Source organism: Polaribacter batillariae (assembly GCF_017498485.1).
Lineage (GTDB): Bacteria > Bacteroidota > Bacteroidia > Flavobacteriales > Flavobacteriaceae > Polaribacter > Polaribacter batillariae.
In genome coordinates this window covers 173015-403700 of sequence record NZ_CP071795.1, presented here as the reverse complement: position 1 = coordinate 403700, position 230686 = coordinate 173015, and the positions used below count along the sequence as shown (strand labels likewise).

The 230686-nt window shown below is 30.1% G+C and carries 223 protein-coding genes, 3 pseudogenes and 1 riboswitch (2 of these 227 cut by a window edge); of the genes and pseudogenes, 110 read left to right on the top strand and 116 right to left on the bottom strand.

The annotated features are described in order from the left end of the window. The 8 genes from JL193_RS01855 to JL193_RS01820 all read left to right on the top strand — a co-directional run. Positions 1-396: the 3' portion of a hypothetical protein gene (locus JL193_RS01855; protein ID WP_207972216.1), read on the top strand. It extends 189 nt beyond the left edge of the window; the window shows 396 of its 585 coding nt (coding positions 190-585); its start codon lies beyond the left edge, outside the window; it ends in the stop codon at positions 394-396. Between the two features lie 69 nt (positions 397-465). Further along, positions 466-1659 carry a serine hydrolase domain-containing protein gene (locus JL193_RS01850; protein WP_207972215.1) on the top strand — a complete coding sequence of 398 codons (1194 nt, stop codon included), beginning with the start codon at positions 466-468 and terminating at the stop codon, positions 1657-1659. Positions 1660-1672: 13 nt separating this feature from the next. Further along, positions 1673-2011 (top strand): hypothetical protein, encoded by a 339-nt coding sequence (locus JL193_RS01845; RefSeq protein WP_207972214.1) that lies wholly within the window; start codon positions 1673-1675, stop codon positions 2009-2011. Positions 2012-2041: 30 nt separating this feature from the next. Next, positions 2042-2533, top strand: a complete 492-nt coding sequence (locus JL193_RS01840; RefSeq protein WP_207971783.1) for a helix-turn-helix domain-containing protein — start codon at positions 2042-2044, stop codon at positions 2531-2533. Beyond that, positions 2487-3110 carry an IS630 family transposase gene (locus JL193_RS01835; RefSeq protein ID WP_243456877.1) on the top strand — a complete coding sequence of 208 codons (624 nt, stop codon included), beginning with the start codon at positions 2487-2489 and terminating at the stop codon, positions 3108-3110. The genes JL193_RS01840 and JL193_RS01835 overlap by 47 nt, the downstream gene beginning before the upstream one ends. A 44-nt stretch (positions 3111-3154) precedes the next feature. After that, the gene (locus JL193_RS01830; RefSeq protein WP_207972213.1) at positions 3155-4288 is read left to right on the top strand and encodes a hypothetical protein; all 1134 of its coding nucleotides are present in this window, start codon (positions 3155-3157) and stop codon (positions 4286-4288) included. Between the two features lie 213 nt (positions 4289-4501). Beyond that, positions 4502-5332 (top strand): DUF5694 domain-containing protein, encoded by an 831-nt coding sequence (locus JL193_RS01825; protein ID WP_207972212.1) that lies wholly within the window; start codon positions 4502-4504, stop codon positions 5330-5332. Between the two features lie 93 nt (positions 5333-5425). After that, a complete protein-coding gene (locus JL193_RS01820; protein ID WP_207972211.1) occupies positions 5426-6148 on the top strand; it encodes a CPBP family intramembrane glutamic endopeptidase in 723 nt (240 codons plus the stop codon). Positions 6149-6252: 104 nt separating this feature from the next. Here JL193_RS01820 and JL193_RS01815 read toward each other — a convergent pair whose 3' ends face one another. Continuing rightward, complete coding sequence (locus tag JL193_RS01815) at positions 6253-7062, bottom strand: TerC family protein (RefSeq protein WP_207972210.1); 810 nt, start codon at positions 7060-7062, stop codon at positions 6253-6255. A gap of 218 nt (positions 7063-7280) precedes the next feature. Further along, positions 7281-8048 carry a sulfite exporter TauE/SafE family protein gene (locus JL193_RS01810; RefSeq protein ID WP_207972209.1) on the bottom strand — a complete coding sequence of 256 codons (768 nt, stop codon included), beginning with the start codon at positions 8046-8048 and terminating at the stop codon, positions 7281-7283. A gap of 236 nt (positions 8049-8284) precedes the next feature. Between JL193_RS01810 and acs the strand changes: the two genes are divergently transcribed. Then, the gene (gene acs / locus JL193_RS01805; RefSeq protein WP_207972208.1) at positions 8285-10192 is read left to right on the top strand and encodes an acetate--CoA ligase; all 1908 of its coding nucleotides are present in this window, start codon (positions 8285-8287) and stop codon (positions 10190-10192) included. A 574-nt stretch (positions 10193-10766) separates the two neighbouring features. Beyond that, a complete protein-coding gene (locus JL193_RS01800) occupies positions 10767-12671 on the top strand; it encodes an alkyl sulfatase dimerization domain-containing protein (protein WP_207972207.1) in 1905 nt (634 codons plus the stop codon). A 380-nt stretch (positions 12672-13051) separates the two neighbouring features. On the opposite strand, the gene JL193_RS01795 is transcribed toward JL193_RS01800, so the two are convergent. The 5 genes from JL193_RS01795 to JL193_RS01775 form a co-directional block, all read right to left on the bottom strand. Then, the gene (locus JL193_RS01795; protein WP_207972206.1) at positions 13052-14575 is read right to left on the bottom strand and encodes an ATP-binding response regulator; all 1524 of its coding nucleotides are present in this window, start codon (positions 14573-14575) and stop codon (positions 13052-13054) included. A 7-nt stretch (positions 14576-14582) separates the two neighbouring features. Continuing rightward, positions 14583-15068: a Rab family GTPase gene (locus JL193_RS01790; protein ID WP_207972205.1), complete on the bottom strand. Its 486-nt coding sequence runs from the start codon at positions 15066-15068 to the stop codon at positions 14583-14585. Between the two features lie 13 nt (positions 15069-15081). Further along, the gene (locus tag JL193_RS01785) at positions 15082-15888 is read right to left on the bottom strand and encodes a cell envelope biogenesis protein OmpA (RefSeq protein WP_207972204.1); all 807 of its coding nucleotides are present in this window, start codon (positions 15886-15888) and stop codon (positions 15082-15084) included. Then, positions 15889-16242: a hypothetical protein gene (locus JL193_RS01780; RefSeq protein ID WP_207972203.1), complete on the bottom strand. Its 354-nt coding sequence runs from the start codon at positions 16240-16242 to the stop codon at positions 15889-15891. It abuts the gene before it with no gap. 116 nt (positions 16243-16358) lie between these two features. Then, the gene (locus JL193_RS01775) at positions 16359-17141 is read right to left on the bottom strand and encodes an MBL fold metallo-hydrolase (RefSeq protein WP_207972202.1); all 783 of its coding nucleotides are present in this window, start codon (positions 17139-17141) and stop codon (positions 16359-16361) included. 79 nt (positions 17142-17220) lie between these two features. Between JL193_RS01775 and JL193_RS01770 the strand changes: the two genes are divergently transcribed. The 4 genes from JL193_RS01770 to JL193_RS01755 are packed head-to-tail and all read left to right on the top strand — an operon-like array spanning position 17221 to position 20319. Continuing rightward, positions 17221-18669, top strand: a complete 1449-nt coding sequence (locus tag JL193_RS01770; protein WP_207972201.1) for a TonB-dependent receptor — start codon at positions 17221-17223, stop codon at positions 18667-18669. A gap of 57 nt (positions 18670-18726) precedes the next feature. Continuing rightward, positions 18727-19275, top strand: coding sequence for an RNA polymerase sigma factor (locus JL193_RS01765; protein ID WP_207972200.1), 549 nt, complete (start codon positions 18727-18729; stop codon positions 19273-19275). Positions 19276-19307: 32 nt separating this feature from the next. Further along, entirely contained in the window at positions 19308-19856 is a 549-nt protein-coding gene (locus JL193_RS01760) for a hypothetical protein (protein ID WP_207972199.1), read from the top strand. 4 nt (positions 19857-19860) lie between these two features. Then, positions 19861-20319 (top strand): sensor of ECF-type sigma factor, encoded by a 459-nt coding sequence (locus tag JL193_RS01755; RefSeq protein ID WP_207972198.1) that lies wholly within the window; start codon positions 19861-19863, stop codon positions 20317-20319. Positions 20320-20385: 66 nt separating this feature from the next. Here the strand turns inward: JL193_RS01755 and JL193_RS01750 are convergent, their stop codons facing one another. The 5 genes from JL193_RS01750 to kdsB all read right to left on the bottom strand — a co-directional run bounded on the left by JL193_RS01750 (position 20386) and on the right by kdsB (position 23803). Continuing rightward, complete coding sequence (locus JL193_RS01750) at positions 20386-21582, bottom strand: IS256 family transposase (RefSeq protein ID WP_207971612.1); 1197 nt, start codon at positions 21580-21582, stop codon at positions 20386-20388. Positions 21583-21749: 167 nt separating this feature from the next. Next, positions 21750-21944, bottom strand: a complete 195-nt coding sequence (locus tag JL193_RS01745; RefSeq protein ID WP_207972197.1) for a hypothetical protein — start codon at positions 21942-21944, stop codon at positions 21750-21752. 122 nt (positions 21945-22066) lie between these two features. Next, positions 22067-22327, bottom strand: coding sequence for a hypothetical protein (locus JL193_RS01740; protein ID WP_207972196.1), 261 nt, complete (start codon positions 22325-22327; stop codon positions 22067-22069). A 40-nt stretch (positions 22328-22367) separates the two neighbouring features. Next, complete coding sequence (locus JL193_RS01735) at positions 22368-23060, bottom strand: HAD family hydrolase (protein ID WP_207972195.1); 693 nt, start codon at positions 23058-23060, stop codon at positions 22368-22370. Positions 23061-23071: 11 nt separating this feature from the next. Beyond that, entirely contained in the window at positions 23072-23803 is a 732-nt protein-coding gene (gene kdsB / locus JL193_RS01730) for a 3-deoxy-manno-octulosonate cytidylyltransferase (RefSeq protein ID WP_207972194.1), read from the bottom strand. 100 nt (positions 23804-23903) lie between these two features. Here kdsB and JL193_RS01725 point away from each other — a divergent pair, with 100 nt between their 5' ends. Both JL193_RS01725 and JL193_RS01720 read left to right on the top strand, forming a co-directional pair. Next, positions 23904-24071, top strand: coding sequence for a lmo0937 family membrane protein (locus JL193_RS01725; protein WP_207972193.1), 168 nt, complete (start codon positions 23904-23906; stop codon positions 24069-24071). A gap of 175 nt (positions 24072-24246) precedes the next feature. Then, the gene (locus JL193_RS01720; protein WP_207972192.1) at positions 24247-24696 is read left to right on the top strand and encodes a hypothetical protein; all 450 of its coding nucleotides are present in this window, start codon (positions 24247-24249) and stop codon (positions 24694-24696) included. A 73-nt stretch (positions 24697-24769) separates the two neighbouring features. Here the strand turns inward: JL193_RS01720 and JL193_RS01715 are convergent, their stop codons facing one another. From JL193_RS01715 to JL193_RS01705, 3 genes are all read right to left on the bottom strand, one after another. Next, on the bottom strand, positions 24770-25642 hold the full coding sequence (locus tag JL193_RS01715; RefSeq protein WP_207972191.1) for an OmpA/MotB family protein: 873 nt from the start codon (positions 25640-25642) through the stop codon (positions 24770-24772). Positions 25643-25880: 238 nt separating this feature from the next. Next, on the bottom strand, positions 25881-26594 hold the full coding sequence (locus tag JL193_RS01710) for an HAD family hydrolase (protein ID WP_207972190.1): 714 nt from the start codon (positions 26592-26594) through the stop codon (positions 25881-25883). Positions 26595-26705: 111 nt separating this feature from the next. Then, positions 26706-29360 (bottom strand): valine--tRNA ligase, encoded by a 2655-nt coding sequence (locus JL193_RS01705; protein WP_207972189.1) that lies wholly within the window; start codon positions 29358-29360, stop codon positions 26706-26708. A 129-nt stretch (positions 29361-29489) separates the two neighbouring features. Here JL193_RS01705 and JL193_RS01700 point away from each other — a divergent pair, with 129 nt between their 5' ends. After that, entirely contained in the window at positions 29490-29897 is a 408-nt protein-coding gene (locus JL193_RS01700; RefSeq protein ID WP_207972188.1) for a DUF1573 domain-containing protein, read from the top strand. Here JL193_RS01700 and JL193_RS17040 read toward each other — a convergent pair. Together JL193_RS17040 and JL193_RS17035 are read right to left on the bottom strand one after the other, a co-directional pair. Next, a complete protein-coding gene (locus JL193_RS17040; protein WP_243456806.1) occupies positions 29894-30460 on the bottom strand; it encodes a PDZ domain-containing protein in 567 nt (188 codons plus the stop codon). The two genes, JL193_RS01700 and JL193_RS17040, sit on opposite strands and share 4 nt — an antisense overlap. Before the next feature lie 86 nt (positions 30461-30546). Further along, a complete protein-coding gene (locus JL193_RS17035; RefSeq protein WP_243456805.1) occupies positions 30547-31233 on the bottom strand; it encodes a retropepsin-like aspartic protease in 687 nt (228 codons plus the stop codon). A 156-nt stretch (positions 31234-31389) separates the two neighbouring features. Between JL193_RS17035 and JL193_RS01690 the strand changes: the two genes are divergently transcribed. From JL193_RS01690 to murB, 4 genes are all read left to right on the top strand, one after another. Then, positions 31390-32580, top strand: a complete 1191-nt coding sequence (locus tag JL193_RS01690; protein WP_207972187.1) for a pyridoxal phosphate-dependent aminotransferase — start codon at positions 31390-31392, stop codon at positions 32578-32580. Between the two features lie 67 nt (positions 32581-32647). Then, a complete protein-coding gene (locus JL193_RS01685; protein ID WP_207972186.1) occupies positions 32648-33154 on the top strand; it encodes a type I restriction enzyme HsdR N-terminal domain-containing protein in 507 nt (168 codons plus the stop codon). Between the two features lie 35 nt (positions 33155-33189). Beyond that, positions 33190-33690, top strand: a complete 501-nt coding sequence (locus JL193_RS01680; protein ID WP_207972185.1) for a hypothetical protein — start codon at positions 33190-33192, stop codon at positions 33688-33690. Positions 33691-33847: 157 nt separating this feature from the next. Continuing rightward, entirely contained in the window at positions 33848-34873 is a 1026-nt protein-coding gene (murB, locus tag JL193_RS01675; RefSeq protein WP_207972184.1) for a UDP-N-acetylmuramate dehydrogenase, read from the top strand. Positions 34874-34928: 55 nt separating this feature from the next. Here the strand turns inward: murB and aqpZ are convergent, their stop codons facing one another. Next, on the bottom strand, positions 34929-35615 hold the full coding sequence (gene aqpZ, locus JL193_RS01670; protein WP_207972183.1) for an aquaporin Z: 687 nt from the start codon (positions 35613-35615) through the stop codon (positions 34929-34931). A 458-nt stretch (positions 35616-36073) separates the two neighbouring features. Here aqpZ and JL193_RS01665 point away from each other — a divergent pair, with 458 nt between their 5' ends. Further along, complete coding sequence (locus JL193_RS01665) at positions 36074-36931, top strand: neutral zinc metallopeptidase (protein ID WP_207972182.1); 858 nt, start codon at positions 36074-36076, stop codon at positions 36929-36931. Positions 36932-37189: 258 nt separating this feature from the next. Here the strand turns inward: JL193_RS01665 and JL193_RS01660 are convergent, their stop codons facing one another. From JL193_RS01660 to JL193_RS01605, 12 genes are all read right to left on the bottom strand, one after another. After that, complete coding sequence (locus tag JL193_RS01660) at positions 37190-40129, bottom strand: type III restriction-modification system endonuclease (protein WP_207972181.1); 2940 nt, start codon at positions 40127-40129, stop codon at positions 37190-37192. A gap of 2 nt (positions 40130-40131) precedes the next feature. Continuing rightward, entirely contained in the window at positions 40132-40656 is a 525-nt protein-coding gene (rhuM, locus tag JL193_RS01655) for a RhuM family protein (RefSeq protein WP_207972180.1), read from the bottom strand. A gap of 1 nt (position 40657) precedes the next feature. Beyond that, entirely contained in the window at positions 40658-41908 is a 1251-nt protein-coding gene (locus tag JL193_RS01650; RefSeq protein WP_207972179.1) for a DNA methyltransferase, read from the bottom strand. A gap of 99 nt (positions 41909-42007) precedes the next feature. Further along, the gene (locus tag JL193_RS01645; RefSeq protein ID WP_207972178.1) at positions 42008-42613 is read right to left on the bottom strand and encodes a hypothetical protein; all 606 of its coding nucleotides are present in this window, start codon (positions 42611-42613) and stop codon (positions 42008-42010) included. A gap of 9 nt (positions 42614-42622) precedes the next feature. Further along, positions 42623-44953, bottom strand: coding sequence for an N-6 DNA methylase (locus tag JL193_RS01640; protein ID WP_207972177.1), 2331 nt, complete (start codon positions 44951-44953; stop codon positions 42623-42625). A 106-nt stretch (positions 44954-45059) separates the two neighbouring features. Further along, entirely contained in the window at positions 45060-45458 is a 399-nt protein-coding gene (locus JL193_RS01635; protein ID WP_207972176.1) for a DNA methyltransferase, read from the bottom strand. A 175-nt stretch (positions 45459-45633) separates the two neighbouring features. Continuing rightward, the gene (locus tag JL193_RS01630) at positions 45634-46533 is read right to left on the bottom strand and encodes a DNA adenine methylase (protein WP_207972175.1); all 900 of its coding nucleotides are present in this window, start codon (positions 46531-46533) and stop codon (positions 45634-45636) included. A gap of 1 nt (position 46534) precedes the next feature. Next, complete coding sequence (locus tag JL193_RS01625; protein ID WP_207972174.1) at positions 46535-48049, bottom strand: hypothetical protein; 1515 nt, start codon at positions 48047-48049, stop codon at positions 46535-46537. Between the two features lie 39 nt (positions 48050-48088). Next, a complete protein-coding gene (locus JL193_RS01620; RefSeq protein WP_207972173.1) occupies positions 48089-48367 on the bottom strand; it encodes a hypothetical protein in 279 nt (92 codons plus the stop codon). Position 48368: 1 nt separating this feature from the next. Further along, a complete protein-coding gene (locus tag JL193_RS01615; protein WP_207972172.1) occupies positions 48369-48572 on the bottom strand; it encodes a helix-turn-helix domain-containing protein in 204 nt (67 codons plus the stop codon). Positions 48573-48686: 114 nt separating this feature from the next. After that, complete coding sequence (locus JL193_RS01610; RefSeq protein WP_207973357.1) at positions 48687-49346, bottom strand: HAD family hydrolase; 660 nt, start codon at positions 49344-49346, stop codon at positions 48687-48689. A gap of 36 nt (positions 49347-49382) precedes the next feature. Then, entirely contained in the window at positions 49383-49799 is a 417-nt protein-coding gene (locus JL193_RS01605; RefSeq protein WP_207972171.1) for a thiol-disulfide oxidoreductase DCC family protein, read from the bottom strand. A 183-nt stretch (positions 49800-49982) separates the two neighbouring features. On the opposite strand from JL193_RS01605, the gene JL193_RS01600 reads away from it, so the two are divergent. The 5 genes from JL193_RS01600 to JL193_RS01580 all read left to right on the top strand — a co-directional run bounded on the left by JL193_RS01600 (position 49983) and on the right by JL193_RS01580 (position 55390). After that, a complete protein-coding gene (locus JL193_RS01600) occupies positions 49983-50675 on the top strand; it encodes an ABC transporter ATP-binding protein (RefSeq protein ID WP_207972170.1) in 693 nt (230 codons plus the stop codon). Position 50676: 1 nt separating this feature from the next. Then, on the top strand, positions 50677-51909 hold the full coding sequence (locus JL193_RS01595; protein WP_207972169.1) for an ABC transporter permease: 1233 nt from the start codon (positions 50677-50679) through the stop codon (positions 51907-51909). A gap of 2 nt (positions 51910-51911) precedes the next feature. Beyond that, a complete protein-coding gene (locus JL193_RS01590) occupies positions 51912-53156 on the top strand; it encodes an ABC transporter permease (RefSeq protein ID WP_207972168.1) in 1245 nt (414 codons plus the stop codon). 19 nt (positions 53157-53175) lie between these two features. Further along, positions 53176-54297, top strand: a complete 1122-nt coding sequence (locus JL193_RS01585; protein ID WP_207972167.1) for an efflux RND transporter periplasmic adaptor subunit — start codon at positions 53176-53178, stop codon at positions 54295-54297. Positions 54298-54406: 109 nt separating this feature from the next. After that, complete coding sequence (locus JL193_RS01580; protein ID WP_207970543.1) at positions 54407-55390, top strand: IS30 family transposase; 984 nt, start codon at positions 54407-54409, stop codon at positions 55388-55390. Between the two features lie 825 nt (positions 55391-56215). On the opposite strand, the gene JL193_RS01575 is transcribed toward JL193_RS01580, so the two are convergent. Further along, positions 56216-56653 (bottom strand): DUF1853 family protein, encoded by a 438-nt coding sequence (locus tag JL193_RS01575; protein ID WP_243456804.1) that lies wholly within the window; start codon positions 56651-56653, stop codon positions 56216-56218. A gap of 70 nt (positions 56654-56723) precedes the next feature. On the opposite strand from JL193_RS01575, the gene JL193_RS01570 reads away from it, so the two are divergent. Continuing rightward, the gene (locus JL193_RS01570; RefSeq protein ID WP_207971324.1) at positions 56724-58022 is read left to right on the top strand and encodes an IS1380 family transposase; all 1299 of its coding nucleotides are present in this window, start codon (positions 56724-56726) and stop codon (positions 58020-58022) included. Here the strand turns inward: JL193_RS01570 and JL193_RS01565 are convergent. Then, entirely contained in the window at positions 58019-58432 is a 414-nt protein-coding gene (locus tag JL193_RS01565; protein WP_207972166.1) for a DUF1853 family protein, read from the bottom strand. The genes JL193_RS01570 and JL193_RS01565 overlap by 4 nt on opposite strands. Before the next feature lie 215 nt (positions 58433-58647). Between JL193_RS01565 and JL193_RS01560 the strand changes: the two genes are divergently transcribed. Beyond that, on the top strand, positions 58648-59322 hold the full coding sequence (locus tag JL193_RS01560; RefSeq protein ID WP_207972165.1) for a DUF2461 domain-containing protein: 675 nt from the start codon (positions 58648-58650) through the stop codon (positions 59320-59322). A 49-nt stretch (positions 59323-59371) separates the two neighbouring features. Here JL193_RS01560 and JL193_RS01555 read toward each other — a convergent pair whose 3' ends face one another. After that, the gene (locus tag JL193_RS01555; RefSeq protein ID WP_207972164.1) at positions 59372-59938 is read right to left on the bottom strand and encodes a TetR/AcrR family transcriptional regulator; all 567 of its coding nucleotides are present in this window, start codon (positions 59936-59938) and stop codon (positions 59372-59374) included. Positions 59939-60059: 121 nt separating this feature from the next. Next, positions 60060-61397 carry an MATE family efflux transporter gene (locus JL193_RS01550; RefSeq protein ID WP_207972163.1) on the bottom strand — a complete coding sequence of 446 codons (1338 nt, stop codon included), beginning with the start codon at positions 61395-61397 and terminating at the stop codon, positions 60060-60062. A gap of 103 nt (positions 61398-61500) precedes the next feature. Between JL193_RS01550 and JL193_RS01545 the strand changes: the two genes are divergently transcribed. The 4 genes from JL193_RS01545 to JL193_RS01530 all read left to right on the top strand — a co-directional run bounded on the left by JL193_RS01545 (position 61501) and on the right by JL193_RS01530 (position 65276). Further along, positions 61501-61896, top strand: a complete 396-nt coding sequence (locus tag JL193_RS01545) for an acyl-CoA thioesterase (RefSeq protein WP_207972162.1) — start codon at positions 61501-61503, stop codon at positions 61894-61896. A 1168-nt stretch (positions 61897-63064) separates the two neighbouring features. Next, positions 63065-64183 carry a DEAD/DEAH box helicase gene (locus JL193_RS01540; RefSeq protein ID WP_207972161.1) on the top strand — a complete coding sequence of 373 codons (1119 nt, stop codon included), beginning with the start codon at positions 63065-63067 and terminating at the stop codon, positions 64181-64183. A gap of 1 nt (position 64184) precedes the next feature. After that, on the top strand, positions 64185-64808 hold the full coding sequence (locus tag JL193_RS01535; protein WP_207972160.1) for a trimeric intracellular cation channel family protein: 624 nt from the start codon (positions 64185-64187) through the stop codon (positions 64806-64808). Positions 64809-64811: 3 nt separating this feature from the next. Further along, entirely contained in the window at positions 64812-65276 is a 465-nt protein-coding gene (locus JL193_RS01530) for a MaoC family dehydratase (protein WP_207972159.1), read from the top strand. Positions 65277-65385: 109 nt separating this feature from the next. On the opposite strand, the gene JL193_RS01525 is transcribed toward JL193_RS01530, so the two are convergent. Further along, the gene (locus JL193_RS01525; protein ID WP_207972158.1) at positions 65386-65805 is read right to left on the bottom strand and encodes a hypothetical protein; all 420 of its coding nucleotides are present in this window, start codon (positions 65803-65805) and stop codon (positions 65386-65388) included. 52 nt (positions 65806-65857) lie between these two features. Between JL193_RS01525 and JL193_RS17430 the strand changes: the two genes are divergently transcribed. Next, on the top strand, positions 65858-66049 hold the full coding sequence (locus tag JL193_RS17430) for a helix-turn-helix transcriptional regulator (RefSeq protein ID WP_367890022.1): 192 nt from the start codon (positions 65858-65860) through the stop codon (positions 66047-66049). A 311-nt stretch (positions 66050-66360) separates the two neighbouring features. Here JL193_RS17430 and JL193_RS01515 read toward each other — a convergent pair whose 3' ends face one another. From JL193_RS01515 to JL193_RS01475, 10 genes are all read right to left on the bottom strand, one after another. After that, positions 66361-67080 (bottom strand): hypothetical protein, encoded by a 720-nt coding sequence (locus JL193_RS01515; protein ID WP_207972157.1) that lies wholly within the window; start codon positions 67078-67080, stop codon positions 66361-66363. 104 nt (positions 67081-67184) lie between these two features. Continuing rightward, positions 67185-69359: a peptidase domain-containing ABC transporter gene (locus JL193_RS01510; RefSeq protein ID WP_207972156.1), complete on the bottom strand. Its 2175-nt coding sequence runs from the start codon at positions 69357-69359 to the stop codon at positions 67185-67187. Beyond that, positions 69352-69879, bottom strand: a complete 528-nt coding sequence (locus JL193_RS01505) for a TlpA family protein disulfide reductase (protein ID WP_207972155.1) — start codon at positions 69877-69879, stop codon at positions 69352-69354. Before JL193_RS01505 ends, JL193_RS01510 begins: the two co-directional genes overlap by 8 nt. Before the next feature lie 2 nt (positions 69880-69881). Further along, the gene (locus JL193_RS01500; protein WP_207972154.1) at positions 69882-70514 is read right to left on the bottom strand and encodes a hypothetical protein; all 633 of its coding nucleotides are present in this window, start codon (positions 70512-70514) and stop codon (positions 69882-69884) included. 336 nt (positions 70515-70850) lie between these two features. After that, positions 70851-71036, bottom strand: a complete 186-nt coding sequence (locus JL193_RS01495) for a hypothetical protein (protein WP_207972153.1) — start codon at positions 71034-71036, stop codon at positions 70851-70853. A gap of 466 nt (positions 71037-71502) precedes the next feature. Beyond that, the gene (locus JL193_RS01490) at positions 71503-72690 is read right to left on the bottom strand and encodes a TolC family protein (RefSeq protein ID WP_367890021.1); all 1188 of its coding nucleotides are present in this window, start codon (positions 72688-72690) and stop codon (positions 71503-71505) included. After that, positions 72671-72901, bottom strand: a complete 231-nt coding sequence (locus JL193_RS17425) for a hypothetical protein (protein WP_367890020.1) — start codon at positions 72899-72901, stop codon at positions 72671-72673. The genes JL193_RS01490 and JL193_RS17425 overlap by 20 nt, the downstream gene beginning before the upstream one ends. 5 nt (positions 72902-72906) lie before the next feature. Then, positions 72907-74265, bottom strand: a complete 1359-nt coding sequence (locus JL193_RS01485; RefSeq protein WP_207972152.1) for an HlyD family secretion protein — start codon at positions 74263-74265, stop codon at positions 72907-72909. 2 nt (positions 74266-74267) lie between these two features. Continuing rightward, positions 74268-75935 carry a peptidase domain-containing ABC transporter gene (locus tag JL193_RS01480; protein WP_207972151.1) on the bottom strand — a complete coding sequence of 556 codons (1668 nt, stop codon included), beginning with the start codon at positions 75933-75935 and terminating at the stop codon, positions 74268-74270. Positions 75936-75937: 2 nt separating this feature from the next. Beyond that, on the bottom strand, positions 75938-76609 hold the full coding sequence (locus JL193_RS01475) for a TetR/AcrR family transcriptional regulator (RefSeq protein WP_207972150.1): 672 nt from the start codon (positions 76607-76609) through the stop codon (positions 75938-75940). Positions 76610-76910: 301 nt separating this feature from the next. On the opposite strand from JL193_RS01475, the gene JL193_RS01470 reads away from it, so the two are divergent. Both JL193_RS01470 and JL193_RS01465 read left to right on the top strand, forming a co-directional pair. Then, positions 76911-77363 (top strand): cold-shock protein, encoded by a 453-nt coding sequence (locus JL193_RS01470; protein ID WP_207972149.1) that lies wholly within the window; start codon positions 76911-76913, stop codon positions 77361-77363. 225 nt (positions 77364-77588) lie between these two features. Continuing rightward, on the top strand, positions 77589-80102 hold the full coding sequence (locus JL193_RS01465) for a TonB-dependent receptor (protein WP_207972148.1): 2514 nt from the start codon (positions 77589-77591) through the stop codon (positions 80100-80102). Positions 80103-80306: 204 nt separating this feature from the next. Here the strand turns inward: JL193_RS01465 and aroB are convergent, their stop codons facing one another. Further along, the gene (gene aroB / locus JL193_RS01460; RefSeq protein WP_207972147.1) at positions 80307-81365 is read right to left on the bottom strand and encodes a 3-dehydroquinate synthase; all 1059 of its coding nucleotides are present in this window, start codon (positions 81363-81365) and stop codon (positions 80307-80309) included. Between the two features lie 89 nt (positions 81366-81454). On the opposite strand from aroB, the gene JL193_RS01455 reads away from it, so the two are divergent. From JL193_RS01455 to JL193_RS01395, 13 genes are all read left to right on the top strand, one after another. Beyond that, complete coding sequence (locus JL193_RS01455; protein WP_207972146.1) at positions 81455-82621, top strand: proline dehydrogenase family protein; 1167 nt, start codon at positions 81455-81457, stop codon at positions 82619-82621. Beyond that, a complete protein-coding gene (locus JL193_RS01450; RefSeq protein ID WP_207972145.1) occupies positions 82618-82902 on the top strand; it encodes an LETM1 domain-containing protein in 285 nt (94 codons plus the stop codon). The genes JL193_RS01455 and JL193_RS01450 overlap by 4 nt, the downstream gene beginning before the upstream one ends. Before the next feature lie 77 nt (positions 82903-82979). Then, positions 82980-83074, top strand: a riboswitch (TPP riboswitch). Positions 83075-83121: 47 nt separating this feature from the next. Further along, positions 83122-83325: a sulfur carrier protein ThiS gene (gene thiS, locus JL193_RS01445; RefSeq protein ID WP_207972144.1), complete on the top strand. Its 204-nt coding sequence runs from the start codon at positions 83122-83124 to the stop codon at positions 83323-83325. 40 nt (positions 83326-83365) lie between these two features. Next, the gene (gene thiC, locus JL193_RS01440) at positions 83366-85225 is read left to right on the top strand and encodes a phosphomethylpyrimidine synthase ThiC (RefSeq protein WP_207972143.1); all 1860 of its coding nucleotides are present in this window, start codon (positions 83366-83368) and stop codon (positions 85223-85225) included. A 157-nt stretch (positions 85226-85382) separates the two neighbouring features. Then, the gene (locus JL193_RS01435) at positions 85383-85985 is read left to right on the top strand and encodes a thiamine phosphate synthase (RefSeq protein WP_207972142.1); all 603 of its coding nucleotides are present in this window, start codon (positions 85383-85385) and stop codon (positions 85983-85985) included. 41 nt (positions 85986-86026) lie between these two features. After that, positions 86027-86779: a hydroxymethylpyrimidine/phosphomethylpyrimidine kinase gene (locus JL193_RS01430; RefSeq protein ID WP_207972141.1), complete on the top strand. Its 753-nt coding sequence runs from the start codon at positions 86027-86029 to the stop codon at positions 86777-86779. 3 nt (positions 86780-86782) lie between these two features. Next, complete coding sequence (gene thiE, locus JL193_RS01425) at positions 86783-87418, top strand: thiamine phosphate synthase (RefSeq protein WP_207972140.1); 636 nt, start codon at positions 86783-86785, stop codon at positions 87416-87418. Between the two features lie 23 nt (positions 87419-87441). Then, positions 87442-88212, top strand: a complete 771-nt coding sequence (locus JL193_RS01420) for a thiazole synthase (protein ID WP_207972139.1) — start codon at positions 87442-87444, stop codon at positions 88210-88212. A gap of 3 nt (positions 88213-88215) precedes the next feature. Then, positions 88216-89331 carry a 2-iminoacetate synthase ThiH gene (gene thiH, locus JL193_RS01415; RefSeq protein WP_207972138.1) on the top strand — a complete coding sequence of 372 codons (1116 nt, stop codon included), beginning with the start codon at positions 88216-88218 and terminating at the stop codon, positions 89329-89331. 5 nt (positions 89332-89336) lie between these two features. Continuing rightward, positions 89337-90386 carry a HesA/MoeB/ThiF family protein gene (gene moeB / locus JL193_RS01410; RefSeq protein WP_207972137.1) on the top strand — a complete coding sequence of 350 codons (1050 nt, stop codon included), beginning with the start codon at positions 89337-89339 and terminating at the stop codon, positions 90384-90386. A 151-nt stretch (positions 90387-90537) separates the two neighbouring features. Beyond that, the gene (locus JL193_RS01405) at positions 90538-91161 is read left to right on the top strand and encodes a porin family protein (protein ID WP_207972136.1); all 624 of its coding nucleotides are present in this window, start codon (positions 90538-90540) and stop codon (positions 91159-91161) included. Between the two features lie 130 nt (positions 91162-91291). After that, a complete protein-coding gene (typA, locus tag JL193_RS01400; protein ID WP_207972135.1) occupies positions 91292-93064 on the top strand; it encodes a translational GTPase TypA in 1773 nt (590 codons plus the stop codon). 85 nt (positions 93065-93149) lie between these two features. Beyond that, entirely contained in the window at positions 93150-93530 is a 381-nt protein-coding gene (locus tag JL193_RS01395; RefSeq protein WP_207972134.1) for a hypothetical protein, read from the top strand. Between the two features lie 2 nt (positions 93531-93532). On the opposite strand, the gene JL193_RS01390 is transcribed toward JL193_RS01395, so the two are convergent. Continuing rightward, a complete protein-coding gene (locus JL193_RS01390) occupies positions 93533-94057 on the bottom strand; it encodes a thioredoxin family protein (protein ID WP_207972133.1) in 525 nt (174 codons plus the stop codon). A 122-nt stretch (positions 94058-94179) separates the two neighbouring features. Between JL193_RS01390 and JL193_RS01385 the strand changes: the two genes are divergently transcribed. From JL193_RS01385 to hisIE, 11 genes are all read left to right on the top strand, one after another. Beyond that, positions 94180-95208 (top strand): endonuclease/exonuclease/phosphatase family protein, encoded by a 1029-nt coding sequence (locus tag JL193_RS01385; protein ID WP_207972132.1) that lies wholly within the window; start codon positions 94180-94182, stop codon positions 95206-95208. A 292-nt stretch (positions 95209-95500) separates the two neighbouring features. Further along, positions 95501-96358, top strand: coding sequence for an ATP phosphoribosyltransferase (gene hisG, locus JL193_RS01380; RefSeq protein WP_207972131.1), 858 nt, complete (start codon positions 95501-95503; stop codon positions 96356-96358). A gap of 104 nt (positions 96359-96462) precedes the next feature. Beyond that, a complete protein-coding gene (hisD, locus tag JL193_RS01375) occupies positions 96463-97743 on the top strand; it encodes a histidinol dehydrogenase (RefSeq protein ID WP_207972130.1) in 1281 nt (426 codons plus the stop codon). Between the two features lie 37 nt (positions 97744-97780). After that, positions 97781-98836 carry a histidinol-phosphate transaminase gene (gene hisC, locus JL193_RS01370; protein ID WP_207972129.1) on the top strand — a complete coding sequence of 352 codons (1056 nt, stop codon included), beginning with the start codon at positions 97781-97783 and terminating at the stop codon, positions 98834-98836. A 9-nt stretch (positions 98837-98845) separates the two neighbouring features. Further along, positions 98846-99985 (top strand): bifunctional histidinol-phosphatase/imidazoleglycerol-phosphate dehydratase HisB, encoded by a 1140-nt coding sequence (hisB, locus tag JL193_RS01365; RefSeq protein ID WP_207972128.1) that lies wholly within the window; start codon positions 98846-98848, stop codon positions 99983-99985. Positions 99986-100064: 79 nt separating this feature from the next. Continuing rightward, complete coding sequence (gene hisH, locus JL193_RS01360) at positions 100065-100652, top strand: imidazole glycerol phosphate synthase subunit HisH (protein ID WP_207972127.1); 588 nt, start codon at positions 100065-100067, stop codon at positions 100650-100652. Positions 100653-100674: 22 nt separating this feature from the next. After that, the gene (locus JL193_RS17030; RefSeq protein WP_243456803.1) at positions 100675-100908 is read left to right on the top strand and encodes a four helix bundle protein; all 234 of its coding nucleotides are present in this window, start codon (positions 100675-100677) and stop codon (positions 100906-100908) included. A gap of 167 nt (positions 100909-101075) precedes the next feature. Then, entirely contained in the window at positions 101076-101663 is a 588-nt protein-coding gene (locus JL193_RS01350) for a hypothetical protein (protein WP_207972126.1), read from the top strand. 203 nt (positions 101664-101866) lie between these two features. Continuing rightward, positions 101867-102676, top strand: coding sequence for a 1-(5-phosphoribosyl)-5-[(5-phosphoribosylamino)methylideneamino]imidazole-4-carboxamide isomerase (locus JL193_RS01345; RefSeq protein WP_207972125.1), 810 nt, complete (start codon positions 101867-101869; stop codon positions 102674-102676). A 96-nt stretch (positions 102677-102772) separates the two neighbouring features. Next, positions 102773-103528 carry an imidazole glycerol phosphate synthase subunit HisF gene (gene hisF, locus JL193_RS01340; protein ID WP_207972124.1) on the top strand — a complete coding sequence of 252 codons (756 nt, stop codon included), beginning with the start codon at positions 102773-102775 and terminating at the stop codon, positions 103526-103528. Positions 103529-103616: 88 nt separating this feature from the next. After that, the gene (gene hisIE, locus JL193_RS01335; protein ID WP_207972123.1) at positions 103617-104219 is read left to right on the top strand and encodes a bifunctional phosphoribosyl-AMP cyclohydrolase/phosphoribosyl-ATP diphosphatase HisIE; all 603 of its coding nucleotides are present in this window, start codon (positions 103617-103619) and stop codon (positions 104217-104219) included. Between the two features lie 426 nt (positions 104220-104645). Here the strand turns inward: hisIE and JL193_RS01330 are convergent, their stop codons facing one another. From JL193_RS01330 to JL193_RS01315, 4 genes are all read right to left on the bottom strand, one after another. Beyond that, entirely contained in the window at positions 104646-105842 is a 1197-nt protein-coding gene (locus JL193_RS01330) for an IS256 family transposase (protein WP_207970621.1), read from the bottom strand. Positions 105843-106066: 224 nt separating this feature from the next. After that, the gene (locus JL193_RS01325) at positions 106067-106252 is read right to left on the bottom strand and encodes a CsbD family protein (RefSeq protein WP_207972122.1); all 186 of its coding nucleotides are present in this window, start codon (positions 106250-106252) and stop codon (positions 106067-106069) included. A gap of 114 nt (positions 106253-106366) precedes the next feature. After that, positions 106367-106621 (bottom strand): hypothetical protein, encoded by a 255-nt coding sequence (locus tag JL193_RS01320; protein ID WP_207972121.1) that lies wholly within the window; start codon positions 106619-106621, stop codon positions 106367-106369. A gap of 87 nt (positions 106622-106708) precedes the next feature. Next, a complete protein-coding gene (locus tag JL193_RS01315) occupies positions 106709-108052 on the bottom strand; it encodes a DNA recombination protein RmuC (protein WP_207972120.1) in 1344 nt (447 codons plus the stop codon). A 93-nt stretch (positions 108053-108145) separates the two neighbouring features. Here JL193_RS01315 and JL193_RS01310 point away from each other — a divergent pair, with 93 nt between their 5' ends. Further along, positions 108146-108685, top strand: coding sequence for a 1-acyl-sn-glycerol-3-phosphate acyltransferase (locus JL193_RS01310; protein ID WP_207972119.1), 540 nt, complete (start codon positions 108146-108148; stop codon positions 108683-108685). A gap of 143 nt (positions 108686-108828) precedes the next feature. Here the strand turns inward: JL193_RS01310 and pepT are convergent, their stop codons facing one another. The 3 genes from pepT to JL193_RS01295 are packed head-to-tail and all read right to left on the bottom strand — an operon-like array spanning position 108829 to position 111676. Beyond that, positions 108829-110070, bottom strand: coding sequence for a peptidase T (gene pepT, locus JL193_RS01305; protein ID WP_207972118.1), 1242 nt, complete (start codon positions 110068-110070; stop codon positions 108829-108831). A gap of 3 nt (positions 110071-110073) precedes the next feature. Next, the gene (locus JL193_RS01300) at positions 110074-110628 is read right to left on the bottom strand and encodes a hypothetical protein (protein ID WP_207972117.1); all 555 of its coding nucleotides are present in this window, start codon (positions 110626-110628) and stop codon (positions 110074-110076) included. Between the two features lie 4 nt (positions 110629-110632). Further along, positions 110633-111676 carry a WD40/YVTN/BNR-like repeat-containing protein gene (locus JL193_RS01295; RefSeq protein ID WP_207972116.1) on the bottom strand — a complete coding sequence of 348 codons (1044 nt, stop codon included), beginning with the start codon at positions 111674-111676 and terminating at the stop codon, positions 110633-110635. A gap of 204 nt (positions 111677-111880) precedes the next feature. Here JL193_RS01295 and JL193_RS01290 point away from each other — a divergent pair, with 204 nt between their 5' ends. After that, positions 111881-112849 (top strand): patatin-like phospholipase family protein, encoded by a 969-nt coding sequence (locus tag JL193_RS01290; protein WP_207972115.1) that lies wholly within the window; start codon positions 111881-111883, stop codon positions 112847-112849. Between the two features lie 190 nt (positions 112850-113039). Then, positions 113040-113942 (top strand): DUF72 domain-containing protein, encoded by a 903-nt coding sequence (locus JL193_RS01285; protein WP_207972114.1) that lies wholly within the window; start codon positions 113040-113042, stop codon positions 113940-113942. Between the two features lie 251 nt (positions 113943-114193). Here JL193_RS01285 and JL193_RS01280 read toward each other — a convergent pair whose 3' ends face one another. Together JL193_RS01280 and JL193_RS01275 are read right to left on the bottom strand one after the other, a co-directional pair. After that, positions 114194-115684, bottom strand: a complete 1491-nt coding sequence (locus tag JL193_RS01280; RefSeq protein ID WP_207972113.1) for a GFO_1087 family putative carboxy terminal peptidase — start codon at positions 115682-115684, stop codon at positions 114194-114196. Positions 115685-115686: 2 nt separating this feature from the next. After that, the gene (locus tag JL193_RS01275; RefSeq protein ID WP_207972112.1) at positions 115687-117144 is read right to left on the bottom strand and encodes a S41 family peptidase; all 1458 of its coding nucleotides are present in this window, start codon (positions 117142-117144) and stop codon (positions 115687-115689) included. Between the two features lie 166 nt (positions 117145-117310). Here JL193_RS01275 and JL193_RS01270 point away from each other — a divergent pair, with 166 nt between their 5' ends. From JL193_RS01270 to JL193_RS01255, 4 genes are all read left to right on the top strand, one after another. After that, positions 117311-117820: a GFO_1088 family ECF-type sigma factor gene (locus JL193_RS01270; RefSeq protein WP_207972111.1), complete on the top strand. Its 510-nt coding sequence runs from the start codon at positions 117311-117313 to the stop codon at positions 117818-117820. Continuing rightward, positions 117807-118241 (top strand): PG0215 family putative anti-sigma factor, encoded by a 435-nt coding sequence (locus JL193_RS01265; protein ID WP_207972110.1) that lies wholly within the window; start codon positions 117807-117809, stop codon positions 118239-118241. The genes JL193_RS01270 and JL193_RS01265 overlap by 14 nt, the downstream gene beginning before the upstream one ends. 41 nt (positions 118242-118282) lie before the next feature. Beyond that, positions 118283-118801, top strand: coding sequence for a GFO_1090 family protein (locus JL193_RS01260; RefSeq protein WP_207972109.1), 519 nt, complete (start codon positions 118283-118285; stop codon positions 118799-118801). Positions 118802-118882: 81 nt separating this feature from the next. Beyond that, positions 118883-119425: a GFO_1091 family lipoprotein gene (locus JL193_RS01255; protein WP_207972108.1), complete on the top strand. Its 543-nt coding sequence runs from the start codon at positions 118883-118885 to the stop codon at positions 119423-119425. Positions 119426-119654: 229 nt separating this feature from the next. Here the strand turns inward: JL193_RS01255 and JL193_RS01250 are convergent, their stop codons facing one another. From JL193_RS01250 to JL193_RS01230, 5 genes are all read right to left on the bottom strand, one after another. Next, complete coding sequence (locus JL193_RS01250; protein ID WP_207972107.1) at positions 119655-120374, bottom strand: DUF6048 family protein; 720 nt, start codon at positions 120372-120374, stop codon at positions 119655-119657. Beyond that, complete coding sequence (locus tag JL193_RS01245) at positions 120355-120843, bottom strand: DUF6452 family protein (RefSeq protein WP_207972106.1); 489 nt, start codon at positions 120841-120843, stop codon at positions 120355-120357. Before JL193_RS01245 ends, JL193_RS01250 begins: the two co-directional genes overlap by 20 nt. Positions 120844-120847: 4 nt before the next feature. Then, positions 120848-121144 carry a 4a-hydroxytetrahydrobiopterin dehydratase gene (locus JL193_RS01240; protein ID WP_207972105.1) on the bottom strand — a complete coding sequence of 99 codons (297 nt, stop codon included), beginning with the start codon at positions 121142-121144 and terminating at the stop codon, positions 120848-120850. 67 nt (positions 121145-121211) lie between these two features. Beyond that, complete coding sequence (rlmD, locus tag JL193_RS01235) at positions 121212-122669, bottom strand: 23S rRNA (uracil(1939)-C(5))-methyltransferase RlmD (protein WP_207972104.1); 1458 nt, start codon at positions 122667-122669, stop codon at positions 121212-121214. A gap of 172 nt (positions 122670-122841) precedes the next feature. After that, the gene (locus JL193_RS01230) at positions 122842-124014 is read right to left on the bottom strand and encodes a mechanosensitive ion channel (RefSeq protein ID WP_207972103.1); all 1173 of its coding nucleotides are present in this window, start codon (positions 124012-124014) and stop codon (positions 122842-122844) included. A 176-nt stretch (positions 124015-124190) separates the two neighbouring features. On the opposite strand from JL193_RS01230, the gene rocD reads away from it, so the two are divergent. The 6 genes and pseudogenes from rocD to JL193_RS01200 all read left to right on the top strand — a co-directional run bounded on the left by rocD (position 124191) and on the right by JL193_RS01200 (position 128376). Beyond that, positions 124191-125465 carry an ornithine--oxo-acid transaminase gene (gene rocD, locus JL193_RS01225; RefSeq protein ID WP_207972102.1) on the top strand — a complete coding sequence of 425 codons (1275 nt, stop codon included), beginning with the start codon at positions 124191-124193 and terminating at the stop codon, positions 125463-125465. A 504-nt stretch (positions 125466-125969) separates the two neighbouring features. After that, positions 125970-126536: pseudogene (locus tag JL193_RS01220) on the top strand (IS982 family transposase); the annotation flags it as partial. A gap of 168 nt (positions 126537-126704) precedes the next feature. Then, positions 126705-127109, top strand: coding sequence for a COG3415 family protein (locus tag JL193_RS01215; RefSeq protein WP_243456802.1), 405 nt, complete (start codon positions 126705-126707; stop codon positions 127107-127109). Between the two features lie 19 nt (positions 127110-127128). Then, positions 127129-127674, top strand: a pseudogene (locus tag JL193_RS01210) (IS630 family transposase); the annotation flags it as partial. A gap of 7 nt (positions 127675-127681) precedes the next feature. Continuing rightward, a pseudogene (locus tag JL193_RS01205) lies at positions 127682-128008 on the top strand (transposase); the annotation flags it as partial. A 200-nt stretch (positions 128009-128208) separates the two neighbouring features. Then, positions 128209-128376 (top strand): hypothetical protein, encoded by a 168-nt coding sequence (locus JL193_RS01200; RefSeq protein WP_207972101.1) that lies wholly within the window; start codon positions 128209-128211, stop codon positions 128374-128376. On the opposite strand, the gene JL193_RS17535 is transcribed toward JL193_RS01200, so the two are convergent. From JL193_RS17535 to JL193_RS01180, 5 genes are all read right to left on the bottom strand, one after another. Further along, positions 128326-128496 (bottom strand): transposase, encoded by a 171-nt coding sequence (locus JL193_RS17535; RefSeq protein ID WP_496559624.1) that lies wholly within the window; start codon positions 128494-128496, stop codon positions 128326-128328. The two genes, JL193_RS01200 and JL193_RS17535, sit on opposite strands and share 51 nt — an antisense overlap. Before the next feature lie 159 nt (positions 128497-128655). Then, on the bottom strand, positions 128656-129639 hold the full coding sequence (locus JL193_RS01195; protein ID WP_207970543.1) for an IS30 family transposase: 984 nt from the start codon (positions 129637-129639) through the stop codon (positions 128656-128658). 206 nt (positions 129640-129845) lie between these two features. Next, positions 129846-130424: a hypothetical protein gene (locus tag JL193_RS01190; RefSeq protein WP_207972100.1), complete on the bottom strand. Its 579-nt coding sequence runs from the start codon at positions 130422-130424 to the stop codon at positions 129846-129848. Between the two features lie 204 nt (positions 130425-130628). Then, the gene (locus JL193_RS01185; protein WP_207972099.1) at positions 130629-131846 is read right to left on the bottom strand and encodes a thioredoxin-like domain-containing protein; all 1218 of its coding nucleotides are present in this window, start codon (positions 131844-131846) and stop codon (positions 130629-130631) included. Then, positions 131836-132264, bottom strand: coding sequence for a helix-turn-helix domain-containing protein (locus JL193_RS01180; protein WP_207972098.1), 429 nt, complete (start codon positions 132262-132264; stop codon positions 131836-131838). The genes JL193_RS01185 and JL193_RS01180 overlap by 11 nt, the downstream gene beginning before the upstream one ends. Before the next feature lie 544 nt (positions 132265-132808). On the opposite strand from JL193_RS01180, the gene JL193_RS01175 reads away from it, so the two are divergent. Further along, on the top strand, positions 132809-133780 hold the full coding sequence (locus JL193_RS01175) for an IS110 family RNA-guided transposase (RefSeq protein ID WP_207972097.1): 972 nt from the start codon (positions 132809-132811) through the stop codon (positions 133778-133780). 44 nt (positions 133781-133824) lie between these two features. Here the strand turns inward: JL193_RS01175 and JL193_RS01170 are convergent, their stop codons facing one another. The 5 genes from JL193_RS01170 to JL193_RS01150 all read right to left on the bottom strand — a co-directional run bounded on the left by JL193_RS01170 (position 133825) and on the right by JL193_RS01150 (position 137837). Further along, complete coding sequence (locus tag JL193_RS01170) at positions 133825-134139, bottom strand: type II toxin-antitoxin system RelE/ParE family toxin (protein WP_207972096.1); 315 nt, start codon at positions 134137-134139, stop codon at positions 133825-133827. Continuing rightward, on the bottom strand, positions 134121-134363 hold the full coding sequence (locus tag JL193_RS01165) for a hypothetical protein (RefSeq protein WP_207972095.1): 243 nt from the start codon (positions 134361-134363) through the stop codon (positions 134121-134123). Before JL193_RS01165 ends, JL193_RS01170 begins: the two co-directional genes overlap by 19 nt. Positions 134364-134519: 156 nt before the next feature. After that, positions 134520-135503 (bottom strand): IS30 family transposase, encoded by a 984-nt coding sequence (locus JL193_RS01160; RefSeq protein WP_207970543.1) that lies wholly within the window; start codon positions 135501-135503, stop codon positions 134520-134522. A 441-nt stretch (positions 135504-135944) separates the two neighbouring features. After that, positions 135945-136766, bottom strand: a complete 822-nt coding sequence (locus JL193_RS01155) for a phosphatase PAP2 family protein (RefSeq protein ID WP_207972094.1) — start codon at positions 136764-136766, stop codon at positions 135945-135947. Between the two features lie 96 nt (positions 136767-136862). Next, positions 136863-137837, bottom strand: coding sequence for a metal-dependent hydrolase (locus JL193_RS01150; protein WP_207972093.1), 975 nt, complete (start codon positions 137835-137837; stop codon positions 136863-136865). A gap of 78 nt (positions 137838-137915) precedes the next feature. Here JL193_RS01150 and JL193_RS01145 point away from each other — a divergent pair, with 78 nt between their 5' ends. Continuing rightward, complete coding sequence (locus JL193_RS01145; RefSeq protein WP_207971612.1) at positions 137916-139112, top strand: IS256 family transposase; 1197 nt, start codon at positions 137916-137918, stop codon at positions 139110-139112. On the opposite strand, the gene JL193_RS01140 is transcribed toward JL193_RS01145, so the two are convergent. The 3 genes from JL193_RS01140 to JL193_RS01130 form a co-directional block, all read right to left on the bottom strand. Continuing rightward, positions 139107-139250, bottom strand: coding sequence for a hypothetical protein (locus JL193_RS01140; RefSeq protein ID WP_207973519.1), 144 nt, complete (start codon positions 139248-139250; stop codon positions 139107-139109). The genes JL193_RS01145 and JL193_RS01140 overlap by 6 nt on opposite strands. Positions 139251-139330: 80 nt before the next feature. After that, positions 139331-140416: a glycine cleavage system aminomethyltransferase GcvT gene (gene gcvT / locus JL193_RS01135; protein WP_207972092.1), complete on the bottom strand. Its 1086-nt coding sequence runs from the start codon at positions 140414-140416 to the stop codon at positions 139331-139333. 60 nt (positions 140417-140476) lie between these two features. Next, positions 140477-141619 carry a hypothetical protein gene (locus JL193_RS01130; RefSeq protein WP_207972091.1) on the bottom strand — a complete coding sequence of 381 codons (1143 nt, stop codon included), beginning with the start codon at positions 141617-141619 and terminating at the stop codon, positions 140477-140479. 134 nt (positions 141620-141753) lie between these two features. Between JL193_RS01130 and JL193_RS01125 the strand changes: the two genes are divergently transcribed. Then, on the top strand, positions 141754-142737 hold the full coding sequence (locus tag JL193_RS01125; protein ID WP_207970543.1) for an IS30 family transposase: 984 nt from the start codon (positions 141754-141756) through the stop codon (positions 142735-142737). On the opposite strand, the gene JL193_RS01120 is transcribed toward JL193_RS01125, so the two are convergent. Continuing rightward, positions 142663-144630: a hypothetical protein gene (locus tag JL193_RS01120; protein WP_207972090.1), complete on the bottom strand. Its 1968-nt coding sequence runs from the start codon at positions 144628-144630 to the stop codon at positions 142663-142665. The genes JL193_RS01125 and JL193_RS01120 overlap by 75 nt on opposite strands. 168 nt (positions 144631-144798) lie before the next feature. Here JL193_RS01120 and JL193_RS01115 point away from each other — a divergent pair, with 168 nt between their 5' ends. From JL193_RS01115 to JL193_RS01105, 3 genes are all read left to right on the top strand, one after another. Then, the gene (locus JL193_RS01115) at positions 144799-146427 is read left to right on the top strand and encodes an aminopeptidase P N-terminal domain-containing protein (protein ID WP_207972089.1); all 1629 of its coding nucleotides are present in this window, start codon (positions 144799-144801) and stop codon (positions 146425-146427) included. Next, positions 146427-146648, top strand: coding sequence for a VF530 family protein (locus JL193_RS01110; RefSeq protein ID WP_207972088.1), 222 nt, complete (start codon positions 146427-146429; stop codon positions 146646-146648). Before JL193_RS01115 ends, JL193_RS01110 begins: the two co-directional genes overlap by 1 nt. A 272-nt stretch (positions 146649-146920) precedes the next feature. Continuing rightward, the gene (locus JL193_RS01105; RefSeq protein WP_207972087.1) at positions 146921-149365 is read left to right on the top strand and encodes a M1 family metallopeptidase; all 2445 of its coding nucleotides are present in this window, start codon (positions 146921-146923) and stop codon (positions 149363-149365) included. A 95-nt stretch (positions 149366-149460) separates the two neighbouring features. Here the strand turns inward: JL193_RS01105 and JL193_RS01100 are convergent, their stop codons facing one another. Further along, the gene (locus JL193_RS01100) at positions 149461-149811 is read right to left on the bottom strand and encodes a helix-turn-helix domain-containing protein (protein ID WP_207972086.1); all 351 of its coding nucleotides are present in this window, start codon (positions 149809-149811) and stop codon (positions 149461-149463) included. A gap of 349 nt (positions 149812-150160) precedes the next feature. On the opposite strand from JL193_RS01100, the gene JL193_RS01095 reads away from it, so the two are divergent. From JL193_RS01095 to JL193_RS01080, 4 genes are all read left to right on the top strand, one after another. Continuing rightward, positions 150161-151219 (top strand): M14 family zinc carboxypeptidase, encoded by a 1059-nt coding sequence (locus JL193_RS01095; protein WP_207972085.1) that lies wholly within the window; start codon positions 150161-150163, stop codon positions 151217-151219. A gap of 76 nt (positions 151220-151295) precedes the next feature. Further along, entirely contained in the window at positions 151296-151775 is a 480-nt protein-coding gene (locus JL193_RS01090; RefSeq protein ID WP_207972084.1) for an Lrp/AsnC family transcriptional regulator, read from the top strand. A gap of 111 nt (positions 151776-151886) precedes the next feature. After that, the gene (locus JL193_RS01085; protein WP_207972083.1) at positions 151887-153872 is read left to right on the top strand and encodes an alpha-ketoacid dehydrogenase subunit alpha/beta; all 1986 of its coding nucleotides are present in this window, start codon (positions 151887-151889) and stop codon (positions 153870-153872) included. Positions 153873-153895: 23 nt separating this feature from the next. After that, on the top strand, positions 153896-154081 hold the full coding sequence (locus JL193_RS01080; RefSeq protein WP_243456801.1) for a CPXCG motif-containing cysteine-rich protein: 186 nt from the start codon (positions 153896-153898) through the stop codon (positions 154079-154081). Positions 154082-154145: 64 nt separating this feature from the next. Here JL193_RS01080 and JL193_RS01075 read toward each other — a convergent pair whose 3' ends face one another. Beyond that, positions 154146-154850 carry an RluA family pseudouridine synthase gene (locus JL193_RS01075; RefSeq protein WP_207972081.1) on the bottom strand — a complete coding sequence of 235 codons (705 nt, stop codon included), beginning with the start codon at positions 154848-154850 and terminating at the stop codon, positions 154146-154148. Positions 154851-155298: 448 nt separating this feature from the next. On the opposite strand from JL193_RS01075, the gene JL193_RS01070 reads away from it, so the two are divergent. The 3 genes from JL193_RS01070 to JL193_RS01060 are packed head-to-tail and all read left to right on the top strand — an operon-like array spanning position 155299 to position 156837. Then, entirely contained in the window at positions 155299-155790 is a 492-nt protein-coding gene (locus tag JL193_RS01070) for a helix-turn-helix domain-containing protein (RefSeq protein WP_207971783.1), read from the top strand. Further along, positions 155744-156367 carry an IS630 family transposase gene (locus JL193_RS01065; protein WP_243456877.1) on the top strand — a complete coding sequence of 208 codons (624 nt, stop codon included), beginning with the start codon at positions 155744-155746 and terminating at the stop codon, positions 156365-156367. The genes JL193_RS01070 and JL193_RS01065 overlap by 47 nt, the downstream gene beginning before the upstream one ends. A gap of 5 nt (positions 156368-156372) precedes the next feature. Then, complete coding sequence (locus tag JL193_RS01060) at positions 156373-156837, top strand: DUF4251 domain-containing protein (protein ID WP_207973353.1); 465 nt, start codon at positions 156373-156375, stop codon at positions 156835-156837. A gap of 154 nt (positions 156838-156991) precedes the next feature. Here JL193_RS01060 and JL193_RS01055 read toward each other — a convergent pair whose 3' ends face one another. The 6 genes from JL193_RS01055 to JL193_RS01030 all read right to left on the bottom strand — a co-directional run bounded on the left by JL193_RS01055 (position 156992) and on the right by JL193_RS01030 (position 162931). After that, positions 156992-157333: a hypothetical protein gene (locus tag JL193_RS01055; protein WP_207972080.1), complete on the bottom strand. Its 342-nt coding sequence runs from the start codon at positions 157331-157333 to the stop codon at positions 156992-156994. A 192-nt stretch (positions 157334-157525) separates the two neighbouring features. After that, complete coding sequence (locus JL193_RS01050) at positions 157526-158860, bottom strand: DUF58 domain-containing protein (RefSeq protein ID WP_207972079.1); 1335 nt, start codon at positions 158858-158860, stop codon at positions 157526-157528. 146 nt (positions 158861-159006) lie between these two features. Continuing rightward, positions 159007-160011 (bottom strand): AAA family ATPase, encoded by a 1005-nt coding sequence (locus JL193_RS01045; protein ID WP_207972078.1) that lies wholly within the window; start codon positions 160009-160011, stop codon positions 159007-159009. A 3-nt stretch (positions 160012-160014) separates the two neighbouring features. Continuing rightward, on the bottom strand, positions 160015-161226 hold the full coding sequence (locus tag JL193_RS01040; RefSeq protein WP_207972077.1) for a DUF4350 domain-containing protein: 1212 nt from the start codon (positions 161224-161226) through the stop codon (positions 160015-160017). Next, entirely contained in the window at positions 161223-161966 is a 744-nt protein-coding gene (locus tag JL193_RS01035; RefSeq protein WP_207972076.1) for a hypothetical protein, read from the bottom strand. The genes JL193_RS01040 and JL193_RS01035 overlap by 4 nt, the downstream gene beginning before the upstream one ends. Further along, positions 161966-162931: a stage II sporulation protein M gene (locus JL193_RS01030; protein WP_207973352.1), complete on the bottom strand. Its 966-nt coding sequence runs from the start codon at positions 162929-162931 to the stop codon at positions 161966-161968. The genes JL193_RS01035 and JL193_RS01030 overlap by 1 nt, the downstream gene beginning before the upstream one ends. Positions 162932-162953: 22 nt before the next feature. On the opposite strand from JL193_RS01030, the gene JL193_RS01025 reads away from it, so the two are divergent. Then, complete coding sequence (locus JL193_RS01025) at positions 162954-163766, top strand: RDD family protein (protein ID WP_207972075.1); 813 nt, start codon at positions 162954-162956, stop codon at positions 163764-163766. Positions 163767-164452: 686 nt separating this feature from the next. Here JL193_RS01025 and JL193_RS01020 read toward each other — a convergent pair. The 4 genes from JL193_RS01020 to JL193_RS01005 form a co-directional block, all read right to left on the bottom strand. Further along, complete coding sequence (locus JL193_RS01020; protein WP_207972074.1) at positions 164453-165058, bottom strand: FISUMP domain-containing protein; 606 nt, start codon at positions 165056-165058, stop codon at positions 164453-164455. A 328-nt stretch (positions 165059-165386) separates the two neighbouring features. Then, a complete protein-coding gene (locus JL193_RS01015) occupies positions 165387-165722 on the bottom strand; it encodes a hypothetical protein (protein ID WP_207972073.1) in 336 nt (111 codons plus the stop codon). Position 165723: 1 nt separating this feature from the next. Then, positions 165724-166764, bottom strand: coding sequence for a BF3164 family lipoprotein (locus tag JL193_RS01010; protein WP_207972072.1), 1041 nt, complete (start codon positions 166762-166764; stop codon positions 165724-165726). A gap of 249 nt (positions 166765-167013) precedes the next feature. Next, entirely contained in the window at positions 167014-167265 is a 252-nt protein-coding gene (locus tag JL193_RS01005) for a hypothetical protein (protein WP_207972071.1), read from the bottom strand. Positions 167266-169279: 2014 nt separating this feature from the next. Between JL193_RS01005 and JL193_RS01000 the strand changes: the two genes are divergently transcribed. From JL193_RS01000 to JL193_RS00990, 3 genes are all read left to right on the top strand, one after another. Next, complete coding sequence (locus tag JL193_RS01000) at positions 169280-170173, top strand: IS982 family transposase (RefSeq protein WP_207970412.1); 894 nt, start codon at positions 169280-169282, stop codon at positions 170171-170173. A 406-nt stretch (positions 170174-170579) separates the two neighbouring features. Further along, complete coding sequence (locus tag JL193_RS00995; protein WP_207970621.1) at positions 170580-171776, top strand: IS256 family transposase; 1197 nt, start codon at positions 170580-170582, stop codon at positions 171774-171776. Next, the gene (locus JL193_RS00990; RefSeq protein ID WP_207972070.1) at positions 171754-172119 is read left to right on the top strand and encodes a hypothetical protein; all 366 of its coding nucleotides are present in this window, start codon (positions 171754-171756) and stop codon (positions 172117-172119) included. The genes JL193_RS00995 and JL193_RS00990 overlap by 23 nt, the downstream gene beginning before the upstream one ends. A 14-nt stretch (positions 172120-172133) precedes the next feature. Here the strand turns inward: JL193_RS00990 and JL193_RS00985 are convergent, their stop codons facing one another. The 3 genes from JL193_RS00985 to ychF all read right to left on the bottom strand — a co-directional run bounded on the left by JL193_RS00985 (position 172134) and on the right by ychF (position 174988). Next, entirely contained in the window at positions 172134-173003 is an 870-nt protein-coding gene (locus JL193_RS00985; RefSeq protein ID WP_243456875.1) for an IS3 family transposase, read from the bottom strand. Positions 173004-173029: 26 nt separating this feature from the next. Next, positions 173030-173341: a transposase gene (locus JL193_RS00980; RefSeq protein WP_207970461.1), complete on the bottom strand. Its 312-nt coding sequence runs from the start codon at positions 173339-173341 to the stop codon at positions 173030-173032. Between the two features lie 555 nt (positions 173342-173896). After that, positions 173897-174988: a redox-regulated ATPase YchF gene (ychF, locus tag JL193_RS00975; RefSeq protein WP_207972069.1), complete on the bottom strand. Its 1092-nt coding sequence runs from the start codon at positions 174986-174988 to the stop codon at positions 173897-173899. A 155-nt stretch (positions 174989-175143) separates the two neighbouring features. On the opposite strand from ychF, the gene JL193_RS00970 reads away from it, so the two are divergent. Continuing rightward, entirely contained in the window at positions 175144-176643 is a 1500-nt protein-coding gene (locus JL193_RS00970; RefSeq protein WP_207972068.1) for a carboxypeptidase-like regulatory domain-containing protein, read from the top strand. A gap of 83 nt (positions 176644-176726) precedes the next feature. Here the strand turns inward: JL193_RS00970 and JL193_RS00965 are convergent, their stop codons facing one another. Next, the gene (locus JL193_RS00965) at positions 176727-177077 is read right to left on the bottom strand and encodes a 4Fe-4S dicluster domain-containing protein (RefSeq protein WP_207972067.1); all 351 of its coding nucleotides are present in this window, start codon (positions 177075-177077) and stop codon (positions 176727-176729) included. 69 nt (positions 177078-177146) lie between these two features. Between JL193_RS00965 and JL193_RS00960 the strand changes: the two genes are divergently transcribed. The 10 genes from JL193_RS00960 (at position 177147) to JL193_RS00915 (ending at position 190014) form a co-directional block, all read left to right on the top strand. Further along, positions 177147-178208 (top strand): acyl-CoA reductase, encoded by a 1062-nt coding sequence (locus tag JL193_RS00960; RefSeq protein WP_207972066.1) that lies wholly within the window; start codon positions 177147-177149, stop codon positions 178206-178208. Between the two features lie 197 nt (positions 178209-178405). Further along, positions 178406-179473 (top strand): 3-phosphoserine/phosphohydroxythreonine transaminase, encoded by a 1068-nt coding sequence (gene serC, locus JL193_RS00955; RefSeq protein WP_207972065.1) that lies wholly within the window; start codon positions 178406-178408, stop codon positions 179471-179473. Between the two features lie 84 nt (positions 179474-179557). Beyond that, positions 179558-180508, top strand: coding sequence for a D-2-hydroxyacid dehydrogenase (locus JL193_RS00950; protein WP_207972064.1), 951 nt, complete (start codon positions 179558-179560; stop codon positions 180506-180508). Position 180509: 1 nt separating this feature from the next. Beyond that, positions 180510-181748, top strand: coding sequence for a DUF1015 domain-containing protein (locus JL193_RS00945; protein ID WP_207972063.1), 1239 nt, complete (start codon positions 180510-180512; stop codon positions 181746-181748). Positions 181749-181809: 61 nt separating this feature from the next. Next, positions 181810-182481 (top strand): YggS family pyridoxal phosphate-dependent enzyme, encoded by a 672-nt coding sequence (locus JL193_RS00940; protein WP_207972062.1) that lies wholly within the window; start codon positions 181810-181812, stop codon positions 182479-182481. Positions 182482-182506: 25 nt separating this feature from the next. After that, positions 182507-183586, top strand: a complete 1080-nt coding sequence (locus JL193_RS00935) for an exonuclease domain-containing protein (RefSeq protein WP_207972061.1) — start codon at positions 182507-182509, stop codon at positions 183584-183586. A 96-nt stretch (positions 183587-183682) separates the two neighbouring features. Beyond that, positions 183683-185122, top strand: coding sequence for a C1 family peptidase (locus tag JL193_RS00930; protein ID WP_207972060.1), 1440 nt, complete (start codon positions 183683-183685; stop codon positions 185120-185122). An 11-nt stretch (positions 185123-185133) separates the two neighbouring features. After that, the gene (locus tag JL193_RS00925) at positions 185134-188577 is read left to right on the top strand and encodes a caspase family protein (RefSeq protein WP_207972059.1); all 3444 of its coding nucleotides are present in this window, start codon (positions 185134-185136) and stop codon (positions 188575-188577) included. A 111-nt stretch (positions 188578-188688) separates the two neighbouring features. Further along, on the top strand, positions 188689-189219 hold the full coding sequence (locus JL193_RS00920) for an RNA polymerase sigma factor (RefSeq protein WP_207972058.1): 531 nt from the start codon (positions 188689-188691) through the stop codon (positions 189217-189219). A gap of 3 nt (positions 189220-189222) precedes the next feature. Further along, positions 189223-190014: an anti-sigma factor gene (locus JL193_RS00915; protein WP_207972057.1), complete on the top strand. Its 792-nt coding sequence runs from the start codon at positions 189223-189225 to the stop codon at positions 190012-190014. Positions 190015-190079: 65 nt separating this feature from the next. Here JL193_RS00915 and JL193_RS00910 read toward each other — a convergent pair whose 3' ends face one another. From JL193_RS00910 to JL193_RS00895, 4 genes are all read right to left on the bottom strand, one after another. Next, positions 190080-190235 (bottom strand): hypothetical protein, encoded by a 156-nt coding sequence (locus JL193_RS00910; protein WP_207972056.1) that lies wholly within the window; start codon positions 190233-190235, stop codon positions 190080-190082. A gap of 4 nt (positions 190236-190239) precedes the next feature. Next, entirely contained in the window at positions 190240-190704 is a 465-nt protein-coding gene (locus JL193_RS00905; protein ID WP_207972055.1) for a hypothetical protein, read from the bottom strand. 404 nt (positions 190705-191108) lie between these two features. Next, positions 191109-192422: a DEAD/DEAH box helicase gene (locus JL193_RS00900; RefSeq protein ID WP_207972054.1), complete on the bottom strand. Its 1314-nt coding sequence runs from the start codon at positions 192420-192422 to the stop codon at positions 191109-191111. Between the two features lie 279 nt (positions 192423-192701). After that, entirely contained in the window at positions 192702-193715 is a 1014-nt protein-coding gene (locus JL193_RS00895) for a zinc-binding alcohol dehydrogenase family protein (RefSeq protein ID WP_207972053.1), read from the bottom strand. A 171-nt stretch (positions 193716-193886) separates the two neighbouring features. Here JL193_RS00895 and JL193_RS00890 point away from each other — a divergent pair, with 171 nt between their 5' ends. The 3 genes from JL193_RS00890 (at position 193887) to JL193_RS00880 (ending at position 197727) form a co-directional block, all read left to right on the top strand. Next, positions 193887-194774 (top strand): AraC family transcriptional regulator, encoded by an 888-nt coding sequence (locus tag JL193_RS00890; protein ID WP_207972052.1) that lies wholly within the window; start codon positions 193887-193889, stop codon positions 194772-194774. Positions 194775-194998: 224 nt separating this feature from the next. Beyond that, a complete protein-coding gene (locus tag JL193_RS00885; RefSeq protein ID WP_207972051.1) occupies positions 194999-196366 on the top strand; it encodes an NAD-dependent succinate-semialdehyde dehydrogenase in 1368 nt (455 codons plus the stop codon). 74 nt (positions 196367-196440) lie between these two features. Then, the gene (locus tag JL193_RS00880; RefSeq protein WP_207972050.1) at positions 196441-197727 is read left to right on the top strand and encodes an MFS transporter; all 1287 of its coding nucleotides are present in this window, start codon (positions 196441-196443) and stop codon (positions 197725-197727) included. A gap of 2 nt (positions 197728-197729) precedes the next feature. Here the strand turns inward: JL193_RS00880 and JL193_RS00875 are convergent, their stop codons facing one another. The 3 genes from JL193_RS00875 to JL193_RS00865 all read right to left on the bottom strand — a co-directional run bounded on the left by JL193_RS00875 (position 197730) and on the right by JL193_RS00865 (position 200564). Next, positions 197730-198614: a YihY/virulence factor BrkB family protein gene (locus JL193_RS00875; RefSeq protein ID WP_207972049.1), complete on the bottom strand. Its 885-nt coding sequence runs from the start codon at positions 198612-198614 to the stop codon at positions 197730-197732. A gap of 232 nt (positions 198615-198846) precedes the next feature. Beyond that, the gene (locus JL193_RS00870) at positions 198847-199554 is read right to left on the bottom strand and encodes a LytR/AlgR family response regulator transcription factor (RefSeq protein WP_207972048.1); all 708 of its coding nucleotides are present in this window, start codon (positions 199552-199554) and stop codon (positions 198847-198849) included. Further along, positions 199551-200564: a sensor histidine kinase gene (locus tag JL193_RS00865; protein WP_207972047.1), complete on the bottom strand. Its 1014-nt coding sequence runs from the start codon at positions 200562-200564 to the stop codon at positions 199551-199553. The genes JL193_RS00870 and JL193_RS00865 overlap by 4 nt, the downstream gene beginning before the upstream one ends. Positions 200565-200767: 203 nt before the next feature. On the opposite strand from JL193_RS00865, the gene JL193_RS00860 reads away from it, so the two are divergent. Then, entirely contained in the window at positions 200768-201613 is an 846-nt protein-coding gene (locus JL193_RS00860) for a DUF5694 domain-containing protein (protein WP_207972046.1), read from the top strand. Here JL193_RS00860 and JL193_RS00855 read toward each other — a convergent pair whose 3' ends face one another. Further along, positions 201614-202507: an EamA family transporter gene (locus JL193_RS00855; RefSeq protein ID WP_207972045.1), complete on the bottom strand. Its 894-nt coding sequence runs from the start codon at positions 202505-202507 to the stop codon at positions 201614-201616. It abuts the gene before it with no gap. Positions 202508-202740: 233 nt separating this feature from the next. After that, the gene (fahA, locus tag JL193_RS00850) at positions 202741-204018 is read right to left on the bottom strand and encodes a fumarylacetoacetase (protein ID WP_207972044.1); all 1278 of its coding nucleotides are present in this window, start codon (positions 204016-204018) and stop codon (positions 202741-202743) included. 199 nt (positions 204019-204217) lie between these two features. On the opposite strand from fahA, the gene glyA reads away from it, so the two are divergent. After that, a complete protein-coding gene (gene glyA / locus JL193_RS00845; protein WP_207972043.1) occupies positions 204218-205492 on the top strand; it encodes a serine hydroxymethyltransferase in 1275 nt (424 codons plus the stop codon). A gap of 94 nt (positions 205493-205586) precedes the next feature. Here glyA and JL193_RS00840 read toward each other — a convergent pair whose 3' ends face one another. The 12 genes from JL193_RS00840 to JL193_RS00785 form a co-directional block, all read right to left on the bottom strand. Then, positions 205587-206627 (bottom strand): glutathione synthetase, encoded by a 1041-nt coding sequence (locus JL193_RS00840; RefSeq protein WP_207972042.1) that lies wholly within the window; start codon positions 206625-206627, stop codon positions 205587-205589. A gap of 52 nt (positions 206628-206679) precedes the next feature. Continuing rightward, on the bottom strand, positions 206680-208518 hold the full coding sequence (locus JL193_RS00835) for a peptidase MATCAP family protein (RefSeq protein WP_207972041.1): 1839 nt from the start codon (positions 208516-208518) through the stop codon (positions 206680-206682). Further along, positions 208511-209347 carry an N-formylglutamate amidohydrolase gene (locus JL193_RS00830; protein ID WP_207973351.1) on the bottom strand — a complete coding sequence of 279 codons (837 nt, stop codon included), beginning with the start codon at positions 209345-209347 and terminating at the stop codon, positions 208511-208513. The genes JL193_RS00835 and JL193_RS00830 overlap by 8 nt, the downstream gene beginning before the upstream one ends. A gap of 1 nt (position 209348) precedes the next feature. Then, positions 209349-209675 carry a hypothetical protein gene (locus JL193_RS00825; RefSeq protein ID WP_207972040.1) on the bottom strand — a complete coding sequence of 109 codons (327 nt, stop codon included), beginning with the start codon at positions 209673-209675 and terminating at the stop codon, positions 209349-209351. Positions 209676-209678: 3 nt separating this feature from the next. Next, positions 209679-210518: a sulfurtransferase gene (locus JL193_RS00820; RefSeq protein WP_207972039.1), complete on the bottom strand. Its 840-nt coding sequence runs from the start codon at positions 210516-210518 to the stop codon at positions 209679-209681. A gap of 126 nt (positions 210519-210644) precedes the next feature. Beyond that, positions 210645-211679, bottom strand: a complete 1035-nt coding sequence (gene gshB / locus JL193_RS00815) for a glutathione synthase (protein WP_207972038.1) — start codon at positions 211677-211679, stop codon at positions 210645-210647. 112 nt (positions 211680-211791) lie between these two features. Beyond that, on the bottom strand, positions 211792-213117 hold the full coding sequence (locus tag JL193_RS00810; RefSeq protein ID WP_207972037.1) for a dicarboxylate/amino acid:cation symporter: 1326 nt from the start codon (positions 213115-213117) through the stop codon (positions 211792-211794). An 86-nt stretch (positions 213118-213203) separates the two neighbouring features. Next, positions 213204-214430 carry a M14 family metallopeptidase gene (locus JL193_RS00805; RefSeq protein ID WP_207972036.1) on the bottom strand — a complete coding sequence of 409 codons (1227 nt, stop codon included), beginning with the start codon at positions 214428-214430 and terminating at the stop codon, positions 213204-213206. Between the two features lie 244 nt (positions 214431-214674). Next, on the bottom strand, positions 214675-215871 hold the full coding sequence (locus JL193_RS00800) for an IS256 family transposase (protein ID WP_207970621.1): 1197 nt from the start codon (positions 215869-215871) through the stop codon (positions 214675-214677). A gap of 150 nt (positions 215872-216021) precedes the next feature. Further along, positions 216022-217395, bottom strand: a complete 1374-nt coding sequence (locus JL193_RS00795; RefSeq protein WP_207972035.1) for a SusD/RagB family nutrient-binding outer membrane lipoprotein — start codon at positions 217393-217395, stop codon at positions 216022-216024. A gap of 11 nt (positions 217396-217406) precedes the next feature. After that, positions 217407-220943, bottom strand: a complete 3537-nt coding sequence (locus tag JL193_RS00790) for a SusC/RagA family TonB-linked outer membrane protein (protein WP_207972034.1) — start codon at positions 220941-220943, stop codon at positions 217407-217409. A 164-nt stretch (positions 220944-221107) separates the two neighbouring features. Further along, a complete protein-coding gene (locus tag JL193_RS00785) occupies positions 221108-222223 on the bottom strand; it encodes a FecR family protein (protein ID WP_207972033.1) in 1116 nt (371 codons plus the stop codon). A 110-nt stretch (positions 222224-222333) separates the two neighbouring features. On the opposite strand from JL193_RS00785, the gene JL193_RS17335 reads away from it, so the two are divergent. The 3 genes from JL193_RS17335 (at position 222334) to JL193_RS00770 (ending at position 223616) form a co-directional block, all read left to right on the top strand. Then, positions 222334-222615, top strand: coding sequence for an RNA polymerase sigma factor (locus tag JL193_RS17335; RefSeq protein WP_207972032.1), 282 nt, complete (start codon positions 222334-222336; stop codon positions 222613-222615). After that, positions 222570-222878, top strand: coding sequence for a sigma-70 family RNA polymerase sigma factor (locus JL193_RS17420; protein WP_207973350.1), 309 nt, complete (start codon positions 222570-222572; stop codon positions 222876-222878). Before JL193_RS17335 ends, JL193_RS17420 begins: the two co-directional genes overlap by 46 nt. Before the next feature lie 102 nt (positions 222879-222980). Further along, positions 222981-223616, top strand: a complete 636-nt coding sequence (locus JL193_RS00770; RefSeq protein WP_207972031.1) for a DUF937 domain-containing protein — start codon at positions 222981-222983, stop codon at positions 223614-223616. Between the two features lie 589 nt (positions 223617-224205). Here the strand turns inward: JL193_RS00770 and bshA are convergent. The 4 genes from bshA to dnaB form a co-directional block, all read right to left on the bottom strand. Continuing rightward, entirely contained in the window at positions 224206-225345 is a 1140-nt protein-coding gene (gene bshA / locus JL193_RS00765) for an N-acetyl-alpha-D-glucosaminyl L-malate synthase BshA (protein WP_207972030.1), read from the bottom strand. A gap of 219 nt (positions 225346-225564) precedes the next feature. Beyond that, positions 225565-226410: a transketolase gene (locus JL193_RS00760; protein WP_207972029.1), complete on the bottom strand. Its 846-nt coding sequence runs from the start codon at positions 226408-226410 to the stop codon at positions 225565-225567. Positions 226411-226640: 230 nt separating this feature from the next. Beyond that, entirely contained in the window at positions 226641-227825 is a 1185-nt protein-coding gene (locus JL193_RS00755) for an asparagine synthetase B (RefSeq protein ID WP_207973349.1), read from the bottom strand. 652 nt (positions 227826-228477) lie between these two features. Beyond that, positions 228478-230028, bottom strand: coding sequence for a replicative DNA helicase (gene dnaB / locus JL193_RS00750; protein WP_207972028.1), 1551 nt, complete (start codon positions 230026-230028; stop codon positions 228478-228480). 138 nt (positions 230029-230166) lie between these two features. Between dnaB and JL193_RS00745 the strand changes: the two genes are divergently transcribed. After that, a protein-coding gene (locus tag JL193_RS00745) for a DUF3810 domain-containing protein (RefSeq protein ID WP_207972027.1) crosses the window boundary here: on the top strand, positions 230167-230686 show its start. 557 nt of this gene lie beyond the right edge of the window; 520 of the gene's 1077 nt are visible here — the first part of the coding sequence; its start codon is at positions 230167-230169; its stop codon lies beyond the right edge, outside the window.

Here is a 230686-nt window from a genome sequence, read left to right as displayed (position 1 = left end):
TATTCTGCTGAAGAATTGGCACTCTTTTTTTCATTTAGACCTTATTTTAGCAACCTTAGATATGGAAAGCCAAGTAATCCAAATGAAAAGTTGCAAGAATACTTAGAAAGCAGAACAGACTACAATCACGTCAGAAATGTATATAGCTCATGGCAGGAACTAGATAGTATTTGGAAACGAGATTTCCCTGATATCGAATGGCGGGATTATTCTGATGAATATGGTTGGCCAGAGGGTTACTTGTCTCAAATAGCAAATGCTTCTAACTTATCGAGAGATTATCATTTAGTCCATATTATTAGTGAATTAGTCAATAACGGCGAAACAGTGTTTGTTACTGTTGGAGTTAGCCATGCACCGCGTATAGAAAACACTTTAAAAGAAATCATTAAATAATTTTGGGTAATCACATAGATTTTGTGCTTCAAAACTCTGTAAATAATATTCAATTCTGCTTTTTCTAATATGAGAAAAATTTTAAATTTAATCCTAGCCCTTATAATAATTTCTTGCCAAGCGCAGGATAATCGCTCGATTAAACAGCTAGACAGTCATCGTATCGATAGCCAAGAGCTTTCTGATGAAATACAAAAAATAGTAAATAAAGCTCAAGTCTCAGGATTGGGTTTGTCCATACTTCAAAAACAGGACGATTATACGAAATCATTTGGGTTCAAAAATCAGGAAACATCCCAGATACTTGATAATAATACAGTTTTTAGGGGCGCTTCGTTGAGCAAAGCCGTATTTGCTTATATAGTGGTACAATTGGTTATAGAAAAAACGATTGATTTAGATAAACCACTACAGCACTATTTAGAATTTCCTTTACCAGAACTCAAAAATGATGAAAAAAGGCAATCCTATGCTAAATTGAAAGAAGACGAACGCTATAAGCAAATCACAGCAAGAATGTGTCTGAACCATACTACTGGGTTTCCAAACTGGCGATGGATGACCAAAGAAAATGATTTTTTACCCGAAGGAAACATTCGTTTTCTCATAGACCCTGGCAGTCGCTATTATTATTCGGGGGAAGGCATTCAACTACTGCAGTTTGTCGTTGAGCACCTAGCGAATAAGCCATTGGAGGAAATGGCTCAGGAATACGTTTTTAAGCCATTAAAAATGCAATCATCAAGTTATGTGTGGCAAGAGCGTTTTTCAGAAAATCTCGCCATAGGGCACGATAAAGAGGGAAAGCCACTTGATTTTCATAAAAGAACACAAGCCAATGCAGCGGGTTCATTATATACAACAGTAAATGATTATTCGAAATTTTTACGGCATTTATTGAACTTATCAAGTAAGAAATCACCAATAACTGAATTATTGTTTGAACCATCAGTAAGAATAACGTCAAAAACTCAATTTGGTTATCAAGCTTGGGAAGATACTAACCAAAATGATGCGGTAGAGCTAAGCTATGGATTGGGTTTTGGAATTTTAAATACGCCCTATGGAAAAGCGGTATTTAAAGAAGGCCACGACAACGGATTTCAACATTACTTTATTCTATTTCCTGCTGAACAGAAGGGGGTTTTGCTAATGTCCAACAGCGATAATGCAGAAAGCACTTTTAAGAAACTTTTGGAATTGACTATTGGCGATACCTATACACCTTGGCGTTGGCAACGATACACACCTTATGACCAATAAATATGAGTAAAAAATGATAAAGAAAATTGAAAAAACATATTTGATACAGGTTATACTGTTTTTAGTATTAACTACTGTACCGAAACTAAATGCGCAAAGTGCAACTGAAATCTTGGACAATTGTATAGAACAATTTGGTGGATTAGAGCAGTTGCAAGAGATAAAGTTTATTTCAAAGCACCACAATGAACACAAACATTGGCTAGAGCAGTCTGAATTTCATAATGGTCCATTTATTACGTCGTACGAAGATGTAACCGAAACCTATAGCCTCACAGAAGATAAACTGTTTCAAGAATCATCAATTAAGCAGTTTCAATTTAAAGAGCCTGTTATACTAAATAAACTTTGATATTACTGTAATATTTTGTATCTTGTTTTTATGCCAAAACAGATAAATATTACAGTAAAAGAGAGTGAAGAAGAATTGAGTTCACTATTAAGAAAAGCAAAATCGGAACGTGAACGAGGTCGTTTGAAAGTTCTTATTTTAGTAAAGCAAGGTAAGGTAGTTTACCAAAGTCAGTTAGCTTATAAATTGGGTTTTACAGAAAAGACAATTAGAGAATGGTTAAAAACCTATAATAGCTACGGTCTTTCAGAATTAATTACCATAAAAGTAGGCGGTAATAACACTCGTGTTATTTCTGAGAGGGTTATTGATTTTATAGCTACCCAATTAACCAATCCACAAACAACAGTTACCTCTTATGTGGAGCTTCAAGGTCTTATAGAGGCTACTTTTAGTGAGACGATTGATTATGGGACGCTTTATGCACATTGTAGGCGTAAACATAAATCTAGACTAAAAGTATCAAGGAAGTCTCATTACAAAAAAGACCCAAGAGCCGAAGCGGTTTTTAAAAAACCTTAAAAAATCATTTGAATTATTTAGACTTAAACTCAATAACAATAAGCATACTTCTGTAAATCTATATTTTCAGGATGAGAGTAGGTTTGGATTAATTACCAAACAGAAAAAAGTTATCACTGCTAAAGGTATAAAGCCTATAGGTAAATACAAGCACAGTTATCAAAGTAAATGGTTGTGGGGAAGCTTTTCACCTATAACAGGTGAGCATTTCTGTATGATAACTGATACTGTATGTAAAGACTTTTTTGTACAGTATCTTAACGACTTGAGTACTTACAATCCATCAGAACTCAAAATTATTATAATCGATAATGCAGCTTTCCATTCTACTAAAGATGTAAAACTACCTGATAATATTATCTTATTGCCAATCCCACCATACTGCCCAGAACTAAACCCTGCTGAAAAAATATGGCAATATCTAAAAAGCAAAATCGCTATGAAAATCTATGACACTTTAGATATACTTGAATCAAAAATTGAACAACTTGTTAATGATATGAGTCAGAATACGATTAAGTCCATAACTGGTTATGAAATTTATCTAAAACCCTTTTACAGTAGTTTCAATGTTTAAATGGTATTAGCAGTTCAATAGTAATTAATGCATCCAAAGGCGATATGGTTTATGGAACGCAAAAGTACCCATTGCCCAAAAGCTATAAGGATGAAATTTTAAGTTTAGTGAGTTATGACCCTATTGCAATTTTATTGAAAGCAAAAGCATCGAATGACTTAAAAAAAGAAAAAAATAATAGTTCTATTCAAGGCGAAACTTACTACAACTTATCGTTCACAAAAAATAATGTAAACATTAGAATTTCAATCAATTCGAAAACTGGGTTACTTTTTCAGGCAGAAATAGAAACCTATTTACCTTATGAGAATTTCTTTTCGCCATTTGGAAACTTCACGACGACTGTTAAGTATTCATTATATCACTATCATCAAAAAGGAATTCGATATCCATACCAATGGGATATTTACAGGTTGGGTAATAAATGGCGCTCAATAACCTGCGATTCAGTTTCATTCCTCAAGACAGTTGATAATGAAATTTTTAAAGCAGAAAAAGATATTCAGCAAAGGCCACCAGTAATACAGCAAAAAGGAAATTTTGAGTACCTAAAGAACGAATTTGATAATGTCTATACCTTATTGGGGCCCTGGTTTGTGCAACTGGTGATTAATCAAAATGATATTCTCATAATTGAAGCACCTATTAGTTCTTCGTACAGCTATAGTATCGTTGATTATTTAAAAGAGACATACCCAGATAAAACGATCAAAGGGGTTGTGATAGCTTCTGATGCTTATCCTCATATCGGTGGTGTTAGGGAATATGTTGCCAATGGAATTCCCATCGTTACCCATCCGAACAATAAGTCATTACTAGAGAAAATTATAAACGCAACTTACACTTCTCATCCAGATAAATTGAGCAAAAATCCAAAAGCACCAATTTACAATTTTGTTACTGACAAAATGAATTTCGGCAAAAACGTTACCATTTATCCAATAAATGGAAGTGCGGGAAGCAAGATGCTAATGGTACATTCAAAAAAAGACAATTGGTTGTACACAGCAGACTTAATTCAGAAAACGCAAGAAGGTTTTTTTATGCCCCAATATCTGACGGAAGTTAAAGATGCCGTGAATAAAAACAAGCTTGAAGTTTCAAGGGTTTTTGGGATGCATTTGCAGCCTGTATTTTGGAGTGAGGTTCAAGAATATTTAAAAAATATAAAAAACTAGGAATATTTTAAATTATTGAAAACAAAAGAACTCAGGCTAAGATATTTCAACTGTTGGCAAAGGCATACCAACTCTCATACTACAACGTAAAACCTAATACGTTTTTTTGAGATAAACAAATGACTCATGCTATTGGAGGGCTGCCAAATTTAAAAAGCCTACTACAATTGGATAAAAGAGTAAATGCATGTAATACTAATATAAAAAACACTCATGATGAAACTAATAATTATTTTGTTTCTGCCATTGGTTGTAATGACATTCCAATTTTCATTGGGACAAGTAGGAATAGTTGATCAAGAGGCCAAAAGTAAGCCTGAAATTGCAATTATTGGTAATTACCACATGGGCAATCAAGGGAATAACGTCTTTAAAGACAGCTATGATGATATTTTATCTCACGAAAGAGAACGCGAATTAAAAGTTCTTATCAATAACCTAAAAGAATTTAAGCCTACAAAGATCATGGTTGAAGTTGATGTCAAGCACGATTCTCTAATTCAAAGTAGATATATAAAGTATTTAAATGGGGAATTTGAGCTTAAAAGAAACGAAGTCTATGAAATAGGTTTTCGATTAGCTAAAATTATGGATCATAAAAGAACACAAGCCAATGCAGCGGGTTCATTATATACAACAGTAAATGATTATTCGAAATTTTTACGGCATTTATTGAACTTATCAAGTAAGAAATCACCAATAACTGAATTATTGTTTGAACCATCAGTAAGAATAACGTCAAAAACTCAATTTGGTTATCAAGCTTGGGAAGATACTAACCAAAATGATGCGGTAGAGCTAAGCTATGGGTTGGGTTTTGGAATTTTAAATACGCCCTATGGAAAAGCGGTATTTAAAGAAGGCCACGACAACGGATTTCAACATTACTTTATTCTATTTCCTGCTGAACAGAAAGGGGTTTTGCTAATGTCCAACAGCGATAATGCAGAAAGCACTTTTAAGAAACTTTTGGAATTGACTATTGGCGATACCTATACACCTTGGCGTTGGCAACGATACACACCTTATGACCATAGAAGCTAGGCTTTTTATTTGAAACTTACAAGAATTAGCAAGCTGTTTGATTACACATCAAACTATTTCATAAGAAAAAATTAATTTTTAATTGACAATACTATGATAGAGCAGATAACAATTACCGTGATCATTTTGATCAGTTCATTATTAATTATGTTACCCTTTAAAAAACGTACTAATATATTCAATAAGAATAGCTTATTGGCAGGATCTTACCATCTAAGCTATGTTATATTAATATTCATCCCTATAAGTTTTAGTTTTTTATCAATCCCAAATACAGAAATGAATTGGGCAGGAAAAATATTGGCACTATTATTTTCAATAGTGTTTTATTTTTTGGTGAAAAACTATCTCAAGGACAATGATTTTATCTTATCGCTTCCAATAAAAAAATCAAGAAGAAAAGTAATCATCGTTGGTCTGGTAACCGTAATATTTATGGCTGTATTAACTATGGCATTTTCTCGAAGCAAGCCGTTGAACACAGAGATTTTGTTTTATCAAATGACAATGCCTGGAATTGACGAGGAATTATGGAGGGGAATTCTTCTTGGGCTTTTAATACCAATCATAAAAAACAGTAAATTCAAGTTAGGGCATCCTGCCATTTGGGCAACCACTTTGATTTTTGCGTTAGGACATTCTCTTTTTCTTCAAAATTGGGAATTACAATTCGCGATAGATGCATTTATTATTACAGGTATATTAGGGTATATACTAGGTTGGATGACTTATTACAGTAAAAGTATTTTACCCGCAATTATATTTCACAACCTCATTAATTTTTCTACAAATTTTATTGAAATGTTTTTTTTATAAGTTAATAAAAAACACATTGATTCTAATTGGAAATTTGAAGGTTTCCCAACACAATATGGCAAATTTTATCACTAAATGTATGAAAATCCTGCAATTTTTAGAAGTTATTTCTTTTCTAAAAGTTGATTTTCTTTCAATAATTTCTTTTGATACCTTCCTTGAACAACATCTACAACCACTAAAATGGCAATTACAAAATAGAAAGTAGTTTTGCTCATTGGCACAATTTCATTTCCAAACAATTTTAAATGTGCCAAATGCCCACCTTCTGTAATTAACATTATTCCTACAATAAAAAGTATAAATAAACCTAAAACTTCATACATTCTATTTTTCGATAAGAAAACCGAAATTTTATCTGCCATAAATAACATTAATAACCCGCTAATTACAATGGCAATAGCCATAATTATAAATGCTGTGGTAGCATTTTCAATAGCACTTGTTAAACCAATTGCAGCTAGAATCGAGTCGAAAGAAAAAACTAAATTCATTAAAACAATACTAAATATAACAGCTTTAGACGATTTCGTTCTCTTTTCTGTAACCATTTCAGAAACTTCGAGACCTTTGGTAGAAATCATGTGCCAAATTTCTTTAATAGCTGTATAAATAATAAATGCACCCCCTAATAAAACAATTATACTATGTCCGTTAAAAGCAAAACTTACAACATCTTCTATTTTTCCTGTTAAAAAAGAAAAAGGTTCTTGAAAATAATCGATAATAGAAACCAATAAAAATAACAATACAATTCTTAATATAATTGCGATTAAAATTCCGTTTTTTCGAACTTTCTTTTGATCGGGTTGAGGTGCTTTTTTAGATTCTAAAGAAATGTATAATAAATTATCGAAGCCTAATACAGCTTGTAACATAACTAACATTAAAAGAGTAAAGATGTTTTCTAACATTTTTTTGTTTTTTTGTTGATGGTTTCAAAGATATTTTTAATGAATTAGATGTGCAAATAGAAATCTCTTTTAATTCCCTTTATAGATAATACTTTTAGAATAGGACGTTTCAGTCTTAGTTTTCGGTCACAAAACTTAGCAACGCTTTACGAAAAAACGGAGCATACAAAACGCAACCATCTGTATAATTCGCAAAACCTGTGTCTAAAAAAAATAATCTAAAGTAAATACTTCATTAAAATACGAATGCTCACAAAAGCAATTAATATAGCTGTTGCTTTTTTCAATTGAATAGGGGTAAAGTAAGTATTACTAAGTCTGTTGCCAATTTGCCCACCAATAAAAACGGTAATTAATAATGCGGAAGTTAGGTTCCAATCGATATAGAAATCTGGATTCGAATATTGACCCAATAAACCCGAAATTGAGTTTACCAAAATAAAGAAACTCGCAGTTGCCGCTATTTTCTTAGGAGTATTCCAATTTGTTAAATGTAAAAGAGGTGCCAGAAAAATACCACCACCAATACCTACCATTCCAGAGACAAAACCAATAATTCCTCCAAAACTAGCATTTTTAGCTAAATTTTGTTTTTTAATGTGTTCTTTAGAGGAAACAATCCGTTTCGAAATCCACATGCTTATTGCCGCAAAAAGAAGTGTAATTCCTAAAAGAATAAAAAAAAATTGCTGACTAATCTTTAAAAAACCACCTACATAAGCCAAGGGAATGCTTGTTAAAACTAATGGAGCTATTTTTTTAACCTCAATTTTTTTATGTTGATAATACAAAAATACGTTTCCAGAAACCACTACAATATTGCATAAAAGTGCAGTTGCTCTAATTTGTGTAAATGCAACTCCGGTTAATGCAAGAATCGCTAAATAACTAGACCCACCACCAAAACCTACAGAAGCATATAAAATTGCGACTGCAAAAAAAAGCAGAATAATATACCAATTTGCTAAAATAGTTTCTAAAATCATTTGTAGATTTACTCCTTTTACAAAGATATTATTCTTCTAAAGATCAATTGCATATAAACAACAATAATTGTATTTGGTCTGTAACTAAACGTAATCAGTAGAAAAAATGATAAAAAGAGTAATATATTTTATAAATTTAACAACTTTAAAAAAAACTTAGAATTGACCATTTTACCTTCGAAAAAAGAAAAATAATTTTATATTTTTAAAATCTCTAAAAAAAAAGTAACCAAATTATGAGCAATTACCACATTAAACACTTAGAAGAATACTACCAAGTTTATAGAAAATCGATACGTGAACCCGAAAATTTTTGGGAAGAAGTGGCAGAAGAGCATTTTTTATGGCGAAAAAAATGGGATAAAGTTTTAGATTGGGATTTCTCAAAACCAGAAATTAAGTGGTTCGAAGGCGCTAAACTAAACATTACAGAAAACTGTATCGATAGGCACTTGGCAACTCGCGGAGATAAAACAGCTATTTTATTTGAACCCAATGACCCAAAAGAACCTTCAGAACACATTACTTATAGGCAATTGCATCAAAGAGTAAATCAGTTTGCAAACGTTTTAAAAGAAAACGGCGTTAAAAAAGGAGATAGAGTTTGTATTTACGTTCCTATGATTCCAGAATTGGCAATTTCTGTATTAGCTTGCGCAAGAATTGGAGCAATTCATTCTGTAGTTTTTGCAGGATTTTCTTCCACAGCATTGGCAACTAGAATAAACGATTCTGGCTGTAAAATGGTCATTACTGCAGATGGTTCTTACAGAGGAAAAAAAACCATCGATTTAAAAGGAATTGTAGATGAAGCTTTAGAAAGTTGTGCTGTTGTAGAAACTGTTTTGGTAGCAAAAAGAATCCATTCTGAGATAAAAATGAAAGCAGGTCGCGACAAATGGTTGCAACCACTTTTAGACGAAGCTTCTGCAGAGTGCAAAGCAGAAGTAATGGATGCAGAAGACCCATTATTTATTCTATACACTTCTGGTTCTACAGGAAAACCAAAAGGAATGGTGCATACCACAGCAGGTTATATGGTTTATACAGCTTATACTTTTAAAAATGCATTTCAGTACAAAGAAAACGATGTGTATTGGTGTACTGCAGATATTGGTTGGATTACAGGCCACTCTTACATTGTTTATGGACCATTAGCAAACGGAGCTACCACAGTATTATTTGAAGGGGTACCTAGTTACCCAGATTTTGGACGTTTTTGGGAAATCGTAGAAAAACATAAAGTAAACCAATTTTATACAGCGCCAACAGCCATTAGAGCATTGGCAAAACAAGGCACAGAATTAATAGATAAATACGATTTATCTTCCTTAAAAGTGTTAGGTTCTGTTGGAGAACCTATTAATGAAGAAGCTTGGCATTGGTATAATGATAATGTTGGGAAGAAGAAAAGTCCGATTATAGATACTTGGTGGCAAACCGAAACGGGTGGTATTATGATAACGCCAATTCCGTATGTAACCCCTACAAAACCAACCTACGCAAGTTTACCATTTATAGGAATTCAGCCAGCTTTAATGGATGAAAATGGAGATGAATTAAAAGGAAATCAAGTAGAAGGAAGGCTGTGCATTAAATTTCCATGGCCAAGTATTGCAAGAACCATTTGGGGAAATCACGAGCGATATAAAGAAACTTATTTTTCGGCTTTTGCAAATAATTATTTTACAGGAGATGGTGCATTAAGAGACGAAGTAGGATATTATAGAATTACAGGTAGAGTAGATGATGTAATTATTGTTTCGGGGCATAATTTAGGAACGGCACCAATAGAAGATGCGATTAACGAACATCCAGCAGTAGCAGAATCTGCCATCGTTGGTTTTCCACACGATGTAAAAGGAAGTGCTTTGTATGGGTATGTAATCTTAAAAGATGCAGGCGAGAGTAGAAACCACGATAATTTACGAAAAGAAATCAATCAAATAATTACAGAACATATTGGACCAATTGCGAAGTTAGATAAAATTCAATTTTCAGAAGGTTTGCCAAAGACACGTTCAGGAAAAATAATGCGACGAATTTTACGTAAAATAGCTTCGAATGAAATAGAAAACTTAGGCGATACAAGTACATTGTTAAATCCAGAAGTGGTTCAGAATATTATAGATAACCGATTGTAGCAACAATAGTTTTATTAAACAGTTTTATAAATTAATAACTTTTAAAGTTGCTTGAGGCTGTCGCAAAAGTAAATTTAACTGTTATTTTAAGCATTACTAAAATTAAAATATATTTTTAATTGAAAGTAGCTAACGAAGTTATCGAAAAATATAAAATACTGAAATTCAATAAATAAGATTTCTCCATTACCCTCGAAATGACAAAATTATAATCGAAACGACAAAATTTAATACTTTCGAGACAGCTTTTTTTTTATATTGATAAACAATCTATGGATGCCCGTTTAAATATAAATCAACATATTTAAACGGACATTTTAGTGGATAAATTTTAAAATTTATAACGTTTTCTATCTCCACAAACTTTATACATCATTTTTTATTTTTTGACTAATTTCTTATAAAATAAGTTTTTGTACCTCAAAAAAACACCAAAAAACAGCCAAATACCATCAGTAAAAACAAAAAAGAAAGAAAAAAAAGTGGGTATTTGTACTTTTGAATTTTGTTTCTAGAATTAAAAAAATGTAATTTCGCTACACCAATTAAATCAATAACAACTAAAAAATTAAACATGAGAAAACTACCCTACATTTTTGTCTTTTTTATCTTTTGGGGATGTGATAAAAATCAAACAGACAAACATTCTTTTAATGAGAATTTACTTACCCCAGAAGTTATAGACCATAACGTTCCTCTAGAAACAGAACCTTATGCCGATGAAGAAATCTTAAAAAATCTTGCCCCTATTAGAGCACGATTTAACAATTTAGCCATCACTAAAGAAAGTGATTTTATTAACGATAGAATGACTTCTTTTGGAAAGCAAATGCCCAAAACCATTTACGAGCCTGTAAAAAACAAAGCCTTTTTAATGGCAGGTTGGCAGCTAACTTCTACTTTAATTGTCGTTGGAAACGATGGCTTAATTGTAGTGGACCCAGGAGAAAGCGATGAAGCTTCAGAAAGAATACTAAACGATTTTAGAAAAGAAACCAATATTCAACTACCTGTTAAAGCTGTTGTTTATTCTCATAGACATCCAGACCATTCTTTTGGTTCTGAAGGAATGGGGGTAACACAAAAACAAGTTAACAATGGAAATGTTAAAGTTTTTGCACATCATCAATTTATGGAATATTTGGCAAACGATGCTAGTGTTGTAGGCTCTATATTAACAGAACGTACAGCTTATGGTGGTGCAACGTATTTGGGACAAAATGAAAAAGGTTTGGTTCATGCTGGTTTAGGGCCAACATTTGCTGGCGGAAAAATCTCATTCTATCGCCCAACAGAAATCGTAAAAGGCAAATTAGAAACCGAAGTTGCAGGCGTAAAAATGGTTTTATTTGAAGCTTATGGAGATGCAGAAGACGAAATTGATGTTTATTTTCCCGATTTAAAGCACGTACATGGTTCAGAAACGATTCAGGGCGAATCTTTTCCGAATCTTTACACCTTAAGAGGTACCAAATATAGAGATTTGGTAAAATGGTACAAAGGAGTTGATAACTTACTAGAATATGCCAAAAAGAGCAATAGTTATAGTCACTCTCACATGCGATCGTGGGTTGGTAATAAATTTATAGTAGAACGCATTCAAAACTATAGAGATGCCATTCAATTTACACACGACCAATCGATTTACTACATGAACCAAGGAGCCACTCCAGAAGAATTAGTAACATTGGTAAAACTACCCGAAAATCTAAAAAAAGACCCTTGGTTGCAAGAATTTTATGGAAGTGTAGAACACGTAGTAAGAAATGTTTACAATGGTTATTTAGGATGGTATTCAGGTGATGCAACAGCATTAGCAACACCGTCTTTTAAAAGAAAAGCCGAGCTTTATACTTCTGCTATGGGCGGGCGTGATAATGTACTTAAAATTGCCAATAAAGCAATAGAAGCAAAAGATTATGGATGGGCTATGGAAATTACCACTCATTTAATTCGTTCTAATCCTGAAGATGCTGAAGCAAGAAAAGTAAAAGCAAAAGCAATGGAATCTTGGGGGTATGAGCAAGCGAATATTTATTATAGAAACTTTGCACTCTCTGGAGCAAAAGAGTTGGATGGTTCACTGGATAAATCTGGAGCGTTTGATTTTGCAAACCCTGTAATAATTCAACAATTTGGAATTGGTACCATTCTAGAAAATTTAAGAGTAAAAATTAATGCATCTAAAGCCGTAGATGCGAATTTTAAAATTGGATTTAATATTACAGACCGTAAAGAAAAATACGGATTTCATGTAAGAAACGGAATTGCTGCTTTTTATGAAAAAATTCCAGAAGATGCCAATTTGGTCTTAAACATTCCTAGTAGCGTAGTTTACGATTTCGTTTTAGGTAAAGGAAGGGTAAAAGATGCTATTAATAAAGGACAAGGTACTGCCAAAGGCGATCTTAACCAACTAGATGTTTTTGCTAGCTTTTTTGATTTTAATAAAACGAACATTAATTTATCTTCTAGATAATGGTATAAAAACGCTTTTCAATAAAAAAAAATGAGTTAAAACCACTCTTTTCTTTATAAATACAATACAAAAGAGGGAGGCTGTCACAAAAGTAAATTTAACTGTTATTTTTAAGCATTACTAAAATCAAAATATATTTTGATTGAAAGTAGCTAACGAAGTTATCGAAAAATATAAAGTATTGAAATTCAGTAAATAAGATTTCTCCATTACAGTCGAAATGACAAGTATTCAGTAAATAAGATTTCTCCATTACCGTAGAAACGACAAATGTTAATACTTTCGAGACAGCTTCTTTTTTTCTTTATAATCAAATAGAAAGGAAAAAAGGGTTTTATTGTGGTAATTTTAAATGATATAGTTAGCAAAAAATAAAAAAATTAAATATTTACATTTATTTTCTTCACAAACTCAATAGCTGTATAAGGTTTAGAAATTACATCTACAAAACCAATTTTTTTATACCTTTTTACATCTTCTTTGGTGGTATTTGCTGTTAAAGACAAAAAAGGAATTTCTCTGTTTGATGTATGAAAGTTCTTTTTTTGTTGTACCAATTGTTCGCCAGTAATGTTGGGCATGTGAATGTCTAACAAAACCAAATCAAAAGAAGTTGTTTTTAAAACATTTAGGGCTTCTAAGCCATCTTTTACTTGCGTTAGTAGTACTTTTTCTTTTTTAAGAATATGTGCAACAATCAATTGGTTAAGAGCATCGTCGTCTGCAACTAAAATTCTTTTTCCTTCTAATTTTTTTTCTGTCGAAATCTCAGCAGTTTTTAGTTCTTTTACTGCTGAATTTTTTAGTTTTAAAAAAGGAATTTCGGTAATAAATACGGTTCCTATATCCAATTTACTTTCTACAGAAATTTTACCATTCATGGCATTTAAAAGATGCTTTACAATAGACAAACCCAATCCTGCTCCGCCAAAAACCCTGTTGTCGCTTTTTTTATTTTGTTGATATTCATCAAAAATTTTGGAAGCTTGTTGCTTCGTCATTCCTCTTCCAGAATCTGAAACCAAAAAAGCGATTTTTATGGTATTTTTATTTTCTGAAACTTTTTTTACGTCTATAGATATTTTTCCTTTTTGAGTAAATTTTATTGCATTCGACAATAAATTCGATAATATTTGATTGATTCTTACATAGTCTCCTAAAACAGCATCTGGAATGTCGTTTTCTGCATTAAAAAATAATTCTACTGCTTCATTTTTATTTTGATACGAATAATTCTGAACACAATTTTTAGCAATTTCTTTAATGTTTATAGGTTTATTTATTAATTCTAATTTACCCGCTTCAATTCTAGATAAGTCTAAAATGTCGTTTACAATTACTTTTAAATTATTTCCAGAAATCGATAGTAACTTAGAATATTGCCTTACTTTTTCGTTAATTTCTTCTTCGGAAATCATTTCAGAATACCCTAAAATAACATTTAATGGATTTCGAATTTCGTGGCTCATCATTGCTAAAAAACGAGATTTTTCTTCGTTTGCTTTGTCTGCAATTTTTCGCAATCTTTTTAATTCTTCATTTTTTTCTGCGAGTTCTCTTTTGATAAAGAAAATATCGTTTCTGTTTTGGTTTAATTGACTTACAATTTTATAAACATTGGTTCGATTGTGAATAAGTACCGAAATTTCATCAGAAGACTTAAACAAATCGATATCTACATTGTATTCTTTTGAGCTGGAAACAATTATCATTCCTTCTAGAGTGACAGGTTGTAGGGGTTCTAAGGCATCTAAAGTTCCTTCTAAAAAAGAACAAGTTGTGTAAATAGAATCGTGAATTTGAAAAGTAGATTTTGCGAATTTACCTGCAACAATGTTTGTAATCACTCCAATAAAATTGGTTGTTAATTGTAAAAAAACATCTTCTATTTTTGCAGGAATCAAAACATTACTATTTTATGGCTTGTGCAGTTAGTTTTAAAAAAGCATCTTCTACATGATCGTTTTCCTTTGCACTGGTAATTAAATCTATTTTTACTGAAACAGTATTTATAACTGTTTGTAATTCTTCTTCGGAAAGCAGGTCTTTTTTATTACCAACAATGGTTATGTTTTGCAAACCAGAAAGTTCTTTAACACTTGCCAAATGGTGGTTTATGTTTAAATAAGTTTCTTTTCTACTTACATCAAAAACAAACATGGCTGCACTTGCTCCTAAAAAATAGGCTTTGGGTATTTTCTCATTTCCACTGGTTCCTGCAACATCCCAAATTAGTAACTTTATTTCTTGGTTTTCGTAAGTCACAACTTTAGAGCTAACTCGAACACCAATGGTACTTATGTACTCTTCCGAAAATTCGTTAAGTACAAATCTTCGAATTAACGATGTTTTTCCGACACCGAAATTTCCGACTAATAAAACTTTTTTTGCAATCATTTTTTTTTGATACTTAATCTATTAAATACCTCTCTATCAATACATTTAATTTTACTTCGTTAGATAAATATTCTCGATTTCTAAGAATAATTTCGGCCAAATCGTTTACATTATCGGTTATTTTATCTCTAAAATCGGCATTTAAAACTCCAGAAGTTGCAATGGCTATGTAAATAGATTTAAAGTTTTTTATAGACAACTGAAAAGAATCGAATTTTATATCTTCTAAACTTTGGTTTTCTTTGGAAAAAGCATCTTCTGCAAAAGATTTAATGGCAGTTAACATTCCAGAAACCATGTCTTTATCTGCAACATTGCCTCTTGAATAGCTTCCTGCTAATAAGCCAGAGTTTTTTTCGATGATAAAAACTTCTTCGATAATTGGCTCGAAAACTTCTTGTAGTACAACACCTGCATCGTTATTTTTTCCTTTAAAAAAACGAGCCAAAATTTGTTGTAAAGAAAACTTTTCTTTAATTGTTTTATTTACACTGTCAGACAACTTTGTAATTTCACTTACAATAGCTTTCTTAACCAATTTACCCATAATAGGGTACAAGGCTTCTACAACTTCGTCTTGCGAATCTCTAATTTGAACTTTTATGGTTTCTGTAATTGTTCCTCCAAAATATTCTGGAAAATTTTCACGAAGATCTTCAATTTTTTCGTCAACTAAAGGTTTTACACGTCTAGAGAATTTTTCTTTTTGAATAATCTCTTGGCTTAGAGTTACAAATTTTTCTCTATCTTCTTCTAATAAAAGTTCTCTGAGTAACTCAAAACGGTTGTCTTTTTTGTTATCTGCAGTTGTTTCTTTCATTTATTCTTGCAACATTAGCGCAATTTTCTCTAAGGCTTTTCCTAGCTTTCTTCTGTCGGCTTTTTCGTCATCTAAATCTGCCAATCTTTTATCTAAATCGTCGTTTAAGTCTTGAAATTTATGATCCATTAAACTTTCTAAATCTGCCAACTTATTTTCTAAGTTCGAAATTGCATCCGATAAATTGCTTTTAGTTTCGTTCTGTAAAGCTTTAATTTTATCGTAAACATCGGCAAACTCCGAGTTGTATTGCTGTATATTTTCTCCGAAAATAAGGTCTCTTACAGCTGCAATTCTGCTATCTACTTCTTGAGTTGTTTCTGGAGCTTTGCTTTTTTCTAACTTTTTTTCCATATAGTTCTTGTTGAATTATTTTAAAGGGAATTATTAGGGGATTATTTTACAGCTTTTCATAAAAAAAGAAAAAGCTATAAAAACAAATATACATTAAAATATAAATTATTCTAAATTTAAGTTTCAATTTTTAAACCATCAAAAGCCAAAAATACATTTTTGGGTAGTTTTCGAGAAACTTCGTCATGAAACCCTAATTTATGACTAATATGCGTAAAATAAGTTCTTTTGGGTTGCAATTCTGCCACCAATTCTAAAGCTTCCTTTAAATTTAAATGTGTGGGGTGTGCTTCGATTCTTAATGCATTTACGATTAAAACGTCTAAATTTTGCAACTTCTCTTTTTCTGCTTCTGCAATGTATTTTACATCTGTTAAATACGCCAATTGTTCGAAACGATACCCTAAAATAGACAATTTACCATGCAAAATTTGAATGGGTTGTACTGTTAACTCATGCAATGTAAAAGAACTATTGTTTACCACAAATGGAGAAACACTAGGTGCTCCTGGATACCTGTTTTCTATCGAAAAAATATACTGAAAACGTTGTTCTAAACTATCTAAAGTTTTTTGATTTAAATAAATAGGCATTTCTGCTATTTGATAGCAAAAAGGACGTAAATCGTCTAAACCAGCTGTATGATCTGCGTGTTCGTGGGTAAATAATACTCCTTGAATGCATTCGATATTTTCACGCAACATTTGTTGACGAAAATCGGGACCACAATCAACCACATAAGAAACATCGTTCCAAGAAATTAAAACAGAAGAGCGCAAACGTTTATCTTTAAGATTTTTAGACAAACAAACAGGGTCTTTGCTAGCAATCATTGGAACGCCTTGCGATGTTCCTGTGCCTAAAAAAGTAACTTTTAAGTGTTTTTTATAACGTTTCATTCAAACAAAAATAAGATAAAAATTGACTGATAACACACTAATTCACTACATTTGTTAACACGAAATTAAAAACAAATTTATGGCAATTTCTTTAAAAGGAGATCAAGAAATAAGTAGTGTACCCACTACAAAAAGTAAAGCACTAAGAATTAACTTAAATAGCGATATTTACGGAACATTTGCAGAAATTGGAGCTGGACAAGAAACTGCTCGTAATTTCTTTAGATCGGGGGCAGCAAGTGGAACCATTGCAAAAGCAATGAGCGCGTACGATAAAGATTTTTCTGATGCTATTTATGGTATGGAAGAAGACAAACGTTATGTAACACAGCCTCGTTTAAAGAAAATGTTGCGTCATGAAATTGATTTAATTGAAGATAGGCTAAGCAGAGAAAAACACCCAGATAAATTGTTTTTTAGCTATGCCAATACAGTTACCACGATCGATTTTGCAAGAAAATTTAAAGGTCATGGTTGGGTTGGTATTCGATTTCAATTAGATCCTTTAGAAGGGTACAACGAAATTATCTTACACTTGCGTTTTAAAGAAACAGATGCTCGTTTGCAACAAGAAACGCTTGGCGTTTTAGGAGTAAATTTATTGTATGGTGCTTTTTACTTAAACGACAACCCTAAAGAATTGGTAAAATCTTTTTATCATAATTTAACAAGCGACCAATTAGAAATAGATATGATTAATTTCTCTGGTCCACGTTTTATGTATGTTGACAACCGTTTAATGAGTTTACAATTGCTAAAAAATGGCATGACAAACGCAGTAATGTTTGGTCCAGATGGTAACAATTTATTACCAGCACAAGTATTGTACAAGAAAAACATATTGGCTTTAAGAGGTAGTTTTAGGCCTGTTACAAAGGTAAACATGGATATGTTCGAGAATGCCAAAAAATTGTTCTTAGCAGAAAATAAGGTAGAAGAATCTCGTACTCAAGTTATTTTTGAAATTACGTTAAGTAATTTAAGTGCAGAAGGTAAAATTAACGAACGAGATTTCTTAGACAGAGCAGAATTGCTATGTTCTCTTGGGCAAAATGTTATGATTACCAATTTTCAACAATATTTTAAATTGGTAGAATACTTTAGCGAATTTACCAAAGAAAGAATGGCATTGGCAATGGGAGTTTACAACCTAATTCAAATTTTTGATGAAAAATACTACCGAAATTTAAGTGGTGGAATTTTAGAAGCTTTTGGTAAACTTTTCTACAGAGATTTAAAAGTATATATGTACCCTTATAAAGACAAAGCTTCTGGAGAATACATAAATAGCGATAATTTAAAAGTACACCCAAGAATGAAAGAATTGTATAAATTCTTTAAAAACAATGGAAAACTTTTAGATATCAAAGATTTCGACCCAGAAATTTTAGAAATTTTCTCTAGAACTGTCTTAAAAATGATTATGGATGGAGAAAAAGGATGGGAAGAAATGCTGCCAAAAGGAATTGCAGAACTTATTAAACAAAAAAGATTGTTTGGCTACTCTCGTTCTCGTTTAAAAAAATAATTCGTTTTTTAAATTAAACCTTTTTTAAATTAAATTGTCCTATTAAAAAACGAAATATTGACAGACGAAAGTGTTTTAGTAGAACAACTAAAAAATTCTCAAACGCGAGAAAAAGCCTTTAGAGAGTTAGTTTCGCTGTACAAAGAACGGCTGTATTGGCACATTCGTAAAATTGTTATTGCTCACGACGATGCAGACGATGTTTTGCAAAATACCTTTATAAAAGTGTACAGAAATATCGATAAATTTAACCAAGAAAGCAAACTATTTTCTTGGATGTATCGAATTGCCACCAACGAATCTATTACATTTATTAACAAAAGAGCAAAAGAAAGAAATGTAGATATTTCTAAAATGCAAGAACAATTAGCCTCTACCTTAAAAAGTGATGTTTTTTTCTCTGGAGACGAAATACAACTTATTTTGCAAAAAGCCATTGCAACACTTCCACAGAAACAACAACTGGTTTTTAATATGAAATATTTCGACGAACTAAAATACGAAGAGATTGCTAGCATTTTAGAAACTTCTGTAGGAGCCTTAAAAGCCTCTTATTTTCATGCAGTTAAGAAAATAGAAAGTTATATAAAAAATAAAACCGATTAAACCTTTTTATAAAAATAAGGTCTAAGAAACATATGAAAGAAGATATTAAAAATAGCGAAGATTTTTTAAAATCGATTACTGGTAAAAATACTGGTTTTTCTGCTCCATTAAATTATTTCGACAATGCAGAAGATCGTTTTTCTTCATTTATTTTTGAAGAATCTCTATCTAAACAAAATTCATTTAAAGTACCAGATAATTATTTTAAAAACCTAGAAAACAGTATTTTAGATAAAATTGTTTCAGAAAAAAGAACACCCAAAGTTATTTCTTTAAAATCTAAAAATTTAAAACGAATTTCTATAGCCATTGCAGCTTCAATTGCTTTATTAATAGGACTTACGTATGTTAATAATTTAAACAATACTACAGAAATAAATTTTGATGCAGTGGCAGAAACAGATATCGAAAATTGGATGGTTGATAATTTTAATGAATTATCTGATGAAGATTTTGCCAATGTTTTAAATAACAATATTGTAAACGAAAACGATTTTGCTTTTACCAATATTAAAGATGATGCGATTGAAGATTACATTATTTCTACAGAAAACACATCTATACTAAACGAAATTGATTAAAAAAATGAAAAATAACATTTTAACTTTTACGCTTTTATTGCTAACAATTTTCCAGGTATTTACACAAGAAAGAAAAGAAAGTAGAAAAAAAATTAAGGCTTTAAAAGTCTCTTATTTTACAGAAGAGTTGCAACTTTCGACTACAGAGGCTCAAAAATTTTGGCCTATTTACAATGCACACGAAGAAAAAATAGATATTTTAAGAGATAAATGGAGAATAGATATTAAAAAAAGAATAAAAGATGCTGGTAATTTAGAAGGTTTAACTGAAGCAGAAGCTAAAAAGCTAGTTTTAATGAAAGAAGATTTAGGTAAAAAAATGATTCAAGAAAAAGAAGATTTTTTGCATAAAGTATCGAAATTTCTTCCGTATAAAAAAATATTAAAACTGCATATTGCAGAAAGAGAATTTGGTAGAAAATTAATGCGCAAATACGCCAAAGACAAAAAAGATAAACAATAAAATTCTTATAAAAAAAGGACACTTTCCCACAAAGTGTGTAAGTTAAAAATTACAGGATTAAATTTTTCATAGTTTAATCCTGTTTTCAAATATAGCCAAAAATTGGTTAAGAATGATACCCCAATTTCTAATAGGCAATGTCCATTTTTTTGTTGATTCTCTCAAAGCTAAAAATACGGATTTAATTACAGCATCATCTGTTGGATATGAGAGTTTGTTTTTAGTGTATTTTCTAATTTTCCCATTTAAGTTTTCAATTAAATTTGTGGTATAAATAATGGTTCTGATTTCTAATGGGAAATCGAAGAAAACAGTGAGTTCATCCCAATTGTTTTCCCATGATTTAATGGCATAAGAATATTTGGATTCCCATTTTTCTTTAAAGTCTTCTAAGGCTGCTTTTGCTGCTTCTTTTGTAGGAGCTGTATAGATTTGCTTCATATCTCTTGTAAAGGCTTTTTTATCTTTCCAGACTACATATTTACAAGAGTTTCTGATTTGATGAACCACACATATTTGTGTTACTGAATTGGGAAAAATAGTTTTAATGGTGTCTGTAAATCCGTTTAAATTATCAGTTGCTGTAATTAAAATGTCTTGTGTTCCTCTGGCTTTTATGTCGGTTAAAACGCTCATCCAAAAAGAGGAAGATTCGTTTTTTCCTAACCAAAGTCCTAAAACTTCTTTTTTACCATCTACTCTAAGACCAACAGCAATGTAAATTGTTTTATTGATGACTTTGGAGTTTTCACGAACCTTAAAAACGATGCCATCCATCCATACAATCAGATAAGTAGCTTCTAAAGGTCTATTTTTCCAAGCAATAATGTCAGCTGTAATTTTATCTGTGATTCTAGAAATGGCTGAACTAGAGATGTTAAAATTATACAATTCCCGTATTTGTTCTTCAATATCTGTAGTACTCATTCCTTTGGCATATAAAGAAATAATCAGGTTTTCAACTCCATCTGCAGTACTTTCTCGCTTTTTAATAAGCATTGGATTGAAAGTAGCATCGCGATCTCTTGGAACTTTTATTTTAGTTTCTCCTAAATGCGTCTTTATTGTTTTGGTTCCATAGCCATTTCGTGAATTAGGATTGTTGCTTTTTTGATGCTTATCGTAATCTAAATGTGCATCTAATTCGCCTTCTAAAATCTTTTCTACACCACGTTTGTGCAGTTGTTCTATAAAACTGGTTAGTTCTGAACCTGTTTTAAATTGTTTTAAAAATTCTTCGTTTAATAAATCTTCTGGTTTCATAATAAAAGTGTGTTTATAAATTTAGTGATTATTTAATCGTAAAGTTATTTCCGAGATTTTTCCTCATGGAGCAATTTAAATATTGCTCTAGAAAAATCTCAGAATAACTTTACTTACACACTTTTTGGTTTAGTACCAAAAAAAGAGGCTTCGAAAGCCTCTTTTTTTTATTTCATTAACGTCATACAAACATATAGTTCTGGTTTGTTTGCTGTAAATTGTCTTAGCCAAATTGCTAGCTCTTCTATTTCGTAAGGTAGCAATCTATTAAGGGCTTTTTCTAACTCTTTACAAAATAAGTCTGAATTGAAACTTACTTTTTTTAATACAGTTTTCGTGTATTCAAACATTGCTCTTGCCATAGTTTTAGTTTTAATTATAACGTAAATAATAATTCATTTCGTATAACTCTCTCCAAATTTAAGCAAAAAAACCATCAATTTTAAATAGATGGTTGTTAAATAATGTTTACAAAATGTTAATATTACAATTTATTTGCTTTTTCAAGCAAAGCAGTTGCTTTTGCTTCTAACTCTGCATTTACTTCTTTTAAGTGTGCTTTTTTATTTTCTACACCTTTTGCGTTAATCTTACCAATTAACACATCAAAAGTTTCAATCGTTTCGTCGATAATTGCTTCCGCTTTTTCTTTATCGGCATTTGCATGCATTTTGTCTGAAACGTATCCTATAATATCTCCTAATGTATAGTTAATGTCTTTTTTTAAGTTTTTTATACTTGCCATGTCTTTTTTATATTTAGTGCTGCAAATTTAGGGTATTTATTTAAATGAGCGATAAAACTTCACTGATATTTGTTAAGGTAACATATTCCGAATTTTCTTGCTCTTTTTGCGAAACCTCTTCGTGTACCCAAGTGGTATGAAAAGGAACATGAATTGCAGATGCACCAATTTTTAGCAATGGTAAAACATCTGATTTTAATGAATTTCCAATCATTAAAAACTCTTTTGGTTGAATATCTAAATGATTGATTAGTTTTGTATAATCTTTTTCTTTTTTGTCGCTCATAACTTCTATATGATGGAAATATTTTAACAAGTTCGATTTCTCTAGCTTTCTTTCTTGGTCTAACAAATCGCCTTTGGTAGCCACGATTAATTTGTACTTACCCTGCAAAGATGCTAAAACCTCTTCGATTCTAGGTAAAAGTTCAATGGGTTTGTCGAGCATTTCTTTACCAATGTTTAAAATTTTCTCGATGGTTTTTTGTGGTATTTTATAATTAGAAAGTTCCAAAGCACATTCTACCATAGACAGCATAAATCCTTTAACACCATAACCATAATAAACTAAATTTTTTATTTCGGTTTTAAAAAGTTCTTGATCGATTTTGTTTTTCGTTTCGTATTTAGATAATAGTTTGGCAAATTCTTCTTCGGCTTCTCTAAAATAAGTTTCGTTTATCCATAAAGTATCATCTGCATCAAAAGCAATTACTTTTATATGTTGAAACATTTTATTGGGTTTTATAGGTTTAAATATTTTTTTGCTTTCTCTAAATCTTCGGGTGTATCAATACCAACAGCTTCTACAGAAGTTTCTACCATTTTTATTTTTTTACCAATTTCTTGATAACGAATGGCTTCGATTTTTTCTGCAGCTTCTAAAGGCGTTATTGGGGTCTTATAAAAATCTAACAATGCTTGCTTTCTAAAAGCATAAACCCCTTTATGCTTGTAATATTTAACGTTAACTTCTGTATCTCTGTGATAAGGAATTACACTTCTCGAAAAATAAATGGCTAAGTTATTTACATCTGTAATTACTTTTACATTATTAGGATTTTCGATATCTTTTTTGTTGGTAATTTGTACTTTTAAAGATGCCAAATCTATTTCTTGTTGGGCATCTTCTTTAAAAACATCGATTAATTTAGATAAGGAAACTTCGTCTATAAAGGGTTCGTCTCCTTGTACATTTATTACAATATCGGTTTCGATATTTTCTACAGCTTCTGCAATTCTATCAGACCCACATTCATGTTCTTTTATACTCATAATTACGTTTCCACCAGCATTCGAAATGTTTTCTCTAATAATTTCGGAATCTGTAACTACATAAACTTCGCTAAATAAGTTGGTGTTTAACGCAGCTTCGTAGGTTCTTAAAATTACAGATTTGCCTCCTAAATCTTTCATTAATTTACCAGGAAAACGAGATGCACTGTAACGTGCAGGAATCATTGCTATAACTTTCATCACTGTGTTTTAAATGCATCAAAGATAATATTTAAATGAATAGAGTTCATTTACACCATATTTTTTTTATAATTTTGAGTTGAACCAAAAAATTATTATTATGAGAAGTATTTTATGGCTTGTAGCCGTTGTTTGTATTATTATTTGGGCATTAGGCTTTTTAGGAGTTGTACCTGGCATCGCGACTGGTAGTTTAATTCACATTCTATTAGTAATTGCAATTATTGTAATCTTGTACAACATTATATCTGGTAGAAAACCTTTATAATCGACAACCAAAGAAAAAATGGAAAAACCGAGTGCAAAACATTCGGTTTTTTATCTTAAAAATACTGCTAAATAATCATAACCAATGGGTATTCTTAATTTTATCTATTAATTATGAAAAAATTCTATGTCCTTTTTTAACTTTGTTTAACTATTAATTATAAAAACTAAACATTATGTCGCCGAATAAAATTATTATAAAATATGCATTTTTAACCACCTTATTAATTGGAGGTTTTTTCTTTACCTGCAAATTGTTAGGTTTGGAAGAAAACCCATATTTACGTTTTTTAAACTTATTATTTGTAGTTATAGGTATTAGGCAAGCTATTAAAACCAATATTTTTGAAAATAAAGAAACTCACTATCCAACAAATTTAGGAATAGGCATACAAACCTCTACAGTCGCAGTAATACTTTCTATTCTTGGTATTGTAGTTTACATAAAATTTATAAACCCAGCATTTTTGTCGGTAATGAACAATTCTTTTTTAATTGGTGGAGATTTATCGTTATTTGAAATTGTACTTACTTTATTTATTGAAGGAATGGCATCGTCTGTAATTGGTTCTTTTATAGTAATGCAGTTTTACAAAAATCACGATAAAAAAAACTTACAGAAGTAAAAATAATAAAATAAGCACAAAAAAAATAGCCTCCAAATTGGAAGCTATTTTTTATTTGAAAGGTTTTATAAAATTAGTTTTTTTCGATTACGCCATCCTCTGCAAGCAACGCAAAAAACTTATCTAAATTAGGTAGAATTACAATTCTTGTTCTTCTATTTTTAGCTCTATTTTCGCTACTTGTGTTGGGTACTAAAGGCATTGTGTCTCCTCTACCAGAAGCAATTAATCGGCTTCCATCGATATGAAATTTGTTTTGCAAAAGTCTTACAATAGAGGTGGCTCTTTTTACACTTAAATCCCAATTGTCTTCTACAACAGCGTTGTTTATCGTTCTAGAATCTGTATGTCCTTCAATCATTACATCCATACTTGGTTCCGATTGAATGATATCTGCTAACTGCGTAATTAATTTATAGGCACTTTTTTTAACTCTATAACTCGCTGTGTTAAATAACAATTTATCTGAAACAGAAATCATAACAACAGTTTGGTCGATATCAATATCGATATCTTCGGAATTTTTAATGTCAGACAGGCCTACAGAATTCATTAAATTATAAGAAACAGCCAAATTTAAAGAATCTTTTAAGGTTTTTGCTTCTGCCAACTTAGCAGGATCTACTTTTGCCAAAGTTTCTTTCATTCGTTCTCTCGTTTTATTTGAGATTACTGCGGTTTTACCAACCATATCTAATTTAATATCGTTTTCGTTTTTTAGTGAAACATTATCACTCTGCAAAGAATTTATTTTCTTGTTAAAACGATCTATACGTTGTTCTATTTTCGCAAATTTGGCTTCTAAAGCTTCTTTTTCTAAGGTAGTTTTTTGAAGGTTTCCTTTCGTGTTTATATACCTGCTTTCTAAAGCCGCATACTTTTTCTTTGAGACACAAGAAGTTGCAAGCAATGCAAAAACTGCGACTGGAATAAAAATTTTTTTCATCTTTTTAGGGTTTTAATAGTTATAATAAAAACGCTTTTGTTTTAAATGTAGTATATTATTTTTATAATTAATGGAAATTTATAAACTTATAAAAAAAATATTGCGCTAATTTTATAAAAATAATTATTGCAAAAAATATTCTATCATAAGATTAAGCTTACGATTAAAGCATTAAAGTTTATGGTAAAAATTACAAAACAATAAAATCCACTAAAACTCTCGCAGATAAATAAAAAAACTAGCTTTTCTTTACAATGTTGTTATTAGTGCTCTCTTTTATTACTAAATTTTTATAAATTATCTCGTAATTTTCGAAGTCTTTGTAAATATTTTTCACTCCAAGGTTTTTTAGCTTATTATTTTCTAAATTGTCAATTCCAATAAATTCAATTCCCAATTTCTCACAAGTTAAAAAATCCCAAGTTCCATCTCCAAAATAAATTATTCTATCGATATTATTTTCCGTATTTTGATTTAATTTTCGGATTGTATTTAATAAAATATCTTCTCTTGTTTTAAAATGATTACTATTAAAAAATACAAATTCAGAAGAATCAATTCCTATTGATTTCAGTTTTAGATTTGCTGATTTTGCCCAACCACCAGTAGCTATGCCTATTTTTATATTTGATTTTTTTAATAAAAATTTAATAAAATTATAAGCTCCTTTGATTTCACAGAATTGTTTTTTGTCCGCATTAAATTCAGATTGTAGAAGAGAAAAAAATTCTGAAATCATTTTTTCATACTCAACATCTGTTGGAATTCTATTTTTATTATTCAAAATTATTTCTTCTGTAATTCCCCAATCTGTTACATTAGTTAATTCAGACCAATTTTGATTGGAAATATTAATTCCAAAAATGTTGTTAAAAGCTTCAATAAAACATTTATCGTCAACCTTTGTTGTATCAGTCAAAGTTCCATCTATATCAAAAATTATTGCTACCATTTCTTGGCTTTCATGTTATATTGAAACTATAAATTTGCATTAATCAAAACAAAAATTCTTCTTAAAAAGTAAAATATCTTTTTTTATTATTTCTTAAATTAAATATAAAACCTATTTTAAAGAGTTTAGACTTCCAATAATCGTTTCAATTTTTGCTAAAGTATCGGCTTCTTTTTTACGCTCTAATTCTAATACTTTCTCTGGTGCATTCGACACAAAACGTTCGTTCGATAATTTTTTCTGAATTCCCACTAAAAAGCCTTGTGCTCTTTTTAATTCTCCAGATAATTTTTCGATTTCTGCTTCCACATCGATGTTTTCGTTAGCAATTGGTATAAAATATTCATTTGATTTTACTCTAAACGAAGCGCCTTCTACTTTTTCTGAAACCGTTTTTATGGTTGATGTATTTGTTAGTTTTTGAATAACAGCATCGAATTGATTAGAATTCTTACTATTATCTATCACAAATAATTCCACTGTATTTTTAAATGAAATATTTTTATCTTTTCTAATGGTTCTAATTCCTGAAACCACGTTGGTAGCAAATTCGAAATCTGCAATAATTTTTGAATCGTATGCTTTTGCTTCAGGATATTTTGCAATAATTAAAGCTTCATCTATAGCTCTATTCGAAATATATTGCCAAATTTCTTCTGTTAAAAATGGCATAAATGGATGCAAAACTTTTAAGTTATTTTCTAAAACGGCTATAATTGCATCAAACGTTGTTTTGTCTATTGGTTGTAGATATGCAGGTTTTACGATTTCTAATAACCAGGAAGAAAAATCGTCGTTTATCAACTTATAAATTGCCATTAAAGCATCTGATAAACGGTATTTAGAAAAATGGTCTTCAATTTCTGCCAAAGCTTTTTGAAACTTGGCTTCATACCATTGTAATGCAATTTTTGCAGTTGCGGGTTGCTCTAAACGAGCATCTACTTTCCAACCTTTTATCAATCGAAAAGCATTCCAGATTTTGTTGGCAAATCCTTTTCCTTGCTGGCAAAGGTCTTCATCGAACATTAAATCGTTTCCTGCTGCAGAACTTAGCAACAATCCAACTCTTACACCATCTGCGCCATAATCTGATATTAATTTTAATGCATCTGGTGAATTTCCTAAAGATTTAGACATTTTTCGTCTTTGTTTATCTCTCACTAAACCTGTTAGATAAACATTTTGGAAAGGTTTTTGGTTTTTATATTCGTATCCAGCAACAATCATTCTTGCTACCCAGAAAAATAAAATATCTGGTCCAGTTACTAAATCGTTGGTAGGGTAGTAGTAGTTAATTTCTTCGTTTTCTGGATTTCTAATTCCGTCGAAAACAGAGATTGGCCACAACCAAGAAGAAAACCAAGTATCAAGTGCGTCTTCATCTTGACGTAAATCTTCGATTTTAAGAGATTTCTCCATTTCAGTAGAAATGACAGCTAATTTTTTTTTAGCGAATTCAAAAGCTTCTTCTTTAGTTTCGGCTACAACAAAATCTTCTTTTCCATTGCCATAATAATAGGCAGGAATTTGTTGCCCCCACCAAAGTTGGCGAGAAATATTCCAATCGCGAACATTTTCCATCCAATGGCGATAGGTGTTTTCGAATTTTTTAGGATAAAGATTAATTTCTGCTGCTTCCCCTAAAACAGCATCGATAGCAGGTTGTGCTAAATCTTTCATCTTTAAAAACCATTGGTCCGATAATCTTGGTTCAATTACGGCTTTGGTTCTTTCAGAGATTCCTACTTTATTGGTATGAACTTCTGTTTTTACTAAGAAGCCTTTTTCTTCTAACTCTTTGGCAATTTCTTTACGAACTACAAACCGGTCTTTTCCTTGATAGTGCAATCCGAATGAATTTAAAGTAGCATCGTCGTTAAAAATATCGATGACTTCTAAGTTGTGTTTGTCTCCTAAATTTTTATCGTTTTGATCGTGCGCAGGTGTAACTTTTAAACAACCTGTACCAAATTCTACATCTACGTATTCGTCTTCAATAATTGGAATAATTCTACCACACAAAGGTACAATTGCTTTTTTTCCTTTTAAATGTGTAAAACGCTCGTCATTTGGGTTGATACAAATTGCAGTGTCTCCAAAAATAGTTTCTGGTCTTGTAGTTGCAATGGTTAATTTATCTTCGTTTCCTTCAATTTTATATTCTAAATAATATAAGTTTCCTTGTTTTTCTTCGTGAATTACTTCTTCATCCGAAAGTGTTGTTTTTGCTTCAGGATCCCAGTTAACCATTCTGTAGCCTCTATAAATAAGTCCTTTGTTATATAAATCGACAAAAACTTTAATTACAGATTCCGACATTTCTGGATCCATGGTAAAAGCAGTTCTTTCCCAATCGCAAGAGGCGCCTAGTTTTTTTAATTGCTCTAAAATAATGCCTCCATATTCGTTTTTCCAATCGAAAGCGTGTTTTAAGAATTCTTCGCGAGTTAAATCGCTTTTTTTAATGCCTTGTTCTTTTAATTTTGCTACAACTTTTGCTTCTGTGGCAATAGAGGCATGGTCTGTTCCAGGAACCCAACAAGCATTTTTACCTAACAAACGTGCACGTCTAATTAAAACATCTTGTATTGTGTTGTTTAGCATGTGCCCCATATGCAATACACCTGTTACGTTGGGTGGTGGAATTACAATTGTGTAAGGCTCTCTTTCATTTGGTGTTGAATGAAAATAATTGTTTTTCATCCAGTAATTATACCACTTGTCTTCTACTTTACTTGCATCGTATTTAGGTGGAATTGTCATATTTTTTGGTATCCTTTTTGATATATTAATTGGCAAAAATACAATTATCTAAATTTGTAGAGAAAATTTAGTAGTTGATTTTTTAATACAAATTATTAATCTTAACTTTACACTGTAAAATAATTAATTATGAAAATATTCGGAACTCTTTTAATTGCTCTTTTTGTTAGCACTTCTATAAACGCTCAAGAATTTAAATTCGAAAAAGAAACAATTGATTATGGAAAAATTGCAAAAGGTTCTAATGGAGAGCGCACTTTTGTTTTTACAAATATTGGCAATGCTCCATTAATTATAGAAAAAATTCAATCTTCATGTGGTTGTACAGTTCCTAAAAAACCAGAACAACCAATTATGCCAGGAGAAAAAGGAGAAATTAAAGTTTCTTACGATACTAAAAGACCTGGTGGTTTTTCGAAACAAATTACCATTTTTTCGAATGCTAAAAAATTAGTTAAGAAAATAAAAATTAAAGGTTTTGTTACCAATGGTATTTCTTTAGAAAAAGAGAAAAGCCTATTGTCTAAAGATAGTTAAACTCTTTTTTCTAATCTAAATTCAAATCTTAACACGGCTCCTTTTCTATTTACTGTTATTCGAATTTTTTTGTTTTCTCTTTCCTGAAATTTGTTTATAATATCGTTTAAGGTGTAATTATGTGATGGTCTGCCGTTAATTGTTAAAATAATATCTTCTGCTTTTAAACCTGCTCTAAACCCAGGTGAGCCATCTACTACTGATTTAATTTTAAATGAAGGTTTAAATTTATAAGAAAAATTGGTTACAAAAGAGATTGTATTTTTTTCATCGGCTTCAGTGCTGTAACTACCTGTAATTTTTTTAAAAGATTCTTCTCTTACCAGTTGTTTTCCGTTATAAACGACGTCTAATCCACTCATATTATAATTAAAGCCATGTTTAAACGATCCATTTTTTTTAAGCATTATTTGTTTGTTAGGGTAGTCTAACCAAATTTTAAATCGCTTAAGTACGTTCCCTCCAATACTTCCATTTCTTTTTTTAAATTTTCTTGCATTTTTTGTAGAAATTGTATCTAAAAACGACACTGTTGGCTCTTTTATCTTAAAATCTCCAATCACTAATTTTGGAATTCTACTTCTATTCCCAAATATAGGTCCACTTAAACCTTCTCCTAAAATATCGTTAAAATATCGTTTAGGAGTTACTATGTTTTTTTTGTATGTTCAAACAGCCAAAGGGCATCACTTCCTCCAGAATCTATTAATAATTTTACATTTGTTAGCTTTTCTCCAATTGTATCTAACTGAACTTTTACATTCACAAATGGTTTTTTTCTGTAAAGTTGAAGTGGTAAAACCTCACATCTTCGGCATTTTTTATAGGTGTAAGTTTTGGGGTTGTAAAAGTCTAGTGTTTTTGTTCTGTAATTTATTTTAATAATAAAATTCTTTAGCAAATTATATCCAATAATACCATGAATGGTAATGCCCATTTTACTAGATAAATCGAAATAATCTTCTAAGATTACATATAAAGTTTCATTAAAACCCACAATGTCTTTTATAGATAATTTGTTGTTTTTAGACAATAAAGCATCTACAGGTTCGCCTCCTCCTAAACCTCTTAAAGTTACTTTTTGAGGGTTTGATAAACCAATATTACTCTTATCAGATAAATTAAAAATGATGGTTTTATTAACACCAGAATCTAAAATAAAAGAAAGTTCTTTGCCGTTAATTTCAATGGGAATGATAATTAAATTATTAATTAACTTAAATCGGATGCGTTCTTTTTTATCGTTGGCTTTTAAAAAACGGAATCCCTGTTGCGCATAGTTTTTAGAAACTACAATCAACCATAAAAATAGTAAAGAAATTATTTTTTTTTTCAAACAAATAAATATTTTTCAATCTCTCTAAAATACAAATTAACTTTTATTAATTATTTTTTTTAGCAAACTTTTAACCTTTAAGTTTATAAGATAACGTTCTTTGTTGTAAAATATATTTTGCAAATTTGCATTGTTAAATTTAGAAAGAAATTAAATATGCCATCAATCTCTAAAAAAGGAATAGAAATGCCAGAATCGCCAATTAGAAAATTGGTGCCTTATGCAGAAAATGCTAAAAAAAGAGGTGTAAAAGTTTTTCACTTAAATATTGGTCAGCCAGATATTAAAACACCGCAAGTAGCTTTAGATGCTGTAAAAAACAATACAGTAGAAACTTTATCTTACGCTCGTTCTGAAGGTTCTGAAGAATACAGAACCAAATTGGCAAAATATTATGTAAAAAATAATATTCCCGTAACTGCAGATAATATTATTGTAACCACAGGTGGTTCTGAGGCTTTGCTTTTTACCATTGGAAGTATTACAGACCCTGGAGACGAAATTATTATTCCAGAACCATTTTACGCAAATTACAATGGTTTTTCTACAGCTTCTGGTGTAACTGTAGTTCCTGTAATTTCTAAAATTGAAGATAATTTTGCCTTGCCAAAAATCGAAGATTTCGAGAAATTAATTACCAATAAAACCAAAGCCATTTTAATTTGTAACCCTGGTAACCCTACAGGATATTTGTACTCTAAAGAAGAAATCGAAAAATTAAAAAAAATTGTTTTAAAACACGATTTGTTTTTAATTGCAGATGAAGTTTACAGAGAATTTGCCTATGATGGTTTAGAACATACCTCTGTTTTATCTTTAGAAGGCTTAGACCAAAATGCAGTGGTTATCGATTCCGTTTCGAAACGTTACAGTATGTGTGGGGCAAGAATTGGTTGTATTGTTTCTAAAAATAAAACTTTTGTAAAAACGGCCATTAAATTTGCGCAAGCAAGATTAAGTCCACCAACTTATGCATTAATTGCAAGTGAGGCTGCTTTGGACACACCACAATCTTATTTCGACAATGTTATTAGAGAATATGCGTCGCGCAGAAATACGTTAATTACCGAATTGAAAAAAATTGATGGGGTAAAAGTTGCCAACCCAAAAGGAGCTTTTTACTGTGTTGCCCAATTACCAGTAAAAGATTCTGATGCTTTTGCACAATGGCTATTAGAAGATTTTAGTTCAAATAACGAAACCGTAATGGTTGCTCCTGCAAGCGGATTTTACTCGACAGAAGGCGAAGGAAAAAACCAAATAAGAATGGCCTATGTTTTAAATGAAAACGACTTAAAACGTTCTGTAGAAATTTTAGCAGAGGCTTTGAAACAATATAAAAATTAATTTTATATTAGGAGTTGTAGTGCATTAGTTAAAAACAAGAAACATCCTACAAATAACAAAAGAAAATATGGAAAAATGGAATGAACTATGTTACATACTTTCTGAAAACTTACCGACAAACACGAGCGAACAGTTATTTGAATTAAAAGTAGTTCAAGCATTTGAGAAACTAGGATGGAGCGAATTTAATAATGAAATTACTGTCCGAGAAAGCATTCAATTAGGAGCTTCAAATAGAATAAGTCCAGATTTAATTTTAAAATCAAAAGAGGAAGGAAATCTTTTCATAGTAGAAGTTAAAAAACCTTCTCTCGAAATTGACAATTCTACATTCAAAGGACAACTATCGTCTTATATGGGAATTACAAGAGTTGAATTAGGGATCTTAATTGGTAATAAAATTCAATTATTTCTAGATGGTAAATTTTTTAATAAAAATGGCATCGTTTTAATCGATGAAATTGAATTCAATAGAGATAATGAAAAAGGTTTAAAATTTGTGCAATTATTCAGCAAAGAGAATTATAACAAAGAAAATATAGAAAATCACGCTCAAGAAAAAATAAAAAAATAAAAGAAATAGACGATTTTAAAAAATTAAAAAACAAAATGCTAACTGAAAATTATAGCGAAAAAATAATTGATTTTTTAAAAGCTGAACTTCAAAATGAATTTGATGAAAAAATAATTGATAAAGTTTTCAAAGCATTAGAAATTAAAATCGAGAGTAATAACAAAATAGTTCCGATAGAGAATTACGAAAAACCGAGAACAAAAAAATATAGAACTTTTGAAAATTTTAATGAACCGACTGGAAAACTGCCAATTGGAAAATATGTCCGAAAAACACTCAACGATTTAGTCAAAAATAATTTAATAAACAGAAATGAAATTGAAAGATTACAAAGAGGCGATTATTCAAAATTAACCTTTGATATTCAATTCCCCTTTTTGGCTAAAGAGAATTCACCATATTATGAGAGAATAAGATATTGGAAAAATCCTTATGAAATAAACGGAGAAATGTATTTTGTTTGTTCTCAATGGTATGAAGTTCCTGCAAATAATGACAGACCATATTATGAGGAATGGTTAAGGAAAATGAAATAATAATAATGCACTACAACATCCGCATATAACAAATTGATCTAATAAACAACTTTATAAAATCCCTAATGAATTCTCTCGATTCCTATTTTACTTAAAACTTTAATATCATAAAATTTAAATTCATTAAAAATAAAAAGTTATATTTCAATCCATTTTAATGAACATTCAACAAAACATATCACTTAAAAATTACAACACGTTTGGTATTACAGCAAATGCCAAACGTTTTGTTTCAATTACTTCGTATTACGATTTACAGCACTTGTTAAAACTTGAAAAAGACCTTTTTTTAATTTCTGGCGGAAGCAATATGTTGCTTACGAAAGATATCGAAAAATTGGTTGTGCACATTAATATTAAAGGAATTTCTATTGATAAAGAAGATGATATTTTTGTGTATATTACTGTAAATGCTGGTGAAAATTGGCACGATTTTGTGCTATTTTGTATTGCTGAAAATTATGGCGGCATTGAAAACTTATCTTTAATTCCAGGAAATGTAGGCACTTGCCCAATTCAAAATATTGGCGCTTATGGAGTTGAAGTAAAAGATACCATTACCAAAGTAGAAGCCATTGAAATTGAAACTGGTAAAAGGGTTACTTTTTCGAATGAAGATTGCCAATTTGGTTACCGAAATTCAATTTTTAAGAATGCATTAAAAGGAAAAGTAATTTTAACTGCGGTTAGTTTTAAGTTAACAAAAAAAAATCATCAACTTAATACTTCTTATGGAGCTATTGAAACTGAATTGGCTTTAAAAAATGTTACGCAACCCACTTTAAAAGACATTTCTAATGCCGTAATTACCATTAGAAAATCGAAACTACCAGACCCAAAAGAAATAGGTAACAGTGGTAGTTTCTTTAAAAATCCTGTAATTTCTAAAGAACAGTTTTTAAAACTTCAAAAAAAATATCCAAATATCCCATTTTACAATGTTATTTCGAGCGGAGTCGAGAAACCTCAAGTTAAAGTTCCTGCAGGTTGGCTGGTAGAACAAAGTGGTTTTAAAGGAAAACGATTTGGTGATGCTGGAGTTCACGAAAAACAAGCATTGGTTTTGGTAAATTATGGAAATGCTTCTGGAGAAGAAATTTACTTACTTGCGAAAAAAATTCAAGAAACGGTTTTGCAAAAGTTCGAAATTTCTTTAGAAATTGAAGTAAATGTAATTGCATAAAAGCCAGACAAACAAAAGTTTACCTGGCTTTACAAATTTTTATTAAAAAAAGTGTTTAGTCTTTACTAAATAAGGTTTTATGAATTACCCCCCCCACAATAGCTCCTGCAATTGGGGCAACCCAAAACAACCAAGATTGCGTTAAGTATTCGCCTCCTGCAAAAATTGCCTGACTCATAGAACGTGCAGGGTTTACAGAAGTGTTGGTAATAGGAATACTAATTAAATGAATTAAAGTTAATGCCAAACCAATTGCAATACCAGCAAAACCCTTTGGTGCTTTTGGATATGTACTTCCTAAAATAATTAGTAAAAAGAACATTGTTAAAAGAAACTCTGCTAAAAATGCAGATTGCATCGAATACTTTCCTGGCGATAATTCTCCATAACCATTGGCAGCAAAACCACCAATAGACTCAAAATCTGCTTTTCCAGAAACAATAAAATATAGCGCACTTGCTGCTAAAATTGCGCCAATTAATTGCGAAATAATGTATGGAATTAATTCTTTTCCATCGAATTTACCTCCTGCCCAAAGCCCAATGGATACTGCAGGGTTAAAATGTGCACCAGAGACATGCCCAACAGCATAAGCCATTGTTAAAACGGTTAAACCAAAAGCGAGAGAAACTCCCACAAAACCGATTCCTAGTTCAGGGTAACCAGCAGCAAAAATAGCGCTACCACAACCTCCAAACACCAACCAAAAAGTTCCGAATAATTCTGCAAAATATTTTTTCATAATGTTAAAAGTGTTTCGTTAATTAATAATTAATTGATTATAAGTATGAAACGTAAATCTCTTAAAAGTCACAATTTAAAAATAATCTTTAGATAACCTATCAAACATCCATTAAAAACTTTTAAATTTTAGTTCTTTAGGCACACTAATTTAATAAAAAAAATGCTTGTTAAAAATTGTTATTTAGAAGATAACTATCTTAATTTCAAGATAAAAAAATCTTTTTATCATCCATTAACCCCCTAAAAAGCTTTATTTTACATTTAATTTAAAACAATATGAAAACGATTTCGTATTGCGAAATAACAACTAAACATATGTTAATTTTAAATATTATTTAAAAAATTAACCTTTTTTAATACAAAAATTGAATTTTATGCTATTTTTTTTACTACTTTAGCCGCATTATATTTAATAAACATATAAGTTCAAAAAAAACCCTTAAAAATTAATTTAAAATGAAAAAATTTAAAACAGTATTATTTCTTTTTACACTAACATTTTTTTTTCAAAATTGTTCTACAGAAGATAATACACTCCCTAACACAAATGGCCCAGAAAATATATTAGAGCCAAGTAACTTAAATTTAGAAAATACAGATAGCTATACTTTAAGTGATTTTGGTCCTAATTCTTATTGGGCAGATTATATTGTAGATAGACCTACAACAGATTTTTTAATAACTCAGCACAATGCAAGTGCTCGTTTTTTTGGTATGGGAAACGTACCATTATATTTCGCAGGTGGTCCAGACACCTTTAACGCAATTTCTTTCTCTAGAGGATATGTTGTTTGGGGCGAAGAACTCTTAGCAAGTGCTAAAAGTTATGGCAATGCAGCAATCGCTTATGTTGCAGCACATGAAATGGCACATCAAGTACAATTTAGAGATTCTAGAATTCCAAGCAGTAATCATGTAAGTGCTACAGAACTAGAAGCAGATGGTTTTGGAGGCTATTTTATTAGAAAAACATATACAAGTAACTGGACAACAGCTGCAGGAGCTTATAGATTTTCACAAACTTTAGCAGGACCACGAGGTAGTTCTCATGGATCTGCTCCACAAAGAAGATCTGCTTATAGATTAGGATATTTATTAGGTGAAAATAATTCTTATTCTAATAGAGATTTTGATGCTAATTTTTTCTACTATTATAACTATTACGTATTAGATGGTAGGTTAAAAAAAGGATTAAACAAACCTAAAACAATTAGTGAGGAAGCACACAATTATATTTTATCTCACTTAAAAGAATTACATAAAATTTATACAGGAGAAATCTCTGAAAAGGATTTTATGAATCTTAGTAACTAAAAACAAAAATAACTCTATTTTTTTTGAACTTATTTTTTTAAGAGACTGTCTGAAAAGGCAGTCTTTTTTTTGATAATAGGGGAAAATTATACTTTTTATACCGTTTATATTAGTTATTGTTTGAAATTACTGGAAAAGAAATTAATATTTTTTTTCTTTATATAAAGAAGAAAACGAAAGCATAACCTTTTTTTATTATGAAATAGAATGAAAAAAAAGGCGATTTATTACAATAATTTCAAATGGTAAATGGTATTATTATTCAACGACAATTTCTCGAATTAAATCTTCTATTTTTTTGTTGCTAAATTGTTTTCTAAATTTAATTTTAATGGTATCTCCAAAGAACTTTTCTGCATGTTTTATTTTCTGTTTTTCTTCATTTCTTAAACTTTCTTCAGTGGTGTTTTTTGTTTCTACCACAAAGTATAGTTTTTTCGATTGGTCTTCATAATTTAAAACATACGCAAAATCTGGCGAATAACTTTTTCCTCCAGCAACAGGAATTTTAATAGAGTTTTTGGGGATTTTCGAAAAAACAACGACTTCTTTTAAGTTTTGTTTAATATTCTGTTTTTCTAATTCAGAATCGTAAAATAATTCATCAAGTAAATAACTGTCGGCTACTTTATTTTCGGAATGTAGTACCCCCACATTAGAAGCAGCAATTTCTTTTAATACATTTCCTTTTTCGTCTGTAAATTTTGTTGGATGAATTTCATTAGTTACTTTTTGATATTCAATACCAAATTTATCTATGGCATTATACATTAAGTAATTCTCGAATTTTTGTTTAATAACGCGAACTGTGGCACTATTTAGAAATTTGTTGATATCGATATTTGCATCGATAAATGCGCTGTTTAAGGTTTTTATATTAATGTTTAGTGTTTTTGCTAATTCCTTTAAAAAACTACTGTATTTCATTGTAGAAATTGGCGTTATTTCATTTCCATAAATTTCTTGTTCTTCTTTAACTCCTGCAATGTTATTTGTAATTTTTATTTGTGCTGTTCTTTCTTTTATGCCTTCAATAGTAAAATTGCTGTTTTGCTCATTTAAGAAATTAACAAAAAGTGCTTTAAATTTGTCTTCTTTTTGAAACTTGTATTCTAAAATTACCTTTTCGTTTAATTTCTCCCAAAGTTCTTTTAATTCGCTGTATTTTTCTGTTCGTATGCTTACTTGCTTTTTCTTGTCTGTAGATTTTCTAATCTTACCATTCGCAACACTTCCCAAAAATATTTTTGGATAATGGTTTTTAATAAAGTCAAATCCACCTTGTAAAAATTTATGAGAAAAATCAATCACTTTCTCTTCCATTATTAATTTTTGAAATAATTCATTTTCATTATTAAAATCATAGTTTTCAATAATTTGTAGAATCATTTGCTCTTCTAATTTCTCAGGTATTTTCTCTATTGAAAGTGCACCCGATTTCTCGTTTATTTCATTCACTAATTTATCTACAAAGTCATTTTCGGTAAAATCTACGAAGTAGTTTAAGTAAAATTGTTCGTCTTTTACTCGGTTGCCATATTCATTTACAGGCAGCCTTAATCCTCTACCCACTTCTTGCAGTTTAGAAATATCGCTACCACTACTTCTTAATTTGCAAATCTGAAAAACATTTGGGTTATCCCAACCTTCACGCAACGTCCATTTAGAAAAAATAAATCGCCTTGGATTCTCTAAATTTAACATGGCTTGTTTGTCGTGCAATATTTCGTTTATTTCTTTTTCTATGGTTTCATCTTTTTCTGAATTATCTTTTGAAAAATATCCTGCATGTGTAAGACTTATATCTTCCAAGGTTTTTTGAAGATATGCTTTGTAAAAAGTGTTTTTTTCCGTTTTAAGTAAGGTTTCTACTTCTGCTTTTATAAAATTTTCGACAGTAGTTCTTACATAACCATCTTCATTTCTATATTCATCAATATTATCAATAAAAAAGAGGGTAATGGGTTTAATTTTTACGGGTCGTGTAAGCAATTGTTTCTCATTTTCAAAGTGGCTTTTTATGGCTTTTTGAATCATAAGTTCTTGCAGTTTTTCTGCATAAGAATAAGGGTTTAATTTATCGCCTTTAGACAATTCGATACCATTAGATAAAACAACTTTGCTTTTGTTTAAACTTTCTACATACAAATCTTCCATAGCAGCATGTACACGTTGCAAACTTTCTTTTTTAGCAAGTTTATATGTTTTTTTGTGCTTGTTTTCTAACAATTCGAAAGTGGCTTCTTTGCCATCTGTATTATTGAGTTTTACAATGGCATTTTTTCCGCTTTCAAACTCTGTAATATGCCCAATTACACCTTTTACCAAATTACGGTTAAAAGAATCGACTGCCGTTAATTTGTAAACTAAATTATGGTAATCTTTTACTTTTTGTTTTACGATTTTGCCAAATTCGTTTTTAACTTTTAGTTCTCTTTCAGGAAAGGTCGCACCATATCGCAAAATAAATTGTGGTTTCATTTTTTGAATATTTTCCCAAGTAGTTTTTGTCGTTCCAAATTTGTGTGGTTCGTCGATAATTACAAAAGGGTTTACAGCCGAAATTGCTTCGAAAGGAATGGTGTGTTTGTCGAATATGCCTTTGTCGAAACTTTTTCGCATAGTTTCTGAATTTACCATACCTGCGTTAATTACCATTACTTGAATGCTATTTTTGTCGAAAACGCCTGCGTTTACAAAACTGTTTACTGCAGGTGGCATAAACGATTTTTTGTTTTTACTACCTTTTTTGCTTTCTACAATATGTAATTTAATGGTTTTGCCATATTGTTCTTTAAAATGAGCCCTTGCACTATCGCTTTTTAAAAAATCGATGGTTCCTGCTTTAATAGAAAGTGTTGGAACAATGACAATAAATTTAAAAAGACCGTAATTTTTATTGAGTTCGAAAATGGTTTTGGTATAGGTATAGGTTTTTCCTGTGCCTGTTTCCATCATAATATCGATGATGTTGCTGTTGCGATTTATTGTTGAATCAATTCCATTGTGTTTTTGAAGTGCATAAATATTTTCTGCATAACTTGTATCAAGGCCACTATAAATGTCTATTATAGGATTTAGAAAATGTTTATCAATCCCTTTTGGGTTTTTTACTTCTAAATTGTTAAAAACAGCGACTGTACTTTTTACGGCTTGGGTTTGATGCTGTAGGTTTTTTTCAAAATTAAATCCTTTCATAGTTAGTTATTAAGTAATAATAAAACTAGACCTATCATTTTTTCCTTTTCTTCTGGTAAAGAAGTAGCAATTAAAAGCGTTAGTGTCGTTAATGTTTCTGGTGATATTTTGTTGGTAAAATCGTAGTTTGCTTTTTGTAATAGCCAGATAAATGCAAAAGCACCACTGCGTTTATTACCATCATTAAACGGATGATTTTTAACTATAAAATACAGTAAATGCACACCTTTTTTTGATTTTACAAGATAACCTAAAGATATGATGACGTCTAAATTGTAAAAATCTATTTCTCTTTCTACTTCTCTTTTTCCTTCCTGTTGAACTGTCGCAAATTTTGCGATAGTTGAATTTTTAGTTAACTCACCTTCTTTATAAATATTTGAAATATGTTTTCCGATTGTCTTTACATCTCTGCCTAATAAAACAGATAATTGTTGTCTATTTAACCATACGGTATCTCCATCTAGAGTAACGGTAAGTTCTATACTATTATCATTGGCTCTGTATATCTCAACTTTATTTTCCATTTTAATAGCGCGTTATAAAGTCAATATCAATACTTTTTTTGTTAGCGTAAGACTTAATATTTTCGCTGAGTTCACGCAAACTTTTACTCTCAAAATGATATCCAAACGCAATAATGGTGGTTGGATTAAAACTTTTATCGCTATCTACTTTTTCTAACAGTGCTTTTAAATTTTCGGTTGTAAAACCTTTATCCATTAGATATAATTTCTCGCTAGTGTAGTGTGCTGTGTAGCCCTTTAAATCTGTTTCTTGTAAAGATTCTGTTAATGGCACAGCATCGTAGGTTTTCCAGGTAATTAATAAGGCTTTTATGTCTTCTTGAGTGAGTTTACTTTCGTCGAACAAAGTGGTTTGTTTTTCCAATTCTTCGGCTTCAAAATTATAATCGTCCCAAATGGGCATGGTTTCAAAAACTTTAAAACCTAAATCTTGTTTGGTTACGTCTTTGTTTTCTTCTTTTATTTTTTTTGCTGCACGAATAATACGTTCTTTGGTAATATCAAAAATGGTAGGTTCTGCAATTTTTAATTCGTTTTTTACAAAATCGTAAGCGGTTTTATTGCTTTTTGGGTTTATGCGTTCTGGTAATTGTACTAAAATAAATTTACGGTTGCCATTGTCTTTTGCATTGAGTTGCATAACTGCATCACCTGTGGTGCCTGAACCTGCGAAGAAATCGAGGATTATAGCTTTTGGGTCATTATAAGTCGTTGCTTTAATAATCGTTTCAATTAATTTTGTTGGTTTTGGATTGCTAAAAAGGTCAATTCCGAAAAGTGATACGATTTGTTTTGTAGCATCTTCATTTGTTTCCATTTCATAATGAATTGGTGAAAACGAATTTTTCATCTTTTTTATTTCCCCGCCAACTTTTATATGGTTTGGTCTAAATGGTATTTTGCTAATTGAAATGTTTTCTTTGTTTTTAATTATTTCATCTAAGGTATTTTGAGAATATCTCCATTCGCCTTTAAGTGTAAATTCATTTTCATTTAATCCATTCTTAATAATCAGTTTGTTGAGCAATTCTGTAATAATTTTACCCTCAGATATATCTTGTGGTTGAATAGTGCAATCTTCTATTGAAAATTCAACTGTTTTTGGTGGAAAAGTTAGTTCTTCTAAAGAATAACCAGAGTTATTAAAAGGATACTTTTTACCTTCAGTAGTTTTTTCTATTGAAAAAGGAAAAGTTTTATTAGAATTACTTACATAACGTGTTTGTATATGGTTTGTTGCGTGGTTTAGCACGAAATTTAGCAAATAAAAACCGAATAGAAAATCCGCGAGGAATTTCGTAAGTAGGCTAGAACTAGCAATAAATTATATACGGCTTGTTGGCAAACGTTTTTATTTTACATATTCTAACTGTTCTCTCATTGTTGAGAAAAAACCTTGGAACCACTTTACCATTTTAGAATTATCATTAATCAAATGAATGTGACCATCATCATTCATCCAATTGCCATTCATAGGAAAGTGTATCTTATTCAAATCAATTATCTTGGATTTCTCTTCATTTAAAATTAGCGCAGCAAATCCCTCTTCTTCATCATCTTCAATTAATTCTGTGAATGTATTTTCTATTGCTTGGTTTGATGTTATGTGCCAATGCGGTTGTGGGTGTTTTTCATTTGGATTATTGTAATCATCCCATTCAGCACGAAACAGTTGATTTTTTATGCTGTCATTTGCCTCTCCTTGAAAAACAGAAATCGTAATAAATGAATTTTTATTCTCAAATCGAATTTCTAAATAGACCCAATAATCATTAAACCATTTTATAACTGATACTTGCTGACCTCCATTTTTATAATTATTTAATGCTTTAGATACATTATCGCCTTTTAACTCGAATCGATTTGCTCTAGAAAGTTGTAGAAAGAAAGTTGATTCTAAAAAAAAAGCTTTGCAACTTTTATTAATTTCATCTATGAATTTTAATTGCTCTATCATAGAAATAAATTAAATGTTTGGATAGAAATATCTCTCTAAAATATTATCGGAAATGGATTTGGTATAAATGTTACCTTCAGAAAGTTCTTTGCCAATTTCAATCATTCTCTGATAACCTTCAGAATTTTTAACTTCTTCTAAATGAACATTTGGAATGGGTATGTTTTTAGTATATTTCTTTCCTAAATCCCATCCAGAAAGTAATTCTTTAGAATAAATTGCTAATAGTTTATTGAAAAATACACTACTGAAAAGTGCTAAATAAAAGAAATAATCATCTTTAGTAAAGTTCTTTTTTGGTATCCAAGCATTTCCTCTTTCTACAACAAAATTTCCTTCTTTATCCAAACCGAATGAGCCAGAGTTACCAAATTCGGCTGATATTAATTTTAAACTAGATTTTCTAAGCCAAGCTCTATGTTCACTTAAATGCCACCAATTAGAAACATCCTTTCTTGCTCTATTAGATAATTCGATTTTGTCGTTAGATATTCTTTCGTAAAAAACAGGAACTTTTTCTGCAAATTCATCTTCAGTAAGAATCTGTATACCGTCTTCACTATATGGATACCAAACATAGCTGGTTACTTTAATTTGTCCGTTTTTAAAAGACTCATTTTCAGTAGCAGGTCTGAAATAACATTTTTCTTCCTCTGGTAGATTGATATAATCTTTTACCGAAATTTTGAATGCTTTATTATTTCCAGTTCTTATTCCTTGTTTAACACTAAAAATATCTATAACCCTAGTGAGTCTTTTTTCTACAACAAATCTTTCTATACCTTTATATAAGTCATGATTTTTTATAGAAATTGGCATCCAACTTTCTTTTAATATTGGGAAAGATATTGGCTGATAAACACTGTAATTTTGATTATCTAAAGTTATTTGATTATTATATATTGATTTTCTAAAATCTCGCAATGCTTCCTGTGCAACTCCTTTTTCATTTTTAGTCCAAATAATTGTTGGGATTTGGTTGGAAATAGGCTTTTTACAAATAATAAAACTAACATCAGTTAAGGCATCTTCGAAAATGAAGTTCCCTAACTTACCTAATAGTTTAATATCAATTAATTCTTCTGTATCTGTACGTAATTTTGAATAGGAATCTAAAGTTAGTATTGATGATGGAATAACACAACCTAAAACTCCATCTTCATTAAGACTATTTATTGCTTTGTAGTAAAATGCACTTGCTTGATTTGGTTTTTTACCAATAAAACTATTACCTAAAGCATCTCGAATTGCATCTCTTCTCGCTTTTGTATTTAATAGTTCCCAAGATGAAAAAGGTGGATTCATCAAGATTAAATTATAATCTTCATCCCAATTTTCCAATAATGAATCTTCTACAAGTTTGAGGTTAAATTCTAATTTATCCTTCCATATTGTCCTTTTTTCATAAGTAAGTAAAAACCTTGAAGTATTTATTGCAGTTTCTGAAATATCCCAACCAAAAATTTCTACACTACCTTGATAATTAAGTTCTTTTAATTGTTTAAGAACTTCTATCAAGAATTCAGATGAGCCACAAGCTGGGTCAAGAATTTTTAATGTATCTACCTGTAGATTTATATTTCGCAATGAATTTTCAACTATAGTTCTAGATAAAAAAGGTGGTGTGTAATGTATACTAGAGTATAGATTTGTTTTGGTATTCAAGGTGCTAGATGTACCACCAAATAAATCTCTTTGTGGATTGAAAAATAACACTTCCTTTTGGGCTTCTTGAAATAATATTCCAGCTGAGTGTCTTATAATTAAATCAAATTCAGGCTTTACATTTGAAAAACCATTTTGAATTTGTTCAATGTAGTAACCAAATCCATCTGGAATATCAATATTTTGAAGTCCCCATTTTTCAGTATCTAAATTATTAACATCATCTTCTAAGCTTGTTAATAATCCAAAAAGCAAATTCAGAGCTTGAACTGGATTGGATTTTTCAAATGTCAAATTTCTGAATTGACGGAAAATGTCAATAATAAACGGTACTAAATCTTTAGACGACTTATAACTTTTTGATAATAAGTAGTTATAAAATTTATTGAAATTTTCTGCTACAATTTTTTGAGAAACTGTTTCAGTTTTATCATTTAACCAATTATGAATATGAATATTCTCATTTTGTACAGTAAGAAAGTTTTTTGTGCTACTTGACCAAGATTTTGAATAAAAATCAAAATTATTATTATCTAAATCTGTTGTTTTTAAACAAAAATCTCCATTTCCACCATTTAACATCATATGTCCTCCGTTTTCATTCAAAGGATTTAGGTGAATTGGAAGAAGGCCTAATTGCTGTTTCCAAACTTGTATGTCAAATAGATTTTTCATTCGGAAACAAAAATATAATTATTTTTTCTGCTGTTAGTTGATTTACGAAATTGTTTTTTCAAATGTTTGCCAACAAATAATATATTCAGAGAGTTTACCAACATTTTTATGTAAAAAAAGAAGGTTTCTTTTTCTTTTCCCAAATAAACTCACTTACAAAATTCTCTTCCCCAAAAACCTCGTCCATCAACAATTTTAATTGAGCGACTTCATTATCATCAATAGAAATAAAAATAACCCCATCTTCTTTTAACAATTGTTTGGCAATATACAATCTAGGGTACATAAAGGTTAACCAAGCAGAATGAGAGTTACTTTTACTTTGTGTAAAATCTAAAATGCGTTTGGCACGTTCTTCACTAATTCCTGCTAATTCTTGTAGTTCTTCTACAGTAAATTTACGGTCGTCTGTATATACAAAACCATCGCTACCTGTGTTGTAGGTTGGGTCTATGTATATCATTTTTATTTTTTCGTAATAGGCATTGCTTAAATGCTTTAGCATTTCTAGGTTGTCGCCTTTTATCAATAAGTTTTCAGAGGTTGCGTTTTCTTTTTTTTGATTAAATGTTTTATCAGTCTAGTGTATGAGTAGTAGCGGATTTCTACGCACTAACTTTTCAGTTTAGCACAGACCTTTCTTTTATATTTATACTTTCGTTTTATCACTTAAACCGCTATTACTTATACACAATGTTGACGGTAGTTTTTCCTCTTTTCAGTTTAAAATTCAGTGGATTCCAATCTTTGATTTCTGGTTGTATAATATTTTCGCTAAAAAACATAATTTCTTGGCCTTCTCTAATTTCATAAGCTGTATGTTTAAATGAAAATTCTTTTTTTGGATATTCTGTATACAGTTTTTGTATTTCTGGAACATTGTCATAAGAAACTATCCACTTTATGTTTTGAATAGACTTTATCTTGTCACTAACTTTTTTATGGTTCTTATCTTCGTAATGGTTCATATAAAGTGTACTTGCTTTTAGATAATATGGTGGGTCGAAATAAAAAACTACATTGTCCGTTTGGGCTTCTTGTTCTATTTTGTCAATTAATTTGACAGCATCTTTTTTGTAAAGACGTATGTTTTTTTTGTGGTTTGCAATATTTCTTATTCTTTGTATTAATTCGGTTTTATTAAATCGGCAATCCATTAAATAATTCCCATTCTGTTCAATTCCACCCATAACTCCTGCGTTAATAATCCCCGAACGATTAGTACGATTTAAATAAAATGTAGAAAAACCTAAATCAAGTAAATCAGCCTTTTTTTTATTTGATTGAATTGCTTTTTGTTTTTTCCATTCTTCTATTGATAGTTCTGCATTTTCTATCAAGTCACATAATTGGTTAGTTTTATTTAGAACTGAATGCCAAAAAGCATAAATTGAACGGTCTCTGTCGTTTATCGTAATCTTTTGAACAAAACCCTCGATAAGTAAAAACAAAGCTACAGAAGCGCCTCCTGAATATGGTTCAACATAATGGCCATTGATATTATTATCTAAACAAATTTTAGCAATAAAAGCCGAAAGTTTATTTTTACCTCCTGGATATCTTAATGGTGAATAGAACATATTATAATTTTGCTAAATCAATTGAGTTTAACAAATCATTCTCGTCTTGTAACATAAACTCAATTAAATCAATTAAGTTATCACAAATGCCTTTAGCATCAGCTGGTACAGCACCAACTCTGTAGTTGTGAATTATTTGATGTGAACGTTGTAAATCGAAATCCTCAAATGCTTTACGGATTCCTGTATTCGTTATGAGTTCTGTAAATTTTGTTTTTAATATATCAAAATTTGTGTAGGGTAAAGGTTTATGACTTTTTGATTTGTATGCTAAAGCAAAATGATTAGAAGTATTTATCGGTTTCCCATTAGTCTTATTTGTATTTTCAACGATAAACTTTAGTGTACATTCAAAAGATACTCGAGTAAGAGCAGTTTTTGCATTAGCAAAATTATTTTGGTCTAGTTTGTAGGTTTCTTCAATTAGTCTTTTTAAAGCACTAGGAATTTGTTTTCTTTTTAATGCAGGTTTACTTTTTACACTATGTCTTGTGTTAGTTGTATTTTGATTATTACTTGAGCCGCCAGAGTTAGTGTTAGTTGATGAATTGTTGTTTTGCGAATTATTGGTAGATTGTCCATTACTTCCATCGTTCCCATCGTTAGTATTATTCCCATTATTACTTGAGTTTGAAGAACTAGCACTCGATGAATTGCTACTAGAGTTTGAATTTGTTGTTGAAGGCTTCGTATCTGGCGGAAATCCGTAAGGTTTTAACAAATCTAAAAACGAGTTACCTTTCTTATATATTTCGTCTAATGTTCGAGATGTTGTGTCTGGGTTGTCAATTAAATAAGGAACAATTGCATTTATGTAGGATTCAAAAAGCTCTTTATTTTTGATAAATAATTCGCCAGAATTTTTAAAACTATAACCGCAATGTTTTCTTTCTCTAAAAAGACGTTCAAAGATAATTGTTTTACCACCTGTTTTTCCTCTTCCTTCTCTAACTAACTTTTTGAAGTCTTCGCCTTTTAATTCTACTGCTTTATGGTAAAAGGTTGCAGTTTTTATAAAATCTTTAGGTTTAGAATCTATTTCAGTTAATGAGTCAATAGAGTTTCCAGAAGAAAATAACCTGTAAATCTCAATTGCTTTTGCAATTCTACCCCATTTTTTAAACAAATTACTGTTATGTTCTAGTCTAATACGTGTTTCTAAATCATTTAGTTCTTTGTATTCTAAAACAGGTAATTCTTTAATTTCAAATTTTGGATGGCTTAATTTATAGTAATTGGGATGCTGTAAAGCTTTGACCGCTGAACATCTTCTATTACCATCCTTTACAATATATTTGCCATTGTCTTTATAAACCCATAGAGGTCTGTCATCATAATATTCCTCCGCAGTTGTTATTGCCTCCGCAATTTCGTTGGCTGATTCAGTCCATAATAAATATTCTATAATTTCTTCTTCTTTATCACTACCATTATATAGTTCGGCAAACCTTGGATTTTCTTTATCTAAAACGAGTTCGTCAAGTTTTATTCTTTTTGCTGTATATTTTTTACTCATAATTATTTAGTATAGGAAAACAAAGATAAAAGTTTTAAATTATTGATTGTTTATGGTTTTCCTCAAATTACCGCCAACTTCTTTTAATAGGGTAGTGGTTTCGTCTGTGGCCAATAAACGCGCATACGATTTACCCAGCCAGTCCATGCCATAACTCTCTTTAGAAAAGTTAATTTCGGTGGTAGAAAGTTGGGTTTTAAATTTTTCGAAGTCAAATGCTCCGCTTTTATCGAAACAGTTCGAAAAGTTTTGTTTTAGTATTTCCAAATCTTTGTTAGGTGGTTGTATATTGCCTGTTATTTTTTGTTGATTGCTCATTTTATTTCCCAGTATTGTTTTTATCTACTAACAAGTCTTTTGCGTTGACTTGAAGTATTTCTGCAATTTTATATAAGTCTTGTAAACTCGGTTGTCTTTTGTTTCTTGCATACTCGTTAATAGTTGGGTAACTTTTGCCCATTTTCTCTGCAAGCCAAGTTTGGCTTATTCCTTTGTCTTTTAAAACTTCTTTTATTCGGTTCATTTTAAAACCTTTTTGTTAATTTGGTTGAAAGATAGAAAAATTGATTGTTTTATGATGATTATTTTCGTTGTATTTTAAGAAATAGCGCAGAAAATCAACAGTAAAAACATTTTTTTAAATCACTTTTTTTAGTTCCAAGAAATTATGAATAACGGCATCTGCATTTTTTAAAGTTTGTCCTTCAGAGAGTTTATTGGCATAGCCAAAAACAAAAATATTTGCATCGTTTGCGGCTTTAATGCCGTTGTCGGAATCTTCGATAACCATACAATTTTCTTTTGGTACGTTTGCCAACTTCGCTGCTTTGTTAAAAATTTCTGGGTTGGGTTTCGATTCTTTTAAGTCGGCTCCAGAGATTTTTGCAGCAAAATAATTGTTTAAATTAAACCGATTAAAAACACGATTTATATTTACCATTGCAGACGAAGATGCTAATATTAAAGTGAGGCCTTTTTGGTAGAAATATTTTATAATTTCTTCGACATTTTCTACCAAATGTAAATTCGGGTCGTTTTCAAAGAAATTTACATAGCGCTTTCTTTTGTCTAAAACGAGTGTTTCTGGGTTTTTATCTAAATTAAAATGAGCTACCAATTTTTGAAAAGCATTTATGGTAGAAGCACCTGTAAAAGATTTGTACAATTTATCTGAAACATGCACACCTAAAGAAGCAAAGGTTTCGTAATAGGCTTTTTTATGTATTTCTTCGGAATCTATAATAACGCCATCCATATCAAAGATTACGCATTTTATTTCTTTTGGTAAGTTTTTCATCAATATTATAAAACGTATTTTTTCTATTCTTTAATTTTACTCTAAAAACTTGGCTTTTAACTCTGGTGTAGGTATCATGCAACTTTCTTTTTTTCCAAACCATTTGTAACGATTTTTGGCAATAACATCGTAAACGAAATTTCTAAATGCTTCAGGAAAAAGCCATAAAAGTTTTGTTAGGTTCCAAATTCCTCCAAAATCGTTCATCACTTTTAAAGCGGCAGTCGATTTTACATCGTAAGAAACATTGGGTTCGTATAAAATAATAGAATCGATTTTTGTAGTATCTATTCCTAAATAATGGGTAATTTTTTTTCCAGCATCCGATTGTAAAGAAGCAAATAAAAACGTGTTTTTTTTATCGTATTTAATGGCTTTTATCACAGAATTATTGCATAAATTACAAACACCATCAAACAAAATTACTTTTTTATTTTTAGGAATATTAATCATTATAAACAAATAAAATTAAGTAAAAAGCAAAGATACTTTAACTTTTTTAAAAAATCTTGTAACAATATTTTATTTGAAGCGTCTTATGGTTGTATTTGATTCTGTAATAGGCAATTCCTTTTAACAAAAAATTAGTAATTGCTATGAATAGCTTTAGTATTTTCGTTATAAAATAACTAACCGATGATTAAAATTGAAGAACTACACAAGTCTTATCCTATAGGAAAAGATTCTTTACACGTACTAAAAGGAATAGATTTACATATAAAAGAAGGCGAATTCGTATCTATTATGGGTTCTTCTGGTTCTGGAAAATCGACATTGTTAAATATTGTAGGTTTATTAGATGTTCATGACGAAGGGAACTATTACTTAAACGGACAATTAATTAAAGATATGAATGAGAAAAAAGCGGCGCAATTGCGCAATAAATTCTTAGGATTTATCTTTCAATCGTTTAACCTTATTTCTTACAAAACAGCCTTAGAAAACGTTGCTTTGCCTTTGTATTATAAGGGAATAAGTAGAAAAGAACGTTTAGAAATTGCATTAGAATATTTAGATAAAGTTGGTTTAAAAGACTGGGCAAAACATTTGCCTAACGAACTTTCTGGTGGTCAAAAACAACGTGTTGCCATTGCAAGAGCTTTGGTTACAAAACCCAAAGTTGTTTTGGCAGACGAGCCTACAGGAGCATTAGATTCTACCACAACAGATTCTGTAATGGATTTGTTAAAAGATATTAACGACGAAGGAATGACGGTTTTCGTAATTACACACGAAGAAGAAGTTGCAGAACAAACCAAAAGAATTGTTCGCCTAAAAGATGGTAGAATTATAAGTGACGAATTAACGAAAGCAGCGAAAGTAGTTTAATATGTTTGATTTAGATCGTTGGAGAGAAATTTTTCAAAGCATTAATAAAAATCGATTGCGTTCTGTAATGTCTGGTTTTACGGTTGCTTTTGCCATTTTACTTTTTACTTTATTGTTTGGTGTTGCAAACGGACTTGGCAATTTTTTTAAGGGCGCTTTTGCAGATGATGCCCAAAACTCTATGTTTGTACGAGTTTGGAAAACTTCAAAACCCTATAAAGGTCTTCAAACAGGTAGAAGAATTCAATTAAGAAATGGCGATTATAATTTTGTTGCAGACGAATATGAAGATAAAATTCAATATCAATCTGCAAGAATTTATAAAAATTTTAGTATAAAATACAAAAGTGAAGCGAGTACTTATAATATTAGAGCTGTAAACCCAGACCATCAATTTCTAGAAAAAACAATCATCGACGAAGGTCGATACTTAAACGAAAGAGACCTTCAAGAAAAATCGAAAGTTTTGGTAATTGGTCGCCTAATTAAAAAAGATTTATTTGGCGAAAAACCAGCACTAGGAAAAAGAGTAAACGTAAATGGAAGTTCTTTTTTAATTATTGGAATTTTTTCTGATGAAGGAGGAGATAATGAAGAAAGAATTGCATACATGCCAGTAACCACAGCACAACGCATGTATGGAAACAACGATTATATTAGTCAAATAAATCTAGGATATAACCCTAATTTAAGTACAGATGCTGCCATTGCTTTTGGAAATAAAGTAGAACGAGATTTGCGAAAAAGATTAGACATACATCCAGACGACCAAAGTGCACTTTCTGTTAGAAATATGGCAGAAGCAAATAAATTTATTAGTACTGTAATGTTTGCTTTGGTTTTAATTATCGGTTTTATTGGCTCGGGTACATTAATTGCAGGTATTATAGGAATTTCTAATATTATGATTTTTGTAATAAAAGAAAGAACCAAAGAATTCGGAATTCGAAAAGCTTTAGGCGCAAAACCATCTTCTATTGTGGGTATGGTTGTGCAAGAATCTGTTTTAATTACCACACTAGCAGGTTATGTAGGTTTAACTTTAGGAACATACATCTTAAGTTTAGTAGGAAACAGTTTAGAAGAAGATTATTTTATAAAAGACCCAAGTGTAAGTTCTGGTATTGTTATTGGCGCAACAGTAATTTTAATCATATCAGGCTTAATCGCTGGTTACCTACCAGCAAAAAGAGCTGCAAATATTAAACCTATAGAAGCATTAAGAGCAGATTAAATATGAGATTTTTATTCGATTCAGATACTTGGCAAGAAATTTACGGAAGCATTCGTAAAAATAAAGTAAGAACAGCAATTACTATTATTGGTGTTTTGTGGGGTATCTTTCTTTTGGTGGTTTTATTAGGTGCAGCAAGAGGTTTAGAAAATAGTTTTAATAAACTTTTTGGAAACTTTGCAACCAATAGTGTTTTTGTTTGGACCCAATCTACAGACACGCCTTTTAAAGGTTTTCAAGAAGGAAGAAGGTTTCGTTTAACGATGAACGATATTGATGTTTTAAAATCGGAATATGCAGATGAAATAAAACTATTAGCCCCAAGAAATCAAACCAATAATTTAATCATAAAAGACTTTAAATCAGGTAATTTTCAGGTAAGTGGAGATTATCCTGTTTTAGATCAAATTCAAAAAAAACAATTAATATATGGTCGTTTTTTAAACGGAAACGACATTTTAAATAAAGCAAAAGTAGCTGTGATATCAGAAGATATGTACAAGCAATTGTTCGATAAAGATGAAATGCCAATAGGGCAATACATAAAAATAAATGCCATTGGTTATCAGGTGATTGGAGTTTACAAACGATCGAACACTATAGATTTCGATGGCGATTGTGCCTATATACCCTTTACTACTTTTAAAAAAGTATATAATACTGCCAATAAAGTAGATTGGATGATGATTACAGCCAACGAAGGCACCAATATCGAGCAAATGGAAAAAGATGTGCTGTTAACTTTAAAAGGATTGCATAAAGTACATCCAGAAGACGAAAGAGCCTTTGGAAGTGTTAATTTAGGTAAAGAAATAGGAAAAGTTACTGGCTTTTTAGTAGGCATGCAGTTTTTAACATGGTTCGTAGGAATTGCCACATTAATTGCTGGTGTTTTTGCCATTGGAAATATCTTACTAATTACGGTAAAAGAAAGAACAAAAGAAATAGGAATTCGAAGAGCTTTAGGAGCAACACCCAAAAGTATAAGACAACAAATTATTTTAGAATCGGTTTTTTTAACCACCATTGCAGGCATGTTAGGTATTATTTTTGGAAGCACTGTATTATATGCTATAGACTCTGCATTTGGGCAAGGAGAAGACGCCACTTTAATAAACCCAACAGTAAACATTCCAATTATTTTAATCGCATTTGCGACACTAATTGTGTTAGGTACCTTAATAGGTTTAATTCCTGCACATATGGCAACAGTAGTAAAACCAATAGAAGCACTAAGAGAAGAATAAAATCAATTAACAACAAATCATGAGTAAGAGATCAAAAATTATTTTAGCAATTATTGCAGTATTGTTTATTGCAGCACTTATTTGGTTCGGAAAAAAGAACAAGAAAAGTATTGTAGAATACGAAACTGAAACTCCATTTAAAACCACAATTGTTAAAAAAACAGTGGCTACAGGAAAAGTAACCCCTTTAGAAGAAATTGAAATTAAACCACAAATAACAGGCATTATCGATAAAATTATGTTGTTAGAAGGTTCTAAAGTTAAAAAAGGCGATTTAATTGCAACTGTAAGAGTGGTGCCAAACGAACAATCTTTAATTAGTGCAAGAGGTAGAGTAGATAACGCAAAAATAAGATTAAATAATGCCGAAATTTCTTACAAGAGAACTAAAAATCTTTTCGATAAAGGCGTAATTGCAAGAACAGAATTCGAAAATGTAGAATTAACATACAATCAAGCAAAGCAAGATTTAAAAAATGCTCAAAACGATTATTTAATTATTAAAAGAGGTTCTGCAGGTTCTGGAGGTTCTGGAGGTTCTGCAAATACAAATATTATTGCACAAATGTCTGGTACAATTTTAGAAATCCCTGTAAAAGAAGGCGATCAAGTAATACAATCGAACAACTTTAATGCAGGTACAACAATTGCATCGATTGCAGATATGAATAAAATGATTTTTGAAGGAAAAGTGGACGAATCTGAAGTTGGTAAACTAATAAAAGGTTCAGATATCGAAGTTTCAATTGGGGCGATAGAAGGAAAAAAATTTCCAGCAAAACTAAATTTTATTGCGCCTAAAGGAACAGAAGAAGGTGGTGCAGTACAATTTAAAATTAAAGCAGATGTTTCTTTAGACGATAATTTTTTTATTAGAGCAGGATACAGTGCAAATGCAGACATTGTTTTAGAGAAAAAAGACAGTGTTTTATCGATAAAAGAAGGCTTATTAAGGTTCGATAAAAAAACAGAAGCACCTTATGTAGAAGTAAAACAAGAAGATGGTAGCTTTAAAAAAGTAACTCTTAAATTAGGAACTTCTGATGGGGTAAATGTAGAAGTTTTAGATGGAGTTACAGAAGAAGATCAAATAAAAATTTGGAACAAAGCTTCGAAAGACGTTAAAAAGAAAGAGAATTAATGCTAAAGATTAATTCCTAGATTCAAATGCTAGTGCAAGTTTTTGATAGGATTTTCCTACGGGTTTTACCCCGTTAGGAAAAGTCCAAAAAAAGTCAAAGATTTGTGATATGAACTACAAACAATTAACTTTCGAACAAAGGTACTCAATAGAATTAATGCTTAAGGCAAAAATTAGTAAAAAAGAGATTATTAAATCACTTTGTATTAATGAAAGTACTTTTTATAGAGAATTGAAAAGGAACTCAAAACCTAGGACTTATAGTGCTAAACACGCACAAAAATTAGCTGATGAGCGTAAAAAAGAAGGCCATTATAAGACTATTTTTTCAACGGAAATGAAAAAAATAATCAAAGAAAAAATGATTAAATTTCAATGGTCTCCAGAACAGATAGTTGGTTGGTGTAAACTTAAAGCAATACAGATGGTCTCTCACGAGCGAATTTACCAATATGTTTGGCAAGATAAAAGACAAGGAGGATTGCTTTATAAAGAACTACGAACAGGTCAAAAAAAATATAAAAAAAGGTATGGAAGTAAATCCAATAGAGGACAAATACCCGATAAAGTGTCTATAGAAAAACGTCCAAAAATTGTAGAACTCAAAGAAAGAGTAGGTGATTTAGAATCTGATTTAATTATAGGAAAAGACCATAAAGGAGCTTTATTAACCATTGTAGATCGCTATTCTAGTTTTTTATGGATTGAAAATGTGACAGGAAAAAAAGCAGATATGATTACAAAAATGACTATAAACACTTTAGCACCACATAAAAAATGGGTTCGAACAATTACCAATGATAATGGAAAAGAGTTTGCAGGACATAAAAAAATAGCAGAAAAATTAAATTGTGATGTCTATTTTGCTCACCCTTATAGCTCTTGGGAACGTGGACTTAACGAGTATACGAACAAACTTATCAGACAATATTTCCCAAAAAATGAACACTTGGATAATGTCAAACAAAAGGATATTTTTGAAACGGTAAACAAACTCAATAATAGACCAAGAAAAAAGTTAGGATACAGAACCCCTAAAGAGGTTTTTTATCAATTTATTAACCAAAATCAAAAACTTGCACTTGGTACTTGAATCTACGATTGATAAAAAAAAGGAATTTCATTCGTGAAATTCCTTTTTTTTGAATACAATAAGACTGATTTTGGTTCCATTAAGAAATTAAGATCAATCGTTATAAATGAAAGATTTTATATAGTTTTACCTCCAGTTTGTTACTCAGATTCGTTCAATTTGTTACTCTAATACGTCCAGTTTGTCACTCTGAAAAGAGTTTTATCCACTTTTTTCGTTAGATGCTTACAGCATGAAAAGCTAGGTGTTTTTTTGAAATCCTTTTTACGGTTTTGCACAATTAAACCTTGTAGTTTTTTACCTCTAGTTTGTTACTCAGATTCGTTCAGTTTGTCATTCTAATACGTCCAGTTTGTCACTCTGAAAAGAGTTTTATCCACTTTTTTCGTTAGATGCTTACAGCATGACAAACTAGGAGTTTTTTTGTAATCCTTTTTACGGTTTTGCACAATTAAACCCTGTAGTTTTTTACTTCCAGTTTGTTACTCAGATTCGTTCAGTTTGTTACTCTAATACGTCCAGTTTGTCACTCTGAAAGAATCTTATCCCACTTTTTTCGTTAGATGCTTACAGCATAACAAACTAGTGTTTTTTTGAAATCCTTTTTACGGTTTTGCACAATTAAGTCCTGTAGTTTTTTACATCCAGTTTGTTGCTCAGATTCGTTCAGTTTGTTACTCTAATACGTCCAGTTTGTCACTCTGAAAGAGTCTTATCTACTGTTTCTGTTAGATGCTTACAGCATGAAAAGCTAGGTGTTTTTTTGAAATCCTTTTTACGGTTTTACACAATTAAATTCTGTAGTTTTTTACCTCCAGTTTGTTACTAAGCCCACCAAACCAAAAAGAATTTTTCCATTTCGCCATTTTCTTTTTTTAGCCAACACAAAAGAGAAAACTGTCTTTTTAAAGATGCTGTAGAAGAAACTACAAAATCTCTATAACTAAGCCAATTCACGTTGGTGTAAGGGGTAATCAACCAATCTTTTTTAGTAGGTATGTAAAATTTACAACCTTTAAATCGATGCAATTCTTTACTGTTGATGTAAAAACCAACAATACAATTGTTGTTTAGTTGTTTTAAATGGATGTTTCTATTTACATAAGGAAAGAATAATTGCGCTTTAAAATAAACCTGTTGTTCAATTTTATCAGGTTTTAGGTTGAGGGTTTTTAAAAATTCTAAACATTCATAGGAATAGAGAAGTGGTAGCTGTTTTTCTTTGAGTTTTGTTAGTTTTTCTAATAAACCTGAATTATGCAATAGATGATTTAAAATTTTGTATAAACGCTTATGATTATTAGCTTTATAGCGAATTTAACACATAACCCAAATGGTTAATCTCCCTATTGAGTATTCAAGTAAGAAAGTCACCCCTTTTGGAGGGATGAGCTTAATGAAGCGTTTTATTGATCAAACAGAAATTAGAGAACAACTAGCACAATTAGATTTACCTCAACCAAGCTCTAATGCAGGTTATAATCCTGCACATATAACTGAAGCTTTTTGGTTGAGTATTTGGACAGGAGCTTCTCGTTATATCCATTGTGATTGGTTACGTTATGATAGCACATTGCAAGATATTTTTGGATGGAATCGTATGCCATCACAAAGTACCTATAGTCGTTTTTTTGGCAAGTTTTCTCAAAAGCGCAATACAGAAGTATTTCCAAAGTTGCAACATTGGTTTTTCAAGCAATTAGATGTTGACAACTTAACTATAGATTTTGATAGCACAGTTATTACAAGATATGGAGAGCAACAAGGTAGCGCAAAAGGTTATAATCCCAATAAAAAAGGCAGGAACTCACATCACCCATTAATGGCCTTTGTAAGCCAAACCAGAATGGTTGCCAATGCTTGGTTAAGACCAGGCAATACAGCAGATAGTAGTAGCTGTAAAGAGTTTATGGAAGAAACCTTCAATGAAGCTTTAAAGGACAAAAGAGTTGGTTTAGTTCGTGCAGATAGTGGTTTTTACACACAAGATTTATTAGATTATCTAGAAGGCAAACAACTCAATTACATTATGGCAGCACGTATGTACCCAAATATAAAAAATGCAGTTTGGGGTTTGGATAATTGGATAGAACTCACAAAAGGAATTGAGCTTAATGAGATGATTTTTAACCATACAGATGGTAAGTCAAGGCGCTATATTGTCATAAAAAAGAAAGTAGAAGATCGTCCAAAAGCAGCTGGAAAATTACTTTTTGATGATCTGCCTGGTTATCGTTTTAGTTGCTATGTAACCAATCTAGATTTACCGCTAGACCAAGTTTGGAATATCTACAACACCAGAGCTGATTGTGAAAACAGAATCAAAGAACTCAAAGAAGACTTTGGATTAGATAACTTTTGTTTAAAGGATTTTTGGGCAACTGAGGCTTCCTTTAGATTCATTATGGTGGCTTATAACCTAATGAGTTTGTTTAGACATTTTGCCTTAAATCATCATAATCGAGCAACTTTAAAAACCCTAAAAGTCTATTGCTTTGCATTAGGAGCTTGGACAGTAAATCATGCTAACAGAAAGGTCTTAAAGATTGCTTTAAACACTAAAAAAAGACCTTGGATGGATGGCTTATTTTCCCAAATTAATGATTTAAGTCCTCCTTTTGTGTATTCCTAATGCATAATGCGGGATAAAGAATCTTTTCTATTCGGACCGATAAAATGTTCAATTTCTGAAGCTCCAGTAGTGGCATCATACAAATAAAATTTATAAATAACTTCTAAATGAATCGGCTTATTATCTTTTAACAAAATACAATCCAATTCTCCTAAAGTTCTTTTTTCTTGCTGAATTTGAATGTTTTCTGCAAGAATTTCTATATTATTTTCTTGTGAGATTTGAAAAGAAACAAAACGCTCTACATACTTGCCAAGTCGTAGGTTTTCGTTCATCTCAATATCGATTTTCACAAATTTATTTTTTACTTTAAATTGATTGAAACCATAAACAGTATTGCCAGTCCACAAACAATCTGTTTGTAAAAAACCATCATATCTATTCTGAATTTTTGTTGTTTTCTCGTGCATTAAAGCTCTATATCAATTCAGCAAAGTTACAGCATTAAAATTTTGTAAACCGTGAATCAAAAAAATCATCAAATTGTATTATATAAATTAACAAACTAAAAGATTGTTAGATTTTTTAAAATTCGTGTAATCTATAAAACCTGTGTCTTTTTTACTTTTTTTCAATCTATTTTCTACATAAATATTCGTAAATTTAACCTCTAAATTCTTAAAAAATGCAAATCGAAAAATCTACATTAAAATACTTAGAAGACTTAAAAAACAACAACGACAGAGATTGGTTTGCAGCTCATAAAGAAACCTATTTAAAAGCCCAACAAAATGCCAAGAACGTGTTTGCAGAAATTCATCTAAATCTTCAAAAACATGACGAAATAGAGAAATCTAAAATGATGCGTATTTATAGAGATGTTCGTTTTTCTAAAGATAAAACACCTTATAAACCTCACTTTGCAAATTCCTATTCAAGATTAGGAAAAGAATTAAGAGGTGGTTATTTTTTAAGAATTAGACCAGGAGAATCTTTTTTAGCGGGCGGATTTTGGGAACCCAATAAAGAAGATTTATTTCGAATTCGTAAAGAAATAGAATTAGATGCATCAGAAATTAAAGCCATTTTAGAAGAGAAAAATTATCAAAAACATTTTGGTGGAAAATTCGACAGTTTTAGCGAATTAAAAACAGCTCCAAGAGGTTTCGACAAAGAGCACCCAGATGCAGATTTATTAAGAAAAAAAGGGTTTATCGCCACTAAAAATTTTACGGATGAAGAAGTTTTATCATCTAATTTTGTGCAAGAAGTAGATAAAAGTTTCAAAGCTTTACGTCCGTTTTTTAACTTATTTAGCGATATTTTAACCACCAATTTAAACGGAGAACGAATGGTTTAAAATTTGTAGGAAACATGTTTTTAGAACGATTGTTTCAGAATAAAAAAACTTATTCTATTACAGAAATAATATCGTAAATAACATTTTGTAGCTTGTAATCATTTTCTGGAAAGCTTTTTAAGATTTGTAATCCTTGATAAGAGGTTAACAAATAATTCGCATACTGTTTGCTAGATTTACTATTATTTATGGCTCCTAAACCTTGTCCTCTTTTTACAATATCTTCAAATAAATCTAATAAATAGGCCTGTTGATTTTTTATCAATTTAAGAATTTGAGGCTCCTTATTTTTAGTTTCAGAAATATAATTCGGAATTAAATACCCGTTAATAGATTCGTTTATAGAGAGTTCTAAAATTTCTCGGATTGTTTTTAGAGGATTTGTAGAAGCCATCATTATTTTTTGAATGTCTCTTCTATATTTTGTTTCGCAAGTATAAAAACACTCGATAAACAATTCTAATTTACTGCCAAAAGTATTGTAAAGGCTAGACCTATTTAAATGACTTACTTCTACAATTTCTTGCATAGAAGTTGCACAATAGCCTTTGGTATAAAAAAGTTGTGTAACTTTAGTTAAAATCTTTGTTTTATTAAAGGAAGTGTTTTTCGACATAGAATTGAAACTATCATTTCAAAATTAATAACAGGTCTAGTTTACTAAAATAAGCATTAATTTAATTTAAAATGTAAAAAGAAAATTATTTTATAAAAAGAATATTAACAAAAAGAAAGTTCTATTGTAAATTTTTATCTACTTCTCTTTTTAAAACCCAAATGGTAATTAATGTAGATAAGGTATCTGCAATAGGAAAAGACCACCAAACTCCATTTACGCCATAATACATTGGTAAAAAATATGCCAAAGGAATTAAGAAAATTCCTTGTTTTAACAGTGTTAAAAATAGCGCAGGAAATGCTTTTCCTGCTGCTTGAAAATAAGCAGAACCAATTAATTGCATGGTTACAATTGGGGTAACTAAAAAAACAATGAGCATTGCATTTGGAGTTTTGTTTAGCAAAGTTGCATCGTTGGTAAAAATCCATATAATTTGTTCTTTAAATAGCACGATTCCAATAAAAATAATAGTGCCAATTATAGATCCAAAATAAATGGACTTTTTAATGGTTTCTTTAACTCTATCATTTTTTTCTGCGCCAATATTATAGCCAGCAACTGGTAAAAATCCTTGAGAAACCCCTAAAACCGGAGATAACGCAAACATCATAACCCTGTTTATAATTCCGAAAACGGCTATTGAAATTTCGCCTCCATAAGTAAAAAGAGAGTAATTTAAAACAATCATTAAAATGCTAATGGCACCCTGTCTTACCACAGAAACTCCACCTAATTCAACAATTTCTCGAACAATATTAAAATCTAACTTAAAGTTTTTCGCAATTATTTTTAATTCACTTTTAGAAGAGAAAAAGAAAAATAAAATGTACAATCCGCAACTCGCAAAAGATAGCGAAGTAGCCAAACCTGCACCCCACATACCCCAATTAAAAATTTTTATAAATAATACATCTAAAAGAATATTTAAAACTGCAGGAACCATCATTGCATACATGGCGAATTTTGGTTTTCCTTCGGCTCTTATTACAGGGTTTCCCATCATTGCAAAAGCCAAAAAAGGAACTCCATAAATAATTACGCCAAAATAATCGGACGCAATGGGTAAAATAGCTCCTTTTGCACCGAATAAATTTAAGATAGGAACACCAAAAACGTTACCAAGAGTTACAAAAAGAATGGCTAAAATTACGGTTAAACAAATTTGATTTCCAAACGTTAAAAAAGCTTTTTCAAATTTATTTGCGCCTAAAGCTCTTGATATGATAGAACTTCCTCCAATTCCAATTCCCATTCCAATCGAAGAAATTAAAAAGGCAATTGGCAAAACCACAGTAATTGCAGCAATTGCCAAAACACCAATCCATTGTCCAACAAAAATGGTATCGACAATCATATTTAAAGACATTACAAGAATTCCAATAGTGGCAGGAACTGCTTGTTTAATCAATAATTTGCTAATTTTTTCTGTACCTAAGTTACTTGCAAATTTGTTCATAAGAAAGTACAAAGAACGTAATTATAAACTGTTTTATCTAAATTGAAACAGCAATTGTTATTATAAAGTTATTTAAATTTTTAAGTTTGTAGAAAATTAAATTATGAAGTCTGTTTTCGAATTTAAATTTAAGGTAAAATCAGAAGATTTAGACGATTTAAATCATGTAAACAATGTGGTTTATGTAAAATGGATGGATACTGTTGCTTTTGAACATTGGACTTTTTTAACCAAAGAAGATCCTTTGAAACAATATATTTGGGTGGTTTTAAAACACGAGATCGAATATTTAAAACAAGCTGTTTTAGGTGATAAAATAACCGTAAAAACGTGGGTAGGAGAGACCAGAGGTTTTAAATCTGAACGTTTGATGGAATTTTATAAAAATGATGAATTATTAGTGAAAGCAAAAACAGTTTGGGGAATGTTAGATAAAAAAACATACAAACCAGCAAGAATTAGAGAAGATGTTTTAGCTGTTTTGTATCCTGATAAATAGAGATGATTTTTTTTCCTGCAAGGTCTTTTTTTGACCTTGCAGGATTTTGGAATGTCATTTCGAGTGAAACAAAGTGGAATCGAGAAATCTTACAAATCAAATCCGAATTTATATTCAAGTTTTCTCCACAAGGTCGAAATAACATTTTAAGGTCGAAATGACATTCTTTTGTCATTCCGAGTGAAGCCATAGCGAAATCGAGGAATCTTTGCATTGTAAGATTTCTCCACAAGGTCGAAATGACATTTGAGTTTATTTTTTGATTTTTGGTTGTTATCAATTCGTTGCTTTTTATACCTACAAGGTTTTTGGAAACCTTGCAGGAGTTTGAAATGTCATTTCGAGTGAAACGAAGTGGAATCGAGAAATCTTACAAATCAAATCCGAATTTATATTCAAGTTTTCTCTACAAGGTCGAAATAACATTTTAAGGTCGAAATGACATTCTTTTGTCATTCCGAGTGAAGCCATAGCGAAATCGAGGAATCTTTGCATTGTAAGATTTCTCCACAAGGTCGAAATGACATTTGAGTTTATTTTTTGATTTTTAGATGTTATCAATTCGTTGCTTTTTATACCTACAAGGTTTTTAAAACCTTGCAGGATTTTGGGATGTCATTTCGAGTGAAACAAAGTGGAATCGAGAAATCTTACAAATCAAATTCGAATTTATGTTCAAGATTTCTCCACAAGGTCGAAATGACATTCTTTTGTCATTCCGAGTGAAGCCATAGCGAAATCGAGGAGTCTTTGCATTGTAAGATTTCTCCACAAGGTCGAAATGACATTTGAGTTTATTTTTTGATTTTTAGATGTTATCAATTCGTTGCTTTTTATACCTACAAGGTTTTTGGAAACCTTGCAGGAGTTTGAAATGTCATTTCGAGTGAAACGAAGTGGAATCGAGAAATCTTACGAATCAAATTCGAATTTATGTTCAAGATTTCTCCACAAGGTCGAAATGACATTTTAAGGTCGAAATGACATTCTTTTGTCATTCCGAGTGAAGCCATAGCGAAATCGAGGAATCTTTGCATTGTAAGATTTCTCCACAAGGTCGAAAAGACATTTTAAGTTTATTTTTTGTGATAAAAAATCTATTGAAACACTTTCTTAATTATTCCCTTCAATAAAAGTATCTTTGCAAGATATATTAGAAAGATACATTATGTCTACATTTTTAGCGCTAGGAATTAAAAAAGAATACTTACAAGGATTAAAAGAATTAGGAATTAAAGTTCCTTCAGAAATTCAAGAAAAAGCAATTCCTATTTTATTAAATTCAAAAACCGATTTTGTAGGTTTGGCACAAACAGGAACTGGTAAAACGGCTGCTTTTGGTTTGCCTATTTTACATGCTATTGATGCTGATAAAGACGAAATTCAGGCTTTAGTTTTATCGCCTACAAGAGAATTGGTGCAACAAATTAAAAAGCAACTATTTAAATATACAAAATACTGCAAAGAGAAAATCTTTTTAGAAGCTGTTTATGGTGGCGAAAAAATTGAGATTCAAATTGGTAAATTAAAAAGAAAAACCCATGTTGTAATTGCAACTCCAGGAAGATTGGTCGATTTAATTGAACGTGGAGAAATTGACATTAGTAAAATAAAAACCTTGGTTTTAGACGAAGCTGATGAAATGTTGTCTATGGGATTTAAACAAGATTTAAATCGAATTTTAAAATTTACCACAGGAAAAAGAAATACTTGGTTGTTTTCTGCAACAATGCCAGATGAAATTCAGCGAATTATTAAAACGTATATGAATTCTAGCGCGCCTAGAGTAGAAATTAATAAAAATACTTTAGTGAACGAGAATATTAGACATCAATATATTAAAACTTCAATAAAACAAAAAACAAACGATATTATTTCTTATATCGAAAAACGAGGTACAGAAAGAGGAATTATTTTTTGTAGAACCAAATTAGGGGTGCAAAACTTGTACAATCAATTAAAAGAAGAAGGTTTTTCTGTAGGTGCTTTGGAAGGCGATATGCAACAAAGAGATCGTGAAAAAGCAATGAGAGCTTTTAAAAACGGAAACATACAATATTTAATTTCTACAGATGTTTCTGCAAGAGGAATAGATGTAAGAGGCTTAGAATTTATCATTCATCATCAATTACCAGAACAGTTAGAATATTATACGCATAGAAGTGGAAGAACTGCTAGAGCAGGAAAAACAGGAAATTCTATTGCTTTTATTTTACCTAGCGAATTGGAAAAAATGTATCAAATTCAAAAAGAATTAAACATAAAATTCACAGAACTTAAAGTTTAAAATGAGTCTTATTTACGTTTTAGATATCTTAGGAACTTTTGCGTTTGCCATCAGTGGTGCATTGGTCGCTTCCGATAAAAAGTTCGATTTATTTGGCGTTTTAATCATCGCTTTTGTAACTGCGGTTGGAGGTGGAATGCTGCGTGACGTTTTAATAAATGCGCATCCTATCAATTGGATTGGAGATTTAAACTACCTATTTGTAATTTTTGCAGCAGTAGTATTTACTTTTCTTTTTAAAAGTAAAATAGCTCACTTAAGCAAAACCATGTTTTTATTTGATACAGTGGGTATTAGTGTGTTTACCTTATTGGGTTTAGAAAAAGGACTTTCTTACGACCTGCATCCAATTATTGCATTAATAATGGGAATGATTTCGGCTGTCTTTGGGGGCGTTTTACGTGATGTTTTAACAAATAAAATTCCGTTAATTTTTCAAAAAGAAATTTATGCTTCTGCATGTTTGGCTGGCGGAATTTCTTATTTAGTATTAAGTTATGTTCACATGCCAGAGAATATAATTTTTATTATTTCTGCTGCTATCATTATTATTATAAGAGTTGTTGCCGTAAAATTCGAATTAGAATTGCCAAAAATTAAAGACGATTTATTTACTAAAAGTTAGTTTATGAAACCATTAGTGTTCGAAAATCTTAAAGAGTTTACAACCATGGTTGGTAAGCAGTTGCCAACAGGAAATTGGTACACAGTTACCCAAGAAATGATTAATGATTTTGCAAACGCAACGTTAGACAAACAATGGATTCATATCGATAAAGAAAGAGCTAAAAAAGAGTCGCCTTTTAAAAGTACTATTGCCCATGGTTTTATGTCTGTTGCTATGATTTCTAAATTATTAGAAGGTTTATTTGTGATAAAAAGTGTAAAAATGGGCTTAAATTATGGGTTGAATAAAGTTCGTTTTCCAAATCCTGTTCCCGTAAATAGTCTATTACGAATGCTTGCTGAAGTAAAAGAAATAGAAACATTAGACAATAATGGCATTAAAATTACATTTTCTTGTTTGATAGAAATTAATGGACAAGAAAAACCTGCATGTGTTGCTGAGTTTTTATGTGTTTTGTACGAGTAATTTTAGAAACTATTAGCTGTAAAAATTAAAAAAAACCTCATTGATTTAAAAATCAATAAGGTTTTTTCTTAAAAGAAGAATAATACCAGTAATTTTAAATGGTATAAGGTTATTTTAAAAAACCATCTGCAATACATTTCTTAGAATACCAAATTAAGAAAATGCAAACAATAATTACCAAGATAGGCATTACAAAACTATTAACTTTTACGGTAGATAGTAGGTAAATTTGCTGTATGGTTGCACAAATTCCGGAAAGAAGAAATAAATAATACGCAACTTTCTTTTTAGCAAGTAAAAAAATGCATCCTAAAAAGCCTCCAAAAACAGCCAAAGCAAAAAGTGCTGTTAACCAAGCAGGATGTTCTATTAAAAGTTCTGCTTGTTGTTCTTCAGGTAATTTTGCAATCATTTCTTCGGTTACAAAAGCTTGAAACAAATAAGCAACTACGCCCATAAGATTCCATAAAAGTGCAAGTACGCCAATAATCCAAAAGGCAGTACTCGGTTTGGTAGAATTTGTTGTCATAATAAAAAAGTTTAGTGAATTGATTTTTTAATAAAAGTAATAAAAAAATAGTTTGCATGTAAAAAAGAATGGTGTTTTGGCAATTAAAAGATTGTATAAATATGAAAAATACGCTAAAAGTACAACGTGCCATTATAGATTTAAACAAGACGATTTGGCTAAAAAGATTGGAGTCTCAAGGCAAACCATTAATTCTATTGAAAAGAATAGGTATGCTCCATCGTGTTTGTATAAGATTAGTTGAGTGGTTTAAGTAGTAAATTTTATAAATAAAAACAGAATAAAAAGAATGCGAGTATTTTCGTAAATAGGCTATTAACAGCAATTAATTTTATACATTGTTGGCAACTGGGTGTTACATTTGGATTTTACTTTGTTCAATTATTAATTCAGATTATTTAATTCTCAAATTTGATTGACATATTTATAATACAGGCTATTCAATTACTAAAATTGATTAATAAAACATATTTTCAAGTTATTACTTTCATACTTTTGGTTGAAAGAATATAAAATTTGATTGATATATTTATAAAATGGTTTGTTAGTTTTATATTAACTTGATGTAAATTTTATTTTTGAGATGTTAGAATATTCAGGCGAGGTTGCACCATATATACTTTTTACATATTTTTTTACATTTTGAGCAATTGCATATAAGCCTGTTCCGTTTTCATATAGAATTTTATTTCTTTCTATTAGTTTCGTATTTAATTCGGCTTCTGTAATATCTACATTTTTTGTACTTTCTACTAAAGTTGTATGATAAGCTGTTAGATTTACTAATTTTAATTCTTCTAAATTTGGATTGTATGTTGGTATTGTAGCTAATAATTGTAAAATTTTAGAAAAATTATCTGCTAATTGCGTGTAAGATTGACGAGAGGTAGAAGCTGTTTTCTTTTCCTCTCCTGTTTCTTTATCTACTTCCTTCTTTTTCTTTTTACTACCTTGTATTAAATTATTTAAAGATTTTGCTTGTGCCAAAACACCTTCTGAAAGCCCTAAAATTTCTAATTGATTGATAATTCTTGTAGAAGTAGATTTTAAATTCAAATATGCTTGCTGTCTTGTATGTATCGCATTTTTATTCGCATTTCTTTTTTCTTCTACTTCTGTAATTGCATTTAAAGAATTGGTATATAAAGTATTTAGATTTACAATTTTTAAATTATCGACTGGTGGATTGTATGCAGTATATACTGTAACTTGTTCAATTAGTTTTTGAAGATTAGCTACATTTTTTGCATTTCCTGTTTCATATTGTTTGCTCATTTTTTTAATTTTTAAAAGTTATTATTGTAAATATAACGAATTCTTTTAAAAGGATATTGTGTTTTTTGTTGATAATGAGCAAGTAAAGTTTTTATTATGTAGTATTAAGCGGTAAGTTCTTTCCAAAAATCGCTATAAAAATTAGTAGTTTCCATTAGTTTTTTGTGATTACCAAAATTAGAAATTACTCCGTTTTCTAATACATAAATGGTGTCTGCAATTTGAGGTAATGAGTGTAGTCTATGAGATATGAAAATAATAGTTATTTCAGATTTTAGTTTCTTTAATAGGTTTAAAACAAACTTTTCTGTTTTTCTATCCATTGCAGAAGTAAATTCATCTAATAACAATAATTGAGGTTTTTTGTATAAAACTCTCATTAATGCTATGATTTGTTTTTGACCACCAGACAAATTAATACCTTCTTCTCCTAAAATTGTAGCAAAGCCTTGAGGTAAAGTATTTATAAATTCTGTAAAGCCATATTGTTTACAAAATTTCTCAATATTTTTAGGTGTATCTTCTTTACCTAATAAAATATTTGTGATTACATTCCCATTAAATATTGTAATGTCTTGTGGGATAATACCAATAATATTACGCCAATCTTCTGTATTTATATTTGGAAGATTAAATTGATTATTTATCATTATTGTCCCGTTTTCAAAAGGATAGAATTTTTGTAAAACTTGACCTAATGTACTTTTGCCACTTCCGCTTTCTCCAACAATGGCAATACATTTATTTTTGTTTACTGATATATTAATATTTTTAAAGAGTTCTTTCCTACCCGCAAAACGAAATGAAAGGTTTTTAATTTCTAAAGAATTGAATTCTGATAATAAAATATTTCCTCTATTTTCTTCTTCTATTGAAGTAAACTCATACATTCTGTTAAATGCTACTTTGGCTTCGTTAATTGGTATTGTAATTAATGCTAAACTTGCAACAGAGGGTAGCAATGAACCTGCAATACCTAAAATTGCCATTAATTCTCCTAATTGCATAACTTCATTATAAACCTGTGTTGAAGTGTAGACTAAAATACCAATTAAAAACAATACACTAAAAACACCTGAAAATATAGATAAACGAACATTTATTTTACCAAGATTAAATACTTTCTGTTGAAAGTTGCCATAAATTAATTGGTTAATTTTTTGAAAGATGGATTGTCTGTTATTATTTTTAATAGTTGCAATACCTTGTATGGAAGTTATATAATTACTTTCATTAAAAGCATACCCTTGCATCACTTCTTTCTGTGCATTGATAATACGTTTATTAAAACTATAAATTAATAAAAAGTAAAATGGTAAACTAACAGAAGCTATTAAACCTGTTTGCCAAGAATAAAAGAATAAAAAGCCTAAAGAAACAATAGTAACTAATACGTTTATGGCAACATTACCAATAATTTGACTTATGACACGTTGAACACGTTGTGTGTCATTTAACCTTGCAACTAATTCTCCTATTTTACGAGTATCAAAAAATGGTTTTGGTAAATGCAATAGGGAAGTGTAAAAGCTGTCTATAATTCTGTTATTAAAGTCTTTAGATTGTGTGATTAAGAAAAAGTCTCTTAATGCTGTAAATAATACTCTAATTAATAAAAGAAAGGCAACTAAAATAATACCTGTAATTAATTTAGTGAAATCTTTTGAAGGTAAAATATCGTCTATTAATTTTTGTGAAAAAATCGCCATTGCCATACCCAAAATGGCAATACCTAAACCTAACAACACACTAAATGAAATTAAGCGATAATCTTCTTTAAGCAATTTTAAAAACCATTGCTTTTTGTTTTTGTTTTGGGTTTCGGTTTTTACAAAATCTGCATTAGGTTTAAGTATTAAACAGGTTTTGGATTTCCAAATTTTTTGTAATTGCTCTTTTGTGTAAGTTGTAATGCCTTTTGCTGGGTCGCCAATAATGAATTTGTTATTCTCATATCCATAACAAACCACATAATGCTGTAAACGTTCCTCAATAACAACGTGAAGTATTAAGGGTTCTTTATGGTCAATAACTGCTTGTATATCGGCTTCATTACCTTGTGCAGTAAAACCTAATTTATTAGCTGCTTGATACAAACCTAACAAGGTTGTACCTTGTTTTGTTGTGCCACTTAACTCTCTTAAATTTTCTAAAGAATTAGTGCCGTCATAATATTGAATGATTGATAATAAACAGGCTACACCACAGTCTGATTGGTCTTGTTGAAATTTAAAAGTTTGCTGTAAGTGTTTTTGAGATAGGTTCGTTTTTTTAGTCATTTTGATTTAATACCCTTAAAATTCCGTTTGCGTTTAGTTGCCCTTTGTGTTTTTTAATTAAGTTGTTATTTTTATCATAGATTAGAATATACGGAATAGAATTGGCATTAAAAGTAGTAGAGAACACTCCTTTTTTGTCTTCTAAAAAGATAATATTTTCTTGATTATCTAATTTATACAATTCTACAAATTTTTTGATTGCCTCTGTTTCTTCAAAAGAAACAAAAATAAATTGAACATTTTTGAAATTTTTTAAATTTTGACTAACACTTTTAGCTTCGTGATGACAAAAGTCACAATCACTGTTGAAGTAAATGAAGATTGTAGAAGTGTTTTGTTTTAAGTCTGTATTTGAGAAGGAAGTACTATTTAAAGTTTGTAATTCAAACTTTGGAATGGTTTGTATTTGTTTTGCAATTTGACTTTTTTCTTTGGCTTTTGAAATTACATTGTAACCTAAATAAGAAATTAAACTAATAATACTTAAAATAATAATAAAAAGTACTTTTCTTTTGTTCATAATTAACTCATATTTAAGGTTAAAAACATTGCACCAACTACCCAAATTAATAAGCCGACACCATAACTGCTTGCTACTATTAAAAACCCTTTATCTGTTGTATCATTAATTTCTTTACCTATTAAATATGCTAGAATGAACCAATAAGCAACTTCAAATAGGTTTAGCACTTGAAATGGATAGATAAACCAACTTTCTAAACCTTGATATCCAACAATGTTTAATGCTGATAATGGATAGAAATATTGTAAATCTTGTAATGTGTAATTTATTTGAAAGAAGCAAAACCAAACTATTTTAAATACTATAACTAGTAAAAAGATAAATTCTGCTTTTACTACAATAGTAAAGAGCTTTTTGTACTTAATTTCTTTCCCAAAAAAGAAACAGCCTGCATCAATTATTGCAGCTATAATAGAAACTTTAACAAAAAGAAAGAGAGGAGTGAAAATATAAATAAGTTTTTCAGCCTTATTATTATATGACGTAACTTCTTGCAACTGTTCTTTTGAAAATTGTTCAGCTAAAGAAATCGATATCAATTCATTAATTTCTAAAAAATATTTCAATAAAAAAGATAAGAATAATGTTAAAATTGAAAGTATAAGAAAAAGCAGTATGTTTTTTTTAATCATTTATTGTAATGAATTTCTGAAATATTAACACGATTTTTTTTACAATATTCTATGATTGAGTCATATAAATCATTCATATTTTTGTATTGTTTTTTAAATAATAGATGTAATATTCCTAATTTCCATATATGAAACAGTCTGTAGCTATTGTTTTCCAACTTTATTAATTTGAATGAGTAGTAATTATTTCTAATTATTAATTTCTCATTCTTGTAAAAAAAATTAAGTTGGTAAGTTTTTTTGTAATTATACTCCAAAAAAGCAAAAAATGTATCCATAATTTAAAGTTTAACACCACTTTGATTTTAGAACCAAAGTGGTTATTGAATACTAATATTAACAAGCATTTGTTCCTTGCAAATCAAGACAGTTAGGTCCAAGAGCAATTAAGGCTCCTACAACAAGAGATCCTATTCCTCCAAAAATTGATCCTCCCATCATTCCTAAAACAACTGCTTGACCGCAAGATGCACATTCACCAGCATTAACTAATTCCATTTGATTTAATTCTAATGTATTCATAGTAAAATAATTTAAGTTATACCATTCGATATTTAGTTAAATTTTAGAAATTGTGAATGGTTTTAACCAACGTCTAAAATTTTAATAAATTAATAAGTAAGTAGTTGTTGTAAAATTGCAATTTTCCTAACTTTCCAAAGCTATAAAATAATTTTTAAAAAATCAAAATGTTTTTACGTTTTTTATTTCAACCGTTTGAGTGGGAAGCCTTGTTGCCATCTACTGTTTTAGCTTTTAAAGTTCTCGAATATTTTTAAAATACCAGTAAATGATTTTTTTACATTAGAGAAAGATGATTAATTTTACAAACGCAAGGTTTGTGGTATTTTTTTTTCGCAAAAGCACATAGACGAAAGGAATTTTTATAACACTTTCGCCCAAAACTTTGATTGTAAAACGTTGATTTTTAAATACATTTTATTGTAAAACCTCCATGCAGAGCTATAAATTTTAAACATATAAAAAGCTAAAATGCTTTTAGAACTGCCTCTTTAAACAACGTTGCTTTCGATTTAAAGAAAGAATTTTCTAAGCTAATGGCTTTTAATTTAGAATCGATGTATTTTTCTTCTCTGTAATTTACTAAAAAAAGAGAGCTTTCTCCTAAAAAGAATTTGCGTTCTTCAGCCTTTAATAAAACCCCATAATCTCTTACAATATTGGCAGTAAAATTACTTTGTACGATAAATGAGTTTAATTCTTTCTGAATGGCATCTATCTTGTTTTTAATTACCACTTTGGCAGTTTCGCTTTCTAGTTTTTTGTCTTGTAATTTAATTTTTGCCAACTTTAAATCTCCTCGTTCTTTTCGAACAAACAAAGGCATACTAAAATTAATTCCTGCTTTGTAATTATTGGTATTAAATGAATTTATTTGATTTCCATTTGGAGATATAAAATTATACTGCAAATCTATTTTTGGTAATAAATTATTCATTTTTAAACGTTTATCTACATCTAAGCTTTTAATTTTAAAGACCAAAGATTTTATTTTAGGATGGTTTTCAATATTAAAATTTTCATTGTTAAAAAGTGCAATGTTAAAGGTTTTATCAATCGTATTAAAAGTATTTACATCCGGAATTATATTTTCTTTCAATTCGATGGGAGTGTTTTCATTCAACCATAAAAAGTTAGACAGTTCTAAAGACGATTTTACCAATTTAATACGTGCTTTTTCTAAGTTTAGTTTTCTTGTATTTAGGGTAATTCCGGCTTCTAGTGTGTCAATTGCAGGTTTTTCGCCTTCTTGAAAAGCTCTTTTTGTCGCTTCGAAACGAACTTTAGCATTGTTTAAAAAATCGTCATAAACTTTTTTTTCATTATAGGTTTTTAACCAATTAAAATAAGAGAGTGCAGCATTGTATAAAATCGTATTTACAGTTATTTGTTGGTCTTCTTTGGCTTGTTCTAAAAAATATTTGGCTTGTTTTAAAGAAGCCATTCTTTGGTTGGTAAGTAAACCTCTTGCTAAAGAAACAGAAACACCAGCACTGTACAAACCATCTAAAGGAACATTATTCTCTGGGTTTAAAAAAACACCGTTGTTTTGTTCGAAATTTGCTTTAAACTCAATGCCATACCATGTTGGTATTTTAAAAGCACCATTTAATTTGTTGTAATATTCTTTTTCTTTAAATTGTTTTTTTTGCATAATCTATTTCGATTTTTGGGTCAAATGCACCTCTTGCTTTTAGCAATTTTGCTTCACTATTATTAATGATTAAATTGGCTTGCTTCACAATAGGATGATAGGTTTTTACATACCCTAAATATTCGGAAAGTGTCATTACAGAAACCCTTTCTTCTTGTGCTTTTAAAGATGAAAATGAAACGATAAATAGTAATATAATTAGTTTTCTCATCTAAATTATTTTTTAGAATTCGATTTTTCTTTCGCTGACTTTTCTGGTTGATAATAGTTAGGAGGGAAGCTGTTTAGCTGTCTCCATATTTCGAACCAAATTGGTACGTCTTCTAACAAAGCAATGGTTTTTGCACCAGAACCAACTCTTATGGCTTCTGGCCAAGTGTGGTCTTTTTCATCTGGTGCTAATAAAACTCTGTACTTTCCGTTATTACTAATAAAATTCTCAATGGCAACCACTTTTGCACCATAAGTTCCGTACGAAACATTGGGCCATCCAGAAAACACAATTGCTGGCCAACCATCAAACTGTACACGTACTTTTTCTCCAATATGTAAAAGTGGTAAATCGATTGGTCTTACATAAGTTTCTACAGCTAAATCGTATTTTTCTGGCATAATACCTACCAAAGATTCTCCTTCTTTAAACGTGCCTCCAATACCGCCTTTAATTGCTTTGTTAATATATCCATTATGTGGAGCAGTAACGTACAAAAGACTGTTTCTAACTTTGTAATTGGTATTGCTGTTTTCTAATTTAGAGACTTGTGCTTTTGCATCATAACCGCTAGATTGTGCAGTATAAATATCGCTTTGTGCTTTCGAAATCTTATCGGTATAAGTTGCGTGAATTCTCGTTAATTCTAATTTTGCATTTATTACTTTGTTTTTACTGGCCAATAATTTATTTTCTTGTGCAATTAATTTAGCCTGAGTTTCTTGCAATTTCAACCGTTTTTGTTCTACATCTACCACAGCTTTTAAGCCTTCTTTTTGTAATGTTTCTGTACGGTTAAATTGTTTTTGAGCAATGTTTAAGTTTGTTTTTGCGGCTTCAAAAGAAATGCTATCGCTTTGTACTTTTAATCGAGCCTGTAATAACTTGTTTTTTGTTTGTTCTAATTTTAAACGGCGTTCTTTTTTTAGAGCTTCTACTTGTCTTTGTAGTGCTTTAACTTTTTCTTGATATGCATTTACCGACGATGATTTTGCGTTAATTTGCTCGTTTGTTCTTTCAATTAAACGATCGTCAAAATATTCGCTTTTTATTTCAGAAATTCTAAGAATAGTATCTCCTTTTTTTACATAATCTCCTTCACGTACAAACCATTGCTCGATTCTACCAGGAATTTGCGATTGTATGGTTTGTGGTCTTTGATCTGGAGTTAAAGTCGTTACAATACCTTGGCTGGTAATATTTTGCGTCCAAGGTAAAAATAATACAATAATACCTATAACAGCAAAGGCTAACAAGAATTTATTAAATGCTTTATAATATTTTTTTGAAAAAATTTTTTGACCAGATTTAAATTGTTTTAAATCTACTTTTTTACTTATCTGATTGTTAGAAATGTTTAACATAACTAGTTTTTTATAGATTTAATTTCTCCTTTTTCTAATACAATTATTTGGTTGCATTGGGTTCTCCAGCTTTTTTTACTACTTACCACAATCAATGCCCAAGGTCTTTTAACATCGGTTAAATAACTAATAATTTTTTTAGTTTCATTTAAGTTAAATTGGTCTAATGGATCTTCTAAAATCATAACTTTGGGTTGTTTAATAATAGCTCTTGCTAAAATTAATTTTTTGGCAACTGTAAACGAAATCTGTTTTCCTTCTGGATAAATTACAGTATCTAAACCATTAGGTTGCTCTTTTAAAAACTGATTTAAACCTACAGTATCTAACGCTTCAAAAATTATTTTTTCTTCGATTTCTGAATTTCCAAACACCAAATTTTCTCTAATACTTCCTTCGAAAGGAGTTTCATCGGAAAGAGACAAGCCTAATTGAGAACGATAGTGGTTTAAGTGTAAGCTGCTTAAAGATAGGTTGTTAATATAAATATTTCCAGCAGTTGGCTCGATAACACCAGATAGTAATCGTAATAAACTCGATTTTCCTGCACCGCTTTCACCCATTACTAGCACTCTACTTTTTGGATTTAAGGTTAAAGAAATATTTTTTAAAATGTGTTTGGGTCTGTCTTCTACGTTGTAAGAAACTTCATCTAACTCTACTGTTAGTCCATTTTTAAACAAAGGTCTTTCGCCTTCTTGTGGCTCTAATGCTTTATCTACAACTTGGCCTATTTTTTCTATAGAAGTTAAAACGTCGTAAAAAGATTCTAAACCAATAATTAACTTTTCTACAGAAGCAATTACCAGTAAAATAATAATTTCTGCGGCTACGAATTGTCCAATATTCATTTCTTGCCTTAGTACCAAAGCTCCACCAATTAGCAACAAACTTGCTGTTACAATTACCTTAAAACCAATCATTTGAGAAAACTGTAAAATAAGAATTCTAAAATGCTTCTCACGAGCTTCTAAGTATTTGTTTACCAAGTTGTCGTTCTTTTTTAAAGCTAAATTTGTATTTCCAGAAAGCTTAAAACTTACGATGGTTCTTGCAACTTCTTGAATCCAATGTGCCACCTTATATTTGTTTTTAGATTCTAAAAGGCTGGTTTCTAAACCTCTTTGTGCTGTAAATTTAAAAACGATGTAAATAAGTAGCAGTAATAAAATACCAAATATGATAAAAAACGGATGATAAAATGACAACAGAATTAATGCAAAAATAATTTGCAATAATGCAGTTGGTACATCAATTAAAATTTTCGACAATCCCTTTTGAATGGTTAATGTATCGAAAAAACGATTTGCCAATTCTGGTGGATAATACTTGCGCAATTCATTCATTTTAATCTTTGGAAATCGATAACTTAACTCGAAAGAAGCTCTCGTAAAAATTCGTTGCTGAATGGTTTCTATAATTCTTAACTGCATTAACTGCAACGAACCAGAGAAAATAACTCCAATGGTTACTAAAACTACCAAAACAATCCAAGAAGTAGAAATTTGCGCACCTTGTAATAAATTAATAATTGCCTGAATACCTAAAGGTAATGAGAGTGCTACAATTCCACCAAAAATGGCATAATAAAAAATTTGAAAAATATCTCTTTTTTCTAATTTTAAGAGACCTAAAAATCGTTTCCAAGGGGTTAATTGCTGATTTTCCATAATTATTGTAAAGCAGTTTTAGCTAATTGAACAAAGAATTGTGTGGGTGTATTGTTGTTTTTACAATTGGTAATTGAAGGAAAGTGTTCTTGCAAAAAATGCTGATGTAAACCGCCTTCTAAAATGGTGCTTGCCAAGCTCAAACCAAAATTATAATCTGGTTTTACTTCTAAAATTATTTCATTTAAACGAGAAATAAGTCTTTTGTAAATTTCGAAATAGCCTTCTTTATTCTTAGAATCTACCTCTTTTGTTAAAAAAGACTTCGAGCTTTCATTTACTATAATTTTGTACAAAATAGGCTCGCTAATATGTGAGTATTTACTGTCGTCGATAATCGTTTCTGTAACTGTAATAATTGCTTTTTCTAATTTTTCTTCAGCATTAGAAATACTAAATGTACCTAAAACCAATTTGTACTCTAACCAAGCCCAATACCAAGAAGAAAGATAAAGTAGTAGTTTGTGTTTGCTTTCAAAATATCGATATATAGAGCTTTCGTTAGAACCAATTTTTGTTCCTAATTTTTTAAAAGTAAAACTTTCAAAACCAATTTCGTTAATTAATAAAATGCTATGTTCTATAATTCTCTTGCCTAAATCAGAGGTTTCTGGATCTTTGATATACATTTTATCTGGAACAGAGATTTTTAAAACAGACAATAAATCTTTCATAAGATAAATATTTGATCACAAATATAATAGTAATGCTATTAAAAAAGAAAGAATTACTGATAATTTAATGTTTTGTTAACAATATTTAAAATTTACAGTCATAAAAAAGTCTTTCGTAAAAACGAAAGGGCAATCAATTAAAACATCTAACAAAGCTTTATTTTGAAAAAAATTAAATTTGTACTATCTTTGCAACGTGTAGAGAACATCTCTTTAATAAAACTTTGTTATTTAATTAGATTTTTTTTTGAATTCATTTTCAACTTACACAAATTCTTAATAAAAATCTATTTAAAATTTAATGGCAAAATCGCAACAAACATTTAGTAAAAGTGAAAAAGAAAAGAAACGTTTAAAAAAACGTTTAGATAAGCAGAAGAAAATGGAGGCTAGAAAGGCCGAGAAAGAAGAGAAAGGATCTACAGGAATTCAGTTTGCTTACGTAGATCATAATGGAAATTTAACAGATACTCCACCAGACCCAGAATTAAAAGTAGAAGTCGAGTTAGAAGACATAGAAATTTCTGTAACTAAAAAAGAAGACTTACCAGAAGAAGACCCTGTTAGAAAAGGAAAAGTTTCTTTCTTTGATACTTCTAAAGGTTTCGGTTTTATTATTGATACAGAAAATAACGAAAAATATTTTACACACGTGAGTGGTTTAATTGATGAAATTGGAGAGAATGACAAAGTTTCTTTCGAGCTAGAAAAAGGAATGCGTGGCATGAATGCAGTTAAAGTAAAAAGAATTTAACAACAACACCTTTTTTTGAAATTTTGTACCGAGAATTTCTTCGCATTTAAAATTCTGCAGAAAAATAAATTATAAAAAAAATCCTTCTTTTGAAGGATTTTTTTTGTGGCTTCTATAACCCCCAAGTTATAAGAAACCTTTTACCAACTTTCTCGTACAATTAATTATCCTCTCTTTTATTTTTAATGTAAATTTGCGCTCTTTTAATACGATTAAAGCAATATTATGAATCTAAACAAATGGATTTTTCTACTTCTAATTTTTATGGGTAGTCAGGTTTCTTTTTCACAAATAACAGGTAAAATTATTGATAATGAAGATAATTATCCTCTTGAATATGCCACTGTAGCTTTATACAATCAACAAGATAAAAAACTGGTTACTGGCGTTGTAACGAATAATAAGGGTGTTTTTTCGATTGCGAATGTAAAACAAGGAATCTATTATTTAGAAGCTTCTTTTATCGGTTATCAAGTAAAAACAATTTCATCTATTGTAATAAATAACAAAGGAGAAAAAAAAGACTTAGGTACAATAAAAATTGTTTTAGGTTCTGGAAATCAATTAAATGAAGTCGTTGTTAAAACAGAAAAACAAACCGTGTCTCATAAAATCGATCGACAAGTTTTCGACACAAAAAAATACCAAAGTACAGTGGGTGGAAATGCGGTTGATGTTGTTAAAAACCTACCTTCTGTTACAATTGACGGTTTAGGCGAAATAAGTGTTCGAGGAAGTAAAGGATTTACGGTTTTAATCAATGGAAAACCAACACAGGGCGACCCAACAACCATTTTAGCACAATTGCCTGCGAATGCCTTGCAATCTATCGAATTAATTACAGCGCCTTCTGCAAAATACGATCCTGAAGGAAAAGGCGGAATTATAAATATACTCACTAAAAAAGGGGCAATTAACGGAACATTTGCACAAATAAACATTCGTGGCGGATTTCCTTCTATTGAAGATTATGACACCAAAGTTTCCGCAAAAAGATACGGAATCGATGCAACCATTAACAAAAGAACAAACAATTGGAATATTTCTGTGGGTGCAAGTTATCAAAGAAACGATAAAACAGGTAGAAGAGAAGGAGATATGTTTATTGTAAATGCTCCAGAGAATAAAACCACTTTTTTACCTTCTGATGGCGAGCGTAGTTTCGATGAAATTACGTATAATGGCCGTTTTAATATAGATTATACACCCAACACCTCAAATAAGTATTCTTTAGGTTTTTTCGCAGGAAAAAGAACAAAAGAACGTTTGGCAGACATTGTTTATAACAACACTGCAGTTTCTCCAATTGGCAGCAATAATTTGTTGTACGAATTTACTTATTTCAACCATAATTTAAGAGTTCGTAAAGGAGATTTTGCTTTGGGGAGTTTCGATTATTCGCATCAATTTAAAAATAAATCTAAAATTTCTACTTCGATATTGTACGAATACACTTTTTTAGGAGGTCCCACAGAAAACGACAATTTAGGGTTTCCTGATAATTCTATTGTATATCAAAGAGAATTCAATACCAACGACAATCCTTTATATGGTACACGTTTTAACCTAGATTATTTATGGAAACCGTTTTCATTCGGAACTTTAGAAACAGGTTATCAATATCGAGATTTAGACCATACAGGAAAATTTGTTTACGAAAGAGATGGAAATGTAGTTCCAGAATTTTCGAGCGATGTAAGTTTAAAAAGAATCATTCATTCTGGATATGCACAAATTTCAGGGTCTAAAAATAAATGGAATTATGCAGCAGGAGTTCGTTTAGAATCTATGGATAGAACCTATATTGAAGCTTTACAGAGCGAAACCCAAGAAAATAGATACGATTACGATTTTGTAAAATTATTTCCTTCAGCTTCTCTTCAGTACAAAATTAATGATAAAACCAACATAAAAACAGCCTACAGTAAAAGGGTAGAAAGAACTACCACCTTTAAAATGAACAGCTTTGCAGAGCGCGAACATTCCGAAGTTTTTGAACAGGGAGACAATACTTTATTACCAGAATTTATCGATTTGGTAGAATTAGGGATCACAAAAAAACTAAAAGGAGGAAATTCTGTTTATGCAACTGCTTATTACAGGCATGTAAATAATGTAATAAATCGCGTAAACACCTTAGCTTATAAAAGTAATGGAGCTGTTTTAGATAGTATTATTAACAGGGTGTACTCGAATGTTGGTAAAAGCAATTCAATTGGTTTAGAAATCGGAGCAACCTTAAAACCGACTAAAAATTGGACGAACTTTATTGGTGCAAATGTTTATAATTATGCAATTAATGGCGTTTTAAATTTTAGACATAGAGATGGGGTTGAAAGAAATTATAATATAGATACCAAAGCAACTATATACTCATTCAATTTAAATTCTACCTATAATTTCTGGGAAAATGCTTCTTTGCAATTTACTTTTAATTATTTATCGGACAGAAATACAGCAATGGGTAAAGATTCCCGTTTTTATTCGCCAAACTTAACCTTTCGTAAAAAGTTTATGGACAATCGCTTAACAGCAACATTGCAATGGCAAAATATAGACATGGGTTTGTTAAACACAAACGAACAACGAATTACAACATCTAGAGCAAACCAGTTTTACACAACGACCAATTATAGGTACGAAGTAGATATGGTTTCTTTAAACCTTTCTTACACATTTAATGCCGCTAAAAATAAATCGAAATTTATAGAAAGTGAATTTGGAAAAAGAGAGTTTTAGAGAATCACATTTTTTTGAAGTAAGACTGAAAATAAAATAAGACGTAAGACTAAAAAAGGAGTATTAAGTTTTAATTAATACTCCTTTTTTTTTGATATATTATAAGAAATTTTGAACTTTGTCATAAGTCATAAGTCATAAGTCATAAGTCATAAGTCATAAGTCATAAGTCATAAGTCATAAGTCATAAGTCATAAGTCATTTTTAAGAATTATAAAACTCCATACTCTCCACAATCAACTCTTCAGAAACCTTACAATCTAATTTGTGGTTTTCGTAGTCATTTAAAAGCACAAAATTTACTTGTCCGTTTACATTTTTTTTATCGTGTTTTAGCAATTCTATAATTTTAGAAAAATCTTCTTTTAAAAGATTTATTTTATTATAAATAGATAAAATAACATCTTTTATTTCTTTTAATTTGTCTTTCGGAAAATTTAAAAGTTTGTTAGAAATATAGCTTTCGCAAACCATTCCAATGGCAATAGCTTCACCATGAGTTAAGTTTTCTTTGTCTTCAGATTCTAGATAAAAAGACTCAATTGCATGTCCAATCGTATGTCCGAAATTTAATATTTTTCGAAGGCTTTTCTCTTTAGGATCTTGTAAAACAACTTCATTTTTAATTTCGATAGATCTAAATATTAAATCTTTGATATTTAAACCTTTATTGTCCTTTATTTCATTAAATAGTTTACTGTCGTAAGTAACCCCATACTTAATAATTTCTGCCATCCCCGATTTTATTTCTCTTTTAGAAACGGTTTCTAGATAAGTATCATCTACAATAACCATTTGCGGGTTTGCAAACAAGCCAATTTGATTTTTTAAGACGCCCAAATCTACCCCTGTTTTTCCTCCAACGGAAGCATCAACCATAGACAATAATGTAGTTGGAATATTTACAAAATCGATTCCGCGTTTAAAGCACGAAGCCACAAAACCGCCTAAATCTGTAATTACACCACCTCCTAAAGTAATCAATACACTTTTACGATCTCCACCAAGTTCGGTAATTGCATTCCAAACACTAATGCAGGTTTCGATGTTTTTATGAATCTCTCCAGATTCAATTTCAATTACTTCAATTTTTTTGTCTGTTACTAAATTAGAGATAAATTTCGGATAACAATGCTCAAAAGTGTTCTCATCTACCAAAATAAAAATAGTAGAATAGTCTTTTTTTAAAAGTAAATGAGAAATTTCTTTATATGCTTTGTTCTGAAAATGAACAGGATAGTTAATTGCTTGAATGGATTTCATTTTATAAAAATTTAAAGTGCAAAATAAGTAGAAAATATTTAATTATTTGCCCTCTTAGACTATATTTGTTCTGTATAAAATTATGCCTGATGAAACTTTTCGATAACACAAAAGTAGCTTTTGCTTTAAAATCCGATTCTCAATTAGAACGGGCTTATTTTCTGTTTAAAATGATTCAGAGTCAGCCAATGGTAAAGATAGGTAGCGTTGTAACGAACTTTGCATTAAAAGCACATTTGCCCATAGAAGGGCTTATTCGTTCTACAGTTTTCGACCATTTTTGTGGTGGCGTTACAGAAGAAGATTGTTTGCCTATTATCGATAATATGTACAGTAATGGCAATGTACATAGTGTTTTAGATTATTCTGTAGAAGGGCAAGACAAAGAAGTAAGTTTTGATGGAGCTTTAGAAAAAATTTTAAAAATTATAAACTTTTGCGAAGAAAAAAAATCCATTCCGTTTGCGGTTTTTAAACCTACAGGATTTGGACGTTTTGCTTTATATCAAAAAATAACCGAAGGAAAAAAGCTTACAGAAGAAGAACAAGCAGAGTGGAATAGAGTGCAAGATCGTTATCACAAAGTATGTAAAGCAGCTGTAAAAAAAGATGTTCCTTTATTAATAGATGCAGAAGAAAGCTGGATGCAAAAAGCGGCAGACGAACTTATAGAAGACTTAATGGAAACCTATAACAAAGAAAAGGCCATTGTTTTTAATACGCTACAAATGTACAGGCACGATCGTTTAGAGTATTTAAAAGCGCTACACCAAAAAGCACATCAAAAAGAGTTTTATATTGGTATGAAAGTCGTTAGAGGTGCATATATGGAAAAAGAAAGAGAAAGAGCAAAAGAGAAAGGATATCCATCTCCAATCTGCGAAAATAAAGCAGCCACAGATACCAATTACGACAAAGCGATTCAATATATGATGGAACACCCCAAAATGGCACTTTTTGCAGGAACTCATAACGAAGAAAGCTCGTATTTAGTGATGGATTTAGCGAATAAATACAACATTAAAAAAAACGATAAAAAACTTTGGTTTGGTCAATTATTTGGTATGAGCGACCACATTAGCTACAATTTAGCAAACCAAGGTTATAATGTTGCCAAATACCTTCCATTTGGTCCCGTAAGAGATGTAATGCCGTATTTAATAAGAAGAGCAGAAGAAAACACCTCTGTTGCAGGGCAAACAAGCAGGGAGTTAAATTTAATTAAAATAGAAAGAAAACGTAGAAAATTAGAATGAAAACCGTAGAGGAAATTAAAATTTTACTGCATAAAAATAAATTAAGATTACACCAAGAGTTGCTTCAGAGTAAAGAAGCAATGGCTTTGCTAAAAAAATCGACACATACAAGTTTAACTGTAGAAGAAAAATTAAAAATTCGAATACAAATGTTAGATATATGTAAAGCAATACCTGCATTAACAGTATTTATGCTTCCAGGTGGTGCCTTATTATTGCCACTTTTAATAAAACTAATTCCCGATATTTTACCATCAGTATTTAGAGACGATGTTAAATAATCAATCGTATTTTTTACAATTAATATAAAAATAGTTAAAAATCGATTTTTTAAATAAATAATACAATATATTTGTCGTGTAAACTTTAGGAGTAGCTATTAAGTTAGTTTGAGAAATATCCTTAGAACCTGATTTGGTTAACACCAACGTAGGAAAAAGTTACTTAGACTGTAGTGTACAGAACTACTTCTTTTAGGTTTACAGTAATATTTTATAAATATGATTACGATAAAAGTAAACCAAGAAAATCATCAATTTTCAGAAATCTTAGCTTTAGAAGAATTAATTCGTTTTTTTAAAATAAAAACGAACGGAATTGCTGTTGCCATAAATGGTACTATAATTAAGAAAACTGATTGGTCTATTCGGTTGCTTCAAGATAACGACAATGTTTTAATTATCAAATCTACTCAAGGAGGTTAATCATTAAACTTTTAAACAAATTTTTAAAACGAACGCAATTATGAAGAAAAAAGATACAGCACCCAAAAAAGACGGAATTACAAGATATCCATTTCCAAACTCAAAAAAGATTTATGTTTCTGGTAAAATTCATCCACAAATAAAAGTGGCAATGCGCGAAATTTCTTTAACAGATTCAATAGATTCTTTTACTAAAAAGAAAACCCCAAACGAACCTGTTACCGTTTACGATACTTCTGGCCCTTATACAGACCCTAACAAAGATATCGACATTCATAAAGGAATAGAACGTATTCGCGAGCAATGGATTTTAGACAGAAAAAATGTAGAAAAACTAGACCAATTCTCCTCTAAATATAGCAACGAGCGTTTAAACGATAAAAGTTTAGACCATATGCGTTTTTCTTTATTAAAAAAGCCTTTGCGAGCAAAAAAAGGAGAAAATGTAACCCAATTGCATTATGCTAAAAAAGGCATTATTACCCCAGAAATGGAGTACATTGCTATTCGTGAAAACCAGCGAATAGACGAATTAACAGAAATTAGAAAACAGCACAAAGGAAAACACTTTGGCGCTTCGATTCCAAATAAAATTACCCCAGAGTTTGTACGTTCGGAGGTTGCAAAAGGTCGTGCTGTAATTCCTTCAAACATCAATCATCCAGAAGCAGAGCCTATGATTTTAGGTAGAAATTTTTTGGTAAAAATAAATGCAAATATTGGCAATTCTGCAGTAACATCTTCAATTGAAGAAGAAGTAGAAAAAGCCGTTTGGGCTTGTAGATGGGGTGCAGACAATATTATGGATTTATCTACAGGAGAAAACATTCACGAAACCCGTGAGTGGATTATTAGAAACTCTCCAGTGCCAGTTGGTACAGTACCCATTTATCAAGCCTTAGAAAAAGTAAACGGAGTAGCAGAAGATTTAACTTGGGAAATTTTTCGAGATACCTTAATCGAACAAGCAGAACAAGGTGTCGATTATTTTACAATTCATGCAGGAGTTTTATTGCGCTACATTCCAATGACAGCAAATCGTGTAACAGGTATTGTGTCGCGTGGTGGCTCAATTATGGCAAAATGGTGTTTGGCACATCATAAAGAAAGTTTTTTATACACACATTTCGAAGATATTTGCGAAATATTAAAACAATACGATGTTGCTTTTTCATTAGGAGATGGTTTGCGTCCAGGTTCTATAGCAGATGCCAATGACGAAGCTCAGTTTGCAGAACTAGAAACTTTGGGAGAATTAACTAAAATTGCTCGTAAGCACGAAGTACAATGTTTTATAGAAGGTCCAGGTCACGTGCCAATGCATATGATAAAAGAAAATATGGATAAGCAAATAGAAGCTTGTGACGAAGCACCATTTTACACTTTAGGACCTTTAACAACAGATATTGCACCAGGTTACGACCATATAACTTCTGGTATTGGTGCAGCTATAATTGGTTGGTATGGCTGTGCTATGTTGTGTTACGTAACACCTAAAGAACATTTAGGATTGCCTAATAAAGAAGATGTTCGAGTTGGAGTAATTACCTATAAAATAGCGGCACACGCTGCAGATTTGGCAAAAGGCCATCCAGGTGCACAGCATAGAGATAATGCATTAAGCATGGCTCGTTTTGAATTTCGTTGGCGAGACCAATTCAACTTAGGGCTAGATCCAGAGCGTGCTTTAGAATATCACGATGAAACCTTGCCAGCAGAAGGTGCTAAAGTAGCACATTTTTGTTCTATGTGCGGTCCAAAATTTTGTTCGATGAAAATATCTCAAGAAGTACGAGATTTTGCAGCAGAAAATAACATTATCGATAATGAAGTAATTGCAAAAGGAATGGAAGAAAAATCGAAAGAATTTAAAGAAAAAGGTTCAGAAGTTTATTTATAAAATTATTTGGAAGTTCCCACGCTTAAAAAAAAGCGTGGTCGGGCTTTCCATTATATCTTTTTAGTTTGTTCTCGATATAAATTTGTTCATTCTTCACAAATTCACTCGAACGAACAACTAAAAAGGATGCCATTTCAATCCCTAACTCACAAGTATTATGATAATTTTAATTTCTCCAGAAAAAGAGGTTCCAAACGAAGTAGCACTGCTAAACCAATTATTTAAAGAAGGTTTAGAATGGTTTCATCTTAGAAAACCAGAAAAAAACTACCAAGAACATGTTGCCTATTTAAATCAAATAGATAAAAAATATCATCATAGAATTGTGGTTCATTATTTTCATGAACTCGTAAATAGTTTCAATTTAAAAGGCATCCATTTTCAAGAACAAAAAAGAATCGACTGTATTCACAATTTTAGCGAGTATTCTAAAAATTTAAACATAATTGGTAAAACAATTAGCTCTTCTTTCCACGAACCAGCAGTTTTAGAGGCTTGTTATTTCGATTTCGATTATTATTTGTTAAGTCCTGTTTTTTCATCAATATCTAAAAAAGGGTATAATGGAAAAGGTTTTAATGTAAACCATATCAATAAAAAAATAATTGGTATGGGGGGCATTCATACCCAAACGATAAAAGAAACGATAAATCTCGGGTTTAAAGGCATTGGCGTTTTAGGTGGTGTTTGGAATACAGAAAAACCAGTAGATAGCTTTAAAAAAATAAAAGAATGTTACGAAACTTCTGTAATACATTAATATTGTAAATTTTATTGAAATTGAGAATTAAAATATAAAAATTGAACAAAAAAAACTACATATTAACTGTAGCAGGTTTAGACCCCTCTAGTGGTGCAGGCGTTACTTCAGATATTAAAACATTTGAAGCACATGGTTTGTACGGTTTATCGGTATGTACAGCAGTTACCATTCAAAATGATATTGATTTTAAAGAATGTATTTGGATTGAAAAAGAAATAATTATCAATCAAATTAAAACCTTGTTTGAACGTTTTGAGATTGCTGTAGTTAAAATAGGCATTATTCAATCTTGGAATGTTTTATTGGAGGTAGTTCAAACATTAAAAAAGTTAAATTCTGCGATAAAAATAGTATTAGACCCCATATTAAAAGCGAGTGCAGGGTTTAATTTTCATTCAAAACAAAACCTAAAAATTTTCGAAAAAGTGCTCTATTATTGCGATTTTATAACACCAAATTACGACGAAATAAAGGCTTTATTCCCGAATAAATCTATCGATGAAACCATTGCATTTATTTCTAAAAAAACAAATATTTATTTAAAAGGAGGTCATAGAGAAGATAAAAAAGGTTGGGATGAAGTCTATTATAAGACAACCGTAAAATTAAATATTGTACCAGCAATAACTAAAGTTTATAAAAAACACGGAAGTGGTTGCGTGTTATCTGCGGCATTGGCTTCTAATTTACAAAAAGAATTGTCTATAGAAGAGGCTTCAAAAAAAGCAAAAAAATACACAGAAAATTTTTTAATTTCTAATAAAAGCTTATTAGGTACCCATATTTATTAATTTATGATAAGCGAATTACAATACATTACACAGGGCAAAACTTCCGAAGAACATTTAAGAAATATAGAAAAAGCTTGTGTTTCTGGTGTAAAATGGGTACAACTTCGATTAAAAAATGTTGCTCCTGAAATTATTTTAGAAACAGCAAAAAAAGCTAGAGAAATTACAAAAAATTATCAAACAAAATTAATTATTAACGATTATTATAAAATTGTAAAAGAGGTAAAAGCAGATGGAGTTCATTTAGGAAAAAATGATGAATGTCCCTCAAAAGCACGTGCTTATTTAGGAGATTCTTATATGATTGGAGGCACAGCAAATACTTTAGAAGACTGTAAAATTTTATTAGAAAAAAAGGTAAACTACATTGGTTTAGGACCTTTTCAATTTACAAAAACAAAAAAGAATTTGAGTCCTATTTTAGGAATAGAAGGGTATAAAACAATCAATACCTCGTTAAAAACAAACATTCCAATAATAGCAATTGGTGGCATTTCTTTAAAAAATGTGGCAACACTTATAAATTCGGGGGTTTACGGAATTGCTATTTCACAAGAAATTACAAGAGATTTTAATCGAATTTCAGATTTTTATAAAATTTTAAAATCGTCGAAACAACATAAATTGGTAAAACAATAGAATTACAAATAATAAAAGTAATTATGAACGAGAAACTAGAAATTGCAGATAAAAAATTTACGTCGCGGTTATTTACAGGAACAGGAAAATTTAGTTCTTCAAAATTAATGAAAGAATCTTTATTAGCCTCGGAAAGCGAGTTGATAACAGTGGCTTTAAAAAGAGTAGATATTAAAAACGAAGAAGACGATATTTTATCGCATTTAAATGATCCTAGAATAAATCTTTTACCCAATACCTCTGGCGTAAGAACTGCAAAAGAAGCCATTTTTGCAGCAGAATTGTCGAGAGAAGCTTTGGAAACAAATTGGGTAAAATTAGAAATTCATCCAGATCCAAGATATTTATTGCCAGATCCTATAGAAACCCTAAAAGCTGCAGAAGAATTGGTAAAATTAGGTTTTGTAGTAATGCCTTATATTCATGCAGACCCAGTTTTATGCAAAAGATTAGAGCAAGTTGGTGTACAATGCGTTATGCCTTTAGGAGCACCCATTGGAAGCAATAAAGGCTTAAAAACACAAGAGTTTTTAGAAATTATTATAGAACAATCGAATGTTCCTGTAATTGTAGATGCTGGTATTGGTGCACCTTCGCACGCTGCATTTGCAATGGAATTGGGGGCAGATGCAGTTTTGGTAAATACCGCAATTGCAGTTTCTAAAAACCCTGTTCAAATGGCAAAAGCATTTAAAATAGCTGTTAAAGCAGGTAGAATGGCTTACGAGGCAAAGCTGGCACCAATTAGTCAAAAAGCAGAAGCAAGTAGCCCTTTAACCTCTTTTTTAAATTAAATGATGAGCAATTTTAAAGCAATTTTCGATACTTATAATTGGGATACTACGTTAAAAAGTATTTTCGATAAAACAACAGCAGATGTTAAAAATGCACTAGAAAAAGAAAAACTGAATTTAGAAGATTTTAAAGCTTTAATTTCTCCTGCAGGAAAACCATTTTTAGAAGAAATGGCACAAAAAAGCCAAAGAATTACTAAAAATAAATTTGGGAACACCATTCAAATGTACGCACCCATGTATTTGAGCAACGAATGCCAAAATATTTGTACATATTGTGGTTTTAGCATCACAAATAAAATACCAAGACGAACTTTAACAGATGCCGAAATTTTAAAAGAAGTCACTTTTTTAAAGAAAAAAGGATACGATCATATTTTGTTGGTTACTGGCGAAGCCAATAAAACGGTTGGTATTGATTATATAAACAATGCAATTGAGCTAATTCGTTCAAAATTTTCGAATATTACAATAGAAGTTCAGCCTTTAGACCAAAAAGAGTACGAATTGTTAATCGAGAGCGGTTTGTATGCCGTATTGGTATATCAAGAAACATACCATCGAGAAGCGTATAAAAAACACCATCCAAAAGGAAAAAAATCTAATTTCGATTATCGTTTAGATACACCAGACAGATTAGGAAAAGCAGAAATACACAAAATAGGTTTGGGCGCTTTGTTTGGGCTAGAAGATTGGCGAGCAGATAGTTTTTTTACAGCTTTACACTTACAATATTTACAAAAAAAATATTGGAAAACTAAATATTCTATTTCTTTTCCTCGATTAAGACCACACTCTGGAGGTTTAGAACCTAAAGTAACAATGACAGATGCCGATTTGGTACAATTAATTTGCGCATTTCGTTTGTTAGACGAAAATTTAGAATTATCTATTTCTACAAGAGAAAGTGAGCGATTTAGAAACCATATCGTTCACTTAGGCATTACTTCCATTAGTGCCGAATCTAAAACAAATCCTGGAGGGTATTCAGTAGCACCACAATCTTTAGAACAATTCGAAATTTCTGACGAAAGAAGCACAGAAGAAGTCGTAGAAATGTTAAAAAACAATAATTTAGAAGTAGTTTGGAAAGATTGGGAACAATTCGAAAAAGTGTAAAAAGAATGTTAACTTCGGAAGAAAAAAAGCAATACAATCGACATCTTATTTTAGAAGAAATAGGAGAAGAAGGACAATTAAAATTAAAACAAGCCAAAGTTTTAGTGGTTGGCGCAGGTGGTTTGGGTTGTCCTGTTTTACAGTATTTAACGGCTGCTGGTGTTGGTACAATTGGTATTATTGATAATGATCTGGTAGATAAAAGCAATTTACAACGTCAAATTTTATATACAATAGACGATGTTGGGTTTTCAAAAGCAGAAAGAGCTGCAAAAAGATTATCAAAATTAAATCCGAATATAAACTTTACCATTTATAAAGAAAAATTATCGAATAAAAATGCAATTTCACTCTTTAATAAATATGATGTTGTTATTGATGGAAGTGATAATTTTGCCACTCGTTACCTAACAAACGATGCATCTCTACTAACCAATACACCTTTAATCTATGGAGCTATTTTTAAGTTCGAAGGCCAAGTTAGCGTGTTTAATTTCAAAGGAAGTGCAACTTATAGATGTCTTTATCCAACACCGCCAAATCCAGCAGATTCCCCAAATTGTTCAGAAATTGGCGTGTTAGGTGTGTTGCCAGGAATTATTGGAAGTTTGCAAGCAAATGAAGCCATTAAATTAATTTGTGGAATAGGAGATTTGTTAACCAATAAGTTGTTGTTATTTAATGCTTTAAATATGCAACAAATAGTGCTAAACTTTAAAAAAGATACAACAATAAAAATTGTTGCTTTAGAAAAAAATTACGATTTTTTCTGTGGAATTGTTCCAATAAAAGAAATTTCTTTGGAAGAGGTAAAGAAAAACAGCAAAAAATACAACTTATTAGATGTGAGAGTATTTTCCGAAAGAGAAAAATTTCATATTGGTGGGCAACACATTCCTTTAGCAGATTTACCAAAGAGGATAAACGAAATTCATCAAAATAAAGATTTAGTGGTGTATTGCAAGTCTGGTTTTCGTAGCAAAAAAGCCATTAATTTGTTAAAAGAGAAATATCCTAATTTAGAGTTAATAAATCTAAAAGGAGGTTGTTTTTAAGTTGAATCTCTATAAAATTCATCACAAAATAAAGTTGCTGCTTTTTCCGAAATTTTTGAGATAATAAAGCAAATATTTTAAGAAGAAGACTTCTTAAATTAAATGTATTTTATATTTTTGCCGACTTAAATTAAAATATAAATTAAAAATTATGAAAAAAATTATTTTTGTTGTTACCCTTTTTTTAGCAGTTGTTAATATTCAAGCACAAGAAAAAGGTGCAATTGAAGTAGGTGGTAATATTGGTGTTAATTTTGCAAATTTAATAGCAAGCAACAACTCAAATCAAACTACAAATTCTGTTACCGGTTTTAACTTTGCTGTAAGTGGTGAGTATTATTTCTCTGATAGATGGGGTATCAAATCGAAACTAATTTACGATCAAAAAGGTTGGGCAGATGGTTTTTTTGACGATGAAAATGGCTTTCAAACTACTACAGATTTTAAATTAACTTATTTAACGTTGCCAGTAATGGCAAATTGGCACTTTGGCTCTAAGAGAAATTGGTATTTAAACTTTGGTTTGTATTTAGGTTTTTTATTAGATGCAGAAGCAGAAGCTATCAATAGAGATGTATCTGATGCATTTGAAGGTACAGACATTGGGCTAGCTTTAGGGATAGGATATAAGTTCGAAGTAAGCGAAAACACAAAATTATTTGTAGAATTCGATGGTCAAGGAGCTTTTAACGATGTTTTTAAAAGAAATGATTCTAGTGTCTCTGTAAAAAATTCTAGACAAGCTATTAATTTTGGAGTGTTATTTTCTCTATAAATTAAATCACATTAAAAACGAAAAAACCTGCTTGAATGCAGGTTTTTTCGTTTTTAAGCAAATGCTAAAAATAATAAACAAACAATTAATATTAAAACACTACTTTTGCACGAAATTTAAGAAAGTACAAATGCAATCAATAAGAAACATCGCAATTATTGCCCACGTAGATCATGGTAAAACAACTTTGGTAGATAAAATTATAGATCAAGCAAAAGTTTTAGACGATCGTAAAGAACGTACAGATTTATTGTTAGATAATAACGATTTAGAACGCGAAAGAGGAATTACAATTCTTTCTAAAAACGTATCTGTAACCTATAAAAACACAAAAATTAATGTAATTGATACACCAGGTCACGCCGATTTTGGAGGAGAAGTAGAGCGTGTATTAAAAATGGCAGATGGTGTTTTATTGTTAGTAGATGCTTTTGAAGGACCAATGCCACAAACTCGTTTTGTATTGGGCAAAGCCTTAGAATTAGGGTTAACACCAATTGTTGTTGTAAATAAAGTAGATAAAGAAAACTGTACACCAGATTTAGTACACGAAAAAGTATTCGATTTAATGTTTGCGCTAGAAGCAACTGAAGAGCAGTTAGATTTTACAACCATATATGGTTCTGCAAAAAATAATTGGATGTCAACAGATTGGAAAAACGAAACCGACAACATTATTCCACTATTAGACGCTGTTTTAGAATCTATTCCAGAAACAAAATACAACGAAGGTACCCCACAAATGCAAATTACGTCTTTAGATTTTTCTCCTTTTACAGGTAGAATTGCAATCGGACGTGTATTTAGAGGAGATTTAGAAGTTGGCAAAGATTATATGCTTTGTAAAGCAGACGGTTCTACTAAAAAAGTAAGAATTAAAGAATTACACGTATTCGAAGGAATGGGTAAAATGCAAGTAAACAAAGTGCCTTGTGGAGATATTTGTGCAATTACTGGTGTCGATGGTTTCGAAATTGGAGATACTATTGCCGATTTAGAAAATCCAGAACCATTGCCAAGAACAGAAATAGACCAACCTACAATGAGTATGTTGTTTACAATTAACAATTCTCCATTCTTTGGTAAAGAAGGTAAATACGTAACATCACGCCACTTAAGAGACAGGTTGTTTAAAGAATTAGAAAAAAACTTAGCATTAAAGGTAGAAACTACAGATTCTGAAGATAAATTTAACGTTTTCGGACGTGGAGTTTTACACTTATCTGTATTAATTGAAACCATGCGTAGAGAAGGCTATGAGTTACAAGTAGGAAGACCACAAGTAATTATAAAAGAAATAGATGGCGTAAAGTGCGAACCTTACGAAACTTTATCTATAGATGTACCAGAAGATGTTGCTTCTAAAGCAGTAAACTTAGTTTCTTTAAGAAAAGGAGATTTAATGGTTATGGAACCAAAAGGAGACTTACAACATTTAGAATTTACCATTCCATCTCGTGGACTAATTGGCTTAAGAAATAGAATTTTAACAGCAACTGCAGGTACAGCAATTATAAACCATCGTTTTTCTGAATATGGTCCTTACAAAGGTGATTTTTCGGAAGAGGTTAAAGGTGCTATTGTATCTTCAGAAACGGGTAAAGCAACAGCGTATGCTATTGATAGATTGCAAGACCGAGGACGTTTCTTTATAGATCCAAATCAAGAAATCTATAAGGGGCAAGTTGTTGGAGAAAATAGTAAAGATACAGACATGGGTGTAAACTTAATAAAAGGTAAAAAATTAACCAATGTTAGGGCTTCTGGTTCTGATGATGGTGTAAAAATCGCCCCAAAAATCGACTTTTCTTTAGAAGAATGTATGGAGTACATTAGAGATGACGAGTATTTAGAAGTAACACCAGCCAGTTTACGTATGCGTAAAATTAATTTTAAAGGATAAGAAATAATCTTTATTTCAAAATCTTAGAATCGTAATAATTACAAAAGCTCAAGTTTTAAAATTTGAGCTTTTTTATCTTTGTAAGATGAGTAATTTTAAACATCTTTTCGAAACATTACAAGAAAGCCTTACGAATCTTACGTTTGTAAAACTAACATTAAGCAAACCACTTAGAAAAAACGAAGGCTTGTTAAATGTGTATATGCGTTTGCATATAATTGAAGGAAAACAAGTTTTCGAATTAAAATATCGTCATGCAACCGAAGAAAAATTCAAGCAATTTTCTTTTGAAGAAGTACTATCTGAAGTAGAAAGTTTATTACTAAATAAATTTAGAGCTGCTACTTTGTTTACCTTAAATGAAGATTTATTGGTAATGGTTTCTAAAAAGAAAGCCATTTCATACAGGAAAAACACACCAAGTTTTAAAAATAAATTACCAGAAATTCCACCCCAAAACTTGTAAACCTATTTTTTTAAAGTAAATTGATTTTTAATATTTTCAATATCTTTTTCAGAAATATGTTTCGCAGTTTTTTTTATTTTTCCAATAAAAGCAGCAACTTCTTCTGCACTTGCAGGACCTCCTAAGTTTTGGTTTTTATCATTATAAGAATTTGTAATCAGTTTTAAATTAGCATCTAAAATTACCCAAAAAGGCAAACCAGCTTTATCTCCACCATATTTTTTTAATAATTCTGTGGAACCAGGATTCTCTAAATTTTTATTTTTTGCAGACTCTTTTACAACAACAGGCACAATTACATAATTATTATTAAAAAAATCTTTGGTTTTGTTGGCTTTCATATCTTTCGTCATTTTATGACACCAGCCACACCAAGAAGCTTCAAATTTTATAAAAATAGCTTTGCCCTCTTTTTGGGCAGTAATTTTTGCTTCATTTAAAAGCTCGTTAGTAGGTTTTTGAGAGAAAACACTTAAAGTAAAAAACGTGCAAAAAAAAGTACTTAGAATTATTCTTTTGAAAATCATGGATTTTTTTTTAGACTTTAAAAATAATAAAATTAAATGTAAGTTTTTGTAAAGTATGTATTAATTTAGAACATTTGTACTAGAAATCACTTTAACGTTATGTAATCTAATATTTACAACCTATGAAAACAAAAATAAGCATTATTTTACTCGCTTTATTACTATATAATTGTCAATCAAATAAAGAAACAAAAGTTAGTTTTATGACTTTTAACATTTATCAAGAAGGCACAAAAGTCGAAAACGGATTTACACAGATAAAAAATGTAATTTTAAACGTAAAACCAGATGTTGTTGGTTTTACAGAAGTTAAAAACTATTCTGGAGATTGGACCTCTAAAATGCAAAAAGTGTTAGAAGAAAATGGTAAAAAATATTATAGAGGTTATGTTGGAGGAGACACTTCAATCTTAAGTAAATACCCAATTAAAGATGCTGTTTTAACAGGAAAAAATAGTATTAGTAAATTTAAAATAGAAGTAAATACAAAAGAGATGTATGTCGCAGTTGCACATTTAGATTATACCCAATATGCTTGTTATTTGCCAAGAGGGTATTATGGAGGTACACCCAATTGGGGTGAAATTACCAATGAAAAAGGAGCGCTAACACCAGTAAAATCTGTAGATAGTATTTTAAGATTTAACCTAACATCTCTAAGAGACGAACAGTTAAAAGATTTTGTAGCAAATTTAAAAGACGAAGAAAAACCTCTAATTTTATTAGGCGATTTTAACGAACCTTCTCATTTAGACTGGCAAAAGAACACCAAAAATTTATACGACCATAATGGATTGATTGTAAATTGGCAAAACAGTTTGTATTTAAAAAATAAAGGTTTTGTAGATTCTTACAGAGAGAAATACCCAAATGCAGTTAAAAACCCTGGTTTTACTTGGCCTTCTGAAATGAGCAAAGACGTTAGTACAAGTTGGGCACCCAAAGCAGACGAAAGAGATAGAATAGACTTTATTTACTATTTAGGAGATGCTATTTCTGTTGAAAAAACTGCAATGGTAGGCTCTAAGAATTATTTTGTAAGAAATAAAAAATCCTCAGAAAACGTAGAAAACGATGTTTTTTTGGCCAGCGATTTGCCTTGGCCATCAGATCATAAAGCAGTATTCGCGACTTTGGTCTTTAAAAATTAAGAATTTTAGATAAAAATTAAACATATTTTTCAATTTTGATAAATATTTGTGTCTTAACTTAAATTTCACAAACATCTCTTGTATTTTAAAAAATAAAATTAAGATATTTGCAGAAGAAATTAAAGAAATGAACTTTATTCAATCTCATCGCCATCATTTTTACAATTGCAATCAAGCGATTTAAAGATGTATTGAATAAAATCAAGATATTTATAAACCCGTTTGAGCAAATCAAACGGGTTTTTTCAATTTTAACACCGTATTTGTTTGTTCAGGCATTAAACAAAATAAAATGAGTAACTTAAGAATTGCAGTACAAAAATCAGGAAGATTAAACGAAGATTCTATGAATATCTTAAAAGATATCGGAATTTCTATAGACAATGGTAAAGACCAACTAAAAGCCGCCGCAAGAAATTTTCCAGTAGAAGTTTTTTACTTGAGAAATGGCGATATTCCTCAATATTTAAGAGATGGCGTAGTAGATGCTGCCATTATTGGCGAGAATGTTTTAATCGAAAAAGGAAACGATTTAAAATTTGTAGAACGATTAGGTTTCTCTAAGTGCAAAGTTTCAATAGCAGTTCCAAAAGAATCGAAAGCAAACTCTTTAAAAGATTTAGACGGAAAAAGAATCGCCACTTCGTACCCAGAAACCGTAAAAAAGTATTTAAAAGAATACAATTTAGATGCACAATTGCACATTATTAATGGTTCTGTAGAAATTGCCCCCAATATTGGGTTGGCAGACGGAATTTGCGATATTGTTTCTAGCGGAAGTACTTTGTTTAAAAACGGATTAAAAGAAATTGAGGTTTTATTAAAATCGGAAGCTGTTTTAGCAGTTTCACCACAAATATCTGAAGAAAGAAAAGCAATTTTAAATAAAATTCAGTTTAGAATTCAATCTGTTTTAAAAGGAAGAGAATCTAAATATGTGTTATTAAATGCGCCAAATGAAAAACTAGAAGGCATCTTAAAACTACTACCAGGAATGCGAAGCCCAACCGTTTTACCTTTAGCAGAAAAAGGGTGGAGCTCTGTACACACCGTAATTAGTAAAAATAAATTTTGGGATATTATCGAAGATTTAAAAGCAAATGGGGCAGAAGGCATTTTAGTTTGTCCGATTGAAAAAATGGTGCTTTAATATCCTGAAAAGTTTTTAAAACATCCTACGAGGTTTTTAAGACCTTGCAGGAACAAACAATAAATACCTACAAGGTTTTAAACCTTGCAGGAAAAAGATAAAAAATGAAGTTTATAAACAATCCATTAAAAAAAGATTGGAACAAAATCTTAGAAAGACCCACAAAAACGATCGATGATATCGAAGGAATTGTAAATAAAGTCTTTCTCGAAATAAAAAAAGAGGGTGACAAAGCAGTTTCGAAATACACACAAAAGTTTGATGGTGTTTTATTAGAAGACAATTTCGTTTCAGAAAAAGAAATTAAAGAAGCAATTTTAGAAGTTTCAGAAGAATTAAAAGAAGCAATAAATGTAGCTCACAAAAACATCACAACTTTTCATAAGGCGCAAAAAACCCAAAAAGTTTCTGTAGAAACAACAATAGGAGTTTCTTGTTGGCAAGAAAAAAGACCCATTCAAAAAGTAGGTTTGTATATTCCAGGAGGAACTGCGCCATTATTTTCAACCGTTTTAATGCTGGCAATTCCGGCGCAAATAGCAGGCTGTAAAGAAATTATACTGTGTTCGCCGCCCAATAAAGAAGGTAAAATTCATCCAGCGATTTTATTTACAGCAAATTTATGTGGTGTAACAAAAATTATAAAAGTTGGCGGAATTCAAGCGGTTGCAGCATTAACTTTCGGAACAGAAACCATTCCACAAGTTTACAAAATATTCGGACCAGGAAATCAATTTGTAACAGTTGCCAAACAGCTATCTACAAAATATGGAGTTGCCATAGACATGCCTGCAGGACCCAGTGAATTGTTGGTTGTTGCAGACGATTCTGCAAATGCAAGCTATGTGGCTTCCGATTTATTAAGTCAGGCAGAACATGGGGCAGATAGTCAGGTTATTTTAGTATCTACTTCAAAGAAATTAATCGAGGCAGTTTCAAGTGAAATTCAAAAACAACTTGTAGAGTTGCCAAGAAAAGAAATTGCGACAAAAGCAATCGAAAACTCGAAATCTATTTTTGTCGAAAATAACACAATTGCATTAAATTTAATTAACAAATATGGCCCAGAACATTTTATTGTTTGTACAAATAATAACGATTTTTATGTAAATCATATCGAAAATGCAGGCTCTGTGTTTATTGGAAATTATACACCAGAAAGTGCAGGAGATTATGCGTCTGGTACGAATCACACATTACCAACCAACGGTTTTTCAAAAGCATATTCTGGTGTAAATCTAGATAGTTTTACAAAAAGTATCACTTTTCAAAAAATTACTAAAGAAGGAATAAGAAATATAGGGCAATCCATTGAGTTAATGGCTGCAGCAGAAGGCTTACAGGCACATAAAAATGCGGTTTCAATTCGTTTAAAAAATATATAAATATTGTAACATAAACGAAAAAAACAGTCTTTTAAATATGAAATCGACCTTTAATATAAACAATTTAGTAAGACCTAATATTAAGAATATTACGCCTTATTCCTCTGCAAGAGACGAGTACAAAGACATCTCTACTGACCCAATGATTTTCTTGGATGCGAATGAAAATCCTTTTGAAAATGGAGTAAATAGATACCCAGATCCACAACAAGTAAGTGTAAAAAAAATTATTTCTAAATGTAAAAAAATCAACGAAAAAAATATTTTTTTAGGAAATGGAAGTGACGAAGTTTTAGACTTAATTTTTAGAGCATTTTGTGAGCCCAAAGAAGATAATGTTGTTACATTGCCCCCAACTTACGGGATGTATTCGGTTTTAGCAAATATAAATAACATAGAAAATAGAGAAATTTTATTAGATGAAGACTTTCAGCCTAAAGTTGAAAAAATTTTAGAAGCAATAGATCATCATACAAAAATTTTATTTTTGTGTTCACCCAATAATCCTACAGGAAATAGTTTTTCTGAAGATAAAGTAACCAAACTACTTAAAAATTTTAACGGTTTGGTTGTGATAGATGAAGCTTATATCGATTTTTCTGAACAAGATGGTTGGTTAAAAAAGATTAAAAAGTTCCCGAATTTAATTGTAACTCAAACATTATCCAAAGCTTATGGTTTGGCAGGCATTCGATTAGGAGCTTGCTATGCTTCTGAAGAGATTATTAAAATTCTAAATACCATAAAACCTCCATATAATGTAAATGAGCTTTCTCAACAAAAAGCGCTAGAACGTTTAACAAATTACGAGGAAATTAAAAACGAAGTATCGCAATTAATTAGCGAAAGAAAACGATTAAAAGCAGAATTAGAATGCTGTGTAAATTATATCGAAAAAGTATATCCTTCAGAAGGTAATTTTTTATTAATTAAGGTAGATGATGCCAATAAAAGATACAATCAATTATTAGAATATGGAGTTGTAGTTAGAAACAGAACGACACAACCCTTGTGCAAAAATTGTTTAAGAATTAGTGTTGGCATTTTAGAAGAAAATTTAAAATTGATTCGTGCTTTAAAGGCAATTCAGTAAAATATAAAAATGAGCAAAAAAGTATTATTTATCGACAGAGATGGCACTTTGGTGTTAGAACCACCAATAGATTATCAATTAGATAGTTTAGAAAAATTAGAATATTATCCGAAAGTATTTCAATACATGGCAAAAATTGCCCAAGAATTAGACTACGAATTGGTCATGGTTACCAACCAAGATGGTTTAGGTACAGACGCTTTTCCAGAAGATACTTTTTGGCCTGCTCAAAATAAAATAATTTCGGCTTTCGAAAAAGAAGGCGTTGTTTTTTCTGAAATTTTTATTGATAAAACCTTTCCACACGAAAATGCAAAAACACGAAAACCCAGAACAGGCTTGCTTACAAAGTACTTTTCTAATGAGTACGATTTAGAAAACTCGTTTGTTTTAGGAGACAGAATTACAGACATGGAATTGGCGAAAAACTTAGGAGCAAAAGGCATTTATTTATCCGAAAATTCTGATTTAGGAGCCGATGAAATAGAAACTTCTAAACAAGAAATTTTAGACTGTATTGTATTAACTACAACAGATTGGGAGAAAATTTACGAGTTCTTGAAATTAGAAGACAGAGTTGCAGAAATTACTAGAAACACCAACGAAACGAAAATTTACATCCAATTAAATTTAGACGGTTCTGGTAAAAATAATATTTCTACAGGTTTGCATTTTTTCGATCATATGTTAGACCAAATTGGCAGACATGGAGCTATGGATTTAACCATAAAAGTCGATGGCGATTTAGAGGTAGATGAACATCATACCATAGAAGATACCATGATTGCTTTTGGAGAATTATTCAACAAAGCATTAGGCAATAAATTAGGCATCGAAAGATATGGTTTTTGCTTGCCAATGGACGATTGTTTGGCACAAGTGGCCGTTGATTTCGGAGGTAGAAATTGGTTAGAATGGGAGGCAGAATTTAAAAGAGAAAAAATTGGAGATATGCCAACAGAAATGTTTTTTCACTTGTTTAAATCATTTACAGATGGGGCAAAATGCAACTTAAATATTAAAGCCGAAGGAACAAACGAACATCATAAAATAGAAGCCATTTTTAAAGCATTTGCAAAAGCAATAAAAATGGCTGTAAAAAGAGATGCCAATAAGATGTTTTTACCATCTACAAAAGGGCTTTTATAAGTTAAAAGTAAAATATAAATATTAAAAGTTTTTTAGCATTAAGAATTATACTTCTAATATTTAAAATCTACTATTTAAAATGAAATTAGTAATTATTAATTATGGTGCAGGAAACATCAAAAGCATTCAATTTGCATTTAAAAGATTAGGGGTTAATGCTGTTTTATCAAACAATATAGATGAAATTAAAGCGGCAGATAAAGTAATTTTTCCAGGAGTTGGTGAAGCAAGTTCTGCCATGAAAATGTTGCAAGAAAGTGGTTTAGACCAGATAATTCCGACCTTAAAACAACCCGTTTTAGGCATTTGTTTAGGAATGCAATTAATGTGCAATTTTTCTGAAGAAGGCAACACAAAAGGTTTGGAAATTTTTAATGTAACTGTAAAACGTTTTTCTAATCAGGTAAAAGTACCACAAATGGGGTGGAATGTAATTTATGATTTAAAATCAGATTTATTCAAAGGAATTAAAGAAAAAGAATTTATGTATTTGGTACATAGTTTTTATGCAGAAAATTGCAAAGAAAGCATTGCAACAACAGATTATGAAATTGAATACGCATCTGCCTTACAAAAAGACAATTTTTACGGAGTTCAATTTCATCCAGAGAAAAGTGGAATTATAGGTTCAAAAATTCTTGAGAATTTTTTAAAGTTAAAAGTTTAATATTAAATATTAGAAGTTATCTATGAAAAATAAAATAATCTTTAGAACTAAAAACTTTGCTTTAGATTGTTGTAAGTTTTGTTTTAAGGTTCCAAAATCAAGAGAATACAATGCTTTTGTAAATCAATTGATTAGAAGTTCAAGTTCAGTTGGCGCAAACTATAGAGCATCACAAAGAGCAAAATCAACAACAGATTTTATTAATAAATTAAAAATTGTTGAAGAAGAAGCTGATGAAAGTGTGTGTATTGGTTAGAAACTTTCGAAGAAGTTTTACCTCAATACAAAGAAGAAATAATCAAATTAAAAAAGGAAAGTATTGAATTATTAGCTATTATTGTAGCTTATATAAATACTGTAAAAAGAAATCAAAAGAAAAAATAATATTAAAAGTTAGTTGTGGCTAATTTAACCTAAGTGAATATGGATATTTTAAAACAAAAATATTTCCTATCCTCAAAAAAATTTGAACTAACAGATGACCGAATTTTAGTTATGGAAAAATCTGTTTTTGACGAAAAAGAATGGGAAGCAAGATATAACGAATTAGGAATTGATTTGGTAAAAGTCAAATCAAGAGAAGGAATTGGTAACGCTGTTTTGTTTGGTGGACTTTTAATTGTCACATCTTATATGACTTTTAAAGCATTTACGGACGGAACTGATATAAAACTTGCTTTCTTGTTCCTGTTCTTCTGCTTTATGTGGCTTACTGTTTTTTGGTGGAGTATCCAAAAATATTTTGCCGCATTGTTCATTTTACAAGGAGGAAATAAAACACTGACTTTTTTCATTAATAGCCCAAAAGAAAAAGAGGTAAGAGAGTTTATAGATAAAGTGAGAGAAAAAGTAAAATCAAGATTGAAAAAGGACTTAACCGTTTTTGACCCAGATTTGGATTTTGAAGACCAATTAGCAAACTTGAGATATTTGAAAAGCATTGATATATTAAATGAAAAAGAGTTTGAGTTTGTACGGGAACATTTAAGAGAAAAACATTTAATAAAATAAAAACTAGCCACAACAATGCATAACCGTAATTACGGCGGATTCGACTACGTCCGAATCCATTCGGAAGGTCAGTGCCAAACCGAAAATTAATGTATATAAATCCTTAACTGATGGTTGGTTATACGAGACCGATATAAAATATTAAAAATTTAGATGTTTATTACTTTTTTACTTTTAATATTCAACTTCTAATATATAAAATCATGCGAATTATCCCAGCAATAGACATTATCGAAGGCAAATGTGTTCGTTTAACAAAGGGCGATTACGATACCAAAAAAATATACAACGAGAATCCGTTAGAAGTTGCCAAAGAATTTGAAGCTGCAGGCATCGAATATTTACATGTAGTAGATTTAGATGGAGCAAAAGCAAGTGAAATTATCAATTATAAAGTTTTAGAACAAATTGCATTAAAAACAAACTTAAAAATTGATTTTGGTGGTGGTTTAAAGTCTGATAAAGATGTAGAAATCGCTTTTAATTCTGGAGCAAATCAAATTACTGGTGGAAGCATTGCCGTAAAAAATCCAACAGTTTTTGAAAGTTGGATTACAAAATACGGTTCTAAAAAAATTATTTTAGGTGCCGATTTTTATCCAGACAACTCAGGAGGAAAAATAGCAACCAATGGTTGGCAAGAAGAAAGCGCTTTAGAATTAATTCCTTTTATTGCAAATTATCAGCAAAAAGGAATAGAATATGTAATTTGTACCGATATTTCTAAAGACGGTATGTTACAAGGGCCAAGTTTTAATGTTTATAAACAAATTTTAAAAGAGACTGTTATTTCGAGCAAATTCGAGAAATCTGAAGTCGAGAAATCTAAAAATCTTTCGACTGCGCTTAAGGAAACAAATCCATTAAAACTAATCGCTTCTGGAGGAATTTCAACATTCGACGAATTGCCAAAATTAGCAGAAAATGGTTGCGAAGGTGTAATTATTGGAAAGGCGATTTACGAGAATAAAATTAGTTTAAAACAATTAGAAAAATTTATAATAAATTACTAATGTCATTTCGAGCGCAGTCGAGAAATCTAAAGTCGAGAAATTTTAATAAGACTTTTCGACTATGCCCAAGGCGACATTCGTAAAGAAATTAAAAGTATGCTAACAAAAAGAATAATACCTTGTTTAGATATTAAAAACGGAAGAACCGTAAAAGGTGTTAATTTCGTAAACCTAATTGATGCTGGAGACCCTGTAGTTTTGGCAAAGCAATATGCTCAATTAGGCGCAGATGAACTGGTTTTTTTAGATATTTCTGCTACTTTAGAAGGCAGAAAAACCATGAGAGAAATGGTTTTAAAAGTTGCAGAACAAGTAAATATTCCGTTTACAGTGGGAGGTGGTATTTCTTCGGTAGAAGATGTAGATTTATTGCTACAATGTGGTGCAGATAAGGTTTCTATCAATTCATCTGCAATTAAAAGACCTAATTTGATAAACGAACTGGCAGATAAATTTGGTAGCCAATGTGTGGTAGTTGCTATAGATGCAAAGCAAATTAATGGAGAATGGTTTGTACATTTGGCTGGAGGCACCATACCCACAGAAATTAATTTATTTGACTGGGCAAAAGAGGTAGAAAAACGTGGCGCAGGAGAAATTTTGTTTACTTCTATGAATAACGACGGAACAAAAGCAGGTTTTGCAAATGAAGCTTTGGCTAAATTATCAACCGAATTAAACATACCAATTGTTGCTTCTGGTGGCGCAGGTAATGTGCAACATTTTATTGATACATTTGTAGAAGGAAAAGCAGATGCAGCTTTGGCAGCAAGTGTTTTTCACTTCGGAGAAATTCCGATTTTAGATTTAAAGCAAGAATTAAAAGATAATAATATTCCTGTAAGAATATAAATAAGAATATCATTTCGCTCGAAATGAAGTCGAGAAATCTATAATATAAGATTGCTCCATTACAGTCGGAATGACAAACATAAAAGAAATGAACATAGATTTTAATAAAAATAACGATGGTTTAGTGCCAGCAATCATTCAAGATGCAACCACAAAAAATGTACTAATGTTAGGGTATATGAATGAGGAAGCTTTTAAAAAAACCCAAGAAACGAAATTAGTTACTTTTTTTAGTAGAACTAAAAATCGTTTATGGACTAAAGGCGAAGAAAGTGGAAATGTTTTGAATTTAGTGGACATAAAATTAGATTGCGATAACGATACATTGTTAATTCAAGTAAATCCTAATGGTCCTACTTGCCACAAAGGCTCAGATACTTGTTGGAGCGAAAAAAATAATTCTCACTATGGATTTTTTTCAACCTTAGAAAAGGTAATTACAGAAAGAATTACGAACAAAGACACGAAGAAATCGTACGTGGCCAGTTTATTTGCAAAAGGAATTAATAAAGTTGCACAAAAAGTAGGCGAAGAAGCTGTAGAAACAGTTATTGAAGCTATGGATAATAACGACGAGTTGTTCTTATATGAGTCTGCAGATTTGTTATTTCATTATTTAATGTTGCTTCAAGCAAAAGGTTTTACCTTAAAAGATATTGAGGCAGAATTGATAAAAAGACAACAAAAATAGCCTTATCATTCTGTATAAGTAAACACTTTCTTACAAAAAATAACGATTTTTTATAGTCACGTGAGTTTGATGTAAATTGATTTGAACTGCTCTCGTTATCAACCTGTTAATTTAAATATTAAATCGAGAGTATAGTTAGAGTTTGTTTGAAGTTTTAGTTTTTAAGACTGTTCTCTAAAGTTTGTTTGCTGCTTTCCATTAAAATATATATTTAAATTTAAGAAGTGCTCGAAACGATATGGCAAATGATGCTACTTTTTTTGAGGAATATTATTTTGTTTCTTCTTAAAAATAAAAAGAAGCTGTCACAAAAGTATTAAAATTTGTCATTTCGATTGTAATGAGAAATCTTATTTGCTGAATTTCAGTATTTTATAGACACTTTCCCGCAAAGTGTGTAAGTTAAAAATTACAGGATTAAATTTTTCATAGTTTAATCCTGTTTTCAAATATAGCCAAAAATTGGTTAAGAATGATACCCCAATTTCTAATAGGCAATGTCCATTTTTTTGTTGATTCTCTCAAAGCTAAAAATACGGATTTAATTACAGCATCATCTGTTGGATATGAGAGTTTGTTTTTAGTGTATTTTCTAATTTTCCCATTTAAGTTTTCTATCAAATTTGTGGTATAAATAATGGTTCTGATTTCTAATGGGAAATCGAAGAAAACAGTGAGTTCATCCCAATTGTTTTCCCATGATTTAATGGCATAAGAATATTTAGAGTTCCATTTATTTTTAAAGTCTTCTAAGGCTGCTTTTGCTGCTTCTTTTGTAGGAGCTGTATAGATTTGCTTCATATCTCTTGTAAAGGCTTTTTTATCTTTCCAGACTACATATTTACAAGAGTTTCTGATTTGATGAACCACACATATTTGTGTTACTGAATTGGGAAAAATAGTTTTAATGGTGTCTGTAAATCCGTTTAAATTATCAGTTGCTGTAATTAAAATGTCTTGTGTTCCTCTGGCTTTTATGTCGGTTAAAACGCTCATCCAAAAAGAGGAAGATTCGTTTTTTCCTAACCAAAGTCCTAAAACTTCTTTTTTACCATCTACTCTAAGACCAACAGCAATGTAAATTGTTTTATTGATGACTTTGGAGTTTTCACGAACCTTAAAAACGATGCCATCCATCCATACAATCAGATAAGTAGCTTCTAAAGGTCTATTTTTCCAAGCAATAATGTCAGCTGTAATTTTATCTGTGATTCTAGAAATGGCTGAACTAGAGATGTTATAATCATACAATTCTCGTATTTGTTCTTCGATATCTGTAGTACTCATTCCTTTGGCATATAAAGAAATAATCAGGTTTTCAACTCCATCTGCAGTACTTTCTCGCTTTTTAATAAGCATTGGATTGAAAGTAGCATCGCGATCTCTTGGAACTTTTATTTTAGTTTCTCCTAAATGCGTCTTTATTGTTTTGGTTCCATAGCCATTTCGTGAATTAGGATTGTTGCTTTTTTGATGCTTATCGTAATCTAAATGCGCATCTAATTCGCCTTCTAAAATCTTTTCTACACCACGTTTGTGCAGTTGTTCTATAAAACTGGTTAGTTCTGAACCTGTTTTAAATTGTTTTAAAAATTCTTCGTTTAATAAATCTTCTGGTTTCATAATAAAAGTGTGTTTATAAATTTAGTGATTATTTAATCGTAAAGTTATTTCCGAAATTTTTCCTCATGGAGCAATTTAATGATTGCTCTAGAAAAATTTCAGAATAACTTTACTTACACACTTTTTGGTTTAGTACCATTTTATATTTTTCGACTTCATTCAAAATGACTGTTAAATTTTACTTTTGTAACAGCCTTTTTTTCAAATTAATTTTTAGCAGTTGTTTACCAACTTTTTATTTCCTTTTCAATTTTATCACGACTTTCTCCGTACTTTTCTTGAATTTTTCCAACTAATTTTTCAAAAGATCCTTCTGCTTCAGTCGATTCGTTATTGGTAATTCTACCATATTCTTCTTTAAATTCTCCTTTGATTTGTTTCCACTTTCCTTCGTTTGTATCTGAATTCATAATCTTTTTTTTATGTACTAAAAATATTAGTACTGGTTAATAATACTACAAATTTAAAGGAAACTTTCTTTTTACATGAACGGTATTCGTTGAGATTGTAGCTCAAAAGAAAATTTATTTTGTATCCGATTTTTTATTATCTGAATTCTGAATTTTATCTGCCACTCGATCGTTAGATTCGTCAGTAGCACTGTGTACTTGATCTTTTAGTTTGTCTTTATCTTCGCCTTTTAAACGATCTTTGTTACTATCTGTATCTTTATAACCTTTTTTTACGGTTCCTTTTAAAGGATGTAAACCCTGTTCGTGAACGTCTCCTGAGTTTCCTTTGGTTACATTTTCTGCACTTGCTCTTTCTTTATTTGACATAATTTTAGGTATTTATTTTTAGTAAAATTAAAGCAAATACACTTTTCGTTTTAACGATATCCGTATAAAAAAGAACTCAAAAGCGCTTTAATCGTTAGAATTTGCACGTTTTATGATATTTTCTGGCAAAGCTTTTTTGGCTTTGGCTCCCATTTTCTTTAGTTTTTCGACACTAGAAATTAAATTTCCTCTTCCTTCGAACAGCTTGTTCATTGCTGCATTGTAGTCGGTTTTAGAAGCATCTATTTTTTTACCAACACCAATTAAATCGCCTAAAAGGCCATTAAATTTATCGTACAAAGCACCTGCTTGTTTTGCAATTTCCAAGGCATTTCTTTGTTGTTTCTCGTTATTCCACATAGTATCTATAGTGCGTAAAGTCGCTAATAGAGTAGAAGGGGTAACAATTACAATGTTTCTTTCGAATGCTTTGTTATATAAATTGCTGTCTGTATTTAAAGCAACTGCAAAAGCAGGTTCAATAGGAATAAAAAGAAGCACAAAGTCTGGAGATTCTATACCATAAATATCTTCGTATTTTTTATCACTCAATTGCTCTACATGTCTTTTTAAAGATGCTACATGTTGTTTTAAAAAATTTTCTTTTAACAACTCGTCTTCTTCATTAATATATTGCTCATAAGCAACCAAAGAAACTTTCGAATCGACCACCATTTTTTTGTTATCTGGCAAATGAATTACAACATCTGGCAATACTCTTTTACCCTCTTCATTGGTAAAGCTTTGCTGTACATAATATTCTCTATCTTTCTCTAAACCAGATTTTTCTAAAACTCGTTCTAATACCAGTTCTCCCCAATTTCCTTGCATTTTATTATCGCCTTTTAATGCTTTGGTAAGGTTTAGGGTTTCTTTACTCATTTGCTGATTTAATTCTTTTAATCCTAAAATTTGTTGACGTAAAGCTGCATGATAGTCGATACTTTCTTTGTGAGTTTTATCTACTTTGTCTTCGAAAACCTTAATTTTTTCTTGTAAAGGGTTTAAAATAGTTTTTAAGTTTTCTTTATTCTGAAGCGTAAATTTGGTCGATTTTTCATCTAAAATTTTATTGGCCAAGTTTTCAAACTCTTTTGTAAATTTTTCATTCAGTTTTTCAACTTCACCTTTATTTTCTTGTAATTTTACACGTAAATTATCTAATTCCGATTCTTGTCTTGTATTAGCAGTAATTAAATTTTCTTTTTCTTGCTGAATTGTTTTGAGCGCTTTTTGCAATTCGATATAATTGTTTTCGACCATATTTTTAGACTGCTGCAACAATGCAACACGTTCTTCTAAGGCAGATTTTTCTTTTTCTAAAGAGGTTTTGTCTTTTTCGAAATTTAGTTTCGTTAGCAATTTCCCTATAAATAAGCCAATTACAGCAAATACAATGGCAATTAGTAAGTAAATAATTATTTCGTTCATTTTGTATATTTAAGTCCTTAAATTTATCACTTTAAAACACAACATAAAACCATTATAAAATGTTTTTGTAAACAAATGTTTTAATAATTTATAATGAAAAGATTTGCCAAGTTTATTTTGCACACCATTTTAGGTTGGAACATTGAAAGCGGTTTTCCAAAACATCCTAAAAAATATGTTGTGATTGCTGCGCCACATACAAGTTGGATAGATTTTCCGATTGCAATTTTAACTAGAATGAGTTTAGGAACTATGGTGCATTTTATTGCAAAAAACTCTCTATTTAAATGGCCTTTTGGCTACTTTTTTAGAGCATTGGGTGGCACCCCTGTAGATAGATCTAAAAATAATAATTTGGTAGATTCCATTATCGATATTTTTAACAATAAAGAAGAATTTCGTTTGGGACTTTCTCCAGAAGGGACTAGAAAAAAAGTAGAAAACTGGAAAACAGGTTTTTATTATATCGCAAAAGGAGCCAATGTACCTATTGTAATGGCAACTTTAGATTTCGAAAATAAAAAGGTAAAAATCTCTGAAGCTTACTACATAACAGGTAATAAAGAGGCCGATTTTAAACATTTTAAAGCTTTTTATAAGAATATAAAAGGGAAAAACCCTGAATTATCATAAAACATGATATCTAATAAATAAAAAATGATTACGTTTGTACGATGTAATTCGTTTTTTAATAAAGATTAGGGGCTTTGTTATCAAACATTTACATTTAATAGCATATGCTATGACATTAGTCTCCAGTTTCCTGGAGACTTTTTTTATGCATATTTTTCGGAAACTTTGGCTGCAATTCCTACAATTACTTCAGTTGCTTTTATCATAGATTCTACAGGAACATACTCAAAACGCCCATGAAAATTATGCCCGCCTGCAAAAATATTAGGGCAAGGCAAGCCTTTGTAAGAAAGTTGAGCGCCATCTGTTCCTCCACGAATTGGTTTTATAATGGGTGTAATTCCTATTTCTGTCATTACTTCTTCTACAATATCTACAATATGCATTACAGGAACAATTTTTTCTTTCATATTAAAATATTGATTTTTAATTTCTACTTCGACCAAATCTTGGTTGAAACGTTCGTTAAAATCGAAGGCAATTCTTTGCATTAAATATTTTCTTTTTTCAAACAAATCTAAATCGTGATTGCGAATGATGTATTCTAAAACTGTTTTTTCTACATTTCCTGTAAGATCGTGCAAATGGAAAAAACCTTCGTAACCACTTGTTTTTTCTGGGACTTCTTCTGGTGGAAGTGAGGCAATAAACTCGTTGGCAATAAGCATAGAATTTATCATTTTACCTTTTGCATACCCTGGATGTACAATTTTACCTGTAATGGTAATTTTGGCACTTGCTGCATTAAAATTTTCGTATTCTAACTCTCCAATCTGGCTTCCATCCATAGTGTATGCCCATTCTGCATCGAATTTATTTACATCGAATTTATGAGCTCCTTTGCCAACTTCTTCATCTGGTGTAAAGCAAATTCTAATTTTACCGTGTTTAATTTCTGGATGTTTTATTAAATATTCCATCGCAGTTACAATTTCTGTAACTCCAGCTTTGTCATCGGCACCTAAAAGTGTGGTGCCATCTGTGGTAATTATAGTTTGTCCTTTGTATTGCAACAAATCTTCGAAATAATCTGGAGAAAGTACAATGTTTTTTTCTTCATTTAAAATAATATCGTTTCCTTGATAATTTTCTACAATTTGTGGTGTAACATTTTTACCTGTAAAATCTGGACTTGTATCTAAATGAGCAATAAAACCAATGGTTGGTACTCTGTGTTCGATATTGCTTGGTAGAGTTGCCATGATATAGCAATTTTCATCTAAAGTAATGTCTTGCATTCCAATATCCGTTAAATCTTTTACGAGCGTTTTTGCCAAATTCCACTGATTTTCTGTACTCGGAAAAGCTAGGTTATTAGGGTCTGATTCTGTATCTATGGTAACATATTTTATAAACCTGTCTGTAATGTGTTTTTTCTCAATCATTTTTTATGGTATTTTTATTTTTTCTAATAAGCTAATTGCTTTACAAATTCTTCTATTTACTAAAGAGTCTCCATATATTTGGGCAGTTGCCATTAACGAGTTTTCGGCATCTAATTTCGTGAATATTTGTAAGATTCGATACTTAAATGTTCCTTTTTTACCTATTGAAACGGTATAATAACTTGGTTTGTTTAAAAAGGTTATTTCTTTTGCTTTTGTTTGAATGTGTTTTTTTGATAAATTTTCTTGCTCTATTTTCAATTTAAAAATATCAGTAAAAATAACAGAAGTATTTATATAATTTACATCTAAAAGCAACGATTTTGTAAGTTCTTTAATCGTATCTGCACAATAAATGGAAGATTGACGGGCATCTGTGTATAGGTTTGTTTTCCAATCTTTTGGAATTTGTAGAGAAAAAAGGTGTTTAGCGTCTTTTATTTCTTCTAAATTTTCTACAAATACCTCTTTACAATCGCATTCTTTTTGAAGATCGGTTCGACGATGGCAAGAATAGAGTAGCAGTGTAGCTGCAATTCCAAGAATAAAATGCTTCATAAAATTACTGTAAGTTTAATTTTCCAATTTTATGATGCCCACTTAACCAGGCATTATTTTTATCTACAAATTGAATGCTGTAATAACCGTCTTTCGAAACATCTTTCCACGTTTTTCCACCATCGTTAGAAAAAGAAACACCGGTTTTACCCACTGCAAAAACCTCTTTTCCGTTTGTATTTGGCACATATTGTACGCAACTTTTGTAATTGGGGCTTTTTCCATTTGCAACGATTGTCCACGTTTTTCCTCCATCTGTTGTAACTGCTTTGTTTGCAATGTTTTCTTTTGGTTTAGAGTAATCTCCACCTATTGCAATTCCATTATTTTTATCGTAAAAATCGATAGAATAAATACCTTGCGGACCATTTCCTTGTACAAAAGGAGTCTCGAAAACTTGCCAAGATTTACCATAATTGGTCGCTTTTAAGATTCTTGCTTTTCCACCTCCAGAGGCAATCCAAACAGTGCTTCCAATTGTGGCAATATTTGTGTTACTAGCAGCAAAGAAAGCTTCATCTTTTGTAATTTCTGGTAAATTTTCGCACGGAATTTTGTTCCAAGTTTCTCCACCATCTTCTGTTATAAGAATAGATGCGCAGTTTTCTGTAGGATCTCCCACTGCAATTCCATGCAAATTATCATCAAAAAAAGTAAGTGCATCATAAAATACTTTTTCATTTTCTTCTGTATAAACTAAGGTGAAGTTTCCATCAGAAATTTTATATAACAATGCCGGATTTCCTATAGATAATGCAAAATAATCATTTCCATTAAAAGCTAAACTTCTAAAATGTGGAGTGATAGAATCTTTGTATTTAATGTGCAATGCATTCCATAAAGCACCTCTATTTGTAGTAAAACCAACGTCTCCTTTAGAACCTGCATAAAAAACACTTGTACTGTCTAAAACTTGAATTGCACGAATGCTAGAATCTTCGATTTTAAATTCTTTTATAGAAATTGTTTCTATATTTCTTGGTTGATATTCTTGTTTGCAAGAAATTAAAAGAAGGAAAGCAAAAATAATTACGATTATTCTTTTCATTTTTGATATTTTTATACGACTAAAGTAAAGGTTTTTTTAAGACGAATGAAGCTTTAAATACATTCGTGCTAATATTTCTGAATAAAAAAGGTCGTAAAAGCTTTATTTTAGATTCCCTTTTTCAAGGAAATAACAATTTTATGGGATATCTTTAGGCAATAGGTTAAAGAAATTCTTTTTTAAGTAAACAAATTAAAATAAATAATGAAAAAAGCATTGGTAATTTCTGGAGGAGGAAGTAAAGGGGCATTTGCTGGTGGAGTTGCACAATACCTTATGAAAAATGAAGGTAAAGATTACGATTTTTTTTTAGGAACATCTACAGGAAGTTTAATGGTTTCGCATTTGGCTATGGGAATGATTGATGAATTGAAAAGCTTATACACCAACGTAAATCAAGAAACGATTTTTAGTAATAATCCTTTTAAAATTAGAAAAGTAGCTGGTGAAAAGGTGGTTTCGATAAATCATTTAAATACCTTATGGAATATTTTAAATGGTAGAAAAACGTTTGGAGAAAGTAAGAATTTGCGTGCGCTTATTAAAAGAAATATTACCAAAGAAATGTATGTTAAAATTAGAGCAGCCAATAAAGAAGTGGTGGTTACAGTTTCTAATTTAACAACCAATCAAATTGAATATAAGTCTATAAACGACTGTACTTATGAAGATTTTTGCGACTGGATTTGGGGTTCTTGCAACTATGTTCCTTTTATGAGTTTGTTAGAGAAAGATTATTGCCAATATGCAGATGGAGGTTTTGGATCTTTAATTCCGATTCGAGAAGCCATTTTACGAGGTGCTACAGAAATTGATGCCATTATTTTAGAAACAGAAGTTACTCAATTTAATAGATTGCCATCTAAAAACCCATTTTCGTTGTTGTTTGATGTGTTCGATTTTATGCTAACACACGTAGAAAGGCACAATATTACCATTGGAAAATTAGCAGCCTCTAACAAAGGTGTAAAGCTTAATTTGTATTATACACCAACTGTTTTAACAACAAACTCTTTAGTTTTCGATAAAAATTTAATGAGTAAATGGTGGAAATCTGGCTTTAAATATGCTAAATCGAAAGAAGAGGAAAAAATGAGTGAATTTAGACCAGATGTTTTAACAGACCAAGAAATGGAAGATTCTAAAGAAGATGCAGAGAAGCTGAATATTTAATTTTTTTTTTTGAAGTTATACCAATTGTAGGCATTTTTTTTCTTTTAACAATCATTTTTACAAAAACTAGCAGAAATAAATAGCCTGCTTTTGGTATGGATTAAAAATTTAAACTAAGGTTGTTTTACCAGCTTTATTGAATAATTAAAGCTTTTAAATTACTGAAAAAACCTGTAAAAAAATAAAATAAATGAAATTCGGAAAAGTAGAAAATCCAGAAATTATAGATTTTACCTTACCAGAAACAGCTCCAGATACTTTTCGTGTTTTGAAAAAATATAAAAAAAACGAAAAACCTTCTATGTATATAGGCTGTGCTAAATGGAACAGAGCAGATTTAAAAGGGTTTTATCCAAGAGGTACTAAAGACGAGCTCGAATATTATGCGACACAGTTTAATGCTATTGAGTTAAATGCTACTTTTTATAGAAATTTTCCAGCGCAACAATTCGAAAAATGGAAATTAAAAACCCCAGCGAATTTTAAGTTTTTTCCGAAATTGGGTCAAGAAATTAGTCACTGGAAACGTTTAAATAGAGTGGAGGAAGTTACCAATTCTTATATAGATAATTTTAGCCATCTTCAAGAAAAATTAGGAACGATTTTCTTACAATTACACGCAAATTTTGGTCCAAAGAATTTTAATGTGCTACAAAACTTTGTAGAAAGTTGGCCAAAAGATTTTCCTTTGGCAGTAGAAGTAAGGCACAAAGATTGGTTTGCAGACAAAGAAATAGCGAATGATTTTTATGAACTTTTAGAAGAAAATAAGATTGCCAATGTTTTGGTAGATACTGCTGGCAGAAGAGATATGATGCACATGCGTTTAACCAATAACGAGGCTTTTATACGGTATGTGGGTGCAAACCATCTTACAGATTACAATCGTTTAGATGATTGGGTTAAGAGGTTAAAAGAATGGAATAATGCTGGTTTGCAGAACATTCATTTTTTTATTCATCAGAATTTAGAATTGGCATCGCCTTTGTTAGCTGCGCATTTTATCAATAAAATAAATACTGCATTTCAAATGGATTTAAAAATTCCGAATGAAAAAACAACCAACAAAAACGGACAAATGAGTTTACTGTAAACGAGTACCACTTACACAAATGGTAAAAAAAGAAGCTGTCTCGAAAGTATAAAAATTTGTCATTTCGACTGTAATTTTGTCATTTCGACTGTAATGGAGAAATCTTATTTATTGAATTTCAGTATTTTAGATTTTTCGATAACTGCGTTAGCTACTTTCAATTAAAATATATTTTGATTTTAGGAATGCTTAAAATAACCATTAAATTTATTTTTGTGACAGCCTCTTTTTAAATATTAAAAATTACTTTTTTATTTAAAATCTGTAAACATATTATTGCTTGCTGGAGTTGCCAATTTCGAATTAAAAATTTCTTCTGTATTTACAAAAGAAGCTTTATTCTTACCAAAAGTCTTTTTACCTGTTAAAATATATGTTAACGTTCTATCTAAAAGTGGGTCCGAACGTTCTCCTAAAACTCCTAAATCTCCAACGTCTTCTGCTAAATTAATACCCGTAAAGTTGGTTCCAGGAACAATTCCATTGGGGTAGTTTTCTCCATTTTTATTGGTAATTTCTAAAACAATGGGTTGCATCGCATATGTATGTTTGGGGTTTAAGTTTTTGCCATTTCTAAATAAACTTTCAGAATCGTATAAGGTTATAGAACCTACTTGTTTTCCTACGGTTGTGGTACCAACTACTTCTACATCTATATAAGCACTTAACGAGTTAATTACCAGTTCAGATGCAGATGCTGTACTTCCAGAAACAATAAAATATACTTTTGTTAAACCTAAACTATTTATGTTTTCTTCTAAAATAACATTTCCTGTGTTATCTGTATTTCTAATTTTAGTTGGAAAATTATTAATAAAACGATCTGCAGGAGTTCCTTTGGTTATTGCTTCATTCCAAACTTCTTTCGAATATACTTGTCCACCAAATTGCCCTGTAACCATGCTTCCTAAATACGAAGCAGTTGTAATAGAGCCACCTCCATTGTATCTTAAATCGATAATTAAATCGCTTACATTTTCTGCTTTTAAAAAATTAAAAACGGCGTTTAACTCTCCATCGTAATTACGCGCAAATTGGTTGTACATTAAATACCCTATTTTTTTATTACCTTCTGTAATTACTTTAGATACAGCAATTGGGTTTTCTTGTACTTCGGCTTTTGTTAAAGAAATGGTTGTTCCGTTCGAAATAGGATTTCCGTTATTATAATTGGCCAAACCAATTGAAAAAGAACTATTGTTTCCAAACAATAATGTTCTAAAATTACTGTCTGTAAGCTGTGTTCCGTTTACGGAGCTAAAAATCATACCTCTTTTTACTTTTTCTGTAGCAGCGCTAGAATTTGGAATTACATATCTAACATATCCATAAACATTGGTATTACTGTTTTGATATCTTTTTAAACCAAACTCCATTCCTGTTGTGGTATTGATTCCTTGAAAAGAATTTTCTAAAGCAACATAATCATCTACAATCCAAGAGAAACGATCTACATTTCCTGGTCGAAATAATAAATTATTAAAAGTACTTTCAGGAGAATCGTAATTTCTAAAATAAGTATATAATTCTTCGATATTATTAAATCTATCGTCTGCTAAATCTGAAACATCTTTTTCCCATAGATAATAATTTTTTAATCCTTTCCATATAAAAAAGTTAATCTCATCATCTAAAGTTACTACAAAATCTGGTTCTGTAATTTCGTTCTCTTCTTCTTTTTTACTACAACTACTCGCTATAAATAAAATTGTTAAAAAACTTGCAAAAATTATTTTTTTCATATTTAATTTGTATTAGGTAAATCTTGGTTTATAAAAACTCCTTTGTCTATTTCTCTTTGTGCACTTATAGAGTTATAAATAAACTCGAAGTTATTTGAGTTACAAACAACATTTGTGCCAGTATTTCCAGAAGATACATAGGTTAAAACGCGGTCTAAAATAGGATCCGAACGCTTGCCAAGTTCTCCAAGGTTTAAAATATCTTCATTTGGGCACAAAATAATGTCGGGTGTAAATCCGTTTTCGTAAGTTTGGTCGTCTTTATTATAGAAACTTAACACTACAGGTTGTAAAGCGACTGTGTGCGACATATTTCTGTTTCCGAAATCGTAATCGTCTGAATTATATAAAGTAATAGAACCAGTGTTGTTTCCTGCGGTTTGTGTGCCAATTAAATGTACATTTATATAGGGTTTTAGACTATTTATTAATAATTCGATTGTAGAAGAACCCGAAAAATTATCTCCATTTAATACAATATAAACGTCTGTTAAGTTTAAACTATTAAAATTTGTAGTTGCATTTAATTTTGTTGGAAATTTTGTTATTAAAGAATCTGGTTGATTTTGCTCAAACCAAGGCTGTGCTTTCGAGTTCCATTTTTCTTTTACAAAAGTGTTATTTGCAAATTGCCCTGTAATTAAACTTGCTAATTTTGCGACATCTCTTGCAAAACTTCCTGTACCTATATTGTAACGTAAGTCTAAAACGAGTTCGTTAACATTGGCATTTTTAAAATCTAAGAAAGTAGTGTTTAATTCGTAAATGTAATTTTTAGAAAAATTGTTGTTGTACATTAAATACCCAATATTGTTTGCCCCAATTGGTATTATTTCTTCTAAAAAAGTAGTAGGATATGTGTAATTTTCTTTAGTTAAAGAAACGGTTTTTGTGTTTGGAGTAACAGTTGTACCATCGAAACTTACTATGTTTAAATTAAAAGTATCTGCGCCATCTAATAATAAATCGATAAAATTGGTTCTTGTTAATTGTACACCATCAACAGCGTTAAAAAATTCTCCACGTTTAATATTTTTTGATGCGGCATTCGAGCCCGGTAAAATATGTGTTACGTAACCAATAACATTATCAGGCTCTCCTTCTTCAGCAATAATGCCAAACTCCATTCCGTTTGTAACAGTTGCTCTTAAAGGAACATCCTCTAAAAGAATATTGTAATCTTCTACTAAAGTAGATTTTGCATCGTTTGCAATTAATAAAGAAGAAAATAATTCGTTATAATCTTCAAAAGTGCTTAAATAATTATTCAATTGAATATCCGAATTAAAACGTCTGTCAGATAAATCTTCAATTTGATCTTGGTACAAATAATAAGCATTTAACCCTTTCCATACAAAATCGTGAACGACCAAATCGTCTGGAACTTTATATTCTTTAGAACATTGGGTAAAAGAAATTGCTAAAAAAAGTAAGTAAAAAGCTTTTAAATAGTTTTTCATTAAATAAAGATATAGTTTCTGTACTAAAGTTAACGCAATTTACGTATAAATAGTATTATTTTTAAAATATCTTGTAACAAAATAAATTGTGTCTCGTCGTAATAATGTAAATCTAAAAATAAGAAAGCAATAAGAAGAAAGATTTACAAAAAAAGAAACCCAAGAAATGAACCAGTCAGACTTTTTAAAAGTTGTTTTACCGTTTAAAGACAAAGTGTTTCGTTTAGCAAAACGATTGTTAGTCTCTACAGAAGAAGCTGAGGATGCTACACAAGAACTGTTTTTTAAATTATGGAAAAGCAAAGAAAAAATCGCTGATTATAATAATGTAGAAGCATTTGCAATGACAATGACAAAGAATTATTGTTACGATCGCTTAAAATCGAAACAAGCAAGTAACTTAACATTAGTGCACAGTAATTATAAAGAAAAAGATACGTCTTTAGATAAAAAAATGGAATATCAAGACAGTGTAAACCAAGTACACAAATTGATAGAAAATTTACCAGAACAACAAAAAATTATCATTCAACTTAGAGATATCGAAGAATACGATTTTGAAGAAATCTGCAAAATGGTAGATATGAAACCAACAGCAGTAAGAGTGGCATTATCAAGGGCGAGAAAAACAATAAGACAAGAATTAATAAAAAAACACAACTATGGAGTTAGCTAACATAGAAAAATTAGTAGAAAAATATTTAAACGCAGAAACTACTTTGCAAGAAGAAGCCGTTTTAAAAAACTATTTTAAAGAAGAAAACGTGGCACCTCATTTGCAAGAGTATGCATATATGTTTAATTATTTTACCACCGCTAAAGATGTAACGTACACAAAAACCATAAAGTTAGAACCTAAGAAATCGAATAAGAAAAACTTTAAATGGTTGTCTGTAGCAGCATCTGTAGTATTGTTGTTTAGCGTATTTGTTGGAAAACATACATATAACGAACATCAACAAAGAAAAGAAGCAGAAAAAATATACGCACAAGTAAGTAAAGGGCTAGAATTGCTTTCTACAAATTTAAAAAAAGGAGAAAATGCAGTAGCCAATTTGTATGTATATGAAAATACTGTAAATAAGATATTAAAATAAACCAAGTAAAAATTAGTAAAACCAAGTAAACAAGAGAAATTATGAAAAAAATAATAATATTATTAGCATTTATTGTTGCACCAATGGCAACAAGCGCACAGTCGTTTTTCGACTCACTAGAAGATATGGATGGCGTAGATATGGTCGTTGTTTCTAAAGATGCTTTCGAACTTTTAAATAAGTTTAAACCTAAAGACACTAAAAGTAACGAAGTAATGCAAGTCTTTGAAATGATTAAAGAATTAAAAGAATTTAGAATGTTTTCTTCAGACGACAAATCCATTGCCAATAAAATGGAAACAATGGTAAATAATTCTATTAAAAAACAGAATTTAACAGAGTTAATGCGAATAAAAGAAGACGATTCTCGAATTAAAATCTATGTACAATCAACAAAAAATAAAAATTATGTAAGTGAAGTTTTAATGTTTATTAAAGGAGTTGATAAAAAAACGAATGGCATGTCTAAAGCAATGATTGTTTCTTTAACCGGAAATATTGATATTAATAAAATGTCGGATTTAGCAGATACATTTACAAACGGAAAGCATAAAAATTAATTTTTAAGCTTCTTAATTACAAATCTAAAACTTGTAGTATTTATTTTATAAGTGCTACAAGTTTGTTTAAAAAAATACACAATGAGAAAATTAACCACAATATGTACTTTGTTGTTTTTGGTTGTTTTTGCAACTTCTTGTAAAAACGAAAAATCGCTACAACAATATTTAGTAAGCGTTCCAGAAAAAGAAGGTTTTGTGTCTGGAGATTTACCTGTAAGTTCTTTATTAACTCCAAAAACGAATGTTTCTAACGATGTAAAAGAAACTATAAAAAGCATTAAAAAAATTAATGTAGCTTATTTGGTAAAGACCAAAGATAATGAAGCTGCTTATCAAAAAGAAAAAGCAACTTTAAAGAATATTTTTTCTAGCAAAGATTACAAAAATTTAATGTCTGTAAAAATGAAGGAAATGAACATGAAAGTTTATTACACAGGAGATACAGACGCATTAGATGAAGTAATTGTTTTTGCTTATGGAGACAAAAAAGGAGTAGGAGTCGCAAGGTTATTAGGAGATAATATGAATCCTGCCAAAGTAATTGAAATGATAAATAGCGTTAAATTAGATAAAGACGACGCTTCTTTAGAACAATTTGCAAATATTTTTAAAGGAATGTAAATCTTTAGAAATAACACTCAGAAGCTGTCTCGAAAGATTAACATTTGTCATTTCGACGTAATATAGAAATCTTATTTATTGAATTTTAGAATTTTAGACAACTATGTTAGTTACTTTCAATTAAAATATATTTTGATTTTAGTAATGCTAAAAATAACAGTTAAATTTACTTTTGTGACAGCTTCTTTTTTTATTTGCACAACTATTTTAGAATAATTGAATTAAAAAATTATTTTTTGGTAAAAGGAATTAAGTAAGAAATGGTATAGTTAAAACCAAAACCAGTATTGCTTTCAAAAATTCTATTAAAACCAGGTGCATATAACGATTTAAAATTTTCTGGGTCTTTTACGCTCATCATTATTTTATAAGAAGCGCTAAAACTGATAAAAAAGTTTTTAAAAGTTTCTGCTTTTATACCAATCATTAACTCGGACCAATGTGCATTTAAACCTGTTGTAGTTTGCGGAACTGTAATTGTGTTTACAGGAAAATAGTTACCAAAATCTTTGCTTGATGTATTAGGAGTGTAGCTATTTAATGTTTGTTCGAACAAACTAAAACCATATCTATAGCCTACAAAAATTTCGTTATTCATGTCCAACCAATTTTTATACGCGTTGTAATTAACCCCTAAACGAATGTAATTTCCTTTGGCTGTTGAATTTGTATAATCTTCGTTATTGGTTTCTTTTTCATAGCCAATTTCTGCAGCTAAGTATAAATTCTTTTTTATTCTATAATCTCCAACAATTTCAAAACCGCTATAAGAACCATCGAATTGTGCTTTTATAGGTTTGCTAATATCAATTCCAATACGTAAGCCATAACCTGTTTTGTAAACGATACTATCTTTTTCTTTTATTGTTAAAGAATCTTTTTTTTGTTCTTGTGAAAAACCATCAACAAAAATAAAAAGGAAACAAATGCTAATGAAATATTTGTACATGAGCGGAATTTTGATTGTCTATAGTTGTTAATGTTGTAGGTGTAAAATCGGTAATCCAAGTATTGGGTTCTGTAGAAAATGTTACATTTTTAAAAATAACTCGATAGCCACAAGAACGAGAAACATACTCTTGTTCAGTCTCGTAAGTAATTGTAAAAGTTGCAAATTCGTTATCTACCTTAGCACCATTTACGGTGTTTTTTTTAAGTGTATATTTGGTTTCTAACGCATTTGGGTTTAGAGGAATCGCAATGCTGTCGAACGTAGATATACCTGTAAACAAACTATCAACCCTGCTTTCTGCAATTAAAGAAAAACGTTGTACTCTTTTAGGAGTTTCTCTATTGGTGTCATCAAAAAAAGTAATTACCAAACGTGGTGTAACAGGATTTTGTAAACAGAAATCGTCTTTTTCGCAAGCGGAAATAAAGGCGAAAATTAACAATAGAAACAAAAATGTTTTTTTCATAAAATTACGCTTCAACTTCTACAATTTTATTAATGGCTTCTGCCAATTTAAAATCTAGTTCTGTAACACCATCTACATCGTGAGTAGTTAATGTAATATCTAAGGTATTATACACATTTGTCCATTCTGGATGATGATTTAGAGCTTCGCATTCAAAGGCAATTCTGTTCATTGCAGACATACAATCTTTAAAATTATCGAACTCGAAATCTGTATGAAGTGCATCATCATAAAAATCCCAATCTGGTAAGTTTTCTAATTTTTTTTCTATTGCAGAATCTGATAGTTTTATGTTTTTCATGATTATTTGATTTAAGATTTTAAATATATAATTATTGCAACTAATATTGATTAAATTGATGTTAAAACTAATTCACTTTTTCAAAAAGTACAACAGTTTCTATATGACTCGTGTGTGGAAATTGATCTACCAAACTTATTTTTTTCATGTTGTAACCAGCTTCTCTTAACAACTCTGTATCTCTTGCCTGTGTTGCAGGATTACAAGAAACATACACCATTCTATCTGCATTTAAGTTGATGATTTTCTGCAAAGTTTTAGGGGCAATTCCTGCTCTTGCAGGATCTAAAATGATGGTTTTTATTTTATTTTGATATTCTGGATGTGCAATTAAAAACTTTCCAACATCTGCTGCAAAGAATTTTAAACCTTCGATATTGTTTCTTTTAGCGTTCTTTTTTGCATCTGCAATGGCAGATGCTACAATATCTACACCAACTATTTTTGTATTGTTACTTTTAGAAGCTACAATTTGCCCAATAGTTCCTGTTCCACAAAACAAGTCCATAACTACAGTATTGTTTACTTTTGTTTTGTCTTCTAAAACATATTCTACAACTTTATTGTACAGTTTTTCTGCACATTTTGGATTGGTTTGAAAGAAGCTTTTCATGCTAATTTCAAAATTTAAACCTAATAATTCTTCTACAATTTTATCTTTTCCGTAAACCAGTTCTAAACTTCCAGAAGTTGCAATGGTTCTATCGCCAGTTTCGTTGTTAATGGTGTGTAAAAGACCTGCCAAACGCTCACCCAAAATGCTTTTTAGAAAATTTGCGAATTCTTGCAAATCGAATTTATCTAATTCACTAGAAGTAGTTACCAAATTACATAATAGTTCGTTTGTTTTAAAAGATTTACGCACCACAAAATATCTAAAAAAACCTTCTTTTTTAGGCCCATGCCAAGGTGATAACCCTGTTTCTAAACAATAGTTTCGGATGTTTTTTAAATTATCTTCCAGTTGTTTATCAAACAAACCCGAGTCTTTTTCTAAATTATCGCCCATCCACCAAACTCCACGTCGTTTAAAACCAAGCGTAAATTCGTCTTTATCGGTTTTGTTGATTCTATCATAACCAATGGCAGAAAAACCATATTCCATTTTATTTCTGTAATGAAACACATTGGGTGAGGTTACAAATTCGTCGAATAAATCCTCAATATTTTCTACTTTTCCAATTCTTTTGAATAAAGATAAAGTACTTTCTTTTTTGTATGTATGTTGCAGTTCAATAGGTAATTGAATGTAAGGCGCTCCAGGAATGTCTTGAAAAGGAACTTCCACTTCGTCTTCTGATGGTTCTAAAACATCAATTAATTTTGCTTCTGCATATTTTTTATTGGATTTGCTAATTTGCACTTTTACCAATTGTCCAGGCAACGTATTCGGAACAAATATTACAAAACTTCCTTCTTCGGAATGAATTCTGGCAATTCCTTTTCCTCCAAAAGCATAATCTTCAATTTTTAACTCTAAAACTTGATTTTTTTTTACAAATTTGTTGCGTTCTCTACGTGGCATTTTTAAGTATTTTGGTTTGCAAAATTAAGGAAAAGATATTGATAGATTACCCATTATGCTTTGAAGTTATTACTTTTTAAAGAGTGCCCAAATTCTTTATTTTTTAAATAACAAAAAAGCCTCAAAATTTTAGTTTTGAGACTTTTACTTTACGATTACAAATACTTTAAAACTAACTATTTAAAGTTTTATTGTTATTGAATTTTTCTAAAATTTTACTCATTTGTTTTCCTGCAGCTTCACGACCGCCTAAACCAAAAGATAAAACTACGGTTAATGCCACAGCTCCAAGAGTAATGCCAAAAGCAAGGTTTATAATATCGTCTGCAATGCCCATTCTGCGTAAACCAATTGCTAAAAATATGGCTAAAATGGCAACTCGAATAATACTTGCAACGAATTTATTATCGTCGGATTTTAAAAAACTGTTTTTGGCAAGGTTAGAAATCCAATTTCCGATTGCTAATATGATTAAGCCAAATAGTATGTTGCCACCTAAGTTAACAACAGTTTCCATAATTTCAGACAATTTATCGAATTCTAATTTTTCGATAGCCGTTATTAAACCAAATAAAATTATAAAGGCATATACAATGTTTGCAATTAGTTTTTCGATATTTGTTTTGCCTACAATAGAGTTTACACCTGCAGTTCTTAATACTTGGTTTACATTTAAACTGTCTAATAAATCTCTTAAAAGTTCGCTTAAAAATTTACCTCCAACTGCAAAAATAATTATAATAAGTGTTGCTACTAATATTCTTGGAATTGCTTCGAAAAAACTCTCTAGCATACTGGTTGCTGGGTCTGAAATTGAGTTGATATTTAAAATATTTAATGCAGCTATTAATAGTGGAATAAATATAAAAATAAATACAATTTTCTGTAAAATAGAAACGATATTTATGTTTTCTGGAAGCCTTAATTTTGGTGCAAATTTTCTTATCGTATCGCCAGATAAACCTACTAATTCAGATACGATTGTTGCCAACATATAGCCAATGTAACCTACTAAACATGCGCCAACAATATTTGGTATAAATCCTGTAAAACCGTTTAATAAACCTTTAACGGGTTCTAAAACGTTGGTCATGCCAAGGGTGTCTAATGCAAGCATAAAAACAAAAATCATTACTAATAAGTAAACAATTTTTCCTACCAGTTCGCCAAATCTTATTTTACTACTGCTTAAAGATTTGTTTAAACCTGTACTGTTTGCAATTTTTTTGGTAACTCTTTTAAGAAGACTTGCTATAAACCATCCTAAAATAATAATAATAAGTGCAGAAAAAGGTCTGCCTAAAGTTCCTGTAATTTGGTTGTAAGATTGTAATAGTTGATCCATTTTTTTTCGATTTTAGTTCAATATTCTGACACTTAATCTCTTAAAAAGTCACTTTTTTTGCTATTTTTGCAAAAATCTGGGGATGATTTCTTTCCCACGCTGAATTTCTGATTACTTGTCAGAAGAATAAAGGTAGAACAGGAATGGTTTTTTTTATAAATTTTAAAACAATAAAAATGGCTGTTTTAGACAAATTAACTTCGCAAGAAGCAATCGAATTAGAAAACAAGTATGGTGCGCACAACTATCATCCACTTCCAGTGGTTTTGAGTAGAGGAGAAGGCGTGCATGTTTGGGATGTGGAAGGGAAAAAATATTACGATTTTTTATCAGCTTATTCTGCTGTAAATCAAGGGCATTGTCATCCTAAGATTGTAGATGCAATGACGAATCAAGCAAAAACATTAACTTTAACTTCGCGTGCATTTTATAATGATATGTTGGGCAAGTACGAGAAATTTGCAACCGATTTTTTTGGTTTCGATAAATTACTACCAATGAATACAGGTGCAGAAGCTGTAGAAACTGCTTTAAAAATTGCTAGAAAATGGGCCTACGAAGTAAAAGGTATTGATGAGAATAAAGCGCAAATTATTGTTTGTGAAAATAATTTTCACGGAAGAACAACCACAATTATTTCGTTTTCTAACGATCCTGTTGCGCGTAAAAACTTTGGTCCCTATACTAAAGGTTTTCTAAAAATTGAATACGATAATTTACAAGAATTACAAGAAGCATTAGAAAGCAGTAACAATATTGCTGCATTTTTGGTAGAACCAATTCAAGGTGAAGCTGGTGTTTATGTACCTTCTGAAGGGTATTTAGCGGCGGCAAAGAAAATGTGCGAAGACCATAATGTTTTATTTATTGCAGATGAAGTACAAACAGGAATTGCAAGAACGGGGCGTTTATTAGCAACTTGTGGAAACTGTTCTTGTCCTGAGAAAAATTGTTCTGGTACGCCAGAAGTAAAACCAGATGTTTTAATTCTTGGGAAAGCACTTTCTGGAGGAGCATATCCCGTTTCTGCAGTTTTAGCAAATGATAATGTTATGAATGTAATTCGTCCTGGAAACCATGGTTCTACTTTTGGAGGTAACCCTATTGCTGCTGCTGTTGCAATGGCTGCTTTAGAAGTAGTTGCCGACGAAAAATTAGCCATAAATGCAGATCGATTAGGTAAAATTTTTAGAGCAGAGTTAAGTGAGTTTTGTAAAAACAATCATTTAGTAGAATCTGTAAGAGGAAAAGGACTGTTAAATGCAATTTTAATTAACGATTCTGAAGACAGTTCTACTGCTTGGGATATTTGTATTAAACTTCGTGATAATGGCTTATTAGCAAAACCAACACATGGCAATATTATTCGTTTTGCACCACCTTTGGTAATGACAGAGGAGCAGTTAATGGATTGTATTTCTATTATTAAGAAAACAATATCTGAGTTTTAAAAATTCCGTTTTTATAACATTTTATCGAAAAGAATTCCTCGAGGTTCTGCTTTGGGGTTTCCGTTGTAATTATCATTCCCAAGGAAACGCGAATCTAAATACAACATTTTGTTTTTTGATTTTTTTAGCTCAAAATAAAACCAGCGAAACTCCTTTTTTAGTTCCTCCTAAAAGACAGTTGGTTTCAATTTTTTTTATTTAGCCACAATTTTTAAAATTTGTGGCTAATTTTTTTGTAAATTCTTATAAGAATATACTTGTGTAAGATTAGTTACTCTGTTTTAACCATTTATTTTCTACAAAAATATCTTCATAAACCTTAACCTTAATCAATTTTTCACTTTAAAACAAAAATCTACCTTTTTACAGTTCTTGGTATTTTTAAAACCATTTTTTGATTAACCTGAGTTCGATTAAAATTTAGGCATTTTTTTCTAGTAAAAAAGATAGATTTTCAGTAAATTAAAGTATTGAATTTCAATTTATTAATCTAAAAATCTATCTATGATAATCTACTCTAAAATTACTGAAATTTTCTGTCTTGTTGATGAATTTTGTAAAGAATATGACCAAATAGTCAGTAAACACCTTTTAGGCAATCCATCAAAACGTCCCAGTGTTATGTCAAATAGCGAGGTAATTACCATTACCATTTTGTTTCAGCTTAGTGGTTTTAGGACCTTTAAACACTTTTACGTGTATTACTTGCAAAAGCATATGCAAGATGATTTCCCAGCTACAGTTTCATACAATAGATTTACAGAACTCATGCAGCAAAACCTCATGCCAATGACTTTATTTTTAAAGACATGTTGTTTAGGTAATTCTACGGGTATTTCTTTTGTAGATTCTACACCTGTTAGAGTTTGCAGCCCCAAACGAATTAAGAATAATAAAGTATTTAAAGGCATTGCAACCACTGGAAAATCCACTATAGGATGGTTCCATGGCTTTAAATTGCATATCGTTATAAATGATAAAGGTGAAATCCTAAACTTCTGCATAACCCAAGCTAATGTTGATGATAGAACGCCATTAAAAAAGAAGTCTTTTTTAGATAAAATTTATGGTAATACCATTTAAACTTTGAATTCAATATAATATTTACTATCTTTCGGGATAAAATTTATTATCTTTCAATATGCCAAAAAAATTACCTTATCCATTAAAGAAGAATCTGTTGAATTGCGAAAACTATATGAGTCTACTACTACAGAATTACGAAGAGATCGTTTAAAAATGTTATACTACATAAAGTCCGGGAAATACATCTATCGTAATGCGATCGCAAAGAAGCTTGGCAGACGTCCAACCACCATAGGCAATTGGATTAAAGACTATGAAACAGGAGGCCTTTCAAATTTATTAGAAATACATAGCGGAGGTAATAATACCGTTCATATTTCTGATAGAGCAAAAGCCTATATCTCCAAGACATTATCCAATAGCGATACCACCATAACTTCCTATATAGAGTTACAAGCTCATATAGCCGAAGATTTATCAGAGATGATAAATTATGGTGCACTTTATGCACATTGTAGGCGAAAACATAAGTCTAAGCTAAAAGTATCAAGAAAGTCACACTATAAAAAAGACCTGAAAGCCGAAATGGTTTTTAAAAAACCTAGAAAACACTTTTAAATTATTTAGAACAAAACTAAATAAAAATAACTTTGAATCGGTCAATTTATTTTTTCAAGATGAATCTCGTTTTGGATTAATAATCAAACAAAAAAGAGTCATTACAGCTAAAGGCGTTAAACCTATAGCAAAATACAAACATAGTTATCAGAGTAAATGGCTATGGGGAAGTTTTTCACCCATTACCGGTGAGAGTTTCTGCATGCTAACAGATACTGTGTGTAAAGACTTTTTTATTGAGTATTTAACAGACTTAAGTGCCTGTAATCCTTTGGAACTAAAAATTGTAATTATTGACAATGCAGCTTTCCACGCTACTAAAGATGTAAAATTGCCTGATAATATTATTTTATTACCTATCCCTGCATATTGCCCTGAACTAAATCCAGCTGAAAAAGTTTGGCAATACCTTAAAAGTAAAATCGCAATGAAAATTTATGACACTTTAGAGATACTAGAATCCAAAATAGAGCACCTAGTTTATCAAATGGATAATAATACCATTAAGTCTATAACCGGATATGAATTTTATCTAAAATCTTTTTATAACGTTTTTAATGTTTAAATGGTATAAGTTATATGCGGACAAAGGTTATGTTGGAAAAGATTTAATGCAGTTACTTTTTGCTGATGGATTGCATTTAATTACTCATATTAAAAACAATATGAAGAATTCTTTAATGACAATGAGTGATAAAATTTTACTGCGTAAACGCTCTGTTATTGAAACCGTAAATGACGAACTCAAAAATATTTGTCAAATTGAACATTCTAGACATAGAAGTTTTACTAATTTCTTGTCAAACATAATCGCAGGTCTTATTGCATATAGCTTTTTACCAAAAAAACCTGCTATAAAATATCAGACTGTAAAGTCTAATCAGTTGACAATTTATTAATCGAACTCAGGTTGATTATAATTTAGGCTGAAAAAACAATTTTATAAACAACTTATAGCCAAGAAATTAAAAACTCGCTATCCCTGAGCTCAGGGATAAGCATCCCTGAATTCAGGGAGGCAAAAAATATACGGTCTTCAGGGATTGACAAGTACTTTTTTATGCTTTATGTTTGTTGAAAACAAATAATCACTAAATTTATGAAAATGAAAAAAAACAAATTAACTAAACTTTTAAAAATAGGGGTATTTTTCTTTGGAATTTCCTTAGTATTATGGAATTGCGAAAAAACAGAAGAAATAACCCCTAATTCAGATTTACAAGAAGCGCATGCGGTTCATGTAGCCATAGATGAAGAGTTTGAGTAAATCGGCGGGGTTGTAAGAAGGCCTTCCCGTTTGGGCATTCTTGGTCAAATCAAACTGGGATAAATCCAAGCTATCTACAAAAATGTCAATGGCTCGAACGCTGTTATCCTTATCGATCATGTGGTCCAAGGCGGTGGGGAAAAATCCGAGTTGATTACGAGGGGTTCGTGCGATATATTCCATACTTAAAGATATGAAATTTTTACTTTTTTACCAATAAAATTAATGAAAGTTTTTAGACAGTCTGACGTTTTAGTATAAGCTTTGTTGCGCGTAGATTCAAGTACCAAGTGCAAGTTTTTGATTTTGGTTAATAAATTGATAAAAAACCTCTTTAGGGGTTCTGTATCCTAACTTTTTTCTTGGTCTATTATTGAGTTTGTTTACCGTTTCAAAAATATCCTTTTGTTTGACATTATCCAAGTGTTCATTTTTTGGGAAATATTGTCTGATAAGTTTGTTCGTATACTCGTTAAGTCCACGTTCCCAAGAGCTATAAGGGTGAGCAAAATAGACATCACAATTTAATTTTTCTGCTATTTTTTTATGTCCTGCAAACTCTTTTCCATTATCATTGGTAATTGTTCGAACCCATTTTTTATGTGGTGCTAAAGTGTTTATAGTCATTTTTGTAATCATATCTGCTTTTTTTCCTGTCACATTTTCAATCCATAAAAAACTAGAATAGCGATCTACAATGGTTAATAAAGCTCCTTTATGGTCTTTTCCTATAATTAAATCAGATTCTAAATCACCTACTCTTTCTTTGAGTTCTACAATTTTTGGACGTTTTTCTATAGACACTTTATCGGGTATTTGTCCTCTATTGGATTTACTTCCATACCTTTTTTTATATTTTTTTTGACCTGTTCGTAGTTCTTTATAAAGCAATCCTCCTTGTCTTTTATCTTGCCAAACATATTGGTAAATTCGCTCGTGAGAGACCATCTGTATTGCTTTAAGTTTACACCAACCAACTATCTGTTCTGGAGACCATTGAAATTTAATCATTTTTTCTTTGATTATTTTTTTCATTTCCGTTGAAAAAATAGTCTTATAATGGCCTTCTTTTTTACGCTCATCAGCTAATTTTTGTGCGTGTTTAGCACTATAAGTCCTAGGTTTTGAGTTCCTTTTCAATTCTCTATAAAAAGTACTTTCATTAATACAAAGTGATTTAATAATCTCTTTTTTACTAATTTTTGCCTTAAGCATTAATTCTATTGAGTACCTTTGTTCGAAAGTTAATTGTTTGTAGTTCATATCACAAATCTTTGACTTTTTTTGGACTTTTCCTAACGGGGTAAAACCCGTAGGAAAATCCTATCAAAAACTTGCACTAGCATTTGAATCTAGGGCGTTTTTATTATGCTAAAAATAAGCAAATTATTAAACAACTTTGTGTCTGCGTATTTTTCCGAAGGAAAAATTTAGCAGCAATAAAGTTTATACAGTGTTAGCCATAGTATTTACATTTCAATCAATTTTTCATCAATAAATCCTTCAAATTCATTAGAACAAATAGCAAGATTGTTATTCTTATAATTTCTTCCAAGTATAAATCTAAACTTAGCTTTTTTATTCCCAAATATACAGGGAGCTATAAATGTTAAAATCTGTTTTGATTTGATTGTGCGTTTTCTAAAAAAGCTATTTCCACAATAAAATCGTTCAGTATCTTTATATCTTTTAAGATTCCTCCATTTATTTTTATAAAAAACTTGTCTTCTCATAATAATTCTACCATCCATATTGAATAAGTTTAAATCATTATTAGTATTATTCAATAAGACAATTTTAAAACCAGATTTAATTCCTTTTCTTTTGTAACTAGACCATTTTGGAAATTTTAAAATAGATTTTCTTTCAACATATAATTTTAAAGAATCAGATTTGAATTGAGTAGTTTCAAAAATTGAATCTTTCTCACTTCTAACTTCAATAATATCAAAATCATAGTCATAGAATTCAGGTTTAAGGCAATTTAAATCTTGACTAACTAAATTTCCTAAACTAAAAATCATTAATAAAACTATAATTTCCTTCATATTATGGCTAACGTGTTTGTGTAAAGAAAGTTGCGTGATTTAAGTACTAAAGTTAGCAAATATATCACTGATAGAAAAAAAAGTGATGTGCACCCAAAAGTTTAGACAAATTTATAAAAAAATCACAGATAGAAAATTCGGAAGGATTTTCTTAAGTAGGGTAGAACCGAGCAATTAATTTTATACTGTGTTGGCATTAGTTTTTTAATTTTTCATTAATTCATCTAGTCTATTATAGAAATATTCTCCTTCTCCATTAAATATTCCTTCTATGATTCCACTTGAATTTATTATTATTTTTGTTGGATAACCTTTTATAGCATATTTAACAGAAACATCTTTGTCAATTTCATTGTCATTGAAAAGGTTTTTCCATTTTAATTCGTGTTCATTAACCGCATTTCTCCATTTTGTTTCTGTGTCATTACAAGCTATGCCAATAAACTCAATTCGGTTTTTGTATTTTTCAAAATGTTTTTTCATTTTTGGAAATCCAGAAATACAAGGTGCACACCAACTACCCCAGAAATCGAGTATAGTAAATTTGTTTTTTGAAAAGTCTACTGAATAATGTTCTTCGTTTATAGATTTTAAGGAAAATTCAGGTGCTTTTCCTCCTAATTTAATTCTTGATTCAGCCTCTCTGACTTTTGTATATTTTTGAAATCTAGTAAATTGAAATTTTAAAAGATTCTCAAATGTACCTTCTTTTACAAACTTGTCTAATTTTTTTAAATATTTCCCTATGGTATCTAATGGTTGTCTTGATAAATAGTAGGCAGAAAGGTTTTTGTCTAAATTATTATTGATATAATTTAATTGAAAATTGCTTGCTATTATAGAGTATTCTTTACGCTTTTTAAAAAGAGCATTAATTGTTTCCCTGTCTCCATTATTAAACATTAACGAGTCTATTTCTAATTCAATTTTTGATTTTTCTATTAGAGAAGCAACATACTCATTTCTATTATCACTATATTCTTCATTAATTTCTGAACCTTTTGCTTGATATTTAAGATTCAGTTTTTCAAGCTTTCCTTTTACTGAAATTCTATCTTCTGGTTTTAATATTAGAAGTATTGATTTTTCAAGTGGTCTATATGGACTTTTATCTAATCGGGTATATTCTGCTTTTCTTGGCGTTACTATACTTATAATAGCTTCTTTTACTGGTAAGTCATAGAAGAATTTTCCGTTTTTAGAATAAATAGTGTCAATAATAGGGTCTTCTTCAATATTTGAAATTTTATAGCTTTCTATATAAATAGTGTCATTTCCAAGTCCGACAATTTCAGCAGATAGGTTATTTTTTTGAATACAAGATGTAAAAGAGATACAAAAAAAGATTAAAGCAAAAGTCTTAATATATTTCATTATTGATAATTTTGGTGTTTTTAAATATAAAAGGTGATTATTTTCCATATTTCTTTTCTATAATGTTTCCAGTTATAACACCAATTCCAGTAAAAAATATTGCAATTGCAATAACAAATGGTAAACTGAATTCATTATAGGGTATAATTCCTGTGCTAGCTAGAATTAAGCTTAAAATAAAACCAGCAGAACCACCGATAATTAGAAAACCTAATATGAACCATGGGATTTTGAATGATTTTTTATTGCTTTTATTCTCAAACAAAATACTGTTAAAATAATTAGCAGGTAACTCTAAAGCATTTGTCAACCTTTTTAATGTGTCTCCACGTGGTTCACTTTTACCATTTTCTAATCGTTGAATTGTTCTTAAGCTTAATTCAGATTTTCCAGATAAATCCTCTTGTGATAAGCCTTTTTCTGTTCTAATTTTCTTAACAGCATTAGAAAATTCTATTTTTCTCATTTAGAAGTTATTTTTAATTTTTCAAATATATAGCTTAAGTTATTTTAATGTGCCGTCAAAGTCTAGTTATTGCCACGTTTTTTGTACGTCATTTATACGACATTAATTTGTCAATGTATTGTTTATGGGTGATTGGATAGTTTTTTTATTTTCAGACTAGTATTACTTTATTGTAATAGAAAGCTTATTTATTCTGATGTGCGAATTAATGCCAACGTGTTTGTATAAGATTAGTTGCGTGTTTTAAGCACTAAAGTTAGCAAATAAATCACAGATAGAAAGTCCGCGAGGACTTTCGTAAATAGGCTTTTACCAGCAATTTTTTTACACGTCTTAAGTTTGTAATTCATTAAATTTGAACATAATTAAGAAAAGACAAAAGAGAGGAATAAGGTTAATATATACGCAGAAGCATAGACTTCGTCAACATTGAAAATCCCCTCTCTTTTCTACACAGATTTCGTACAGTTCTATGAGGCTTTTAGACCTCGCTTTTAAGTCGTTGAAACTCGCGTAGTATGTCCTTTCGTAAAAACATTTATTTATGAATAAAGATATTAAATATTTTGGAATAGACATCAGTCATTTATTTTTTGATGTCACAGATTCAGATGGCAATTATTACCAGTTTAAAAACAATTTAACAGGCTTTAAAAAGTTTGTAAAATTATTAGATTTAAAGAGTCATTGCGTGATGGAAGCTACCGGTTATTATCATTACCAATTAGCCTATTATTTACAAGAAAAAGGTTTTAAATTATCGGTAGAAAATCCATTATCGGTAAAACGTTTTATTCAAATGAAATTGTCTAAAATAAAGACAGATAAGAGCGATTCTAAACTAATTTGTGAGTATGCAAAGCAGGTTAAATTAAAGTTGTGGAAAGGCAATTCTAAACATCAGCTGGAATGTTTACAAATGACAAGAACCCTTTCAGCATATACAAAGCAGAGCACTATGCTGAAAAATAAATTACATGGCGAAGCCGTTTTAGGTACACCAAGTAAATCTGTTGTGAGGTCTTTAAAACGCAGTTTAAAACATGTTGAGAAAGAAATAAAAACGATAGAAGAAGACCTATTAATTTTAGTAAAAGAAGTTCATAACGATGTTTTAACACGTTTAAAAAGCATCCCAGGCATTGGTCCCAAAACCTCTTTAATGTTAGTAGTTTTAACCGATGGATTTGAGCGTTTTACGAGTGGTAGTGAATTGTGTAGTTATGCAGGTCTAACGCCAACAATTAGACAAAGTGGTAGTAGTGTAAAAGGACGATCGAGAATAAGTAAAATAGGGAATCAAAAACTAAGAAATTTATTGTTTATGTGTAGTTTTAATGCATGCAAATACAACAAGGCTTGTCGAGATCTTTATCAACGAATCGTAGCCAAGGGAAAGAGCAAAAAATTAGCCTTAATCGCAGTCTGTAATAAACTACTAAAACAGGTCTTTGCAATAGCAAAATCAGGATTAATATATGATGGAAATTATAAAAGTACTTTCGTAAAAAATTAATGAGTTTTTACTTGTTTTTTACCACAGTACTTTGTTGTGCAACGTTATTTTTTGTTTTCCAATATTTTCAAAAGTTTTTTCGAATTTTGTCTATTGTCCCAAAAAGCTGTGATGATAATTTCTGTGTCATTAAATTTATAGTAAATACTAAAATTACCTAATGAAGCAACTCTTGTATCTTTGAAATCTGTAGCTTTGTAAATAAGAGGTTTTTCGGCTATTTGTTTTGTTCTTTCCGAAACTAGCTTTAAAAGTTTTTTAGAGTATCTATTTGATTTGTTTTTTTTAACCCAATATTCTAAAATTCCCACGAACTGAATGTCAGCTGTTCGTGTCCAAATTACATTGCGTTTAGCCATTCCAAATTCCTTTTATTCATTGCTTCTTGAGAAATTAGTTTACCATCTTTTATATCTCGTTCACTCATTTCCAGCATCAATTTCTGTTCTTTGGTCAGTTCAACTATTTCAGATTCAGATGAACTCGATGTAATTATTTTGTCAAGAGCCACTAAAAAGTCTTTGTTTTTAATCGATAGTATTTTGTCAATCAATCCGTTTCGTATATTATCTACTGTTGCCATTTTTATTTAAATTTATTTTATAAATATCCGAATAATTGGTCGTTATTCCTAATGTTGCACAACGTCAGTCTGTCTCAAAACCACCATTTGTTGTTAAATATAAGAAATTTAAATTATTTCAGAACAGTTTAAGCAACTTTTAAAGGTTTCGTAGATTCAAGTACCAAGTGCAAGTTTTTGATTTTGGTTAATAAATTGATAAAAAACCTCTTTAGGGGTTCTGTATCCTAACTTTTTTCTTGGTCTATTATTGAGTTTGTTTACCGTTTCAAAAATATCCTTTTGTTTGACATTATCCAAGTGTTCATTTTTTGGGAAATATTGTCTGATAAGTTTGTTCGTATACTCGTTAAGTCCACGTTCCCAAGAGCTATAAGGGTGAGCAAAATAGACATCACAATTTAATTTTTCTGCTATTTTTTTATGTCCTGCAAACTCTTTTCCATTATCATTGGTAATTGTTCGAACCCATTTTTTATGTGGTGCTAAAGTGTTTATAGTCATTTTTGTAATCATATCTGCTTTTTTTCCTGTCACATTTTCAATCCATAAAAAACTAGAATAGCGATCTACAATGGTTAATAAAGCTCCTTTATGGTCTTTTCCTATAATTAAATCAGATTCTAAATCACCTACTCTTTCTTTGAGTTCTACAATTTTTGGACGTTTTTCTATAGACACTTTATCGGGTATTTGTCCTCTATTGGATTTACTTCCATACCTTTTTTTATATTTTTTTTGACCTGTTCGTAGTTCTTTATAAAGCAATCCTCCTTGTCTTTTATCTTGCCAAACATATTGGTAAATTCGCTCGTGAGAGACCATCTGTATTGCTTTAAGTTTACACCAACCAACTATCTGTTCTGGAGACCATTGAAATTTAATCATTTTTTCTTTGATTATTTTTTTCATTTCCGTTGAAAAAATAGTCTTATAATGGCCTTCTTTTTTACGCTCATCAGCTAATTTTTGTGCGTGTTTAGCACTATAAGTCCTAGGTTTTGAGTTCCTTTTCAATTCTCTATAAAAAGTACTTTCATTAATACAAAGTGATTTAATAATCTCTTTTTTACTAATTTTTGCCTTAAGCATTAATTCTATTGAGTACCTTTGTTCGAAAGTTAATTGTTTGTAGTTCATATCACAAATCTTTGACTTTTTTTGGACTTTTCCTAACGGGGTAAAACCCGTAGGAAAATCCTATCAAAAACTTGCACTAGCATTTGAATCTAGGTTTAATTTTATGAAATTGGTTTCGGTTTTTTGGTGTAAAAAGTGTGTAAAATAGGCTTAAAATAACGCGTATTTGGGTTAAAAATAGAACCGAGGCATTCCCTAAGCTTTTTAGTGGGTTTATGCCTTGATTTTTGAGAATATTCAGGATTCTACGCAAGTTATAGGCAATGGTAATATGGTAAAAAAATATTAGAAATTAATGAAAATGATTTAAAATAAACACAAACCAAAACTAGACATTCCAATGGATTGTGAGGAGTTACAGTTTTATAAAATTTAATCACTAGAAAAATATAATGGTATTAATTTTAAAACTAATAAGAAAGACATTTATCGTCTTATATTTTAAAACTGATAGCGTAAACAAATTCCTTGATAATTCTCGCCATAGAAATTTTGATCCATAATTGGTTGAAAAGAAAAAGATCGACTCTTTTTTTTATGCAATTCAGGAATATAATACCCTGCCAAAGCACCCAAACCATAGCCTAATAAAACATCTGTTAAAAAATGTTGACCAGCTTGCATTCTAAAATAACCAACTGCTGCAGGTAAAATTGCAGCTCCTGCATAAATATACGGAATTGCAGGCGAATCTGGATTAAAATCTTGATACACTTTTGCAGCAAAAAAAGTTGCAGTTGCAGTTGCAGCAACGTGTCCAGAATAAAAAGATCTTGTTGCAGTAATACTTTTTCGTTGTTCTAAAGGTGCTTCTGTTCCATAAGTATAAGGCCTGCTTCTGTTAGATAAACCTGCTGTAATTGTAAATAACGCAGAGGTGGTTGCCAAACTTTCTATATAAATTCCGAATAATTGGCCTGAATTATTTCGTGCCTTTTTATCTAATAATAATGCAAAAGGCGCTACAAAAGAAAATGCAAAAGGAACATCGCTTAGTGTATTTGCGCTTTCGGAATAATTTCCTGCAACCCATCTATCTATAAAATTAATATCGTTAATTTTACTTCTAATTTGTGCTAAATCAGCATCAGAATAGGTGTCTTTACTCGAAATTATTAGCAAACCACCTGCACTTGCTGCAAAAGCTGCACCAGTCCAAATTCCATCTCGTTTCCATTTCCATTCGTAAGGAGAAGCGTTTTGTTGCCCAAATGAAATTTGAGATAATAATAAAACAGTTGTAAAAGCAATAATAATTCTCATAAATTTTATTTTTAACAAAGAAACTATAAATCTTCATTTATAATTACCTCTAATACTTAAAATATTAATTCAATAAATTAGTCGTTAAAAAAAACTTTATTTTCCTTTGATTCTTTCCCATAAATCTAATACTAATTTTTTTCCATCACTTTTTTCTTTGGGTTCTTCAATAAAAAAAGGAGTTCCATTTTTATCAACTTTAATTTTATATTTAAAAACAAAGTTGGTCGCATTTGGTTTTATACTTAATGTACCAAAACGTAAGTCGTTAAAATACAGCGTGTTATTTATTTTATTAATGGTAAACCAACCTTTGGTAATTGCAATCATTCTTTTTGTTTTAGAATGATTTTTTAACTCAGCTAACAAATGATGGTTTTTCGGGTATTTTGAAAAATGAATTGGATTTTTATCAAAAAATGAAGAGTATCCAATTAAAAAAGCATCGTTAGTTTCTACATTTGCGCTCCACAAAATAGTATTTAGTGGAGTAGGTTTTGTTTTTAAAGCTTTATAATTAATATTTTTAGAAAAGAGTTCTTCTGCGAATTTTTGGTAAGAAATATATTTTAACAATAAGGTAAGTGCTAGGTAAGAGGTACTAATAATTAACCCTAAATGATTATAAAAGCGTCTTTTTTTTGATTCTTTTTTTTGAAGCAGTGCTAAAATTAGAAAAACTAAAAACGGAATGGTGTATAAAGGATCAATCACAAATACATTTTTAAATGCCAGTCGTACGTCTAAAGGCCAAAATAATTGTGTTCCCCAAGTGGTTTGTGCGTCTAAAATAGGATGAGTTATAAATGCTAAAAAGAATAAAAGACTCCAATTTTTAAAGTTTTTATAGCTTTCGTATTTTGTAACTATAAAAGCAAAAATAGGAGCAAAAAGTACAGAAAATAAAATAGAGTGTGTAAAACCTCTATGAATTTCTAAAGCTGTTACAGTATCTGTAAAGTAAGAGGTTATAACATCTAAATCTGGAATTGTACCAGCAATCGCTATATAAGGTACTAAACCAAAAAGTGTGTAAGTAAAGTTATTCTGAAATTTTTCTAGAGCAATCATTAAATTGCTCCATGAGGAAAAATTTCGAAAATAACTTTACGATTAAATAATCACTAAATTTATAAACACACTTTTATTATGAAACCAGAAGATTTATTAAACGAAGAATTTTTAAAACAATTTAAAACAGGTTCAGAACTAACCAGTTTTATAGAACAACTGCACAAACGTGGTGTAGAAAAGATTTTAGAAGGCGAATTAGATGCACATTTAGATTACGATAAGCATCAAAAAAGCAACAATCCTAATTCACGAAATGGCTATGGAACCAAAACAATAAAGACGCATTTAGGAGAAACTAAAATAAAAGTTCCAAGAGATCGCGATGCTACTTTCAATCCAATGCTTATTAAAAAGCGAGAAAGTACTGCAGATGGAGTTGAAAACCTGATTATTTCTTTATATGCCAAAGGAATGAGTACTACAGATATTGAAGAACAAATACGGGAATTGTATAATTTTAACATCTCTAGTTCAGCCATTTCTAGAATCACAGATAAAATTACAGCTGACATTATTGCTTGGAAAAATAGACCTTTAGAAGCTACTTATCTGATTGTATGGATGGATGGCATCGTTTTTAAGGTTCGTGAAAACTCCAAAGTCATCAATAAAACAATTTACATTGCTGTTGGTCTTAGAGTAGATGGTAAAAAAGAAGTTTTAGGACTTTGGTTAGGAAAAAACGAATCTTCCTCTTTTTGGATGAGCGTTTTAACCGACATAAAAGCCAGAGGAACACAAGACATTTTAATTACAGCAACTGATAATTTAAACGGATTTACAGACACCATTAAAACTATTTTTCCCAATTCAGTAACACAAATATGTGTGGTTCATCAAATCAGAAACTCTTGTAAATATGTAGTCTGGAAAGATAAAAAAGCCTTTACAAGAGATATGAAGCAAATCTATACAGCTCCTACAAAAGAAGCAGCAAAAGCAGCCTTAGAAGACTTTAAAGAAAAATGGGAATCCAAATATTCTTATGCCATTAAATCATGGGAAAACAATTGGGATGAACTCACTGTTTTCTTCGATTTCCCATTAGAAATCAGAACCATTATTTATACCACAAATTTGATAGAAAACTTAAATGGGAAAATTAGAAAATACACTAAAAACAAACTCTCATATCCAACAGATGATGCTGTAATTAAATCCGTATTTTTAGCTTTGAGAGAATCAACAAAAAAATGGACATTGCCTATTAGAAATTGGGGTATCATTCTTAACCAATTTTTGGCTATATTTGAAAACAGGATTAAACTATGAAAAATTTAATCCTGTAATTTTTAACTTACACACTTTGCGGGAAAGTGTCCCATATAACATGGCTTTATTGCCAATCTTTCTTCCTAAAACAGCCTCACCAACTGCAGCTCCTAAAACGATTTGAGTAAACGAATCCAACGAATTGTAAATTAAAATTTTATTCAAAAAAAAACAGATTACATAAAAATATATAATCTGTTTTTGAGTTTTTATAGTTTTTATCCTTTATAAAAAGGCAACTTTACTATGGTTGCTGGAATCGCTTTTTTACGAACCTGAATGTGTATTTGTGTGCCCGATTTTGCAAAAATTGTTGGTACATAACCCAATCCAATTCCTTTTTGCAAACAAGGGCTCATGGTTCCAGAAGTAACGTTTCCAATTACATTTCCATTGCCATCTACAATATCATACCCATGTCTTGGAATTCCTTTTTCGTCTAGTTCAAAAGCTACCAAACGTCTTTTTGGTTTTTGTGCTTTCTCTTTAGCCAAAGCTTCATGGTTTACAAAATCTTTGGTAAACTTAGTAATCCAACCTAAGCCAGCTTCAATCGGCGAAGTTGTATCATCAATATCATTGCCATACAAACAATAGCCCATTTCTAAACGTAATGTATCTCTTGCAGCCAAACCAATTGGTTTAATTCCATAATCTGCACCAGCTTCAAAAACTTTGTTCCAAATTTGTTCTACTTCAGAATTTTTACAATAAATCTCGAATCCGCCAGAACCAGTATAACCAGTTGCAGAAATAATTACGCTTTCGATTCCTGCAAAATCGCCTACTTTAAATTTGTAAAAAGGAATCTCTGCTAAATCTAAAGAAGACAAAGGTTGCATAGCATCGATTGCTTTTGGGCCCTGAATTGCTAATAATGAATAATCTTCGGATAAATCTTTTAAATCGGCATTAAATTCTTTATTGTAAGAAGAAATCCAGTTCCAATCTTTTTCGATATTAGAAGCATTTACGACTAATAAATAAGTGTTTTCTTTAACTCTATAGCAAATTAAATCATCTACAATACCATTTTCGGTATTTGGAAAACAGCTATATTGTGCATCACCAATTTCTAATTTAGAAGCATCATTAGAAGTTACTTTTTGTATTAAAGACAAAGCATTTTCTCCGCTAACTAAAAATTCTCCCATATGACTTACATCAAAAACCCCCACAGATTCTCTTACTGTTAAATGTTCTGCTGTAACGCCTTCGTACTGAACAGGCATGTTAAAACCGGCAAAAGGAACCATTTTTGCTCCCAAACTTTTGTGTATAGAGTGTAATGCAATATTTTTCATTGATATATTTCTTAAATTTTCAGCTAAATTATTGAAAAATCTTTAAAATAAATTAAAATCTTATAATCTTTTTAGGTATTCTGATAATGGAATGTCGAAGGAAATACCTAATAGACTATTTTTAAAAACTTTTCCTTCCATTGGAATTGAATAGCTAAAATTTAAATCTAAGGAATTAAAAAAAGTTAAACCAAAAGCAACTCCAAAGTTTACACTATCATAATTTTTACCAGAAGTATTTGCTATCTTATATAAAATTCCTGAAAAATAAGGCATTGCATAAATGTCTGAAACCAAAGACTTCTTTTTAATATCATGTATCAACTTTTCTTCATTATAATATCTTCTATCAAAGTTCCATAATTTAAATTTTACTCCAATTTTCTCTGAGGCAGCACTAAATTCATCATAATCCTTATTTTCAGAGTCTTTAAGGGGTGTATTTGTCCAATACTGATTTAAACCAACAGTAGCATAAAAACTTGTATTTCTATTTAATTGATGTTTTTCTAAAAGCCTTGTTAAGACAGAAGCCACATCTATTTCTATAGAATTTTTTTCAATATCTATTATTGCATATTCTCTTAATGAATTTATTAAATCTGGAATAATTTTCTTTTTTCCGTTGGCATTTCTAAATAAAAACTCATAATCATTCATTGTTTTTAATAGGAACTCAAATGTTTCTGCATTACCTAATTCTTTAATATTTCCAATGAATTTGAGGAAATTTTGGATTTTGTCTATGTTTGGAATATTTTTTAAAATATTCTCAGTCTCAACTATTTTTTTTGACACTAAATTTGTTATGGAAAACTCAATACTTGAAATTAATTTGCTAATTTGTTCAGGATTTTTAACTTTATATTTAAGAATTAATAAATCTGACATAAAATTTCCATTAAATACTTTTAAAACATCTAAATTATCTAATCTCTTATCTAAATTTTTATCTAAAAAAAAGCTATTTAAAGTTTTTAAGGTTTTCAATTCTGATTCTGAATAGTTTTGCAGGCTATCTAATTCAAATATGTCTTCTTTAATCTTATTCCTTATTAAATGGAATAATCCGTGATTACCTGTTTTCGAAAAACCATTTACGATAATTTTACTTTGTAATTCTGTTGATATTTGATTTAATTTTTCAAATTTTGATTTAATAGTATTTAATTTTACATCTTCTAATTTTTTTAATTTTGACATATTTTCATTAAAAAAAATAAACAGTTGACTCTTTTTAATTCCTAGATTCAAATGCTAGTGCAAGTTTTTGATAGGATTTTCCTACGGGTTTTACCCCGTTAGGAAAAGTCCAAAAAAAGTCAAAGATTTGTGATATGAACTACAAACAATTAACTTTCGAACAAAGGTACTCAATAGAATTAATGCTTAAGGCAAAAATTAGTAAAAAAGAGATTATTAAATCACTTTGTATTAATGAAAGTACTTTTTATAGAGAATTGAAAAGGAACTCAAAACCTAGGACTTATAGTGCTAAACACGCACAAAAATTAGCTGATGAGCGTAAAAAAGAAGGCCATTATAAGACTATTTTTTCAACGGAAATGAAAAAAATAATCAAAGAAAAAATGATTAAATTTCAATGGTCTCCAGAACAGATAGTTGGTTGGTGTAAACTTAAAGCAATACAGATGGTCTCTCACGAGCGAATTTACCAATATGTTTGGCAAGATAAAAGACAAGGAGGATTGCTTTATAAAGAACTACGAACAGGTCAAAAAAAATATAAAAAAAGGTATGGAAGTAAATCCAATAGAGGACAAATACCCGATAAAGTGTCTATAGAAAAACGTCCAAAAATTGTAGAACTCAAAGAAAGAGTAGGTGATTTAGAATCTGATTTAATTATAGGAAAAGACCATAAAGGAGCTTTATTAACCATTGTAGATCGCTATTCTAGTTTTTTATGGATTGAAAATGTGACAGGAAAAAAAGCAGATATGATTACAAAAATGACTATAAACACTTTAGCACCACATAAAAAATGGGTTCGAACAATTACCAATGATAATGGAAAAGAGTTTGCAGGACATAAAAAAATAGCAGAAAAATTAAATTGTGATGTCTATTTTGCTCACCCTTATAGCTCTTGGGAACGTGGACTTAACGAGTATACGAACAAACTTATCAGACAATATTTCCCAAAAAATGAACACTTGGATAATGTCAAACAAAAGGATATTTTTGAAACGGTAAACAAACTCAATAATAGACCAAGAAAAAAGTTAGGATACAGAACCCCTAAAGAGGTTTTTTATCAATTTATTAACCAAAATCAAAAACTTGCACTTGGTACTTGAATCTACGATTTCTTTACCTATATTTTTAGATCCATTTTCTGATAAAAAATTATATAGAATAACATCCATTGAGTTTTTTTCTGGGTCATTATCTTTTTTGTTTTCAATTATAGAATTTTTATTAATTTTTATTTTCTCATTATAAAACTTTGTTATTTTATAATAGTTTCTTAAAAATTTATAATTCTTTTTAATTGGTTCTAATAAATTTGAATTAATTGAATTAACTAAGCTATCATTCTTTGATTTAAAATTTCCTAAAATTTGTTTAAAGACTTTAGAATCTTCTAACAGACTTTCTTTTTTTAAATTAGATGAATTTTTAATTTTTTCTTTAAAATAATTTGGTATTTCTGAATTATTTAATTTAGAGGTAAATAAAAATAAATTTTTATTTACCTCTAAGTATTTTTCCTCGTTTTCAAAGTACTGTTTCTGTAAATCAATAATATTTTTATATTCTTGAGGAGTTATCAAATTATTATTATCTATAAAACTATTTATACTCCATAATTTACTTTCTACTAAATTATTAAATTTTATAGAGTCTTTAATTTTATAATTACCATCATTATTTTGGACAAAAACATCATTTATATCAATAAATACATTTTCATCAGTTTGTTTAATTTTGTTAATTATACTGTTTAAAGTATCAATATTATTTAAAGTATTTTGTAGATTTTCTGAAGTTTGTTTAATATTATCAATATAAATACTTACTTGGTTAAAAAAGTAAGCATAGTAATTTTTTTCTTTGGAAGCATCTTTCTTATCAAAAATTAAATCTTTGGTAGAATAAGTTTTAAAAATACTTTTATAATCTTCCAGAGTTTTACTAAACGCTCCATCTTTAAAATCAATTCCACTTTCATTTAATATATCTTTTATAATACTACTTTTTCCTATTATTTTAGAAATAAAATCTTTAATTGTTTTAAAGCTTTCATAGTGTTTACTATTAATTTTTAATGTTTCTATAAATTTAAAAATATATTCATTATTTTCTTTTTTAGTGTTTACATTATCTAGTAGAAGTCTAAAAATTTTTCTCTCATTAGTTCCTGTTAGTTTTATTTTTTCTTTTTCATCTATTTTTTTTATTAATGCAATAGTAGCTTCATTTAATTTTTGATTTAATTCTTTCCTTTTTTTAGCTTTTTTCTCATCATTTTTATAGTTTTCAATATTTAATATTTTTTTCTTTATTTCGAATACTTCTTTAAAAATGGATGAATCTTTTAATCTTTCTAATTTTTTATAGGTGTTTTTTACATCTATATCTTTATAATTTAAAATTTCTTTTACAATTTCAGACGAATACACTTTGTTGTTAGAGCTATTCCCTAATTCGTAATAATTAAAGTTATTTAAAAGTCCCAATTCCTTAACTGCAGGAATTTCTGAACATATAGTTAATGTTGTTTTAATGATTTTGTTTCTTAACTCTAAATTATTGATATTACTAATTTCTTCATCAAAATAAGCTTTATTATAATTGGACAGAATAGCAATAAATTCATCATTTTTCGAATTTAAAACTAATTTTGTAACGCCTAAGACGAAAAGATAATTTGTACTTTCTTCTAAAATTCTTTTCGTCATTACCTTATGGTTTTTTTCTTGGAAAAGTATTTCTGTAATCCTTTCAATATAAAATTGTGAGTAATCGTCTAATTGAGAGTTTCCAATGGCTTTAAAAATCATTCTTTTTATTCCTTCCAGAACAATTTCTTTTTGTTTTTCAGCAATAATTTTGGTAATTAATTCTGTGTCAAGAGTTCCCTTATTAAAAGCAACAGTTCCAGAGCCTGCAGACAAAGTTGGTACAGATTCCTGAGCGTTAATTCTAAAAAAAATAGACAGAAAAATAAATAATATAAATGTTTTCATCGTTTTCATAAGAGTTAGGTTTTGGTTAGTCCCTTAAAAATAAAGATTTTATATTTAAAATGACTACCTAGAATTAGGTAAATTCTTACCTTAATTATTTGTTAAATAAAATCCCAAAAAAAAGAATTAATATTACATTTGAAAAAAACAACTGTTAATCGTTTTAGTATGAAGAATTTTAGATTTTTAGTGCTCTTTTTAATCATATTTACTTTCAACGGATTCTCACAAACACCTACAGACTATTTATCTGCGGAATTTCATAAAAGTAGAAGGGAAGCTTTAAGAGCCAAAATGCCGGCAAATTCTGTTGCTGTAGTATTTGCAAATCCTACTAGAAATAGAGCTAACGATGTAGATTATGTGTTTCATCAAGACCCAAATTTTTATTACCTAACAGGGTATAGAGAACCCAATGGAGTTTTGGTGTTGTTTTCTGAGAATCAAACAGATAAAAACGGAAATGCATATAACGAGATTTTATATGTTCAGAAAAAAGACAAACAAACAGAACAATGGAATGGAAAACGACTAGGAGTAGAAGGTGCTAAAAAAGAATTGGGCTTTTCAATGGCAAAAAATTCCGAAGATTTTTCGGAATCTGCAATTAATTTTAAACAATTCGACCGAGTTTTTATTGAAAAATTTAACGACGATTATAGAAATTCAGAAAGAAATAAAGGAGAAATTTACGATTTAGTGGTTGCTTTTAAAGAGAAGTCTGGTTACAACCCAAAGAATTTTTTATCTCCAATAAAAAAACAAATTTACGAGTTGATAAAATCTACACCCATAGAAAATAGCGCCAATGTTGCACAAATTATAGGTAGAGCAATTGCTTACGATTCTTCGTTAAAAAACGACGACGATTTAATGAAATACAAAAATGCTACAGACGATATTTTAAAGAAAGATTTACAAAAGAAAATTTCTTTAAAATTAGAAGCGAAAACGAATATAGATATCCATTTTTTATCAAAAAACTTAGCAACATTAAGAGAAATAAAAACTCCTGAAGAACTCAAATTATTAACCAAAGCTGTTCGTATTTCTGCCATAGGGCAAATTGAAGTGATGAAAGCAATGAAACCACACATGTCTGAAACCGAATTGCAAGGAATTCACGAATTTGTGTACAAAAAATACGGAGCAGAATACGAAGGTTATCCATCTATTGTTGGTGCAGGAAACAATGGCTGCATTTTACATTATATAGAAAACAACAAAACAAAAGTTGGTAACGATTTGGTTTTAATGGATCTAGGGGCAGAGTATAGAGGCTACACAGCAGATGTTACACGTACCATACCTGCATCAGGAAAATTTACAAAAGAACAAAAAGAAATTTACGATATTGTTTATAAAGCACAAGAAGCTGGTATTGCCGAAAGTAAAGTTGGCAACAGTTTTGGTGCGCCAAACGTAGCTTGTAGAAAGGTTATTAACGAGGGTTTGGTAAAATTAGGCATCTTAAAATCTGTAGATGAAAATCATAATTATTTACCACATGGCGTTTCGCACTATTTAGGTTTAGATGTACATGATGCAGGAACGTATGGTAATTTTAAAGAAAATTCTGTAATTACTGTAGAACCAGGAATTTACATTCCAGAAGGCAGTAATTGCGATAAAAAATATTGGGGAATTGCAGTTAGAATCGAAGACGATATTTTAATTACCAAAAACGGCCCTGTAAATTTATCTGCAGAAGCGCCAAGAAAAGCAGAAGAAATCGAAAAAATGATGGCTAAAAAGTCTGTTTTAGACAACTTTATTTTACCAAATTTAGATAAATAATGAGCAAAGAACAACCCAATAATCCAATGCACGGAATAAAATTGGCGACAATTTTAGAGCAACTTTTTAAAGAATATGGCTGGGAAGAGCTTGGTAAGCTTTTAAATATCAATGCTTTTAAAAACAACCCAACTTATAAATCGAGTTTAAAATTTTTAAGAACCACGCCCTGGGCAAGAGAAAAAGTAGAAAAGTTTTACGAAAAAAACATGCTCAAATAATTTTTTTCGAATTTATTTTTGAATTTTCACTATATTTTTAAAAAAAATCAAGAAAGTGCCAAACCTGTTTGCTTGCTTTTAGTAAATAGGCTATTACAATTTGTCTTTCTAACTTATATCGAATACATGTTTTTATTTTGCGAACCCATCTGTTAAAATCTGGTATTAATATTTTTTTAATTTAATTCTCTAAAACAAATATTAACTGCTCATTAACAACAAAATTGCCTTTATTTACTATTTTTGATTTTTTACAGAAGTAAATTATTTTTATGAAGATTCGCAAACCCCTTGTTTATATTTTTCTATTTATTATTAGTTTTAGTTTTGCTCAGAATTCTATTAATTATAAAGCAGAAAGAGAGAAAATACACGATTTAGTACATACAAAATTAAAAGTAGCTCTTAATTTCGATAAAAAAGAACTCAATGGAGAAGCATGGCTAACTCTAAAACCACACTTTTACAACACAAACAAACTTGTTTTAGACGCCAAAGCAATGGTTGTTAAACAGGTAACTCTTAACAATCAAAAACTAAACTTTACAAACGACGATTTTCAATTAGAAATAAATTTGCCAAAAACCTATACAAAAGACGAAGAATTTACCGTTTACATTCAATATACAGCACGTCCAGAAAAGGTAAAAGATAAAGTTACAAATATTATTTCTGCTTCTAAAGGTTTGTATTTTATCAATGCAAATGGAATTGATCGAAACAAACCAACACAGGTTTGGACCCAAGGAGAAACCGAAGGAAGTAGCTGTTGGTTTCCAACGATTGATGCACCCAATCAAAAAACATCACAAGAAATTTATATTACGGTTCCTAATAAATACAAAACACTTTCTATTGGTTTGTTAATTAGTAAAACTACAAACGGAAATTACAGAACAGATTATTGGAAATTCGATAAAAAACATGCTCCATATTTATTTTTCCTTGGTGTTGGCGAGTTTGAAGTGATAGAAGACACGTATAAAAACATTCCAGTAAATTATTATGTAGAAAAAGAATATGCCCCTTTTGCGAAAGAAATTTTTGGAAACACACCAGAGATGATGCAGTTTTTTTCAGATAAATTAGGCGTAGAATTTCCTTGGAGCAAATACAGTCAAATTGTTGTAAGAGATTATGTTTCTGGAGCCATGGAAAACACCACAGCTGTAGTTCACGGAGAACAAGCGTACCAAACTACAGGACAATTAATAGACGAAAATACACATGAAAATACAATTGCTCACGAATTATTTCATCATTGGTTTGGCAATTTAGTAACTTCAGAGAGTTGGAGTAATTTAGCTTTAAATGAGTCTTTTGCGAATTATAGCGAATATCTTTGGAGAGAATATAAATACGGAAAAGATGATGTAGAAATGTATCAATTCGAAAATGAAAAATTGTATTTAGAAGGCCAAAATGAAGATAAAAGTTTAATTCGTTACAATTACGACGATAAAGAAGACATGTTCGATTTAGTAAGTTACAATAAAGGTGGCGCTATTTTACACATGTTGCGAAATTATGTTGGAGACGAAGCTTTTTTTGCCAGTTTAAAAGCCTATTTAAAAAAATACAAATACCAAACTGCAGAAGCACATCAATTGCGTTTAATTTTTGAAGAAATTACAGGAAAAGATTTAAACTGGTTTTTTAATCAATGGTTTTTTGGAAAAGGGCACCCAAATATCGAAGTTTCTTACGACTACAATACAATACGAAAAACCGTAACTGTAAACATTCTTCAGCATCAAGCAACAACATTTCAATTTCCTTTTACAATAGATATTTTTGAAGGAAAAAAAAGAACAAGACATCGTGTTTTTGTCGAAGAAAACGATGCTTCCTTTATTTTTCCATTTAACAAACAACCTACATTTATTCAAGTAAATGCAGATGGTGTTTTATTATGCGAAATCAACGAAAATAAAGTATTAAGCGATTATATTTTTCAATTAAAAAATGCCCAATTATATGCACATAGAAGAGAAGCCTTATTAGAAATAGCGAAAAAACAGGAAGAAAAAGATGCTTTTAATGCTGTTGTTGAAGCAATGGACGATACTGCTTACAAAATAAGAATTTTAGCTTTAGAAAAAGTAGATTTAATTAACAAATCTTCAAAAAGAAATGCGATAGAAAAAATAAAACAAATAGCAACTACAGATAACAAAACTTTGGTTCAGGCAAGTGCAATAGAAACTTTAGGCAAATTAATAGACCCAGAAATGAAACCTATTTTTGCAAATGCATTGGAAAGCAAATCGTATGCAGTTTTAGGAAAAGCGTTGGTGGCCATGTATTATATAGACAAACCTTTGGCGATTAAAAAATCGAAAGAATTGCCAGACGAAGTACGTAAAATTTTAGCAACCCCACTAACACAAATATTTATTGAATCTAATGACGATGCTGAGCTACCATTTATTGCAAAAAGTGTAGTTTCTGGAATGTTTTTATTTGGAGACGACACCACAAAAGCTTTGTACCAAAAGGCTTTTAAAAAGATTTCAAAGAGTAACGATACAGAGGCAATTCAAAATTTAGTTTCAGATATGGTTGTGAAAGGAAAACAATACAAAAGTTTTAATTTCGATAAGGTTGTTATCAACTTAATGAGAACTATGGTAAAAGACCAAGAAAAATCTACAAATTCTAATAAAATAAAACATGTTGCCATTATAAAAGAAGCCATGTCTAAGTTGTTAGAGTAAATAATTCTAAAAAAAACTAAACTTTTCATTTTTCTCTTGTGTTCTGCCTTTTATTGGCATTGTTAGAGAATGATAACCAGCAATCGTTTTATAATTTATTTTTGATACTCATCAAAAGTTCCATCATCGTAAAAAACAACAATTCTTTGAATTTTTTTTCCTGAAACAGTATTCGAATCTTCAAATAACGATGAAGGTGGAGTAGTACCCGAATTTCTAATTTTAGGATAATTTCCTTTTCCATTTAGTAACCAATGAATATCTACATCCGAAAATTCGGAAGTTACTTTTAAAATAAAATCTAGACTAGGTTTATTTCTTCCCGACAAAATATGTGAAATACTAGAACGTTGCACACCCACTTTATCTGCAAAAGTAGAGGCCGATAATTGGTGGTGTTCCATCACTTTTTTTAATCTTTCAGTAAACTCAACACTGTTTATCATTGTAACTCTTTGTTATATTACAAATGTAAAACAACTATGTATAACTACAATGTTAAAGTTTTATTTCTTCATATAACCCGTGATTTTTTATTGATTAAAAACTTTAATTAACTTATATATTCATCTAAAAAACAGTAAATTAAATAATAATTATAAATTATATTGATGTTATCAGTTAAGTGGATTGTGTTTTGTAACACGCCTAAAAAACAATTGTTTACAAAAGTAACAAGGCTTATCAAAAACAGGATTTACATTTGTAACATGTTTACAATTTACAATTGTAACATTTTAGTTTGATACCAATTGTATATGCTGTACTTTTACCAAGTAATTTTGTTCTTATATTATGAAGATATTAACCACCGAATTTTTAAAATCTATTTATCAGAAAGAAAAAGAAAATACACTTTCAGGAAAATGGATTACATATAAAGACATCGAAAATTTATTTAAAAAACACCAAGCAATTTTCGAAGTTACACAAATTGGAACATCAGAAGAAAACAGGCCCATTCAACAATTAAAAATAGGAACAGGTTCTAGAAAAATTCTTTTATGGTCGCAAATGCACGGAAACGAAAGTACAGGAACCAAAGCATTGTTCGATTTGTTTAATTGTTTTTTAAACAACAAACAAGAAGAGTTGTTAACCATTTTAAAAGAATGCACATTGGTTTTTATTCCAATGTTAAATCCAGACGGTTCGCAGGCTTACACACGAGTAAATGCCAATAATATCGATTTAAATAGAGATGCAGTAGATAAAAAAGCGAAAGAAAGTAAGCTGTTACGTAAAGTTTTAGAGGAGTTTAATCCACAATTTTGTTTCAATTTACACGACCAAAGAACTATTTTTAATGTAGAAGGCACCAAAAATACGGCTACAATATCTTTTTTAGCTCCTTCAGAAGAAGAAACGAGAGCCATTACAAAAGGAAGAACAGAAACAATGAATGTAATTGTAGCGATGAATAAAGTGCTACAAAACATAATACCTAATTGTGTGGGCAGATATACAGACGAGTTTTACCCAACTGCAACAGGCGATAATTTTCAAAAACTAGGTTTTAATACGATTTTAATAGAATCTGGACATTTTCCTGATGATTATATAAGAGAGGAAAGTAGAAAATATACTTTCTTTTCTATTTTACAAGGCATTTATCATATCGCAACTGCAACCAATTTTAACAGTTACGAAGAGTATTTTTCGATACCTAATAACAGTAAAATCTTCTACGATGTAATTCATAGGTATCCGAATTCCAAAGACGATGTTGCGTATCAATTTCAAGACAAAATTGTAAATAATAAATTAGTTTCAAAATTGGTAAAAATAGAAGAAGAAGACTTAAAATCTAAAATAGGACACTCCGAAATCGTTTTCGAAAGCAAAAAAGTTTAAATATATCTCATTTATACTATTGTTTAATTAAATTTTATTCATAAATTTGTGGTATTAATTGAATAATACATAAAAAATGAAAAAATTTATTTTAGACGAAATCGATCATCAAATTTTAGACATTTTAATTGAAAATGCAAGAACACCATTTACGGATATTGCAAAACAATTATTAGTCTCTGCTGGAACCATTCATGTTCGTGTTAAAAAAATGGAAGACGAAGGTATTATTCAAGGCTCTACATTAACACTTAACTACGAAAAAATGGGCTATTCTTTTATTGCTCATGTGGGTGTTTTTTTAGAGAAAACCTCTATGACACAAAGTGTTATCGAAAATTTACGAGCCATACCAAATGTAACAGTCGCTTATGTAACTGCTGGTAAATACAATATTTTCTGTAAAGTAAGAGCCAAAGGAACAAACGATGCGAAAGACATTATTTATCAAATAGACGATATTCCTGGTGTAAATAGAACAGAAACAATGATTGCTTTAGAAGAAAGCATCAACGATAAAAAAAGAATGATGCACGCTATTTTTAAAGAATTATAAGCTTTTTATATAAAATTGAACAAAAATCTCTATCCGTAAAATGATAGAGATTTTTTTATGGATTATACTTCTTTATCATTAAGTTTGTTTTAATTACGAAATCTATATTTTATGGCAAACAAAATTATCTATAATATAAATTCTATTGATAAAACAAAATTATTAGAATTGTATAAAAACATGCTAAAACCTCGTTTAATCGAGGAAAAAATGTTGATACTTTTGCGCCAAGGAAAAATTTCGAAATGGTTTTCTGGAATCGGTCAAGAAGCAATTTCTGTAGGTGTAACCACTGCGTTGTATAATGATGAGTATATTTTGCCAATGCACAGAAATTTAGGTGTATTTACAACAAGAGAAATTCCTTTGCATCGTTTATTTGCTCAATGGCAAGGAAAAATGAGTGGTTTTACCAAAGGTAGAGATCGAAGTTTTCACTTTGGCACCCAAGAATACAAAATTGTAGGAATGATTTCTCATTTAGGCCCACAATTAGGCATTGCAGACGGAATTGCACTGGCCAACAAACTTAAAAACAATAACAAAATTTGTGCTGTTTTTACAGGTGAAGGTGGCACAAGTGAAGGCGATTTTCACGAAGCCTTAAATGTAGCTTCTGTTTGGAATTTGCCAGTACTATTTTGTGTAGAAAATAACGGTTATGGCTTATCTACACCCACTTTCGAGCAATTTAATTGCGAAAATATTGCAGACAAAGGAATAGGATATGGCATGGAAAGCTACATAATAGATGGTAATAATATTTTAGAAGTCTATTCGAAAGTAACCGAAATTGCACAAAGTGTTCGTAAGAAACCACGTCCTGTTTTGTTAGAATTTAAAACATTTCGAATGCGGGGCCATGAAGAAGCCAGTGGCACAAAATATGTTCCACAAGATTTGTTAGATTTCTGGAGCGCAAAAGATCCTTTAGAAAATTATCAAGCATTTTTAAAAGAAGAAAAAATTTTAACTGAAAAAATAGAAGTTTCTTACAAAGAAGAAATTATTCAACAAATAAACGAAGGCTTAACAACCGCTTTTGCTGAAGAAGCTATTGTTTCTAATGCAACAACAGAGCTAAATGATGTTTATAAAAATCACGATTACAAAGCGATCGCTCCATCATCAAAAAAGAAAAACATTCGTTTGATTGATGCTATTTCCGAAGGTTTGTATCAATCTATGGAAAAATACGATAATTTGGTAATTATGGGGCAAGACATTGCTGAATATGGTGGCGTTTTTAAAATTACAGACGGATTTGTAAAAAAATTCGGAAAAGAACGCGTTAGAAACACACCAATTTGCGAATCTGCCATTGTTTCTACTGGGTACGGCCTCTCTGTAAACGGAATAAAAGCTGTGGTTGAAATGCAGTTTGCAGATTTTGTTTCCTCAGGTTTTAACCCGATTGTAAATTTATTAGCAAAATCTCATTACAGATGGAACGAAAAAGCAGATGTAGTTGTAAGAATGCCTTGTGGAGCAGGCGTAGGAGCTGGCCCTTTTCATAGCCAAACAAATGAAGCTTGGTTTACAAAAACACCTGGTTTAAAAGTTGTGTATCCTGCGTTTCCTAAAGATGCAAAAGGCTTGTTAATTGAAGCTGTAAACGACCCAAATCCGGTATTGTTTTTCGAACACAAAGCTTTGTACAGGTCTGTTTACGAAGAAGTTTCTGAAAACTATTTTACTATAGAAATTGGTAAAGCTGCACTTATACAAGAAGGAAATGATATTACAATAATTAGTTATGGTGCAGGAATTCATTGGGTTTTAGACCTTTTAAAAAATAAAACCATTGCTGCAGATGTTATCGATTTAAGAACCTTGCAACCTTTAGATGTCGCAACAATTTATAAATCTGTAAAAAAAACAGGGAAAGCAATTATTGTTCAAGAAGATTCTCTTTTTGGAGGAATTGCAAGTGATATTTCTGCATTAATCAACGAAAATTGTTTTGAGTGGTTAGATGCACCCGTAAAAAGAGTCGCGAGTTTAGAAACGCCAATTCCTTTTCAACCTGATTTAGAAAAAGAATATTTAGGAAAGAGCCGATTGGAAAAATCTATAGATGCGCTTTTAAATTATTAATTTCAATAAAAAGTAATAGGGTAGTGGAACAAGAACATTTTTTTCAATGTCCATACTGTTGGGAAGAGATTTCCATGATTTTAGATGCAAGTGTTTGCAAACAAACTTATATCGAAGATTGCGAGGTTTGTTGCAATCCCATAGAAATTTCTCCAACTTTTAAGGCTGGAGAATTAATTGCTTTTCATTCTGAATCTATTGAACAATAAGTAGTTACAAAGTTTATTTCTTCAAGAACTTCTGTGATTTCTGTACGAATTTGTGTTGCAATTTTTAAGTTAATGGGTTTTTCCATGAAAATTTATCAAATAAATGAAGCCAATCTTTAGGAAAACTTGCTTTTAAGTTTAATTTTTCTGAAGAAAAAGGATGCGCAAATTCCAACTGCCCAGCGTGTAAAAACATATTTGTACAATTAAAGTTTTTTTCGAACATGATGTTATGATTTTTGTCGCCATATTTGGGGTCGCCAATTAGAGGATGACTTATTTTATTGGCATGTACTCTCAATTGGTGCATTCTTCCTGTTTTTGGTTTGAATTCTACCAAACTGTAACGTGAAGAATCGTAAGGTTTTACAGGAATTTTTAAAGTAATTTTTTCTAATGTTTTTAAATATGTTAACGCTTCTTTATGCACGTTTGCGTCTCTACCTTTTACAGGAGAATCTATTTTTTTTGATTCGGGAGAAAAACCACGAACCATTCCATAATACGTTTTTTCGATTTCGTTATTGGTAAACAAGTCTTGAAACTTAGAAACATACTCCTTTTCTTTGGCCAATAAGATAATTCCAGATGTTTTTCTATCTAACCTATGAATTGGATATACTTTGAGTACTTTTTTATCTTTTATCAACTGTAAAAGCGACATTTCTTCGGCAACATTTCTAGAATGATGTGCATGATGCACCACCATATTATTGGGTTTGCTCACACATAAGACGTATTTATCTTCAAAAATAATAGGTACACTCATTGGTTGTTTTTGGTTTTCAAAAATAGCATTTAATTTATGATATATTTAAATGTTTTTTAAAGTGAATTTTGTAAATTAGGGTGTTAACAGTTGTTGGCAATAAGCTCACAATTCTGCTCATTTGGAAATTTGGTGCAAATATTCTACATTTATTTGTACAAAATACGGTACAATTAAATTTAATTTTTATGAGAGTAGTAACTATTTCCACTCTACGCAAGAGTATAAAAAAACATTTTGACTATGTTTCAAAGTCAATGGAAGTAATATTTATACCTAGAAGTAAAGGAGATGTACAACAACAATAAATTATTTTATGATGAGAATAGCAACATTATGTTTTTTAGTCGCTTTTATAAGTTGTGGTAACCTTAAAAATACCTCAACACCTTTAGAAATAATACTAAATAAACTTTGATATTACTGTAATATTTTGTATCTTGTTTTTATGCCAAAACAGATAAATATTACAGTAAAAGAGAGTGAAGAAGAATTGAGTTCACTATTAAGAAAAGCAAAATCGGAACGTGAACGAGGTCGTTTGAAAGTTCTTATTTTAGTAAAGCAAGGTAAGGTAGTTTACCAAAGTCAGTTAGCTTATAAATTGGGTTTTACAGAAAAGACAATTAGAGAATGGTTAAAAACCTATAATAGCTACGGTCTTTCAGAATTAATTACCATAAAAGTAGGCGGTAATAACACTCGTGTTATTTCTGAGAGGGTTATTGATTTTATAGCTACCCAATTAACCAATCCACAAACAACAGTTACCTCTTATGTGGAGCTTCAAGGTCTTATAGAGGCTACTTTTAGTGAGACGATTGATTATGGGACGCTTTATGCACATTGTAGGCGTAAACATAAATCTAGACTAAAAGTATCAAGGAAGTCTCATTACAAAAAAGACCCAAGAGCCGAAGCGGTTTTTAAAAAACCTTAAAAAATCATTTGAATTATTTAGACTTAAACTCAATAACAATAAGCATACTTCTGTAAATCTATATTTTCAGGATGAGAGTAGGTTTGGATTAATTACCAAACAGAAAAAAGTTATCACTGCTAAAGGTATAAAGCCTATAGGTAAATACAAGCACAGTTATCAAAGTAAATGGTTGTGGGGAAGCTTTTCACCTATAACAGGTGAGCATTTCTGTATGATAACTGATACTGTATGTAAAGACTTTTTTGTACAGTATCTTAACGACTTGAGTACTTACAATCCATCAGAACTCAAAATTATTATAATCGATAATGCAGCTTTCCATTCTACTAAAGATGTAAAACTACCTGATAATATTATCTTATTGCCAATCCCACCATACTGCCCAGAACTAAACCCTGCTGAAAAAATATGGCAATATCTAAAAAGCAAAATCGCTATGAAAATCTATGACACTTTAGATATACTTGAATCAAAAATTGAACAACTTGTTAATGATATGAGTCAGAATACGATTAAGTCCATAACTGGTTATGAAATTTATCTAAAACCCTTTTACAGTAGTTTCAATGTTTAAATGGTATAAGTAGGTTAAAAGAAACCGTAAACAATAAAAAAATTGAAGTAGTTTTTAATTGGGCAAATCCTTTAGGATTAAATAACAATGTAATAGGTATCGAAAATATATTACCCCCAGGAAGTACTCCTAACAATATTAATCTTGTTGGAAACTCTAATTTCTTTAGAATTAAAGGAGATAGTTTGCATATAGAATTGCCCTATTTTGGTCGGCAGCAAATATCGAGAGGCTATAATGCAGATGGTGGCATTCAATTCGAAGGTGTTCCTAAAGAGAGCAATCAAGTGTATGACAGTAAAAAAAATGCGTATATTCTTAAATATTCTTTTAACGATAAAAGCGAAAATTACAATGCCATACTTACTTTATTTGCTAATAAAACAAGCGATTTAAGAATAAATAGTACTAACAGAACTTCAATTTCTTATGGTGGAAATTGGGAAGAACTTCTTTTAGAAAAAAAGTAAATAAAAAGAGGCTGTCACAAAAGTAAATTTAACTGTTATTTTGGGCTAAGTCGAAAAATTTATCATACTGAAATTCAATGAATAAGATTTCTACATTATCGTCGAAATAACAAATTTTACTACTTTCGAGACAGCTTCTTTTTTATGAAGAAATTTATTCTTTACCAATTTCTGAAATTTCGAAACCAGATTTTTCAAACTCAATATCCAAACCTCCAGTTTTCTTTAGTATAAAATTAAGTAGCATACACCCAATCCAGCCAAAAATAAATCCCGTAACAAAATACATAATTGGTGCAAGAATTACCATAAATATTCCTCCTCCAAATAATACGCTTAATCCTCCACTATCTATACCGCTTCCAAACCCGATTAAGCTAGTGAACAAAAAGCCTATAAAAATTATTATAAATGTTAATAATGCCATTACGCTTCCTACAATAATTCCATATTTTGTAGCATCTACTTTTTTTAATTTCAATTTTAAATTACTCATTTTTTAGTTGTTTAATTAATAATAGTTGTTGATATCTGTTGTGTATTTTGATAAATTTTGTCAATTCGAGTAAATTTTATGTTTGAAATGCGTAAAATTTGTATCGAGAATAAGCATTTTATCATTTAAATAGTTCTCGATACAATTTTTTGTTCCTCAAAATCACTCGAACTGACATTCTTGAATAATAAATCAAAAAAGCCCTCTAGCTTTAAATTCTAAATATTTATTAATAGTATCTCCGGTTAAATTTTCTGGAGAGGTTAATACAGATTGAATTCCGTATTTTTTTAATTCGTTTACGATACTTATTTTTTCGTACATAAATTTTTCTGCAATAATGCTATCGTACACCTCTTGTATATTGTTTGCTTTTGTGTTTATTAAAGATTGTAACGCTGTATTTTTAAAGAAAACCACCAAAACTAAATGATTTTTTGCCAACGCACGTAAATAGCTGAGTTGCCTATTTAAACCGTCCATCGTTTCGAAATTTGTATAGATAATTAGCAAGCTTCTATGGGTTATTTTTCTTTTAATAACGGCGTATAATGTGCTAAAATCGGACTCTGAAAAGTCTGTTTTTATGTTGTGGAGCGTTTCTGAAATTAGCGACATTTGCGAACTTCGCTTTTCTGCGACAATCCAATCTTCTAATTTTTTAGAAAACGACAACATACCAGCTTTGTCTTGCTTTTTTAAAATTACATTACTTATTGCCAAGGTTGCATTAATAGCGTAATCTAACAAACTTAATTCGTTAAATTGCATTTGCATGGCACGTCCTTTATCGATAATCGAATATACTGGTTGCGATTTTTCTTCTACATATTGGTTAACCATTAATTGGTTACTTTTTGCAGTTGCTTTCCAATTTAAAGTTCGAATATCGTCTCCAGATACATATTCTTTAATTTGTTCAAATTCTAAAGAATGCCCAATTCTTCTAATTTTTTTAGTTCCATAAGAAATCGACTGATTCGTAAAAGAAGCGATATTAAAACCTCTTAATTTTAAGAAAGAAGGGTAGCATTTTAGTGTTTTTTCTTCTCCAAGAACGTATTTTTTAGTAACCAATTGTAAAGGTGAATTTACATAAGCATTAACATGACCAAAATTATAAACACCTCTTTCTGTGGGTCTTAAATTATAATGAAGATTTTTTTCTTCTTTTGAAATTAAGGTTAAAGGAAAAATAAAATCTCTTTTTTGAAACTGAAATGGTAATTCTTCAATAATAGAAACAAGTATTTTAAAGGCATATTTATTGTTAATTTTTAAGGTAATTTTATTTTCATCTCCATTAGATAACCTTTCAGGTAAAAAACGAGTAATAGCAACACCTTTTTTGATTTTATAAAGCAAAAACAAATCTATAAAAACTAAAAAACTAAGTACAAATAGCAACACTTTAGAAACTTCGAAAAATATAGGTACAAAAAAACCAAGTACAAAGAGTACTGCAATTCCTCCTAAATAATAGAAGAATTTATTGTGTAAAAATAATGTTTTGTAAAAATGCTTCAATTTGTTGCGTAAATGTTTAATTGTTTATTTCGGTAATTGTGTAATTGTTTAATCGTGTAATTGTTAATTGCGACACTATATCCTTTCACATTTTTTTTACTGTCACTGTAAACTGCTACTGCTACTGAAAACTGCTAACTAAAAAACTAACGAGGAATTTCTACAGCTTCAATAATTTGTTCGATTATTTGTTTGCTCGTTAAACCTTCCATTTCTCTTTCTGGTGTTACAATTACCCTGTGTTCTAAAACAGGAATTGTTGCTCTTTTAATATCTTCTGGTGTTACAAAATCTCTTCCTTCTATGGCTGCAAAAGCTTTTGATGCGCCTAATATAGCAATGCTTGCTCTTGGTGAAGCTCCTAAATATAAAAATGAATTAGAACGTGTGTTCACGACAATATTTGCAATGTATTTTAATAAATTTTCTTCAATTGTAATTTGATTGACCAAACCTCTAAACTCCATAATTTTTGATGCAGAAATTACCGTTTCAATTTTACTTATTTTGGTGGTATTTAGTAAAGCTTGTTCTTTTAAAATAATGTCAAATTCTTCTTCTGCATTTGGATAATCTACATTAATTTTAAATAAAAAACGATCTAATTGAGCTTCTGGCAATCTGTAGGTTCCTTCTTGTTCTATAGGGTTTTGTGTTGCTAAAACTACAAAAGGTTCTTCCATTTTATACGTTTTGCCATCTATGGTTACTTGTTTTTCTTCCATCACTTCAAACAAAGCCGCTTGTGTTTTTGCAGGAGCTCTATTAATTTCGTCAATTAAAATCATGTTCGAGAAAATAGGGCCTTTTTTAAACTCAAATTCTGTGGTTTGTAAATTGTAAACGGAAGTTCCTAAAATGTCTGAAGGCATTAAATCTGGCGTAAACTGAATTCTACTAAAATCGACAGCAATTGTCTTAGAAAGTAGTTTTGCGGTAATGGTTTTGGCAACTCCAGGAACGCCTTCGATTAAAACATGACCGTTTGAAAGTAATGCAACCAACAATAAGTCTAACATCTCTTTTTGCCCTACAATTACTTTTTTTAACTGCTTTTTTATCAGAAAAACATTTTCTTGTAATTCCTTTAAATCGATTCTGTTTTCAAACGTTATTTTATCTGAGGTTTGTTCGTTGTTTTGTGCTTCCATATATTATTTTTTAAAGAAATTTTCTATCATTTTATGCAATCCAATTAACTCTTCTTCAGAACATTCTGTCTTTTTATTTAAAGTGATAATTGTATTGATTAAATATTTTGTTTTTTGAAGATTGTTACCCGATTTTGCGGCTAGTTTTTTAATAAATTCGGTATTTAAATTACTAGTGTTGATTAAATATTTAGTTCTAATTTTTTCTAAAAAGTATGCAATTTTTTTATCAACTAAATTCTTATGATCTTTTTCATTTAAATACAAATTTGCAATGGTTTGTGTAAACGCCACAGTTGTATTTTTATTTGTTGGTATTTCTGGAATTGCACGTTGTTTTCTTCTTGCATTAAAAAGCATAAATAGCAACAAACCAGCCAAAGAAACAAATAAAAACCAAGTTAATGTTTTGTGTTGTAAAAAGAATTTAAAAACAGAGGGTTGCTTTTTATGATTATTAGAATATTTACTTGATTTTGTGTGTACATCCCACAAAATTTCTTGACTAGGCAAGTAAGAGAGTAGGTTTGCTGCATATTCTTCTTTACCATTTAACATATAATAATTGGTAAACACAATAGGGTTTGTATGCAAATAAAAAGCACCTTTTCCATGATACACCTTTATAAAATTAGGTACTTTTTCTCCACCAACAACTGTGGTTCCTAAGACTTGGGTTTTAGTATTGCTATATTCAAGAAAGTAATTTCTACGTATATTTCTATCAAATTTAAAGGGTTCTTTACCGAAATCAGGATTTTTTAAATAAAATTCGCCTTCTAACTTCTTTAAACCTTTTATACTCCAAACGTCTTTATCTAAATTATTGGTGGTAAATTCTAGCGCTTCTTTAAATGTTTCGTTAAAAAAGTTTAAGGCTATAAATGCTGAATTTCCTTGTGATACAAACTCTAATAATTGGTCTGTTCCTTCTTTTGTTTGATGGTAAGCACTGTGCTTTATCAACACATAGTTTCTAGTTTTGGTAGAATCTTCTAAATTATCGAACAGTAAAAAGTCGTAAAAATTTTCTTTTAAAAATGTAATTTTTTCTCTTGGAAATAAATGAGTAGCTTCTTCTGAAATAATGTAATTACCAAACGGACTTTTTTCTTTTTCTCGAAAATTTTCTTGCCAATTTGTTTTTTTACAGCTTGCGAACAGCACAAACAGTAATAAAATAGCAGTATATTTTATGTACGCAAACTTTATCATTTGTCAACAGTGTTTTTAAATGATTTATATTTTTGTTGCACATTCTCGAAATTTTCTTTGTCTATAACAAATTCTCCATACCAAACATAGGTGTAAACATAAGAAAGATAAGAAAACTGTTTTCTTAATTCTTTGTTTTCTAGCTCAAAAACATATTCGGAATTTGTTTTTTCTTTATGGTATTCGATTAATTGTTTATTCGATAAAACTTTTAAAACAGATAAGTAATAGTAGCGAATTGCAAGTCTATAATTATGATTTTCAATGGCTTTGTTTAATAAAGTTTCTAAGTCTATTTCATGAATATCTTCATCTTCATAAACAAGTTTTTCTGTAGTTTTCTTTTTGCCTTTGTTAAAGTTCCAGAAGCCAATTTTAGTTCCTAAAGCGATTTTAAGAATTACAAAGACAATAAAACTACCTAACAGAAATGGAAAAATTACCTTAAAAAAAGCAACAAATGCTTTTAAAAATCCTAAACTCATAGGAGGGGAGTCTTCTTCTTCTGCCTCTTCTGTGTAAATAAAGTCCTTATCAGAATATTTATTTTTTAAATTCTCTGTAAATTTTCTTTTTTCTGAATAGTCAACTGATTTTACATACTTTGTAGAGTCTTTTACAACAGGCTTCGAATTTTTAATAGTGTCTTGCACGATTTCCAAAGAATCTTTTTCGAATTCTTGAGAAATTGTAATTCCGAAAAACAGCAAACAAAAAAAGAGTAAAAAAAGGTTTTTCATTAGCGCAATTGGTATTTTCTTGCCACTTTAAAAGGCAGTATTAAATAATAATAACCAATGGTTCCTAAGCTAAAGAAAATAATTGCAAAACATAAAATTGTAGGCATTGTATTAGAATATCTCGTAACATAACCTTCTAGAAATGCTGCTGCTAATGTAAACGGAATTGTACTTATAAAAATATAAAAGGCATCTCTAACTCCTTTTTTAAAGGAGTCAAATCTTTTTAAAGTGCCTGGAAATAAGATGCTTGCACCAATGATATAACCTGTAGCGGCTTCTATAATAATGCCAAATATTTCGTAAGTGCCATGTATCCAAATTCCTTTTAAACTATCAAACAAACTATTGTATTGATAGAAAAAAGCTTGAAAAACAGCTACCATAATTGCATTTACCACAATATAATATCCAGTTCCTAGCCCTAAAAACAAGCCCGATAAAAACATATTCAATCCTATTCGTTGGTTGTGATTGTAGATTCCAATAAATGTGCCCCAATTGGTACCACCTTTATAAACCGCCATCGCATCGCCATTTTCTATATTTTCTATGGTTTGATCTACATATTCGTTTCCTAAAATTTGTCTTGCAAAACTTTCGTCATTAAAAGTTGAAAGCAATCCAATAAAAAAACAAATAAAAAAGAAGGCAAAAGACAAATAAATGTATTTTCTATATTGATAGGCGAGTAGTGGTACTTTATCAAAAAAGAAATACAAAAACACGTTTCGATCTCTTCTTTTCGAATGATATACTTTATCGAAACTACTCTTAGCCAATTTGTTAAGGTAAGAGGTAACCTTACTTTTTGGATAATAAGTTTGTGCATATACCAAATCGTTCATGATTTTTATATGCAGGTTGGCTATGTCGTCTGGACTTTTTTTCTTTTTATTTGAAATTACTTGTTCAAATTCGAGCCATTTTTCTTTATTTTGCTTTATAAAAGCGACCTCTCTCATTAAGAGCGAATTTAACCATTGCATGAAAACACTCCAAATAAAAACGGCACAAAATGTAAACATAAAATTTACGATGGCCAGTGTTGGGCAGCGCTTGTTAGCTTTTGGTGCAGACAATGTTATAAAGTTTGCTTATTTGTACATTGTATATAGGGTATTTAACTTTGCCGCGCTCGAAAAAATGTTTAATGGTGATAATTGGACAGTGCAAGCCATTAGCGTGTTGGTTTTAATTCCGGTTACATTTTATTCTTTATACACCGAAATTTTATTAGACGGACAAACCATTGGTAAAAAATTGTTGAAGATTAAAGTAATTAACGAAGACGGATTTAAACCTAGTATTTCTGATTATATAATGCGTTGGTTTCTTAGAATTGTAGATTTTAATTTGTTTATTTTACTTGCTATTTATATTTTTTCTGTAGGAATGCCCAATGAAGATCTTATTGTAGTTTTGTTGTTTATATTCGGAAAAATGGTGGGTTTATTATTAATTCTCTTTACGAAGAAAAATCAGCGTTTTGGAGATATGATTGCAAATACAGTTGTAATTTATTTAAAAGATGAAGCAAAATTTTCTGATACCATTTTAGTGAACTTAGAAAATGAATATGTGCCAACATACCCAAATGTGATTAAATTATCGGACAACGATGTTCGTATTATCAAAGAAACGTTTAAGAATGCCAAGAAATTTAACGATTTTAAAACGCAAATAAAATTGCGATCTAAAATACAAGAAGTTACAGGAATTGTTTCTCTACACAAAAGCGATACTGAATTTATAAATACAGTTTTAAAAGATTATAATTATTATACTCAAAAGATGTAGAGTTATGGTTTTAAAATAATCTATTTAACATAATATAAATTATAGTACAAACATCTCATTTTAGTATTATATAGGGATTTCGATAATTGATAGCTATAATGTAATATTATGTAAAATATCCCAGGAAGTCTTGTACACACAATAAACTGAAGTACTTGGGTCATTAAACACTCGGCTCTTGGGTTTAGTACTAAATAAGAAACATTCTGCTTTTTGTAGCTATAATTAGCCGTTATGTAAAATTGCCGCACGCCAATGCGCTCGATTGCTTTTTTAAAATAATTATGCTATCGCATTAATTTTTTAAAACACAATTATCCATCACTTGCCAACGCCAAAAAAAAGCTATCCTTTTAGATTCGTTTTAAACTTTACGTTGGCGAGGATATTCTCGTTATATTTTTTTCACGAGCTTTTCGTTAGGTTGTCACAAGAGTATAAAATTTTCCCTTGCTTAAAATCCACACTTTAAAATTTCTATACACTTGTTTTATGTATAGCTCCGATTAAGCTTCTTTTGTTTAGCACTTCTAACATTATGTCAAATAGAAATTAAGCTTTTGAACTCTCTAAGACTTCATTATATCTTTTTTTAAAGTTCTAAACTTGTTCTCAAATGCACATAACCTTCTGCAGCAACTTCATTTTCATCTCTATCACCAACTCCATATCATTTTCAGAGACAGCTATTGTTTTATACAGCGTACCGATAAATAGGAATCTCTATCACTGCCAGATTGGTAAATAAAATTCTGATTATAAAAAAAGGTAACAGACTTACTAAAGTTAGTAGATAATGAAACATCATTAGCCCAAAAATACCCAGCATATCCTAAACTTTTATATTTCTTGTCTACACCTCCAATTTTTGAAAGGTTTTTACCGGTAAAAAGCCCTCCTGGATATACGGAAAACCTGAGAATATTCAACCCCGTATTTTCGGATTTATGCCATAATTTAGTAGACTTTAAAACTTTAGCAGCAATGTTAGATCCACCTGAAAATTCAATTAATTCATTCCATTCTTTTATACTCGGCAAACGCCACCCTACAGGGCAACAATTGTTCGCCATTTCAAAAGTGTAAAGTCTTCCATATTTTTTGCTGTTTTTAATGGAATCATTATAAATTAGACTACCTGAATAATTAAAACTTAGGTTTTCTAACATCCATATTTGATTTCCTATTTTCCCATATTTATAAGATTTATTATCTCTCGTATCAATAAAGTTTTTTATCTCAGTTGTATTTTTTAATTGAACAGGTATTTCTGCAGTAGTGTTATTATTCATTTTGGTATTATTAATAGAGACTTGACCTTGAACAAATGTAAAACATAACAATAAAAGATATAATAGAGATATTTTCATAATTTAATCAGATTTAAGTGATGTAATTTTCTCCAAATAAGCTTTTCGGATTGTATTGCTTTGCGTGGGATTACCAAATAAGAGTATTTTATTATTAGCATCCGTTAATACAGTTTTAATTCCTTTAGTAATAAACAATTCTCTATTTAGACTATAAAACTCATTCATTACATCAAGAAAGAAAGGGTACTTAAATTCTGCAAATTCTCCTTCCTCACAAACGAATTTAAATAGACTAAATTGGTCATCATCACTTCCTACTATTTAAAACAACTGAAACATTTATCGTTTTAGTAAAATTAATCCACTTTTTGATAGAACCGACACATTCCACACATGAACCATCTATTAATGAATATATTTTTAAAGAAGAATTTGCAATTAAGGAACTATCAATACTATTTGAATCAGCAAATGGCCTATACATTATCATTCTCTGAGGGAGAATTAGTTTTTCCTTAACAAGACTATCTTTTTCATATTTCACTTTTATTCTTTTAGAGGTACTCTTATCACAAGACATAAAACAAATAACTAAAAATACTATTACGGTATTAAATCTTCTAGTAGCAATTTTAAAATCCATATTATTTTAATTTAGAAGTAACAACATAATTGCTATTTTCATCAAATGCATATAAAGTGTCTTCATTTTCTGAAATTGCTATTGCTCTTATTGAAACGTCTTCTTTCCAAACTATTTTCTTTATGACCTTACCCGTCCAATCAAATACATAAATACTTTTTGAAGCTAGATTTAATCCATTAGGAGTAAGGTTTTTTCTAAAGTAATTTCCTGAATAAATTAGATAAACATGTTTTTTGGTTGCATATCCTCCAACATAAGTAACTTGAGTTTTATCATTAATTTGCGGATAAGGATTAGGTGTTTGTTTATTAACATCAAATTCATTTTTAATTTTATGGGGGCCCCAAAACACACTACTCTCATTGTTTTCTAAATTAAAAATCTCAAATTTATCCGTTAAAAAATATGCTAATGCCACAACATTGTTATTATCAGGTTTAGCAAAGAAAAAGCTACGTTCTATATGTGCCTTTCTATTCAAAGAAAACATCTTGTTATCATTGTCTTGATTAAAGTTTCCATATTCTTTAGTAATTTCACAGTTAGGCAATGTTATCTTGGCTAATTTATTTTTTAGCATAGAACCAATTACTGTACAGACATATGTAGTATCATTAATAAGAAACCCTTTTCCAAGTTCGAATTTTTTGGATTTGTCCTTTTTTATGGAAAGACTTACACAATTTTCTTTATACCCAGATTCTCCAGGTATGATATCTTTCAATTTCAAAAAAAGAAATTTTTTCGTTGTAATATCATACATCCAAAATTGATTGCCAAGAATTCCCGTTGTCTGGGCTCCTAAAACTTCACAAGGTCCCTTTCCAAAAGGGAAAAATGAAAAATTCTCAAAAGTTAATAAGTTATATGAAGTGAATTGGTATCCCTTTCGACTTCTTCCGTGATTGTTGAATGTAATCAAAAGAGAATCTTTTAAAATTAAATTGTCAACACCTCCATATTGATGCTCAAACAAATTATTGAATGTGACTGTATCTACTACAGGAAAATCGGAAAAAACATGAACATCTTTTGCCAAAAAGAAATCTCTTTCTTTGTTACAAGATATCAATATGATAAAAAGAAAAACAACAACTATATTTCGAAATACATTGTAAAAAAAATTTTTAACATAAATTTATATTTTATTTGAGTATGAAAAACATGACCTTAGGCAGCGATAATGATTTAAAGGTATGTCATTAATTTATTTTAGTATTTTAATTTCATATATATTTTTAAATAAAGGTATTCGTAAGAATACCTTTATTCTTATATTCTTAATCTTTTAGTAAGTTCCAGAACATCCTAATGTAGGGTCAGAAATACATCCAGTAAATGTAAAAGGTCCATCTGTACATGAAAACCCGTGATGACCAATATAGGAACACTGGTCAGAACTAACTGTAACTTCGGCATTTGCTGTATTAACAGCAAATAAACTCGCTAAATCTGAATTATCAACATTGTTAGTATTTGCACTAAAAAACATAGCCATTGCAATAGCGGCAACTCCTAATATTCCAATTAATTTTTTCATTTTTATAAATTTTAAAATATTACAAGGATTTTAATCCTTTCAAATTATTATTTTTGCAAAGTCTTAAGAGGCATACTACTTTTGGAACATGGCAATTACTTAAACTGTTAAGTAATTATAAGAATAATAAAACTGTGAAAAGATAACACAGTATCAAAGTCTTCCTCTGGGTGTTTGAATTAAGGTTTATAAATCATAAGCTATATTTTTATATTTAGATTGTGTGAATACTATTTAAATATATTTTCAAAATTCCTAGAGGTTTTTTTAATTTAAATTCTTACAAATATAATTGCTCACAAGGACAAATTTTGTCCTTGTGCTTTATTTAACAAAAAAAAATAAATGTTATATAATTCACAATTTATATCTACCAACTTTTGTTTTTAATGCGGGTTAAACCTCTTTAAAACTAGCCATCTCATGAAAAACAGATTAAACAAGCCGTTAACGATTAATTTCATGGATGTTTTAACCTAAAGAAAAACAAGAAATCTGTTTAAAAATTTGTATTTTCTTATATGCAAAACAAAAAACTGATTTAGTAAATTATAAATCGTAGGCTTTATTTTTATAATTAGATAATGTGATTACTTTTAAAATATACTTTCAAAATTCCTAGAGGTTTTCAAACTTTCCACTTTTACCCCGACGCAGAGCGTCGAGGAATTCTATAGATTAAATTCTTACAAATATAATCACGCACACCGACAAATTTTGTCGGTATGCGTGATTTAACAAAAAAAACATGTAGTTAAATAATTAAGACCTCATTATAATACACCATTCCACACACATTCCACTTCACTCCTATCGTCGTTCAGCAAAAAGAGTGTTCCATTAACATTGTAGAGAAACATTTTAGAATAAAAAAACAAGAAAATGTAGTAGTTTTAAACTTCGCTTTTACCAAAGCAAAGTTACATAACGCGGAACATTATAGTACAAAGCGTGTATAAAAAATAAGGTTTAAAAAACCCTTCTTTTTAAAAATTCCCATAAATCAATGAACTTCTTTTTCTCCTTTGAGTTGTGATAATAAATAGTATATTTCAATATACCAAAACTTTTTTAATTATTTTATAAATAACTGATTTTCAGTAAAATATATAACGTGCTGGTTTACAGCAAGTTAAAGTTTTCTTTAACAAGAATTTAACATATATGGTTAAATGTCTGATAATGAGTGATTAAAGCAAAAAAATTTCCGATATCGATACTTGGCAGTGTGTGTTACTAAGGACACACTGTTTTTAGGGTCTTAAAATGGCTCTATTTAACGTTTGTTTTTTTATGGCAGTTTCTCTCTATTTTTTCTAATAGAGAGAACCACGCTTTTCGTTATATCTTTTAAAATCATCTGAGGAGATTTGAAAAGGATGCCACTACAATCGTTACCGCAGGGTTGCGGAGTAGTAAAAAATTAGAAACAATAACGCAAAATTACATCATATTTTCGAAAAGAAATGTAATAAAACCTACGGAAAAAAAGAAAAATTTTTTCCTTGTTTTATGGAATTTCAAAAATCGAAAATATGATGTTTGACCCGCATTAAATTTCAAATTTTTTCTCGTGGCACTCTTCACAAAGTGAAAAAGCTACGAGCAAAGCTCTTGTTTTTCTACTTTGTTCATACGACCTAAAAAAATAAAAAACCAAAAAAAAAAAGTGTTTAAGATTGAAGTGGAAAAATTAAACAAAGTGTTATAAAATTAAACGAATTTTAAGTGTAAAATATTGTTAAACAGCAAGTTAAGTCGTTTTTATTTTGTATATTAGAGGTATGAAAATGATACGTTGTAGGTATGGTTTTTGCGTTCTTTGACATATTGGCATAAAAAATATTAACCTCAAAAAATTAAAAAAAATGGATACAAAAAAAACTATCAAAGAAATAAAAGAACTATTTAACCTGAGTTCGATTAAAATTTAGGCATTTTTTTCTAGTAAAAAAGATAGATTTTCAGTAAATTAAAGTATTGAATTTCAATTTATTAATCTAAAAATCTATCTATGATAATCTACTCTAAAATTACTGAAATTTTCTGTCTTGTTGATGAATTTTGTAAAGAATATGACCAAATAGTCAGTAAACACCTTTTAGGCAATCCATCAAAACGTCCCAGTGTTATGTCAAATAGCGAGGTAATTACCATTACCATTTTGTTTCAGCTTAGTGGTTTTAGGACCTTTAAACACTTTTACGTGTATTACTTGCAAAAGCATATGCAAGATGATTTCCCAGCTACAGTTTCATACAATAGATTTACAGAACTCATGCAGCAAAACCTCATGCCAATGACTTTATTTTTAAAGACATGTTGTTTAGGTAATTCTACGGGTATTTCTTTTGTAGATTCTACACCTGTTAGAGTTTGCAGCCCCAAACGAATTAAGAATAATAAAGTATTTAAAGGCATTGCAACCACTGGAAAATCCACTATAGGATGGTTCCATGGCTTTAAATTGCATATCGTTATAAATGATAAAGGTGAAATCCTAAACTTCTGCATAACCCAAGCTAATGTTGATGATAGAACGCCATTAAAAAAGAAGTCTTTTTTAGATAAAATTTATGGTAAGTTATATGCGGACAAAGGTTATGTTGGAAAAGATTTAATGCAGTTACTTTTTGCTGATGGATTGCATTTAATTACTCATATTAAAAACAATATGAAGAATTCTTTAATGACAATGAGTGATAAAATTTTACTGCGTAAACGCTCTGTTATTGAAACCGTAAATGACGAACTCAAAAATATTTGTCAAATTGAACATTCTAGACATAGAAGTTTTACTAATTTCTTGTCAAACATAATCGCAGGTCTTATTGCATATAGCTTTTTACCAAAAAAACCTGCTATAAAATATCAGACTGTAAAGTCTAATCAGTTGACAATTTATTAATCGAACTCAGGTTATTAAGGGGCTAAAGCAAAAAAAAACTTATTATAGAAATCAATCAATCAATGTCCAAGCTAAAGATACCCTTAAGTTAATTATTGATTATTTTAACAAAAAGAAGATAACAAAAAAAAATGAAGATTATTTTAAAAGTAAATGGACAAATGACACAATAGAATCAATAATATTTATTAATAATAAATATTATAATCTTAAAATGATTTCTTCTAATGAAAAATAAATTAAAAAGAATATGAAAATTAGAAATAATAGGTACTAAACCAAAAAGTGTGTAAGTAAAGTTATTCTGAAATTTTTCTAGAGCAATCATTAAATTGCTCCATGAGGAAAAATTTCGGAAATAACTTTACGATTAAATAATCACTAAATTTATAAACACACTTTTATTATGAAACCAGAAGATTTATTAAACGAAGAATTTTTAAAACAATTTAAAACAGGTTCAGAACTAACCAGTTTTATAGAACAACTGCACAAACGTGGTGTAGAAAAGATTTTAGAAGGCGAATTAGATGCGCATTTAGATTACGATAAGCATCAAAAAAGCAACAATCCTAATTCACGAAATGGCTATGGAACCAAAACAATAAAGACGCATTTAGGAGAAACTAAAATAAAAGTTCCAAGAGATCGCGATGCTACTTTCAATCCAATGCTTATTAAAAAGCGAGAAAGTACTGCAGATGGAGTTGAAAACCTGATTATTTCTTTATATGCCAAAGGAATGAGTACTACAGATATCGAAGAACAAATACGAGAATTGTATGATTATAACATCTCTAGTTCAGCCATTTCTAGAATCACAGATAAAATTACAGCTGACATTATTGCTTGGAAAAATAGACCTTTAGAAGCTACTTATCTGATTGTATGGATGGATGGCATCGTTTTTAAGGTTCGTGAAAACTCCAAAGTCATCAATAAAACAATTTACATTGCTGTTGGTCTTAGAGTAGATGGTAAAAAAGAAGTTTTAGGACTTTGGTTAGGAAAAAACGAATCTTCCTCTTTTTGGATGAGCGTTTTAACCGACATAAAAGCCAGAGGAACACAAGACATTTTAATTACAGCAACTGATAATTTAAACGGATTTACAGACACCATTAAAACTATTTTTCCCAATTCAGTAACACAAATATGTGTGGTTCATCAAATCAGAAACTCTTGTAAATATGTAGTCTGGAAAGATAAAAAAGCCTTTACAAGAGATATGAAGCAAATCTATACAGCTCCTACAAAAGAAGCAGCAAAAGCAGCCTTAGAAGACTTTAAAAATAAATGGAACTCTAAATATTCTTATGCCATTAAATCATGGGAAAACAATTGGGATGAACTCACTGTTTTCTTCGATTTCCCATTAGAAATCAGAACCATTATTTATACCACAAATTTGATAGAAAACTTAAATGGGAAAATTAGAAAATACACTAAAAACAAACTCTCATATCCAACAGATGATGCTGTAATTAAATCCGTATTTTTAGCTTTGAGAGAATCAACAAAAAAATGGACATTGCCTATTAGAAATTGGGGTATCATTCTTAACCAATTTTTGGCTATATTTGAAAACAGGATTAAACTATGAAAAATTTAATCCTGTAATTTTTAACTTACACACTTTGCGGGAAAGTGTCTTTAAGTTTTTTAATTTAACATTACAACAAATCAATGATACTTTAGATAATAAAATTGTAAGCGGAAAAATATTAAGTTCAGATAAATTTATAGTTAATAATTACAAAGCTTTAAAAGGTTCAATAGAATTACAAAAAGAAATATCTCCTAAATTTAAATGGATAAAAAATGATACTTTAAAAAATCAAATTCAAAACAAATTAGAAATTAAAAAAGCTAAATTATACGAAATTCAAAATCATAATTTCAATGAAAAATGTTTTGACCCCTATAAAACAAGAGTAATCTTTTAAATTTCGATTATTAATTAAGCTGTTAATTTATTTCTTCTAATAAGGTGTTTATCTTGACTCCATTTTTCCATTGGAGTTATTCGTCCTAATAGACCATGGATCCTTCTATTATTGTAAAATTTCACGTAGCGTTTTAGTATTTGCTCTATTTCTCCAAAATATTGATAATCGAACCTTTTGAATACTTCTTTTTTTAATATTCCGTGGTATGCTTCAATATGTGCATTCTCTTCTGGAGTCGCAATGTGTGTAAATTCTTGTTGTACTCCGATTAATCCTAAATATTCACGCACTTTTTTTGCTATAAATTGACTGCCATTATCACTCCTAATAACTACATTATTGGGATAATCACAATCTTCAAACAATGCAGATAATAGCGCTATTACGTGATTTTGTTTGATATTAAAGGAAAAATAGTCTTTCAATATTCTACGTGTGTGAACGTCAATAACCGAGAGTAAATAAGCGTTTTTACCTACACTTGGTATCCAAACCATCTTTATATCCATCTCTAAACACTCCAAAGGTCTAGAAGTATAAACCTTTCTAAACTTTACAAATTTACGTCCAGAACCACTTCTATCTATCCTATTGTCAAGCTTCAACAGACCTTCTTCCTTCATAATTCTATATAGCTTTTTATGGTTTATAGTATAGCCGTCTCTATTTAAATAACTGGTCATTAATCTATAGCCACAATCTATAAATTCATCCTTTAAAACCTCTTTAATAGCTGCAACTACGTCATCCTGCAATACCAGGCCTTTAGTCTTGTGAAAGGTCTCTTTAGTTGGCTTATTTCCTTTTTTACCACCACTAGGCTTTCTATAATAGCTACTTGACACAATACCTACCATTTTGATAATCTTACTCTTGCTAATTTTATGTTTTTTATATATAGCGTCTACTAGATCTTTCTTGGATCGGACGTTCCAAACTTTTTTTTTAAAAGTTCTCGTTGCACTTCAAGTTCTATTTCTCTATCGCTTAGTAATTTTCTTAAAACACGATTTTCTTGTTCGGCTTCTTTAAGTTCTTTGCTTTTAGTGTCATAGGTAACTTTTAAACCAGCTTCACCTTTGTGCTCAAACTTTTTCCGCCAACTGTAGAAAGTACCTGTGCTTACACTGTATTTTCGGCAGGCTTCAACAATGCCGATTTCTTCTGAAACTGATAGTATTTCTAACTTCTGTGCTAATGTCCATTTCTTGTATTTCATATCTCAAATATATTTATTTGAAATTTAAAATATCACTCCGAATTAATAAGGGGCTAAAGTATATAAGTAGTTTTGTTTTCATAATTTAAATTTTTAATTACATAACAAAACTCTTAAATCATTTGGTTGTTTAAGTAATAAACTTTCTAAAATGTCTATAAATTCTTCTGAAACGTTTTATTTTAAAAAAAATAGATATTATAAAAAATTTCTAACTACATAGCGAAGTACTATATTCCGTTAGAAACTTGAAATCGAAATTTAAAACCAATTCTATAAAAACCTTTATGAAATGCTACAATTCATTTCTGAAATGATTATTCTATTGAGATTAAAGTTACAATTTAGAAATAAAAATAGACTTTTCAAAAAATAGTCTAAAGATATGCAACCCAATAATTTAAATATTATTCTAAAAAAAATTAGAATAAATTTACTTATACATTTTTGGATATGATGCTAAAAAACCAACAAATTTCTTCATTGGAATTTTTGATTTTTATTTTAGAGATTTTTCTACAAGGTCGAAGAAAAATTAAATACTAGCCATAAAAACTAAACGTTAAAGCGAAAATGCATAACATCGCCATCTTTTACAATGTATTCCTTCCCTTCTACTCTCATCTTACCAGCTTCTTTTACTTTTGCTTCCGAACCATAAGTTACATAATCTTCGTAAGAAATGGTTTCTGCTCTAATAAAACCTTTTTCGAAATCTGTATGAATAACTCCTGCAGCTTGAGGCGCAGTGGCACCAATTGGAATGGTCCAAGCTCTAACTTCTTTTACTCCTGCTGTAAAATAGGTTTGTAAGTTTAATAATTTGTATGCAGAACGTACCAAACGCGAAACGCCAGCTTCTTCTAAACCAATGTCTGCCAAAAACATTTCACGTTCTTCATAATCGTCTAATTCTGCAATATCTGCTTCTGTTCCCACAGCCAACACAATCACTTCTGCATTTTCGTTTTTTACTGTTTCTTTTACTTTTTCTACATAATCGTTACCAGAAACGGCAGAGTTTTCATCTACATTACAAACATATAACACTGGTTTTAAAGTAATAAACTGTAAAGGCTGTACAAATTCTAATTCTTTTTCAGAAAAATCTAAAGTTCTTACAGATTGCCCTTTTAATAATGTTTCTTCTATTTTTAATAAAACCACTAATTCTGCTTGCGCTTCTTTATTGCCTGTTTTGGCGGTTCTTTTTACTCTTTCTAATCTTTTTTGAACCGTTTCTAAATCTTTTAATTGCAACTCAATATCAATCGTTTCTTTGTCTCTAACTGGATCAATAGAATTATCTACATGAATAATATTGTCGTTATCGAAACATCTTAGCACATGCAAAATGGCATCTGTTTCGCGAATATTTGCCAAAAACTGATTTCCCAAACCTTCTCCTTTGCTTGCCCCTTTTACCAAACCTGCAATATCTACAATTTCTACAGTTGCAGGCAAAACGCGTTCTGGTTTTACCAATTCTTCTAACTTTTCTATTCTTTTATCTGGTACATTTACAACTCCTAAATTGGGTTCTATTGTACAAAAAGGAAAGTTTGCACTTTGCGCTTTTGCATTTGATAAACAGTTAAATAAAGTTGATTTTCCTACGTTGGGTAATCCTACAATTCCAGCTTTCATTTATGTATATATTATCTTCGAAAGAGTTATTTAACCTAAAATTAAGTTAACTTTCTTAAAATTTTCAGAATGCAAATATAATACTTTGTTAAACTTAAACAGCGTTTTATTTACAAATCTAAAATTGACTTATTTTTCACGAAATAAAAAAAACAATGACCCAAAAATTACACGTTTTTATGTTGTTATTCTTAATAAGTTTGGCAACATTCTCTCAAACAATTACCGGAAAAGTAGTTTCTGAAAACTCTTTAAAACCTATTGAAAATGTTTCGATTGTAACCAATTTAAAAACAGGTACTGTAACCAATGAATTTGGCAAATACACACTCGATTTAAAAAATGTTAAAACCATAACATTTTCTTTCTTAGGGTATGCAACAAAAACACTCTCTAAAAATCAATTAATTGCGCTTAATTACAATGTAAACTTATCTGAATCTGTAAATCAGTTATCCGAAATTCAACTAAATCTAGCAACAATTTCTTTAGATTCTTTATTGATGAAGTCAGAAAAAAGTATGAAAGAAAACTTTCTAACTGAAGCTACGAAACAAGAAATGTACGCAATTGAAAGTCAGAAAATGGATTTTAAAAAATTAGATTTAGAATTAAAATCAAGTTCGATATTAAGCAGAAAAAACAGAAAATTAGCAGAAAAAGAATTGAAAGATTTTTCTAAAAATCTACAACAAAGAAAACCAGAATTTTCATCGGAATACAAAAGCGTTGTAAAATCTAAAAATATTTGCGAACCCAAAGTAAAAAAACACCTTACCTTTTATATTCCAGATACCGTAGAAGGGTATAAAAAAGCAAGTATCGGATCAGGAATTACCGTTAAAAATATCAGTAAAAAACTTCAGAATATCGTTTTAAAGCATTTAAGCAAAGAGAAAACTTACAAAATAAAATCTGGTTGGTTTAAAGTTGAAGACTCATTGTCTTTCAAAAAAGTAATCAAAGAAAACGATTCTATAGAAAAAAGTAACAGTTTTAGCAATTTAAAAATATCCAATTTTTTAATGGACACAAATAAAGAAAGCACTTTTTTTAATAAAACAGCTCAAAATAATTTTTTTAATCGAAAATATTACCATCATCAATTAGAAAAAAATGAATTTTTAGGGCTTTCTAAATATTATGTAATTTCCTTTGAACCCAGAAAATCGAAAGCAAAATATGCCGGTAAAATCTATATTGATGCTTCCGATTTTTCAGTAAAAAAAATAGCTTACAAATTTGCAGACGGAAAACGAGGTGAGCATTTAAATTTAAAATTACTTTTGGGAATTAAGTATTCAGATAATGAAAACGAAGTTACTTTATATTACGAAAAAAATAAATTAGGAAAAATTTACCCTGCTTATTATTATCGAGCCATAACAAGATATGCTTACGTAAATAGACCTATAAAGTTTATAGAAAATACAAAAGAAAGAAACAAAGTAAAGTTTAATGTTAAGGTAGAAGTAAACATTTTTGAAACCACAGAAGTCTTATTAAAAGCACCTACAATAATTGAAGCTTCCACCCTAAAACCTTTTAGAAAAGAAGATTTAAAAAAAAGAACCACTTATTTATCGAAAGAAACGTACGAAAATTCTTTTTGGAAAAACAGATCTATAATTCAGCAGTATTTACAAAAATATTAGTAAAAAAAATCCGGAATTAGCTTCGGATTTTTTTTGTACATTAAGTTTACAATCTAAATAGTATTCTCTTTAGATTTTAAATTTTAACTGTTATGCATAAATTTTTGCTTTGCTAACAACTCTTCTTCGGTTTCTACATTATCTTCATCTGGCACACAACAATCTACAGGACACACTGCAGCACATTGTGGCTCTTCGTGGAAACCTTTACATTCTGTACATTTATCTGCAACAATGTAGTAAATTTCGTCAGAAATTGGTTCTTGGTCTTCATCTGCATTTGCCGATTTTCCATTTGGTAAAACTACATTTCCACTTAAATCTGTTCCGTCTGAATATTTCCAATCGTCTGCACCTTCGTAAATTGCTGTGTTAGGGCATTCTGGTTCACAAGCCCCACAATTTATACATTCATCTGTTATTATAATTGCCATAATTTTCTTTTCTAATTTGTACCTTTGCAGTTGCAAAAATAACGCCAAAATTAGTTACAACCAAAATAAATGAATAGTATTCAAAATAGAATTACTGCTTTTGCCAAATTAGGCGCTTTTTTAAGTCAGTTTTCGCAAGAAAAAATAGCAAAAAAAGAACAAATACCACACAACGATTTGTTTTTTGATGGTTTTAAGCATCAATTAAAAATTGCACAAGAAAACAATTCTTGGTTTACCAAAGAAAACTTACTTTTTTCTTTAGAAAGTTGGTCTAAAACATTAACTAAAAGCAATTTAGAAAAATGGATTTTAGATAGTAATTTTAAAATTGAAACTCCAAAAACAGTTGCAATTGTAATGGCTGGTAATATTCCTTTGGTTGGTTTTCATGATTTTTTATCGGTTCTAATATCAGGTCATTACGTTTTAGTAAAACAATCTTCAGGTGATAAACATTTATTGCCTTTTTTAGCCAAGTATTTAGAATATGTATCTGAGGAATTCAAAGGAAATATCACTTTTACAGAAGAAAAGTTAGAAAATTTCGATGCCGTAATTGCAACTGGAAGCGATAATACAGCGCGTTATTTCGAATATTATTTCAAAAACAAACCAAATATTATTAGAAAAAGTAGAAATTCTGTGGCGGTTTTAAAAGGAAATGAATCTGAGGAAGATTTAAAAAAATTAGCCGATGATGTTTTTACCTATTTCGGTTTGGGTTGTAGATCTGTATCAAAAATTTATGTTCCCAAAAATTACGATTTCAATAATTTTTTTAATGGAATGTATGTGAAAAAAGACATGATTAACAACGCCAAATACGCCAATAATTACGATTATAACAAGGCTGTGTATTTAATGAGCGAATACGATTTGCTAGAAAATGGTTTTTTAATGATTAAGGAAGATGAGAGTTACTCCTCTCCTATTGCCACTGTTTTTTATGAATATTATGATAATGAAATCGACCTAAAAATAAAATTATATGAAGATAGAGATAAGATACAATGCATTGTTGCCAAAGACTTTATAGAAAATGAAGTCGCTTTTGGTGAAACACAAAATCCGCAATTGTGGGATTATGCAGATGGTGTAAATACGTTGGAGTTTTTGTCTAAAATATAAAATATATTGCTTTATCATTTCGAGCGAAACGAAGTGAAGTCGAGAAATCTTAAAACAAAAAATTAAAGATTTCTCCATAAAGTCGAAATGACAGGTTTTAAAAACTTTAAATTTTAAATAAAATAACCCAGAAACATAGTAATGCACAAAGATTCTATACAGAACTTTGAATTTTAAATTTTGAACTTTAAAAGAGTATGAAAAAACATAATTTTAGCGCAGGTCCTTGTATTCTTCCGCAAGAAGTTTTACAAAAAGCATCTGAAGCCATTTTAAATTTTAATAACGATAATTTATCGTTAATAGAAATTTCTCACAGAAGCCAACCTTTTGTAGAAGTGATGGAAAAAGCCAGAAGTTTGGCTTTAGAATTGTTGGGTTTAGAAAATAAAGGCTACAAAGCATTGTTTTTACAAGGTGGTGCAAGTATGGAGTTTTTAATGGTTGCCTACAATTTACTAAACAAAAAAGCAGCCTATTTAAACACAGGAACTTGGGCAGATAAAGCCATAAAAGAAGCAAAAGTATTTGGAGAAGTTGTAGAAGTTGGTTCTTCTAAAGATAAAGGTTTTTCTTACATACCTAAAGGATATTCAATTCCTACAGATGTAGATTATTTCCATTGTACAAGTAACAATACAGTTGCAGGAACACAAATGAAGGAGTTTCCAGAAACAAATGTTCCTTTGGTTTGTGACATGAGTTCCGATATTTTTTCTCGTCAGTTAGATTTCGAAAAATTCGATTTAGTTTATGCGGGTGCACAAAAAAATATGGGTCCTGCAGGAACAACTTTGGTGATTATTAAAGAAGAAATTCTTGGAAAAGTAGAAAGACACATCCCTTCAATGCTAAATTATCAAGTTCATATCGAGAAAGACAGCATGTTTAATACACCTTCTGTTTTTGCAGTGTATGTTTCGATGCTGACTTTACAATGGCTAAAAGATTTAGGCGGAATTAAGTTTATTGAAGAAGTAAACAACAAAAAAGCTACTCTTTTATATGCTGAAATTGATAGAAATCCGCTTTTTAAAGGAATGGTTGCAAAAGAAGACAGAAGTACCATGAATGCAACTTTTACGTTAACGGATGAATCTTTAACAGATAAATTCGATACAATGTGGAAAGATGCAGGCATTAACGGGTTAAATGGACACAGAAGTGTGGGAGGTTACAGAGCAAGTATGTACAACGCTTTACCATTATATAGTGTACAAGCTTTGGTAGATGTAATGCAAGCCTTAGAAAAAGTAATAAAGTAAAAAATAAGTCACAAAGTTACAAAGGCTCAACTTTGAAACTAAAAATAGTAAGTTTGAGTAAGTAACAATTACACGATTACAAAAATGAAAATATTAGCAAACGACGGATTATCAAAAAGTGGAATTGACGCTTTAGAAAAAGAAGGTTTTGAGGTTATCAACACAAAAGTGGCTCAAAATCAATTAGAAAATTATATAAACGAACATAATATAGATGCACTTGTTGTAAAGAGTTTAACCGAAGTTCGTGACGATTTAATAGACGAATGTCCGTCTTTAAAACTCATCGCTTTTGCAGGTGTTGGTATGGATACGATTGATGTAGATTACGCCATCGAAAAAGGTTTACATGTAATTAATGCACCAGAAGCATCTACAATTTCTGTAGCAGAAATGGTTTTTGCACATCTTTTTGGAATGGTAAGATTTCTTCATTCTGCAAACAGAGAAATGCCTTTAGAAGGCGATTCTAGGTTTCGAGAATTAAAAAAAGCATACTCTAACGGAACAGAATTACGTGGTAAAAAATTAGGAATTATTGGTTTTGGAAGCATTGGACAAGAAGTGGCGAAAATTGCCATCGGAATTGGAATGGAAGTAATTGCAATAGACGAAAATATAGATTCTGAAAGCATTACTTTAGATTTTTTCAACGGCCAGAAAGTCAATTTTAATATTAAAATGAGTTCGAAGGAAGAACTGTTAAAAGAGGCCGATTTTATTACGATTAATGTTCCAGATCAAGAAGATTATGTAATTGATGCTCAAGAAATAGAAAAAATGAAAGATGGTGTAGGTATTATAAACACATCAAGAGGTGGTAATTTAAATGAAGTTGCGATGGTTAATGCGATTAAAGATGGAAAAATACAATTTGCAGGTTTAGATGTTTTTGAAAGCGAACCAACTCCAGAAGTTCAATTATTAATGAATCCAGATTTGTCTTTATCTCCACATATTGGAGCTGGTACTATAGAAGCAGAAGAAAGAGTTGGAGTAGAAATTGCAAATAAAATTATAAAACTTTTAAAATAATTTGGCAACTGTAAAACCTTTTAAAGCGGTTAGAGCAACAAGAGATAAAGTCGCCATGGTTTCTTCGAAATCGTACGAAGTTTATACTCCAGAAATGTTGTATTCTAAATTAGCGTTTAACCCTTATACGTTTTTGCATGTAATAAATCCTGGTTATAAGTATCATAAACAAGATATTAGTGGAGAATTACGCTTTAAATTAGTGCATAATAGGTATTTAGAATTTAAAGAAAACAATGTCTTTCAAAAAGATAATTTACCAGGTTTTTATATCTATCAAAAAATAACATCTACAGATTCTTTTTGTGGAATTATTGCTGCAGTTTCTGTAGAAGATTACCATCAAAATATCATAAAAAAACACGAAGGAACGCTTAAATCAAGAGAGTTATTATTCGAAAATTATCTAAAAAATACTGGTTTTAATGCAGAGCCTGTATTACTAACATATCCTGATAATGATGAGATTTTATCAATCATAAAAAAATACAAAGAACAAAGAGCAGAATACGAATTCTCTACAACTGATAAAGATTTACATTTACTTTGGGTAGTAAATAATGCCAATGATATCGAAAAAATAACAGCCGCTTTTAAGGGGGTAAAAACCTTATATATTGCAGATGGGCATCATAGATCTACTTCTTCTTGTTTGTTGGCACAAAGATTGGCAAAAGAAAATGCAAATCATACAGGCGAAGAAGATTATAACTTTTTTATGAGTTATTTACTGCCAGAAAGTGAGTTGAAAATCTACGAATTCAATCGATTTATAAGAGATTTAAATGGTTTAACTTCAGATGAATTTTTAATTGAATTAGATACCTATTTTAGAATCGAAAATCGAAAGCAAGAATTGTACAAACCCAAAGAAAAACATCATTTTAGCATGTACTTAAATGGTGATTTTTATGCTTTATATTTACGAAAATCTATCTATAACTTTACAGATGCTTTAAGCAAATTAGATGCTCAAATTTTGTACACCACCGTTTTAAGACCTATTTTAGGAATTGAAGACATTCGAAACGACTCTAAAATTGTGTATTCGCAAGATAAATCTGATAGTTTAGAACTAAAAACAAAAGTAGATGCTGGCGATTTTAAAGTTTCGTTTGGAATGTTGCCTACAAATATAAAAGAGTTGAAAGAAATCGTAGATGCTGGTTTGTTAATGCCACCAAAAACTACTTATATCGAGCCCAAGTTAAGAAGTGCATTAACGATTTATGAGTTTTAACAAAGTTATTCTAAACTTGTTTTAGAATCTTTATGCATTATTCCATCAAAAAAAAATAAAAATGAGTATCAAAGAAAGTCTACAAAAAATAAAAAATTCTATTCCCAAAAACGTAACTTTAGTGGCCGTTTCTAAAACCAAACCTGTTGCAGATTTACAAGAAGCTTATAGTGCTGGGCAACGAGTTTTTGGGGAGAATAAAATTCAAGAAATGGTAGAAAAATTCGATGTTTTACCCAAAGATATTAAATGGCATATGATTGGTCATTTACAAAGCAATAAGGTAAAATATATGGCGCATTTTGTCGATTTAATTCACGGAGTTGATAAATTTTCTACCTTAAAAGAAATCAACAAACAAGCAAAAAAACACGATAGAATTATCCATTGTTTGTTACAAGCTAAAATTGCCAAAGAAGAAACCAAGTTCGGATTATCTTTTGAAGATATTGAAACTATTTTAGCATCAGAAAAGTTGCGTGAATTAAAAAATATAAAAATTGTTGGTTTTATGGGCATGGCCACATTTACAAACAATCAAGAACAATTAAAAAAAGAATTTTCTTCGCTAAATCACTTTTTTGAAGCACAAAAATTGAAAACAGAAACAGAGAATTGCCAACTTAACATTCTTTCTATGGGCATGAGTGGAGACTATTTACTAGCAATTGAAAACGGAAGTACAATGGTTCGCGTAGGAAGTTTTATCTTTGGCAGTAGAAATTATAATTAATAAATTGCCCCGATAAAAAAAAGATTTGTACGCAATATTAGACATTGAAACAACTGGAGGTAAGTTTAACGAAGAAGGCATTACAGAAATAGCCATTTACAAATTCGACGGACATGCTATTGTAGATCAGTTTATTAGCTTGATAAACCCAGAAAAGGAAATTCAAAAATTTGTTGTAAAACTAACAGGTATTAACAATGCCATGTTAAGAAATGCACCAAAATTTTACGAAGTTGCCAAAAGAATTATAGAAATAACCAAAGATTGTACTTTGGTGGCCCACAACACTTCTTTCGATTATCGAATTTTAAGTACAGAGTTCGAACGTTTGGGTTACGATTTCAACAGAAATACATTGTGTACTGTAGAATTGAGTCAAGCTTTAATATTAGATCAACCTTCTTACAGCTTAGGAAAACTAACCAAATCATTAGGAATTCCTATGACAGATCGACACAGAGCCTCTGGAGATGCTTTGGCAACTGTGCAATTATTTAAATTATTGTTAGAAAAAGATGTTCATAAAAACATCATTCAGAATTCTGTAAAATATTACGATAGAAGAATTGAAAAAGACAAACATCAAAAATTAATAGATGCTACAGCCAAAGTAATGGGTGTTTTTTACGTGCACGATTCCGAAGGAAAAGTTATTTTTATTGGACGTGGAAAAAATATAAAAGCAGAAGTAAACAAGTTGTTTTTAAAAGATACGAAAAGGTCTATTAAAATTCAAGACAGAGCAAATTCTATATCTTTCGAAAAAACTGGAAACGAACTTTTTACACGTTTAAAATATTATATAGAATTAGAAACACTTTCGCCAAAGTACAATTTTAAGAAAAAAAGAAAACCTTTTCATCAAAATTTTAACAACGACAATTTTATTATTATCGACAAAGGAAGAGAAGTTGAAGAACATGCCATTATTTTAATAGAAAATAACAACGTTTTTGGCTATGGTTATACAAATTTGGCATATCAAGAAAATAAATTAGACATTTTAAAAACGTTGCTTACCACAATCGAAAATAAAGAGTTAGCCAAAGCAATTATTAAAAATTATTTGAATAAAAATAAAGTTCAAAAGATAATTCGGTTGTAATTTTTATCAATAAAAACTCTTAAAATACGTCATATGACGTATTTTTTTTACTTTGTAGTTTTCTCATTTTTGTTGTGTAACTCTAAAACACAGAAAATGAAAAGATTAATACTACTTTGTTTCTGCATAATTTTATCAGGAACAATGGCTTCGCAAGAATTTGGCACGGGACTTAAATTCGACGAAAATTTATACAACGAAGTTCCACAATCGGTTCCGTTAATTACCAGAAGTTTTAAAGCACTACCTCGTGCTTATAGTTTAAAAGGCTACACTCCTACTCCTGGAAACCAAGGTTCACAAGGTTCTTGTGTGGGTTGGGCAAGTGCTTATGGTGCAAGAACAATGGCTAATGCCATTAAAAATAATTGGGAGTTTAATACTGCTAAAATAAATCAAAATACGTTTTCGCCAGCATTTGTTTATAATCAAATTAAAGTAAATGCTAAATGCCAAGGAGCATATATCGAAAACGCAATGAAAGTAATGAACAATTTTGGTTCTGCTAAATTAGCAGATTTTCCTTACGATTATAGAACTTGTTTAAAAACACCTACTAATTATACATTTACAAAGGCTAAAAATCATAAAATTTTGACTTATGAAAGATTGGCAAGGTGGGACAATCCTACTAATTTAACAGGCAAAGTAAAAAAAGCAATTTCGACCAAAAATCCAGTAGTTATAGGATTATTTAAGTTTTCTAACTTAAAAACAGATTATAATAATGTTTGGATTCCTAATAATGGAACTTATGGCCATGCAATGGTTGTGGTTGGTTATGATGACAATAAGGCTGGTGGAGCTTTCGAAATAATGAATTCCTGGGGAACCAAATTTGGTAAAAATGGTTTCTTCTGGATTAAATATGCAGATTTCGAAAGACAAGTAAAAACAGCTTATGTTTTAGTGGATCAAGACAATAACGATTTCAATAATAATAATAATAATAATAACTCTTACATATCTAATAATTTAGGAGGAGAAATAACCTTAAAATTAAGTAGTGGAAACACCATGCCAGTTCGTTTAAGCGAAGGAGCTACAAGAAACTTTAACATTGTTAAAGCTACAAAAACTACCTATAAAGTTAATGAAACTTATACTTCTGGAACTCAATTTAGAATATATTTAAACAGCAAACAAAGAGGTTATGTATATTTAATTGGTTATGGTTCTTACGATAAATCTGTCAATAAATTATATCCTTTTGGTGGTTTTAGCGACTATTTTAATTATACCAATAGCGAAATTGCCATACCAAATGAAGATTATTTTATAGAATTCGACAATCATCCAGGACAAGATATTTTATGTGTTTTATACAGCAAAGAAAAACTAGACATTAACAACATTGTTAGCAAAGCAAAATACGGTTCTGGAGATTTTGTATCGAGAATAAAACAAGCACTTTCTTATAAAATGTTTCAAGGAAACGACGTTACTTTTAGTAAAAATAAAATTTCCTTTAAAGCAACTTCCAAAAGTTCGTCTGCGAAAGTTGTTCCTATTTTTATTTCTATGAATCATCAATAAAAACAAACAGTATGAAAATCCTAAAAAACATACTATTCTTATTTTTATTACTACCTACTTCAATAATTAGTCAGAATAGTAACAGCACTTTCGTATATCAAGAAGAATTTAATTCTAAAGGTACCTGGCCAACAGGTAACAATGCAAATAGAGAACTTAGTGTATATAATGGTAGGTATTATTTCGATTATAAAAAAACCGAAAAATCGTGGCGAATTTCTACTCCTGCTTACAATTTAAATACCAATTCTAATTTCGAAATAGAAACCTCTATTCAAAAAATTTCTGGTGTCGATAATTATGCAATCTCTTTTTTATATGATTTTAAAGATGATAATAATTATAAAGAATTTGGAATTACTTCTGGAGGATTTTTTAGAATTTCCGAAGCCAATAACGGTACATATTCAAACATAAAAGCATGGACAAAATCCGATAAAATTAAAACAGGAAACTTTGGTGTTAACGTATTAAAGGTTTCTAAAACAGCAAATACCATATCGTTTTATGTAAATAATGCTTTGGTTTATTCCGAAAGCTATAAAAACTTTATCGGAAATAAAACAGCAATTATGCTGTATCGAAATCAAAAAATTTCTATCGATTATATTCGAGTAAAACAAACAGGTACTACTATAAATAACAACACCAATTATGCTAACAATAATAACGATTACAAAACAAAAACAATTCTTTACGACAGTTTTTATTCCAATACAAACCATTGGGCTGTTTCTAGCGATAATAACGTTGTTTTAGAAATTAATAATGGAAAATATTACTTCGAATACAAAGGACAAAAAGGCTTTACCACCACAAAAACATTAGATTTAGATACCCAAAAAGATTTTAAAATAGAAACCTCTATTCAAAAAATTTCGGGAATAAAAAATAACGGATTTGGTATTATTTTCGGACGTAAAGATGGGGGAAATCAATTCCAATTTTTAATTACCTCTAGCGGAAGTTTTGCCGTAGATAAATATGCGAATAACAAGCTACAAACTTTACAAGATTGGAAAGCCTCTTCTGCCATAAAAAAAGAAAACTTCTCTACAAATACAATAAAGTTAGAAAAAAGAGGAAACGATTATGTTTTCTTTATTAACAATACAGAAGTTTACAGAGCTTACAACTTAAATTTTCCTGGAAACAGATATGGTTTTGCTGTTTTTCAGCCCCAAAAAATCGCAATCGATTATTTAAATATTGCTTATTTAAATAACAATTCTAACAATAAAAACATTTACAATATTAACCATGCAAAGGAAGTAGAATCTGTTTTATTTGCCGATGATTTTAATAATAAAACAAATCATTGGACAGAACAAAACGATGTAAATACCCATTTTAGAATTTCGAATGGTAAATATTACGTAGCACATAAAAGAGAAAAATTGGGCTATTCTACCAATATTAAAAAGTATTTCGATACTTCTAAAGATTTTGAATTTGTAGCCAAATTAGATAAAATTAGTGGCGCAAACAACAGCCCTTTTGGTTTTATGTGGGGTTTAGAAGGCGGCAACAGTTTTCGATTTTATATTGCAGGAACAGGGTATTATAAAATTGTTAGAACAGTAGATGGAAAAGAAGAAATTATAGAAAAATGGACAAAATCTTCTGCTGTAAATCAAAACAACGGAGCTTCTAACATTTTAAAAGTGCGCAAAGAAGGCGACCATTACAAATATTTTATAAATGATAGATATGTAACCAAAACAGATTTCGAACCCTTTTATGGAGATAGATTGGGCTTTGTAGTTTATAACAAACAAGAAATAGCTGTCGATTATTTACGAATACATCGTTTAAAAAATAAAAACGATAATTTGCAGATTGTAACCCGTAAAGATTTGTCTGTTCCGTTAACAGAAAACTTTAGTTCGAATGCAAATGGTTGGCAATTAGAAGATGCAGACGATTATTCTGTAGCTCTAGAAAATCGAAAACTAATTTTACACAGAAAGAAAAAAGGAGGCATTTTTATAAGTAGAAGCATCGATATAAACACCCAGAAAGATTTTGTAATAGAAACAGCCATTAGCAGAATAACAAACTCTAATTCTGGTTTATACGGAGTTACTTTTGGTAGAAAAAACTCGGCAAACGAATATTCTTTTTTATTCTCTGGAAACGGGAGTTATATGTTTAGAAAATTCGAAAATAATGTATATAAAAAAATAATTCCGTTTACAGAAACCCCTGCAATTAAAGTAGGTAAAGACTTTTCTAACAAACTAAAAATTGTAAAATCTGGAGGTTTGTTGCGTTTTTATATCAACGACCAATATGTAAACGAAACCGCTTTCGAACCTTTCTTTGGAAACAAACTCGGCTATACCATTTATCACGATAAAAAAATAGCCATCGATTATTTAAAGGTTAATTATCAATCTGCCAGTTTTAACAATCCGCCAGTGGTGGTTATTTCAGAACCAAATGTAGAGTTAAAAAGAGGTTTTAAAATTGTTGAAGCTAAAAAGATTTTAGTTCGAGGAACAGCCACAGACTCAGATGGAATTTACGAAATTACCATTAATGGGGTTGAAGCAAATGTATCTGAAAATGGAACTTTCTCTGCAAACGTACCTTTAAAATACGGAAAAAACGATTTGGTCGTAAAAGCCACAGATATGAAGCAAGCATCTTCTACAAAAACATTTGTTGTAAAAAGAAATTCAGCAAATATTAATAATGGAGATGTTACCGAAAATAACAACGAAAAATTAGACATTGGTTTTGGAAAATACTACGCTTTAATAATTGGTGTAAGTACCTACCAAGATAAAAGTATTCAAGATTTACAAGGAAAACCTATAAGAGATGCACAAAATTTGGCAGATGTTTTGGTAAATAATTACACTTTTGCGAAAGAAAATGTAACCGTATTAAAAAACCCAACAGAAAACCAAATTACCAGAGAATTTTACAACTTAAAAAAGAAAGTAAGTAAAAACGATAACGTAGTTATTTTTTATGCAGGACATGGAAATTACGATAAAGTAAGCGAACGTGGTTATTGGATGCCTTCGGATGCAGAAATGGAATTTGAAGGAAATGTAATTTTAAACACCAGCATTGTTTCTTACATACGAGCCATTAACTCTAAACACACGTTATTAATTGCAGATGCTTGTTTTAGTGGTAGCATTTTAACAACGAGTAGATCTTATAAAGAAGCATCTAAAGCAGTTCAAAAGAAATATGCGCTACCTAGTAGAAAAGCAATTACAAGTGGTACCCTAACCACAGTGCCAAACGAAAGTGTTTTTATGAAGTATTTATTAAAGCGTTTGCAACAAAACAACGACAAGTATTTGTCTGCAGGACAGCTATTTAATATGATAGAAGATCCTGTTATTAACAATACAACTGGCGATAATCAACCACAATATGCACCAATAAGTAGAACAGGAGACGAAGGTGGCGATTTTATTTTTATTAAGAAATAATTTTGTACATCCATAACCTAAATTTAAAACCTCAAGTTCTTGAGGTTTTTTTATTGTAAAAAACATTTATTTATGAATTAAATTTAATAGTTTCGCAGAGATATAAAATATATGAATTTAGAACAATTAGTTTTAGAGTTTCAACAAAAGGATGTAAAAGCCTACGAAAAACTATACAATATGTATTGCAATAGTATTTTTGGTGTGGTAAATAACATTGTTAAAAACGACGATGTCGCACAAGAAATCACACAAGATGTTTTTATAAAAGCTTGGAAAAACTCAACTTCTTACAGTGCTAAAAAAGGGCGTTTCTTTACATGGATCCTTAATATTGCAAGAAATGCGGCGATAGACTATACACGTTCTAAAAAATATAAACAGTCTAAACAAAACCTTAACTCAGATTTTTTCGTAGATATATTAGAAACCAGTAAAAGTTTAGACAATTCTACAGATACAATTGGTATAAAAGAATTTGTTACCAAATTAGGTGATAAATGTAAAAGAATCATAGAATTAATTTATTTTAAAGGATTTACCCAAAAAGAAGCATCAGAAGAATTAGAAATGCCAATAGGTACTATAAAAACAAGAAACAGAAATTGTATAGGCGAGTTGCGCATTATGCTTGGAGTTTAATAAATGAATACAAAAGAATACATAGCATCAGGAATTTTAGAACTGTACGTTGCAGGTTCACTCTCAGAAAAAGAGAATGAAGAAGTGCATGCCGCAATTCAAGAAAACCCAGAATTGTTAGCAGAAGTGTTATCAATAGAAAATGCCATTGTAAAGCTTACTGCAGCAGCTTCTAAAAAAGATGCCTCTTATTTATTTACAACCATACAAAAAGAAATTGAAGGTAAAGAAACAAAAGTAATTTCGATTTCTAAACCTAAAAATAATTGGTTACAATATTCTGGTTGGGTAGCTTCTATTGTTATTGGTTGTGTTTTAATTTGGTCCATTTCGCAAAACAACCAATTAAAAGAGCAAATTGCTACAGAAAAACAACAGTTAGAAGAACAAATAGACAAGGCATCTAATAATTTGGCCGAGGCAGAAAAGTTGATTTCTATTTTTAGAGATAAAGACATTATTTCTGTGCCTCTTGCTGGTCAAAAAGTTTCTCCGAACTCTTACGCAAAAGTGTATTGGGACAAAAAAACAAACAGTATTTATTTAGATGCAAAAGGTTTGCCAGACCCACCAAAAGGAAAAGTATATCAAGTTTGGTCATTAAAACTAAGTCCTTTAACTCCTACAAGTTTAGGAACCTTAGAAACGTTTACAACAGATGCTAACAAGATTTTTACCATAGAAAATGCAAACGAATCTGAAGCATTTGGTATTACTCTAGAACCTGTAGGTGGTAGCGAATCTCCTACTCTAGAGCAGTTATATACACTAGGTGCAGTTACTGCAGCGCCTTAACAATCTTTTTAATTAACACCATTATTTTATGGTTTAAAAATTACTGTAATAACTATTGGCAGTAGTTATTTTTTTATTTTTATAATATCGCGAATTCCTTTTATAGTAATTCCAGCACTTGCTATTGAACCAGATATTCCTGTAGTTTTATTTCCACTTACCGCTAGAAATATGCCTGCAATAATTCCAATTACACCTATAGTTACTAAAAAAACACTCAAGGTTTTATTTTTGTTTTCGTTCATTATTATTTTTATCTATTCTATGATTTTCAAACATTTCAATTGTTGCTTTTAAAAAACCAAACATTCCTAACCCTAAAACAATAATTCCAATAGACAATTCTTTTAAAATTCCAATTTCTGTAAAATAATATCCAATTAGTCCAAAAGTTAAAAAAGATAAAATCATAAGACTTATCAAAGAAATCATAATTTTCCCTTTTTTAGGGTTTTTCCAAATGTTTTCAGAAAACTTATTTTGAGTTTTAGTAGTATCTTGTAATGAGGAAAAACTTACTCCAAGTCCCATAAAAATCAATAATGAATTTAAATTTTGAAAAATTAAATCAGGATTTCTTTTTAATTCTTCTATTCCGTAAAAATATGGTTTAAAAGCAAAATAAAGCCCAATCAACATTAAGGGATATTGTAGATAACTTATGTAATGAAAAAATGTTTTAAAATTCATAATGTTCTTGAGTCTGTTCTGTAGTTACTGCTAACATCTTTATTTATAGAAATTTGTACTTTTAATTAGGCTAAAAGTAGCCATTTTTTATAAATGGTGTTGGCGTTTTCGTAGTTTTTTTTAGTTTATAATTTTGTTTTTTAGTGATTATTCCGCCAAGTTTTTAATTCTGCATTAGAGTGATTTTCCGCATTTTGCTCAATTCCACAAACTTTCTAAATTCAGAGTTTGAGTAAGAATTCCGCAAAACTGATTTTCAAAGTTTGAGTAAATTCAAACATTTTTTGGTTCATTTTTCCTCAATTTTCCAAAATTTTGCGGGCGAGAGAGCGTTCCACATTTTTCAGTTTTCCTCTATAGTAGATTCAATTTGTAGAGAATATTATTTTTTAAATATTGTCTATTTAAGCCTTATAGATTCTAACTTTCTTCTTTTTTAAACGAGAGTTGTTCAATTTTTCTACCAAACGAGTTGCTAAAGTTAACGGAACAGCCACAAAAGCGCAATCTTGTTTTAAATTGATGGTTCCTAACTGCTCTCTTTTTAATTTTCCTTGTTTAATAAATAAACCTGCAATGTCTCCTTTCGAAATTTTGTCTTTTCTTCCGCCAGAAATAAAAACAGTTTCCCAATAAGGCATTTTTCTTTCTGCTTGTTTCGTAATATCTACCACTTCAGCATCTTTTATAAATTCAGGTAAAAGTTGATCTTTCCACTTTAAAACATAGGCAGTTCCTTCTGCAGAAACCCTTGCTGTGCGTCCATTTCTGTGGGTAAATTCTTCTAAAGCTAGAGGCAATTCATAATGAATAATGTAATTCATTTCTGGAACATCAATTCCTCTTGCAGCCAAATCTGTTGCAATTAAAATTTGGTAGGTTCCATTGCTAAATTTTATCAAAGCACGCTCTCTGTCTTTTTGCTCCATTCCGCCGCTAAAACAACCATGTTTTATGTTTTTACTTTCTAAAAAAGTACTTAGATTGTTGATACTATCTTTTAAATTACAAAAAATAATTCCTTGTTGATTTCCTAAATGATTTAACAAATGTAAAAGTGTATTTAGTTTGTTTTTTGCAGGAGAAATAACGGTTTTAATTTCTAATTTAGAAACTTTTTTTCCTTTTAAATAATTAATGGTTTTGGGTTGTTTTAATTCAACAAAATCAGGAATGCTAATCCCTTGTGTTGCAGAAGTTAAAATGCGTTTACTTAAAGCAGGTAATTGTTTTATAATTTGCCTCATTTCGTACTCAAAACCAACTTCTAAAGACTTATCGAACTCGTCTAAAACTAACGTTTTAATGCAATCTCTAGAAAAACGTTCGTTACTAAAGTGATCGGAAATTCTACCTGGTGTTCCAATTAAAATCGCAGGTACATGTTTCAATTCTATTTTATCTTTAGAGATGGGTCTTCCACCATAAACCGCATTAACTTTGTAGCCAGAACCCATTTCACGCACAACCTGTTCTATTTGAATCGCTAATTCTCTAGAAGGTACCAAAATAAGTACTTGAATATTTGAATTTTCGGGATCTAAATTTTTAATGATTGGTAATAAAAAAGCCAGTGTTTTTCCTGTTCCTGTTGGCGATAGCAATATTGTATTGTCGGTTTTTTCAATAACAGCAGTTGCCTCTATTTGCATAGGATTTAACTGTTTGATATTTAATTTATCTAAAATATCTTGTTGCTCTTTTTTATGATTTGCCATTTTATAATTTTAAAAAAAACTTTAAAAATTGCTAAGAATTAACAATTTTATAGACTTTGTAAGTTTTGCAAATCTAGGGCTAATTATTTACTAATTAGGCAAACAAATTAAGCAACATTGTAAAGACTCTTTAAAGAAAAAAGAAATTAATTTCAACGAAAAAAATACATCAAAAAAACTCATCAAAAAAAATGATGAGCTTTCTTTTTAACTAAAAATATAGGCATAACCTTAAGGAATTCTTTTCGGTTAAATGGGTATTTATTTTGCTGATAAACACTAAAATAAAACAACTGTTTTGCCTATAGATTTTCCAGATTCTTGTAATCTATGGGTTTTTTTAAAATTCTCGACAGAAAAACCATGTAAAGTGGTTGTTAAAGTAGATTTTAAGATTCCTTTGTCTAATAATTCGGAAATATTATTTAATATTTCGTGTTGTCTAGCAATATCGTTTGTGTTGTACATAGAACGAGTGTACATTAATTCCCAAGAAAAAGTAACACTTTTGCTTTTTAAAAGGTTTAAATTTAAAGGTTTACTGCTTTGGGTAATAGAAACGATATGCCCTTGTGGTTTAATAATTTCTGCGATGGTTTCCCAATAACCTTCTAAATCGACAAAATCTAAAATATAATTTACCTCTTTATGCCCTATTTTTTCTAATTCTTCTTTTAAGTTATAATGATTTACAACAAAATCGGCTCCTAAATCTTTGCACCACTGAATAGAATCTTCGCGAGAAGCTGTTGCAATTACGGTTAAATTACCTAATTTTTTTGCCAATTGAATCGCAATCGACCCAACACCACCTGCACCTGCCAATATTAAAACAGATTTTCCTTTATCTTTTTGGGGGTTAATTCGAATTCGATCGAACAAAGCCTCATAAGCAGTTAAACTTGTTAAAGGCATGGCTGCTGCTGCTTCAATAGAAATGTTTTTTGGTTTTTTACCAACAATTCTTTCATCTACTAATTGAAACTCGGCATTGCTGCCACTTCTGGTAATATCACCTGCATAAAAAACGGCATCACCTACCTTAAATTTAGAGGTTTTTTCACCTACTGCTTCCACAACTCCAACAGCATCCCAACCAATTATTTTTGGTGTTTCTAATGTGTTGTCTTTTGCAGCACTTTGTCTAATTTTAAAATCAACCGGATTTACAGAGTTGGCTTGCACTTTTACTAAAAGATCGAAATCTGTAGGTTTTGGCTTTGCTGTTTCAAAAAAAATAAAACTATTTTTATTTTCTATCGGGTACGATTTTTTAAATCCTATGGCTTTCATAATTTGTTATTTTTTTATAATTATAAGGCAAAGATACAGGCAATATTCTCGTTTATTTTGGTATTTTAGACGGACATTGTTGTACTTTTAAAGGTTTATTAACTTAAAAAAAATACAAATACAGTTCAATTTTTATAGATTTGTACAATTATTTGATAAAAAGCAATAAAAATGCAAGTTTTAGAAACCTACAAACCTTTTGAAATACAAGAAATAAAGCTTTCGGAATGGAAACAAAGACCCACAAAAAACAATTATTTTGAGTTGGTTTTAATCAAGCAAGGTAAAGGAAAACAGTGCATTAACTACAACCAACATCAATATAAAGAAGGAAACATTTTTTTGTTGCCTCCTTTGCGTTGCCACTCTTTTAATATAAAAAAACCAACCACTTTCGTTTTTTTAAAGTTTACAGATGCTATTTTTAAGCATATTCATCATAAATCTATCAATAGAAACGAATGGTTTAAAGAGGCTTCTTACATTTTGGCAAACTATAATCAATTACCTGGAGATATTATTAAAAACGAATTGGATCGAAAACACATCGAACATTTAATGGCTATTATTTTACAGGAGTCTAGAAATTATGGAAACGAATCTGTTTCTTTAATTACTAGTTTAATGACGAGTATTTTAGAGTTAATTATCCGAAATATAAAAAATGCAGATGTTTTAAAAGTTTCCAACAGCAATACCGATCACAGAATTCTAAAAATGTTAGCTTATATCAATGAAAATATTCAAAAACCAGAACTTTTAAAAGTAGAACATTTAGCGTCTGTGTTTATGATGTCTCCCACTTATGTAAGTGAGTTTTTTAAAAAGCAAGTTAAAATTTCTTTGCGAGAATACATTATCAAAGCAAAGCTAAAATTGGTAGAAATACGTTTATTAAATTCCGACTATACACTTACACAAATTGCTGATGAATTGGCTTTTACAGATGTAAGCCACTTATCGAAAACCTTTAAACGATATGTGGGCACTTCTATTAAAGAATTTAAAAATAATGGAGAATATAGGTTGTTAAAACGTGTACCTACCTTTGCTGGGTAGCATTTATATATTCGATTTAAAATCTATATCCATTTGACAGTAAATTATTTTCTAAACGTGTAATTTATTTTGATAAAATTTACGAACTACAAAGAAAAAATACATAATTAAAAAAACAGCATATATTTTGAAATGAAGACCTTACAAACTCACAATTTTTCAAGAAATTAGGTCTTCGTAAATCATCTTTAAAATCTACATTTAAAATAATAACAATCCTAAAAATGAAAAAGATAACCACCATAAACCCAGCAACAGAAGAAGAGATAAAAAGTTACAATCGATTTTCTGCAAAAGAAGCCAAAGAAAAAATAACAAAAGCTAACGAGGCTTACCAAACTTGGAAAAAAACAAGTTTTGAAGAACGCTCTAAATTAATGCACAAATTAGCCATTATTTTTGAAGAAAACAAAGAAGAATATGCGCAATTAGCAACCCAAGAAATGGGAAAAATAATAAAGCAATCGCGTGCAGAAATAGAAAAATGTGCAAAAATTTGCAGGTATTATGCCAATAATATCAAAGAATTATTAGCAAACAAAATTGTTGAAACAGAAGCTCGTAAAAGTTATGTTACTTTTCAACCTTTGGGAGTTGCACTGGCAGTAATGCCCTGGAATTTTCCATTTTATCAAGTCATTCGTTTTGCTGCACCAGCAATTATGGCTGGAAATACCAGTGTTTTAAAACATGCTTCGAATGTGCAAGGTTGTGCTTTCGCTTTAGAAGAAGCATTTAAAAAAGCGGGCTTTCCTAAAGGTGTTTTTACCAACTTAAATTTAGAATCACAAGATATTAAAACCATTATTAAAGATAAAAATATTGTTGCAGTAACCTTAACAGGAAGCGAACCTGCAGGTCGTTCTATCGCTAAAATTGCAGGAGAAAATTTAAAGAAAACCGTTTTAGAGTTAGGAGGAAGTGATGCATACATCATTTTAGAAGATGCAGACTTAGAAAAAGCGACAGATTTAGCGACTTATGGACGTTTACAAAACAATGGACAAACTTGTATTGCTGCAAAACGCTTTATTGTTTTGGAAGAAATTTATGATAATTTTCTACAACTTTTTACCCAAAAAATGAAAGATGCAAAAATGGGAGCACCTACAAATGAAGATGTTTATTATGGACCGCTGGCAAGAATAGATTTACGAGACGAATTGCACAAACAAGTAGAAAAAACAGTAAAACAAGGTGGTAAATTGGTTTTAGGAGGCAAAATTCCTGATAGAAAAGGAGCCTATTATCCTGCCACTATTTTGGCAGATTTAAAAGTTGGAATGACCGCTTTTGACGAAGAATTGTTTGGGCCAGTTGCTTCTGTAATTAAAGCAAAAAACGAAAAAGAAGCGATTGAATTGGCAAACAGTTCTAACTTTGGGCTGGGCTCTGGAGTAATTACTGGCGATGTTCAAAGAGGAGAAAAAATAGCTTTACAACTAGAAGCAGGAAACAGTTTTGTAAATAAATTAGTGGTTTCTGACCCAAGATTACCATTTGGAGGCATTAAAAACTCTGGGTATGGTAGAGAACTTTCTAGCTACGGAATTCGTGAGTTTGTAAATACCAAATCTATTTGGATTGATTAAAAACCAATCCATAAAGTATATCGACATTTAAGAATAGATTTTCGAAAATGATTTTATAGTACTAATTTTACACTATGAAAAAATCCATTTCAGAAAAAATCTATTTTTTTTTAAATACTGATGATAAAAATGTTGATGAACATTTACCAAGAAACTACTCTTTACTATTATTAAATAGTATTTTTACCAAATTAGGAGACAGTTTAAGCAACCCCAAAACAGTATTGGCGTGGATTATGAATTCTATAAACGCCCCTGTTTACATGATTAGTTTTATTGTGCCTATTAGAGAATCTGGCTCTATGTTGCCTCAACTATTTTTGGCGAGTTACATTAAAACCAAAGCAAAAAGAAAATGGATTTTTGTTTTTGGGTCTATTTTTCAGTTTACATCTATTTTTGCAATTGCTTTAACGGCTTATTTTTTTGATGGGTTTATAGCAGGCAGCATCATTATTTTATTGCTAATAACTTTTAGTTTTTCGAGAAGTTTATGTTCTGTAAGTTCGAAAGATGTTTTAGGAAAAACAATCCCTAAAAACAAACGTGGAAAATTAAAAGGCTATACAGTTTCTGTATCTGGAGTTTTGACTTTATTCGCAGGTTTACTAATCATGTATCAATCGAAAAGCGATGCTTCTCTCCTATTTTATAGCGGAATTTTACTGTGTGCAAGTGCTATGTGGTTAATTTCTGCATTTATTTATTCAAAAATAAAAGAACCGAAAAGTAAAACCGAAAAAAATAAAGATACTTGGAAAGAAGTTTTACAGAGCATAAAATTGGTAAAAAAAGATCGCCGTTTTAAAAACTTTATTATTGTACGTTCACTTTTATTATGTTCTGCATTAACGGCCCCTTTTTACGTTTTGTTAGCGCAAGAAAATGTTGGAAAAGAAAGTTATTTATTAGGTTTATTTATTATTGCAAAAGGCGTTGCCTCTTTTTTAAGTGCACCTGTTTGGGGGAAAATGGCAGATGTTTCTAGTAAAAACGTAATGTCTTTTGCTACCATAATTGCCTCTTTTTTAGGAATTGGAATGTTTGTAATTATTGAAGTATTTACCGATTTCGCAAAAGTATTTTGGTTGTATCCTGTGGCTTTTTTTATCCTAGGCATTGCCCATAGTGGCGTAAGATTGGGCAGAAAAACCTATGTTGTAAATATGGCCGAAGGAAATAAAAGAACAGATTATGTTTCTGTAAGCAACACAATTATTGGCTTAATTTTACTAATCACTGGCGGAATTAGTGCTTTAGCATCACTCTTTTCTGTGGAACTAGTTTTGTTGGTTTTATCGATATTTGGTCTTTTAGGGGCATTTCTAAGTTACAAATTGCCAAATGTAGAGGCTCAATAAGATTAGAGTGTTACAATTTCTTCATCTTTATTATTTAAATACATATCTGCATATACCTTTGTAAAATGTGCTCCAAAAAACAGAATTAAACTAGAGTAAGAAACCCACAGCATAATTAAAATTACAGAACCTGCTGCCCCATAAGTAGAAGCGGGCTCCATTTCGCTAAAATACCAAGCCAATACATATTTACCAATTACAAATAAAATGGCAGTTAAGGCTGCGCCCACTTTTACAGCACGCCAACGTACTTTTTTACTGGGTAAATATTTAAACATGGCTGCAAATAAAATGTAAATAAATAAAATAGACATTAAAAAATCTACAACATAAATATATTCGAACAAATTATCTGGCACAAACTTTTCTATTCGTCTGCTAAATGAACTAATTAAAGCCGTTAAAATAAAACTAATTAGTAACAAAAAACCAATAATTAAAATAAAACCAAAGCTTTTTAAGCGATCGAAAATTATTTTTAAAAATTCGTTGGTTTTCGGGTTTTCTTTTACTTTCCATATTTTATCAAATGCAGCTTGTAATTGGTAAAAAACTCCTGTGGCACCATAAATAAGTGTTCCTACACCAATAATTGTTGTAAAAATAGAAACAGATTCATCTCCTCTATCTAACATCATTACTCTTATAGATTCTGCTGTTTGAATGCCTACAGCTTTTGTAATTTCGTCTAATAATTCTCCTTGTACAATTTCTCTTCCCCAGATATTTCCTACTAAATTTAAAATAATTACAATTAAAGCAGGTAAAGATAAAATGGCATAATAGGCAACAATGGCACTTAACTCGAAAGGACTACTATCTATCCAATTAATTCCTGTTTTTTTTAGTAGTTTAGGAAAATCTTTTAAAATTGTTTTTGCCTGCACAGTTTTATTTTTTGAATTGTAAAATTAGAGATATTCTTATTTTGTAAATTGCGCAGATGATAATTTTTTGAACTCATTCAAAAATTATTATATGGTTTAATAACTTAAGATAAACATAGCCAATAAAAAACTTTTTGGATTGATAAAAGAGAATTTGTTGGGATTCATTTTGTAGATAAAGATTTTTTTTTAATCCTTTTTACTCATATTAAATTACAAAAACACGAAGAATTTAAAGCTTATTTTGTGCTATCTTTAAAAAAAAGTCATTCTTAAAACTATTTCCTATGGGTATTTCTTTGTTACCAATAAATACTGAACTAGATGTTGTCTTTTCTATGTGCAAAATAGAAACTAAATAGGATTTATGAATTTGTACAAAATTTTCGTTTTGTAAACTTTCTTTGATATTTTTAAGTGAATTATAAGTAATAAACTCTTTGTTATTTAAATGAATAGCCACATAATTTTTTAAACTTTCTATATAAATAATATCAGAAACTGTAACTTTTACTAAGTTGTTTTTACGATCGGTTTTAATAAAAATAAAGTCTTTTTTTATTTTTTGTTGAATTGGAGTTTCTTTGCTACATATTTTATGAATTGCCTTGTAAAAGCGTTCAAAATCAAAAGGTTTTAATAAATAATCGATAGCATTAACAGAATAACTTTCTAAAGCAAATTGAGGGTAAGCTGTTGTAAAAATTACCTTTGTATTTTTAGGTATAATTTTTGAAAGTTGCAAACCCGTTAAATGTGGCATTTGTATGTCTAAGAAAATAATATCTACTTTTTCTTTTTCTAAAAAAGACAACGCCATTAAAGCGCTTGTAGATGTATATGTAAGTTCTAAAATAGAAATTTTAGCTATATAATTCTCTAATAACCTTATTGCTGGTGGTTCATCATCAACAATAATACATTTGTACTTTTTACTCATAAGGGTATTTTTAAATAGGCTTTAAAATATTCATTTTTATTAAAATAAGTTAACTTATAATGATCATTGTATATAGAGTTGAGTCTTTTTTTTATGTTTTCAGAACCTATACCAGAGCTAATATGGTTTACAGATTCCAAAATTTTATTTTGGGTTTCTAATTCTAATGCTTTTTTATTTATAACGATTTTAATTTCAGCAGGATTATTTTTGTCGTTTACAACACCATGCTTAAACAAATTTTCTACAAAATGAATTAAAATTAATGAGGGTATTTTTACATCAGTTAGATTTCCTTTAATTTCAAAAATTACAGCTAAATCATTTTCATAACGTCTACTGTAAATAGCAATATAATCTTCTAAAAATTGGACTTCTTTTTTAAGTAAAACAAAATCTTCTTTAGATTCATAGGTTACATATCTTAACAATTCTGATAAACGATGAATATCTTTTGCTGTCTCTGGCTTATCTTCTAATAAATCTACATAAAAAGCATTGAGTATATTAAATAAAAAGTGTGGACTTATTTGCGCTTTTAAAGCATTTAACTGTGCTTTTTCATGATTCTTTTTTTCTCTAAAATCTAAAAATAAATAAATTAAAGTACTGTATAAAATTGTATTTAATGCAAAATAAGAATTATCAAAAATATAATAGAAAAATTTTCTTGACCCTTCTACATAATTATGAATATTAAAAATATGATACAATACAATTTCATCTAGCACATATCTAAGACCTGCAAAAAGAAGTATAAGTCCTAAAAAGCAGATTACCAAGTACAGCCACATATTCTTTTTTAACAATTTTGGACATATGATACTAAAATTTATAAAATAAATAATAGTAGATGATAAATAAAAAGTAATATTTAAAGAAAAAAAATAAGGAGTAAAATTAGATAAGAATCCTTTTTTACCACCTAAAGTATAATCTTCAAAATAGCTCATAGCAATTAAAACTAATGCTAATAATAGATGATAATTTAATCCTTTTGGTAAACGCATTTACAAATTTATTCTTTTTAATATGATTTCTTTCTAATATTACATAAAGTAACAATTTATAAAGACAAACGCGTTTTTTTACAGTACAAACAAAAAATTCACCATAAAATTGTAATTGATTTAGTGTTTGATGTATTACATATAAAATAAGATTTTATAAATAATTTTAAAATTATGTTTGTTGAAAATTAAAATATATACAGATGAAGAATTTATACCTATTACTGGTTTTAGTATTTATTTCTTGCAATAATAAAAAAGAGAACCACACTACAAATAAAAACAAAAAAGCAGATTTAGAAGTATTACTTATAGGTACTTCTCATTGGAATAACTACAAAAGTAAGGGTGCAGATATAGCCCAAACAGACGAAATTGATATTCTTTCTGATAAATATCAAAAAGAATTAAATGAAATTATTGATAAAATAATAGCATTTAAACCAGATAAAATTTTTGTAGAAAGAACGGTTTTTTATCAACCTAAATTAGATTCTTTATACAATTTGTATAAATATAAAAATTGGGGTCGAAAATATAGAAATGAAATTTATCAACTTGGTTTTAAAACTGCTACAATATTAGATCATGATAGAGTTTATGGGGTAGATTATAGAGAAACATCTTTTCCTTACGGAAAATTAATGAGAGCTATGAAGGATGCCAATCAACAAGATTTAATAAGAGCCTCTGAAGGTGATCTTAAACAATTTGAAAGTCGATACAATAAATTAATTGCAGAAAAGAAACATTTAAAAGAAATACTTTATTTTTTAAATAGTAAAGAGCAAAGAAAACTAGATTTAGATTGGTATCTAAATAATGCAAATAAAGGAGGCTCGTTAGAAGAAACAACAGGTTCTTTTTTAGCTTCTGAGTGGATAAAAAGAAATATTTACACTTATGGTTTTATTCAAAAATATGTATCTTCAAAAGATAAAAAAATAATGATTATTATGGGATCTAGTCACATAGCAGTTTTAGACAATTTAATATCTTATAATAAAAATTGGCAAACAGTAGAATTAAAAGATATTATAGAAAACTAGTTATCTTCTTTTTCTGGAAGTAATAAAGTAAACTCCTGTTAATAAAATTGCAGAAGCAATTATAGATTGAGTAGAGATTTTTTCTTCTAAAAAATACCATCCCATAAATAAAGCAATTACAGGATTTACGTATGCAGAAGTGGCTACTTTTTCGGTTGAAACGACTTTTAGTAGGTAATTAAATGCTGTAAAAGCTACAATTCCGCCAAAAATAATTAAAAACAACATAGAAATTTGCACATTCGAAGTCCAACTGAGTGGAGATGTCCAATTTTCTTGGAAAAGGAAACTAATAAGTGCTAAAATACAACCCGCAATAAGCATTTGAATGCCTGTACTTACAAAGAAATTCTTTGGTAAATTTGCTTTTGATACAAAAACACTCCCATAACTCCACCCCAATACACAGCCCAACATTACTAAAATTCCTAAAATGGTTTCTTCTGAAGTAACTAATTCTTGCTGGCTCACTAATAAAATCATTCCTAAAATGCCTAAACAAACTCCAATAATCGATTTTTTTTGCATTGGTTTTCTGTCTAAAAAACGAAGAATTAATAACACAAATAAAGGTTGTGTAGAGGCTATTAAAGCTGCAAAACCACTATCTACATATTGTAAAGCCCAAACAAAAATACTATTTCCTAAAATTAGAAAAAACAAAGATGCAATTGCAGAATTAACAAGTTGTTTTTTGGTAATTTTAAGACTAAAACCTAAAATTTTAGCAATTAAGAGCATTAAAATTCCTGCTGTAGAAAAACGAATACAAGCCAAGAAAAATGGAGGCAATTCAGTAACTGCAACCTTATTAAATAAATAGGTAGAACCCCAAATAACATATATAGATATAAATGCTATGATTATTAAAATTTGAGATTTGTTTACTTTCATCGCTTAATTATTAGAAGTTGCGAAATTAGCATTTAAAATTAAGTCCTTATTATTTTTAATTGAGAATAAAAAAAGAACAAGAATTGTAACATAAACCAAATGCATAAAAAAAACCTCACAACTATTAAAAATTAAGAGTGAGGTTTATAAAATGATATAAATTTCTTTCGAAGTTTCTCTTTAAGCGATGTACGAAAGGTAAATACGAAAGGTAAAAATGATGTTAAAAAAATCTATTTTGCTGGTAAAACTTTACCTACACATTCTCCAAAACCAATACGTACATTATCATTTTTACAATATGCACGCATAATTACAGTATCGTTGTCGTTTATAAATTTACGAGTGGTTCCATCTTTTAAAGTGATAGGGTTTTGCCCTTTCCAAGTGAGTTCTAACATCGAACCAAAACTATCTTTTGTTGGTCCAGAAATGGTTCCAGAACCCATCATATCTCCAGCTTCTACAGGACAACCATTTACAGTATGGTGTGCCAATTGCTGTGCCATTGTCCAATACATATATTTAAAGTTCGAATTGGCAACAATGGTTTCTTCTCCATTTTCTGGCATAATACCCACTTGTAAATGAATATCGTAACTACCTTTTCCTTCTTGTTTTAAGTAAGGTAATGGTTCATAAACTTGTTTAGGATTCTCTGTTCTAAAAGGTTCTAAAGCATCTAAAGTTACTATCCAAGGAGAAATTGTAGAAGCAAAACTTTTGCCCAAAAATGGCCCTAAAGGTACATATTCCCAAGCTTGTATATCTCTTGCAGACCAATCGTTAAATTGTACCAAACCAAAAATATACTCTTCTGCATCTTCAATAGGAATTCTATCTCCTAAAACATTTGCATCTGTAGTTATAAAAGCCATTTCTAGTTCGAAATCTAATAATTTAGATGGTCCAAAATTAGGTTTGTTGCTTCCCTCAGAAGGTTTTGTTTGTCCATAAGGTCTTCTTATAGGAACACCAGAAGGAATTATAGAAGAGCTTCTTCCATGGTAACCAATAGGAATGTGCAACCAATTTGGCAATAATGCATTTTCTGGATCTCTAAATAAAGAACCAACGTTTGTGGCATGTTCTTTACTGGCATAAAAATCGGTATAATCGCCAACAGCAACTGGTAAAAGCATTTCTACTTCGTCCATTCTAAAAATAATTTTGTCTTTATGCGCTGCATTGTCTCTTAGGCGACCATTGGTTACATCAAAAACTTCTGCAATTCTATTTCTTACCAATCGCCATGTTTTACGACCATCTGCTATAAAATCGTTTAAATTATCTTGTAAAAAAATATCGTCTGTTAAGGGAATTCCATCGAAATATCCAAGTTGATGAAATGCACCTAAATCTATGGCAAAATCGCCAATTCTACTTCCAATAGTTATAATGTCGTCTCTGGTAATAAAAACTCCAAAGGGAATATTCTGAATTGGAAAGTCAGATTCTTTTTCTACTTTCAACCAAGATTTTCTATTCGGGTTATTTGCTGTTATGATCATTCTGTAAATTCTTTAATTTTGTTCAAACCTACATAATTTTTTATCATTTTGAAATAAAAAAAAGTAGGATTAATTTATTTTTAACATTGCTTTTTGTGAAAAATACAATTCTATTTAAAAACTACAAAATTTAATTGAAACTTGTTTTAATAAAGAGGGTTTTTTGTTACTTTTGGTGCACTTAAAAAACACAACTACAATGCAAATAGACAATCAAATTTTTGATCTTATTCAGGAAGAAAAAGAAAGACAATTAAATGGGTTAGAATTAATCGCTTCAGAAAACTTTGTAAGCGACCAAGTTATGCAAGCACAAGGTTCTATTTTAACCAATAAATATGCTGAAGGATATCCTGGAAAAAGATATTATGGAGGTTGTGAAATTGTAGATATTATAGAGCAAATTGCTATTGATAGGGCTAAAGAATTATTTGGTGCAGCATATGTAAATGTACAGCCACATTCTGGTTCTCAGGCAAATACAGCTGTTTTTGCAGCTTGTTTAAAGCCTGGAGATACAATTTTAGGCTTCGATTTATCTCATGGAGGGCATTTAACGCATGGTTCTCCTGTAAATTTTTCTGGTAAATTATACAATCCTGTATTTTATGGAGTAGATAAAGAAACAGGTACCATCGATTACCATCATTTAGAGCAACAAGCAAAAGAACACCAGCCTAAATTAATTATTGCGGGTGCTTCTGCATATTCTAGAGATATTAATTTCGAGAAATTTCGAGAAATTGCAGATCGTGTTGGCGCTATTTTAATGGCAGATATTTCTCATCCTGCAGGTTTAATTGCAAAAGGAATTTTAAATGACCCATTGCCTCATTGCCATATTGTTACTACTACAACTCACAAAACCTTACGAGGTCCAAGAGGAGGAATGATTATGATGGGAAAAGATTTTGAAAATCCGTTTGGAGAAACTTTAAAAAGTGGAAAACCAAAAATGATGTCGATGTTATTAAATTCTGCTGTTTTTCCTGGAAACCAAGGTGGTCCTTTAGAACATGTAATTGCAGCAAAAGCAATTGCTTTTGGAGAAGCTTTAACAGACGAATTTTTAGAGTATCAAATTCAAGTGAAGCAAAATGCTGCAACCATGGCAAAAGAATTTGTTGCAAGAGGTTATAATATTATCTCTGGAGGAACAGACAACCACTGTATGTTAATCGATTTAAGAAATAAAGATATTTCTGGTAAAGATGCCGAAATTGCTTTAGGAAAAGCAGACATTACTGTAAATAAAAACATGGTGCCTTTTGATGATAAAAGTCCGTTTGTAACTTCTGGAATTCGTATAGGAACCGCTGCAATTACCACTCGCGGTTTAAAAGAAGAAGACATGGTTGCTGTTGTTAATTTTATTGATGAAGCTATTAAAAACGCAAATAACGATGAAGCTTTACATGCTATTGCCGAGCGTGTAAACGAAATGATGAGTGCAAGAAGATTGTTTGTAATGTAGCCACATGGGGCTTTATTATTTATAGAAAGAAAAAAATAGTTTTTAGCTCGGAATTTACTTTCGAGCTAAAAACTATTTAGAAATCATCTAAAAACTACAAAGTTGCCAATCTACTATTTAATAAATAGCCATTATACATACTTTTATAATATACTTTCTTTTCTATAGATTCTATAACCGGAGTTGCAAAATCTTCTTCGTACATTTCTCCAATAACATTTAAACCACCAGGACTAAACACATTAATTTCCATTAGTTTATCGCCAACAATATCAATACCCACTAAAAACATGCCATCTTGTACCAACTTTGGTTTTACAATGTCTGCTAGTTTTAAAATTTGATCGGTTATTTTAACCGATTGTGGTTTTCCACCTGCATGAATATTGCTTCGAATGTCTCCAGAAGCATTTACACGTTGCATTATTGCGTACTTACCATTTACCTGTAAAGGTTTTCCATTCATTAAAAACAAACGAGTGTCTCCTTTTGTGGCTTCTGTTAAATATTCTTGGGCAATTACAAAACCGTCTCTACAAATAGCATCGATGGTTTGTGTAAGATTGTGTTCGTTTTTTTTATCCATCATAAAAACATTGGTTCCTCCAGAACCTTGTAATGGTTTTAAAATCATTTTTTGTTTTTGTGCTTTAAAAAACTCTTTTATTTCTAAATGATCTCTGGTAACAATGGTTTTTGGACGTAAGATTTCTGGAAAATGCTGAAAATACATTTTGTTTACAGCCCCTGCCAAACTTTTTGGATGATTTAAAACAATAACACCATTTCTCATGGCAATTTCTCCAAAAATAAATGCTGCATTTTGTGCCCAATCTCTTTCGTTAATCTCGTCTGCAGGGTTATTTCTTAAAAATAAGACATCTAAATTTTCTGAAGTTATTGTTGTAAATTCTTGATTTTGAACTGCTTTAAAATAGGTTTCTTGTGAGTTAAATTTTTTATCTTTTATAAATTTACACCTTACAGATAAATGCCCTCTTGAAGCGTAAGACAACTCTCCTACTCCAATAAAATAAACTTCATGGCCACGTTTGTAAGCAGCATACCCTAATGCAGGTGTTGTATAATTTGGTTTTTCTGTTTGATGATCGTTTATTATAAATGCTATTTTCATATCTTTTTTTTAATTTTTATTTTAATAAAAAGATTCGTTTATAGGTTTAATTTTAATTGACTAACTCTATAATATCTAAACCTTTGTATAATTTTTTTAATCTTTTTTGTACACTTTTTCTTTCTAAAAAACGAGGCAATTCTGGCTTTACTAATACGTTTCTGTATAAAAGTTCTTCAATTAATTCGGTATGTGTAATGTTAAATTTTCCGGTGTATAAATTCTCTAAACTTTTTCCTTCTTTTAAATATTTTAACAAATCTATTAATCCTGCTAAATACACTGCATCTTTGGTTAAACCACCACCTCTATAAACTCTCATAGTTATGTAATAGGCGATTCTTTCGGAGAATGCATACTTTTTACAAAGTTTCTTAAAAGTTTCGATAAATGTTAACCCATTTACCATAGATTGTACCCCAATTACTCTTCCTGCCAATAATCTTAATCTGTTTATAGTTAAACCGCCCACTAAATATTCTGCAATTACAGCAAGGCCTTCTTGCAATTGGTCATAGCCTTCGAAACCTTCGTACATTTGTTTTAATGGCTGACGTTTTCCATTGCAATAGGTTAAAATATGCGTGGCTACTTCATGCTGAATTAAAGCATCGCACCTATTTGCGTCCAAAGAAATTTCATCATTAATTAACAATTTTGTTTTGCTTACCATAATTCCTGCTACATCATTTCGAATTTCTACGGTTAAATCTAAATTTGGAAATTTTTCGTTATAATAATCTATTTCTTCTTGCGCATGTTTTGCAAACTCTACACAATTAAAACGTTTTTCGCTTCTTTTGGTTTCTCTTTTCGGAAAAGCTTTTAGAATTTTTTTGGCTTCTTTTAAAACTTTTTTATTAATAACACCATACAAGCTTTCTCCAACAAAACGAAAATTATCTGTTCCACGTTCTTCTAACATGGTTAATTGTTTTTCTATTTCTAGGCGTTTTCCTCTTAAAATAAATGCAATGGTTGGGTCTTCAATTTCATCAATAGCAATGTTGTAGAGTTTTCGTTTTTCTAATTCTGGATCAATAGAAATAAGTCGGTATTTAAACGAAGGTATTTTCTTAAATTTATTTTCTTTAAATTTTTTCCATTCCTCGTTACTATTTACAGGAGTTGTTCTTAAAAGAAAAGACATTCTTTCGCTAATCGCCGCTAATTGCGTATCTGATTCTCTAGTTACTGCATCTATATGTGTTTTACCAAGCATTAAATAATTATCGAAACTATCTGTTGTTTGTACTCTTATAAACTCGTAAACGGCTCTTTTTATCGTTTCTGAAAAAACACCATAAAATACTCTAAAAAACAAAGAATATAATTCGTTTGTGGCTGTATTTTTATATAAAACGGGTATTTGAATACCTATAATTAGCATTCCTGCTTTTTTAGAAGTGTCTAAATCTGCAAGAGGTTGTAGATGTTTTGGGTGTTTTAAATTATGATCGTTTACATTGGCAGATACATTTGGGTATGTATGATTTAATTTATTAAACCCTTCTTCTAAGGCTTTAGCGGTTTCTGAAGCAATTTTAACAGGACAGTTAATTTGAAACTTTGTACTTGTATTTTCGCTATCTGGCCAAACTTCTAAGACTAAAAAGGTTTCAAATTTTTCTGAAACAATTCGTCTTATTGCTTCTAAAAGTTTTGATATCTCTAGCTTTTCATGAACAATTAAGTAAGAAGCTTGTGTTTTAAGTAATCTTGAAAAATAAACATCTGGCTCTTTAAACCTGTAAATACAAATAAAAGGTAAAAATTTATCGATATGTAAAATTCCGTTGTTGGGTAATTCGTAGTTTAAAGGAGAGTCGCTATGTATTTTTTCACAAATTTCTTGTATTATATTCGAATCTATATGCTTATTTTTATTCATATAAACGATGTGCTTTATAAAATTCTTCTGCGTGTTTTTTTAATTCCGTTTTTAAGTATTGTTCTACAGAACGTACCACTTCTGGGTACATTATTTGTGCTAACTCGTCGCAATAAATTTTGGCAATTTCTGTGGCTAATACTAATGTATTTTTAAAATTTTGAGTGATGTATTTTAAGAAATAACCATTTCCTTGAAAGGTATCGTTAATTTTTGAAGTCGCTTTTATGCCATTTGGAAAAGGTGTTTTTGCTAAAATTTCTCGCCAAGATTCTACTACATTTCCAAAACGATTATTGTTTATATTATGGGTGCCTAAGTTCCAAGTAGGTACTTCTCTGGTCCAACGTTTCCAATTATAAGAGTGCATATCGTAAACGATGCAAACACCAAATTTTTCTTCTAATTTTGTGATTAGGGTGTGTACAACTTTATAGAAATTGGTATGTTTTTGTAAACTTTTTTCTTTTTGATTTGCTGGCAATGGGTTTTTCCACAATTGTTTTCCCCAGGCGTCTGTATAGATTGCAGATTCTGGATCTCTATTTAAATCGTATTCGAAACGAGAATCCATTCCTGCAATTACAATTGGGTGCGATTTTACCATTTCTTTTGTTTCTGGGTCTTCTTCGAACCAGCGTTCGTAAGCAGTATGCAAACAGTTATTCCATAATTCTTTTCGAAATTGATGCCCATTATGCACAGCTGCGCAGGCATAATGTACATATTCGTTAATTTTTATGGTAAACGAATAATCGTTAGAAACCGCTTCAAAAGTTTCTTCGTTTTTAATTTTACTTATAATTTCTTCTACAGTTAATTTTAACATTTTAGCCAATTGCTTTCTTTAAAATTCCAAATACTTTTTTCTCGTAAAAATCGACAGAACCATCAGCAAAAAACACCTGTTTTATGCTTCTTAATAATTCGTCTTTTTCTGTTTGGGTAAAATCGTTTTCATACAAATATTGCTGAATTTTATTCAAATTTTCTTCATCTGAATCTACGACTACTTCTGTATGAATTTTATGAAAAGTTTTTTCGTCGATTTTAGAAAGTATATAATCTTGTTCGTTTTTATCTTCAATATGATTGCAATGTGCTGCGTATAAGAGCACATAAGCTTCAAATTCTTTTTTGGTCCAATCTAAATTCATAATTTATAATGCTATTGGTAAATTAGTTGTACTGCCCCACTCTGTCCAAGAACCATCGTAAACTGCAACGTTTTTAACGCCTGCAATTTCGGCGCCCAAAGCTAAAATAGAGGCTGTGATTCCTGAACCGCAAGTAAAAATTATTTGTTTTTTATTTTTATAATCTTTAAAAATATCTTCTAGTACTTCTTTTGATTTCATTTTTCCATTTTGCTGAATTTCTGTAAAAGGCAAATTTACGGAATTAGGAATATGACCACTTTTTAAATCGTTTCTTGGTTCTGGCTCTGTTCCATAAAAGCGTCCTTTAGAACGTGCATCTACAATTAAAACCTCTTTTTTTTCGATAGAATTGAGAACGTCTTTGGTGAAAATTAATTTTTCTGGTTTATAATTTACTTTGAAATTTCCTTTTTTAGGTTGCTGATTTTTAGGGCTTTCAATTGGATGTTTTTTTGCTTTCCACGCTGGCAAACCTCCATCTAAAACAGCTACATTGTTAAAACCCATTAACTGAAACATCCACCAAACTCTTGGTGAAGAATAGACGCCTAAATCGTCATAACAAACAAGTGCAGCATTTTTTTGGATGCCTAATTCTTGTGCTTTTTCTTGAAATTCTTTTGCTGATAAAACAGTGTTCGGTAAGGGTGAATTTTTATTTGAAAATATGTTTTTTAAATCAAAAAAAATGGCGCCTTTAATCTGTTTTTTAACTGTAGAATTTTGTGATTTGTTAGTTACTTTTGGAATGGTACAGTCTAAAATTGTTAAATTTTCGTTCTCTAAATTGTTGTATAACCAATCTACAGAAACCAAAGGTGAGTTTATCTTTAAGGACATCGCAAATATGTTTTTAAGTTGTATTTATTTTTTCTTCTAAAGTCGTAAAGAAATAAGTTTAAAATTTTAGTATTTACAAAAACTCTAACCAAAAACGACCAACTGAAGATTACCTAAGAAACAACTCTAAGCTTCATCTACCAATTTTTTTAAACTAGATTTGCGTCTAAATGCAGCATCTTTTTCTAAAACTTTACTTTCCATAAAATTAACTACCTTTTCTTGAATTCTTGTTTTATAAACTTTGTTCATATAAGTAATGCCACCTGGAGACATTACATTTACTTCTACTAATTTTCCTCCAATTACATCTATACCCACAAAATAAAGGCCGTCTTTTACCAATTTTGGACCAATTCTATTACACAACTTTTTCTCTTCTGCTGTTAATTTATGTTTGGCAATGCTTCCGCCAGCAGAAACATTAGATCTATGATCTTTTTCTCCAGGAATTCTTCGCATTGCTCCAATAGGAATTCCGTTTAAAATTAGCACACGCACATCTCCTTGGTCTGCTCCTTCTATATATTCTTGCAAAATTACATAATCTGAGCCACCATCGTTTTTACTAATGTAAAAATCTAGCAACGAATTGATGTTTCCCATCGCAGATTTTTCAATTAAAATAACTCCAGAACCTCCAAAACCATTTAATGGTTTTAAAATCATTTTATCGGAAGCAGATTCTTCGATCATTTTAATTAAATAATCTTTATTTTTTGAAACGTGTGTTACAGGAATTACCTCGTTATTAGGGTCTTCGAAAACAGCTGTGTACAATTTGTTATTCGCTTCGCGCATGCCTTGTACAGAGTTTATAATAAACACATCGTCTTTTACAGAATCTAAAAAATTTAGCATTAATGGGTCTAAAGGTGGTTCTGCACGCATAAAAATAACGTCGAAACCAGCCAAAGGAAGCATTTCTTCTCTTGTAGTTGTTTTGTTATAAAACGATTTTATGCTAGATGGTACTTTTTCTATTCGGTTTAAAATGGTACAAAATGCATTGGTAACACTGTTTCTAATGGTTAAATTAGAAGGTGTACAAATGGCAACTCCATGACCTCTTTTTGCACATTCGTGAATTAAGGTTAAAGATGTATCGTTTTCTGGAGATTTTATGCTCTCCCAAGGATACATTAAAAAACATACGTTCATATTTATTTTTTTAAATTTTTAAATTTCTTATAAAGTAGCAAGTTTTATTATAAAAACTTTAACTCAACACTGCTTGACTGCTAACTGAATACTGAAGACTGCCAACTGAATATTACTTTACTTTATCGTAATTATCGTCCCAATTTTTAGGTTTAGGATCGTGTAATTTTCCTAAAGATTTGGCTACCAGCATAGATACAGTTGCGTCTCCTGTAACATTTACAGTGGTTCTACACATGTCTAAAGGCCTATCTACCGCAAAAATTAGTGCCAACCCAATTGGTAATAATTCTTCAGGAAAACCAATAGATTCTAAAACAATTACCAACATTACCATTCCTGCACTTGGTACAGCTGCAGAGCCAATGGAAGCTAATAAGGCTGTTAAAACAATTACTAATTGATTGGAAAACGTTAAGCCTTCTGGCCAAATTACTTGCATAATAAATACTGCTGCAATTCCTTGATATAAGCTTGTTCCGTCCATATTTATAGTAGCTCCAACTGGTAAAACAAACCCAGAGACTTCTTTATCTACACCTAAATGTTCTTCTACTCTTTCCATTGTTACGGGTAAAGTTGCGGCACTCGAACTGGTAGAAAAAGCTAATAATTGTGCTGGACTTATTTGCTTTAAAAACCACATAGGCGATTTTTTTGCGTAAACACTTACTAAAATTAAGTAGAAACCAATCATTAAAGCTAAACCTCCAATAACACATAAAGCATAAACTAATAGTTTTAAAAGAATTTCGGTATCGTCGAAGGCAATAATTACGTTTGCTAACAATGCAAATACTGCATAAGGAGCAAAAAGCATGATTAAATCTACCATTTTCATGACCATTTCGTTTAACGAATCGAAAAAATCCATTAAAGGCTTTGATTTTTTTTCTGGAATTAAGAGTAAAGAAATTCCAACAAACATGGCAAAAAAGATAATTTGTAACATACTTGCATCTGCAAAAGATTGAAAAATATTACTAGGAAAAATATCTACCAATGCTTGTAAAGGGCCAGCATCTTTTTGAGCAGATGCTTTTACTAGCTTGTCTGTAACTCCAGAATCTGTCTCATATTTCATTTTTATTTTCTCTATGGTGTCTGCAGACATACCAACCCCAGGTTTCACTAAGTTTACAATTCCTAAACCAATAATAATTGCTACTAAAGTGGTCGCTACATAAATAGAAATGGTTCTTAACCCCATTTTTTTAATTTTAGAAATGTCTTTTAAATCGGATATTCCTTTAATTAAAGAGGCTAAAATTAGTGGAACTGCTATTAATTTTAAAAGATTGATAAAGATCGTTCCAAATGGTTTTATCCAATCTGTAACAAAGCCTTTACCTCCATCTACAGTATTCATTATAAAACCGAAAATGATACCTAATACCATTCCTATTAAAATTTTCCAGTGTAATGCTATTTTTTTCATTAATTTGTTTAAAATTATTAAGAGGTTGAAAGGTAAAAAAAATATTTTTGATTATTGTACTTCCGAAAAGGTAAAGATTTAAAAGTTTAATTTTTTACTAGTATTTTCATCATTTCTTCTGCAGTAACTTTACCTATTAATTGTATTTTGTCTTTAGGAGTTGCATCCCCAATTTCATAAGTGATGCCTGTGGCATTATGACCATATAAAAACCAACCTTTAGATACGGGTTTGGTACTATTACCAGCAGCCTCGTTTACTTTATAGTTAGGCATATTGTTTTCAAGTGCCGTAAACCAATCGTTAATAAAATTAGGAAGCGTAGTACCTTCTCTAGTTTTATTGGTATAAAAAACATCTTCGTAAGTAGAATGAAAGTCTAACCCTAATATTAATTTAGCATTGTTTTTTCTTGAGGTTTTAGTAATGTAGTTTACAGTTTGTTTTATTTCTGGTTGATTATAAACAGACCAATCTCTATTCGTATCTACACCACCTGCATTATGGCGCCAATGTCCAAGATCTACACCATCTGGATTCATTATAGGAAAAGCGAGTACGCGATATTTTTTTAAGAAATTATTTGAAAGTTTAGAGTTATTTAAAATGGTTTTTAAGAACTCTTGAAAGGCAAAATAACCTGTAACTTCTGGTGGGTGTTGGCGTGTTAATAATACAATAATGTCTTTGTTTTTTTTGTTTCCTTTATAAATATCTAAAACAGGTAAATCGCGTCCTAATATTGATTTACCAAAATTACTAAAGTGTACATAATCTTCTTTTCCTTTAATTAAGTTTGTGTACCAAGCTTTAACATCTGAAGATGAATTTATTTCTTGAGCAGCTACTGTTAAAGGAGTTTTACTTAAGTTAAGTTTTATTGTTACAATACTATCTTTTTTAAAGATGTGTGTAGAATCTAACTGTACCCAATTTTTGTCTTCTTTAATTTTAGGAATGTACCTGTGTTTGTAACCTTTTGGATATTGAAATGTAAAATAAAAGGGTTTGGCTGTTTTCGACCAAACTTTAAATGCGTAATAAGCACTATTGTTAATAGGCATATTTTCTGGATTTATTACAAGAATAGCAGTACTATCATTCGCTTTTTTTAGACCGTTTAAACGTGCACCATCAAATTCGTTACTTGCGTAAATACCTACATCATCTAGAGTATAGGTTTGTTTGTTTTGAGCTAATAAAGGTTTTGTTGTTGTGTCTATAGGTGTTTTAAACGTTACGCTTTTGGTTGTTTTACAACTGGCAATAAAGAAAAGTAGAATAACTATAAAAAGTTGATATGAAGTTCTCATAATTTTTTAATTATTGAATCGTTATTTTATTAAATTTGAAGGATAAGTTATATAAAACATTGATAGGTGTTTTTTAATTTACGTTCTATATTAAAATCTTAAAAAAAAGAGTAAATAAATTGCCTTAAAATATTAGGGGTTATTTTTGTAAATTATGCTTCAAAAATAACCCCTAATTTAAATTAACTCAAAAATGACACTTTCCCGCAAAGTGTGTAAGTTAAAAATTACAGGATTAAATTTTTCATAGTTTAATCCTGTTTTCAAATATAGCCAAAAATTGGTTAAGAATGATACCCCAATTTCTAATAGGCAATGTCCATTTTTTTGTTGATTCTCTCAAAGCTAAAAATACGGATTTAATTACAGCATCATCTGTTGGATATGAGAGTTTGTTTTTAGTGTATTTTCTAATTTTCCCATTTAAGTTTTCTATCAAATTTGTGGTATAAATAATGGTTCTGATTTCTAATGGGAAATCGAAGAAAACAGTGAGTTCATCCCAATTGTTTTCCCATGATTTAATGGCATAAGAATATTTAGAGTTCCATTTATTTTTAAAGTCTTCTAAGGCTGCTTTTGCTGCTTCTTTTGTAGGAGCTGTATAGATTTGCTTCATATCTCTTGTAAAGGCTTTTTTATCTTTCCAGACTACATATTTACAAGAGTTTCTGATTTGATGAACCACACATATTTGTGTTACTGAATTGGGAAAAATAGTTTTAATGGTGTCTGTAAATCCGTTTAAATTATCAGTTGCTGTAATTAAAATGTCTTGTGTTCCTCTGGCTTTTATGTCGGTTAAAACGCTCATCCAAAAAGAGGAAGATTCGTTTTTTCCTAACCAAAGTCCTAAAACTTCTTTTTTACCATCTACTCTAAGACCAACAGCAATGTAAATTGTTTTATTGATGACTTTGGAGTTTTCACGAACCTTAAAAACGATGCCATCCATCCATACAATCAGATAAGTAGCTTCTAAAGGTCTATTTTTCCAAGCAATAATGTCAGCTGTAATTTTATCTGTGATTCTAGAAATGGCTGAACTAGAGATGTTATAATCATACAATTCTCGTATTTGTTCTTCGATATCTGTAGTACTCATTCCTTTGGCATATAAAGAAATAATCAGGTTTTCAACTCCATCTGCAGTACTTTCTCGCTTTTTAATAAGCATTGGATTGAAAGTAGCATCGCGATCTCTTGGAACTTTTATTTTAGTTTCTCCTAAATGCGTCTTTATTGTTTTGGTTCCATAGCCATTTCGTGAATTAGGATTGTTGCTTTTTTGATGCTTATCGTAATCTAAATGCGCATCTAATTCGCCTTCTAAAATCTTTTCTACACCACGTTTGTGCAGTTGTTCTATAAAACTGGTTAGTTCTGAACCTGTTTTAAATTGTTTTAAAAATTCTTCGTTTAATAAATCTTCTGGTTTCATAATAAAAGTGTGTTTATAAATTTAGTGATTATTTAATCGTAAAGTTATTTCCGAAATTTTTCCTCATGGAGCAATTTAATGATTGCTCTAGAAAAATTTCAGAATAACTTTACTTACACACTTTTTGGTTTAGTACCTCAAAAATTTTTTTTATTGATTTACTTGCGTTTTTACAAATATATCTGTTACGTTAGGAACGTTTTCACCGTTAGTATTTAACTCATCAAAAGGATATAAAAAACGCTCTGGATGTTGCGTACCTGTATTGAAAGGAATAGCAACCTGTATAGATATTGGATCTTTTTTCGTTCTTCTTAAGTCGTTAAAAGCTATAATTTGTACAAAGAAAGACGCGTAACGTTCTTCAATAATTTCTCTTAACAAAGCATCTTCTTTTGATAATGCCCCGTCAAAGTTTTCTATACCACCAGCTAAGAAGTCAGCTTCAACATAGTTATCATAAACACTTGCACTTACGGGAAAGTAAACTCCGTTTCGTAAGTTTGCTCTATGCTCATTTAATCTTGCTAATGCTGTATTAAAATTACTAGAATTTGAACGAATAAGTGCTTCAGCCCATGTTAATAAATTTTCTTCTAAAGTAATTAAACTAGTTGGAGCATTTGCAGCTGCAATGCCATTTAAATTAATAACATTTCCATTGTAATAATAGGCTGCTCTATCAACTTCATTGGTTTTAATGTTATTTCTGCTACTGGTACCAGAACCAATTAATTTTATTAAATAAGAGTTTTGCACAGTAGCATCTGGACTAAATGTAGAACTTACTTTTAATTCGTTTAATAAATTTGTTCCTCTAAATTTCATAGATTCTGAAGCCCTAGAAATACCATTTTGGGCTGCAGCAATAGCATTTGAGTAATCTCTATTTTCTAAAAACAACCTTGCTTTTAGTGTATAAGCTGTTTTAATCCAGCTATTAGCGTTACCATTAAAATAGCTATCTTGGTTTACACCTCCTGTTGTTTTGGCATTTTGTAGGTCTAAAATAGCCTCATCTAACAAACTTTGAAGGTTATTATAGATTTCTATTTGATTGTCGTACCCAGGTGGTGTTCCTTCTAAATTAGCAGCTTCTGTATAAGGTACATCACCAAATATACTAGCTGCTGTGCCTATAGCATGGGCTTCTATTACTTTAGATGCGCCATAAAAGAAGTCTTTATTTGCAACTGGAATACCACTTCTTAATATACGAGATTGTTTTACTACCCCAACATATATATTTCTCCAGGGTGTATCTGAATCGGTATTTGGATATTGATATTCTTGTATGAAACTTAACCTACCATCACCTACAAAATAACCTGAGACTACATTACTAGAAAAATTTAAATAACCTGCTTGTACAGCTGTGTTTGCCAATATCATTCCATTGAACAGTGCTTCTCCACTTGTTTCACTTATTTTGTTAGGGTCTATATTAATTTTTTCTAATTCTTCACTACAAGAAAATAAGCTAAAAATAATTAGTAGTGCAAAACTAATTTTATATGTTTTCATGATTTAAAATTTTAAAAAGTTAAATTTAAATTAAACAAGTAAGATTTTGTAGTAGGATTCGTGTAATAATCTAATCCTCTAGAGTTTCCTACACCAGCAAAGTTTTTGTCTGGATCGTTGCCAATTACGTCTGTCCATAGAATAAGGTTTCTACCTGTAATACCAATACTTGCCGATGACAAGTTTAGTTTTTCTAAAACAGTTTTACCAAAATTATAGGTTAAAGCTACTTCTCTTAAACGTGTCCAGGTAGCATCTTGCAACCAAAGTTCACTAAAGCCTCTAGAATTTGCTCCTGGTCCATCGTACCATTGCTCCTCTAAAAGTACTGGTCCAGCACCAAAATCGTATAAGTTACCACGAACAACATCTCCAGCAGCATAAAAATTACCTTTAATATCTACAACGCCACCTGTAGGAATTGTTACCTTATTTCCTGTTTCTTCAGATAAACCATATCTTGAGTTTATTTGTCTAGTAATATCGTAGAAATCGCCACCTTGTGAGTGTTCTACTAAGACGTTTAAAGATACATTTTTATAAGCTACATTAAAGCCAAGAGCACCTGTCCAATCTGGATTAGGGTCTCCAATTATATCGTATTCTGGCGTACCTAAAGGAAAACCATTAGCATCTAAAACAATACTTCCGTCTGCGTTTCTTGGTAGTTTTCCTCCAAAAATAGCCCCCATTTGATATCCTTCAGAAGCAACAGAATCTCCAATACCAAAACCTGTTAAAAACTGAATACCACCTCCCGCTAAATTTGTTACTTTATTTTTATTAGTTGCAAAGTTTCCGTAAGGAGAAAAACTCCAGTTTTCATTATTTCTTAATAATTTAGCGTTAAACTCAAATTCAAAACCACGATTGGTCATTGTTGCTCCATTAGTATAACGTTCATCAAATCCAAGACTAGGAATATTTTGAAGTTCTAATAAAATATCTTTTACCTCATTACTATAATATGTAAAGCTAGTTGATAGAGAACTATTAAAGAAACGCATTTCTAGTCCTCCTTCAATTTCTGTTTTTATTTCTGGTTTTAAGTTAGGGTCTCCTGCTTGATTATCTAATCTAAAACCTCCTCCTTCTTCAATAGAGTTTATTGATCCAGCAGTACCTGAGCTGTATCCAAAATCTCCTTCAAAATAAGTTCTAGTTTCATAAGCTCTTGGTTGAATACCTACTTTACCCCAGCTTAATCTTACTTTTGCAAAATTCATAAAACTATCTTCAGGATAAAAATCTGCATTAGATATCTGCCACGCAGCACTAGCAGAGGGGTAGAAGAATGCATCATCTATAGTTGATGCTAATTCTACAGTGCCAGATAAATCTACATATAATTGATCAAACAAGCCAAAGTTTGCTGTCGAATATGTTCTGTAAGACTTTATGTGTCTTTTAAAGTTTTCTGAACCTGTTGTTGTAGCATTTACTAAATTGAAAAGATCTTGATTTGCTATAAATCCATCTCCGTAAACTGTATTTCTAGAAAATTTTCTATCATTTACGTTCCACCCTAAAATAAAGGTAGAGGTAATTTTTTCTGACAATTTATTATCGTATTTTACAATAGCATCAAAGTTTAATTCTGTTTCAGAAATATCATCAATAACCAAACTACCATTTAACCTAGAAACTGGAGGAGTAGTAGTTCTCGAAGAACCAATAGGATATAAATAACTTCTATTATCGTTATAAGTATCTATACCTCCTCTAAGTTTTATATTTAAACCTTCTGTTGGAAACAAATCTAAATCGGCAGAATAAATATGTCTGTTTACTATATTTGGTGCTTGTTGTTTATTGGTTGTCCATAATGGGTTATTATATCTAGGTCTGTTGCTTTGCCCTATAGCATTTCTATATGAACGATGCCTTCCAATGGTTTCTGCACCGTTAGCATCTATGTAAGTTCCTGTATAGTCTGAAATATCAAAGTCTGCTGGTGTTCTGTATAGTCCTAGTAATAAACCTGCTGTGTTAGAATTTTGTTGTATTCTGTTAGCACTAACTCTTGCATACTTTCCTTTAAGTTTTAAATGAATAAAATCATTAAATTTTCTATTACTACTAATGTTAATGGTATGTCTTTTATAGTCGTTATTTCTAATAACCCCTTTATGATCCGTATTTCCTAAACTAAAAAAGATAGTGCTTTTATCATCTCCTCCGCTAATGCTTAAAGATTGTTCTAATAAAACACCCGTACCAAAAACTTTATTAAAATTACTATCTACAAAGGTTTCTTTAGAGTTTTTACCACCATGCGGATTTGAAGCTGTACCATTTGCTACAGGATAATATGTTTTACCTGTTTGATCACCAATAAAATAACCACCCGTTGTAATAAAATTGTCCATACCTCCTGCTCTTGCGGCTATTTCGTCTCCCCACGATTGTAATTCTGTACCAGATCTATATCTGCCTGCTTGTCCTTGCCCATAGTTAGATTGTAATTTTTGTGTTTGACTTACTTCATCAATAGCAACAGTATTTTTAAAAGATATTTTAAACCCTTTTTTACCTGATTTAGTTGTAATAATTACCACCCCATTAGATGCTCTAGACCCCCATAAAGCGGCAGCAGAAGCACCTTTTAATACTTGTAAAGTTTCAATATCGTTAGGATTGATATCGTTTAAACGAGATTGTTGTGATGTACCATTACCTGTATTAGAACTTCCTCCTCCAGAATTATTGCTATTACTAATAGGAATACCATCTACAATAATAAGAGGTTGAGTGCTTCCTGTAATTGTATTTGCCCCTCTAATTCTAATATTAGAACCTGCACCAGGGTCACCAGTACTTCTAGTGATATTTACACCTGCCATTTTGCCTTGCATACTGTTAGCTAAATTAGTTTCTCCAGATCTAGTTAAGGCTTCAGATTTAACGCTAGATACAGCACTACCTAATTTATCTGTTTTTACCTCAAAACCAAGTGCACTAACAATTACAACTTCATCTAAACTTTCTGAATCTTCTTCTAAAGTTACATTAAATTGAGTTTTATTTTTAATTTCGAGTTCTTTGTTTTTAAAACCTAAGTAGCTAAAAACTAAAATGGCATTTTCATTATCTACAGAAATGCTATATTCTCCATTAAAATCAGTTACTGTACCTTTAGTAGTACCTTTTACTTGGATACTCACTCCAGGAAGGGGCACACCAGTATTATCTGAAACTACTCCTTTTATAATCTTAGACTGATTACTATTTTTTGTATCTAAAGAGTATGTTTTTTTCTTTAAAACAATTTGTTTTTCAACAATTTCATAAACTATCTCTGTGTTTTTAAACAATTTATTTAAAACTACTTTAGTTGGTTCATTAACTACTTCTAAAGATATTTTTTTGTTTAAATTAACATTACTTTCTCTGTATAAAAATTTATAATCTGTTTGATTTTTAATTTCATTTAAAGCTTGCTTAATGGTAACATTTTGTAGATGAAACGTTATTTTTTTTTGAGAATACCCTTCATTTGAAAAGATTTGTACAATTGAAAATAAAATGAATAGTAAAGAAATTTTCATTTTTAAATTGCTTTTAGTGAAACTATTTGTTTTCTTTTTTAAAAAACAAAAGAGCGGATTTTTTTTCATAATTTTGAAATGTTTTGGTAATTAAATTGATTTAGTTTGATGGCCTTAATTCTTGAGGAAATGTTGCCGCATTTCCTCTTTTTTTTTCATATTTTTTAATTTATAGTTATTTTATTTTTATTTATGGTGTATTTAAAATTATAGCTTACAGACAAAGCTTTAAAAATAGTTTCTATATTTTCTACATCAAATTCTCCTGTAAAGCGAACTTTCTTTAGCTTTTTATGGTTATTTACAATTTCTACATCGTAAGTTCTTTCTATCTTAAAAACTAATTTTTCAAAAGAAACATTATTAAAAATTATCTTTTTATTAATCCACGAAGTATAATCTAAAGTGTTTACTTTTTTAGAAGTAAAAGCTGTCGATTTTTTTTGAAAAGAAGCCTGGAAACTTGGTTTTAATAATATTGAATCGTTATTATTTATATCTTTAACATTTACAGAACCCTCAACCAATGTGGTATTTATAATATCATCGTTTTTATAGGAAGAAATATTAAATTTTGTTCCAAGCACTTCTACTTTAATTTCATTGGCATGTACCAAAAATGGTTTCTTTTTGTTAGACTTAACTTCAAAAAAAGCTTCACCATCTAACGTTACATTTCTAGTTTTAGAGGAACTAATAAAATATTTTGGATATTTTAGTTTACTATCTGCATTTAACCAAACTACTGTACTATCTGATAAAATAAGTTTAAAAACCTGACCTTTAGGCACTTTTATCTCATTATATACTAAAACTTCTTCTTTAGGTTTACGATTAAAATAAGAAATTTGTTCTTGCTCTTGTTGAAGTAATTTTTGGGATCCGTCTTCTAAAGTTAAAACAATTTCTTTTGCTTTTTTTTCTGATTGAGATATTTTTTTTGTTGTAGGTTTTTCTATGTTCTGATTATTAAAAAGAGTATTCGTAAAATAAAATATAGAAGCACAAACAACAATTATTGCTGCGTATTTATAAAATTCAGATAATTTTACGAACTTTTTCTTTTTGGGGCTAGTTTTATTTATTTGTTCTAAAAACTCTTTAAATGCCTTATCAGAATTAATTTTTTTAAAATTATTTGTATTCTCTAACAAGTATAAAGTAATATTTTCTTTAAATATTTTTTTGTTTTCGTAACTTTCTAGAACCCAATCTTGTAACTTCTTTTTCTCTAAAGAAGTTGCTTTGTTTTGTAGATATTTGTTAATTATCGATTTCATAATTTTTATAAGGTCTTATATAATAACTATGCAAAAAAACAAAGAAACCCCTATGTATTTTTTATTTTTTATTATCTTTCGGTCAAATTAATTTAATTACCACGTTTAAAATGTCTGTAGAAAAAGAACTTTCTAAATATCTTAAAGAAGGTGATTTAAATGCTTACAATACTTTATTTAAAACGCATTATAACAAATTGTATGGTTATGCTTTTAAATTATGTAACAACAGTTATCAAGCAAAAGACATCGTTCAAGAAACATTTATTAAACTATGGTTGAATAAAGAAAAAATAAAAACAGAATTATCTATCAGTAATTATTTACTAAAAATTTGTCATAATGAATTTTTAATTCATTTAAGATCCAAAAAAAAGAAGAGGCTTTTTTAGAACAAATAAAAATAGAAACTGCTTTCGAGATTTTTACTTTTGATGAAGAAGAATTATCAAAAGAAGAAGAGGTAAAGAAAATGGTTAATAAGTTGTCAACAAAATGTAAAGAAGCTTTTGTTTTAAGTAAATATGAAAATATGAAATACAAAGCGATCGCATTAAAGATGGGTATTTCTGTAAAAACTGTTGAAAATCATATTTCAAAGGCTTATGCAGAGTTAAGAAAAAATTTACACTATTTAAAATTATTTTTTTTCTAAAAAAAATGAATTTTAAAAATCAGTTAAAAATTGGTGTGACTTTATTTGTATATTGTGTCAAATTTTTAGAAAACATTCATATTAATTATTAAAAACATAAAAATGGCAGGTATTTTAGACTTATTAAATAGCGATTTAGGGAAACAAATTGTTTCTGGTGTAGCAGGTTCTACAGGTAATGACTCGAACAAAACAAATAGTGTTTTAACAATGGCACTACCCGTTTTAATGAAAGCAATGGAAAGAAATGCTTCTACACCACAAGGTGCAGAGGGGTTAATGGGGGCTTTATCTAACAAACACGATGGTAGTATTTTAGACAATCTTGGTAGCTTGTTTCGTGGTGGTGTTGATGAAACTGTAAAACAAGATGGAGCTGGAATTTTAGGACATGTTTTAGGAAGTAAACAACAAGGTGTAGAAAAAGTAATTAGTCAAAAATCTGGTTTAGATGCTGGTTCTGTTGCAAATATATTAAAAGTTGCAGCACCAATTTTAATGGGTATTTTAGGAAAACAAAAAAGAGAACAAAATGTAAAAGATACTAGTGACTTAGGAAGTTTATTAGGTGGTATGTTAGGTGGAAATGAAACTAAAAACGAACAAAGTTTCCTAGAAAAAATATTAGATGCAGATGGTGATGGAAGTGTTATTGATGATGTTGCTGGAATGGTTTTAGGAGGAAGTAATAAAAAAGGCGGACTTGGAGGTTTACTAGGTGGTCTTTTTGGAAAATAAAAAATACATTTTCTAATATAAAAGAGGTTATCACAAAAGTAAATTCAACTGTCGTTTTTAGCATTACTAAAATTAAAATATATTTTGATTTGAAAGCAGCTAACGAAGTTATCGAAAAATCTAAAATACTGAAATTCAATAAATAAGATTTCTCCATTACAGTCGAAATGATAAATTTTAATACTTTAGAGACAACCTCTTTTATTTGATTTTTATGCCATTTATGTTTTGAATTTACTCATAATGATGATACTTGTTATGCGGTTTGAAATAAAGAATTTCTTGAAATCAATGATCCTTATATAAGAAACCTCGAGAAATTCTTTAGATTAAAAATATTCAAAAATGTTAGATCGAGTGATTTTGAGGTACAAAAAATGGCATCGAGAACGGTTTAAAAGCTTAAATTTTTATTCTCGATACAAATTATATTCATTTCCATCGTAAAAATCACTCGAATTGACAGAATTTTATCAAAATAAAAAGCAGATAATGATTTCTCTCCTCAACAAAAGATTAAGACATTAGCTACGCGCCTTTTTATTTTGAAGTGGTAAGTGATAAAAAAGGGGGTTTGTTGTAAAGGGTATTAACTACTTACTTTGCTTTTAAAGCAAGATTTGTAAATTTCTTCGTAAACAGGAAGAATATTTTCTAACGAGAATTGTTTGGTGTGGTTTTTAGCTTTTTGTTTAAATCTTTCTAAAACAGCATCGTCTTTTAATATTAAAATTGCATTTTTAGCCATATCTTTTACATCTCCTAAATTACTTAAATACCCCGTTTTTCCATGAATATTAACTTCTGGCAAACCCCCAGTATTTGTAGAAATTACTGCTGTACTTGCTGCCATGGCTTCTAAAGCTGCCAAACCAAAACTCTCTGTTTGAGAGGGTAATAAAAATATATCTGTATAGCATAAAATTTTATCTACTTCTGTACTATTTCCTAAAAAGAAAACATCGTCGGCAATTTTTAATTCTCGTGCTAATTTTTTTGCTTTTATTTTCTCTGGTCCTTCGCCAATCATTAACAATTTAGATGGAATTTCTTTTCTAACTTCACTAAAAATTTTAACAACATCTTCTACTCTTTTTACAGGTCTAAAATTACTAATGTGTGTTAAAATTCTTTCATTGGGTTTTGCCAATGCAATTCTCTTACATTCTTCTTTATGTGCATTATCGTACTTTTCTGTATCGATAAAATTATAAACAACCTCTATATTTTTGGTAATGTTAAATAACTTATTGGTGGTTTCTTTTAGGTTATTAGAAACTGCGGTTACCACATCCGAATTATTAATACTAAATTCTACTGCTGTTTTATAGGTTGGGTGACTTCCTACCAGAGTAATATCTGTTCCATGCAGTGTGGTTACCACTCTTATATCTAATCCTTTTTCTTTTAACATTTGCTTTGCCATAAAAGCGGCATAAGCATGCGGTATTGCATAATGTACATGCAAAACTTCTAGATTGTATTTTCTAACAACTTCTACCATTTTACTGGATAAAGCTAATTCGTAAGGCTGATATTCAAAAAGAGGATATTCTTCAATTAAAACTTGATGAAAATGCAATTTATGAGAAAGAAAATCTAAACGAACTGGTTGGTTGTACGTAATAAAGTGTACTTCGTGTCCTTTATTTGCTAATGCCATTCCTAATTCTGTAGCTACTACTCCACTTCCACCAAATGTTGGGTAACAAACAATACCTATTTTCATATATAATATCGAAAGATTAAAATTTTAAAAAAAATCAATATAAAAAATTGAATTTTTGAAATTAGTTTATTTGTTGTAAATATAAAGCTAATCTTACAGTTGAAATCAAAATAAAAACATAAAAAAAAGAGCTTTTCATCGGTTTGAAAAACTCTTTGATAATTCATCTATTCTTTCCCATAAAAATTCCTTTTTTTTGGAAAGGCTAAAATGGGCTTTTTAATAATCTCCTAACGTTACTGGGTTTTGAGCCAAAGCACTTTCTAACTGCTCGTCGTTTGGTGCTTTTCCATGCCAAGCATGTGTGTGCATCATAAAATCTACACCATTTCCCATTTCTGTGTGCAATAAAATGCATATTGGTTTTCCTTTGCCTGTTAAAGCTTTTGCTTCTGCTAAACCAGCTAAAATAGCTTCAATATCATTCCCTTTTTCTACTTCTAAAACATCCCAACCAAAAGCTTCAAATTTTGCTTTGATGCTTCCCATTGGTAATACATCATCAGTAGCACCATCAATTTGTTTTCCGTTTAAATCTATTGTTGCTATTAAATTATCAACTTTTTTTGCAGATGCATACATAATTGCTTCCCAGTTTTGCCCTTCTTGCAATTCTCCATCACCATGTAAGCTATAAATTAATTTATCGTCTTTATTTAACTTTTTAGCTTCTGCGGCGCCTAAAGCGACAGACATTCCTTGTCCTAAAGAACCCGATGCAATTCTTACTCCTGGTAATTCTTCGTGAGTGGTTGGGTGCCCTTGTAAGCGAGAGTCTAGCAACCTAAATGTTGCTAATTCTTCTACTGGAAAAAAACCACTTCGTGCCAAAACACTATAATAAACAGGGGAAATATGCCCATTAGACAAAAAGAATAAATCTTCGTTTTTACCATCCATAGTAAAGTCTGTAGAATACTCCATTACCTCTTGGTATAAACAGGTAAAAAATTCTGCACAACCTAAAGAGCCTCCTGGATGCCCAGAATTAACCTTGTGTACCATTCTTAATATATCTCTACGAACTTGTTGTGTAAAATCTTGTAATTGTTGTGTTGTTGACATTTTTTGATTTTAATTTTATCGAAACAAAAATACAAAAGTGAATGTATTTGTATGGTTTTTATAGAATATTTATTGAAGTTTTATTAACAGTTATATTTTATAACTGTCATTTCGACCTTGTGGAGAAATCTGTTAATTAGATATAGGTGGCTTTAATTATAGTTCGTGCTACTTAAAGTAATTAGATTTTTCGACTACATTACATTTCGCTAAAAATAACAATAAATAGGTTACGTTTTTTGCTTCTTTTTTTTGGCTGCAGGAAACAAAACATTGTTTAAAATTAAACGATAACCTGGTGAGGTTGGATGCAGATCTAACTCTGTTTTTGGGTCGCCAACTCTATGGGTATAGTCTTCTGGATCATGACCTCCATAAAAGGTAAACATTCCTTTTCCTTTGGTTCCATGGATATAACGTGCTTCTCTATTTACTTTATTTTCTCCTAAAACCAATACATTACTTTTTACGGTATTTCTATCGAAAGAAGTGGTTTGCCCCATAAAACCTTTTACTAAAACTGTATGATTTTGTGTTAACATGGTTGGTATTGGATCCCATTTTGCCGAAAATTCTACCAAAGAAAAATAATCGGATGTTTTTGGTATTTTACGTTTTCGAGTCATATCTATGGTCGAAAATTCGTATGTTGTTGGATTTCGAATTAATTCGAAATTTTTAAAGGCGAATGTTTTATTAAAATTAATTTTTGATTGATAATTGGGGGTTGTAGCATCTCCATCGAACATGGCTTCTACAATGTCTATACCTTCTGCAGATAATGCAATATCGAAACTATCGGTTGCAGAACACATGGCAAACATAAATCCTCCTCCAATAACATAATCTCTAATTTTTTTGGCAACTGCTAATTTTTCTTGAGAAACTTTAGTAAAACCTAATTCTTTTGCTAATTTTTCGGCGCTCTGTTTGCCTTCTATATACCAAGGTGCAGTTCTAAAAGATCCATAAAAGCGACCATATTGTCCTGTAAAATCTTCGTGATGCAAATGCAACCATTCGTAAATTAATAATTTATCTTCTAAAACTTCTTTGTCGTAAATTACATCGAAAGGAATTTCTGCATAGGTTAACACCATGGTTACAGCATCGTCCCAAGGCATTTTGTCTTTTGGAGAATAAACTGCAATTTTTGGAGCTTTTTCTAAAGTTACAGCATCTTGATTGGAACTAGGAGCAGCAATTTGTTGCAAGATAATTTGTGCTTTTGCATCAGAAATTACTTGATAAGAAACGCCTCGAATTTTGCATTCGTTTTCTACAATTTTATTGTTTTCTATTAAAAATGCACCTCCATCGTAATTTAATAACCATTTCGATTTTAAACCTGCTTCTAAAGAAAAATATACGATTCCGTATGCTTTTAAATGGTTTTTTTGATTATCGTTACTCATTGGAAGATATATAAAAGATGCCCAAGTTGAGGTTGAGATTAAGAGAAATGTAAGTATTTGTATGTGTTTTTTCAAATTTAAATATCTATTGGGATTATTAATTTTTGTAGGATTTTGTCTTGTATCAAAAACATCTGTAATTAAAAGACCTTCTTTTATTGGTTTGTAGATAATTTTATAATTCCCACTAACAAGATATCTATGCTTTTGATTCAACTTTTTTAAAGCTTTTTCTTCTGAACCAGAATTAGAAAATTTATTTAATTGTTTGGTAGCAAAATAATTTCATTTATTATTTTATCAGCAACTTTCTTATTGGTTTTTTCTTTATAATAAAAATGAATTTCTTTAAGCATTTTTTTAGCAAAACTCGACCAAAATATATTATTGGTTACCAATTTTTGATTTCTTTTTCTAACTCTTCTTGAGTTGAATAGTTTCCATTCTTATAATCAGAATTTGCTTCCTCTGCCCTTAAAATTAACTCTTCTTTTGTAAATTTTTTGAAGTTAGTCTCTTTAATTTCTAAAACATGAAGTTTCTATTTTCTTAAAAAGTTTCTCATCTTTTAAAGAAATTAAATATTCTATTAAACTTAATTTTCTTGCTTGCAAACTCATAAATAAATCTTTAATTTCAAAGTTACAAAAAATTAAAAAGGCAATCCATTTTCATCTAAATTTTCATTATTAAAGTCATCTGACTTTAAATCAAAAGCATCTTTTGGATCTACACCTCCATCTCCTGAAAATGGATCTTCAGGGAAATTTGCATTCATAGAAGACTGGAATTCACTGCTAAATCCTTCTTCTAAATCAGAGAATTTTGCCAAATGTCCTGTAAATTTTAAACGAATATTATCCAAACCTCCATTTCTGTGTTTTGCAACGATAAATTCTCCTTGTCCTTCACAAGGTGTATGTTCATCATCATCCCATTCTGTCATTCCATAATATTCTGGACGAAAAATAAACGACACAATATCTGCATCTTGCTCAATTGCTCCAGATTCACGTAAGTCAGATAATAAAGGTCTTTTAGAGCCTCCACGTGTTTCTACAGCACGCGATAATTGAGAAAGAGCTATTACTGGTACAGACAATTCTTTCGCCAATGCTTTTAAGTTTCTCGAAATCATAGAAATTTCTTGTTCACGGTTGCCACCTGCTTTTCCTCCAGCCGTCATTAATTGTAAATAATCGATTACAATAATTTTTACGTTGTGTTGCGAAACCAGTCTTCGTGCTTTTGCACGTAAATCGAAAATAGATAAAGAAGGTGTATCGTCTATAAAAATAGGTGCATCTGATAATCTTTTAACCTTTACATTTAGTTGTTCCCACTCATGTGGTTCTAAATTTCCTTTTCTTAGTTTTTCTGAAGTTAAACCGGTTTCCGAAGAAATCATACGTGTAATTAACTGAACAGAAGACATCTCTAAAGAGAATATCGCAACTCCATGGTTAAAATCAATGGCCATATTTTTAGCCATCGAAATTACAAATGCCGTTTTTCCCATACCTGGTCTTGCCGCTATAATTACCAAGTCTGATGGTTGCCAACCAGAAGTTAATGCATCTAATTTGGTAAAACCTGTTGCCAAACCAGACATTCCTTCTTTGTTTCCAATTTCCTGAATTTTTCTTAAAGCTTGTTTTACTAACGAACCTGCATCTTCTGAACTTTTCTTTAAGTTTCCTTGCGTAACTTCGAACAGTTTTCCTTCTGCATCATCTAATAAATCGAAAACATCTGTGCTATCGTCGTAAGCATTTTCTATAATTTCACTAGAAATCGAAATTAATTTACGTTGTATGTATTTTTGAAGAATAATTCTTGCATGAAATTCGATGTGTGCAGAAGAGGCTACTTTTTGTGTTAACCGAATTAAAAAGAAATCGCCACCAACAAATTCTAACTTTCCATTCTTTTTTAGCAAGTTAGAGACTGTTAACAAGTCAATTGGTTCCGAATTTTGAAATAATTCGTAAATCGTTGCATAAATTTCTTGATGTTTGGCGTCGTAAAAAGCATCTGCACTTAAAATGTCAATAACATCGTCAATTCCTTTTTTATCAATCATCATTGCTCCTAAAACAGCTTCTTCCAATTCCATTGCCTGTGGAGGAATTTTGCCTTTTTCAAGACTAATAATTCTTGCTTTATCTATTTTTTTTCCTGCAACTGCATTCGTTTTTTCCATGGTTACAAATGTACTTTTTTACTTCGGTAGCGCTTACAATTTTATAACTTTTATTTGTACACAAATATTGTAAACTAAATTGTTATTATCTTGTTAATAAACCGCAAACTTTTATTTTGAATTCTTATTTTTACGCCAATGAAATTCAATAAAAAACATCTTTTTTTAGCTTTGTTTCTTCCAATTCAGGTTTTGTTGGTGCAATTGGCTGCAAAAAAACCTGCATTTATAGAAACTTATTATTCAAACGGAATTTATCCAATAATTTCTTCGTTTTTAAGAATTCTTTTGGGGTGGATTCCTTTTTCTGTTGGCGATGTTTTACTGGCTATTGGGTTCTTTATTTTTCTTCGTTTTTTATTTCGGTTGATGCAATCTCGATTTAAAAATTTCTTTCACAAAATTATTCATTTTATTGCAATTTTATCTATCATTTATTTTTGTTTTTATGTTTTTTGGGGATTAAATTACTACAGAGAACCACTGGCAAAAAACTTAAATTACCAACAAACAACTTATACTACAGCACAACTTCAAAAAGTAACAGAAACGATTATTAAGAAACTGAATTTTTATCAAAATAAAATTACAAAAAACGATACCATTAAAGTCGAAAATAGCTATCGTCCAAAAGAAATGTACAAAATGGCTGTAGCTG

Excerpts from the sequence above, each read along its gene's own strand:
- JL193_RS17335 (WP_207972032.1), top strand. The coding sequence starts at position 222,334 with ATGTCTGTAGAAAAAGAACTTTCTAAATATCTTAAAGAAGGTGATTTA.
- JL193_RS00835 (WP_207972041.1), bottom strand. The coding sequence starts at position 208,518 with ATGAATAAAAATAAGCATATAGATTCGAATATAATACAAGAAATTTGT.
- JL193_RS01105 (WP_207972087.1), top strand. The coding sequence starts at position 146,921 with ATGAAGATTCGCAAACCCCTTGTTTATATTTTTCTATTTATTATTAGT.
- JL193_RS00870 (WP_207972048.1), bottom strand. The coding sequence starts at position 199,554 with ATGAGTAAAAAGTACAAATGTATTATTGTTGATGATGAACCACCAGCA.
- JL193_RS01780 (WP_207972203.1), bottom strand. The coding sequence starts at position 16,242 with ATGGAAAAAAAGTTAGAAAAAAGCAAAGCTCCAGAAACAACTCAAGAA.
- JL193_RS17535 (WP_496559624.1), bottom strand. The coding sequence starts at position 128,496 with ATGATCGATAAGGATAACAGCGTTCGAGCCATTGACATTTTTGTAGAT.
- JL193_RS00895 (WP_207972053.1), bottom strand. The coding sequence starts at position 193,715 with ATGAAAGCCATAGGATTTAAAAAATCGTACCCGATAGAAAATAAAAAT.
- JL193_RS01635 (WP_207972176.1), bottom strand. The coding sequence starts at position 45,458 with ATGCTAAAGCATTTAAGCAATGCCTATTACGAAAAAATAAAAATGATA.
- hisF (WP_207972124.1), top strand. The coding sequence starts at position 102,773 with ATGCTAACAAAAAGAATAATACCTTGTTTAGATATTAAAAACGGAAGA.
- JL193_RS01570 (WP_207971324.1), top strand. The coding sequence starts at position 56,724 with ATGGTTAATCTCCCTATTGAGTATTCAAGTAAGAAAGTCACCCCTTTT.
- JL193_RS01040 (WP_207972077.1), bottom strand. The coding sequence starts at position 161,226 with ATGATAAAGTTTGCGTACATAAAATATACTGCTATTTTATTACTGTTT.
- JL193_RS01030 (WP_207973352.1), bottom strand. The coding sequence starts at position 162,931 with ATGAGAGAGGTCGCTTTTATAAAGCAAAATAAAGAAAAATGGCTCGAA.
- JL193_RS01015 (WP_207972073.1), bottom strand. The coding sequence starts at position 165,722 with ATGGATTTTAAAATTGCTACTAGAAGATTTAATACCGTAATAGTATTT.
- moeB (WP_207972137.1), top strand. The coding sequence starts at position 89,337 with ATGTTAACTTCGGAAGAAAAAAAGCAATACAATCGACATCTTATTTTA.
- JL193_RS01175 (WP_207972097.1), top strand. The coding sequence starts at position 132,809 with ATGAATAAAGATATTAAATATTTTGGAATAGACATCAGTCATTTATTT.
- JL193_RS01310 (WP_207972119.1), top strand. The coding sequence starts at position 108,146 with ATGAAAAGATTTGCCAAGTTTATTTTGCACACCATTTTAGGTTGGAAC.
- JL193_RS01755 (WP_207972198.1), top strand. The coding sequence starts at position 19,861 with ATGAAAAATAACATTTTAACTTTTACGCTTTTATTGCTAACAATTTTC.
- JL193_RS01450 (WP_207972145.1), top strand. The coding sequence starts at position 82,618 with ATGAAAACCGTAGAGGAAATTAAAATTTTACTGCATAAAAATAAATTA.
- JL193_RS00970 (WP_207972068.1), top strand. The coding sequence starts at position 175,144 with ATGACCCAAAAATTACACGTTTTTATGTTGTTATTCTTAATAAGTTTG.
- gshB (WP_207972038.1), bottom strand. The coding sequence starts at position 211,679 with ATGAACGTATGTTTTTTAATGTATCCTTGGGAGAGCATAAAATCTCCA.
- JL193_RS00950 (WP_207972064.1), top strand. The coding sequence starts at position 179,558 with ATGAAAATATTAGCAAACGACGGATTATCAAAAAGTGGAATTGACGCT.
- JL193_RS01455 (WP_207972146.1), top strand. The coding sequence starts at position 81,455 with ATGAAACTTTTCGATAACACAAAAGTAGCTTTTGCTTTAAAATCCGAT.
- JL193_RS01160 (WP_207970543.1), bottom strand. The coding sequence starts at position 135,503 with ATGAACTACAAACAATTAACTTTCGAACAAAGGTACTCAATAGAATTA.
- JL193_RS00795 (WP_207972035.1), bottom strand. The coding sequence starts at position 217,395 with ATGAAAACATATAAAATTAGTTTTGCACTACTAATTATTTTTAGCTTA.
- JL193_RS00760 (WP_207972029.1), bottom strand. The coding sequence starts at position 226,410 with ATGTCAACAACACAACAATTACAAGATTTTACACAACAAGTTCGTAGA.
- JL193_RS01810 (WP_207972209.1), bottom strand. The coding sequence starts at position 8,048 with ATGATTTTAGAAACTATTTTAGCAAATTGGTATATTATTCTGCTTTTT.
- JL193_RS01190 (WP_207972100.1), bottom strand. The coding sequence starts at position 130,424 with ATGAAGGAAATTATAGTTTTATTAATGATTTTTAGTTTAGGAAATTTA.
- dnaB (WP_207972028.1), bottom strand. The coding sequence starts at position 230,028 with ATGGAAAAAACGAATGCAGTTGCAGGAAAAAAAATAGATAAAGCAAGA.
- hisG (WP_207972131.1), top strand. The coding sequence starts at position 95,501 with ATGAGTAACTTAAGAATTGCAGTACAAAAATCAGGAAGATTAAACGAA.
- pepT (WP_207972118.1), bottom strand. The coding sequence starts at position 110,070 with ATGATTGAGAAAAAACACATTACAGACAGGTTTATAAAATATGTTACC.
- JL193_RS01685 (WP_207972186.1), top strand. The coding sequence starts at position 32,648 with ATGGAAAAATGGAATGAACTATGTTACATACTTTCTGAAAACTTACCG.
- aroB (WP_207972147.1), bottom strand. The coding sequence starts at position 81,365 with ATGAAATCCATTCAAGCAATTAACTATCCTGTTCATTTTCAGAACAAA.
- JL193_RS01590 (WP_207972168.1), top strand. The coding sequence starts at position 51,912 with ATGAGATTTTTATTCGATTCAGATACTTGGCAAGAAATTTACGGAAGC.
- JL193_RS01790 (WP_207972205.1), bottom strand. The coding sequence starts at position 15,068 with ATGATTGCAAAAAAAGTTTTATTAGTCGGAAATTTCGGTGTCGGAAAA.
- JL193_RS01775 (WP_207972202.1), bottom strand. The coding sequence starts at position 17,141 with ATGAAACGTTATAAAAAACACTTAAAAGTTACTTTTTTAGGCACAGGA.
- JL193_RS01605 (WP_207972171.1), bottom strand. The coding sequence starts at position 49,799 with ATGATTAATATTCCTAAAAATAAAAAAGTAATTTTGTTTGATGGTGTT.
- aqpZ (WP_207972183.1), bottom strand. The coding sequence starts at position 35,615 with ATGAAAAAATATTTTGCAGAATTATTCGGAACTTTTTGGTTGGTGTTT.
- JL193_RS01745 (WP_207972197.1), bottom strand. The coding sequence starts at position 21,944 with ATGGCAAGAGCAATGTTTGAATACACGAAAACTGTATTAAAAAAAGTA.
- JL193_RS01820 (WP_207972211.1), top strand. The coding sequence starts at position 5,426 with ATGATAGAGCAGATAACAATTACCGTGATCATTTTGATCAGTTCATTA.
- JL193_RS01290 (WP_207972115.1), top strand. The coding sequence starts at position 111,881 with ATGAAAAAAGCATTGGTAATTTCTGGAGGAGGAAGTAAAGGGGCATTT.
- JL193_RS01320 (WP_207972121.1), bottom strand. The coding sequence starts at position 106,621 with ATGTCAAATAAAGAAAGAGCAAGTGCAGAAAATGTAACCAAAGGAAAC.
- JL193_RS01690 (WP_207972187.1), top strand. The coding sequence starts at position 31,390 with ATGCCATCAATCTCTAAAAAAGGAATAGAAATGCCAGAATCGCCAATT.
- JL193_RS00915 (WP_207972057.1), top strand. The coding sequence starts at position 189,223 with ATGAATACAAAAGAATACATAGCATCAGGAATTTTAGAACTGTACGTT.
- bshA (WP_207972030.1), bottom strand. The coding sequence starts at position 225,345 with ATGAAAATAGGTATTGTTTGTTACCCAACATTTGGTGGAAGTGGAGTA.
- JL193_RS01095 (WP_207972085.1), top strand. The coding sequence starts at position 150,161 with ATGAAGATATTAACCACCGAATTTTTAAAATCTATTTATCAGAAAGAA.
- typA (WP_207972135.1), top strand. The coding sequence starts at position 91,292 with ATGCAATCAATAAGAAACATCGCAATTATTGCCCACGTAGATCATGGT.
- hisC (WP_207972129.1), top strand. The coding sequence starts at position 97,781 with ATGAAATCGACCTTTAATATAAACAATTTAGTAAGACCTAATATTAAG.
- JL193_RS01620 (WP_207972173.1), bottom strand. The coding sequence starts at position 48,367 with ATGAGCAATCAACAAAAAATAACAGGCAATATACAACCACCTAACAAA.
- JL193_RS01070 (WP_207971783.1), top strand. The coding sequence starts at position 155,299 with ATGCCAAAACAGATAAATATTACAGTAAAAGAGAGTGAAGAAGAATTG.
- JL193_RS00805 (WP_207972036.1), bottom strand. The coding sequence starts at position 214,430 with ATGAGAACTTCATATCAACTTTTTATAGTTATTCTACTTTTCTTTATT.
- JL193_RS01470 (WP_207972149.1), top strand. The coding sequence starts at position 76,911 with ATGGCAAAATCGCAACAAACATTTAGTAAAAGTGAAAAAGAAAAGAAA.
- JL193_RS01815 (WP_207972210.1), bottom strand. The coding sequence starts at position 7,062 with ATGTTAGAAAACATCTTTACTCTTTTAATGTTAGTTATGTTACAAGCT.
- JL193_RS01510 (WP_207972156.1), bottom strand. The coding sequence starts at position 69,359 with ATGACTAAAAAAACGAACCTATCTCAAAAACACTTACAGCAAACTTTT.
- JL193_RS01715 (WP_207972191.1), bottom strand. The coding sequence starts at position 25,642 with ATGAAAAAAATTTTTATTCCAGTCGCAGTTTTTGCATTGCTTGCAACT.
- JL193_RS01560 (WP_207972165.1), top strand. The coding sequence starts at position 58,648 with ATGCAAATCGAAAAATCTACATTAAAATACTTAGAAGACTTAAAAAAC.
- murB (WP_207972184.1), top strand. The coding sequence starts at position 33,848 with ATGAACATTCAACAAAACATATCACTTAAAAATTACAACACGTTTGGT.
- JL193_RS01035 (WP_207972076.1), bottom strand. The coding sequence starts at position 161,966 with ATGAAAAACCTTTTTTTACTCTTTTTTTGTTTGCTGTTTTTCGGAATT.
- JL193_RS00880 (WP_207972050.1), top strand. The coding sequence starts at position 196,441 with ATGAAAAAATCCATTTCAGAAAAAATCTATTTTTTTTTAAATACTGAT.
- JL193_RS01770 (WP_207972201.1), top strand. The coding sequence starts at position 17,221 with ATGGCAATTTCTTTAAAAGGAGATCAAGAAATAAGTAGTGTACCCACT.
- JL193_RS00810 (WP_207972037.1), bottom strand. The coding sequence starts at position 213,117 with ATGAAAAAAATAGCATTACACTGGAAAATTTTAATAGGAATGGTATTA.
- JL193_RS01295 (WP_207972116.1), bottom strand. The coding sequence starts at position 111,676 with ATGAAAAGAATAATCGTAATTATTTTTGCTTTCCTTCTTTTAATTTCT.
- JL193_RS01525 (WP_207972158.1), bottom strand. The coding sequence starts at position 65,805 with ATGACAACAAATTCTACCAAACCGAGTACTGCCTTTTGGATTATTGGC.
- JL193_RS01055 (WP_207972080.1), bottom strand. The coding sequence starts at position 157,333 with ATGAGTAATTTAAAATTGAAATTAAAAAAAGTAGATGCTACAAAATAT.
- JL193_RS01595 (WP_207972169.1), top strand. The coding sequence starts at position 50,677 with ATGTTTGATTTAGATCGTTGGAGAGAAATTTTTCAAAGCATTAATAAA.
- JL193_RS01395 (WP_207972134.1), top strand. The coding sequence starts at position 93,150 with ATGAGTAATTTTAAACATCTTTTCGAAACATTACAAGAAAGCCTTACG.
- JL193_RS00995 (WP_207970621.1), top strand. The coding sequence starts at position 170,580 with ATGAAACCAGAAGATTTATTAAACGAAGAATTTTTAAAACAATTTAAA.
- thiH (WP_207972138.1), top strand. The coding sequence starts at position 88,216 with ATGAGCAATTTTAAAGCAATTTTCGATACTTATAATTGGGATACTACG.
- JL193_RS01830 (WP_207972213.1), top strand. The coding sequence starts at position 3,155 with ATGGTTTATGGAACGCAAAAGTACCCATTGCCCAAAAGCTATAAGGAT.
- JL193_RS01385 (WP_207972132.1), top strand. The coding sequence starts at position 94,180 with ATGAAAACAAAAATAAGCATTATTTTACTCGCTTTATTACTATATAAT.
- JL193_RS01845 (WP_207972214.1), top strand. The coding sequence starts at position 1,673 with ATGATAAAGAAAATTGAAAAAACATATTTGATACAGGTTATACTGTTT.
- hisB (WP_207972128.1), top strand. The coding sequence starts at position 98,846 with ATGAGCAAAAAAGTATTATTTATCGACAGAGATGGCACTTTGGTGTTA.
- JL193_RS01475 (WP_207972150.1), bottom strand. The coding sequence starts at position 76,609 with ATGAAAGATTTATTGTCTGTTTTAAAAATCTCTGTTCCAGATAAAATG.
- JL193_RS01350 (WP_207972126.1), top strand. The coding sequence starts at position 101,076 with ATGGATATTTTAAAACAAAAATATTTCCTATCCTCAAAAAAATTTGAA.
- JL193_RS01405 (WP_207972136.1), top strand. The coding sequence starts at position 90,538 with ATGAAAAAAATTATTTTTGTTGTTACCCTTTTTTTAGCAGTTGTTAAT.
- JL193_RS01750 (WP_207971612.1), bottom strand. The coding sequence starts at position 21,582 with ATGAAACCAGAAGATTTATTAAACGAAGAATTTTTAAAACAATTTAAA.
- JL193_RS01230 (WP_207972103.1), bottom strand. The coding sequence starts at position 124,014 with ATGGATCAACTATTACAATCTTACAACCAAATTACAGGAACTTTAGGC.
- rlmD (WP_207972104.1), bottom strand. The coding sequence starts at position 122,669 with ATGCCACGTAGAGAACGCAACAAATTTGTAAAAAAAAATCAAGTTTTA.
- JL193_RS00920 (WP_207972058.1), top strand. The coding sequence starts at position 188,689 with ATGAATTTAGAACAATTAGTTTTAGAGTTTCAACAAAAGGATGTAAAA.
- JL193_RS01110 (WP_207972088.1), top strand. The coding sequence starts at position 146,427 with ATGAGCAAAGAACAACCCAATAATCCAATGCACGGAATAAAATTGGCG.
- JL193_RS01850 (WP_207972215.1), top strand. The coding sequence starts at position 466 with ATGAGAAAAATTTTAAATTTAATCCTAGCCCTTATAATAATTTCTTGC.
- JL193_RS01130 (WP_207972091.1), bottom strand. The coding sequence starts at position 141,619 with ATGTCAAAATTAAAAAAATTAGAAGATGTAAAATTAAATACTATTAAA.
- JL193_RS01535 (WP_207972160.1), top strand. The coding sequence starts at position 64,185 with ATGAGTCTTATTTACGTTTTAGATATCTTAGGAACTTTTGCGTTTGCC.
- JL193_RS00965 (WP_207972067.1), bottom strand. The coding sequence starts at position 177,077 with ATGGCAATTATAATAACAGATGAATGTATAAATTGTGGGGCTTGTGAA.
- JL193_RS01485 (WP_207972152.1), bottom strand. The coding sequence starts at position 74,265 with ATGTTAAACATTTCTAACAATCAGATAAGTAAAAAAGTAGATTTAAAA.
- JL193_RS01490 (WP_367890021.1), bottom strand. The coding sequence starts at position 72,690 with ATGCAAAAAAAACAATTTAAAGAAAAAGAATATTACAACAAATTAAAT.
- hisD (WP_207972130.1), top strand. The coding sequence starts at position 96,463 with ATGAAGTTTATAAACAATCCATTAAAAAAAGATTGGAACAAAATCTTA.
- JL193_RS00980 (WP_207970461.1), bottom strand. The coding sequence starts at position 173,341 with ATGAAATACAAGAAATGGACATTAGCACAGAAGTTAGAAATACTATCA.
- JL193_RS01245 (WP_207972106.1), bottom strand. The coding sequence starts at position 120,843 with ATGAAAAAAACATTTTTGTTTCTATTGTTAATTTTCGCCTTTATTTCC.
- JL193_RS00855 (WP_207972045.1), bottom strand. The coding sequence starts at position 202,507 with ATGAAAGTAAACAAATCTCAAATTTTAATAATCATAGCATTTATATCT.
- JL193_RS01180 (WP_207972098.1), bottom strand. The coding sequence starts at position 132,264 with ATGAGAAAAATAGAATTTTCTAATGCTGTTAAGAAAATTAGAACAGAA.
- fahA (WP_207972044.1), bottom strand. The coding sequence starts at position 204,018 with ATGATCATAACAGCAAATAACCCGAATAGAAAATCTTGGTTGAAAGTA.
- serC (WP_207972065.1), top strand. The coding sequence starts at position 178,406 with ATGAAAAAACATAATTTTAGCGCAGGTCCTTGTATTCTTCCGCAAGAA.
- JL193_RS01195 (WP_207970543.1), bottom strand. The coding sequence starts at position 129,639 with ATGAACTACAAACAATTAACTTTCGAACAAAGGTACTCAATAGAATTA.
- JL193_RS01280 (WP_207972113.1), bottom strand. The coding sequence starts at position 115,684 with ATGAAAAAAATAATTTTTGCAAGTTTTTTAACAATTTTATTTATAGCG.
- JL193_RS00755 (WP_207973349.1), bottom strand. The coding sequence starts at position 227,825 with ATGAGTAACGATAATCAAAAAAACCATTTAAAAGCATACGGAATCGTA.
- JL193_RS01270 (WP_207972111.1), top strand. The coding sequence starts at position 117,311 with ATGAACCAGTCAGACTTTTTAAAAGTTGTTTTACCGTTTAAAGACAAA.
- JL193_RS01330 (WP_207970621.1), bottom strand. The coding sequence starts at position 105,842 with ATGAAACCAGAAGATTTATTAAACGAAGAATTTTTAAAACAATTTAAA.
- JL193_RS01465 (WP_207972148.1), top strand. The coding sequence starts at position 77,589 with ATGAATCTAAACAAATGGATTTTTCTACTTCTAATTTTTATGGGTAGT.
- gcvT (WP_207972092.1), bottom strand. The coding sequence starts at position 140,416 with ATGAAAAATATTGCATTACACTCTATACACAAAAGTTTGGGAGCAAAA.
- JL193_RS01275 (WP_207972112.1), bottom strand. The coding sequence starts at position 117,144 with ATGAAAAACTATTTAAAAGCTTTTTACTTACTTTTTTTAGCAATTTCT.
- JL193_RS01505 (WP_207972155.1), bottom strand. The coding sequence starts at position 69,879 with ATGAACAAAAGAAAAGTACTTTTTATTATTATTTTAAGTATTATTAGT.
- JL193_RS01420 (WP_207972139.1), top strand. The coding sequence starts at position 87,442 with ATGAACGAGAAACTAGAAATTGCAGATAAAAAATTTACGTCGCGGTTA.
- JL193_RS01720 (WP_207972192.1), top strand. The coding sequence starts at position 24,247 with ATGTCGCCGAATAAAATTATTATAAAATATGCATTTTTAACCACCTTA.
- JL193_RS01285 (WP_207972114.1), top strand. The coding sequence starts at position 113,040 with ATGAAATTCGGAAAAGTAGAAAATCCAGAAATTATAGATTTTACCTTA.
- JL193_RS01800 (WP_207972207.1), top strand. The coding sequence starts at position 10,767 with ATGAGAAAACTACCCTACATTTTTGTCTTTTTTATCTTTTGGGGATGT.
- JL193_RS01215 (WP_243456802.1), top strand. The coding sequence starts at position 126,705 with ATGTTATACTACATAAAGTCCGGGAAATACATCTATCGTAATGCGATC.
- JL193_RS01705 (WP_207972189.1), bottom strand. The coding sequence starts at position 29,360 with ATGACAATTCCACCTAAATACGATGCAAGTAAAGTAGAAGACAAGTGG.
- JL193_RS01250 (WP_207972107.1), bottom strand. The coding sequence starts at position 120,374 with ATGTACAAATATTTCATTAGCATTTGTTTCCTTTTTATTTTTGTTGAT.
- JL193_RS01200 (WP_207972101.1), top strand. The coding sequence starts at position 128,209 with ATGAAAATGAAAAAAAACAAATTAACTAAACTTTTAAAAATAGGGGTA.
- JL193_RS00785 (WP_207972033.1), bottom strand. The coding sequence starts at position 222,223 with ATGAAATCGATAATTAACAAATATCTACAAAACAAAGCAACTTCTTTA.
- JL193_RS01345 (WP_207972125.1), top strand. The coding sequence starts at position 101,867 with ATGCGAATTATCCCAGCAATAGACATTATCGAAGGCAAATGTGTTCGT.
- JL193_RS17425 (WP_367890020.1), bottom strand. The coding sequence starts at position 72,901 with ATGAGAAAACTAATTATATTACTATTTATCGTTTCATTTTCATCTTTA.
- JL193_RS00860 (WP_207972046.1), top strand. The coding sequence starts at position 200,768 with ATGAAGAATTTATACCTATTACTGGTTTTAGTATTTATTTCTTGCAAT.
- JL193_RS01500 (WP_207972154.1), bottom strand. The coding sequence starts at position 70,514 with ATGATTAAAAAAAACATACTGCTTTTTCTTATACTTTCAATTTTAACA.
- JL193_RS00905 (WP_207972055.1), bottom strand. The coding sequence starts at position 190,704 with ATGAATTTTAAAACATTTTTTCATTACATAAGTTATCTACAATATCCC.
- JL193_RS01565 (WP_207972166.1), bottom strand. The coding sequence starts at position 58,432 with ATGCACGAGAAAACAACAAAAATTCAGAATAGATATGATGGTTTTTTA.
- hisH (WP_207972127.1), top strand. The coding sequence starts at position 100,065 with ATGAAATTAGTAATTATTAATTATGGTGCAGGAAACATCAAAAGCATT.
- JL193_RS01740 (WP_207972196.1), bottom strand. The coding sequence starts at position 22,327 with ATGGCAAGTATAAAAAACTTAAAAAAAGACATTAACTATACATTAGGA.
- JL193_RS01240 (WP_207972105.1), bottom strand. The coding sequence starts at position 121,144 with ATGAAAAACATAAAACTATCAGATTCTGCAATAGAAAAAAAATTAGAA.
- JL193_RS01600 (WP_207972170.1), top strand. The coding sequence starts at position 49,983 with ATGATTAAAATTGAAGAACTACACAAGTCTTATCCTATAGGAAAAGAT.
- JL193_RS01145 (WP_207971612.1), top strand. The coding sequence starts at position 137,916 with ATGAAACCAGAAGATTTATTAAACGAAGAATTTTTAAAACAATTTAAA.
- JL193_RS01645 (WP_207972178.1), bottom strand. The coding sequence starts at position 42,613 with ATGATAGAGCAATTAAAATTCATAGATGAAATTAATAAAAGTTGCAAA.
- JL193_RS01085 (WP_207972083.1), top strand. The coding sequence starts at position 151,887 with ATGGCAAACAAAATTATCTATAATATAAATTCTATTGATAAAACAAAA.
- JL193_RS01265 (WP_207972110.1), top strand. The coding sequence starts at position 117,807 with ATGGAGTTAGCTAACATAGAAAAATTAGTAGAAAAATATTTAAACGCA.
- JL193_RS00825 (WP_207972040.1), bottom strand. The coding sequence starts at position 209,675 with ATGAATTTAGATTGGACCAAAAAAGAATTTGAAGCTTATGTGCTCTTA.
- JL193_RS01090 (WP_207972084.1), top strand. The coding sequence starts at position 151,296 with ATGAAAAAATTTATTTTAGACGAAATCGATCATCAAATTTTAGACATT.
- JL193_RS01435 (WP_207972142.1), top strand. The coding sequence starts at position 85,383 with ATGATAATTTTAATTTCTCCAGAAAAAGAGGTTCCAAACGAAGTAGCA.
- JL193_RS00840 (WP_207972042.1), bottom strand. The coding sequence starts at position 206,627 with ATGAAAATAGCATTTATAATAAACGATCATCAAACAGAAAAACCAAAT.
- JL193_RS01260 (WP_207972109.1), top strand. The coding sequence starts at position 118,283 with ATGAAAAAAATAATAATATTATTAGCATTTATTGTTGCACCAATGGCA.
- JL193_RS01660 (WP_207972181.1), bottom strand. The coding sequence starts at position 40,129 with ATGAAAGGATTTAATTTTGAAAAAAACCTACAGCATCAAACCCAAGCC.
- JL193_RS00890 (WP_207972052.1), top strand. The coding sequence starts at position 193,887 with ATGCAAGTTTTAGAAACCTACAAACCTTTTGAAATACAAGAAATAAAG.
- JL193_RS00770 (WP_207972031.1), top strand. The coding sequence starts at position 222,981 with ATGGCAGGTATTTTAGACTTATTAAATAGCGATTTAGGGAAACAAATT.
- JL193_RS01700 (WP_207972188.1), top strand. The coding sequence starts at position 29,490 with ATGAAAATATTCGGAACTCTTTTAATTGCTCTTTTTGTTAGCACTTCT.
- JL193_RS01480 (WP_207972151.1), bottom strand. The coding sequence starts at position 75,935 with ATGGAAAATCAGCAATTAACCCCTTGGAAACGATTTTTAGGTCTCTTA.
- JL193_RS01665 (WP_207972182.1), top strand. The coding sequence starts at position 36,074 with ATGAAAAAATTTAAAACAGTATTATTTCTTTTTACACTAACATTTTTT.
- JL193_RS00820 (WP_207972039.1), bottom strand. The coding sequence starts at position 210,518 with ATGTCCTTAAAGATAAACTCACCTTTGGTTTCTGTAGATTGGTTATAC.
- JL193_RS01625 (WP_207972174.1), bottom strand. The coding sequence starts at position 48,049 with ATGAGTAAAAAATATACAGCAAAAAGAATAAAACTTGACGAACTCGTT.
- JL193_RS01000 (WP_207970412.1), top strand. The coding sequence starts at position 169,280 with ATGATAATCTACTCTAAAATTACTGAAATTTTCTGTCTTGTTGATGAA.
- JL193_RS01390 (WP_207972133.1), bottom strand. The coding sequence starts at position 94,057 with ATGATTTTCAAAAGAATAATTCTAAGTACTTTTTTTTGCACGTTTTTT.
- JL193_RS01585 (WP_207972167.1), top strand. The coding sequence starts at position 53,176 with ATGAGTAAGAGATCAAAAATTATTTTAGCAATTATTGCAGTATTGTTT.
- ychF (WP_207972069.1), bottom strand. The coding sequence starts at position 174,988 with ATGAAAGCTGGAATTGTAGGATTACCCAACGTAGGAAAATCAACTTTA.
- JL193_RS01150 (WP_207972093.1), bottom strand. The coding sequence starts at position 137,837 with ATGATTGCTCTAGAAAAATTTCAGAATAACTTTACTTACACACTTTTT.
- rhuM (WP_207972180.1), bottom strand. The coding sequence starts at position 40,656 with ATGGAAAATAAAGTTGAGATATACAGAGCCAATGATAATAGTATAGAA.
- JL193_RS01640 (WP_207972177.1), bottom strand. The coding sequence starts at position 44,953 with ATGAAAAATCTATTTGACATACAAGTTTGGAAACAGCAATTAGGCCTT.
- JL193_RS01155 (WP_207972094.1), bottom strand. The coding sequence starts at position 136,766 with ATGAGAATTATTATTGCTTTTACAACTGTTTTATTATTATCTCAAATT.
- JL193_RS01840 (WP_207971783.1), top strand. The coding sequence starts at position 2,042 with ATGCCAAAACAGATAAATATTACAGTAAAAGAGAGTGAAGAAGAATTG.
- JL193_RS01165 (WP_207972095.1), bottom strand. The coding sequence starts at position 134,363 with ATGGCAACAGTAGATAATATACGAAACGGATTGATTGACAAAATACTA.
- JL193_RS01315 (WP_207972120.1), bottom strand. The coding sequence starts at position 108,052 with ATGAACGAAATAATTATTTACTTACTAATTGCCATTGTATTTGCTGTA.
- JL193_RS00925 (WP_207972059.1), top strand. The coding sequence starts at position 185,134 with ATGAAAATCCTAAAAAACATACTATTCTTATTTTTATTACTACCTACT.
- JL193_RS01045 (WP_207972078.1), bottom strand. The coding sequence starts at position 160,011 with ATGGAAGCACAAAACAACGAACAAACCTCAGATAAAATAACGTTTGAA.
- JL193_RS01120 (WP_207972090.1), bottom strand. The coding sequence starts at position 144,630 with ATGAAAACATTTATATTATTTATTTTTCTGTCTATTTTTTTTAGAATT.
- JL193_RS00865 (WP_207972047.1), bottom strand. The coding sequence starts at position 200,564 with ATGCGTTTACCAAAAGGATTAAATTATCATCTATTATTAGCATTAGTT.
- JL193_RS01615 (WP_207972172.1), bottom strand. The coding sequence starts at position 48,572 with ATGAACCGAATAAAAGAAGTTTTAAAAGACAAAGGAATAAGCCAAACT.
- JL193_RS01540 (WP_207972161.1), top strand. The coding sequence starts at position 63,065 with ATGTCTACATTTTTAGCGCTAGGAATTAAAAAAGAATACTTACAAGGA.
- JL193_RS01185 (WP_207972099.1), bottom strand. The coding sequence starts at position 131,846 with ATGGAAAATAATCACCTTTTATATTTAAAAACACCAAAATTATCAATA.
- JL193_RS00900 (WP_207972054.1), bottom strand. The coding sequence starts at position 192,422 with ATGGCAAATCATAAAAAAGAGCAACAAGATATTTTAGATAAATTAAAT.
- JL193_RS01325 (WP_207972122.1), bottom strand. The coding sequence starts at position 106,252 with ATGAATTCAGATACAAACGAAGGAAAGTGGAAACAAATCAAAGGAGAA.
- thiE (WP_207972140.1), top strand. The coding sequence starts at position 86,783 with ATGATAAGCGAATTACAATACATTACACAGGGCAAAACTTCCGAAGAA.
- JL193_RS01170 (WP_207972096.1), bottom strand. The coding sequence starts at position 134,139 with ATGGCTAAACGCAATGTAATTTGGACACGAACAGCTGACATTCAGTTC.
- thiS (WP_207972144.1), top strand. The coding sequence starts at position 83,122 with ATGATTACGATAAAAGTAAACCAAGAAAATCATCAATTTTCAGAAATC.
- JL193_RS01725 (WP_207972193.1), top strand. The coding sequence starts at position 23,904 with ATGAGAAGTATTTTATGGCTTGTAGCCGTTGTTTGTATTATTATTTGG.
- JL193_RS00940 (WP_207972062.1), top strand. The coding sequence starts at position 181,810 with ATGAGTATCAAAGAAAGTCTACAAAAAATAAAAAATTCTATTCCCAAA.
- JL193_RS01680 (WP_207972185.1), top strand. The coding sequence starts at position 33,190 with ATGCTAACTGAAAATTATAGCGAAAAAATAATTGATTTTTTAAAAGCT.
- kdsB (WP_207972194.1), bottom strand. The coding sequence starts at position 23,803 with ATGAAAGTTATAGCAATGATTCCTGCACGTTACAGTGCATCTCGTTTT.
- JL193_RS01580 (WP_207970543.1), top strand. The coding sequence starts at position 54,407 with ATGAACTACAAACAATTAACTTTCGAACAAAGGTACTCAATAGAATTA.
- JL193_RS01550 (WP_207972163.1), bottom strand. The coding sequence starts at position 61,397 with ATGAACAAATTTGCAAGTAACTTAGGTACAGAAAAAATTAGCAAATTA.
- JL193_RS01785 (WP_207972204.1), bottom strand. The coding sequence starts at position 15,888 with ATGAAAGAAACAACTGCAGATAACAAAAAAGACAACCGTTTTGAGTTA.
- JL193_RS01555 (WP_207972164.1), bottom strand. The coding sequence starts at position 59,938 with ATGTCGAAAAACACTTCCTTTAATAAAACAAAGATTTTAACTAAAGTT.
- JL193_RS01025 (WP_207972075.1), top strand. The coding sequence starts at position 162,954 with ATGAAAACACTCCAAATAAAAACGGCACAAAATGTAAACATAAAATTT.
- JL193_RS00830 (WP_207973351.1), bottom strand. The coding sequence starts at position 209,347 with ATGTTAAAATTAACTGTAGAAGAAATTATAAGTAAAATTAAAAACGAA.
- JL193_RS17030 (WP_243456803.1), top strand. The coding sequence starts at position 100,675 with ATGAAAAATAAAATAATCTTTAGAACTAAAAACTTTGCTTTAGATTGT.
- JL193_RS01515 (WP_207972157.1), bottom strand. The coding sequence starts at position 67,080 with ATGAGCAAACAATATGAAACAGGAAATGCAAAAAATGTAGCTAATCTT.
- acs (WP_207972208.1), top strand. The coding sequence starts at position 8,285 with ATGAGCAATTACCACATTAAACACTTAGAAGAATACTACCAAGTTTAT.
- JL193_RS01710 (WP_207972190.1), bottom strand. The coding sequence starts at position 26,594 with ATGGTAGCAATAATTTTTGATATAGATGGAACTTTGACTGATACAACA.
- JL193_RS00800 (WP_207970621.1), bottom strand. The coding sequence starts at position 215,871 with ATGAAACCAGAAGATTTATTAAACGAAGAATTTTTAAAACAATTTAAA.
- JL193_RS01300 (WP_207972117.1), bottom strand. The coding sequence starts at position 110,628 with ATGAAGCATTTTATTCTTGGAATTGCAGCTACACTGCTACTCTATTCT.
- JL193_RS01760 (WP_207972199.1), top strand. The coding sequence starts at position 19,308 with ATGAAAGAAGATATTAAAAATAGCGAAGATTTTTTAAAATCGATTACT.
- glyA (WP_207972043.1), top strand. The coding sequence starts at position 204,218 with ATGCAAATAGACAATCAAATTTTTGATCTTATTCAGGAAGAAAAAGAA.
- JL193_RS01115 (WP_207972089.1), top strand. The coding sequence starts at position 144,799 with ATGAAGAATTTTAGATTTTTAGTGCTCTTTTTAATCATATTTACTTTC.
- JL193_RS01610 (WP_207973357.1), bottom strand. The coding sequence starts at position 49,346 with ATGAAAAACTTACCAAAAGAAATAAAATGCGTAATCTTTGATATGGAT.
- JL193_RS01020 (WP_207972074.1), bottom strand. The coding sequence starts at position 165,058 with ATGAATAATAACACTACTGCAGAAATACCTGTTCAATTAAAAAATACA.
- JL193_RS01735 (WP_207972195.1), bottom strand. The coding sequence starts at position 23,060 with ATGTTTCAACATATAAAAGTAATTGCTTTTGATGCAGATGATACTTTA.
- thiC (WP_207972143.1), top strand. The coding sequence starts at position 83,366 with ATGAAGAAAAAAGATACAGCACCCAAAAAAGACGGAATTACAAGATAT.
- JL193_RS01005 (WP_207972071.1), bottom strand. The coding sequence starts at position 167,265 with ATGAAAAAATTAATTGGAATATTAGGAGTTGCCGCTATTGCAATGGCT.
- JL193_RS01255 (WP_207972108.1), top strand. The coding sequence starts at position 118,883 with ATGAGAAAATTAACCACAATATGTACTTTGTTGTTTTTGGTTGTTTTT.
- JL193_RS00885 (WP_207972051.1), top strand. The coding sequence starts at position 194,999 with ATGAAAAAGATAACCACCATAAACCCAGCAACAGAAGAAGAGATAAAA.
- JL193_RS00930 (WP_207972060.1), top strand. The coding sequence starts at position 183,683 with ATGAAAAGATTAATACTACTTTGTTTCTGCATAATTTTATCAGGAACA.
- JL193_RS01075 (WP_207972081.1), bottom strand. The coding sequence starts at position 154,850 with ATGAGTGTACCTATTATTTTTGAAGATAAATACGTCTTATGTGTGAGC.
- JL193_RS01100 (WP_207972086.1), bottom strand. The coding sequence starts at position 149,811 with ATGATAAACAGTGTTGAGTTTACTGAAAGATTAAAAAAAGTGATGGAA.
- JL193_RS00960 (WP_207972066.1), top strand. The coding sequence starts at position 177,147 with ATGAATAGTATTCAAAATAGAATTACTGCTTTTGCCAAATTAGGCGCT.
- JL193_RS01545 (WP_207972162.1), top strand. The coding sequence starts at position 61,501 with ATGAAGTCTGTTTTCGAATTTAAATTTAAGGTAAAATCAGAAGATTTA.
- JL193_RS01630 (WP_207972175.1), bottom strand. The coding sequence starts at position 46,533 with ATGTTCTATTCACCATTAAGATATCCAGGAGGTAAAAATAAACTTTCG.
- JL193_RS01125 (WP_207970543.1), top strand. The coding sequence starts at position 141,754 with ATGAACTACAAACAATTAACTTTCGAACAAAGGTACTCAATAGAATTA.
- JL193_RS01495 (WP_207972153.1), bottom strand. The coding sequence starts at position 71,036 with ATGAATACATTAGAATTAAATCAAATGGAATTAGTTAATGCTGGTGAA.
- rocD (WP_207972102.1), top strand. The coding sequence starts at position 124,191 with ATGGCTGTTTTAGACAAATTAACTTCGCAAGAAGCAATCGAATTAGAA.
- JL193_RS00790 (WP_207972034.1), bottom strand. The coding sequence starts at position 220,943 with ATGAAAATTTCTTTACTATTCATTTTATTTTCAATTGTACAAATCTTT.
- hisIE (WP_207972123.1), top strand. The coding sequence starts at position 103,617 with ATGAACATAGATTTTAATAAAAATAACGATGGTTTAGTGCCAGCAATC.
- JL193_RS01530 (WP_207972159.1), top strand. The coding sequence starts at position 64,812 with ATGAAACCATTAGTGTTCGAAAATCTTAAAGAGTTTACAACCATGGTT.
- JL193_RS01825 (WP_207972212.1), top strand. The coding sequence starts at position 4,502 with ATGATGAAACTAATAATTATTTTGTTTCTGCCATTGGTTGTAATGACA.